204 protein-coding genes, 1 tRNA gene and 6 pseudogenes (2 of these 211 only partly in view) are annotated in these 230,686 nt (G+C 68.3%); 83 read left to right on the forward strand and 128 right to left on the reverse strand.

What is annotated here, in order from left to right:
- Positions 1-185: the 3' end of a hypothetical protein gene (locus tag MTAB308_RS02630; protein WP_077097636.1), read on the forward strand. Its footprint begins 640 nt before the window's first position; the window shows 185 of its 825 coding nt (coding positions 641-825); the start codon falls outside the window, past its left edge; its stop codon occupies positions 183-185.
- On the opposite strand, the gene MTAB308_RS02635 is transcribed toward MTAB308_RS02630, so the two are convergent.
- The gene (locus MTAB308_RS02635) at positions 186-1,085 is read right to left on the reverse strand and encodes a LysR family transcriptional regulator (protein ID WP_077098133.1); all 900 of its coding nucleotides are present in this window, start codon (positions 1,083-1,085) and stop codon (positions 186-188) included. It abuts the gene before it with no gap.
- A gap of 96 nt (positions 1,086-1,181) precedes the next feature.
- On the opposite strand from MTAB308_RS02635, the gene MTAB308_RS02640 reads away from it, so the two are divergent.
- The 4 genes from MTAB308_RS02640 (at position 1,182) to MTAB308_RS29180 (ending at position 4,070) form a co-directional block, all read left to right on the forward strand.
- Positions 1,182-1,751, forward strand: a complete 570-nt coding sequence (locus tag MTAB308_RS02640; RefSeq protein WP_077097638.1) for a carboxymuconolactone decarboxylase family protein — start codon at positions 1,182-1,184, stop codon at positions 1,749-1,751.
- Between the two features lie 253 nt (positions 1,752-2,004).
- Entirely contained in the window at positions 2,005-2,991 is a 987-nt protein-coding gene (locus MTAB308_RS02645; protein ID WP_077097640.1) for a hypothetical protein, read from the forward strand.
- On the forward strand, positions 2,988-3,779 hold the full coding sequence (locus tag MTAB308_RS02650) for an alpha/beta fold hydrolase (protein ID WP_077097642.1): 792 nt from the start codon (positions 2,988-2,990) through the stop codon (positions 3,777-3,779). Before MTAB308_RS02645 ends, MTAB308_RS02650 begins: the two co-directional genes overlap by 4 nt.
- Positions 3,780-3,905: 126 nt before the next feature.
- A complete protein-coding gene (locus tag MTAB308_RS29180; protein WP_167670467.1) occupies positions 3,906-4,070 on the forward strand; it encodes a hypothetical protein in 165 nt (54 codons plus the stop codon).
- 121 nt (positions 4,071-4,191) lie between these two features.
- Here MTAB308_RS29180 and MTAB308_RS02655 read toward each other — a convergent pair whose 3' ends face one another.
- Together MTAB308_RS02655 and MTAB308_RS02660 are read right to left on the reverse strand one after the other, a co-directional pair.
- Complete coding sequence (locus tag MTAB308_RS02655) at positions 4,192-6,900, reverse strand: FHA domain-containing protein (RefSeq protein WP_173842106.1); 2,709 nt, start codon at positions 6,898-6,900, stop codon at positions 4,192-4,194.
- A 129-nt stretch (positions 6,901-7,029) separates the two neighbouring features.
- Entirely contained in the window at positions 7,030-8,091 is a 1,062-nt protein-coding gene (locus MTAB308_RS02660) for an alpha/beta hydrolase (RefSeq protein WP_108637189.1), read from the reverse strand.
- A gap of 159 nt (positions 8,092-8,250) precedes the next feature.
- Between MTAB308_RS02660 and MTAB308_RS02665 the strand changes: the two genes are divergently transcribed.
- A complete protein-coding gene (locus MTAB308_RS02665; RefSeq protein WP_077097646.1) occupies positions 8,251-9,096 on the forward strand; it encodes an SDR family NAD(P)-dependent oxidoreductase in 846 nt (281 codons plus the stop codon).
- A 131-nt stretch (positions 9,097-9,227) separates the two neighbouring features.
- Here MTAB308_RS02665 and MTAB308_RS02670 read toward each other — a convergent pair whose 3' ends face one another.
- Positions 9,228-11,471, reverse strand: a complete 2,244-nt coding sequence (locus tag MTAB308_RS02670) for a molybdopterin-dependent oxidoreductase (protein WP_077097648.1) — start codon at positions 11,469-11,471, stop codon at positions 9,228-9,230.
- A gap of 52 nt (positions 11,472-11,523) precedes the next feature.
- On the reverse strand, positions 11,524-11,949 hold the full coding sequence (locus MTAB308_RS02675) for a PPOX class F420-dependent oxidoreductase (protein ID WP_077097650.1): 426 nt from the start codon (positions 11,947-11,949) through the stop codon (positions 11,524-11,526).
- A gap of 105 nt (positions 11,950-12,054) precedes the next feature.
- Between MTAB308_RS02675 and MTAB308_RS02680 the strand changes: the two genes are divergently transcribed.
- The 3 genes from MTAB308_RS02680 (at position 12,055) to MTAB308_RS02690 (ending at position 14,294) form a co-directional block, all read left to right on the forward strand.
- A complete protein-coding gene (locus MTAB308_RS02680) occupies positions 12,055-12,240 on the forward strand; it encodes a hypothetical protein (RefSeq protein ID WP_077097652.1) in 186 nt (61 codons plus the stop codon).
- A 23-nt stretch (positions 12,241-12,263) separates the two neighbouring features.
- Positions 12,264-12,698, forward strand: a complete 435-nt coding sequence (locus MTAB308_RS02685; RefSeq protein ID WP_077097654.1) for a nuclear transport factor 2 family protein — start codon at positions 12,264-12,266, stop codon at positions 12,696-12,698.
- A gap of 207 nt (positions 12,699-12,905) precedes the next feature.
- Positions 12,906-14,294, forward strand: coding sequence for a WS/DGAT/MGAT family O-acyltransferase (locus tag MTAB308_RS02690; protein WP_077097656.1), 1,389 nt, complete (start codon positions 12,906-12,908; stop codon positions 14,292-14,294).
- 26 nt (positions 14,295-14,320) lie between these two features.
- On the opposite strand, the gene MTAB308_RS02695 is transcribed toward MTAB308_RS02690, so the two are convergent.
- A complete protein-coding gene (locus MTAB308_RS02695; protein WP_077097658.1) occupies positions 14,321-14,755 on the reverse strand; it encodes a cupin domain-containing protein in 435 nt (144 codons plus the stop codon).
- 85 nt (positions 14,756-14,840) lie between these two features.
- Here MTAB308_RS02695 and MTAB308_RS02700 point away from each other — a divergent pair, with 85 nt between their 5' ends.
- The gene (locus MTAB308_RS02700) at positions 14,841-15,707 is read left to right on the forward strand and encodes an alpha/beta fold hydrolase (RefSeq protein WP_083746415.1); all 867 of its coding nucleotides are present in this window, start codon (positions 14,841-14,843) and stop codon (positions 15,705-15,707) included.
- A gap of 29 nt (positions 15,708-15,736) precedes the next feature.
- Here the strand turns inward: MTAB308_RS02700 and MTAB308_RS02705 are convergent, their stop codons facing one another.
- The 5 genes from MTAB308_RS02705 to MTAB308_RS02725 are packed head-to-tail and all read right to left on the reverse strand — an operon-like array spanning position 15,737 to position 20,213.
- Positions 15,737-16,222, reverse strand: coding sequence for a nuclear transport factor 2 family protein (locus tag MTAB308_RS02705; protein ID WP_077097660.1), 486 nt, complete (start codon positions 16,220-16,222; stop codon positions 15,737-15,739).
- 44 nt (positions 16,223-16,266) lie between these two features.
- Complete coding sequence (locus tag MTAB308_RS02710) at positions 16,267-16,860, reverse strand: PaaI family thioesterase (protein WP_077097662.1); 594 nt, start codon at positions 16,858-16,860, stop codon at positions 16,267-16,269.
- Positions 16,861-16,882: 22 nt separating this feature from the next.
- Positions 16,883-17,716 carry a mycofactocin-coupled SDR family oxidoreductase gene (locus MTAB308_RS02715; RefSeq protein ID WP_077097664.1) on the reverse strand — a complete coding sequence of 278 codons (834 nt, stop codon included), beginning with the start codon at positions 17,714-17,716 and terminating at the stop codon, positions 16,883-16,885.
- On the reverse strand, positions 17,713-18,516 hold the full coding sequence (locus MTAB308_RS02720) for a mycofactocin-coupled SDR family oxidoreductase (protein ID WP_077097666.1): 804 nt from the start codon (positions 18,514-18,516) through the stop codon (positions 17,713-17,715). The genes MTAB308_RS02715 and MTAB308_RS02720 overlap by 4 nt, the downstream gene beginning before the upstream one ends.
- The gene (locus MTAB308_RS02725; RefSeq protein WP_173842107.1) at positions 18,513-20,213 is read right to left on the reverse strand and encodes a flavin-containing monooxygenase; all 1,701 of its coding nucleotides are present in this window, start codon (positions 20,211-20,213) and stop codon (positions 18,513-18,515) included. The genes MTAB308_RS02720 and MTAB308_RS02725 overlap by 4 nt, the downstream gene beginning before the upstream one ends.
- Before the next feature lie 329 nt (positions 20,214-20,542).
- Here MTAB308_RS02725 and MTAB308_RS02730 point away from each other — a divergent pair, with 329 nt between their 5' ends.
- From MTAB308_RS02730 to MTAB308_RS02770, 9 genes are all read left to right on the forward strand, one after another.
- Positions 20,543-21,727, forward strand: a complete 1,185-nt coding sequence (locus MTAB308_RS02730; protein ID WP_077097670.1) for an acyl-CoA dehydrogenase family protein — start codon at positions 20,543-20,545, stop codon at positions 21,725-21,727.
- An 8-nt stretch (positions 21,728-21,735) separates the two neighbouring features.
- Positions 21,736-22,644, forward strand: a complete 909-nt coding sequence (gene bphC / locus MTAB308_RS02735) for a biphenyl-2,3-diol 1,2-dioxygenase (RefSeq protein ID WP_077097672.1) — start codon at positions 21,736-21,738, stop codon at positions 22,642-22,644.
- Positions 22,641-24,104, forward strand: a complete 1,464-nt coding sequence (locus tag MTAB308_RS02740; RefSeq protein ID WP_077097674.1) for an FAD-dependent oxidoreductase — start codon at positions 22,641-22,643, stop codon at positions 24,102-24,104. Before bphC ends, MTAB308_RS02740 begins: the two co-directional genes overlap by 4 nt.
- Positions 24,105-24,157: 53 nt before the next feature.
- Positions 24,158-24,604 (forward strand): nuclear transport factor 2 family protein, encoded by a 447-nt coding sequence (locus tag MTAB308_RS02745; RefSeq protein ID WP_077097676.1) that lies wholly within the window; start codon positions 24,158-24,160, stop codon positions 24,602-24,604.
- A gap of 76 nt (positions 24,605-24,680) precedes the next feature.
- On the forward strand, positions 24,681-25,502 hold the full coding sequence (locus tag MTAB308_RS02750) for an IclR family transcriptional regulator (RefSeq protein ID WP_077097678.1): 822 nt from the start codon (positions 24,681-24,683) through the stop codon (positions 25,500-25,502).
- A complete protein-coding gene (locus MTAB308_RS02755; protein ID WP_077097680.1) occupies positions 25,499-26,428 on the forward strand; it encodes an alpha/beta hydrolase in 930 nt (309 codons plus the stop codon). Before MTAB308_RS02750 ends, MTAB308_RS02755 begins: the two co-directional genes overlap by 4 nt.
- Complete coding sequence (locus MTAB308_RS02760; protein ID WP_077097682.1) at positions 26,421-26,777, forward strand: hypothetical protein; 357 nt, start codon at positions 26,421-26,423, stop codon at positions 26,775-26,777. Before MTAB308_RS02755 ends, MTAB308_RS02760 begins: the two co-directional genes overlap by 8 nt.
- Entirely contained in the window at positions 26,770-27,405 is a 636-nt protein-coding gene (locus MTAB308_RS02765; RefSeq protein WP_077097684.1) for a Dabb family protein, read from the forward strand. The genes MTAB308_RS02760 and MTAB308_RS02765 overlap by 8 nt, the downstream gene beginning before the upstream one ends.
- Positions 27,406-27,412: 7 nt before the next feature.
- Positions 27,413-27,850 carry an SRPBCC family protein gene (locus MTAB308_RS02770; protein WP_077097686.1) on the forward strand — a complete coding sequence of 146 codons (438 nt, stop codon included), beginning with the start codon at positions 27,413-27,415 and terminating at the stop codon, positions 27,848-27,850.
- A gap of 30 nt (positions 27,851-27,880) precedes the next feature.
- On the opposite strand, the gene MTAB308_RS02775 is transcribed toward MTAB308_RS02770, so the two are convergent.
- Together MTAB308_RS02775 and MTAB308_RS02780 are read right to left on the reverse strand one after the other, a co-directional pair.
- The gene (locus MTAB308_RS02775) at positions 27,881-28,768 is read right to left on the reverse strand and encodes an SDR family NAD(P)-dependent oxidoreductase (protein ID WP_077097688.1); all 888 of its coding nucleotides are present in this window, start codon (positions 28,766-28,768) and stop codon (positions 27,881-27,883) included.
- A pseudogene (locus tag MTAB308_RS02780) lies at positions 28,765-30,696 on the reverse strand (flavin-containing monooxygenase). The gene MTAB308_RS02775 and the pseudogene MTAB308_RS02780 overlap by 4 nt, the downstream one beginning before the upstream one ends.
- Positions 30,697-30,789: 93 nt before the next feature.
- Between MTAB308_RS02780 and MTAB308_RS02785 the strand changes: the two are divergent.
- The 7 genes from MTAB308_RS02785 to MTAB308_RS02815 all read left to right on the forward strand — a co-directional run bounded on the left by MTAB308_RS02785 (position 30,790) and on the right by MTAB308_RS02815 (position 37,553).
- Positions 30,790-32,406 carry an acyl-CoA synthetase gene (locus MTAB308_RS02785; protein ID WP_425436170.1) on the forward strand — a complete coding sequence of 539 codons (1,617 nt, stop codon included), beginning with the start codon at positions 30,790-30,792 and terminating at the stop codon, positions 32,404-32,406.
- Positions 32,407-32,658: 252 nt separating this feature from the next.
- Positions 32,659-33,138 (forward strand): nuclear transport factor 2 family protein, encoded by a 480-nt coding sequence (locus MTAB308_RS02790; RefSeq protein ID WP_077097690.1) that lies wholly within the window; start codon positions 32,659-32,661, stop codon positions 33,136-33,138.
- Positions 33,135-34,007 (forward strand): SDR family NAD(P)-dependent oxidoreductase, encoded by an 873-nt coding sequence (locus MTAB308_RS02795; RefSeq protein ID WP_077097692.1) that lies wholly within the window; start codon positions 33,135-33,137, stop codon positions 34,005-34,007. Before MTAB308_RS02790 ends, MTAB308_RS02795 begins: the two co-directional genes overlap by 4 nt.
- Position 34,008: 1 nt before the next feature.
- Complete coding sequence (locus MTAB308_RS02800; RefSeq protein WP_077097694.1) at positions 34,009-34,953, forward strand: alpha/beta hydrolase; 945 nt, start codon at positions 34,009-34,011, stop codon at positions 34,951-34,953.
- Positions 34,954-35,038: 85 nt separating this feature from the next.
- Positions 35,039-36,115 (forward strand): hypothetical protein, encoded by a 1,077-nt coding sequence (locus tag MTAB308_RS02805; protein WP_077097696.1) that lies wholly within the window; start codon positions 35,039-35,041, stop codon positions 36,113-36,115.
- Between the two features lie 17 nt (positions 36,116-36,132).
- On the forward strand, positions 36,133-36,915 hold the full coding sequence (locus MTAB308_RS02810) for an SDR family NAD(P)-dependent oxidoreductase (RefSeq protein WP_077098141.1): 783 nt from the start codon (positions 36,133-36,135) through the stop codon (positions 36,913-36,915).
- A gap of 71 nt (positions 36,916-36,986) precedes the next feature.
- On the forward strand, positions 36,987-37,553 hold the full coding sequence (locus MTAB308_RS02815; RefSeq protein ID WP_077098143.1) for a hypothetical protein: 567 nt from the start codon (positions 36,987-36,989) through the stop codon (positions 37,551-37,553).
- A gap of 27 nt (positions 37,554-37,580) precedes the next feature.
- Here the strand turns inward: MTAB308_RS02815 and MTAB308_RS02820 are convergent, their stop codons facing one another.
- Together MTAB308_RS02820 and MTAB308_RS02825 are read right to left on the reverse strand one after the other, a co-directional pair.
- Complete coding sequence (locus MTAB308_RS02820) at positions 37,581-37,874, reverse strand: ferredoxin (RefSeq protein ID WP_077098149.1); 294 nt, start codon at positions 37,872-37,874, stop codon at positions 37,581-37,583.
- On the reverse strand, positions 37,874-39,013 hold the full coding sequence (locus MTAB308_RS02825) for a 3-ketosteroid-9-alpha-monooxygenase, oxygenase component (RefSeq protein WP_077098147.1): 1,140 nt from the start codon (positions 39,011-39,013) through the stop codon (positions 37,874-37,876). The genes MTAB308_RS02820 and MTAB308_RS02825 overlap by 1 nt, the downstream gene beginning before the upstream one ends.
- Positions 39,014-39,114: 101 nt before the next feature.
- Here MTAB308_RS02825 and MTAB308_RS02830 point away from each other — a divergent pair, with 101 nt between their 5' ends.
- Positions 39,115-40,821 carry a 3-ketosteroid-delta-1-dehydrogenase gene (locus tag MTAB308_RS02830; RefSeq protein WP_077098146.1) on the forward strand — a complete coding sequence of 569 codons (1,707 nt, stop codon included), beginning with the start codon at positions 39,115-39,117 and terminating at the stop codon, positions 40,819-40,821.
- Here the strand turns inward: MTAB308_RS02830 and MTAB308_RS02835 are convergent.
- Both MTAB308_RS02835 and MTAB308_RS02840 read right to left on the reverse strand, forming a co-directional pair.
- Complete coding sequence (locus tag MTAB308_RS02835) at positions 40,818-41,495, reverse strand: PadR family transcriptional regulator (RefSeq protein ID WP_077097698.1); 678 nt, start codon at positions 41,493-41,495, stop codon at positions 40,818-40,820. The two genes, MTAB308_RS02830 and MTAB308_RS02835, sit on opposite strands and share 4 nt — an antisense overlap.
- 87 nt (positions 41,496-41,582) lie before the next feature.
- Positions 41,583-42,017, reverse strand: coding sequence for a hypothetical protein (locus tag MTAB308_RS02840; protein ID WP_077097700.1), 435 nt, complete (start codon positions 42,015-42,017; stop codon positions 41,583-41,585).
- 451 nt (positions 42,018-42,468) lie between these two features.
- Here MTAB308_RS02840 and istA (MTAB308_RS02845) point away from each other — a divergent pair, with 451 nt between their 5' ends.
- Both istA (MTAB308_RS02845) and MTAB308_RS02850 read left to right on the forward strand, forming a co-directional pair.
- Positions 42,469-43,986, forward strand: coding sequence for an IS21 family transposase (istA, locus tag MTAB308_RS02845; protein WP_077096938.1), 1,518 nt, complete (start codon positions 42,469-42,471; stop codon positions 43,984-43,986).
- Entirely contained in the window at positions 43,983-44,762 is a 780-nt protein-coding gene (locus MTAB308_RS02850; RefSeq protein WP_077096936.1) for an ATP-binding protein, read from the forward strand. Before istA (MTAB308_RS02845) ends, MTAB308_RS02850 begins: the two co-directional genes overlap by 4 nt.
- A 110-nt stretch (positions 44,763-44,872) precedes the next feature.
- Here MTAB308_RS02850 and MTAB308_RS30545 read toward each other — a convergent pair whose 3' ends face one another.
- Positions 44,873-45,004, reverse strand: coding sequence for a DUF2510 domain-containing protein (locus tag MTAB308_RS30545; protein WP_083746416.1), 132 nt, complete (start codon positions 45,002-45,004; stop codon positions 44,873-44,875).
- Between the two features lie 196 nt (positions 45,005-45,200).
- On the opposite strand from MTAB308_RS30545, the gene MTAB308_RS02860 reads away from it, so the two are divergent.
- Positions 45,201-46,445: a glycoside hydrolase family 3 N-terminal domain-containing protein gene (locus MTAB308_RS02860; protein ID WP_083746428.1), complete on the forward strand. Its 1,245-nt coding sequence runs from the start codon at positions 45,201-45,203 to the stop codon at positions 46,443-46,445.
- Between the two features lie 53 nt (positions 46,446-46,498).
- Entirely contained in the window at positions 46,499-47,341 is an 843-nt protein-coding gene (locus tag MTAB308_RS02865) for a serine hydrolase (RefSeq protein ID WP_245831222.1), read from the forward strand.
- Positions 47,342-47,490: 149 nt separating this feature from the next.
- Here MTAB308_RS02865 and MTAB308_RS02870 read toward each other — a convergent pair whose 3' ends face one another.
- From MTAB308_RS02870 to MTAB308_RS02885, 4 genes are all read right to left on the reverse strand, one after another.
- Positions 47,491-47,874: an NINE protein gene (locus tag MTAB308_RS02870; RefSeq protein WP_083746417.1), complete on the reverse strand. Its 384-nt coding sequence runs from the start codon at positions 47,872-47,874 to the stop codon at positions 47,491-47,493.
- A 351-nt stretch (positions 47,875-48,225) separates the two neighbouring features.
- Entirely contained in the window at positions 48,226-49,110 is an 885-nt protein-coding gene (locus MTAB308_RS02875) for an alpha/beta hydrolase fold domain-containing protein (RefSeq protein WP_077098153.1), read from the reverse strand.
- Positions 49,111-49,112: 2 nt separating this feature from the next.
- Positions 49,113-49,967 (reverse strand): hypothetical protein, encoded by an 855-nt coding sequence (locus MTAB308_RS02880; RefSeq protein ID WP_245831224.1) that lies wholly within the window; start codon positions 49,965-49,967, stop codon positions 49,113-49,115.
- 48 nt (positions 49,968-50,015) lie between these two features.
- Positions 50,016-50,471 carry a DUF1003 domain-containing protein gene (locus MTAB308_RS02885; protein ID WP_083746418.1) on the reverse strand — a complete coding sequence of 152 codons (456 nt, stop codon included), beginning with the start codon at positions 50,469-50,471 and terminating at the stop codon, positions 50,016-50,018.
- Between the two features lie 177 nt (positions 50,472-50,648).
- Between MTAB308_RS02885 and MTAB308_RS02890 the strand changes: the two genes are divergently transcribed.
- Positions 50,649-51,773, forward strand: coding sequence for an FAD-dependent oxidoreductase (locus MTAB308_RS02890; protein ID WP_077097704.1), 1,125 nt, complete (start codon positions 50,649-50,651; stop codon positions 51,771-51,773).
- 18 nt (positions 51,774-51,791) lie between these two features.
- Here the strand turns inward: MTAB308_RS02890 and MTAB308_RS02895 are convergent, their stop codons facing one another.
- The 5 genes from MTAB308_RS02895 to MTAB308_RS30210 all read right to left on the reverse strand — a co-directional run bounded on the left by MTAB308_RS02895 (position 51,792) and on the right by MTAB308_RS30210 (position 58,713).
- Positions 51,792-52,529 (reverse strand): DUF4190 domain-containing protein, encoded by a 738-nt coding sequence (locus MTAB308_RS02895; RefSeq protein ID WP_077097706.1) that lies wholly within the window; start codon positions 52,527-52,529, stop codon positions 51,792-51,794.
- A gap of 98 nt (positions 52,530-52,627) precedes the next feature.
- On the reverse strand, positions 52,628-54,535 hold the full coding sequence (locus MTAB308_RS30205) for a serine/threonine-protein kinase (RefSeq protein WP_077097708.1): 1,908 nt from the start codon (positions 54,533-54,535) through the stop codon (positions 52,628-52,630).
- A 90-nt stretch (positions 54,536-54,625) separates the two neighbouring features.
- Positions 54,626-56,452 (reverse strand): serine/threonine-protein kinase, encoded by a 1,827-nt coding sequence (locus tag MTAB308_RS30550; RefSeq protein ID WP_077097710.1) that lies wholly within the window; start codon positions 56,450-56,452, stop codon positions 54,626-54,628.
- A gap of 24 nt (positions 56,453-56,476) precedes the next feature.
- Positions 56,477-57,961, reverse strand: coding sequence for a multicopper oxidase family protein (locus MTAB308_RS02910; RefSeq protein ID WP_245831225.1), 1,485 nt, complete (start codon positions 57,959-57,961; stop codon positions 56,477-56,479).
- Positions 57,962-57,963: 2 nt separating this feature from the next.
- Positions 57,964-58,713 (reverse strand): arsenate reductase/protein-tyrosine-phosphatase family protein, encoded by a 750-nt coding sequence (locus MTAB308_RS30210; protein ID WP_083746419.1) that lies wholly within the window; start codon positions 58,711-58,713, stop codon positions 57,964-57,966.
- 114 nt (positions 58,714-58,827) lie between these two features.
- Here MTAB308_RS30210 and MTAB308_RS02920 point away from each other — a divergent pair.
- Together MTAB308_RS02920 and MTAB308_RS02925 are read left to right on the forward strand one after the other, a co-directional pair.
- A pseudogene (locus MTAB308_RS02920) lies at positions 58,828-60,010 on the forward strand (APC family permease).
- A 48-nt stretch (positions 60,011-60,058) separates the two neighbouring features.
- Positions 60,059-60,202, forward strand: a pseudogene (locus MTAB308_RS02925) (transcriptional regulator); the annotation flags it as partial.
- Between the two features lie 138 nt (positions 60,203-60,340).
- Here MTAB308_RS02925 and MTAB308_RS02930 read toward each other — a convergent pair.
- The 3 genes from MTAB308_RS02930 to MTAB308_RS29610 are packed head-to-tail and all read right to left on the reverse strand — an operon-like array spanning position 60,341 to position 62,086.
- Positions 60,341-61,255: an alpha/beta hydrolase gene (locus tag MTAB308_RS02930; RefSeq protein WP_077097714.1), complete on the reverse strand. Its 915-nt coding sequence runs from the start codon at positions 61,253-61,255 to the stop codon at positions 60,341-60,343.
- Between the two features lie 37 nt (positions 61,256-61,292).
- The gene (locus tag MTAB308_RS29605) at positions 61,293-61,799 is read right to left on the reverse strand and encodes a class I SAM-dependent methyltransferase (protein ID WP_245831227.1); all 507 of its coding nucleotides are present in this window, start codon (positions 61,797-61,799) and stop codon (positions 61,293-61,295) included.
- Between the two features lie 14 nt (positions 61,800-61,813).
- Entirely contained in the window at positions 61,814-62,086 is a 273-nt protein-coding gene (locus tag MTAB308_RS29610) for a hypothetical protein (RefSeq protein ID WP_245831229.1), read from the reverse strand.
- Positions 62,087-62,268: 182 nt separating this feature from the next.
- Between MTAB308_RS29610 and MTAB308_RS02940 the strand changes: the two genes are divergently transcribed.
- The 7 genes and pseudogenes from MTAB308_RS02940 (at position 62,269) to MTAB308_RS02975 (ending at position 68,541) form a co-directional block, all read left to right on the forward strand.
- A complete protein-coding gene (locus MTAB308_RS02940; RefSeq protein ID WP_245831231.1) occupies positions 62,269-63,096 on the forward strand; it encodes an Emopamil-binding protein in 828 nt (275 codons plus the stop codon).
- A gap of 209 nt (positions 63,097-63,305) precedes the next feature.
- On the forward strand, positions 63,306-63,914 hold the full coding sequence (locus MTAB308_RS02945) for a hotdog family protein (protein WP_077097716.1): 609 nt from the start codon (positions 63,306-63,308) through the stop codon (positions 63,912-63,914).
- Positions 63,915-64,990: 1,076 nt separating this feature from the next.
- On the forward strand, positions 64,991-65,674 hold the full coding sequence (locus MTAB308_RS02950; RefSeq protein ID WP_245831233.1) for a TetR/AcrR family transcriptional regulator: 684 nt from the start codon (positions 64,991-64,993) through the stop codon (positions 65,672-65,674).
- 751 nt (positions 65,675-66,425) lie between these two features.
- Positions 66,426-66,839 (forward strand): annotated as a pseudogene (locus MTAB308_RS02960) (arsenate reductase ArsC); the annotation flags it as partial.
- 22 nt (positions 66,840-66,861) lie between these two features.
- Positions 66,862-67,278 (forward strand): ArsI/CadI family heavy metal resistance metalloenzyme, encoded by a 417-nt coding sequence (locus MTAB308_RS02965; RefSeq protein ID WP_077097723.1) that lies wholly within the window; start codon positions 66,862-66,864, stop codon positions 67,276-67,278.
- 47 nt (positions 67,279-67,325) lie between these two features.
- Positions 67,326-67,823: a flavin reductase family protein gene (locus MTAB308_RS02970; RefSeq protein ID WP_077097725.1), complete on the forward strand. Its 498-nt coding sequence runs from the start codon at positions 67,326-67,328 to the stop codon at positions 67,821-67,823.
- 1 nt (position 67,824) lies between these two features.
- Positions 67,825-68,541: a pyrimidine reductase family protein gene (locus tag MTAB308_RS02975; RefSeq protein WP_077097727.1), complete on the forward strand. Its 717-nt coding sequence runs from the start codon at positions 67,825-67,827 to the stop codon at positions 68,539-68,541.
- Between the two features lie 4 nt (positions 68,542-68,545).
- Here the strand turns inward: MTAB308_RS02975 and MTAB308_RS02980 are convergent, their stop codons facing one another.
- Positions 68,546-69,031, reverse strand: coding sequence for an SRPBCC family protein (locus MTAB308_RS02980; protein WP_077097729.1), 486 nt, complete (start codon positions 69,029-69,031; stop codon positions 68,546-68,548).
- 280 nt (positions 69,032-69,311) lie between these two features.
- Here MTAB308_RS02980 and MTAB308_RS02985 point away from each other — a divergent pair, with 280 nt between their 5' ends.
- On the forward strand, positions 69,312-69,611 hold the full coding sequence (locus tag MTAB308_RS02985; RefSeq protein WP_425436177.1) for a hypothetical protein: 300 nt from the start codon (positions 69,312-69,314) through the stop codon (positions 69,609-69,611).
- Between the two features lie 161 nt (positions 69,612-69,772).
- Positions 69,773-71,602: a serine/threonine protein kinase PknE gene (locus tag MTAB308_RS02990; RefSeq protein WP_077097733.1), complete on the forward strand. Its 1,830-nt coding sequence runs from the start codon at positions 69,773-69,775 to the stop codon at positions 71,600-71,602.
- Positions 71,603-71,653: 51 nt separating this feature from the next.
- Here MTAB308_RS02990 and MTAB308_RS02995 read toward each other — a convergent pair whose 3' ends face one another.
- The 6 genes from MTAB308_RS02995 to MTAB308_RS03020 all read right to left on the reverse strand — a co-directional run bounded on the left by MTAB308_RS02995 (position 71,654) and on the right by MTAB308_RS03020 (position 81,708).
- Positions 71,654-72,040, reverse strand: coding sequence for a hypothetical protein (locus tag MTAB308_RS02995; protein WP_077097735.1), 387 nt, complete (start codon positions 72,038-72,040; stop codon positions 71,654-71,656).
- Positions 72,041-72,118: 78 nt separating this feature from the next.
- Positions 72,119-74,074 (reverse strand): serine/threonine-protein kinase, encoded by a 1,956-nt coding sequence (locus MTAB308_RS30215; RefSeq protein WP_077097737.1) that lies wholly within the window; start codon positions 74,072-74,074, stop codon positions 72,119-72,121.
- Positions 74,075-74,253: 179 nt separating this feature from the next.
- Positions 74,254-76,431, reverse strand: a complete 2,178-nt coding sequence (locus MTAB308_RS03005) for a glutamine synthetase III family protein (RefSeq protein WP_077097740.1) — start codon at positions 76,429-76,431, stop codon at positions 74,254-74,256.
- A 148-nt stretch (positions 76,432-76,579) separates the two neighbouring features.
- A complete protein-coding gene (locus tag MTAB308_RS03010) occupies positions 76,580-78,061 on the reverse strand; it encodes an MFS transporter (RefSeq protein ID WP_077097742.1) in 1,482 nt (493 codons plus the stop codon).
- A gap of 54 nt (positions 78,062-78,115) precedes the next feature.
- A complete protein-coding gene (ngg, locus tag MTAB308_RS03015; protein WP_077097744.1) occupies positions 78,116-79,906 on the reverse strand; it encodes an N-acetylglutaminylglutamine synthetase in 1,791 nt (596 codons plus the stop codon).
- Entirely contained in the window at positions 79,903-81,708 is a 1,806-nt protein-coding gene (locus MTAB308_RS03020; protein WP_077097746.1) for an N-acetylglutaminylglutamine amidotransferase, read from the reverse strand. Before MTAB308_RS03020 ends, ngg begins: the two co-directional genes overlap by 4 nt.
- A gap of 217 nt (positions 81,709-81,925) precedes the next feature.
- Between MTAB308_RS03020 and MTAB308_RS03025 the strand changes: the two genes are divergently transcribed.
- On the forward strand, positions 81,926-82,831 hold the full coding sequence (locus tag MTAB308_RS03025; protein ID WP_077097748.1) for a phosphatidate cytidylyltransferase: 906 nt from the start codon (positions 81,926-81,928) through the stop codon (positions 82,829-82,831).
- A gap of 9 nt (positions 82,832-82,840) precedes the next feature.
- Here the strand turns inward: MTAB308_RS03025 and MTAB308_RS03030 are convergent, their stop codons facing one another.
- Both MTAB308_RS03030 and MTAB308_RS03035 read right to left on the reverse strand, forming a co-directional pair.
- Positions 82,841-83,476, reverse strand: a complete 636-nt coding sequence (locus tag MTAB308_RS03030; protein ID WP_077097750.1) for a lysophospholipid acyltransferase family protein — start codon at positions 83,474-83,476, stop codon at positions 82,841-82,843.
- A complete protein-coding gene (locus MTAB308_RS03035; protein WP_245831234.1) occupies positions 83,473-84,321 on the reverse strand; it encodes a CDP-alcohol phosphatidyltransferase family protein in 849 nt (282 codons plus the stop codon). The genes MTAB308_RS03030 and MTAB308_RS03035 overlap by 4 nt, the downstream gene beginning before the upstream one ends.
- 337 nt (positions 84,322-84,658) lie before the next feature.
- Between MTAB308_RS03035 and MTAB308_RS03040 the strand changes: the two genes are divergently transcribed.
- Together MTAB308_RS03040 and MTAB308_RS03045 are read left to right on the forward strand one after the other, a co-directional pair.
- Positions 84,659-85,024, forward strand: coding sequence for a DUF732 domain-containing protein (locus MTAB308_RS03040; RefSeq protein ID WP_077097753.1), 366 nt, complete (start codon positions 84,659-84,661; stop codon positions 85,022-85,024).
- A gap of 76 nt (positions 85,025-85,100) precedes the next feature.
- Entirely contained in the window at positions 85,101-85,439 is a 339-nt protein-coding gene (locus tag MTAB308_RS03045; RefSeq protein ID WP_077097755.1) for a DUF732 domain-containing protein, read from the forward strand.
- Positions 85,440-85,442: 3 nt separating this feature from the next.
- Here MTAB308_RS03045 and MTAB308_RS03050 read toward each other — a convergent pair whose 3' ends face one another.
- Positions 85,443-86,474, reverse strand: coding sequence for an epoxyqueuosine reductase (locus MTAB308_RS03050; RefSeq protein ID WP_077097757.1), 1,032 nt, complete (start codon positions 86,472-86,474; stop codon positions 85,443-85,445).
- A 103-nt stretch (positions 86,475-86,577) separates the two neighbouring features.
- Between MTAB308_RS03050 and MTAB308_RS03055 the strand changes: the two genes are divergently transcribed.
- Positions 86,578-86,817: a three-helix bundle dimerization domain-containing protein gene (locus tag MTAB308_RS03055; RefSeq protein ID WP_083746429.1), complete on the forward strand. Its 240-nt coding sequence runs from the start codon at positions 86,578-86,580 to the stop codon at positions 86,815-86,817.
- A gap of 72 nt (positions 86,818-86,889) precedes the next feature.
- Here the strand turns inward: MTAB308_RS03055 and MTAB308_RS03060 are convergent, their stop codons facing one another.
- The 3 genes from MTAB308_RS03060 to MTAB308_RS03070 form a co-directional block, all read right to left on the reverse strand.
- On the reverse strand, positions 86,890-89,196 hold the full coding sequence (locus tag MTAB308_RS03060) for an MMPL family transporter (RefSeq protein ID WP_077097761.1): 2,307 nt from the start codon (positions 89,194-89,196) through the stop codon (positions 86,890-86,892).
- Positions 89,197-89,267: 71 nt separating this feature from the next.
- Positions 89,268-89,879, reverse strand: a complete 612-nt coding sequence (locus MTAB308_RS03065; protein WP_077097763.1) for a DUF3060 domain-containing protein — start codon at positions 89,877-89,879, stop codon at positions 89,268-89,270.
- 25 nt (positions 89,880-89,904) lie between these two features.
- Positions 89,905-90,753: a hypothetical protein gene (locus tag MTAB308_RS03070; protein WP_157900893.1), complete on the reverse strand. Its 849-nt coding sequence runs from the start codon at positions 90,751-90,753 to the stop codon at positions 89,905-89,907.
- A gap of 73 nt (positions 90,754-90,826) precedes the next feature.
- Here MTAB308_RS03070 and MTAB308_RS03075 point away from each other — a divergent pair, with 73 nt between their 5' ends.
- On the forward strand, positions 90,827-91,564 hold the full coding sequence (locus MTAB308_RS03075; protein WP_425436173.1) for a VldE C-terminal domain-containing protein: 738 nt from the start codon (positions 90,827-90,829) through the stop codon (positions 91,562-91,564).
- A 146-nt stretch (positions 91,565-91,710) separates the two neighbouring features.
- On the opposite strand, the gene MTAB308_RS03080 is transcribed toward MTAB308_RS03075, so the two are convergent.
- The 9 genes from MTAB308_RS03080 to MTAB308_RS03120 all read right to left on the reverse strand — a co-directional run bounded on the left by MTAB308_RS03080 (position 91,711) and on the right by MTAB308_RS03120 (position 99,840).
- Positions 91,711-92,244, reverse strand: a complete 534-nt coding sequence (locus tag MTAB308_RS03080; RefSeq protein ID WP_077097768.1) for a PE family protein — start codon at positions 92,242-92,244, stop codon at positions 91,711-91,713.
- Positions 92,245-92,428: 184 nt separating this feature from the next.
- Positions 92,429-93,208, reverse strand: coding sequence for a 3-hydroxybutyrate dehydrogenase (locus MTAB308_RS03085; protein WP_245831239.1), 780 nt, complete (start codon positions 93,206-93,208; stop codon positions 92,429-92,431).
- Positions 93,209-93,230: 22 nt separating this feature from the next.
- Entirely contained in the window at positions 93,231-93,554 is a 324-nt protein-coding gene (locus MTAB308_RS03090; RefSeq protein ID WP_077097771.1) for an STAS domain-containing protein, read from the reverse strand.
- A complete protein-coding gene (locus MTAB308_RS03095) occupies positions 93,551-96,127 on the reverse strand; it encodes a SpoIIE family protein phosphatase (RefSeq protein ID WP_077097773.1) in 2,577 nt (858 codons plus the stop codon). Before MTAB308_RS03095 ends, MTAB308_RS03090 begins: the two co-directional genes overlap by 4 nt.
- An 83-nt stretch (positions 96,128-96,210) precedes the next feature.
- On the reverse strand, positions 96,211-97,119 hold the full coding sequence (locus tag MTAB308_RS03100) for a pyridoxamine 5'-phosphate oxidase family protein (RefSeq protein ID WP_077097775.1): 909 nt from the start codon (positions 97,117-97,119) through the stop codon (positions 96,211-96,213).
- A gap of 4 nt (positions 97,120-97,123) precedes the next feature.
- The gene (locus tag MTAB308_RS03105; protein ID WP_077097777.1) at positions 97,124-98,071 is read right to left on the reverse strand and encodes an aldo/keto reductase; all 948 of its coding nucleotides are present in this window, start codon (positions 98,069-98,071) and stop codon (positions 97,124-97,126) included.
- Complete coding sequence (locus MTAB308_RS03110; RefSeq protein ID WP_077097779.1) at positions 98,013-98,831, reverse strand: cysteine hydrolase family protein; 819 nt, start codon at positions 98,829-98,831, stop codon at positions 98,013-98,015. The genes MTAB308_RS03105 and MTAB308_RS03110 overlap by 59 nt, the downstream gene beginning before the upstream one ends.
- Positions 98,832-98,938: 107 nt before the next feature.
- On the reverse strand, positions 98,939-99,529 hold the full coding sequence (locus MTAB308_RS03115; RefSeq protein ID WP_077098164.1) for a TetR/AcrR family transcriptional regulator: 591 nt from the start codon (positions 99,527-99,529) through the stop codon (positions 98,939-98,941).
- A 77-nt stretch (positions 99,530-99,606) separates the two neighbouring features.
- Positions 99,607-99,840: a hypothetical protein gene (locus MTAB308_RS03120; protein ID WP_077098166.1), complete on the reverse strand. Its 234-nt coding sequence runs from the start codon at positions 99,838-99,840 to the stop codon at positions 99,607-99,609.
- A 280-nt stretch (positions 99,841-100,120) separates the two neighbouring features.
- Here MTAB308_RS03120 and MTAB308_RS03125 point away from each other — a divergent pair, with 280 nt between their 5' ends.
- Both MTAB308_RS03125 and MTAB308_RS03130 read left to right on the forward strand, forming a co-directional pair.
- Positions 100,121-100,570, forward strand: coding sequence for a DUF5994 family protein (locus tag MTAB308_RS03125; RefSeq protein ID WP_077097781.1), 450 nt, complete (start codon positions 100,121-100,123; stop codon positions 100,568-100,570).
- A gap of 40 nt (positions 100,571-100,610) precedes the next feature.
- Positions 100,611-101,156 (forward strand): GNAT family N-acetyltransferase, encoded by a 546-nt coding sequence (locus MTAB308_RS03130; protein WP_077097783.1) that lies wholly within the window; start codon positions 100,611-100,613, stop codon positions 101,154-101,156.
- Here the strand turns inward: MTAB308_RS03130 and MTAB308_RS03135 are convergent.
- Positions 101,149-101,529, reverse strand: coding sequence for a nuclear transport factor 2 family protein (locus tag MTAB308_RS03135; RefSeq protein ID WP_077097785.1), 381 nt, complete (start codon positions 101,527-101,529; stop codon positions 101,149-101,151). The two genes, MTAB308_RS03130 and MTAB308_RS03135, sit on opposite strands and share 8 nt — an antisense overlap.
- Before the next feature lie 69 nt (positions 101,530-101,598).
- Here MTAB308_RS03135 and MTAB308_RS03140 point away from each other — a divergent pair, with 69 nt between their 5' ends.
- Together MTAB308_RS03140 and MTAB308_RS03145 are read left to right on the forward strand one after the other, a co-directional pair.
- Positions 101,599-103,155 carry a succinic semialdehyde dehydrogenase gene (locus tag MTAB308_RS03140; protein ID WP_077097788.1) on the forward strand — a complete coding sequence of 519 codons (1,557 nt, stop codon included), beginning with the start codon at positions 101,599-101,601 and terminating at the stop codon, positions 103,153-103,155.
- Positions 103,156-103,220: 65 nt separating this feature from the next.
- Complete coding sequence (locus MTAB308_RS03145) at positions 103,221-103,655, forward strand: DUF4383 domain-containing protein (RefSeq protein ID WP_077097790.1); 435 nt, start codon at positions 103,221-103,223, stop codon at positions 103,653-103,655.
- Between the two features lie 28 nt (positions 103,656-103,683).
- Here the strand turns inward: MTAB308_RS03145 and MTAB308_RS03150 are convergent, their stop codons facing one another.
- Complete coding sequence (locus MTAB308_RS03150) at positions 103,684-104,025, reverse strand: RNA polymerase-binding protein RbpA (protein ID WP_077097793.1); 342 nt, start codon at positions 104,023-104,025, stop codon at positions 103,684-103,686.
- On the opposite strand from MTAB308_RS03150, the gene MTAB308_RS29185 reads away from it, so the two are divergent.
- Positions 104,009-104,233 (forward strand): hypothetical protein, encoded by a 225-nt coding sequence (locus tag MTAB308_RS29185; RefSeq protein ID WP_173842108.1) that lies wholly within the window; start codon positions 104,009-104,011, stop codon positions 104,231-104,233. The genes MTAB308_RS03150 and MTAB308_RS29185 overlap by 17 nt on opposite strands.
- A 180-nt stretch (positions 104,234-104,413) precedes the next feature.
- Here MTAB308_RS29185 and MTAB308_RS03155 read toward each other — a convergent pair whose 3' ends face one another.
- The 3 genes from MTAB308_RS03155 to MTAB308_RS03165 form a co-directional block, all read right to left on the reverse strand.
- A complete protein-coding gene (locus tag MTAB308_RS03155) occupies positions 104,414-105,739 on the reverse strand; it encodes a fatty acid desaturase family protein (RefSeq protein WP_083746421.1) in 1,326 nt (441 codons plus the stop codon).
- A gap of 375 nt (positions 105,740-106,114) precedes the next feature.
- The gene (locus tag MTAB308_RS03160) at positions 106,115-107,017 is read right to left on the reverse strand and encodes an alpha/beta fold hydrolase (protein ID WP_077097795.1); all 903 of its coding nucleotides are present in this window, start codon (positions 107,015-107,017) and stop codon (positions 106,115-106,117) included.
- A gap of 28 nt (positions 107,018-107,045) precedes the next feature.
- Positions 107,046-107,531, reverse strand: coding sequence for a pyridoxamine 5'-phosphate oxidase family protein (locus MTAB308_RS03165; RefSeq protein WP_077097797.1), 486 nt, complete (start codon positions 107,529-107,531; stop codon positions 107,046-107,048).
- Between the two features lie 413 nt (positions 107,532-107,944).
- Between MTAB308_RS03165 and MTAB308_RS03170 the strand changes: the two genes are divergently transcribed.
- Positions 107,945-109,156, forward strand: coding sequence for a hypothetical protein (locus tag MTAB308_RS03170; protein WP_157900894.1), 1,212 nt, complete (start codon positions 107,945-107,947; stop codon positions 109,154-109,156).
- Positions 109,157-109,493: 337 nt separating this feature from the next.
- Here MTAB308_RS03170 and MTAB308_RS03175 read toward each other — a convergent pair whose 3' ends face one another.
- Positions 109,494-110,924, reverse strand: a complete 1,431-nt coding sequence (locus tag MTAB308_RS03175) for an ApeA N-terminal domain 1-containing protein (RefSeq protein WP_157900895.1) — start codon at positions 110,922-110,924, stop codon at positions 109,494-109,496.
- Between the two features lie 297 nt (positions 110,925-111,221).
- Here MTAB308_RS03175 and MTAB308_RS03180 point away from each other — a divergent pair, with 297 nt between their 5' ends.
- The 8 genes from MTAB308_RS03180 to MTAB308_RS03205 all read left to right on the forward strand — a co-directional run bounded on the left by MTAB308_RS03180 (position 111,222) and on the right by MTAB308_RS03205 (position 118,952).
- A complete protein-coding gene (locus MTAB308_RS03180; protein ID WP_077097802.1) occupies positions 111,222-112,100 on the forward strand; it encodes a PIN domain-containing protein in 879 nt (292 codons plus the stop codon).
- Between the two features lie 10 nt (positions 112,101-112,110).
- On the forward strand, positions 112,111-112,755 hold the full coding sequence (locus tag MTAB308_RS28810) for a hypothetical protein (protein WP_157900896.1): 645 nt from the start codon (positions 112,111-112,113) through the stop codon (positions 112,753-112,755).
- 201 nt (positions 112,756-112,956) lie between these two features.
- On the forward strand, positions 112,957-114,474 hold the full coding sequence (istA, locus tag MTAB308_RS03185; protein WP_077096938.1) for an IS21 family transposase: 1,518 nt from the start codon (positions 112,957-112,959) through the stop codon (positions 114,472-114,474).
- On the forward strand, positions 114,471-115,250 hold the full coding sequence (locus MTAB308_RS03190) for an ATP-binding protein (RefSeq protein ID WP_077096936.1): 780 nt from the start codon (positions 114,471-114,473) through the stop codon (positions 115,248-115,250). Before istA (MTAB308_RS03185) ends, MTAB308_RS03190 begins: the two co-directional genes overlap by 4 nt.
- A 102-nt stretch (positions 115,251-115,352) precedes the next feature.
- Positions 115,353-115,892, forward strand: a complete 540-nt coding sequence (locus tag MTAB308_RS28815) for a hypothetical protein (protein ID WP_157900898.1) — start codon at positions 115,353-115,355, stop codon at positions 115,890-115,892.
- A 299-nt stretch (positions 115,893-116,191) separates the two neighbouring features.
- Positions 116,192-117,745 (forward strand): IS21 family transposase, encoded by a 1,554-nt coding sequence (istA, locus tag MTAB308_RS03195; protein WP_077097370.1) that lies wholly within the window; start codon positions 116,192-116,194, stop codon positions 117,743-117,745.
- Entirely contained in the window at positions 117,742-118,554 is an 813-nt protein-coding gene (locus MTAB308_RS03200; RefSeq protein ID WP_077097804.1) for an ATP-binding protein, read from the forward strand. The genes istA (MTAB308_RS03195) and MTAB308_RS03200 overlap by 4 nt, the downstream gene beginning before the upstream one ends.
- On the forward strand, positions 118,551-118,952 hold the full coding sequence (locus MTAB308_RS03205; RefSeq protein WP_077097806.1) for a hypothetical protein: 402 nt from the start codon (positions 118,551-118,553) through the stop codon (positions 118,950-118,952). Before MTAB308_RS03200 ends, MTAB308_RS03205 begins: the two co-directional genes overlap by 4 nt.
- Before the next feature lie 352 nt (positions 118,953-119,304).
- Here MTAB308_RS03205 and MTAB308_RS03210 read toward each other — a convergent pair whose 3' ends face one another.
- Complete coding sequence (locus tag MTAB308_RS03210) at positions 119,305-120,018, reverse strand: ATP-binding protein (protein WP_083746431.1); 714 nt, start codon at positions 120,016-120,018, stop codon at positions 119,305-119,307.
- A 98-nt stretch (positions 120,019-120,116) separates the two neighbouring features.
- The gene (gene istA / locus MTAB308_RS03215) at positions 120,117-121,634 is read right to left on the reverse strand and encodes an IS21 family transposase (protein ID WP_077097808.1); all 1,518 of its coding nucleotides are present in this window, start codon (positions 121,632-121,634) and stop codon (positions 120,117-120,119) included.
- A 759-nt stretch (positions 121,635-122,393) separates the two neighbouring features.
- On the opposite strand from istA (MTAB308_RS03215), the gene MTAB308_RS28820 reads away from it, so the two are divergent.
- Positions 122,394-122,564 carry a hypothetical protein gene (locus tag MTAB308_RS28820; protein WP_157900899.1) on the forward strand — a complete coding sequence of 57 codons (171 nt, stop codon included), beginning with the start codon at positions 122,394-122,396 and terminating at the stop codon, positions 122,562-122,564.
- A gap of 122 nt (positions 122,565-122,686) precedes the next feature.
- Here MTAB308_RS28820 and MTAB308_RS03220 read toward each other — a convergent pair whose 3' ends face one another.
- The 23 genes from MTAB308_RS03220 to MTAB308_RS03325 all read right to left on the reverse strand — a co-directional run bounded on the left by MTAB308_RS03220 (position 122,687) and on the right by MTAB308_RS03325 (position 140,343).
- Positions 122,687-123,268 carry a hypothetical protein gene (locus MTAB308_RS03220; RefSeq protein ID WP_157900900.1) on the reverse strand — a complete coding sequence of 194 codons (582 nt, stop codon included), beginning with the start codon at positions 123,266-123,268 and terminating at the stop codon, positions 122,687-122,689.
- A 248-nt stretch (positions 123,269-123,516) separates the two neighbouring features.
- A complete protein-coding gene (darG, locus tag MTAB308_RS03225) occupies positions 123,517-124,650 on the reverse strand; it encodes a type II toxin-antitoxin system antitoxin DNA ADP-ribosyl glycohydrolase DarG (protein WP_077097812.1) in 1,134 nt (377 codons plus the stop codon).
- Positions 124,634-125,194 (reverse strand): DUF4433 domain-containing protein, encoded by a 561-nt coding sequence (locus MTAB308_RS03230; RefSeq protein WP_157900902.1) that lies wholly within the window; start codon positions 125,192-125,194, stop codon positions 124,634-124,636. The genes darG and MTAB308_RS03230 overlap by 17 nt, the downstream gene beginning before the upstream one ends.
- Before the next feature lie 222 nt (positions 125,195-125,416).
- On the reverse strand, positions 125,417-125,782 hold the full coding sequence (locus tag MTAB308_RS03235; protein ID WP_077097816.1) for a hypothetical protein: 366 nt from the start codon (positions 125,780-125,782) through the stop codon (positions 125,417-125,419).
- On the reverse strand, positions 125,782-126,147 hold the full coding sequence (locus MTAB308_RS03240) for a hypothetical protein (RefSeq protein ID WP_077097818.1): 366 nt from the start codon (positions 126,145-126,147) through the stop codon (positions 125,782-125,784). The genes MTAB308_RS03235 and MTAB308_RS03240 overlap by 1 nt, the downstream gene beginning before the upstream one ends.
- Positions 126,148-126,441: 294 nt before the next feature.
- The gene (locus MTAB308_RS03245; RefSeq protein WP_157900904.1) at positions 126,442-126,756 is read right to left on the reverse strand and encodes an HNH endonuclease; all 315 of its coding nucleotides are present in this window, start codon (positions 126,754-126,756) and stop codon (positions 126,442-126,444) included.
- Positions 126,757-126,907: 151 nt separating this feature from the next.
- The gene (locus tag MTAB308_RS03250) at positions 126,908-127,102 is read right to left on the reverse strand and encodes a hypothetical protein (RefSeq protein WP_077097822.1); all 195 of its coding nucleotides are present in this window, start codon (positions 127,100-127,102) and stop codon (positions 126,908-126,910) included.
- Positions 127,099-127,740: a hypothetical protein gene (locus tag MTAB308_RS03255; protein WP_157900905.1), complete on the reverse strand. Its 642-nt coding sequence runs from the start codon at positions 127,738-127,740 to the stop codon at positions 127,099-127,101. Before MTAB308_RS03255 ends, MTAB308_RS03250 begins: the two co-directional genes overlap by 4 nt.
- Before the next feature lie 16 nt (positions 127,741-127,756).
- Positions 127,757-128,185 carry a helix-turn-helix domain-containing protein gene (locus MTAB308_RS03260; RefSeq protein WP_077097826.1) on the reverse strand — a complete coding sequence of 143 codons (429 nt, stop codon included), beginning with the start codon at positions 128,183-128,185 and terminating at the stop codon, positions 127,757-127,759.
- 630 nt (positions 128,186-128,815) lie between these two features.
- Positions 128,816-130,225, reverse strand: coding sequence for an AAA family ATPase (locus MTAB308_RS03265; RefSeq protein ID WP_077097828.1), 1,410 nt, complete (start codon positions 130,223-130,225; stop codon positions 128,816-128,818).
- Positions 130,226-130,392: 167 nt separating this feature from the next.
- On the reverse strand, positions 130,393-130,617 hold the full coding sequence (locus tag MTAB308_RS28825; RefSeq protein ID WP_157900907.1) for a hypothetical protein: 225 nt from the start codon (positions 130,615-130,617) through the stop codon (positions 130,393-130,395).
- 78 nt (positions 130,618-130,695) lie between these two features.
- A complete protein-coding gene (locus tag MTAB308_RS03270; RefSeq protein WP_077097830.1) occupies positions 130,696-130,911 on the reverse strand; it encodes a helix-turn-helix domain-containing protein in 216 nt (71 codons plus the stop codon).
- A 197-nt stretch (positions 130,912-131,108) separates the two neighbouring features.
- On the reverse strand, positions 131,109-132,302 hold the full coding sequence (locus MTAB308_RS03275) for a tyrosine-type recombinase/integrase (protein ID WP_077097832.1): 1,194 nt from the start codon (positions 132,300-132,302) through the stop codon (positions 131,109-131,111).
- A 91-nt stretch (positions 132,303-132,393) separates the two neighbouring features.
- Positions 132,394-132,467, reverse strand: a tRNA-Pro gene (locus tag MTAB308_RS03280).
- Positions 132,468-132,527: 60 nt separating this feature from the next.
- A complete protein-coding gene (locus MTAB308_RS03285) occupies positions 132,528-133,274 on the reverse strand; it encodes an IclR family transcriptional regulator (protein ID WP_077097834.1) in 747 nt (248 codons plus the stop codon).
- Positions 133,271-134,101 carry a cyclase family protein gene (locus tag MTAB308_RS03290; protein WP_077097836.1) on the reverse strand — a complete coding sequence of 277 codons (831 nt, stop codon included), beginning with the start codon at positions 134,099-134,101 and terminating at the stop codon, positions 133,271-133,273. Before MTAB308_RS03290 ends, MTAB308_RS03285 begins: the two co-directional genes overlap by 4 nt.
- A gap of 13 nt (positions 134,102-134,114) precedes the next feature.
- A complete protein-coding gene (locus MTAB308_RS03295) occupies positions 134,115-134,873 on the reverse strand; it encodes an SDR family NAD(P)-dependent oxidoreductase (protein ID WP_245831241.1) in 759 nt (252 codons plus the stop codon).
- Between the two features lie 240 nt (positions 134,874-135,113).
- On the reverse strand, positions 135,114-136,514 hold the full coding sequence (gene der / locus MTAB308_RS03300) for a ribosome biogenesis GTPase Der (RefSeq protein WP_077097840.1): 1,401 nt from the start codon (positions 136,512-136,514) through the stop codon (positions 135,114-135,116).
- Positions 136,511-137,194, reverse strand: coding sequence for a (d)CMP kinase (gene cmk, locus MTAB308_RS03305; protein WP_077098170.1), 684 nt, complete (start codon positions 137,192-137,194; stop codon positions 136,511-136,513). Before cmk ends, der begins: the two co-directional genes overlap by 4 nt.
- 47 nt (positions 137,195-137,241) lie before the next feature.
- Complete coding sequence (locus MTAB308_RS03310; protein WP_077097842.1) at positions 137,242-137,985, reverse strand: pseudouridine synthase; 744 nt, start codon at positions 137,983-137,985, stop codon at positions 137,242-137,244.
- Positions 137,985-138,683 (reverse strand): SMC-Scp complex subunit ScpB, encoded by a 699-nt coding sequence (gene scpB / locus MTAB308_RS03315; RefSeq protein ID WP_077098172.1) that lies wholly within the window; start codon positions 138,681-138,683, stop codon positions 137,985-137,987. The genes MTAB308_RS03310 and scpB overlap by 1 nt, the downstream gene beginning before the upstream one ends.
- Entirely contained in the window at positions 138,683-139,483 is an 801-nt protein-coding gene (locus tag MTAB308_RS03320) for a segregation/condensation protein A (protein WP_077097844.1), read from the reverse strand. The genes scpB and MTAB308_RS03320 overlap by 1 nt, the downstream gene beginning before the upstream one ends.
- The gene (locus MTAB308_RS03325) at positions 139,480-140,343 is read right to left on the reverse strand and encodes a ParA family protein (protein WP_077097846.1); all 864 of its coding nucleotides are present in this window, start codon (positions 140,341-140,343) and stop codon (positions 139,480-139,482) included. Before MTAB308_RS03325 ends, MTAB308_RS03320 begins: the two co-directional genes overlap by 4 nt.
- 200 nt (positions 140,344-140,543) lie before the next feature.
- Between MTAB308_RS03325 and MTAB308_RS03330 the strand changes: the two genes are divergently transcribed.
- Positions 140,544-141,308: an O-methyltransferase gene (locus MTAB308_RS03330; protein ID WP_077097848.1), complete on the forward strand. Its 765-nt coding sequence runs from the start codon at positions 140,544-140,546 to the stop codon at positions 141,306-141,308.
- 53 nt (positions 141,309-141,361) lie between these two features.
- On the opposite strand, the gene xerD is transcribed toward MTAB308_RS03330, so the two are convergent.
- From xerD to tyrS, 13 genes are all read right to left on the reverse strand, one after another.
- Positions 141,362-142,300: a site-specific tyrosine recombinase XerD gene (xerD, locus tag MTAB308_RS03335; RefSeq protein ID WP_077097850.1), complete on the reverse strand. Its 939-nt coding sequence runs from the start codon at positions 142,298-142,300 to the stop codon at positions 141,362-141,364.
- Complete coding sequence (locus tag MTAB308_RS03340; RefSeq protein WP_077098174.1) at positions 142,297-142,920, reverse strand: NUDIX domain-containing protein; 624 nt, start codon at positions 142,918-142,920, stop codon at positions 142,297-142,299. Before MTAB308_RS03340 ends, xerD begins: the two co-directional genes overlap by 4 nt.
- The gene (locus MTAB308_RS03345) at positions 142,913-144,667 is read right to left on the reverse strand and encodes a CTP synthase (protein WP_077097852.1); all 1,755 of its coding nucleotides are present in this window, start codon (positions 144,665-144,667) and stop codon (positions 142,913-142,915) included. Before MTAB308_RS03345 ends, MTAB308_RS03340 begins: the two co-directional genes overlap by 8 nt.
- Positions 144,668-144,787: 120 nt before the next feature.
- The gene (locus MTAB308_RS03350) at positions 144,788-145,732 is read right to left on the reverse strand and encodes a copper transporter (RefSeq protein ID WP_077097854.1); all 945 of its coding nucleotides are present in this window, start codon (positions 145,730-145,732) and stop codon (positions 144,788-144,790) included.
- Positions 145,733-145,751: 19 nt separating this feature from the next.
- Positions 145,752-146,933, reverse strand: a complete 1,182-nt coding sequence (steA, locus tag MTAB308_RS03355) for a putative cytokinetic ring protein SteA (RefSeq protein ID WP_077097856.1) — start codon at positions 146,931-146,933, stop codon at positions 145,752-145,754.
- Between the two features lie 185 nt (positions 146,934-147,118).
- Entirely contained in the window at positions 147,119-148,882 is a 1,764-nt protein-coding gene (recN, locus tag MTAB308_RS03360) for a DNA repair protein RecN (protein ID WP_077097858.1), read from the reverse strand.
- 24 nt (positions 148,883-148,906) lie between these two features.
- Complete coding sequence (locus MTAB308_RS03365; protein WP_077097860.1) at positions 148,907-149,827, reverse strand: NAD kinase; 921 nt, start codon at positions 149,825-149,827, stop codon at positions 148,907-148,909.
- Positions 149,824-150,633, reverse strand: coding sequence for a TlyA family RNA methyltransferase (locus tag MTAB308_RS03370; protein ID WP_077097862.1), 810 nt, complete (start codon positions 150,631-150,633; stop codon positions 149,824-149,826). The genes MTAB308_RS03365 and MTAB308_RS03370 overlap by 4 nt, the downstream gene beginning before the upstream one ends.
- Positions 150,634-150,641: 8 nt before the next feature.
- Positions 150,642-150,827, reverse strand: a complete 186-nt coding sequence (locus tag MTAB308_RS03375) for a hypothetical protein (RefSeq protein ID WP_077097864.1) — start codon at positions 150,825-150,827, stop codon at positions 150,642-150,644.
- Positions 150,828-150,839: 12 nt separating this feature from the next.
- Complete coding sequence (locus MTAB308_RS03380) at positions 150,840-151,847, reverse strand: HAD-IIA family hydrolase (RefSeq protein WP_077097866.1); 1,008 nt, start codon at positions 151,845-151,847, stop codon at positions 150,840-150,842.
- A 1-nt stretch (position 151,848) separates the two neighbouring features.
- Positions 151,849-152,559, reverse strand: a complete 711-nt coding sequence (locus tag MTAB308_RS03385) for a tetratricopeptide repeat protein (RefSeq protein ID WP_425436178.1) — start codon at positions 152,557-152,559, stop codon at positions 151,849-151,851.
- Positions 152,560-152,794: 235 nt separating this feature from the next.
- Positions 152,795-153,154 carry a DUF732 domain-containing protein gene (locus MTAB308_RS03390; protein WP_077097870.1) on the reverse strand — a complete coding sequence of 120 codons (360 nt, stop codon included), beginning with the start codon at positions 153,152-153,154 and terminating at the stop codon, positions 152,795-152,797.
- Positions 153,155-153,204: 50 nt separating this feature from the next.
- Positions 153,205-154,482 (reverse strand): tyrosine--tRNA ligase, encoded by a 1,278-nt coding sequence (tyrS, locus tag MTAB308_RS03395; protein WP_077097872.1) that lies wholly within the window; start codon positions 154,480-154,482, stop codon positions 153,205-153,207.
- Between the two features lie 129 nt (positions 154,483-154,611).
- On the opposite strand from tyrS, the gene MTAB308_RS03400 reads away from it, so the two are divergent.
- The gene (locus MTAB308_RS03400; RefSeq protein ID WP_077097874.1) at positions 154,612-155,502 is read left to right on the forward strand and encodes a bile acid:sodium symporter family protein; all 891 of its coding nucleotides are present in this window, start codon (positions 154,612-154,614) and stop codon (positions 155,500-155,502) included.
- Here MTAB308_RS03400 and MTAB308_RS03405 read toward each other — a convergent pair whose 3' ends face one another.
- Positions 155,503-156,114, reverse strand: a complete 612-nt coding sequence (locus MTAB308_RS03405) for a DNA-3-methyladenine glycosylase (protein ID WP_077097876.1) — start codon at positions 156,112-156,114, stop codon at positions 155,503-155,505.
- A gap of 67 nt (positions 156,115-156,181) precedes the next feature.
- Between MTAB308_RS03405 and MTAB308_RS03410 the strand changes: the two genes are divergently transcribed.
- The 5 genes and pseudogenes from MTAB308_RS03410 (at position 156,182) to MTAB308_RS03425 (ending at position 159,812) form a co-directional block, all read left to right on the forward strand.
- Complete coding sequence (locus MTAB308_RS03410; RefSeq protein ID WP_077097878.1) at positions 156,182-157,453, forward strand: ammonium transporter; 1,272 nt, start codon at positions 156,182-156,184, stop codon at positions 157,451-157,453.
- Between the two features lie 112 nt (positions 157,454-157,565).
- Complete coding sequence (locus MTAB308_RS03415) at positions 157,566-158,330, forward strand: ABC transporter ATP-binding protein (protein WP_077097880.1); 765 nt, start codon at positions 157,566-157,568, stop codon at positions 158,328-158,330.
- The gene (locus tag MTAB308_RS03420; protein WP_216823641.1) at positions 158,264-159,082 is read left to right on the forward strand and encodes an ABC transporter permease; all 819 of its coding nucleotides are present in this window, start codon (positions 158,264-158,266) and stop codon (positions 159,080-159,082) included. The genes MTAB308_RS03415 and MTAB308_RS03420 overlap by 67 nt, the downstream gene beginning before the upstream one ends.
- A pseudogene (locus MTAB308_RS30555) lies at positions 159,013-159,192 on the forward strand (hypothetical protein); the annotation flags it as partial. The gene MTAB308_RS03420 and the pseudogene MTAB308_RS30555, both read left to right, overlap by 70 nt.
- On the forward strand, positions 159,192-159,812 hold the full coding sequence (locus MTAB308_RS03425; RefSeq protein ID WP_077097882.1) for a TetR/AcrR family transcriptional regulator: 621 nt from the start codon (positions 159,192-159,194) through the stop codon (positions 159,810-159,812). The pseudogene MTAB308_RS30555 and the gene MTAB308_RS03425, both read left to right, overlap by 1 nt.
- Here the strand turns inward: MTAB308_RS03425 and MTAB308_RS03430 are convergent.
- The 3 genes from MTAB308_RS03430 to MTAB308_RS03440 form a co-directional block, all read right to left on the reverse strand.
- A complete protein-coding gene (locus tag MTAB308_RS03430; RefSeq protein ID WP_077097884.1) occupies positions 159,778-159,993 on the reverse strand; it encodes a Trm112 family protein in 216 nt (71 codons plus the stop codon). The two genes, MTAB308_RS03425 and MTAB308_RS03430, sit on opposite strands and share 35 nt — an antisense overlap.
- Complete coding sequence (locus tag MTAB308_RS03435) at positions 159,993-163,004, reverse strand: acyl-CoA synthetase (protein ID WP_108637176.1); 3,012 nt, start codon at positions 163,002-163,004, stop codon at positions 159,993-159,995. Before MTAB308_RS03435 ends, MTAB308_RS03430 begins: the two co-directional genes overlap by 1 nt.
- A 112-nt stretch (positions 163,005-163,116) precedes the next feature.
- A complete protein-coding gene (locus MTAB308_RS03440; RefSeq protein ID WP_077097888.1) occupies positions 163,117-163,449 on the reverse strand; it encodes a hypothetical protein in 333 nt (110 codons plus the stop codon).
- A 449-nt stretch (positions 163,450-163,898) separates the two neighbouring features.
- Between MTAB308_RS03440 and MTAB308_RS03445 the strand changes: the two genes are divergently transcribed.
- From MTAB308_RS03445 to MTAB308_RS03490, 10 genes are all read left to right on the forward strand, one after another.
- The gene (locus tag MTAB308_RS03445; protein ID WP_077098178.1) at positions 163,899-164,381 is read left to right on the forward strand and encodes a hypothetical protein; all 483 of its coding nucleotides are present in this window, start codon (positions 163,899-163,901) and stop codon (positions 164,379-164,381) included.
- A 15-nt stretch (positions 164,382-164,396) separates the two neighbouring features.
- Positions 164,397-165,143, forward strand: a complete 747-nt coding sequence (locus MTAB308_RS03450; RefSeq protein ID WP_077097890.1) for a gluconate 2-dehydrogenase subunit 3 family protein — start codon at positions 164,397-164,399, stop codon at positions 165,141-165,143.
- Positions 165,143-166,852, forward strand: a complete 1,710-nt coding sequence (locus tag MTAB308_RS03455) for a GMC family oxidoreductase (protein WP_077097892.1) — start codon at positions 165,143-165,145, stop codon at positions 166,850-166,852. Before MTAB308_RS03450 ends, MTAB308_RS03455 begins: the two co-directional genes overlap by 1 nt.
- A complete protein-coding gene (locus MTAB308_RS03460; protein WP_077097894.1) occupies positions 166,845-168,635 on the forward strand; it encodes a glycoside hydrolase family 15 protein in 1,791 nt (596 codons plus the stop codon). Before MTAB308_RS03455 ends, MTAB308_RS03460 begins: the two co-directional genes overlap by 8 nt.
- A gap of 17 nt (positions 168,636-168,652) precedes the next feature.
- Positions 168,653-169,666, forward strand: a complete 1,014-nt coding sequence (locus tag MTAB308_RS03465) for an SDR family oxidoreductase (RefSeq protein ID WP_077097896.1) — start codon at positions 168,653-168,655, stop codon at positions 169,664-169,666.
- Positions 169,663-170,115 (forward strand): hypothetical protein, encoded by a 453-nt coding sequence (locus MTAB308_RS03470; protein ID WP_077097898.1) that lies wholly within the window; start codon positions 169,663-169,665, stop codon positions 170,113-170,115. Before MTAB308_RS03465 ends, MTAB308_RS03470 begins: the two co-directional genes overlap by 4 nt.
- A gap of 9 nt (positions 170,116-170,124) precedes the next feature.
- Positions 170,125-171,228 (forward strand): enolase C-terminal domain-like protein, encoded by a 1,104-nt coding sequence (locus MTAB308_RS03475; protein WP_077097900.1) that lies wholly within the window; start codon positions 170,125-170,127, stop codon positions 171,226-171,228.
- A gap of 89 nt (positions 171,229-171,317) precedes the next feature.
- Positions 171,318-172,043, forward strand: a complete 726-nt coding sequence (locus tag MTAB308_RS03480) for a PAS and ANTAR domain-containing protein (protein ID WP_077097902.1) — start codon at positions 171,318-171,320, stop codon at positions 172,041-172,043.
- Positions 172,044-172,051: 8 nt separating this feature from the next.
- A complete protein-coding gene (locus tag MTAB308_RS03485; RefSeq protein WP_077097904.1) occupies positions 172,052-173,836 on the forward strand; it encodes an ABC-F family ATP-binding cassette domain-containing protein in 1,785 nt (594 codons plus the stop codon).
- A 14-nt stretch (positions 173,837-173,850) separates the two neighbouring features.
- Positions 173,851-175,128 (forward strand): cytochrome P450, encoded by a 1,278-nt coding sequence (locus MTAB308_RS03490; RefSeq protein WP_108637193.1) that lies wholly within the window; start codon positions 173,851-173,853, stop codon positions 175,126-175,128.
- 63 nt (positions 175,129-175,191) lie between these two features.
- Here the strand turns inward: MTAB308_RS03490 and MTAB308_RS03495 are convergent, their stop codons facing one another.
- The 24 genes and pseudogenes from MTAB308_RS03495 to MTAB308_RS03610 all read right to left on the reverse strand — a co-directional run bounded on the left by MTAB308_RS03495 (position 175,192) and on the right by MTAB308_RS03610 (position 222,611).
- Positions 175,192-176,253 (reverse strand): type III polyketide synthase, encoded by a 1,062-nt coding sequence (locus MTAB308_RS03495; RefSeq protein WP_077097908.1) that lies wholly within the window; start codon positions 176,251-176,253, stop codon positions 175,192-175,194.
- A 202-nt stretch (positions 176,254-176,455) separates the two neighbouring features.
- The gene (locus MTAB308_RS03500) at positions 176,456-179,518 is read right to left on the reverse strand and encodes a type I polyketide synthase (RefSeq protein WP_077097910.1); all 3,063 of its coding nucleotides are present in this window, start codon (positions 179,516-179,518) and stop codon (positions 176,456-176,458) included.
- 3 nt (positions 179,519-179,521) lie between these two features.
- A complete protein-coding gene (locus MTAB308_RS03505; protein ID WP_108637177.1) occupies positions 179,522-185,908 on the reverse strand; it encodes a type I polyketide synthase in 6,387 nt (2,128 codons plus the stop codon).
- Positions 185,909-185,937: 29 nt separating this feature from the next.
- Positions 185,938-192,330 carry a type I polyketide synthase gene (locus MTAB308_RS03510; RefSeq protein ID WP_077097914.1) on the reverse strand — a complete coding sequence of 2,131 codons (6,393 nt, stop codon included), beginning with the start codon at positions 192,328-192,330 and terminating at the stop codon, positions 185,938-185,940.
- 228 nt (positions 192,331-192,558) lie between these two features.
- Positions 192,559-193,674 carry a type III polyketide synthase gene (locus tag MTAB308_RS03515; protein WP_077097916.1) on the reverse strand — a complete coding sequence of 372 codons (1,116 nt, stop codon included), beginning with the start codon at positions 193,672-193,674 and terminating at the stop codon, positions 192,559-192,561.
- 102 nt (positions 193,675-193,776) lie between these two features.
- Entirely contained in the window at positions 193,777-195,201 is a 1,425-nt protein-coding gene (gene argH, locus MTAB308_RS03520) for an argininosuccinate lyase (protein WP_077097919.1), read from the reverse strand.
- 82 nt (positions 195,202-195,283) lie between these two features.
- Entirely contained in the window at positions 195,284-196,483 is a 1,200-nt protein-coding gene (locus tag MTAB308_RS03525) for an argininosuccinate synthase (protein ID WP_077097922.1), read from the reverse strand.
- Between the two features lie 12 nt (positions 196,484-196,495).
- Positions 196,496-196,990: an arginine repressor gene (locus MTAB308_RS03530; RefSeq protein ID WP_077097924.1), complete on the reverse strand. Its 495-nt coding sequence runs from the start codon at positions 196,988-196,990 to the stop codon at positions 196,496-196,498.
- Complete coding sequence (argF, locus tag MTAB308_RS03535; RefSeq protein WP_077097926.1) at positions 196,987-197,913, reverse strand: ornithine carbamoyltransferase; 927 nt, start codon at positions 197,911-197,913, stop codon at positions 196,987-196,989. The genes MTAB308_RS03530 and argF overlap by 4 nt, the downstream gene beginning before the upstream one ends.
- A complete protein-coding gene (locus tag MTAB308_RS03540) occupies positions 197,910-199,100 on the reverse strand; it encodes an acetylornithine transaminase (RefSeq protein ID WP_077097928.1) in 1,191 nt (396 codons plus the stop codon). The genes argF and MTAB308_RS03540 overlap by 4 nt, the downstream gene beginning before the upstream one ends.
- Positions 199,097-199,984, reverse strand: a complete 888-nt coding sequence (gene argB / locus MTAB308_RS03545) for an acetylglutamate kinase (protein ID WP_077097930.1) — start codon at positions 199,982-199,984, stop codon at positions 199,097-199,099. Before argB ends, MTAB308_RS03540 begins: the two co-directional genes overlap by 4 nt.
- Positions 199,981-201,192: a bifunctional glutamate N-acetyltransferase/amino-acid acetyltransferase ArgJ gene (gene argJ, locus MTAB308_RS03550; RefSeq protein WP_077097932.1), complete on the reverse strand. Its 1,212-nt coding sequence runs from the start codon at positions 201,190-201,192 to the stop codon at positions 199,981-199,983. The genes argB and argJ overlap by 4 nt, the downstream gene beginning before the upstream one ends.
- Positions 201,189-202,248, reverse strand: a pseudogene (gene argC, locus MTAB308_RS03555) (N-acetyl-gamma-glutamyl-phosphate reductase). Before argC ends, argJ begins: the two are co-directional and overlap by 4 nt.
- A gap of 127 nt (positions 202,249-202,375) precedes the next feature.
- The gene (locus MTAB308_RS03560; RefSeq protein ID WP_157900908.1) at positions 202,376-207,328 is read right to left on the reverse strand and encodes a PE family protein; all 4,953 of its coding nucleotides are present in this window, start codon (positions 207,326-207,328) and stop codon (positions 202,376-202,378) included.
- A 517-nt stretch (positions 207,329-207,845) separates the two neighbouring features.
- Positions 207,846-209,147 carry a PE family protein gene (locus MTAB308_RS30220; protein ID WP_077097938.1) on the reverse strand — a complete coding sequence of 434 codons (1,302 nt, stop codon included), beginning with the start codon at positions 209,145-209,147 and terminating at the stop codon, positions 207,846-207,848.
- Positions 209,148-209,353: 206 nt separating this feature from the next.
- Positions 209,354-210,922 (reverse strand): PE family protein, encoded by a 1,569-nt coding sequence (locus MTAB308_RS30225; RefSeq protein WP_108637194.1) that lies wholly within the window; start codon positions 210,920-210,922, stop codon positions 209,354-209,356.
- Between the two features lie 123 nt (positions 210,923-211,045).
- Entirely contained in the window at positions 211,046-212,581 is a 1,536-nt protein-coding gene (locus MTAB308_RS30230) for a PE family protein (RefSeq protein ID WP_077097942.1), read from the reverse strand.
- A 228-nt stretch (positions 212,582-212,809) separates the two neighbouring features.
- Positions 212,810-214,435: a PE family protein gene (locus MTAB308_RS03580; RefSeq protein WP_157900910.1), complete on the reverse strand. Its 1,626-nt coding sequence runs from the start codon at positions 214,433-214,435 to the stop codon at positions 212,810-212,812.
- 331 nt (positions 214,436-214,766) lie between these two features.
- Positions 214,767-216,221 carry a PE family protein gene (locus MTAB308_RS03585; protein ID WP_077097946.1) on the reverse strand — a complete coding sequence of 485 codons (1,455 nt, stop codon included), beginning with the start codon at positions 216,219-216,221 and terminating at the stop codon, positions 214,767-214,769.
- A 178-nt stretch (positions 216,222-216,399) separates the two neighbouring features.
- Positions 216,400-218,886 (reverse strand): phenylalanine--tRNA ligase subunit beta, encoded by a 2,487-nt coding sequence (gene pheT / locus MTAB308_RS03590; protein ID WP_077097948.1) that lies wholly within the window; start codon positions 218,884-218,886, stop codon positions 216,400-216,402.
- Positions 218,886-219,929, reverse strand: a complete 1,044-nt coding sequence (pheS, locus tag MTAB308_RS03595; protein ID WP_077097951.1) for a phenylalanine--tRNA ligase subunit alpha — start codon at positions 219,927-219,929, stop codon at positions 218,886-218,888. Before pheS ends, pheT begins: the two co-directional genes overlap by 1 nt.
- A gap of 126 nt (positions 219,930-220,055) precedes the next feature.
- A complete protein-coding gene (locus MTAB308_RS03600; protein ID WP_077098180.1) occupies positions 220,056-220,874 on the reverse strand; it encodes a rhomboid-like protein in 819 nt (272 codons plus the stop codon).
- 18 nt (positions 220,875-220,892) lie between these two features.
- On the reverse strand, positions 220,893-221,792 hold the full coding sequence (locus MTAB308_RS03605; RefSeq protein WP_077097953.1) for an adenylate/guanylate cyclase domain-containing protein: 900 nt from the start codon (positions 221,790-221,792) through the stop codon (positions 220,893-220,895).
- 60 nt (positions 221,793-221,852) lie between these two features.
- Positions 221,853-222,611: a PE family protein gene (locus MTAB308_RS03610; RefSeq protein WP_077097955.1), complete on the reverse strand. Its 759-nt coding sequence runs from the start codon at positions 222,609-222,611 to the stop codon at positions 221,853-221,855.
- Positions 222,612-222,868: 257 nt separating this feature from the next.
- On the opposite strand from MTAB308_RS03610, the gene MTAB308_RS03615 reads away from it, so the two are divergent.
- The gene (locus tag MTAB308_RS03615) at positions 222,869-223,912 is read left to right on the forward strand and encodes an oxygenase MpaB family protein (protein ID WP_077097957.1); all 1,044 of its coding nucleotides are present in this window, start codon (positions 222,869-222,871) and stop codon (positions 223,910-223,912) included.
- On the opposite strand, the gene MTAB308_RS03620 is transcribed toward MTAB308_RS03615, so the two are convergent.
- Genes MTAB308_RS03620 through infC form a run of 4 tightly spaced genes read right to left on the reverse strand, consistent with a single transcriptional unit; the run spans position 223,899 to position 226,010 of the window.
- On the reverse strand, positions 223,899-224,693 hold the full coding sequence (locus MTAB308_RS03620) for a TrmH family RNA methyltransferase (protein ID WP_077097959.1): 795 nt from the start codon (positions 224,691-224,693) through the stop codon (positions 223,899-223,901). The genes MTAB308_RS03615 and MTAB308_RS03620 overlap by 14 nt on opposite strands.
- 9 nt (positions 224,694-224,702) lie before the next feature.
- Positions 224,703-225,098 (reverse strand): 50S ribosomal protein L20, encoded by a 396-nt coding sequence (gene rplT, locus MTAB308_RS03625; RefSeq protein WP_067878574.1) that lies wholly within the window; start codon positions 225,096-225,098, stop codon positions 224,703-224,705.
- Positions 225,099-225,155: 57 nt separating this feature from the next.
- Positions 225,156-225,350 carry a 50S ribosomal protein L35 gene (gene rpmI / locus MTAB308_RS03630; RefSeq protein ID WP_077097961.1) on the reverse strand — a complete coding sequence of 65 codons (195 nt, stop codon included), beginning with the start codon at positions 225,348-225,350 and terminating at the stop codon, positions 225,156-225,158.
- A 51-nt stretch (positions 225,351-225,401) separates the two neighbouring features.
- Positions 225,402-226,010: a translation initiation factor IF-3 gene (gene infC / locus MTAB308_RS03635; protein ID WP_077097963.1), complete on the reverse strand. Its 609-nt coding sequence runs from the start codon at positions 226,008-226,010 to the stop codon at positions 225,402-225,404.
- 444 nt (positions 226,011-226,454) lie between these two features.
- Here infC and lysX point away from each other — a divergent pair, with 444 nt between their 5' ends.
- Both lysX and MTAB308_RS03645 read left to right on the forward strand, forming a co-directional pair.
- On the forward strand, positions 226,455-229,796 hold the full coding sequence (lysX, locus tag MTAB308_RS03640; protein ID WP_083746422.1) for a bifunctional lysylphosphatidylglycerol synthetase/lysine--tRNA ligase LysX: 3,342 nt from the start codon (positions 226,455-226,457) through the stop codon (positions 229,794-229,796).
- A gap of 76 nt (positions 229,797-229,872) precedes the next feature.
- Positions 229,873-230,686 carry the 5' portion of an alpha/beta hydrolase gene (locus MTAB308_RS03645; RefSeq protein ID WP_216823642.1) on the forward strand. It continues 707 nt past the right edge of the window, so the window shows 814 of its 1,521 coding nt (coding positions 1-814); it begins with the start codon at positions 229,873-229,875; its stop codon lies off the right edge, out of view.

A 230,686-nucleotide genomic window follows, 5' to 3' on the forward strand; every position in this document is an offset into this window, starting at 1 on the left:
GCTCCGAGCGAGCGTTAATGCGTTGGCTCTATCCGCTTTTCGGACGCCTCTTCGCTCGTCAGACCGCCGAGATCAGCCTGCTCACGGACCCCGCGAAGCTCCGTGCCCGTCTCCGCGAGCCCTTTGACGTCGAAGGGCTGGCCGCCGGCGTGTCGAACGAAACGTTCGTCGCCGCGCGGCCCTGACTACCGGCCCCGCCAGCCGCCGGCGGCCAGCTCCAGCAGCCGGACGACCGCGTCGTCGGCCCGTGCCCGGTGCACGGCGACGATCCGGGTGATGAGGCTGGGCAGGTCGTCGCAAAGCCTGCGATACACGATCTGGGGGTGCCGCATCGCCAGCATCTGCTCGGGGACGAGGCAGGCGGCAAGCCCGGCGATGGGGTACGCCATCATTGCCGACAATTCGTCGGTGTACGCCGCGACGCGAGGACTCACGCCGGCCTCGCGAAATGCGCTGAGCAACTGGGTGGCGACTCCGGGGAGCGACTGCCGCGACGGCAGCACGACCGGCTCATCGCGCAGGTCGGCCAGCGCCACCGAGCGTTTCCCGGCCAGCCGGTGCTGCTTCGGCAGGACGACCACCGTTCTCTCGCGGCCGATTTCGCCGACGACCACTCCGTCGCCGCCCTCGACAGGACCGCGAGTGAAGGCCACATCGAGTTGGCCGGACCGAACCGCGTCGGGCATGTGGGCGGTTCGCGTCTGAACCAGGTGCAACGTCAGCTCGGGCAGCGCGTCCGCGCTCGCGCGGAGCAGGCCGGGCACGAACCGGTAGGCCAGGCTGACCGCGAAGCCGATGTGGACCACGCCCTCCAGGCCGGCCGCGACCCGCCGGGTGCGCCTGATGGCCGCTTCGTGCGCGGCGCTCAGGCGCTCCGCATCCTCACGAAACGAACGCCCGGCGGCGGTCAGCTCGACCCCTCGCGGGCTGCGGTCGAACAACGTGACGCCCATAGCCCGTTCGAGTCGCTGGATCGCCTGGGTCAGCGGCGGCTGGGTCATCGACAGGCGCCGCGCCGCGCGGCCGATGTTGCGCTCGTCGGCCACCGCGAGGAACTGCTCGAGAAGCCGTTGGCTCAATTCCATATGCAACAGCATATGGAGTCCGGCACAAGAACGTATTGGACGATATCGCCTCCGCGTCGTTGACTGGAAGCACGAGGAAAAGGGAGGGGCCGATCCGTGAGTGACACATCCGATTTCGGCACATTCGGCCGGTTCGTCGAGACGCCGGTGGCCCAGATGCCGCCGGAAATGAAGGCGGCCTACGACTTCACCCGCGAACTGCGCGGACTGGTGCCCGGCCCGCACAAGATCTGGCTCGCCAACCCCGCCCTGGCCAGGACGATCGTGCCGACCGGCGCCTACTTCCAGCGCCAATCCACGTTGACGAAGGCGGAGATCGAGATCGCCACCAACATCGTCAACGGACGCTGGCGTTCGCCGTACGCCAACTACGAGCACGAGATCATCGGAGAGCGCGCCGGACACCTCGACGCGCGCCGGGTCGAGGCCCTGATCGCCGGGCTACCCACGTCGTTCGAGGACCCGCGCCAACAAGTCGTCTATGAGCTCGCGTCGGCGCTGGTCGCCCCGCGCGTCGTACCCCTGGGGATGTACCGGCGCGCCAAGGAGTTGCTCGGTGATGCCGGCATCGTGGACGTCGCGGTGCTGCTGGGCTGGTTCACCATGGTGTGTATGACGCTGGGAGCGTTCGACGTTCCGGCCGACGCCGACGGGTTGGACCAGTGAGCGCCGTCGAGCGCGCGCCGGGCGGTCGACTGGCGCTGTTCGGTCCCGGCGCGGGACGTGACCCGCTGGACAAGACGGCCGCCCGGCACGCCACAGCGCTGACCACCGCCCGCCACGTCGATGACCGTCAACCGCCACGCCGCGCAAACGTTCGGCGCCGCGGGCCTTTCCAGGGCCGCCACGCTGGCGGGCACCGATCACGCGGTCTGCGCCATTCGCAACGCGTTCGAGAAACCCGAGCTTAAGGAGCGCCATGGCCCTGGCCCCGTTGCCCACCGTCACGCTGACACCCGTCGCATTCTTCCCGCAGTGGTATTTCCCGGAAAACCTCGCGGTGCGCGCCGACCGGTCGATTCTCGTCACCGACGTCGTGCACAAAGAGCTGTGGTGGGTGCCCCGGGCAGATCACGCAGCGGTGGTCGAACCGGTCCTGGTGCACACCTTCGATCACCCGGTCACGGGGATCGCGGAGGTGGCGCCCGACGTGTTCATCGTCTGTCTCACCGAGGGCTACACCACGCATGAATCGCACTTGGCGAGAATCGATTTCACCGGCTGGGCACCGGGGGCAGCGGTGTCGCCGGAGCTGATCTACACCTTCGACGACCGTGTCCGCGCCCTTAACGGCAGCTGCGTGCTGGGGCCGGACGTGTTGGCCATCGCCGACTGCTTCGCCGGGCTCATCTGGCGCGTCGACCTCGCTGACGACGCGCGCAGCGCCACGGCCCGGGTGTGGCTGGCTGACGACACCATGGGCGACGACCCCGATAGCGGCGTGCCTCCCCCGCCGCAGCCCGGCGTGAACGGCGTCCGGTACGGCGCGCGCACCGGTCACCTGTACTACACCTCGACCGCGCAGAAGGTGTTCATGCGCGTCCCCGTGGATTCGGCCACCCTCGACCCGGCCGGGCCGGCGCAGTTCGTCGCCGCCATCGACAACGCCGACGACTTCTGCCTCGACGAGGATGCCGGATTCGCCTATGTCACCAGGCATCGCGCCAACACCCTCGACCGGGTGCCGCTGGCGCCCCGGCACGGCAGCGAGGTGCGCCACATCGCCGGGGACCCGTTCGACGAAACGCTGGTCGGCCCGTCCAGCGCCGCATGGGGCCGCGGCCCCGGCGACCATGGCCGCGTCGCCTACGTCACGACCGACGGCGGGACCACGGCTCCCCCGGAAGGCATCGTCCGGCACGCCGCGCTGCTGCGCGTCGAGTTGCGTTACGCGGACCGGCCATGAGGCGTCGCAGCGAGATCGTCACCACCGGCGCTGCATCGATCGAGACCTATGTCGATGGACGCGGTCCGGCGGTGGTCATCATCCCGTCCTATGGCCGGGACGGCGCCAAGGACTTCGACTCGCTCACAGCGACACTCGTCAATGCCGGCTACCGGGTGCTGCGCCCACAACCCCGCGGCATCGGACGCTCGGTTGGCCCGATGAGCGACGTGGGCTTCGGCGACATGGCCGACGACATCGCGGCGGTGATCGAGACCCTCGCCGAGCAACCCGCGGTCGTTCTCGGGCACGCCTTCGGGAACTTCGTCGCCCGCGCCACCGCGGTGCACCATCGCGACAAGGTCGCCGCGGTGATCCTCGCCGCGGCGGCCGGGAAAACCGTTGCGCCGGAGGTCAACTCGGCCCCGATGCGCGCCGGTGACCTGTCCCTGCCCGAGGCCGAGCGGCTCGCCGCGCTGCGCCTGGCGTTCTTCGCGCCCGGCCACGACCCGTCGATCTGGCTCGACGGCTGGTACCCCGAAACCCTCGCCATGCAGGTCGAGTGCGCCCGCGAGGCCGACGTGGATCGTTACCTGGGTGCGGGCGACGCGCCCGTTCTCGAGATCATCGCCGCCCTGGACCCCTTCCACCGGCGGGCGGAATGGGCCGACCTGCGCACCCGCTACGGCGAGCGCATCACCTCGACGGTGATCGGGGACGCCAGCCACGCCCTGTTCCCCGAACAGCCCGGGCGGGTCGCCAGGGCGATCGAGGGCTATCTGCGGGTTCACAGCGGCGCCATCAGATAGGTGCCTGTCTGTAAAAACCCTGTCAAACTCCCGTAAACACGCTTCGCCACCGTCGCGGATGAGGTCTCTGGCTGCAAAAATTCTCTTGCAGAGGTTTCGCTCGTCCCCTCGTTATAGGAAGAACTCATGCCCACCCTTGAGACACGCCTCCGCCAGGAGTTGCGCGACTGCGCCCTTGAGTTACGGCAGCTTGCCTACACGGTGCCTAACGGGGTCGGCGAACATGCCCTGCTGCAGCTTTCGGACCGGATGCGGGCCGCCGCCGAGCAGGCGGTCCGAAAGGGAGCCTAGGCTTAGCGGCTCGCGCGTGCATCCAGGTCACCACGTGTGCAGCCACGGCGCGGATTTCGGCGAATAGTCGCCGTCACCACACACTGAAAGCCCTAGGCGCACACTCAAATGCCTTCGGCCCTCAGCCGGCCCTGAGACGAATCTTCCAGCGCACGAAGCCCAGGTAGACCACGCTGAGCAACACCAGCATGCCCATGTCGAACCACCACGCGCCGAGCGTGTGGCGCCAATGCGAGTCGTGCGGCACCGACGGCACCGCCTGCTGCAGTGTGAGCAGGTCGACGGTGGAGGCCGACGCCGCGAAACCCCATCTGGCCGGTGTGGCCCAGGACATTTGGTCCAGCCCGAGGCGATCGGTGACCGGAATCATGCCGCCGGAGAACACCAGCTGCGACATGACCGCCACGACGAGCAACGGCATGATCTGCTCGTTGGACTTGGCGATCGACGACAAGACCAACCCGAGCATCGCCGAGGCAACGGTGGTCATCGCGACGTCGACGAAGAGTTCGACATCGGGAATGCCCAGCGCCACGGCACCCTGCGTCGGCCCGCCCTTGCCGATGATCGCGATGATGGTGACGATCGCGGACTGAATGACCGCGAACACCGTGTAGACGAACACCTTCGCCAGCAGGTATGCCGACGTGGACAAGCCAACCGCCTGCTCGCGCAAAAAGATCGCGCGCTCACCGATCAGATCCCGAATCGTCAGCGCCGTCCCCATGAACACCGCACCGACATTGAGCAACACCAGGATCTGTCCGGGTTCGGTGGGCGCGGCACCCATGGGGTTCGGCTTGCCGAACCCGACGTCGCCGGGTACCGACATCGACAGCGAGCCCATGATGAACGGCAGCAGAGCCAAGAAGACGAAGTAGCCGCGGTCGGAGACGATCAACCGCACCTGGCGCCGCGCGATCGTGGAGAACTGCCGGAGCAGGCTGGTGTGCGACGGATCGCCGATTTCGGCGGGTTGCTCGGCGGGCGGCGGTGGAGGGGGCGGGCCCGTCCGCGCCAGGTAGCGCGCCTTGGCGCCGTCGGGGTCGCCCGCGACCGTGCTGAAGATGTCGGCCCAGTTCGTCGTGCCCATCGCCGGACCGATCTGGCTGGGCGGCCCGCAGAACGCGGTCTTGCCGCCGGGCGCCAGCAACAGCACCTGATCGCACACGTCCAGGTAGGTCAGCGAGTGGGTGACCACCAGCACCACACGGCCGGCGTCGGCCAGCTGCCGCAGCATGGTCATCACCTGCCGGTCCAGCGCCGGGTCCAGGCCCGACGTCGGCTCGTCCAGGATCAACAGCGACGGTCCGGTCAGCAGCTCCAGCGCCACCGAGGCCCGCTTGCGCTGACCGCCCGACAGCTTGTCGACCCGGGTCTGCAGGTGCTGGGTCATCTCGAGTTCCTCGAGCACCCGGGCCACCACCTGGGCGCGATCGTCCTTGGTGGTGTCGGGCGGCAGCCGCAGTTCGGCGGCGTACATCAGCGCCTGCTGCACGGTCAGCTGACCGTGCACCACGTCGTCCTGCGGCACCATCCCGATCCTGCTACGCAGCGAGGCGTATTCGGCGTGCACGTTGTGTCCCTCGAAGGAGACCGTGCCCTTGCTCGGGTGCGTGTAGCCGGCCACCAACCTTGCGAACGTCGACTTTCCCGCGCCCGACGGGCCGATGACGGCGGTCAGCGTCCCGGGCTGTGCGCCCAGCGAGATGTCGTCCAGCAGGACCTTGTTGTTCTCGATCGTCCACGTCACGCCGCGCACGTCGAGACCGCCGGTGCGGGTCGCCGTCGCGGTCTCGTCGCGGCGGGCCAGCGTGCCGCCGGCGAAGACGAGGTCGATGTTGCCGATCGTGACGACGTCACCGTCGTGCAGCACGGCCGTTTCGACGCGGGCGCCGTTGACGAACGTGCCGTTGATGCTGCGGTTGTCGCGGATTTCGGTGCCGTGCGGCGTGGGGACGAGGGTGGCGTGGTGGCGTGAGGCCAAGACCTCGGGAATGACGATGTCGTTGTCGTTGGCCCGGCCGATCTTGATCGCGCCGGGCATGGACTCCACCGAGGTGCGGCCCGGCCGCAGGATCTTCATCATCGACGTCGCGATGTTGGTGGAATCGCCGACGCGGCCCGTCTCGTCGGCCGGTGGCCCCGCGACGCGGCCGGTTTCCGGCTCCGCCGGCGGGGCCTGCGGCACCTGCCCGGTTTGCGGGCGGTAGATCTTCGGCGCCGCCTGCGGTCCGCTGCCCGGTTGGATGGGCTTCGGCCCGCTGGGCGGATGAACCGGTTCCGGTCCGGACGGCGGGTGGATCGGCTCCGGCCCGCTGGGCGGGTGGATCGGCCTCAACCCGGGCGGATGCGGTTGCTGGCGGACCGGTCCCGACGGCTGCGGCGGCTGACCGGGCCAGTGCTGCCCGGCCGGCTGCGGCTGGCTGTGCGGCGCCCGGGCGCTCGGTCCGCTGGCGGGGTTGAAGATCGGTATCGACGTCGTCAGCGGCGGCCGACCGGCCAAACCCTGGTGGCGGCCGACCTCGAACGTCAGCGCCGGGCCGTCGGGGTTGCCGATGTTGACCCGCATGCCGTCCTGGATGTCGACGACGGGAACGCGACGATTCTGGACGTAGAGCCCGTTGAGGCTGCCGTTGTCGATGGCAATCCATCTCCCCTGGTCGAATCGCACGATGAGATGCGTCCGGGAGATCAGCGGGTGTGCGACGCGGACGTCGGCGCGCAGATCGCGCCCGATGACGACGTCGGTGCCTGCTGCAAAGGTGCGCTCGGATCCCTCGTACCGCACGGTCAGCACAGGTGGGACTGGTGGGCTCACGAGGACCAACTGTATCGGCAGCGGCGCCGATTGCGACCCAAGTCGGCAACGCGGTTCGGGACTGCGCTCATCGATCCCAAAGGAAGGTAAACCCAAGCAACGCGAATGACCGCCGATCGAATTCGCGTCCGAGATCCGTCATCCCGCAGCCGCGGCGAAATCCGCCTGTTGCCGACCCACCCAGTGTCGGCGGCCGCCGGGCAAACCGTCCGCCGCGGCGGTGACCTCTTTGATGAAGTCCCCGATGTAACGAATGGCCTGCCTTCCTTCCGGCAGGATGTCCGCCGCTATCGGGAAGTCGTGAATTTGGCGGTCCCACAGGTGCAGATCGCAGCGAACCCCGCTGAATTGCAAACGCTCAGCCATGAGCTCGGCGTCCGGAAGTAGCAATTCGTCGGAGCTTGCGTGGATGGTCACCGGGGGCAACGAGGACAGATCCGCGTCCACCGGTGACTCGACGCGCGCGGCCGTTCCCCCGTCGTGCGGAAGGCGCACCTCGCCGAGATACCGGGCAAACATCGACAACGCCGCCCGGGTGAACATGGAGCACCGGCGCGCGTTGCGGTGGCGCAGTTTGCGGGCCGGGTCGGCGTCGGTGAACGGCGAGATCGTCGCGATGCCGGCGGGCCGCACGACGCGCGTACGCACGGCCGCCAGTGCGATCATGAAGGCCAGGTATCCACCGGCCGAGTCGCCCGCCACGACGATCTGGCCCCCGCCGTAGCCGCGCTCTGCCAGCCAGCGCAGCCCGTTCATCCCGTCTTCGATCGCGTCGGCGATCTGATGGGTGGGCAGCTTGCGGTACCCGACGGTCAGCACGCCGGCGTCCGCCGCCTTGGACAGCCGAGTCACCAGGGACCGGTGCGTGTTGAGGCCGCAAGTGAGGAAGGCGCCGCCGTGGAGGTAGAGAATCGCGCGCTTGGCAGAGACGCCGGGCGCGCGTACCCATTCGGCAGCACAGTTCTCGAGCCGGATCGGTTCGATCTGCGCCGAGTGGGGGAAATGCGGCATCAAGCCCGCCAAACCGTCCACATATTGGAAAGGCCAGTGCAGATTCGGCTGAATGGCCCACGCGCGCACGACATTCTTCACCAGCAACCGGCTGGCCAGCGACACAGCAAAAGACTGCGGGCTGTGCCGATGGTGAACGCGCCGGGTCATTGCCTGGCTTGGCAATATGTGATAACGGTTCGGCCGCATCGCCATTCGCATTCACCTCCGTGGAGGTCAATCGGGTACCCGGCGCCGTCGGGGAAAAACGGCGCGCTAATCCCTGGCAAATGTCGGCTTCATCACTGTTTGAGGCGCGAACAGCGTGGGTATGGGGCATCGTTGCGCCGGTGGCCCAAGATATTGGGCATGGAAGAGGCGACGCCCGCAGCCGCGCTGCTGGCCGATCGGGTCGCGGTGGTGACCGGGGGCGGTGGGGGAATCGGCGCGGCAACCGCGCGGCTGTTCGCCCGGCACGGGGCGCACGTGGTCATCGCCGATATCGACGACGAGCTGGCAAGCCGCACGGCCGACGGCATCACCGCGTCGGGTGGCTCCGCCGTGGCCGTCACCACGGATGTCCGCGACGCGGATCAGGTGGCCGCCCTGGCGCGATCGGTGCTGGATCGGTACGGCCGGATAGACGTGCTGGTGAACAACGTCGGCCACTGGCTGCGCCACCCGGGCAACTTCGTCGACACCGACCCGCAACTGTGGGACGACCTGTACCGCATCAACCTGCACCACGTCTTCCTGGTCAGCCACGCGTTCCTGCCCGCGATGATCGATCGGGGGGTCGGCGCGATCGTCAACGTCTCATCGGTCGAGGGGTTACGCGGCTACCCCGAGGACCCTGTGTACGCCGCTTTCAAGGCCGCCGTCATCCACTTCACCCGCAGCCTCGCCGTGCAGGTGGGCCGTGACGGGGTGCGGGTCAACGCGATCGGTCCCGACGTCACCGAATCGTTGCAGGTGCCGTACTCGCAGTGGCTGTCCGCCGAGGAGCAGACGCAGTGGCCGCAATGGGTCCCGGTCGGACGGATGGGGCTACCCGAGGACCAGGCCCGCGTGATCCTGTTCCTGGCCTCCGACCTGTCGGCGTTCGTCACCGGCCACACCATCCCCACCGATGGCGGCACCGGCGTGGCGGGCGGCTGGTTCCGCTCGTCGCGCCGACCCGGCCGGGAGTGGACGAATCGCCCCCTCGCGCCCTGACCGCCACGGTGCACGAGGCCAGCGGCAGCGCAAGCATGCCGACCATCCCGGAACGATGATCGCGCCCGAACTCCTTGGCCCGTGCGCAATTGATTACTTGACATTTCGCCGGGCCGCCGTTCGCTGGGAGGTCAGGCGTATTGGGCCGGCCCGTTGGCCATGAACCGCGCCTGATCGTCGATGATCGTCACGGGGATGCCGTTGAGCGCCCCGTTGCCGGACGGCTCGTCGAGGAACGTCGGCGGGGACAGCGCGTTGGTATTGGCCCCGGGTGAGTCGTTGGCCACCGACATGCGGGTGCCCGGCTTGCCGTGTCCCCAGCCGTGCGGCATCGATACGACCCCGGGCTTGATCGCTTCGGTGACCTCGACGGGCACCCGGATCTCGCCGGCCTCCGACTTCACGGTGACGACGTCGGTGTCCGCGACGCCCCAGCGGGCGGCGTCCTCGGGATGCATCAGCAGCGTGCACCGGTCCTTGCCCTTCATCAGCGCGGGAACGTTGTGCAGCCAGGTGTTGTTCGAACGCAGGTGCCTGCGGCTGACCAGCACGAGCGGCTCGGCCGGTCGCTCCATCCGCGCCGCCAGCCGCGGCAGGTCATCGAGCAGGTATTGCGGCGCGAGGTGGATCTTCTTGTCGAGGGTGCCCAGCATGTCGGGCAGCTGCGGCACCATCGGCCCGAAGTCGATTCCGTTCGGGTTGGCCTTGAGCATCTCCAGCGTGAGCCCGCCCGGGTTCTTGCCGTACTGATCGCCGAAGGGCCCCGTGCGCAGGGTCAGGTCGAGCATCCGCTCCGGGCCGCCGTGCTCGTAGAGCTTGCGGATTTCGGCGCCGTCGACGCCCCGCGTGAAGGCCAGATAATCGAAGAAGCCGTCGTCGATCGCGGCGACGTCCACCTCTTCGGCCGGCGTGCCGGTGCACAGGCCGGTCAACCGGATCAGGATCTCCCATTCGTGCGGGCGATCCCCGGGGTCGAACACGGGTGCGGAGTAGTTCGCGATGCTGCGGATGGCAAACAGCAGGATCAAGTCGTCGTGGTGCGGCTGCTCGAGCGGGGACAGGCCCGGCAGGATGACGTCGGCGTGGCGCGTCGTCTCGTTGAGCCAAAGGTCAACGGAGATCATCGCTTCCAGCATCGGGAGCACCTCGTCGAGCTTGTCGCCACCGGGGGTGGAAAGCACCGGATTGCCGGCCACCGTGATCAACGCCTTGAGTTGTCCCTCGCCCGGTGTGGCGATCTCCTCGGCCATGCACGACACCGGCGCCTGCCCGAGCACCTCCTTCGCGCCGCGCACCCGGGTGCGCCAGCGGCCGAACTCGGCCAGGCCTCCCTCCAGACCCGGCAACGGCTGCGTCGTGATCGACCACGCCGCAGGCTTGGGGAACATGGCGCCGCCGGGGATGTCGAAATGGCCGGTCAAAATGTTGATGACGTCGACCAGCCAGCTCGCCAGGCTGCCAAACTCCTGATTGCACAACCCAATTCGCCCGTACACCACCGACTTGTCGGTGCCGGCGAGTTCGCGCGCCAGCCGGCGGATGCGGTCCTCGTCGATGCCGGTCGCGGTGCTCACCCGCTCCGGCGGCCACTCCGCGGCGACGCGGCGCATCGTCTCCAGGCCCTCGACGTGCGGCCCCGCGTTGACCAGCCCCTCGTCGAAGAGGGTATGGGCCACGGCCAGCAGCAGCGCCGCGTCGGTGCCCGGCACGATCGGAAGCCACTCGTCGGCCTGGGCCGCGGTCTGCGTGCGCACCGGGTCGATCACGATCACCTTGCCGCGCTTGCGAATCTTGGCGATCAGCCCCATCACGTCCGGCGCGGCCAGCAGCGAACCCTGTGACGCGGCGGGGTTGGCGCCCATGATGACCAGCAGGTCGGTGCGTTCGATGTCGGGCACCGGGAAGTTCCACCAGAGGCCATACATCAGGTGTGACGACAAATTCTTCGGCCATTGGTCGACGGTGCCGGGCGAGTAGGTGATCGGCATCCCGGACATGCCCATCAGCACGCCCGCATACCGGGCCAGCGAAAAAGAGTGCGCCAGCGGGTTGCCGGTGTAGGCGGTGACCGCGCCGATCCCGTACTTCTCGATCACCGGCGTCAGCAGCTCGGTGCACCGGCGAAATGCCGCGTCCCAGCTGACCTCGTGCCATTGCCCGTCGACCTTGATCATCGGGCGCCGGATGCGGTCCGGGTCGTCGTGCACCTGGGCCAGCGATACGCCCTTGGGGCACAGGTGTCCCCTGCTCCAGACATCGTCGCGGTTGCCGCGGATGCTGGTGACTTTGCCGCCCTCGACCCGAATCTCCAAGCCGCACATGGCTTCACACAGTGGGCAGGTGCGCAGATGCCTGCCGTCATCGCCGGTCGTCACTCACCCACTGTATTCCGCTACTACCAGTAGCGGAAGTGGCAAATGTCCGTGGTCAGGACGCCCAGGGGCCGATACCCCCGACCTTGTCTATGCGGACGCGCGTGAGAAATCCCGGCGGCGCACCGTCCGGCGGGAACTTCGTGTTGGGGTCGCCCAGGATCGGGTTGAGCTCCGCCAGGAGCTCGGGCGCCCCGCCCTCGACGATTCGCGCGGTTCCGGTGACCGAGAGGTAAGGCCGCATCCCCTGCCCAGCCTTGTCCAGCGACAGGATCGTGACGGCCACACGTGGGTCGTTGCGGACGTTGCGCACCTTCTTGTGCTCGGCGAGGTGCGCGGTGACGAGCTCGTCTCCGTCGGGTGTCGACTGCAGCGCGACCCAGACCACGCTCACCTGAGGGCTGCCGTCGGGATTGAGGGTCACCAGGGTGGCGTCGGCACCCTTGCCGATGAGTTCGCGTGCGGGGTCGTTGAGCTTCATGCGTTGTTCTACCGCCACGCGCCGCGATTCATTCCCTGGAATCAGATTTGAATATGACCAGTTGGCTGTACTCCTTCGGCCGCCGCTCCTACCGTCGTATTCGACATGACCGAGCATCAGCCGCCGACCGGCATCGAATACCTGCGCAGTGAAGTGCTCGATCGGATGGATGCCCAACCGTTCGACGACTGGTCCCCCGCCCTCTTGCGCGCTCTCATCGCCGTTTTCGACCTGAATGGGGTGGCGCCGGCGCGGGCGCTGCGCGGTTTCCGGCCTTATCTCGTCAGGTGACGCGCCGCGGTTAGGCTCGCGCCGTGGACATGTGGGAATTGGTCGCCCGCGAGCAGATCCGGGACACCCTCGCGCGGTACAACTGGTCGGGCGACGCCGGCCGGCTCGCGGGCCTCGCGGAGACCTTCTGCACGGACGGCGTGCTCGAAATACGCGGATTGGAGCCGTTGCGCGGGCGGGCCGAGATCGTGTCGTTCCTCGGCGGCGTCACGGGGAACGTCGCCCGCGACCTCGACGTCAAGCCCGTCGTGCGCCACAACCTCGCCAATGTGCTCTTCGCCGGGCTGACACCCGAGCGGGCGGAGGTCTCGTCCTACTTCACCGTTGTCACCCACATCGGGCTCGACCATTTCGGCCGCTACCGCGACGTCCTGGCCCCCGCCGATGGCACCTGGCTGATCCGGCATCGCAAGGTGTCGACCGACTGGGCGGCCCCGAACTCGACCATGGCTCGCTGATCCGAACGGCCGGTCAGATGAATATTGCTGGCTGTTTCGTTAAATGTACTGCCGCGATGTTTGCCAACGCCCGCCCAGCGGCTACAGATTAGGGATCACATCACGAGATTGCGGTCCGCCGTGGTGGCGCGCGCCGTAGGCGCCCCGGGGTTGACCACCGGTCATGCGACCAGTGGTCACGGCCGCGCTAAGGGGATTGGTTGGGGGATGCAGCGACTCAGTGGGCTGGACGCGTTCTTTTTGTACCTGGAATCACCAACGCAGCCGTTGAATATTTGCTGCGTCATGGAGCTGAACCCCGAAACGAACCCGGGCGGCTATACGTTCGAACGGTTCCGGGAGGCGCTGGCGGTGCAGGTGGATGCCGTGCCCGAATTCCGTTTCAAGCTGGCCGACAGCCAACTGAACTTCGACCATCCGGTCTGGGTCGACGACGACCGTTTCGACCTGGCGCGGCACCTGCACCACGCCGCGCTCCCCTCGCCCGGCGGACCGCGGGAGTTAGCGGAGATCTGCGGTCACGTGGCGGGGCTGCCGCTCGATCGGGATCGCCCGCTGTGGGAAATGTGGGTGATCGAGGGTCTGCACGGCAACGACGCCCTCTCCGTGATCCTCAAGGCGCACCACGCGGTCGTCGACGGGGTCGGCGGCGCCAACCTGCTGGCCCAGTTGTGCAGCACCGCGGCCGATGCCCCGCCACCCAAACCGGCTGACCGCACAGCCGGGGCGAATCCGCTGCAGATCGCCGCGTCGGGTCTGCTGGGCGCCGCGCTGCGGCCGTGGCGGCTGGCCAAGGTGGTGCCGGCAACCGCGGTGACGCTCGCGCAAACCATCGTGCGCGCCCGCGGCGGCGGGCATACCATGGCCGCCCCGTTCGCGGCGCCGCCGACGGCATTCAACGGTCCGTTCACCCGGCGCCGCAACGTCGCCATGACCTCCGTGGACCTCGAGGACGTCAAGGCGGTCAAGAGCAGGTTCGGTGTGACCATCAACGACGTGGTGACGGCGCTGTGCGCGGGGGCGCTGCGGCAGTTCTTATCCGACCGGGACGAACTGCCGGACAGCCCGATGGTGGCCAGCGTGCCGGTGTCGGTACACGGCAGGTCCGATCGACCAGGCCGAAACCAGACCACATGGATGCTGTGCCGGCTCGAAACGCAAATCGACGACCCGGCCCAACGGCTGAGCAGCATCGCTCAGGGCAACGCGTCGGCCAAGGACCACGCCGCGTCGATGGGTCCGACCCTGCTGCAGGACTGGACGCAAGTGGCCGGGCAGACCATGTTCGGCGCCGCGAGGAAGCTGCTGCCGCGTATGCCGTTGCCCGAGAACCCACCACACAACCTGGTGTTGTCCAACGTGCCCGGCCCGCAGGAGCAGCTCTACTTCCTGGGGTGCCGGATCGACGCCATGTATCCGCTGGGCCCGATCATTGCGGGCGCCGGGCTCAACGTGACCGTCATGTCGCTCAACGGCCGGCTCGGTGTCGGCATCAACGCCTGCCCCGACCTCGTACCAGACCTCTGGGAGCTCGCCGACGCCTTTCCCGCGGCGCTCAAGGAACTGATGGATTGCGGTCCGCCCTCCCCGCGCTAGCGAGCGTGGTTGCGCCGCTTTACGTTTCAGGTTGGCGGCGCTGCGCCGATCGTCATGATGGCGAGTCGGCATCCCTCCGGACCCGCACGCCAGGCGTGGTCGACGCCGGTGACCACCGCGCTGTCACCGGCGGTAAGCGGGTGTGGGCCGTCGTCGAGGATGAGGTCCACTGAACCGGATAGCACGACATCGAAATCGATGGTGTCCGTGTGATGCATGGAGAACTCGCCACCCGGTGCGTACTCGATCGCCGCCCAGCGCAGCGCGCCGGGCGGCACGACCAGATCGAGCAGGTCCGCGGCCCGCCCGCCCCCGGTCGAAATCGACGGCAGGGATCCGGCCGCGTAGAGCACCGAATAAAGGACGCCGCCGGTCCCGGCGCCCCCCTGCATTTCGACGGCGCCGTCCCGCGCGGCGCACGACCGCCCGGATTCGTCGACGCCGGTGACCAGCAAGCGCATGCCCGAAGACTGTAGACGAGGGCCGGCCGACCGATGGGCGGAACACCGCTCCCGCTCAACGCGGCGGCATGGCAGGGTGACATGCGTGACGGACACACGTGAACTCGTCGAGCAAGACCTGCGCGAAATCGGCACCCCGAAGGGCGCATTGCGCTACTACGACTGCGGCCCGAGTTCCGGCCCGGTGCTGCTGTTCCTGCACGGCTCCGGTCCCGGGGTCACCGGGTGGCGCAACTTTCGCGGGGTCCTGCCGACCTTCGCCGAGCACTTCCGCTGCCTGGTCCTGGAATTTCCGGGCTTCGGGGTCAGCGACGACTTCGGGGGCCACCCGATGGTTGACGCGTTCGGCGCCGTGTCGCCGTTGCTGGAGGCGCTGGGCGTCGACAAGACGCACATCGTCGGCAACTCGATGGGCGGCGGCGTCGGCATCAACTTCGCCATCCGCCATCCGGACCGCGTCGGCCGGCTGGTGACGATCGGCGGGATCGGCACCAACATCTTCAGCCCCAGCCCCAGTGAGGGGATCCGGCTGCTACAGGAGTTCGTCGAAGACCCGACGCGCCAGCGCCTCGTCGACTGGCTCAAGTCGATGGTGTACGACCAGGCTCTGGTCACCGACGAACTCGTCGAGGAACGCTGGCAGCTGGCGACGGACCCGGAGACCCTGGCGGCCGCGCGCCGCATGTACGGCAAGGCGGCGTTCGCCGGGATGAACGCCGCGATGGCGGCCTCCGACCGGCCGCAGCCGTGGGCGGTCATGCACAAGCTGGCCGCGCCGACGCTGCTGACCTGGGGCCGAGACGACCGGGTGAGCCCGCCCGACATGGCGCTCATCCCGATGCGCACCATCCCGAACGCCGAACTGCACATCTTCCCCAACTCCGGGCACTGGGCCATGATCGAGGCCAAGGAGGCGTTCGAGAGCGCCGTGCTGGCCTTCCTGACCCGCTAGCTGTACTCGGCGGGGCGCCGCCGTCACGGCTAAACGGACCCGGCAAGGCCCTTCGTCAAGAGCGCGTGCGCGTCGGGATTGCCGTCGAGGACCCGGCTGGTGCGGGCGGTGATCAGCCAGCGGTCGTCGATCCTCCTGAGCACGAAATGGTGGGCGGTCGCCCGCCACACGCGATAAGCCCCCGTTTCAGGGCCGTCGCGGACGAGCACCAGCGATTCGCAGACCGCTACCGCCTCGTCGCCGGCGAGCGTGACGACGCAGGGCCCGAGGAAATGACAGCAGCCCTTGGCCACCAGCTTCTGATGGGCCTGCGAGCTGATCATCGCGTGGACGTCCGCCCGGCTGTTCATGCGCCAACCGTCGACGTCGTAGACGCCGTCGGTCGCCCACAGCCGCGCCGCCGCGTCCGCATCCCCGGCGTCCACCGCCGGGCCGTAGGAAGCGATCAGCTGCCGGATGTCGCGGTCGTCCTCGAGCCGGCGCAGCCGCGCCGCCAAGTCGTCGATATCGGTCATCGGTGCGCTCCTCATCGGTGATTGGTGCCCGAGTCGACTGGCAGTCACTGCGGTGCCCTGACGGGCGTGATGAACACCCCTTCTGCCTCCACCGTGGTTCCCCGATTGTCGGCGATGCGCCCCTTAGCGAAGGTCTTAACCCCGTCGATGCGATCAACCCGTGCCTCTACGCGGACCGGGCCAAGGGGCGTTCCCCGCACATAGCGCAGCGTCAGCGTGCCCGTGTAGGCCGGGCGTCCGGGCTGATGGGCGGTTGCGCCCAGGACGTGGTCGAGGATCATGGCGCACACACCGCCGTGGGCATGACCGGGAGGCCCCTCGTAGGCAGCGCCCAGCGTGACTTCCGTCCACACCGCACCATCGGCGTTCCGGTGCACCGTGAGCGGCGGCGCGACGGGATTGCGGATGCCGATCAGCACGTTGCCCGACGCGACGGGTTGTCCGTCGACGGTCGGACGGACACCGAACGAGCCGGGCATCAGGACTTCGCTCAGCCGCTCGACCGCGTAATCGACGTTCGCCGTGGCCGCCGCGACCGAGGTCGCCCCCGCCTCCGTTCGGATGGTGACATCGATGAGACGGCGCACGGATTCGGCAAGCTGACCGTAATCCGACTCAGCTTCGCTGTGGTCAGTCACCGGGCACCATTCCTCCTCCCGGTCATCGCTGGGTGGCGCCCGCGTCGACGGGCAGGGTCATCGCGGTGATGTAGCGCGCTTCGTCAGAGGCCAAAAATAGCGCGGCGTTGGCAACGTCCACCGCGTCGATCCACGGCACCGCAAGCATGTTCATGTTGCGGGCGGCCTCGGCGAATTCGGCACGTGTGGGCGTCCGGTTCAGGTCGGGACGGAACGCGCCCCTGACCGCGTCGTTCTGGATCATCGGCGTGTCGACGTTGGTGGGGTGAACGCAATTCACGCGGACATTATGCGGCGCAAGATCATTGGCGAGGCTGCGCATCAGGCCGACCACGCCGTGCTTGGCGGCGGTGTAGTGCGCCACGCCGACCAGGCCACGCAATCCCGCGATAGAGTTCGTCAGCACCATCGCACCACCGCCACGCGCGATCAGGTGCGGGGCCGCCGCCCGGCAGGTGTGCCACACCCCGGTGAGGTTCACATCCAGCATGGTGCGCCAGGCGTCTTCGTCGAGCTCGAGCGCCGCCCCGCGCGAGGTGATCCCCGCGGTCGCGCAGACCGCGTCCAGCCCACCGAACCGCTCGACCCCCCTGTCGGTCGCGGCCTGCACGCCGGCGAGGTCACGCACGTCGACGATTTCGGTGTGCGCGCGAGCGCCGGCCTCCGTGACCAAAACCGCCGTCTGGTCGAGGTCGGCGGGGGTACTGGGCGGGATGACTACCGTCTCCACCGGACCGCAGACGTCCAGCGCCACGATGTCCGCGCCCTCCTGCGCGAACCGGACGGCCTGCGCACGCCCGATCCCGCGCGCCGCACCCGTGATCAATGCGACTTTGCCCTGCAGCCGCCCGCTCACGTCGTCTTCCGGGTCAGGCCAGCGTCGATGACGAGCTGGGTCCCGGTGATGTAGCGCGCCTGATCGGAGGCCAGGAACACCACGGCGTTGGCCACGTCGACGGGTTCCACCCACGGCACCGGCAGCAGGTTGCGCGCCTGCAGGACTTCGGCAGCGTCCGCAGCCGTCGGGTTGTCCAGGTCGGGGCGCAGGCGCCGGAATGTCCGCTCGTTGAGCACCGTCGGCGTGGCCACCGGTCCGGGGTGCACGGTGTTGACCCGGATGCTACGCGGCCCGAGCTCGTTGGCCAGGGTGCGCGACAAACCTACCACCGCATGCTTGCTCGCGGTGTAGTGCGCGGTGTTGGGCGTGCCGCGAAGTCCGTTGGTGGAGCTGATGATAACGATGGAGCCGCCCCGCTCCCCCATGTGCGGCGCGCCCGCCCTGACGGTGTGCCAGACGCCGGTGAGATTCACATCGAGCGTCCGTTGCCAGTCCCGCGGGTCGAGTTTCCAGGACGGCGCGCCCGCGATATGGATTCCGGCATTGGCGACGATGACGTCGAGGCGCCCCAGTGCGGCGACGCCGGCATCCACTGCGGCCGTGACGGCCTTCAGGTCGCTCACGTCGGCCAAGCCGGCCGCACAGCGGCGTCCGCGGCTCTCTACTTCCCTTGCGGTGTCGCCTAACTCGTCTACGACCGCCGGTCCGTCGAGCGCGATGACGTCGGCGCCTTCGTCGGCGAACCGCTGACAGTGCACGCGTCCGGTGCCCCGGGCGGCGCCGGTCACCAGCACGGCCTTGCCGACCAATCCCGTCATCGCGGCAGTTTAACCAGGTCGAAGCCCTTGTAGCCGGCCTCGGCGACCTCGGCGCAGATATCGTTGTACGTCGCGAACCCCCCGACGAATAGCATGAATCCTCTTGGCTTTCCTGGCACATTGGCGCCCATGTACCAGGAGTCCGCCTTGGTGAACAGGGTGGCGTCAGCGCGCCGGGCGCATTCGGCAACCCAGCCGTCCGCGGCGTCGCGAGTGGCTTCGATTCCCGCGTAGCCGTGGCCGTCGAGGTACGCGATGGCCGCTGCGATCCAGTTCACTTGCGCCTCGGCGTGCAACACCATGTTGGCCAGCACGGCGGGCGCTCCCGGCCCCGAGATCAAGAATAAATTCGGGAATCCGTCGACTCCCAGGCCCAGGTAGGTGCGCGGTCCGTGCGCCCACTCGTCGCGGAGCCGCAAACCATCGCGGCCGAGGATCTCGATGTTGGCCAACGCTCCCGTCATCGCGTCGAAGCCCGTTGCGAGCACGATCATGTCGAGGTCGTAGTGTGCGTCGGTCGTCTTGATTCCGGTCGTGTCGACCGATTCGATCGGGGTGGCGCGCACGCTGATCAGCGACACGTTGGGCTTGTTGAATGTCTGAAAGTAGTTGCTGTCGGTGCAGATTCGCTTCGTTCCGATGGGGTGGTCGGTGGGGATGAGCAGATCGGCCACCGCCGGATCGTCGATGACCGCCCGAACCTTTGCCTCGTAGAACCTGCGGGCCTCGTCATTGGCCGTCTGATCGGTCAGCTGGTCCGGGAACGTCTTCGAGAACAGCACGCCGCCCAGCTGCCAGCGCTTTTCAAACGCCGCGCGGCGCTCCTCGGGCGTGCACTCCATGGTGGGCTTCGGAGCGGTGATATGCGGCGATCCGCCGCCACTGCGCCACGACAAGCGGCGCCGTTCACGGTAGCGGGCCTTGATGCCGTCGAGTTGGGCGGTCGACAACGGCTCGTTGCCGGCGGGAACGCTGTAGTTGGGGGTGCGCTGGAAGACGTACAGATGTCGGGCTTGTTCGGCGATGATCGGAATCGATTGGATGCCAGACGATCCGGTGCCGATCACCGCCACCCGCTTCCCGGCAAAGTCGACGGGTTCGTGCGGCCACTCGGCGGTGTGGTACACCTCGCCGGCGAACGAATCCAGGCCGTTGAAGTCGGGAGTCAGCGCGGCCGACAGCGGGCCGGTCGCCATCACGCAAAATCGTGCTGACAGCGTCACCCCGCCGTCGGTGGTGACCGTCCAGCGCAGCGTTGTTTCGTCGAGCACCGCGGACACGACGCGGGTGCTCAACGCGATGTCGCGACGCAGGTCGAGTTTGTCGGCCACCCAGTTCAGGTACGCGAGGATCTCTGACTGGGTGGCGTACTTCTCGGTCCAGGTCCACTCTTGCTGCAGTTCGTCGGAGAACGAGTAGCAGTAGTCGACGCTTTCGACGTCGCACCGCGCGCCCGGATAGCGGTTGTAATACCAGGTGCCGCCCAGCGCGGATGCGGCTTCGACGACCCGCACCGACAGGCCCTGGGTCCGAAGCTTGTGCAGGGCGTACAGGCCCGCGAACCCCGCGCCGACCACGACGACGTCCAGGCGCTGTGCATCGACATTGCTCACAAGGCCATACGGTAGGAAACGCCGCCACAGCCGCCCGCTGCCCTTCCCGGTCACCGGACGCTCGGATCGCGTTTTCCCGGCCATCGGGCGCGCCAGCTTGCCGCAACGTTTCGAGGCGAGACCTTCGGCAGACGTCGAATGTTGCACACGCCGGCGTCGACCTGGGCGGTCGGCGATACCGGTTGCGCTGGCCGCGCGAGCAGTCCCTCGCAGATGACATGGCCGAGTGCGACGTCCTGGAGCCGGACGGTGCGCGCGCCGGTGTGATCCTGTCGTGCCAGGCCCGGCCGGCCGGCGCGGAACTGCGCGTCGAATTCTGACGGCTTTTGCGTCCGCTCATCGGGAACGCCTTTGGGTCGGGCAGGAACTGCGGTAGACCATTACTACGCCCCCCCACACGTAAGGACGACGAGATGAGCGAGCGGGTACTCGACCGGGTAATGGCCATGGCCGACCAGTTGCGCGACCAGGCCGCCGAAGCCGAAAGGATCGGCCGGCTCACCGACGACAGCGTCAAGCTGATGAAGGGCGCCGGCCTGATCCGGATGCTGCAGACCAAGCAGTACCAGGGGTTCGAGGTGCACCCCCGCGAGTTCGCCGAAACAACGATGGCCACCGCGGCGCTGGACCCGGCGGCCGGCTGGATCGTTGGCGTGGTCGGCGTGCACCCCTACCAGCTGGCCTACGCGGACCCGAAGGTGGCCGCCGAGATCTGGGCCGACGACGTCGACACCTGGATGGCGTCCCCGTACGCACCGCAGGGGGTGGCCAAGCCCGTCGACGGCGGCTACATCTTCAACGGCCGCTGGCAGTTCAGCTCGGGCACCGACCACTGCGACTGGATCATCCTGGGCGCGATGCTCGGCAACGAGCAGGGCATCCCGCTGATGCCGCCCCAGATGCTGCACATGATCCTGCCGCGTAAGGACTACGAGATCGTCGAGGATTCGTGGAATGTGGTGGGGCTGCGCGGGACAGGCTCCAAGGACGTCATCGTCAAAGACGCGTTCGTCCCGGCCTACCGCACCATGGATGCGACGAAGGTGATGGACGGCACCGCCCAGCGCGAGGCCGGCATGACCGAGCCGCTGTACCTGATGCCGTGGTCGACGATGTTCCCGCTGGGCATCTCGGCGGCCACCATCGGCATCGCGGAGGGGGCGCTCGCCGCGCACCTGGACTACCAGCGTGAGCGCGTCGGCGCGACCGGAACCGCGATCAAGGACGACCCCTACGTCATGCACGCCATCGGCGAGGCCGCCGCCGACATCAACGCCGCACGCCAGGAATTGCTGGCCAACGCCGACCGCATCTACGACATGGTGGCCGCAGGCAAGGAGGTGTCGTTCGCGGACCGCGCCGCCGGTCGCCGCACCCAGGTTCGCGCCGTGTGGCGCGCGGTCGCGGCGGTCGACGAAATATTCGCCCGCTCGGGTGGCAACGCGGCGCGAATGGACAAGCCGCTGCAGCGCTACTGGCGCGATGTGCACGTCGGCCATCTGCATGCCATTCACGTTCCCGGCACCACCTACCACGCGTCGGCGCTCAGTTCGCTGGGCATCGATCCGCCCGAGGGTCCGCTGCGGGCCCTGATTTAGGAGTAGCCATGACCGACCTGAAAAGCCTTGGCTACATCACCATTTCGACCAACGACATCGATCGCTGGCGTCGGTTCGCCTTCGGCGTCCTCGGTTTCGCGGAGGGCAAGGGACCCGACCCGTCGGCGTTGTACCTGCGGATGGACGAGCGCGCGGCCCGGCTCATCGTCGTTCCCGGCGAGACCGACCGGGTGCTCACCATCGGCTGGGAGGTGCGCGACCGCCCGGCCCTGCAACGAGTCAAAGCGACACTCGACGGGGCCGGCGTGCCGTTCAAACAGCTGTCCAACGAGGACGCCGAGACCCGCCGGGTGGAAGAGGTCATCACCTTCGACGACCCGGCCGGCACGACGGTCGAGGTGTTCCACGGCGCGGTGCTCGACCACAGCCCGGTGATCACGCCGTTCGGCGCAAGGTTCGTCACCGGCGACCAGGGCCTGGGTCATGTCGTGGTGCCCGCCATGGATCCCAACGGCCTGTTCGACTTCTATACCGAGGTGTTGGGTTTCCGTTCCCGCGGCGCGTTCCGGGTGCCGTTGCCCAAGGAGTTCGGCCCGATTCGGGTCCGCTTCCTCGGCATCAACGAACGCCACCACAGCATGGCGATCGTCCCCGCCATGCATCAGCGCGATCCGCGGCTGGTCCACATCATGGTGGAGGTCGACACCCTCGATGCGGTGGGCCGGGCGCTGGACCGCGTGAACGCCGAAGGCTTCCAGCTGTCGTCCACCCTGGGGCGCCACACCAACGACAAGATGGTGTCGTTCTATGTCCGAGCGCCCGGTGACTGGGACATCGAGTTCGGCACCGACGGCATGCGCGTCGACGAAACCTATTACACCGCCGAGGAAATCACCGCCGACAGCTACTGGGGCCACCAGTGGACCGGCGAGATGCCTGCCGCGATGAAGCCATGACACCCGAGCGGGACGTCACGCCCATCGCGGCGTCGTCGATCGCGTCATGGGATCAGGAGGCCGACGTCGTCATCGCCGGCTACGGCGTCGCCGGCGCCGCCGCGGCCGTGGAGGCGGCCCGCTCCGGCGCCGACGTGTTGGTCCTGGAGCGCACCGGGTCCTGGGGCGGCGCCGCGGCGATGGCCGGCGGCTTCATCTATCTCGGCGGCGGCACGCCGCTGCAAAAGGCCTGCGGTTTCACCGATTCCGTCGAGAACATGGCGGCCTTCCTCAATGTCGCGATGGGGCCCGGTGCCGACGAGGACCGGATCGCCGACTACTGCGCCGGCAGTGTCGCCCACTTCGAGTGGCTCGTCGGTTGCGGGGTGCCGTTCAAGGCGGAGTTCTTCTCCGAACCGGGCTGGGAACCGATGGGCGACCAGGGCCTGATGTACAGCGGCGGCGAAAACGCGTACCCGTTCAACACGATTGCCGCGCCGGCCCCGCGCGGTCACGTCCCGCAGATGTCGAACAAGAAGCAGGGCGAGGCCAGCGCGGGCTACATGCTGATGAAGCCGCTCGTCGAGACGGCCGCCGCGGCCGGCGCACGGGCGCTCTACGACGTGCGGGTGCAGCGCCTGATCGTCGAATCCGACGGCAGGGTCGTCGGAATTCACGCCCGTCGGTACGGCAACGACATAGCGGTCCGGGCCCGGAGCGGTGTCGTCCTCGCGACCGGCAGCTTCGCCTACAACGATGCGATGGTGGCGCGGTACGCTCCGCGGATCGCCGGGCGCCCGGCCGCGTCCATCGAGCAGCACGACGGCCAGGCCATCCGGATGGCGCAGGCGCTGGGCGCCGACCTGGCCCACATGGACGCCACCGAGGTGGCGATCTTCATCGATCCGCAGCAACTGGTGCGGGGCATCCTGGTCAACGGCCGCGGGCAGCGCTACGTCGCCGAGGACACCTACCCGGGGCGGATCGGGCAGCTCACGCTGTACCAGCAGGACAACGTCGCGTACCTGATCATCGACGACGACGCGCAGCAGGAGGCGATGGCCTCGTGGTCGCCCAAGTTCATGCTCCGGCCGGCGACCTGGGTGGCCGACAACGTGGCCGACCTGGAGCGCGACATGGGCCTGGCGCCCGGGTCGCTGCAGGCCACCGTCGCCTACAACGAGGCCGCCGCCCGCGGCGAGGATCCGCTCCTGCACAAGAAACCCGAGTGGCTCAAGCCGATCGGCTCGCCCCTCGGCGCGATCGATTTGCGCGAGAACACCGGCGGTTTCACCTTGGGCGGCCTGGCCACCACGTTGGATGCGGCGGTGCTGCACGTCAGCGGTGAGCCCATCCCGGGGCTCTTCGCCGCGGGTCGATCGACCGCCGGGCTGGCCGCCTGGGGATACGCCAGCGGCGTCTCGCTCGGCGACGGCAGCTTCTACGGCCGCCGCGCGGGCCGGTCCGCCGCCAAGGGCTGACACTCTTTTCTGTTCTGCGCGCGGGCTTCCGACAACTCCTGAAGGAATGAGCCATGGACAGCGATCGACTGCAAGTTTTGTTGGACGAGCGAGACATCGAGCGAACGCTGAAGCAGTTTGCCCGCGCGATGGACGACCGAGATTGGACCGCAGTGGCCGACATCCTGGCCGAGGACGCCGAGGGCGACTTCGGAACCGGACGTCTGCACGGAAGCGCGGCGATCGTCGAGCTGATCCGTGGGTATCTCGACAATTGCGGTCCGACCCAACACCTGCTGGGCAACGTCGTCGTCGAGGTCGACGGGGACACCGCGATCAGTCGCGCCTACGTCCATGACGTTCACCTGAGATCGGATGCCGACCCCTTGTGCCGGTTCTACACGCTCGGCGACTACACGGACACGTGGCAGCGCCGCCCCGACCGGTCGTGGCGCCTCAAAGAACGGATCAAAACCAACCGGGCGCACGTCGGCGCACTCGACATCTTCCGGGGGGCGTGACATCTGCCACACGGGTGTGGTAGAAACGGATATTCCTATTAGGAATATGCCTGCCAGTTATACTCGCGGAGGACCGATGACTTCAGCCGTTAAGACCGTCGAAACCCCCACGGCCGTCATCGACCGAATCTCGCTGGTCCTCGCCGCGTTCGACGGACCGGGCCGGCTGACGCTGGCGCAAATCGTGCGTCGCACCGGTTTGCCCCGCTCGTCGGCGCATCGCATGCTCGAGCGCCTGGTACAGCTGCGCTGGCTGCGCCGCAGCGGCCGCGACTACGAGCTCGGCATGCGGCTGGTGGAGCTGGGCTCGCTGGCCGTTCACCAGGACCGCCTGGTGCGGGCGGCCGGCCCCCTGCTGGGCCAATTGCACCGCGCCACAGGGCTTTCCGTGCACTTGGCAGTCCTGGACGGGCCGGACGTCGTTTACCTGGACAAGATCGGCGACCAGCGGATCCCGACCCGCGTGGGCTGTCGTCAGCCCGCGCACTGCACCGCCGTCGGTAAGGCGATCCTCGCCTACCGCGACGACGATGCCGAGCTGGATTTGCAGGTGCGCAAGACGAAGTACTCGATCTGCAGTAGTGCGCAGTTGGCCATCGAATTGGCCAAGGTGCGGGCGCACGGTGTGGCGTTCGAACGGGAAGAGTCGCTGCTCGGATTCGGTTGCGTCGCAGCGCCGATCGGAAGTCCCGATGACGCCGCACACGCGGTCGCCGCGGTCTCGGTGTGCGGCCCGATGAATCGCATGATGTTCGATCAGCGACTGACCGCCCCCGTACGCATGACCGCGATGGCCATCTGGCGCAACGTCGAAGACGGCCCGCGGCGAGTCGCGCCGACCCTGCAGCCGCTGCGTCCGCTGCGGCCGGCGACGCGGCCCGCCCTGCAGTACGCGTGACCCTCGATCCGCAGATCGCGCCGCTCATCGGGGAGTTGGACGCCGGCTTCCCGCCCGTCCACACCATGAGCGGGGCGGAGGCCAGGGCCGTGATTCGGTCGCGGTTCGTGCCGGCGTTCCGCCCCGAGGCCGTCGCCGATGTCCGCGACCAGGCCATCGCGGGCCCGGGCGGCGAACTCCCGGTCCGGATCTACCGGCCCCCGGGTAACGGCCTGCCGGTGCTGGTGTACGGGCACGGCGGCGGGTTTGTCTTCTGCGACCTGGACAGTCACGACGGACTGTGCCGCTCTCTCGCTAATCATGTTCCCGCGGTGGTGGTTTCGGTGGCATACCGGCTTGCACCCGAACATCGTTGGCCGGCCGCGGCCGAGGACCTGTATGCGGCCGTCCAGTGGGCGGCGGACAACGCGTCGAGGTTGGGGGGCGACCCGGGACGGATCGCGGTGGGCGGCGACAGCGCCGGCGGCAACCTGGCCGCCGTGACCGCACTGATGGCCCGGGACCGCGGCGGGCCCGCACTGGCTGCACAGTTGCTCCTTTACCCTCTCCTGGCCAGTGATTTCGACACCGCGTCGTACCAACTATTCGGCAGCGGTTACTACAATCCGAAGCCGGCGTTGCAGTGGTACTGGGATCAGTACGTGCCGTCCGAAGCTGACCGAGCGCACCCGTACGCCACACCGCGCAACGCCGACCTGCACGGCCTGCCGCGAGCAGTGATGGTGACCGCCGGGCACGATCCCCTGCGAGACGAGGCGCTGGACTATGCGACCGCGCTCGCGACTGCCGGGGTACCCGTCGCGCGAGCCCATTTCGATGGTGCCGTGCACGGTTTCATGACCATGCCGATGTTGGACATTGCGCAGGAAGCCCGTCGGCGCGCAAGCGCGGAGCTCGGCGCTGCATTGCGGTCGCCGCATGGCTGACGGCGAAGTCTTCGTGATCGACCGCGTGGTCACCAAGCCGGGGTGTGCGCGGCGGTTCGTCGACACCTACCTCGCCGAGTACGCCCCGGGTGCGCGGGATCGCGGGATGACGCTGCGCGACGTCCTGGTGAGCCCGCCAATCTGGTTCGACGAATCCGAAGAGCAGGTCAACACCGTCACCATCACCTGGACACTGCCCAGCGCACAGGCGTGGTGGCAGATGACGTGGCAAGGCCGGACGGATCCGGCGCTCGGCGAGTGGTGGACGCGGGTCGGTGCCCTGATCGTCGACCGGTCCAGGTCGTTCGCGGCGGCAGCCGCAGACGTGGACGGGCTCTGCGATGTATAGCGTGACCCGGCTGATCGATGTGGCCGAGCCGGACCGCGACCGGATGGTTGCCGCACTGCGCGGCGCGGCTTCCGGCGCCGGCGCGCTGGGTTGGGTGGTAGAACCCACGCTGCGGGGTTCGCGCAACGGCGGCGACATCATCGCCCACCTCCGGTTCGCCTCCAAGGGCCAATGGGATCGGGCCGCGGCCTGTTTCGGCGAGGCATTGGACGATCCCGCGATCGGCCGGGTGAACGGTGCTGCCTACTCGGGACTCCCCGTGCACCGAGCCCAGAAGCCCGGAACCGTATACCGGGCGCTGCTGTTAAGCGTGCAGCCCGACACGGATCAGGCCACCGTCGCCCGTTTCGAGGCTGAGCTGCAACTGATGCCGCAGTACGTGCGCACCATCACCGACTGGCAGCTGAGCAGGGTCGAGCAGGCGACCGGCGCGTCGGCGTGGACCCACGTATTCGAACAACTTTTCACCGACCAGGACGGGCTGATGGGGCCGTATCTGATGCATCCGATCCACTGGGCGGTGGTGGACCGCTGGTTCGATCCCGAATGTCCTGACGTCGTTGTGCGCGACCGCGTCTGCCACAGCTTCTGCCGGAGCGACGCGGCAGTTCTGCGGCTGGGCGGCTAACCACACAATGCGCCACTCCATTCGCCTCGAACGGGCATGCGCGGCGCCGCCCGCGCTCGTCTACGACATCCTCATCGACGTCGAGCGGTGGCCGGAATGGCTCTCCGGGGCGCGCAGCGCCGGTTGGGAGAAGTCGGACACTTCCGGCACCCGCGTGGGGGCCATCCGCCGAATCGTCGTCAGCGGCTTGATCATGCGGGAGGAGATCCTCGTTGACGACCGGCCGCACCACCATGCGTACCGCATCGTGTCCGGAATCCCGGTGACCGACCATCGCGCCGATGTTCACATCCGCGAGCAGGCCGGCGGATCGCTCATTGTCTGGCGGGCGAGGTTCCGTTCGCGGATTCCCCTGGCGGGGCCGTTGATGTGGTTGCTGCTCCGCGCAAGCATGCCCCGCATGGCGGCCGATTTGGCCAGAGGAGCGGAGCGCCGAGCTAGCTGATCGGCGATATACGCCGGCGCGCGTGTCGCGTCAGATTCCCGTGGGGCAGATGTTCGGGTTGGCGGTCGCCGGCGGCTGCAACGGCGGCAACACCGTCGTGCCGTCGAGACTGCGCACCGGCAACTGCTGCGAGAAGGGGTAGTGCAGGCTGAACGCAACCAAGCCGGTGCGTGCCGCGGCGGGCAGGTGGCACATCGCCAGCACCGTCTCGGCCAGGTACTCCACCGGCTCGGTCGGAAAAGTGTCCGGGATCAGCTGCGCGGCACCGGGTGTACGGACCGCCGTCGATGGCCCAACGCAATTGACCGCGATATTCGCGTCGAGCAGTTCGGCGGCCACCCCCTGCGTGAACCGGTGCAGCGCGGCCTTCATGGACGCGTAAATCACATCGCCCGAGGTCTTGTTGTATTCCCGGTACGGCCGCACCGGGGCCACGCCGGTGACCGAGCCAATGTTGACGATCCAGCCGGCGCCTTGCTCGCGCATGTGTGGCACGGCAGATTTCGTCAGGACGAACGGCACCCGCAGATAGTGCTCCACGGTGCGGTCGAACGTTTCCAGGCTCATCTGTTCGACCGGCGAGTAGTCGGCGAAACCTGCGTTGTTGACCAGGATGTCGATGCGCCCGGTGCGGTCGAGCACCGCGTCGACCAACCCGTCGCGCTCTTCGGCGTCCTCCAGGTTGGCCGCGACGCCGAACGCCTGCCCCCCGGCGGCCTCGATCAGGCCGACCGTCTCGGCGATAGTGCCCGGTAGCGCGGAGGTAGTTCCGGACCGCGTCGACAACGACGGCGCGTGCGACCGCGCTGTCACCGCCACCGTGGCGCCCTCGGCCGCCAGCCGCTGGGCGATCGCCCGGCCGATTCCCCTGCTACTGCCCGTCACCAAAGCCGTTCTGCCGGAAAGTAATCGGCTCATCGCAGGGTAAAATCCGCTTCAACCGGGGCGCGATGGTCACGCCAGAAGTCGATCAGGCGATACGGAAAGGCGGTCACGATCCGCCCTCCGCCCGAGCGGTAGTAGGTGTGGGCGGAGGGAGTGTGGCACCAAACGGTACCTGCCATGGTCGCGTCGATGTCGGCGACGTAACGCTCGTAGGCGTCCTGTGTCACCTCGATGGTGACCGCTTTGCGCAGCGCCATCAATTGCAGGCATTCCGTCACGTAGTGAACCATCACTTCGACGCCGAAGTTGTGGCCCGCTCCGTGCCCCGGGCTGTAGTTGGGTGCCGAGGAAATGAACATGTTCGGGAAGCCGGGCACCATTCCGCCCCGGTAGGCCCGCGGAATTTCGCCCCACTCCTCGGTGAGCCGCCTACCGCCGCGGCCCCGGATATCAATGGTGGAAAGAAAATCCAGGTAGTAGCCGGTCGCGTAGACGATGACGTCGAGGTCGATCTGCCGGCCGTCGGCCGTCACGATGCCGGCCTCGTTGACCCGGGCCGGCTCGCTGGCCTCAACGTCCACATGCTCGCGCGCCAGCGCCGCGTAATAGCCACCGGGATCGCGGATGATCCGCTTGCCGTAGGGGGCGAAGTCCGGCGTGACCTTTCGGGCGAGCTCGCTGCCGGCGCCGAACACCCGATCGATGTAGCCCAGGCACAGCTGCAGCAGCACGTCGTTGGCCGGTGAGATGGACAGGTGCTTGGCCGCCCAGTCCGGATCGTGCAGAATCACCGGGTAATTGTTGTCCGCCGTTCCCCAATACGATTTGAGCCGAACCCAATTCGCGTAGTACGGCAGCCGGGTGCCCAGCCACCGCTGGTATTGCGGAACCTCGTCCGACGCCCGCCGTCGCGGCGCCACCCAGTGCGGCTGACGTTGGAACACCGTCAGATGCGCGACTTGGTCCACGCACGCGTCGACGATCTGCACCGCGGTGCAGCCGGCGCCGATGACGGCCACCCTTTTGCCCGTCAGATCGAGATCGGGATCCCACCGCGCGGCGTGGATCGAAACTCCCGAGAAGGCCGCGCGGCCAGGCAGATCCGGCCAGCGGGGGCGGTTGAGATAGCCGGCGGCCGGAATCACCACGTTGGCGTAGCTCACGTCGCGGGAGCCGTCGGGGCCCCCCGAATGGATCTGCCACTGCTGCCGCTCTTCGTCCCACCACAGCGCCTCGGCCTCGGTGCCGAACCGGGTGCGCTTGCGCACGTCGTTTTTGTCGGCCACCGACACCAGGTAGGCCTGGTACTCCGCACCCATCGGGTAGTAACTCGACCAATCGCCGTTGATGTCGCGGGACAGGGAGTAGTACGCCGACGGGGTGTCCACGCCGATGCCGGGATACCTGGTGGTGTACCAGGTGCCGCCGACCTCGCCGTTGCGCTCGATGATCTCTTATTCGATGCCCGCGTCCGCGCACGCGAGGGCGGCGGTGATTCCGGCAATGCCGGCCCCGATGATGACAACCTTGAAGCCGGCGGGAAGCTTGGCGGTGCGCGGCAGCACCGGCCGCGACGGGTGGAATCCGCCCTGCTCGAGCAGCAACTCGAGATACTCGGGACCGACGGTTCCCCCGAGGGCGACGGGCGCGATGCGCGCGAACAGGTCGAGGTCGTCGACGGGTAACGCGCCGCTCGGACGGGGTGACCGCAGCGCGGCGACGACCGCCTCGACGAGCGCCGCGGCGGTCTCCGGATCGGTTACGCCGGCTTGCTCCGGTGGGTCCGGCACGTGGGAGATCTTCGGTGCGAACCGGTCGACCACCGCCGCGTCGCCGGTCAGTTGCGCCAGGACGGCAACCAGCACGCCGGGGTCCGCCTGGCGCAGGTTCGCCCGCAGTTCGTCAAGATCCAGATCCGCCCGTCCGGTGCTTTCGGTCGTGACGGACACGCCAGCGCTCATGCCAACGAGTATCGAATCCGTCCGCGCGGATGTGCGGGTCCATGTCTACTCAGCGGGACGCCGACGGCCCGCGACCTCGTGCCGGCGCCTACCGTGGCGGGCATGCAGTCCGACCTGGATGCTGTCGTCGCGCGGGCGCGCAGCCATGGGCTCGGCGATACCCCCCGCCGGTCGGCCCGCCGGCACCCGGACAAGACCGCGGTCATCGACGGCGACGTGGTGCTGAGCTTCGCCGAGTTCGACAACCTGGTCGATCGCGCCGCGGCGGCATTACATGACAACGGCTTTGGGCCCGGTGACCGCATCGCGCTCCTGTCGCACAACTGCTGGCAGTATGCGGTGCTGGCGTTCGCCACTGCGCGCGCCGGGGTGGTGCTGGTACCCGTCAACTTCATGCTGACCCCCGACGAGATCTCCTACATTCTCGGCCACAGCGGGGTCCGCGGATTCGTCGTCGAAGCCGAGTTGGCGCCGACGGCCGAAGAGGCGATGCGGCGCGGTGGCGTGGTGGAAGTTCGGGTTGCGCTGGCGCCCGCCGGGTGCGACGCACCCTCTGGTTGGGACGACTTCGCGCAGTGGCTTTCGACCGACACCCTGGCGCCCAGCCCGCGTATCGACGACGACCAGCTGGTGCGGCTGATGTACACCAGCGGAACCGAGTCGCACCCCAAGGCGGCCATGCACACCAGCCGCAGCCTGATGTGGCAGTACGTGAGCACCGTCGTCGCGGGCGAGATGGCCCACGGCGACGTCGAAATCCACTCGCTGCCGCTGTATCACTGCGCGCAATTGGACAACTTCCTGGCCACCGACATCTACCTGGGCGCCACCAGCATCATCCTGCCGCGGCCGGACCCGGATTCGGTGCTGCGCACGATCGAGCGGTACCGCGTCACCAACTACTTCGCTCCCCCGACGGTGTGGATCTCGCTGCTGCGCTCGCCGGTGTTCGATGCGGTCGACCTCTCCAGCCTGCGCAAGGGCTACTACGGCGCCTCGGCGATGCCGGTCGAGGTCTTGGCCGAAATGCGGCAACGGCTGCCGAATCTGAGGTTGTGGAACTTCTACGGCCAGACCGAGATGGCGCCGCTGGCCTCGGCACTGGGCCCCGATGATCAGGACGCACACGCCGGTTCGGCCGGACGCGCGGTCGCCAATGTGGAAACGGCAATCCTCGACGCCGACGACATCCCGGTTCAGACCGGTGTCGTCGGCGAAATCGCCCATCGGAGCCCGCATTTGATGCTGGGGTATCTGGACGACCCGGAACGCACCGCCGACGCTTTCCGCGGCGGCTGGTTCCACTCCGGCGATCTGGGTTTCTACGACGAGCACGGCCTGTTGCACGTCGTCGACCGCAAAAAGGACATGATCAAAACCGGTGGAGAGAACGTCGCCAGCCGGGAAGTCGAGGAAGTCCTCTACCGGCACACCGGCATCCACGAGGTCGCGGTGTTCGGCCTGCCACACCCGGTCTGGGTGGAGGCCGTGGCGGCCGCGATCGTGGCACGCGACGGCGTGACGTTGACGGAGCAAGACGTCGTCGCCCACTGTCGAGAGCACCTAGCCGGATTCAAGACACCCAAACGGGTCTTCTTCGTCGACTCGTTGCCGAAGAACCCCAGCGGCAAGCTGATCAAACGCCTGCTGCGTGAACGCTTCGGGACTGCTGGTCACCTGACAACGCACGACGGGGCCGGCCGTTCGTGAAAACCGCCATCAGCGACCGCTGACCGGGCCGAGGCTGTTAACTCGGTCAGGAGACCGGGACGATGGGGATCTTTTTCATGGCGCCGGCCCGGGGGTCGGGCGCGGAAACTTCCGACCATATTTCTCGCGCGATCACGTGTGCCTCGTCTACCCGGCTGCGCGAGTACACCCGGGCCGCGGGGTGTGGCGCTCATGTTCCACTGACCGGGCATCGGCCTGCCGCGCCGGCCACTCCCGGCGTTGACTTGCGCCATGGCCACTGACATCACGCTGCCCGAATTGCAGGAGTTCATCGCCGGCTTCTGGTACGACTACGACGAGGCCCACTACGACGAGATGGCGGCCGCTTACGCCGAGGATGTGCACTACATAACCCGAAGCGATTCCGGTGCAAGCCCTTTCGAGGACTTGATGTCACCGGAGCTCAAGGATCGCGACGCGGTGATGGAATGGCTGTCCGAGCACCGCAAGCAGAGCCCGTATCCGCTGCGCCATCACGCCACCAACCTGCACCGCACCGGCACCGAGGGCGACGTCACCCGCGCGCGGTTCTACATCCTCGTCAACCAGATCGCCAACTTCGTGCCGTTCGCGGTGTCCAGTGGCGTCGTCAACGTCGGGGTCCGGCGCGGCGCCAACGGCCTCGAATTCACCGAGATGGACGTCGTCCTCGACGCCACCAACTCGATGCTGCTGTCGGAGCTGGCCGCCGGCAGTGCCGCGGGTTCGTGAGCGCCGGGGACGTATTTTCCGGCGGGGTCGCCGTCATCACCGGAGCCGGTTCCGGCCTCGGCGCCGGCCTGGCGCGGCACGCCGGCGTGCTGGGCATGACGGTGGTGCTGGCCGACGTCGACGGAGCGGCGACCGCATCGGTTGCCGACGAACTGCGCGCCGCGGGTGGATCGGCGGTCGACGTCGTCTGCGACGTGCGCGATCCCGACGCCGTGCACGAGCTGGCCGGGCGGGTCGACCGGGACGTCGGTCCGGTCCGCCTGCTGGTCAACAACGCCGGCGTCGAACAGTTCGGCTATCTGTGGGACACACCGGTGGCCAACTGGCAGCGCATCATCGACATCAACGTCAGCGGCGTCTTTTACGGCGTGCGGGCTTTCCTGCCGACGATGATGTCCACCGAAGAGCCCGCGTGGGTATGGAACGTCGCGTCGGTCGGCGCGGTGGTGGCAATTCCGTTGCAGGCCCCCTACATCGTCAGCAAGCATGCCGTGCTGGCGTTGACGGAGTGCCTGTACCTGGAGGTCGAATCCACCGGGCACGGGCGTCACATTCACGTACAGGCCGTCCTTCCCGGGCCCGTTTCATCCAACATCTTCGAGTCGGCCGGCGGAATCGACGCCGACGGCTCGGGTGACGTGGCCGCGGCCGAGGCGCAACGCTCGGCCATGCTCGACGTCAAGGCCGCCGCCATGGACCCACGGGAAGCCGCCGCGGCGTTGTTCCGCCAGGCCGCCGACGGACGCTTCTACCTGCACACACACCCGGACGCGGTGGGCGCCGCGATGGCCGAGCGGGCCGATGCGCTTGCCGCACAACGCGTTCCCACGCTGCGCACCGAGAGCCGCTTCAATACTGCAAAGCCGTGAGATGGTGACGCCCGCACTGGATCCCGACGCCGCGGCGCGCGTCGCGTCATTTGGCACCGTCGCGCCGATGCGGCAACGGGGGCTGGCCGCGGTGCGCGCCGGGCTGGAATCCGCCCCGCTGCCCGACGCGATGCCCGCGATGGCGGTCGTGACCGAAACCGCCATTCCCGGTCTCGCGGGCGATGTCCGGGCCCGGATCTATCGCCCCACCGCCGGTACCGGCGGTCCCGTGCTGGTCTACCTGCACGGTGGCGGACTCGTCATGGGCTCCAACCATTCGTTCGAACCTCTGGCGCGCGAGCTGGCCGCGGCGTCGGTGGCAACCGTTGTGGCCGTCGACTACCGCTTGGCCCCGGAATTCCGACCGCCGGCGCAGTTCGACGACGCCTACGCCGCGACGGCATGGGTCTCACGAAACGCCACCGAACTGGGCGTCGACGGGCAGCGGCTTGCCGTGGTCGGCGACAGCGCAGGCGGGTCGCTCGCGGCCGGGGTCGCGCTCGCCGCCCGGGACCGCGGCGGACCGGCGATCTGCGCGCAGGTGCTGCTGTATCCGGGTCTGGATCGCGACATGTCCGCCCCTTCCATTGCCGCGCTGGCGGATGCGCCGCTGCTCGCGCGGGACGACATCGACTACATGCACGCGCTCGTCGACGGCGATGCGGGTCCGCCCACCGATCCCTATCTGGTCCCGGCCTATGCGTCCGAGCTGTCCGGGCTACCGCCCGCGATCGTGGTGACCGGCGGTTGCGATCCCATCCGGGACTGGGGCGAGCGGTACGCGGACCGGTTACGCGATGCCGGCGTGCAGACGATCACCGCCCGCTATCCGGGGATGTACCACGGTTTCTTGATGCGCTCTGATGCGACCGCGCGCGGCCGGCTGGCCATCGCCGAAGTGGGCGCGCTGCTGCGAGCCAAGTTCACCAACCCCCTTCGCTATTGACGTCCCGATGACCGGGCAGCGATCACCCGCATCGCGCCGACGCTGCGCACAATCGGCCGATGCAGAACTGCAAAGGAGACAGCTGATGCTCACCGACGAGCGGCGCATGGCGCTTTCCGACGTGTTGCGGCCGGCCGCACCGCCCCGGGAGATCGAGAACGTCTATACGGACGACCAACGCGAGCGGCTGCTCGATGTGGTTCGCACCGAGGGTCCGTGGAAGCTGATCATCGCCCAGCACTTTGCGTCGGCCGACGAATTGATCGCCACCATGAGTGGCGCCTTCCCCGACGGCTTCACGCCGTCGCTGAACCTATTCCTCACCCCGACCTTCCGCGGCTATCTGGCCAACTACGGCGCCGTGCTCTACCCGCAACTGCACGACTGCTTCTACAACGAGCGGTTCGTTGAGTTGGCGAAGAACTACTGGAATGCCGAGTACGCCAAGCCGCAGATGATGCTGTTCAACATCAACGGGCCGTGCGCCAATCGCGATCCGGGGCACCTCGATTCACCCAGCTTCCGCGGTGTGCGGTACGAGAACGCGCCAACGTGGCTGTGCAGCGTCATGGGCAAGTCAGGCCTGTTCGGCGATTACCTGATCAAGATGGCTCAAGTCATCACCTGGTTCTCTCTGGACACCGCCAGCGGGTTTACCTACTGGCCCGACGGGCCGCTGCGGCCACCCCAGCGCGTGCTGCCGCCGATCTACAACCGCGGGGTCGTGGTGCAGAACGAGATGATGGTGCACCGCGGTGAGGCGAATGGACCACTGGACCGGCAGATTCCGGCCGGTCTGGCCTTCGACACGGTGTTCGCCGGAGATGCGACCGACCGCGACCAGTGGCTGCTGAAGAACGGCGACGACGTGATCGCGCGCCACCACACCGACGAACTGAGGTTCCTGGTGCACTGGTCTGCCGAGGTGTTCGCGGACTATGACGAGCTGAAAAAGAACATGGAGGGCTCCGACGACATGACCGTCGAGAAGGCGATCGACATCATGGTCGACGATCTCGAGGGCAAGGGCATCAAGCTCGACATCCCCGGCGAACCGCTGCACGATCCGGCGTTCATCAGCGCCCTGAACGCCGCCTACGACCTCGGGGGTCCGGCGGCCTACCCCGAGGAAGCCCCGCTGAGCGCCTTCCAGCCGGCATGAGCGAAAAGGCTTTGCTGATGGATCGTTTCGCGGACAGGCGTGCCATCGTGACCGGAGCGGGCTCCGGAATCGGACAGGCCACCGTCGCCCGATTGCTCGACGAGGGCGGCGCCGTCGTCGCCTACGACATCTCGGCCGATGGGCTGGCTCGCACGGCGGCCGCCGCCGACGGTGCCGGCACCGGCGAGCGCCTCACCACCGGCGTCCTCGACATCTCCGACGAGGACGCCGTCACCGCCGCCGTGGGTGCGGCCGTCGCCGAACTCGGCGGCCTCGAAGTGCTGGTCAACGCGGCCGCGGTCCAGCGCTGCGCCAACACGCACGAGCACACGCTGGCCGACTGGAACGCCACGCTGGCGGTCAACCTGACGGGCACCTTTCTGATGACGCGCCAAGCGCTTCCGGCGCTCCTGGACTCCGGCCGTGGGGTGGTGATCAACTTCACCTCCACCGCGGCGTCATTCGCCCACCCCTACATGGCGGCCTATGCGGCCAGCAAGGGCGGGGTCCTGTCGTTCACGCATTCCCTTGCGCTGGAGTACTCCAAGCAAGGGCTGCGAGCCGTCAACATTCAGCCGGGGGGAGTGGCCACGGCGCTGGCGCTGAGCACCCTGGAGAAGATGCCGGACGGATACGACCTGGGATTGTGGGCCAAGCAAACCCCGCTGCTGCACGGCAGGGAGAACGCAATCCTGGGCGACCCAAGTTCGGTTGCCTCGGTCATCGCGATGGTCGCCTCGGACGACGGCGCATTCATCACCGGCACCGAAATTCGGATCGACGGTGGTGCGCACGCCTGAACTTCGCTGTCACGTCGCGAAGTCACCAAGTCGTGCGGGCCGCGCTCCAGGTGGAAAGCAGGAGGGTCTTGATGGTCCCGGGGTTCGCCGCGCAGCGAGCAACACATGTGGATGGTCCATGTCTGCGGTATCGACTTGACGTTCTTGCCGTCAGTGCAGCCGATGTCGTGCAATCGGCCGGGGGCTGGTTGTTTGACCGGGCCAGGGCGGGTTGGCCGGTATCCGTGCTCGCCGTCGGCGCCGGCGACGCCCAGCCGCTACGGATCCTCGGGTTGCGAACCGTCGACCTCGAGACGAAGCCGGTATCGGAGTTTCTCTCGACAGAAGACGGCACGGGCCGCACTCTGGCTGTCAGCGCCGAGCTGTTCGCAACGGACGTCGCTGTCCGAGAGCAGGTGTTCACGGCCTTGGACCGCCGTCTGACCGAGGTGGCGTTATGGGGTCCAGGGTGGCCCCCTGCGGTCAATCGTGCGATGACCAACGTCCAGCACGTCTTGAGCGCGGCGGCGCGGGTGTTCAAGGGCTACGCCCCGGCAGCGGCCGGGACTCCTTGTGACCCGGTCGAACCCACCGAGACGCTGCTGTGCGACCTTGCAACCTCTCTACCGGTCGACTCGCGCCCGATCGGGCTTGGATAGCGCAACTTTTGCGAGGCTTGCGGCCGATTACGTTGCTGCTCGCGCCATTTCGTCGACAATGGCCAAGTCGCCGTGCCTCACCGCATCGAGAATCGACTCGCTCAACGCCGCGCACGCAAGGAATACTCCCCCGCCCTGACCTGACATCTTCTGCGCCTCGGCGCGCTCGGGGCACCGGGCCGTGGCGTCGGCGTTCCATTGCACGCTGGTCTGATTCCAGCTGCTCTTGCGGGCCAGCACTTGCGCACCGCAGGTCCGGCACGCCACCGCCGCCATCGGCATCTCGTCGAGCCGGTTATCTTGCCTCGACGACGGGGACATCACACCGAGCCTGTCATGGCTTCCCGGGCGGCCATGTTGACCTCTACCTCCTTCATCCACGCCTCGAAAGGCCGGGTCGTGTCCAACTCGAACTCGAAGCGGTCCACCATGTCTGGTTGCACGTCGGCGGCGTCCACGTAGAACTGCTGGTACCACCGCCGAAGTTGGTACACCGGCCCGTCCTCCTCGACCAGCAGCGGGTTGTCGATGCGCGCCTTGTGCCGCCAGATCTGCACGTCTTGTTCGAAACCTAATTTGACGAAGTCACCGAGGCTGATGGCGGTCTGCATGGCGAGGTCGTGGGGCAGCGCGTCCGATTTCTTCACGATGATGCCGTATTGGAGCACAAAGGAATTCGCGTCGATCGGGTAGTGGCAATTGATCAGCACGGTTTGGTGGTCGGCGTCCTCGTAGTGATACGTCAGGTCGTCGATCATGAAGGAGGGACCCCAATAGGACGCGACCGATGTGGTCCCCAGCATTTTGGGGCCCTCGCCACCGACGTCGGGGCGACCCGCGCTGTTCATGTACTGCGTCGCCACGTGGCCTTCGAAGATGTTCTTGAAGTGCGTGGGCAGCGACCCGTGAATGTAGAAGAAGTGCGCCATGTCCACAACGTTGTCGATGATTTCGCGGCAGTTGCTGTGAACGACGGTGGTGTACCAGTGCCAGTCCGTCCACGCATCGCTGGTGGCGCCCTCGATGCGCGGGATCATGACCTCTGGCGGAGGTGGCTTGCCCTCGGGGTCGTTCCACACGAACAACATGCCGTCCTGCTGCAGTGTGGTCCAGGCTTGCGTTCGGGCCAGCTTGGGCGTGCGCCGGCTGTACGGCACCTGCTTGCAGCGCCCGTCGCCCCCCCAGCGCCAATCGTGGAACGGGCACGCGATCTCGTCGCCCTTGACCTCGCCCTGCGAGAGGTCACCGCCCATGTGGCGGCAGTAGCCGTCGAGCACGTTGAGGTTTCCGTCCCCGCCGCGAAAGATGACCAGCTTCCGCCCGAACGCGTTGATCGCGTGCGGCTTGCCGTCCACGAAATCCCGAATCAGGCCCAGACAGTGCCAGCCGCGCGCGAATCTGGTCGGTGCGGCCTCGGCTTCAATGGGCCGGATTTCGTCGATATCGGACTGCGCCGTCATACGCATGATTGAACTTCGTCACCCGGATCGTGGGTCCGGATGTTCCCACTGATCAGGATGGCTCTTCCGCCGCCGCGCTGCCCCGGCATACCGTTCTCGACGTGAGCGCGCACCGCACGACGATCCCCGCCGGGCTTCCGGTGGTCGACACGACCGTGGACCTGCTGGTCGTCGGTTCGGGTACCGGCATGGCGGCGGCGCTGGCGGCTCACGAACTGGGGCTGTCGGCGCTGATCGTCGAGAAGTCGTCCTATGTCGGCGGCTCGACCGCCCGGTCCGGGGGCGCACTGTGGCTACCCGCCTCCCCGGTCCTGCGGGATGCCGGCGCCGACGACACGGCCGAGCGCGCCGCTACCTACCTGGGCTCGGTGGTGGCGGACTCCGCCCCCCGGCAACGCTCCGCTGCATTTGTGGCGCATGTACCCGCTGTAGTGGAGCTGCTCCGCCGCACGACTCCGCTGCGGCTGTTCTGGGCCCGGGACTACTCCGATTACCACCCGGAGGAGCCGGGCGGCAGTGCCGCCGGCCGCACCTGTGAGTGTCACCCGCTGGACACCTCGATTCTCGGCGAATACCGCACCCGGCTTCGGCCCGGCGTGCTGGAGGCCGGCTTCGCGATACCCACCACGGGCGCCGACTATCGCTGGATGAACTTGGTAGCGCGGGTGCCGCGCAAGGGCATTCCCACCTTCGGTAAGCGGCTGGCGCAGGGCGTGGGTGGCCGGCTGGTTGGCCGGCGATACGCGGCGGGCGGTCAGGGACTGATGGCCGGATTGTTCGCGGGTGTGCTGCGCGCCGGGATCCCGGTGTGGACCGACACGACGCTGCTGCGCCTGTTGAGTTCCGAGGGTGATCGGGTGACCGGCGCGGTCGTGGAGCACGGCGGGCGCGAGGTGACGATCACCGCCCGCCGCGGCGTCGTGCTGGCCACCGGCGGCTTCGACCACAGCATGGAGATGCGCTGGAAGTTCCAGTCCGAGTCGCTGGGCTCCGGCCTGAGCCTGGGCGCCGACTCCAACACCGGCGACGGGATCCGGGCGGGGCAAGAACTCGGCGCCGACATCGGATTGATGGATCAGGCGTGGTGGTTTCCCGCCATTGCGCCGCTACCCGGCAAGGCGCCGGCGGTGATGCTGGCGGAACGGTCGCTGCCCGGCAGCCTGATCGTGGACCAGCACGGCCGCCGGTTCGCCAACGAGGCGGCGGACTACATGTCATTCGGCCAGCGGATCCTCGAGTTGGAACGTTCGGGCAATCCCGTCGAAGCGATGTGGATCCTCTTCGACCAGCAGTACCGCAACAGCTATGTCTTTGGCGCCGAACTGTTTCCACGGATGCGGATCCCTCAGCGTTGGTTCGACGCGGGCGTCGCCGTGCGCGCCGACAGCCTCGGTGAGCTGGGCGCGCGGATGGGAGTTCCGGTGTCGGAGTTCCTCCAGACGATGACCCGCTTCAACCAAAACTCCTCCGCCGGCGAGGATCCCGACTTCGGTCGGGGGCGCAGCGCCTACGACCGGTACTACGGCGACCCGACGATCAAACCGAACCCCAACCTGCGTCCGCTGGTGAAGGGCCCCTTCTACGCGGTGAAAATGGTGCTCAGCGATTTGGGCACCTGCGGGGGATTGAGCGCCGACGACCGAGCGCGCGTGCTGCGCGAAGACGGCGCGGCGATCGCCGGGTTGTACGCCATCGGCAATAGTGCCGCGAACGCCTTCGGCACCACCTATCCGGGCGCGGGCGCGACGATCGCGCAGGGACTCGTGTACGGCTACATCGCGGCCCGGGACGCGGCCGCCTGCCCTTAATCCGCGTCGCGCTTGGCCTGGACCTGCTTTTCGACCTCGCGCCAGTAACCAGGCTTGGGACGCGGTTTCCCGAGGCCGCCCTTCGCGGCTTTCTGCATGATCGCATCCGCCTCGTCGATTTCTTTCATGAGTTCGAGCGCGAACTCGCGCTCGGCGGCGTAGTACTTCGCGGCCCAGCGCAACGCGATGACCGAATATGCCCACGCGGGTTCGATCTCGGCTCCGTCCGCATCCTCGACCGCCTTGCGATGCCGACCTTCCGCATACGCCACATACTCCTGCAGCAATTCCTTCAGTCGAGCCGGATTGCTCAGGTGGCCGAACGTAACCCGCAGCAGCACACTGTGTTTGAGCACGGGCGGGTCGACGGGCGCATGGTTGGTCCACTCGGTGATGGCGTCCATCCCGGCGGGGGTGATCTTGTAAAGCCGGCGGCTCCGGGTGCCCTCGTCGCGCTCGACGCGCGACGTCACCAGTCCCAGGCCCTCGAGCTTCTTCAGCTCGGTATAGATCTGGCTGTACGACGGGCTCCAGTAGTACAGATCGACGCTCCAGTCGATCCACTTTTTGAGGTCGTAACCGGAGACTTCCTCTTCGTAGGACATCACGCCCAGCAGCGCCCAACTGGTGGCCGCAAGCGCCGCCTTGCTCGGGTTTTCGCTGGTCCCGTCCACTCCGCCAGAGTAGCAACGCGGTGTCGTCAAATTCCGTAGTGCGGACCGCTGGCCGGGACACGGAATTTCGACAGGGCTCCGGTATTCCTACCCGCGCCGTCTCTGCGTCTTTGATCGTTCGATCCAGAGTCGCACGACACCCACGGCGGTGACGATGACCGCCACCCCGTACACCATCAACCCAAAGCCCGGCTTCAGTTCCACGACGCCCAAGCCCTTGTCGTTCTCAGCAGCGACAGTCTTGAACCAGACGACCGTCAGGCCGGCGAGCAGGCCGACCACGACGCTGAGCCCGATGAGTCGCCCGAGCACCACCTGGGATCCCGACAGAAGGGGAAACGCCAACCCGACAGCTATGACAACCAATGCTATAACGACAAACTTCGCCGCTCCGTTGGCGGGAACCTCGCGCGCGCCCAGCGTTTCTCCAAACAATTTGACGCTCTCGGTCGCAAAGGGAAGGAATGTCGAAATACCGGTGACGGCGAGGCCTGCGGCCACAATCCCGGCACTGACCGACATTCTGGCGGCGAAGCCCTCAACCGTCGGGGGTCCGTCGGACGCCGTTTGCCCCCTGACGCCTGGGCTTTCCGGACCGGCGGTGGGCCACTGCTGGGGATCCGGTTGCGTGCCCATATCCGGCCCGTGCCATGCCGCAGCTCGTGAGTATCCCCGTGGGGGCGGCAAAGTGGGTGAGGCAGGCGATGGTGGAGATTGTTGCTCCGGGGGTGTGACCGGTGGGCGCGCATCCGGCACATGTCGGCGGACATGAAAAAATGCCCACTGGCGGACATGGAAATGCCCATTCGCGGCCAATAAGTTCTGCCCACCGGCGGACACGAAAGTGCCCGCAGGCGGCCATGAATCTGCCCAGACCTACCTGATGCTGCTCGGCGCGCCAGCGCTGTGGCGGCCTCTCCTGCGGTTTCGATGTCGATGCCTAGTCGAAACGACAACCCCAGGAGAGACCTACTTGAAGTCTGACGGAGAACTCATGGAAATACTCAATGCCTACGACCTGACCGGGTCCTACCGGGCTGCCGCTGAGCTGTGTGGGTGCTCGCATCACACCGTGAAGAAAGCGGTTGAAGACCGCGACGCCGGCTTGCCGCCAGCCACGCGGCGGGCCCGGATGATCGACGATTGGCGCGACGTCCTGGAGGGCTGGGTCGCGGATTCGAAAGGCAAGATCCGCGGCGACAAAGCCCACGACAAACTCGTCGCGCTCGGATACAGCGGCACCGACCGCACCACCCGACGAGCCCTGGCGGAGATCAAAGCGCAATGGCGACTGGGCAATACGCGGGTGCACCGGCCGTGGATCACCGAACCTGGGCTGTGGCTGCAGTACGACTTCGCCGACGGCCCGCTTGTGGCCGGCCGCAAAATTGTCCTGCTGGTGGCGTGGCTGGCGTGGAGCCGATACCGCGTCGTCGTGGCTCTGCGGGACCGCACCGCTCCCAGTGTCTTCGCCGGCCTGGACCGGATTTTCCGCATTGTAGGTGGCGCCCCGACCTACCTGCTGACCGACAACGAGAAGACGGTCACCACCGGACACGTCGCCGGGGTGCCGGTCCGCAACCGCGCCGCGGTCACCTTCGGCCGCTACTACGGCATCTCAGTGCTGACCTGCGAACCCGCCGACCCCGCTTCCAAAGGTGGGGTGGAGAACGCCGTCAAACTCGCCAAAGCAGATATCGTGCCCACCGAGACCAACCTGCTGCCCCAGTACGACACCTTCGCCGACGTCGAAGCCGCGTGCGCTGAGTTCAACGCCGAGATCAACGCCCGGGTCCACCGCACCACGGGTCGACGCCCCGTCGAGATGCTCACCCAGGAACGCCCCGCCCTGCACGCGGTGCCCGACCTGCCCCACACCGCCGCATTGGGGGTGACCCGTCGGGTCCCGGACAACACCCCGATGGTCACCTTCGACCACTGCCAATACTCAGTTCCAGCAACACTATTGGGCCACACGGTGTGGATCCGACATCACGACAGCGCCGACGAAGTGGTGATCTGCGCCCTCGATGACGGCGGCCCCATCGAGGTGGCCCGGCACCGCCGCGCTGCCCCGGGCAGCCCCGCAATCAACGATGATCATTTCCCCGACCACCGTGACAAGGTTCCCGGTGATTATCGCGTCCATGCCCGCACCGTCTCCGAACAGACATTCCTGGCCTTGGGTCCCGGTGCAGCGGTATGGCTCAAAGAAGCCGCCGCCGTCGGCACTGAACGGATTCTGCAGAAAATGGCCCACGCCGTCGAACTCTCAGCACTGGCCGGCTGCGCTGATGTCGACTGGGCCTTGGGTCATGCCGCCGTGCACGGCCGGTTCGCCACCGGCGATCTCGACTCCATCCTTGCCAGCAAGGGGTTGGATCCCACCCGACGTGGCGCCGGCGAGGACACCTCGCTGGCGCAAGGCACCAGCGGGTGGAACCTGTTCGGCCGCACCATCATTGATGCCCCCGAGGCAGGCATCGCATGACCACCACCACTACTACTACCGCGGCGCTGCCCGCCGACGTCGAAACCTTGATGCGTGGGTTGCGATTGCCGCACGCACGAGCGATCGCCGCCGATGTGCTGGCCACTGCCCGCGCGCAGCGCTGGGATCCCACCGAGGTCATCAAAGCACTGCTGACCGAAGAAGCCGCCGGACGCGCCCGCTCCATGCTGGCCGCCCGCCGCAAAGCCGCCGGATTCCCGACCGGGAAGACTTTCGACGCCTGGGATCCGGGCGCCTCGTCAATCCCGTTACCCACCCAACAGGCGCTACAGACATTGGAATGGGTGGGTCGCCGCGAGAACCTGGTGGTCTGCGGGCCTGCCGGCACCGGCAAGACGTTCTTCTTGGAAGCGCTCGGGCAAAAAGTTATCGAAGCCGGTATGCCGGTGGCGTGGTTCACCCTCGAGCAGATCGGGGTGCTGGTGCGTGCGCACCGTGCTGACGATTCCCTGGGCAAGGCGGTGGCCAAGATCGTGCGCGCGGAGCTCGTCGTCATTGATGACGTGGGACTTCTTCCGGTCGGTGCTGATGCCGCTGAGGGGCTTTACCGCATCGTCGAAGCGGCCTACGAACGCAGATCGGTGGCGATCTCGTCGAATCTGCATCCCAGTGGCTTCGATGAGCTCATGCCCAAGACGTTGGCCACCGCCACCGTCGACCGGCTCCTGCACCACGCGCACCTATGCCAAACCAGCGGCGACTCCGTGCGCCTGGCCCAAGCCCTGCACGGGAAAGGAGTCAAACCCCTGACCTGACACCAGCGAACGACCGGTGGCGGACACACCCTCATGGGCAGATTCGTGTCCGCCACTGGGCAGTTCTTATTGGCCACCTACGAGCAGTTCTCATGTCCGCCCATGGGCAGTTACAGCTGTCCATTGACAGGCACATTAGGTTTTCGCTGGCGGTGCGGCGTCCAGCCTTGGCCATCCCAGTACCGTTGGGCGTTCGGATCCTGTGGGTCGTCATACCAGGCGGGCTGGTTGGGTGACGTCATGGGTCGATCCTCCCGGTTGACTGAGCTGCACCCGTGAGAGCGAGAATAACGCTGGCATCAACGCACCAATAGGACCTGATGGGCGACCTGAATGACAAGTAATCGGCCACACCGTCACAACTTTCCCCGCCGCCGTCCCAGCTCAAGCAAGCCCGCCGAAGGAATGGGCGATCGGTCCGATTTCACCGGCGAGCCAATGGATGACACGCAGCGCCGGGAGATTCCCGCACGGGCTCGGTCACGCCGATTCTCGCCGCGCGCCACAGTCGTCGCCGCCTGCCTCGTCGCCGTCGCCGTGGTGGCCGGCGGAGTGATCGTGGGCCTCCGGCTCGGGCCGACCCACCACACCGCATCCTCGCCGACTTCGGCGCCGCCCCGCACCGGCGCGGCGCCGGCCTCCTCTACACCACCGGGTTGCGACATAACGCGCTTGCTGGCGACGATGTCGATCCGAGACAAGCTCGCGCAACTGCTGATGGTCGGCGTGACCGACGCGGGCGATGCGCGCACGGTGGTCGCCAGTCAGCACGTCGGCGGCATCTTTATCGCCAGCTGGACCAACCTGTCGATGCTGACGGACGGCTCACTCTCCGAGATCGCCGGCTCGGCGGGTCCGCTGCGTCTGGCGGTCAGTGTGGACGAAGAGGGCGGGCGGGTCGAGCGGTTGTCCGCGACATCGCTGCTCGGACAGGCGCCGTCGGCCCGCATTCTGGCCCGGAATGAGTCGGTCGATCAGGCCTACCAATTGGCGTTGGACCGCGGCCGCAAGATGCATCGGCTGGGCATCACCGTCGATTTCGCCCCGGTCGTCGACGTCACCGATGCGCCCGACCACTCGGTGATCGGTGACAGGTCGTTCAGCGACGACCCCGCGGTAGTGACGAAGTACGCGGGCGCCTACGCGCGCGGCCTGCGTGACGCCGGCGTCCTGCCGGTGCTCAAGCACTTTCCCGGGCACGGCCATGCCTCGGGTGATTCACATGCGACCGGGGTGGTGACCCCGCCGCTGGACGAGATGCAGGGTGTCGACTTGGTGCCCTATCGCACGCTGGTGGCCCAGGCGCCGGTGGGTGTGATGGTCGGCCACATGCAGGTTCCCGGCCTGACCGGTACGGATCCCGCCAGCCTGAGCGCGGCCGCGACCTCGTTGTTGCGCAACGGGAAAGGTTACGGCGGCCCTCCATTCGACGGGCCCGTGTTCACCGACGACCTGTCGAGTATGCGGGCGATCACCGATCGCTACGGGATCGCGGAGGCGGTGCTGAAGGCCCTGCAGGCCGGAAACGACACGGCGCTGTGGGTGAGTACCACCGCGGTTCCGGCGGTACTCGACCGGCTGGTGTCGGCGCTGAACGATGGGGAACTGAGCATGCCCGACATCGAAGCGTCGGTGCGCCGGATGGCGGCGGCCAAAGCCTTCGATTCACCGTGCGGGCGTTGACGACTGCCATGCCGGCTCGCGGAATCCCGCGCGGCGTCGTCCCCGGTGCAATCGTGGGCGCCGCGATCGTCATTGTCGCGGGCTTGGTCGTCGTCAAGGTGAGCGGCTTGGGTGCGGCCCAGCATCGAAGTCCCTCCCCGGGGGCCAACCCTTCATCGAGTGGGCCCGGCGCCGCCGGGCTCGCAGCCGACTTTGCCCGGCTGCAAAGCGGAATCGCCGCAGGCATCGGGCTCATCATCGCGCCCGCCGGGAACGCGGCCTCGCCGATGACGTTGGGACAATGGACGATTGGGCCGGCGTGGTCGACCATGAAGGTGCCGCTGGTCATCGCCGCCATGCGCGAAAATCACTCCACTGAAGTCAGCGATGCGATGCGCGCGGCCATCGTCAGCTCCGATAACACGGCCGCCGAATCGATCTGGGAAAGCTTGGGCGATCCGGCCGCGGCGGCGCGCGCGGTTGAACAAGTTCTGCGTGAGGCGGGTGACCCGACCCCGGTGGAGTCGCGCACAATTCGGCCCCAGTTCACCGCATTCGGGCAAACGCTTTGGTCCCTGGCGGATCAAGCGCGTTTCGCCACCTTCGCGGCGTGCGACAACAGAGATGCGCCAGTTCGAGCGCTGATGGGCCAAATCGAGCAAGACCAACGATGGGGATTGGGCCGCATACCCAATGCCCAATTCAAAGGCGGCTGGGGGCCATCAGAGGCGGGGGCCTACCTGGTTCGGCAATTCGGCTTCGTCACTAATCCGTCGTCCGGAGCGGTGAGCGTTGTTGCGGTGGCTGTGGAACCCGCCTCAGGATCGCTCTCCGATGGCATGGCGGACCTCACCGAAATCGGTGAGTGGCTAAACGAGCGGATCGCAATGCTGCCGGGGGGCCGATGTGGTCGCTAAGCGACCGTTCTCGGCTGCGGCACGAAAACCGGCCCCGGTTGTGTTGCCCTCAACTCGATCAGCCTGACATAGGCCAGATTTCACTGGCCCACCATGTTCTGCATGCGCGGATGGTGCCGGGACTCAGTTCTATTCGGCCGGCGTTGCGGTCAATCGCGCAGCGTGCGCCCCTGCGCGTCGGGAACCTTGCCCATGATGATCATGATCCCGTCGATCAACGGCCAGAAGGCTCCGATCCCGCAGGTGCACACGGTGACCACGATTTGGATGATGGCGAGGTTGGTGTAGCCAAGGTAGAAGCGACCCACCGCGAAAGTGGAGAGAAAAATCTGCAGCAGCCCGGCGACCACCTTGCTCTTGTCCGACAGGGGGCGACCGTAGGCGTCGACGCCATACGGTGCGTCGCCCGCGTAGGGGGCGACGCCGGCGCCCGCGGCGGGCGCGTCGGCTCGCCACTGCTGGCCGTCCCAGTACATCTGGCCGGGCCCGCCGCTGGGGTCCGGGTACCACCCCGCGGCTGGTTGTTCCGTCATTGTTGTTTCCCTCTCTTTTGAAGGTGATCGGTGCTGTTACCGCCCGTGCGGCCGGTCATGGCAAGGTTGGTATGGACGCCTTGGAGGATTCTTGGCGGGTGCGTGCCCGGCGGGATGGACGAGCGCCGACGCATGTCCCGAATGCCACTGCGGCTCAGCCGAATACACTCCGACCTCAGGTAGCCGTGGTCGCCGGCACGATTCATAGTCGCCACTTCTCGCTGGGTCACTGATCTCCATTGACCGATGTCGACGCCAATCATTGCATCGGCGACCCGGATTTGTCCTGCAATGGAGGACGGATTTTCCGGCAACGGCAGCACCGGATGCCCCGTTGAGGACCCGATCCCGTCAGTTCTCGCGTAGACGTTCGACGATGAGGGCGCGTGCGGCGCGACCTTCCGGCGTCGGCGTGAGCGGGTAGACGTGCACCAGGCCGTGTCGTTCGTGGTATTCGATGTCGACGCTGGCCGCCGCGGCCTTCTCGGCGAGTAGCCGCGCGTCGGGGTTGAGGATGTCGCGGGTGCCGCTGAAAACGGTCAAGGGCCCCAGCCCGCTCAGGTCGCCGTTCAACGGGCTCACCATCGGGTCGGTCGTCGCCAGGTCGCCACGCCAGCGCGCCGCGAATTCCAGCACGCCCGCGCGGGTCAGCCACGGATCGTCGACGCCGTTGATCAGCGGGTTGGCCAGCGACACGTCGAGGACCGGCGAGATCAACACGGTCCGCGGCAAAGCCAGGCGGTGCTCGTCGCGCAGCATGAGCGCGGCCGACAAAGCCATCTGGCCCCCGGCCGAATCCCCCGCCAAACACACGCTGTGATCGCCCGCCGTCTTCTCGGCCACCAGCTCGGCGACCATGGGCATGACCTCGGCCGCGGTGCTGAACGGCACCAGCGGATAGATCGGCACGACCACTTGCAGCCCGGCCTCCGCGGCGATCTGCGCCGCCAATCGCCAATGCTGTGCCGCGATCTCGTTGACCCAGGCACCGCCGTGGAGGTAGAAGACGGTGCCGCGCGGCGTCGCGCCGTTCTTCGGTGTCAGGGTGAAAATCGGCCAGTCCGACCGAATCTCCATGTGCACGTCAAGGTCGGACCGCAACCGCGGCGGCGGCCCGAACGCCTGAGGAAGCGACGCCCGCCGCTCGATGTGCTCGCGGGCGCTCTCCGCGGTTCGGAAGGGCCGGCCGCGGGTGAGGCGGAGGACGGTGGGCAGCGCCCGACTTCGCCAACTCAACGTCACCTGATCTGCAACCCCCGCTTGCGCACCCACAGCAGGGCGGCCACGGTTCCCGCGAGATAAACGCCGGTGGCGATGGCCAGGTGCACGAAGCTTTTCGTGTCCCGTCCCAACACCGGCCAGATCAGTTTGGGCACCTGCGTCCACAGCACCCGGTGCTCGACCCCGTTCATCGGGTCGGCGACGTAATACAGCGCATACGGCAGCGTCAGGGCCAGCACCCACCCGCCGGTGCGCGGACGATCGCCACGCTGGCGCCACCGCCGAATCAGCGGCTCGGCGCTCACCGGGTGCAACACCGAGATGAGGTTGCCGACCCCCAGCCAGGACACGATGGGCACCGCGACGGTGGGGATGGTCACGCCGAGGCGCGCCGGCGACTCCAACCACAGCGTGAGGGCCATCGCCGCCGCCAGGGTCGGCGCGCCGACGATCGCCAGCAGGGCCATGTTCTTGATCAGGATGATCCGCCAGAACGGCACCCCGTCGGACAACGCCTGCCGGACGCGGTAATGGTCGGCGCCCAGCAGGTTGGTGGTGGTCACGTCGGCGAGGACCCATGAGGAGAAGTAGGTGCCGATCAGGATCACCCAATCCGAGTGGTGGCGCCCGGTCGTCAGCGGCTGCACCAGCAACCACGTCGCGGCGAAGACGACGTTGGCCAGCACTCCCATCAGCCAGGTGCGTGGCGGCGTGAACGCCCAGCGGATCTCGGCGCCGACCGCCGTCCACAGGCCTTGCTCAAAATCCTTGGCGGCCCGCCGCGCGGCGGCCGGGCGGGGCGCCGATGCCCGGACGGCGGCGCGCAGCGCGGCGTCCACCCGTGGACGCATCGTCGTTTGAAGTTCCGCCATGTGCTCCCCCGCCAAATCAGTTAACCCCCTGCCCCGCAACGCTTTTGGTTACCCTTGCGAGCCCGGTTTTCCGATGATGCGTTTGTGCAGTTCCTCGGTGAGGATGTGAATCTGCCGGGTCAGCTCGAGATCGGTCTTGAGCTCCACTTCCTGGGTCTGGAAGTCGTGGTCGGCCCGGGCCTGCTGGAAGGCGGCCTGGCGGTTCTGACCGATCATCACGAAGGTGGACAGGAAGATCGCCTCGAGCGACACCGCGAGTGTCAGGGTGGGCCACGGGTTTCGTTCCAACAACGTCATCCACGCGCCGAACAGTGCCGCGTGCAGCCAGACGAAGTTCATCGACCCGGCAAACGCGGTTATCCGATCGGCCAAACGCAGCTGGAAGCTCTCGCTCCGCCTCCTGGCCTCGCCGAGGACCGCCGGATGGTGGACCTGCCCGCTCCGCAGCAGCCGGCGCGGAATGAGTTGCGGGGTGTGGCGATGGGTGTCGGCCGGTGTCGTCATGTGAGCCGTTCCTTTCGGTGCCATTGCGCTATGCCGGTCCTTTTCGGCTGACACGTTTTCGACGGGCGGAGGTGCCGCTGGCTAATGCTACTGATGCGGCTTCCGGGTGAGCCATGCCCGATGGCGCGTAAGTAGAACGTGTTACAGTTTTGCCGACTGCGGCGGAGGGTCTGTGACATGAACCGCAAGCGCGTCGTCATCGCGGGACTGGGCGACGTCGGTGTCCTAACCGCGATCCGGCTGGCCCGGCACGCCGACGTCGTCGGCATTTCCAGCAAACCCGCACTGGTGAGCGGTCAAGAACTCGGCATCCGGCTGTCCCGCCCCGAGGACTGGGCCCGCGACTACTGGATTCCGTTCGACAGGTTCCGCCGCCTGGACGGGGTGCGGACCGAGCAGGCCTCGTTGACGGGCCTGGATCTGGCGGGCCGCACCGTCCTGGGTCGCCGCGCGGACGGCACGCCCCTCGCCGAGGAGTACGACGCCCTGGTCATTTCGACCGGGGTCAGCAACGGATTCTGGCGCAGGCCGACACTGCAGTCGGCCGCCGAGATCGGCGCTGACCTGCGCGCCGCCCACCACCGGTTGTCCACGGCGGATTCGGTGCTGGTCATCGGGGGCGGCGCGGCCGCGGTCAGCAGCGCCGTCAACCTGGCGACCACCTGGCCGGGCAAGCGGATCGACCTGTACTTTCCCGGAGAGCGCGCCTTGGGCGAATATCACCCGGCCACCTGGCGGCGCGTCCGCGATCGACTGACCGACCTCGGGGTGGGCCTGCACGCCGGGCATCGTGCCCGGGTTCCCGACGGCTTCTCGGGCGACGCGATCACAGACGAACCGGTCGACTGGAGCACCGGCCAACCGCCGAGTTCCGCCGACGCCGTGCTGTGGGCCATCGGTCGGGCGCGACCCAACACCGATTGGCTGCCGCCCGAACTGCTCGATGAACACGGCTTCGTGCGCGTGACCCCGGAACTGCGGGTGCCCGGCCACCGAGGCGTCTTCGCCGTCGGCGACGTCGCGGCCACCGACCCGCTGCGCAGTTCCGCCCGCAATCGCGGGGATGCGTTGGTAGCCCACAACATTCGCGCCGAGTTCGCGGGTCGGGACCTGCGCACTTTCCGAACGCCGGGACGCCGGTGGGGTTCGTTGCTGGGTATCCAGCCCAACGGCCTCGAGGTGTTTTTCCCCACCGGTCATTCGTTCCGCTTCCCGTCATGGTCGGTCGAACGGGTGGTGATGCCATGGATCGTCCGATGGGGCATGTATCGGGGCGTGCGCGACAACCAACCACTTCGATAGTGGCCACCGACCAAGCGGTCAGGTCTTGATCGACCCGGTGCGCTTGTTCGTGAACGTCGCGACGCACACCATCGCGCGGTCACCGTGCTGCCACGAATCCTGCGTGGGCTTCATGACCGCCAGGTCGATGTCCGGATCCAGCAGCGCCGTAGCCGAGTACGACGCCAGCGACTCCTTGCATTGCTTGCCGTAGGCGCTGAATCCGTAGTCCCCGGGGAACGGTCCGTCGGGAATGGTCACGACGCCGGCCACCTCCGCCACATGGGGCCGATCGCAGCTGACGGTGTTCACCGACGAGATGCGGTTTCCGGTCGGCAGCTCGGCGAAGCAGTCCCCCACCTTGATGTCTTGAGCGCTCACCGGGTGAGTCGACGACAGGGCCGCGAAGGCGATCGCGACGGCGATCACCATCGCCCAGACGGCGGACAGCACGAATCCGCCGATGGCCATGCCGCGACCGCGCTGCCCACCGGGCTTCGTTTTTCCCAGGGCGATGATGCCGAAGATGACGCTCAGCAGGATGCCACCCACGGCCCCGCACACCAGCGACGCGACGGCGAACCCGCTGGTCGTCTGGCGGTACGGCGGCGGGTACGCGTATCCGGGCGGCGGGTACGGACCCTGCGGGTACGGCTGCGGATAACCACTCGGGGGGTACGGCGCGGGATAGGGACCGACGGGGTAGGGGCCCGGATACGGCGGCGGATGGCCACCCGGGTACGGGGGCGGCGCGCCGGGATCCAGCGGATGGGACATGCCTCACTGTAAGGCCCGACGTGTCTTCCCGCTCGGGTGAGCGTCGCCGACAGCCGAGCGCCTGGGTGCCGCTGGAAGCCTAGGTGCAGTCGGGAACCCTAATCGCCGGTGCGCGTAAGTGTTTCGTCGTAATCCAGGCTCCATTGGCAGTTGGGTCCGCCGGACTCGTCGAGGTGGTTGTGGCCGGTGAGCAGCGTGATGGGATCCCGCGGCGGTTGGGGCAGCGGATACTGCCCGGTGGCTTTCGCATAGACCAGGCCGCCGCAACCGGGGTCGTTGTCGTCGTGCTCGACGTGCAGGCTCCAGGTTCCACCGGCAAAGACCAGCGGTGTGTCGATCGTCGTGGAGTGGAGATAGCTCATGCACCGGTCCCCGCCCCTCAGGCAGTCGGTGACGACCGCCTGATCCCCCTGCTGTGGCGGGATGGCCTTCTTGAATTTCCGGGTGACGTGGTAGCGGCCGTGCAGCGCTTCGGCCGGCGACCCGACCCGGGGCGGGAGGGCGCTCGGGTCGGGCAGGGTGGTGACGTCGACGTCCCCGGTGCGGGTGAAGGTCACCGTCCGCTTTTCGTTGCAGGCGTTTTCGGAGGCCCCGCGGTATTCACCGGTGAAGCTGCCGTCGGGCTGCGGCTGCAGCGTCAAGACCTGCCAGACTTCGGCCGGCGCGTCCCGGCATTTGTCGGAGCCGAGGCTCACGGCGACCCAGCGCCCGTCCACCTCGTCGAACACCGAGCTCGAGGCGAGCCTCAGCTCGCCGCTGAGACGCGACGCGGTCGCCCGGCAGCCGGTCGGACCGCACGCCGAGCGCACCGCGTAGGTGTCCGTCGTCGGCTTGGCTGCCGCCGCGGCGACATCGTCGAGGGTGCCGCCCTGCCCGAAGTGCGCCTGGTAGACACCGGTGAACGGGCCCGTGTTCGGCTGCGGACGCTTCGTTGGCGGGGCGCCGGTCGGCGCGGCGGCGCGACCGGGTTCGTGGTGGTGCAGGAGCTTCACACCGGCGAAGACACCACCCGCCGCGACGAGCAGCCCGATGCCGGCCAGCGCGCCGATCCGCGCGCGGGGACGCCGCCCCGGTCGCCCGCCGGCGGGGGGTCGCACGGCGGGGACGGTGGCGTCGATCGCGGGTTGGGTGTCGGGGAACGGCAGGGCGCCGGGCCCGCAGTGGTCCGCACCCAGCGCGCGGGCCAGCTGGTCGGCGAATTCGCGGCAGCTGGCGAATCGTTCGGCCGGCGTCTTGGCCATCGCGATGGCGAAGACCGGATCCAGCGCGGCCAGCTCCGGACGCTGGGCCGCGATCGAGGGCGGCGGGGCGCCGATGTGCTGGCTGATCACCACGGCGGGATTGGAATCGACGTACGGCGCCGCGCCGGTCAGCAGGTGAAACACCGTGCACGCCAACGCATATTGGTCGGCGCGCCCGTCGATCGGCTCGCCCTTTAACTGCTCGGGCGCCGCGTAGGCCGCCGTGCCCACGGTCATGTTGGTCGCCGTCAGCCCGGTGGCGTCGTCGACGCGCCGCGCGACGCCGAAATCGGCCAGAAAGACTCGCCGCTGCTGCCCGTCGGGATCGGTCAACAAGATGTTGGCCGGCTTGACGTCGCGGTGCAGCAACCCGCGTTGGTGCGCGTAGTCCAGCGCTGAGCCGACCGCGGTCGCGATGGCGACCACCAATTCGAGCGGCATTCCCCTGGGGTGGTTTTCGCGCAGCAGCCGGCCCGCGTCCGTGCCGGCCACGTAATCCATTGAGATCCAAAGCCGGCCGTCGTCCTCGCCGCGGTCATGGATCGCCACGATGTGCGGATGCGACAGCCCGGCCGCCAGGTCGGCCTCACGCAGGAACCGGGCGCGAAACTCCGGGTCATCGGTCGAGTCCGCCGCGAGGACCTTCAGCGCGTCCTCGCGCGGCAGCCGCGGGTGCGCCGCGAGAAACACCTGACCCATGCCGCCCGAGCCCAGCATCCGCAGGATCGTGTATCCGGCAAACACCTGGCCGACTTCGAGCGACATGGGCAGATCGTAAATGCCGAAGCCGCGGCGGCACGCGCGATTCGCGCAGACGCGGCTGCTCGCCGGGCGGGCTCATCCGCGCGGGCACCGCTAATCGCCCGTGCGCGTGAACGTTTCGTCGAAGTCCGCGTTGAGTGGGCACGGCGGGCTTTGCTCCTGGTGACCGCGGCCGGTGAGTTTCGCAATGGGGTCCGTCGGCGGTTGCGGCAGGGGATATTCGCCGCCGGATTTCATGTGCGTCGTATCCCCCGACCGCGGACACGTGCTGGTGGCGTCGACGTTCCAGGTCCACCTGCCGTCGCCGAATACCAGCGGTAGGTCGTTGGATGGTTCGTGAAAGTAGCTCATGCATCGATCACCGGTGCGCAGGCAATAGGTGGTGACGGCGGTGTCGAACTGCTGCAGCGGGTCCCCGCTCGTCAAGGTCCACGTCACGTGGTAGCGGCCGCGCAGCGCCTGGGCGGGCGATACGACTCGTGGGGGGTTGCCGGCCGGGTCGGGTAGGCCATTGATGTCCCCGTCGGCGGTTCGGGTGAAGGTCACGGTCCGCTTGGTCGCGCAGGCATTGGCGGCGGTCGCGGTGTAGTCACCGGAGAGACTCCCGCCGGGACCGGGCCGCAGGGTGAACACCTGCCAGAACTCCGCGGGGGCATCGCGGCACGTGTCCGACCCGAGCGACACCGCCACCCAGCTCTCGCCGATCTGGTCGAACACCAGCGTGGGGACCCCCACGGACGCGCCGCCCAGGCGTTGCGCCGTCATCACGCAACCTTGCGCGCGGCACACCGATCGGATCCCGTACGTGCTCGTCACCGCCGGAGGCGCAGCCGAATCCGGAATGTCGTCGAGGGCGATGGTCGCCCCGAAGTCGGTCCGGTAGGTGCCGGTGAAGGGGCCCGACGCCGGGGCCGGGTGGCGCTGCCCCGTGAGCTTCAGGCCCGCAACCGCGCCACCGGCGACCAGCAACACGATGCCCACCACGATCCCGATCACCACACCCGGGCGCCGGGCCAATCTCCCCTTCGCGGGCAACGCAAGCGCGGTCGGGTCAAGCGCCGGTTCGGGGTGGGCACCGGGCGCCCCGAGGTGCTGACGCAATGCCTCGGCGAACTCCCCGCAGCTGCCGAACCGCCCGGACGGCGCCTTGGCCATCGCGGTGGCAAACACCGGGTCCAGCCCCGCCAGCTCCGGGCGGCGGGCGCCGATCGAGGGCGGCGGGGCGCTGACCTGCTGGCCGATCACGACCGCGAGGTTGGGGCCGCCGTACGGCGGGACGCCGGCCAGCAGGTGAAACGCTGTGCACGCCAAGGCATATTGATCCGCGCGGCCGTCGACCGGCCCGGCCATCAGCTGCTCCGGCGCCGCGTAGGCCGCCGTGCCCACCGCCATCGTGGTCGACGTCAGCCCCGCCGCGTCATCGACGCGCCGCGCGATGCCGAAGTCGGCCAGGTAGATCCGCCGCCCCTGGTCGTGGGAATCGGTGACCAGAATGTTGGCGGGCTTGACATCGCGGTGCAGCAGGCCCCGATGATGCGCGTAGTCCAGCGCCGAGGCGACCGCGGCGATGATCGTCATCGCCTCGTCGACCGGCATGCCGCCCGGAAACCGCTCGCGCAGCAGCCGGGCCACGTCGGTGCCGGCCACATATTCCATCGAGATCCAGAACTGGCCCTCGAATTCACCGCGGTCGTGGATAGCCACGATGTGCGGATGCGACAGCCCGGCGGCCAGCTCCGCTTCCCGCTCGAACCGCTCCCGGTACTGCGGATCGGCGGTGAACTCGGGCGGCAACACCTTCAGCGCGTCCTCGCGGGGCAACCGTGGATGCGCGGCCAGATAGACCCGGCCCATGCCGCCCGACCCCAGCACCCGCAGGATCGTGTATCCGGCAAACACCTGCCCGGCGTCAAGCGACATGGGCAAATCGTAGAGTCTCGCGGGTCAGACGCAGTTGAGCAGCAGCATGAGCCCGTAGTCCATATGGATCTGCTGATGGCAATGCAGCAGCGACAGGCCGGGTTGATCGGCGACGAAATCGGTCTCCATGCTCTGGTAGCCGCCCAGCATCACAACGTCCTTGCGCACGCCGGCGGTCGGGGTGCCCGCGAAGCGGGTGACCTCAAAGGTGTGCCGGTGCAGGTGCATCGGGTGCAGGTCGTCGGTGGCGTTGCGGAACCGCAGCCGGTAGCGCTTATCGCGTTGCACGTCGAGCACGGGCCGGTTGGCGTCCATCGAAAACGGTGTCCCGTTGAACGTCCAGAGGTTGAAGCCGCCCTCGGCGGCGTTGCGCTTCTCGATCAGCATCTCGATGGTGCGGTCGGGCGCCGCAGGCGGCGTGGGGTTGGGCCGCGCGAACAGCCGGTAATCCCATGTGAACGGCGGCGGTGGCGCCCACTGCGGATCTCCGCCGCGGCCCGCGTATTCCACCACCACGCCCATCCCGTGGCCTCGGTCGTCGTCGGACAGGTCGCCCAGCACCCACACGCCCGGGTTGTTCATGGTGACCACCGCCGAAATGCGTTCGGCCGCACCGAGCCACAGGACCGGCACGGCCGCCGGATTCGGCACCGGGTTTCCGTCCAGCGCAACCACATTGAAGGTATGCCCGGGCAACGCCAGGCTGCGCGTCTCGGTGGCGCTGCCGTTGAGGACGTGCAGCAACACCCGCTGCCCGGTCTGGACGCGGATGGGGTCGCCGTGGCCGAGCATGCGGCCGTTGATCGCGAACGCCCCGTAGCTGACCTCGAAGCCACGCGGATCGCCGCGGTCGAGCGAGGCCTTCATCGCCGCCTCGCCCTTGTCCCTGAGGTCGGGGTCCTGCTCGCCGGCGAGGAAGTCGCTGGCCATGTCGCCGCCCCGGCTGAAGGTGGGGTTGAATTCCTTGAGCGTCAAGAAGATCTCTTGGTCGTAGGAACCGGCGTTCTGCCGGGGTTCGATGTAGACCGGGCCGACCAGGCCGCTGTATTGGCCGCGGGACAGGTCGGAGCGCGGGACGACATGGGTGTGGTAGAACCGGAAGCCGGCCGGGCCGGGGATGAAGGAAATGCGGCGCATGCCGTGCGCGGGGATGTAGGGCGTGCCCTCCTCAGCGGAGCCGTCGACGTCGACGCCCACGTGCTGGCCGTGCCAGTGCAGCTGCTCGGGGGAATCCGTGTCGTTGAAGACGTCCACCCACGCCCGCCGGCCCTCGTTGAACCGCAGCAGCGGACCGGGGAATTGGCCGTTGTAGGTCAGGGTCGACGCGAGCTGACCCGGTGCCAACTCCACCGTCGAAGTGCCGATCCGCAGGGTGTAATCCGGCTTGCCGTTGGGCGGGGATGGCGGCGCGGTCCGCGCACACGCGGCCGATGCGAGGCCGGCGGTGCCGCTCGCGGCGATCAGCGCCAGCCCACCGCCTTTCAGGAACCGGCGCCGATCGACCCGCATGCTCACCGCTCCGACGAATGCCGGGCCAAAACGGGCAGCAGGAACTCGATACGGCGATCCAGTTCGCCTGCCACGCGGCGGAATTCGGGATAGCTCTCCCGCTCGCCCCCGGCGGCCGACGGGTCGGGCAGGCTCCAGTGCATCGCCGTGGCCACGCCGTGCTCGTGGGCGTACTCGCGGACCTTGTCGCACAACGTGATCACGTAATCGAAGCGGCGCCGGGCGACCGCCGCCAGGGGCCGGGGCCGGCTGCCGGCGAGGTCGATGCCGTACACGTCGCGCATGATCCGGACCGCGTTGGGATGCAGCGCAGGCTTGGGATGGCTGCCCGCGCTCGCCGCGCGGATGCGGGTTCCGCCCCTTTTCCGCAGCAGCGCCTCGGCCATCGGCGAGCGCGCGCTGTTGCCGGAGCACAAAAACAGCACCGACCCGGCAGGTCGCGTCGTGGGGCCCGCCGCGAGCGACGGATGAAGCGCGGCGGCCGCGTCGGCGAACGCCCCCGCGCACCTGGTCAGGTTCAACCGGTAATAGGTGTCGCGGCCGTCGAAGCTGCTTCGACGCGCGTCGATCAGGCCGGCCGAACGCAACAGCCGCAGGTGATACGAGACGAGGTTTTGCGGTTCGCCGACGGCGGCGGCCAGTTCCCGCACCCGCTGGTCGCCGGTCGCGAGCTCGGTCAACAGCGCCCAGCGCACCGGATGCGAGGCCATCTGCATCAGCTGGGGAACCACGGCCCGATCGGTCGCCGCCACCCTTCGGATAATACATCAAACCAATTTGATAGGTTACCGGCTGTGAACGCGACGAGCCCCGAGCTTCGACGGAGCCTGGGCCTGTTCGACGCGGTCGTGATCGGGCTGGGCTCGATGATCGGCGCCGGGATTTTCGCCGCGCTCCCCCGCCGCGCGCGCTGCCGGCTCGGGGCTGCTGGTGGGGCTGGCGCTGGCGGCGGTGGTGGCCTACTGCAACGCCACCTCGTCGGCTCGGCTGGCCGCCCTGTACCCCGCCTCCGGCGGGACTTATGTGTATGGGCGCCAGCGGCTCGGGGAGTTCTGGGGATATCTGGCGGGGTGGGGCTTTGTGGTCGGAAAGACCGCCTCCTGCGCGGCGATGGCCCTGACCGTCGGCTCCTACGCGTGGCCCGCACAGGCGCACTCGGTCGCCGTCGCCGGCGTGGTCGCGCTGACGGCGGTGAACTACGCCGGGGTGCAGAAGGCGGCCTGGCTGACCCGCATCATCGTCGCGCTGGTGCTGGCCGTGCTCGCCGCGGTGGTCGTGGCCGCGTTCGCCTGCCGCGGCGTCGGCGCCGATCACCTGCGCCTGACGGGTGTCACCGTGGGCGGGGTGATCCAGGCCGCGGGCCTGTTGTTTTTCGCGTTTGCCGGCTATGCGCGGATCGCCACGTTGGGCGAGGAAGTCCGCGACCCCACGCGCACCATCCCGCGGGCGATCCCCCTCGCGCTGGGCATCGCCCTGGCGGTCTACGCGTTGGTGGCCGCTGCCGCACTCCGCGCGTTGGGACCGCGGCGGCTGGCCGAATCCTCGGCACCGCTGTCGGATGCGGTGCGGTCGGCGGGAGTCGGCTGGCTGGCGCCCGTGGTTCAGGTGGGTGCGACGGTGGCGGCGGTCGGCTCGCTGCTCGCATTGATCCTCGGGGTCTCCCGCACCACCTTGGCCATGGCGCGCGCCCACCACCTCCCCCACGCGCTGACCGCCGTGCACCCGAAGTTCCGGGTGCCCCACCGCGCCGAACTCCTGATCGGGGCCATCGTGGCGGTGTCGGCCGCCATCGTCGACCTTCGGGGCGCGATCGGGTTTTCCTCCTTCGCCGTGCTGATCTACTACGCCGTCACCAACGCCTCCGCGTTCACCCTGCGGCCCGACGAGGGCCGCCCGCCGCGCGCGATCCCGGTGATCGGGATCGTCGGGTGCGTGGTCTTGGCATTCGCGATGCCGCTGTCTTCCGTGCTGGCGGGCGCGACCGTACTGGGCATCGGCGTTGCCGCGTACGCGATTCGGCGTGCCGCACGACCCGCCGATCGAGCCTGACCCGACGCGGGGGTTGCCTACTGATTCGATGAATGTCTATATAGACGGATGTCGAATCAGGCGCCGGCGTGTTGCCCGACGCTCGGAGCCGCGGCCATGGACGCGGCGCAGGCCGTCGACCTGGCGGCGATGTTCAAGGCGCTGGCCGACCCGGTGCGCCTGCGCCTGCTGAGCCTGACCGCCAGCCACCCGTTAGCAGCCGGTGTCGCGCACATCAAAACATCTGTGTCACAGCAGAGTTGACGGATCGCGGACCAGCTGTCGATCCTGCTTAGCCGGCGATCTCCGCACTGCCGATGGCGTGGTGTTCGAATCCTTGCAGGGCGGGTCTTAACGCGGCGAGTCACGAAACAGCGTGTACAGAAATTCGCGCTGGTGGGCGATTACCGCGTCGAAGGCGGGCCCGTGCGGCCACACGTCGAAATGATCACACGGGTAATGCTGCACTGAGGCACCGGCTTTGGCTGCCATCGCGGCTTGCGCCGCAGGGGGCGCGCTTCGGTCGGCATCCCCAATTTGAACCAGTATCGGACACCGGACCTTGGCCGCGACGCGCGTGGGCCGATATCGAAGCAGTTCAAAACCGACGGCGGCATCGATCCGGTTGACCCATGTCGGTCCCGCCAGCGCGGTGTACCGGTCGTGGTAGCCGTCGAGGTTGAGTGCGGCGTCTTCACCGGGTAGACCGACTAGCGGGATCGTGATCGGACGGCCGCCGCGATCGGTTCTGATACGGCTTCGTATGCCGGCTAGAGTGCACCTGGCCAACGAGCCTGGGCGACGTTGGCTCAGCGCGAGAACCGCTGCGGCCCAACCATCTACCAGCGGTGTCACCGCGATCACCGCGGCAACGTCGCTGCGTTGAGCTGCGACGACGACAACGTGGCCGCCGGCCAGCGACGCTCCCCACAGCACGACCCGGGCCGGATCCGCGGTCGGCAGCGAGCGAGCAATGTCCACCGCGGCGTGATAGTCCTCGACCTGGCGACGCATCGACACCGACTGTCCGCCGACCCCCGCGGACGCACCGAACCCGTAGTAGTCGAACGCCAGCACATCGCATCCGATCGCGCACAAAGTCTCCGCGAACGGCAGTAGACCACTGTCGACCGTCCCGCCGACGCCGTGCGCCATCACGACGACCGGCCGACCCTGCGGCCCAGCAAGGACATCGGTGTCGGCCACGCCATGCCACGCGCGGCACACACCACTGGGAGAAATGAACTCGACTGCAGTCACTGGCATCAGTACCGAGTCGCGGCCTGAACGCGGCGCTGTGGGGTCATTTCATCGTGTCTTTTCCCCCGCCGAGGAGGTGCCGCGTAGCGGTCACCAACTGAGACAGACCGCCGGTTCGTTGCTCAACTTCGCCGAAACCTCTCAGACGCAAAGCTTTAACGATTTCATCACGGCCGAACATCCGACAGCCGCTAACACCTTCAACCACCCGGCTGCGCACGTCACCGCGCGTACCCCCTGGCGCCAGACTGGTGAGGATGACCACCCGACCGTTGGGACGCAGCACGCGGGTAATCTCATCGAGCGCCTTGAAGGGTTGCTCGATGAGATAAAGAGCCATTAGGCATGCGATGGCATCGGCGCTTTGGTCGGCGAATGGTAGTTTCTGGGCGTCGGCACGTAGATACGCCACGTTGGGGCCCGCATTGTCGATGGTGGCACGCCGCAACATGTGGTGTGACGCGTCGACTCCCACCGCCAAACCGTTCTCGCCCACGGCGCTACCGAACAGCCCGGTGAAATTACCCGGCCCGCAACCCAGGTCGATCACCGCGGCACCCGGTCTTAGCTGAAGGCCGCCAGTATTCGTGTGCGGTCGTCGGCGCGCTGCGGAGCAACGAGCCCCACGAGGCGTCGCAGCGCGGCGCGGCCGCGCTCGTAGCCGCCGGTATAGAACTCGGTATTCATCAATCGATGCACGATGCGTGGCGCAGGCGGTACCTGCTCACCAAGAAAGTCCATATAGCCCGACTCGGTGAAGCGAAAGTCGGTACATCGCTGCGGATCTAACAACTTCCGCGTCCGCTCCACGACTGACGCCGCCGGTCCATAAGTCATCAACGCCGGACTCCCTTCATGATTTCGTCGCCACGACCCGGCCCCCGCGCTCACCGCGGCTGCCGCCCCACAGTAGAACAACTATTGCGCCACACAGTATCGTGATGCTAGCTTCCAGAATAGCGATTCTGTTCGTCTCCAGGTCGCCCGAAGTTTTTCCACTTCAGCAGCAGGAGGCTGTGATGACAACCGCCCTTGAACACGATTTCGCCCGACCATGGGCCAAACGGCGCGTCCGGACTTACGCGTGGTGCGCGGCGTTTACGACAACGATCGCGGTGGGCAGCATCATCGGAGTCGGCCTGGGACTGATCCCGATGGTGCCCGTGACCGGCACGATCGCCTGTTTTCTGTTTATGACCCCGGTTTTCATCATGTTCATCACGTCATGGATCGATACTCCGGGCGAGACACGCACGACGCTGGAAAAAGCCAATGAGTTTCAGATGCTCTGGTTTTGCATTGCCGGCGCCGCAAGTGAGCTCTGGTGGGAGGTCATCTGGCTCGTCGGTGACCTGATGGGCAAGATGCACATCACCCAGGGTCAGCGCTGGGGATGGGTGATCTGGTACTACGGCATCAACGATGTGCGCTATCTCAACAGCGACGGAGCGTTGTGGGCGATGGAACTGGCTGTCGTAACCGGCGCCGCCATCCTGCTGTACTCGTGGTCGAAGTTGAGGAAAGCCGGCAACGACCCCGACAAACGTATCCGTCCGCTGTGGTGGACCTTCTTCACCATGGCGGTCATGTTGACGGTGTTTTTCATCTACTTCATCGCCGAAGCGCGCCACGGCTTTCCCAACTTCCCACGCCACGGATTCTGGGACGTCTCGATCGTCCTGATCTATGAGAACTTGCCGTGGATGATCGCACCCATCGTCAGCCTTCCCTTCGTCGCCAAGCAACTGGGCTACCTCTACGGGCGCAAAGCTGTGGAGGCGGACCGGGCGTCGACCCGAGCGGGCGCTGTCCGCGGCACTGGCATTCCCGTCTCGACCCGCAGCTAGGCAACCGCCACGCCGGGCTTGGGTACGTTGGCGAAGATCAGATCCAGCCAATGCACCCAAGCCCTGGGCACACCCGGCGGCCCACACACAGCCGTTGCAACGACGCCGAAAGCGCAGAAGACACAGCAATTTTCAGCGTCGCTCCGCGACGCTCAGCGACATCCGCCAATCAAAAGGACCCTGGCGCCGCATAGCCGCGAACGGACACGATGACATCACCCGCCTTCGACTTCTCACAGTATCGACCCGAGGCTGCCAGCCCTGAATTCGTGGAGTACGTCCAGAGCCTGCGGGAATTACAAGACGCCACGCAGTCAGCGAACCCCGACGCGGCCGTGTGGACCGCGGCGGCAACCCAACTGCGCCGACTCACGACAACCCTCACCCAGAATCGGGCACCTGAAACACAGGCCCCAGCCGGTCGCGATGCCGCACTACCCGGCTTTGGGAACCCACTGATACCGGCGTTCACCATCCACACCACTAGCGCCAAAGGTGTTGTTCTGCAGGGCAAGTTCGGCCGCTTCTACCATGGCGCCCATGACGTCGTCCTCGGCGGCGCGCTACCGCTACTTTTCGACTGGCACTTCGCCCTCACCATCGACGCCGCCGGCCGCCCCATCAGCCGCACCGCCTACCTCCACGTCGACTACACCGACTACGTATTGACCGACACCCCACTGCAGGCCACCGCCCGCATCGACGTCATCGAAGGACGCAAAACCTTCCTCAGCGCCGAGCTGACCCGCTCCAACGACACAACGACACTGGCCAAAGCAACCGCCCTCATGATCGCCTTGCGAACCCACCAACGATGAACCACCAACAAGACGGGGCTTAGGCGTGCTAATCCTCCCAAGAAGCGCCAGGCCGACTCGATCCAAGCAAGCACCACCCGAATTCGCGACACGATGCGCGTGGTCGCCATGCCTAACGAACATCCGAAGAAGGGTTTGACCGTGATCAGCGACGCCGGCCGGATCGGGCGCGTGACAACCGGACGTACTGCATCAGCGCCCACAGACACCAACCCCGATACCTATGCCCAGCACCGAAGCCGCAGCACGGCGCGGACACCGGATCAGTCCCGTCTACACAAAAGGCGCCAAGCGATCGTCGCCCGTACGTGGTCAGGGCCAGCACTTTTCACATTCTTCATCACCATCAACGTCACTCAAGCGTTGCAGCACGGATACGGGCTGCACTCGGGCCGTCCCCGCCCAGAATCAGTGGATACCAGTCATGGGGGAAACGGGTTTTGGGGAGACGCCCTCGTTATTGGGGTCGTGATCCCACTTACCCTAAGCGCCCTGATCGCTGAAGCCTACTGGCTGGCCACTCGCTTGGGTGACCCACCCTACACTTCGCTCACACAAGCGCAAATCGATGCCCAACCTGGTATCTCATCGAGATACCAAGCTACACAAGTGGTCTCCTTGTCTTGGCAATCGTGTGCACGGTCGCCATCTCGATATTCGGTGCCGCGCTGATGCCCACCGTGCTCGTCGTGTTCGGCTGGTAAAGGGCGCCACGATGACACAAGCAGCGTCGAGGGCACTCGCGGAAGGAACAGACTCGCAGCGCTCTGATCGCTTTCTTCTTGCCGGATGCATTGTCTGCGGGTCAGCCGTGATGGGCCCACTAGGGCTCATCCTGATCGCGTTGGGTTTCCGGGAATTGCGGCGCGCCGCACTAGCCGGCGAGCGCCAGCGACCCCTGGAGGGTCACAATCATCGGTGTCTTCGTCATGGCGGACGTAGGACGTGACGGCAAGTCGCAGTAGCGCACGTCAGGCCCATCGCCGGTGGTCAGAGGAACTCTCTGACGGGTCAATTATGCTCGAGCCGTCAGTACCCTGGCCCGAAGGACGGTATGGCACAGTGACTCGGTACCGGTGAACGTCCCCAGCATTCACGAAACCCGCCGGCAAATGTATCGGATGCAGATCATTTCAGCCGCCGAGTACGAGTTCGCCAGGGCCGGGTTCGAAAAGACCAAGGTCGCAAACATCGCGCGCACCGCAGATGTGTCCCTAGCGACGCTGTACAAACACTTCGCCGGCAAGGACGAAATATGGGACGTCCTCAATCAGCAGCGCGTCGAAGAATTCATTTCCGCAGGACAACAAGCCATAGCTGATTGCACTTCGCCGGTCCAACGACTCTTCGCATCGCTTCATGCGCTCGTCACCTACTTCGCCGAACATCCCAACTACTTGCGCATTCACGTCAGCGAAGGATTGAGCTGGGCCACAGGCGGCCACAATTGGGGCCGCGGCAACCAGCGCGACGCCTGGCGTACCGGCATCGACACAATGGTCGCGCTGGCGCACGACGCAGTCGAATCCGAAGGAGTTCCCCCCATGCGGCCATCGCTGTTAGCGGGCCTCGTGGTGTCAGCGCTGCAAGTATGGTTGACCGACTGGGTCAATAGCGAATTCGACAGGCCCGCTGACGACGTGGCACTCGAACTCACCCAGTACTTAAGGCGTTCGCTGGAATTGCCCGCAGCGGCCGCCCCCGGACCTGGAGCACGTAAAACTCCGCCCATCCCTGAGACACGCCTCCCTTCAAAATAGGACCGAAAGCGTAAGTCCACCAGAACGTTCTGGTTGCCAGCCATTCGCGTCGGTATCCCGCTAGGAACCGTACATTGGCGATGCGCACTGCTACTGGCTCATTCAACACCAGCTAACACCAGCCCAAAGATTCGACAATTTCGCCACGCACCACGTGACCACAATCTGTCCCGCATCGTTGTCCCAGAGATAGTCTGAAATGTGACAACACTCCTGCTTATCAACGATCACGGTCAACTGACAAGGCTGCGCCACAATGAGATTCACCGTCGGATCAAAATCAGCCAGGATAGAGTTCGCCCGCTCTAGGCGAGACTAGTAGATGACGTGGTCGCGTTCAGTCGCCGACCAATACGTGCCCGAGTAGTGGCGCTGGCCGAAGTACCATCGGAAGGTGCGCCAAGGCACTACCCGAAATGATGTTTCGGGCGACACTTCGCCCGCCGGCAGACAGCGTTTTTCCCCGCCGCTGGCCGGTAGGCAACGGTCGCGGAACTCAAGTCAACGCAAACTACATCTGACATGGATAAACCACGCGGTCAACCGCGAACCCAGGGTGTCACCATCGGCAGGTTTTCGCGAGGGAACGGCACCGGAAATTCGCGCTGACCCGTCTAGTGCAACTAACTACTTTCTCAACTTCGTGGCGGATTCGCCAGTCATTCGCCATTCCTGTGAGAAGTTCGCCACGCAAAATGAGAACCTACAGCGGCGGCTGCGAACCCGGTTGTTCCGGGAGCCGTAGCCGATGGCCGACAAACCCAGCGTCCTGTTCGTCTGCGTCCACAACGCCGGACGCTCGCAGATGGCGGCCGGCTTGCTGCGCCACCTCGCGGGCGACCGCATCGAGATCCGTTCCGCGGGAACCGAACCCGCCGACGCGGTCAACCCCGTTGCGATCGCGGCCATGGCCGAAATCGGCATCGACATCGCGGCCGCCACCCCGACGATCTGCACGGCCGACGCGACGCGCAGCAGCGACGTCGTGATCGCCACGGGCTGCGGTGACGCCTGCCCCTATTTCCCCGGGGTGTCCTACCGCGACTGGAAATTGGCCGACCCCGCAGGCCAGCCGCTGGCCACCGTGCGGGCCATCCGCGACGACATCGCGACGCGGGTCCGCGCCTTGGTCGCCGAGCTTCTGCCCACGTCCACCCCCTCATGATCACCCGGAGAAAGGAATCAACATGTTCCGCGTGCAGCTAGCCCTCAACGTCGACGATCTCGGCGAGGCGATCGCGTTTTACTCCAAGCTGTTCGACACCGAACCCGCCAAGGTCAAGCCCGGCTACGCCAACTTCGCCATCGCCGAACCGCCGCTCAAGCTGGTGCTGTTCGAGAACCCGGGCCACGGCGGCACGCTGAACCACCTCGGCGTCGAGGTGTCCTCCGCGGACGACGTGCACGCCGAAATCGGCCGTCTCGGCGCCCACGGGATCTTCACCGATGAAGAGATGAACACCACCTGCTGCTTCGCCGCCCAGGACAAGGTGTGGGTCACCGCCCCCGGCGGCGAACGCTGGGAGGTCTACACCGTCCTGGCCGACTCCGACACCTTCGGGGCCGCCGGCGGCGACGCCGAAGAGGCCTGCTGCCAGGCGTAGGCGCCCCGCGGCGATTCCCGGCCGGCCCGAAGGGGAAGACTGAGCGGATGGCCGAACCCGGAACGGAAGCATTCGAAAAGCTGGTGGCGCTGTTGAACTATCCGATGTTCGTGGTGACCACGCAGGCCGACGGCGTCGACGCCGGCTGCCTGGTCGGTTTCGCCAGCCAAACCAGCATCAATCCGCCGCGTTTCCTGGTCGGCATTTCCAAGAAAAACCACACGTTCCGGGTGGCCGCCGGGGCCAGCCACCTGGCCGTGCACGTGTTCGACCACGAGCACATCGGCGTCGCGGAATTCTTCGGCAGCCAGACCGGCGACGAGGTCAACAAGTTCGAGCGGTGCTCGTGGCATCGCGGGCCGGCGCAGCTGCCCATCCTCGACGACGCGGCCGCCTGGTTCGCCGGCAAGATCCTGGATCGGTTCTCCCTGGGCGACCACGTCGGGCACCTGCTGGAACCGGTCGACGGTCGCCCGCCGCAGGAACTGGAGGAATGGGTGTCATTCGGCGACGTGCGCCACCTGGAACCCGGCCACGAGGCCTGACGTGACCGACTCTCCTCGGGTGGGCGCCGTCGGCGACATCACCGAATTGGCGTCGTTCTACGCCGATCCCCCGGACGGGGTGCGCGCCAACATGATCTTTTCCGCCGACGGCGCCGCCGCCTTCGGTGGCCGCGCCGGACCGCTGTCGTGTCCCACCGATCAGCACCTGCTGCGGATCCTGCGCGGCTTCGCCGACGTGGTCCTGGTCGGCGCCGGCACCGCGCGCGCCGAGAACTATGGCCCGGTGCGGCTCACCGATGCGCAACGGGAAAACCGGCACGCCGAAGGGCGGCCCGCGCCGCCCCCGATCGCCGTGGTCAGCCGAAGCGGTGAACTGCCGGCCAGGCTGTTCAGCGACCCGGACCAGCCGCCGATCCTGGTGACCTGCGCACGCTCGCCCGCGCGGCACGCAGTCGGCGACGGCGCGCGGCCGCCGGCCATGGTGGCCGGCGACGACTCCGTCGACGTCAGCCGTGCCGTCGAGCTGCTGCGCGAGCACGGCATGCGCCGCATCCTGTGCGAGGGCGGGCCCACTCTGCTCGATGAGCTGGTCGACGCCGACGCCATCGCCGAGATCTGCGTGACCCTGGCGCCCAAGCTGGCCGGGGGCCAGCCCGTGGGCCTGCGACGGCCCGCGCAGCTGTCGGTGCCGGCGGCGATGCGGCTCGAGCACGCACTGGCCTACGACGACTACCTGTTTCTGAAATATCGCCGCTGATCGGTCAGCCGCGGGGATAGCCCCGGCGGACCGTCCGGTCCAGAATGCCCAGAGTCGCCCGCAAGGCGCCCTCGGACAGGACCGGGAAAATTCCGGCGTCCCGCCACTTCGCGTCGATGTTCGACCAGTCGTAGAACGAGGTGACCACGGTGGACGCGCCGTCCTCGGCCGGTTCGAGCAGATAACCGTAGACATGGCCGATCTGCGGGCGGATCTGGCCGAGAACCGTCCACGAGATCAGCCGATCCTGCTCGAAGTCTTCGATGCTGACCGTGACGTCGTATTTGCCGAGCTGCGGGAAGTCGTTGAGTGCCTCGCGGTCCATGTGAACCACGAAACTGTCCCCGGCGGCCGTGACGGAGTCGCCGTCGGCGTCCTGGAGCATCCCCGAGGAATCGATCGAGACGTGGCCCTGCGGATCGCACAGCACCGCGAAGATGTCGGCCGCGGGGGCCGGGATAGTGCGACTGGTCTCGATGCGTTCGGTCATGAGTCCTCGCAGCCGGCGGAGATAGCCATAAATTGGGTCCCGGGTAACTCTACGTCGCCTGGCGCGATCGAGGGCAGTGCCGCCGCGATTGCTGGACGGCCGCTCGGCATGCAGCGGGTCCCGCGGGTTCCTATGATGAAAGCTTGGGTTATTTCCATCGATTTGCCTGCGCGACACTGCCTTCAGTCCATCGTCGTCCAACCACTCGCGGGCACCGGAGAGGAGGACCGCCGGCCACGTGAGCGATGCAAACGGCGAGGACGAATACCGCAATCTGGCGGTGAACCGATTGCGGCCGGGCGAGCTGCACTGGGCGCTCAACCACGATTCGGTGCACGGGATCGCCTACGCCTTCCGCAACCCCGTGGCCGTCGCCGAATCCCTTGACGACCCGCAAGACGATCGAAAGACCTACCTGATCCGGGTCAGGCGCGACGACTTGGCCAACGCGCTGGGAAAGATCAACGACTGGATCGTCAAAAATCCCGGTCCGGCGGGGATGCAGGCCTACGGCTTCGTCCGGGCGCTGTCCCGCGAGGGCCTCAGCGAACGCAAAGCCGGCGACGAGGAATGCCGCTGAGCCGCTGCCCACGCCGTCCGGCCCGCAATCGCCACGGCCAGCAAAGTCGCAATGAGCTGGCTTTCTCGTTATTCACCGTGCCCGGACGCTGCCGAAGCCATTAGCCTTATGCCTGGCAGGCATGCTCGTAGGTGATTGCGGCCCCGGGTGAGGAGTCGGCGATGGGTGACACGACCGCGGATTCGCGGGAGGGTTCGCAGTTCGGGCCGTATCGGCTGCGGCGGCTGGTGGGCCGCGGCGGCATGGGTGACGTCTACGAGGCCGAGGACACGGTGCGCGAACGCATCGTGGCGCTCAAGCTCATGTCGCAGACGCTCTCCAGCGATCCGGTCTTCCGCTCGCGCATGCAGCGCGAGGCCCGCACCGCGGGGCGGCTGCAGGAACCCCACGTCGTGCCGATTCACGACTTCGGTGAGATCGACGGCCAGCTGTACGTGGACATGCGCCTGATCGACGGCAAGAACCTGGCCACCACGCTGAGCCGGTTCGGGCCGCTGGCGCCGCCGCGCGCGGTGGCCATCGTGCGCCAGATCGGCTCGGCGCTCGACGCCGCACACGCGGCCGGGGTGATGCATCGCGACGTGAAACCGGAGAACATCCTCGTCAGCTCCGACGATTTCGCCTATCTGGTCGACTTCGGGATCGCCAGCGCCACGTCGGACGAAAAGCTGACGCAGTTCGGCACCACAGTGGGCACGGTCAAATACATGGCGCCGGAGCGGTTCAGCGACAGCGAAGTGACCTATCGCGCCGACATCTACGCCCTGGCCTGCGTGCTCTACGAGTGCCTCACCGGGACCCCGCCGTACACCGGCGACACCATCAGCGTGATGGGGGCCCACCTCAACCAGGCGATCCCGCGGCCCAGCGTCGCGCGGCCGAGCATCCCGGTGGCCTTCGACGCCGTGATCGCCCGTGGCATGGCCAAGGACCCAGCGGCGCGGTATGCGACCTGCGGTGACATGTCGTCGGCCGCCTACGCCGCGCTGGCCACACCCGATCAGGACCGGGCCACCGACATCCTGGAGCGCAGCCAGGTGGCCAAGCTGCCCGCGGCGTTCGCCGGCCAGCAGCCCAGCGGCTTCGCGTCGGTGCCGCCGGCGATGGCCGGCCACGCCCCGCCCCACGGCCCGGCGTGGCCCGCGACCCCGGCAACCGGCTCACCGGTCATCGGCGGTGGACCGGTGCCACAGCCGACGGGATGGCCGGGGACTCCGCCGTGGGGCACGGGCGATCTGGGGAGCACCGGCGCTCCGCCGTGGGCGCAGCCGCCCCGGGGCGGCCGTAAACCGTGGCTGTGGGTGGGCGCCGCCGTCGCCGTGGTGGTGGCCGTCGTCGGCGTACTGGCCCTGGTTGCCGCTCATCCGTGGCAGTCGTCGTCCTCCCGGCCCACGTCCAGCGCGACGTCGGCGCCGCCCCCGCCCGACGCGGTCGAGTTGAAAGTGCTCGACGACGGTGTGTCCATCGGCAGCGGGGCGGCACCGACGACGATCGATATCTTCAACGAGCCCATCTGCCCGCCGTGCGGCAGCTTCATCCGGTCGAACGCGAGCGACATCGAAAGCGCGGTGAACAACAAGAAGCTGGCGGTGCGCTATCACCTGCTCAACTTCCTCGACGACAAATCGCACAGCAAGAATTACTCGACTCGCGCCGTCGCTGCCACGTATTGCGTTGCGGCACAAAACGATCCGAAGCTCTACAGCGATTTCTACTCTGGCCTGTTCGCCAGCACCTTCCAGCCCGCGGAGAACGCCCCCGAGGATCGCACCGACGGCGAATTGGCCCAGTTGGCCAAGACCGTCGGCGTCGATGCCAGCGTGATCGACTGCATCAAAGCCGGTGACGACGTCGCCACCGCCAAAGCCAAAGCGGCGGCCGGGGATGCGACGTTGAGCGGGCTCAACGCCACCGGCACGCCGTTCGTGTGGGACGGCACCAAATCGGTGAACTACCAGGATCCAACCTGGCTCACCAAACTGCTCGGATAGGCCGCCGACGGCGCTTGCCGCGGTGGGTGATTCGGCCCCGGCCGTGCCGTGCTAGGGGCGCGGTGTCGGAGGCGTTGGCGCCGAGGGCGTTTGCGGCGGCGGCATCATGCCGCCCGGGCCCATCATCCCGCCCGGCCCCATCATGGGGCCCATACCACCCGGTCCCATCATGGGGCCCATACCGCCGGGTCCCATCATGGGGCAGCCGCCGGAGTGGCCGCCGTAATACCCGCGGTACCAGCCATAGTGGCTGCCCGCGGACCAGCCCAACAGCAGCCCCCAGAACAGGATCACCGAGACGACGAAGAGCGTCCCGGCAACGATCACCACCCACGCCGCGGCTTGGCCCAACCGGCTGGATCCGCCATACCGGTTGTCGTACCGGGGTGGGCCGGCCACGGTGGCCGGGTCGACCGTGGATTCGGGTGTTTCCGTCATGCCTAGAAGGATCGCACACACATACCCACGGGGGGTAGGGACCATTGGCCCTAGCTTGTGGGCCGCCCGGGACGGCGGTCAGTCGCCGGTGCGCGCGAATTTGATGTCGACGTCGGTGCTCTTGCACGGCGACGGCGGCCCCGTAACGTCCTCGTGGCCGTGCCCGCTGATCAGCGGAACCGGGTCCTGCGGGGGCTGGGGCATCGGGAAGTGCGCGACGATCCTGGTGTGCTCCATGGCGCCGCCCCGCGTGCAGGGCATGTCGAACTCACGGTCGTAAGTCCAAGCGCCGCCGTCGAATACCAGCGCCATGGCCGACAAGGGTGGTTTGTGGAAGAAGGTCATGCACCGGTCGCCGGTGCGCAGGCAGTCGGTACGGACCACGAAGTCGTTCTGTTCCCGGTAACCGTTCGGCTGAGTGCCGCTCTCCTGGTAGTGGCCGTGCACCCCCTCGGCCGGCGACACGGTCCGCGGCGGCAGGGCGTTCGGATCGGCCACGCTCTTGACGTCGACGTCCCCGGTGCGGGTGAAGGTCACGCTTCGTTTGTTGGCGCAGCCCTTGCCCATGATCTCGGTCGCCTCGCCGGCCAGCGTCCCGTCGGGACGCGGTTGCAGCGTGAACGTCTCCCAGATTTCACCGTCGACCTTGCCGCACGTGCTCGAGCCCACGCTGACGGCCAGCCAGCTTCCGTTCACCTGGTCGAGCACCATCGTCGGCACCTGCATGGTCTCTCCGGTCAGGCGGGTGGCGGTCGCGACGCAGCCGGTGGGCCGGCACGCGGAGCTCACGCCCCACGTCTCGGTTGTCGGCGCGGCGCCCGGCGGCGGCATGCCCTCGATGCTGGTGATCCGCGCGAAGTCGGCCCGGTAGACGCCCGTGAAGGGTCCCGAGTTGGGCGGCGGGGTCGCGGGTGTCGGGGCGGCCGTGGGCGCGGCGGTGGGCGACGGCTGGTGGGAGTGGGTGAGCCGGTCGCCCGCCCAGACGCCACCCGCGATCAGCGCCGCGACGCCCGCCAGGGCGGGGATCAGGACGGCCGGGCGCCGGCTCCACCGCTTCGTCGGCCGCAGCGGCGTTGTGGGCGCGGCGACGCCGAACGAGGGCTGGGTGATTTCGTTGTCGGGGCGGGGCGGAATCTGGCCGGCGTATGCGTAGCCCGGGCCGGCCTGCTGGCCGAGGTGGGCGGCGAACTCCCCGCAGCTCCCGAATCGCTGCGATGGCTCCTTGGCCATGGCGGTGGCGAACACCGCGTCCAGCGCGACCAGCTCCGCCCGCCGCGCACCGATGGACGGCGGCGCGGCGTTGACATGCTGGCTGATCACCACGGCGGGATTGGAATCGACGTAGGGCGCCGCGCCGGTCAGCAGGTGAAAGGCCGTGCAGGCCAAGGCGTATTGGTCGGCGCGCCCGTCGATGGGCTCGCCCTTCAGCTGCTCGGGCGCCGCGTAGGCGGCCGTGCCCACAGTCATGTTGGTCGCGGTCAGACCGGTGGCGTCTTCGATGCGCCGGGCGATGCCGAAGTCGGCCAGGAAGACGCGGCGCTCCTGACCGTCGGGGTCGGTCAACAGGATGTTGGCGGGCTTGACGTCGCGGTGCAGCAGCCCGCGATGGTGCGCGTAGTCCAGGGCCGACGCGACCGCGGTGATGATGGACACCACCTCATCGAGCGGCATTCCGCCCGGGTTGTTTTCGACCAGCAGCCGGCCCGCGTCGGTGCCGGGCACGTAGGCCATCGAGATCCAGAAGTGGCCGTCCTCCTCACCGCGGTCGTGGACTCGCACGATGTGCGGGTGTGACAACCCGGCCGCCAGGTCGGCCTCGCGCACGAAACGGGCCCGGAATTCCCCGTCGGCGGTCAATTCCGGCGGCAGCACTTTCAGCGCGTCTTCGCGCGGCAAACGTGGGTGCGCCGCCAGGTACACCTGGCCCATGCCGCCCGAGCCCAGCAGCCGACGGATCGTGTATCCGGCGAACACCTGGCCGACCTCGAGCGACATGGCCAGATCGTAAGTCTTGTCTTCGGGGGTTTTGGGCACTTCCGATCCTTTCCGGCCACAGGGCGATCGCCCCGTCAGCAGAAAGGTTGCGGCACCGAACTTGCCAGATCTTGGTGAAGTCCTTGCGGATTTCTTGCGCTGCGTGCGCGGATCGCCGGACGTGGGGGCCGCGGATCACCGCCGCTTGCGCGGCCGGCCCCCACGCCCGACGAAGCCTGTCACAGGATGTACAGCATCTCCTGGTAGGTGGGAAGCGGCCACAGATCGTCGGCCACAACGCTTTCCAGCGTGTCGACGGCCGCGCGCACCGCGTCCATCGCCGGTAGCAGCTCCTGCTGGGCGTGCGTGGCCTCTTCGAGCGCCGACGATGCGGAGTGATCCGACAGTGCGGACTTCAGCGTCGCCAACGCCGCGGACAGATCGGCAAGCGGAGCCGAAACCCCTTCCAATGCAGCCATACTCGGCTCCACGCCGGCCTTCTTCAGGGCCGCGACGTTTTGCGCGAGCTCGGTCTGGTAGCGGATCGCGGCCGGCAGGATGACCGTCGTCCCGATCTCGAGCGCCAGCTTCGCTTCGACCGCGATGGTCAGCGCGTACTGCTCCAGGCGGACCTCGTAGCGGCTGTGCAATTCGCGATCGTTGAACACGCCGTATTTTTCGAAGAGTTCGATCGATTCCGGCTTGATCAGCTCGGGGATCGCATCCAGCGTGGTCTTCAGGTTCGGCAGGCCCCGCTCGGCCGCCTCGATCTGCCAGTTCTCCGAATACCCGTCCCCGTTGAACACCACCGCGCCGTGTTCGGTGATGACGTCGGTGAGCAGCTTCTGTACCGCCGCGTCGAAGTCCTCGCCGTCGGCGACGGCCTTCTCCAGGATGGAGGCCATATAGTCGAACGAGTCGGCCATGATCGTGTTGAGGACGATCATCGGCACGGCGACGGTCTGCCCGGAGCCCGGGGCCCGGAATTCAAACCTGTTGCCGGTGAACGCGAACGGACTGGTGCGGTTGCGGTCGCCGGCATCGGTCGGCAGCGGGGGCAGCGTGTCGACACCGATGATCATGGTGCCTTTGCCCTTCGAGGATGTGGCCGCACCCTTGGCGATCTGCTCGAACACGTCGGCGAGCTGCTCTCCGAGGAAGATCGAGATGATCGCCGGCGGTGCCTCGTTGGCGCCCAACCGGTGGTCGTTGGTGGCCGAGGCCACCGACACCCGGAGCAGCCCGGCGAATTTGTGCACGGCGCGGATCACCGCCGCACAGAACACCAGGAACTGCGCGTTCTCGTGCGGGGTGTCGCCCGGGACGAGCAGCGAACCCAGTTCGGCGTTGCCCACCGAGAAGTTGACGTGTTTCCCCGAGCCGTTGACGCCGGCGAACGGCTTCTCGTGGAACAGGCATTCCATGCCGTGCTTCTTGGCGATCGTCTTGAAGGTGGTCATCAGCAGCTGCTGGTGGTCGGAGGCGATGTTGGCGCGCTCGAACATCGGCGCCACCTCGAACTGGCCCGGCGCCACCTCGTTGTGCCGGGTCTTGGCCGGAATGCCCAGTTTGAACAGCTCCCGCTCGGTGTCCATCATGAAACCGAGGACGCGCTCGGGCACCGCGCCGAAGTAATGGTCGTCGAACTCCTGCCCTTTGGGCGGCTTGGCGCCGAACACCGTGCGACCGGCGTTGACCAGGTCCGGCCGGGCCAGAAAGAAGTGCCGGTCGACCAGGAAGTACTCCTGCTCCGGGCCGCAGAACGACACGACCTTGTTGAGCTCCTTGTGGCCGAACAGCTTCAGGATGCGCTCGGCGTGGATGCCCATGGCCTGCTGGCTGCGCAGCAGCGGCGTCTTGTAGTCCAGCGCCTCGCCGGTCATCGAGACGAAAACCGTTGGGATGCAAAGCGTGTTGCCGTTTGGGTTCTCCAGGATGTAAGCCGGGCTGGTGACGTCCCAGCCGGTGTAGCCGCGCGCTTCGAAGGTGCTGCGCAGCCCTCCCGAGGGGAAGCTGGAGGCGTCGGGCTCGCCCTGGATGAGGGTCTTGCCGGCGAACTCGGCGAGCGTCTGCCCGTCCGAGATGGGCTCTAAGAAGCTGTCGTGCTTCTCGGCGGTCAGGCCGGTCATCGGGTAGAACACGTGGGCGTAGTGGGTGGCACCCTTCTCCAGCGCCCAGTCCTTCATGGCTACCGCCACCGTGTCGGCGACCGCCGGGTCGAGCTTGGCGCCTTTCTCGATGGTGGCCACGACGGACTTGAACACCGACTTGGGCAGCCGCGCCTGCATTTCCGCCTTGGTGAAGACGTTCGAGCCGAAGATCTCGCCCGGCGTCTCCCCGGCTACGAAGCTGATGGCCGGGGGAACATACGCCTCGACGTTGTTGATCGCCTGCAGACGGACAGCGTTTCCGCTCAATTGAATTCCTATCGCTGGGGGGCCCCACGGTTCACGTGGCGGACGACGGACCGCCCCACCATAGGAACGTTCGATGGCAAATTTGTTACGCCGGTGTCAACGCTGGGTCCGCGATGGTTGCGATCGTGAGACGTCTGTCGGCTCGCGGCTACTGCTGCCGCGGGGCTTCGTCCTCACGCTCGGCGTCGGCCACCGTCAAGGGCAAGGCCAGCTCTTCCAGCGGGCGTCCTTCGGCGGCCACCCCGAGCCACAGCTCGATCAGGCCCGCGATGGCCATCACCGCCGCTCCGATGAGGAACGACCAGACCACCTGACCGCGCTGCCCGGAGTTGATCAACTGGCCGAACAGCAGCGGACCGGTGATGCCGCCGATCGCCGTCCCGACGGCGTAGAAGAACGCGATCGCCAGCGCCCGGGTCTCCATCGGGAAGATCTCGCTGACGGTCAGGTAGGCCGCGCTCGCCCCCGCCGAGGCCAAGAAGAAGGCCACCGCGAGCACGGCGATGAATGTCCAGGCACCGCCGGTCCCCGTCACGAACAGCACCGCCAACACGACGGCCACGACGGCCGAACCGATGTACGTCGCGCTGATCATCGGTTTGCGGCCGACGGTGTCGAACAGGTGCCCGAGGGCCAGGGGGCCGACGAAATTGCTGAGCGCCCAGAGGATGAAGAAGAGCGGCACCTTCGCGGACGGGACGCCGTAGAAGCCACTCAGCAGCGTGCCGAGGTTGAACGTGACCCCGTTGTAGAGGAACGCCTGCCCGATGAACAGCGCCAGCCCGAGCACCGCGCGCCGCGGGTAGAGCGTGAAGGCCACCCTGGCGATCTCCCGAAACGAAATCGTCTCGCGTTGGCGGACTTTGAGCGGGCGGCCGCCCGGCTGCGGCAGCGGCTTGCCGGTGGCCCGCTGCACTTCCCCCTCGATCTCACCGACCACCCGCTCGGCCTCGTCCGCGCGGCCGTGGATGAACAACCACCGGGGACTTTCCGGAACGTTGCGCCGGACGAGCAGCACGAAGATGCCGAAAATGGCGCCGACGCCGAAGGCGAGCCGCCACCCGATGTTCGGCGCGAAATTCGAGGTGTCCAGCAGGACCAGCGCGCCGGCCGCGCCCGCCGCCGAACCCAGCCAGTAGGTCCCGTTGATCACCAGGTCCACGCGACCGCGCACGCGCGCGGGGATCAACTCGTCGATCGCGGAGTTTATCGCCGCGTATTCGCCGCCGATGCCGGAACCGGTGAAGAAGCGGGCGATGAAGAAATACCAAGGGGCGAAGGCGAATGCGGTCGCGACGGTGGCGGCCAGGTACACCGCGAGGGTCAGGATGAACAGGTTGCGCCGGCCGAAGCGGTCGGTCAGGTGACCGAAGAACAGCGCGCCCAGGCAGGCCCCGCCGATGTAGAACGCCGCCGCCATCCCGATCTGCGCGGCGTTGAGCTCGATGCCGCTGCCCTTTTCGGTGAGGCGGGACGACACGTTGCCCACCATGGTGACCTCGAGGCCGTCGAGGATCCACACACCGCCGAGGCCGATGACGACGCGCCAGTGAAATCGTGACCAGGGCAGCCGGTCCAGCCGGGCCGGCACCTGGGTGGTGATGGTTCCGGTTTGCACGCCTGCGCTCATCTGACTCCTATCTGGGTGAGCAGAGAATTACCCAAACAAGGGGACGGGCAAGCGTCAATCCCGGTCCGGGCGTGACTCCTCGGGGGTCCAGGCCAGCGGCTGGCCGGGCTGGCCGGGGAACAGGTAGTCGATGAAAGCCGCGGCGGTGGGCTGGGGTTCGTGGTTGGCCAGCCCGGGTCGCTCGTTGGCTTCGATGAAGGCGTATTCGGCGCCGGTGACGTCGGGGACGAGCAGGTCGATGCCCGTCACGGGTATGCCGATCGCCTCGGCCGCGGCCACCGCGACGCGGCACAGTTCCTGGTTCACCACGGCGGTGACATCGTGGATAGTGCCGCCCTGATGCAGGTTGGCGGTGCGCCGGACGCGAAGCCGGGTCCCCTGGGGCAGCACGTCATCCAGCGTCCAACCGCCCTCGGCGACCGTCGCCTCGGTGAGGTCGTCGATCGGAATCCTGGACTCGCCGCCGGTGGCCGCCGAGCGGCGGCGGCTCTCGGCCGCGATCAGGTCCCGGATGGTGTGCTCCCCCGTGCCGATGATCTCGGGCGGCATCCGCAGGGCGGCGGCGACCACCCGGCCGTCGATCACCACGAGCCGCAGGTCGTCGCCCTGGACCCGCTCCTCGATCAACACCTCGGGATAGTGCTGCCGCGCCCGCGTCACGGCCGCGGCCAGCTCGTCGGGGCCCTTCTCGGCGGGCACGCCCACGGTGATGCCCTTGCCCTGCTCTCCGCGGGTCGGCTTGACGACGACCTCGCCGACCTCCTGCAGGAATGCGTAGTCGCCGTCGTCGAAGGTGGCCAGCCGGGCGCGCGGCACGGTGATGCCCGCCTCGGAGACCAGGCGCCGCGTCAAACGCTTGTCGTCGCAACGGCACATCGCGACCGCCGAGGTGAACTCGGACAGCGATTCGCGGGTGATCACGCTGCGGCCGCCGTGGGTGAGCCGGATCTCGCCGGCCTCGGCGTCGAGGACCTCGACCCAGATCCCCCGGCGCATCGCCTCGTCGGCGATGATCCGCGCGTAGGGGTTGAGATCCTCGACGGTTTCCGGGGGCGCGGTGAACAGCGGCTCGTTGATCGCGTTCTTCCGCTTGATCGCCAGCACCGGAACGCGGACGAACCCCAGCTTTTCGTAGAGGCCGATGGCCGCGGCGTTGTCGTGTGCCACCGAAAGATCCATGTAGGCGCGCCCGGCCCGCCGGAAATGGTTGGCCAGGGCCCGGGTCAGGGCCTCACCCACCCCGGGCAGCGCCGCGGCGGGATCGACGGCCAGCGTCCACAGGCTCGAGCCCTCCTCCGGATCGGAGAAGAGCAACTTGTGGTCGACGCCCGTCACCGTGCCCACCACGGCGCCGTCGTCGTCGCGCACGGCGACCAGGTAGGTCACCGCCTCCGCGTGCAGGTGGTTGTCCCAGATCGTCTCGACCGGCGCCGGCACCATGCCGCACCGCACGAACACGCGGTTCATGGCGTCGGCGTCGGCGGCGTCGGTCAGGGTGCGCACCGTCAGGCCGACCGGCGATGGGGCCGTGTCTTCGTCGTCCGGGTGGAAGCGCAGCCGATAGGTGTGGCTGGGGTCGATGAACAGCTCGGTCGGCGCCCCGGCGACCACCACGTGGGACTCGCGCGCGTAGATGCAGATGTCGCGCCGGCCGGGCACCTCCCGACGCAGCGTCTCGGCCAGGGTCTCCGCATCCGCGAAGGTCTGGCCGAAAATCAAGCGACCCCAACCCATTTCGAGCTCGACATCCTTGGCCATCGCGTCGACGAGCTCGGGGGGCGAGGCGTCGTGCAGGCCCATCGTGATGGCTTCGGTGTGGTCCTCGGAGGGGTCGACGGCCGTCATGCGGCCTGCCCGGTCACGCCATGGCGCTGCAACCACAACTCGAGCAGGGCGATCTGCCACAATTCGTTGCCGCGCAGCGGGGTGAGCTTGCCGTTCGGGTCGGCCAGCAGAGCATCGACCGCTTCGGAGTTGAACAGGCCGCGCTCCTTGGCCACCGGCGCGTACAGGGCGTCGCGAACCAGATCCAGATAGGGCCCCTCGAGGTGGGTCAACGCGGGAACCGGGAAGTAGCCCTTGGGCCGGTCGATGACCTCCGACGGAATCACCCGTCGCGCAGCCTGTTTGAGGACGCCCTTGCCTTCGTGGGCGATCTTCAGCTCGGGGGGGCAGGTCGCCGCCAGCTCGACCAGCTCGTGATCGAGGAAGGGCACCCGGCCCTCCAACCCCCAGGCCATGGTCATGTTGTCGACCCGCTTGACCGGATCGTCGACCAGCATCACCGTCGTATCCAGCCGCAGCGCACGGTCGATGCCGGTCTCGGCGCCGGCGCGCGCGAAGTGCTCGCTGACGAACCGCTCGCTGGGGTCGCCCTGCGCGAAATAGGCCGGTCCCAACAGGTCTCGCACGCCCAGCGAATCGCGATCGAAGAAGGCGCCGCGGTATTCGGCGACCGCCCCGGTCAGCGTCGCGGCGGCCGGCGAACCCATCGGCGGGTACCAGTGGTAGCCCGCGAACACCTCGTCGGCACCCTGACCGGATTGCACCACCTTCACGTGGCGCGCGACTTCCTGGCTGAGCAGGTAGAACGCCACGCAGTCGTGGCTGACCATCGGCTCGCTCATGGCGCCGATCGCCCCGTCGAGCGCGGGCAGCATCCGGTCGGTGCCGATGCGGATCTGATGGTGGTCGGTGTCAAAGCGTTGGGCGATGATGTCCGACCACCGGAACTCGTCGCCCTCCACGCCGCCCGCCGACTCGAACCCGATGCTGAAGGTCGACAGCCCGTGCTGACCCGCCTCGGCGAGCAGCCCGACGATCAGGCTGGAGTCGACGCCACCGGAGAGCAGGCAGCCGACGGGGACGTCGGCGACGAGCCGGCGCTCGACCGCGACCCGCAGTGCGGACAGCACCGCGTCCTCCCAGTCGCGTTCGGACCAGTCGGCGCGGTCGTCCCGCCGGCTGAAGTCGGGCCTCCAGTAGGTGGTGGTGGTACGCCGGCCGTCGGGCTCGATGGCGAGGAGCGAGCCGGGGGGGACCTTGCGCACGCCGCGCAGGATCGTCAGCGGCGCCGGCACCACGGAGTGGAACGTCATGTAGTGGTGCAGGGCGGCCGGGTCGATGCGGGTGTCCACGCCGCCGCCGGCCAGCAGCGCCGGCAGTGTCGAGGCGAACCGGAGCCGGTGGGCGTCCTCGGTCAGGTACAGCGGTTTGATGCCGAGGCGGTCGCGGCCGAGCAGCACCCGGCCGCTGTCCCGTTCGACGATGGCGAAGGCGAACATCCCGTGCAGGTGGCTGACGAAGTCGTCGCCCCAGCGGTGGTAGGCCTTGAGCAGGACCTCGGTGTCGCTGTGCGAGAAGAACCGGTAGCCGTGCCCGCTGAGCTCGCGCCGCAGTTGCTGGTAGTTGTAAATGCAGCCGTTCCAGGCGATCGTGAGGCCCAGCTCGGCGTCGAACATCGGCTGGGCGCCGGCTTCGCTCAGGTCGATGATTCTGAGGCGACGATGACCGAGGGCGGCCCGGCCCTGTGACCAGGCCCCCGCCGCGTCCGGCCCCCTTGGCGCCATCACGGCGGCCATCGCTGACACCGCCGCTAGATCGGGGACCCGGCCGTCGAGTCGAACCTCACCGGTGAGTCCACACACTCCTTTGACCCTACCGGGACCCGTTCCGGTGCGTACAGTCCGGCCGCGGCGATGGGTAGCCAACGCCGCCCCAGTTCCTCCGTTTTCGTTTCCCGGATAGGGCCGGACGGCTTATCGTTTCCTGGACCACAGTTTGCTGGGAGGCTGATGTGGACGGGACGCCGTTCGGCCGGTACCGCTTGATCGATCCGCAGCACCGTCACAGCTGGCCGCGCTGATGCTCGTCGACTACTACCTGCGGATCCTGCACCTGGATCGGCGGATGCCGCTCAACTTCGACCTGGGCCCGCTGCACGTGCACCTGCACGCCCGATCGGTGTTCTTCATGTGGGTCACCGTGGTGATCCTGGTGGTCGCCGGAGTGGTGGTGCTGGCGTCGCGCCGGCGTGAGCTCATTCGGCGGTGGACGACGTGGGTGATGATCGCGCCCGTGGTCGGCATCCCCATCTGGATAGGACGGGGCACGACCGCGGTGCTGGCTGCGGCGCTGGCCGTGGTCGCGGTGTTCGAGTACGCGCGCCTGGTCAAACTCGGGAAGGTCGACACCTATCTTCTGCTGGCTCTGGCGGTGCTGTATCCCGCCGCGGCCTGGCTGCACCCACCGCTGCTGCGGCTCGCGCCGATCATCGTGCTGGCGTGCGCGCTGCCCTCGGTGTTCAGCGGCGATGTCGAGCACGGCGGCAGGCGCACCACCTTCACCGCGTTCGGTTCGGTGTGGATCTGCTGGTCCCTGGCGCACCTGGTGACGCTGTGGTCGGACGCGTACCTGGTGTGCTTCGCGGCCGCGGCCACCGACGTCGCGGCCTGGTGCGGCGGGAAAGGCTTGCGCCACTTCGGGTGGGCCCGAAAGCCGTTGTCGCCGTTGAGCCCCAACAAGACGGTCGGCGGGCTGGTCGGCGCGGTGGTGGGGGCGTTTCTGGTGCTGACCTTGCTGGGCACGGTCACGATCGGTCTGCTGGTCGCGGTGGCGTTCGGCGGCGTGCTCGGGGACCTGGTCGAATCGATGGTGAAGCGACAGGCTCAGGTCAAAGACGCCGGCACGTGGCTGCCGGGCTTCGGCGGTCTGCTCGACCGGATCGACTCGCTACTGCTGGTGCTGCCACTGGCGTATCTGCTCGGCTGAGGGGCCGCGTCAGGCGGCGTACGCCAGCTCGGGGCGCTCGGCCGGGGAGCCTTGGAGCAACGCCACGACCCGCGCCCGCAGCTGCGGCGCCGAGGCGCTGTGCGGGTCGACGGGCTCGCCGATGCGGACCCGCATCGGCGCGTGGGAGATGAAGCTGGCGCCCTTGGGTAGCACCTCGGCGGTGCCCAGCACGGCGACCGGAACGACGGGAACGCCACAGTCGCGCGCCAAGCGCACTGCGCCGGAACGGAATTCGCCGATGCTGCCGTCCGTGGAGCGGGTGCCCTCGGGGTAGACGACGACCGTGCGTCCGGCCTTGAGCGCGGGGCGCGCCGCCGCCAGCAACTGGGCGTAGGTGTCGGCCCCCGAGCGCCGCACCGGCAGCACCCCGATCAGCGAGGAGGCCACGAAACGGCGCACCGGTACGTCGAACCAGTAGTCCGCGGCCGCCGCAAACACCGGCTGGGCGCCGGCGGGCAGCGCGGCGAGCAGCACCGCGGTGTCGGCGTGCGAGCAGTGGTTGGCCACCACGATGCAGCCGCCCGGCACGCGCCAGCGCCCCGTAACGGTCAGCCCGCCGGACACGGCGCACACCGCCCGCCACAGCCGGTGCCGCAGCACGCTCGTGATCCGGGTCGCTCTCACGACGCCGCCTCCTCGCCCCGCCGCTTCGCCGCCAGCTCGCGACGGGCCGCCCGCAACCGCAGCGTCGCGGTGATCAGCGACCCGTTCACCAGCTGCGTCGAAACCACCGGCAGGATGACCGGGAACGCGGTGGCCAACAAGACGAACAGGCAGCGTTCGGTCTTGCCGAGCGGGCCGCCGTTGCGCCGCTGCGCCCCGGCAGCCGCCGCGGCCAGCGACGCGAAGGTGGGCAGGGTCGCGGCGAGCGCCGCCACCAGCACCATGAGCACCGGCCAGGACAACCAATGCAGCCCGGGGCCGCGCTGTCGCGCCGCCCACACCGCCAGTCCCGCGAAGGTCAGCAGGTCCGAGGCGCGGTCACCGATTTCGTTGACGACGAATCCCCAGGGCCGGCTCACACCCCGGGCGCGAGCGACCGCGCCGTCGAGATTGGCTCCGGCCAGCCGCAGCGCGAGGAACAGCGCCGCGAGTGGCCACCATCCCAGCGCGACGGTGACGCCCGCCGCACCGGCCGCCGCGACCCCGGCCGCGGTGAACACGTCGGGTGAGATACCGCGGGCCACGGCGACATTCACGATCGGCGTCAACCGGCGGGTGTACCACGGCTTCAGCGCGTAGAGGCCCTGCCATTTCCGGGGAGCTCGTTCGGGCGATCCCGTGGGCAGCGGGACGACCGCGCCGCCGACGACCTGCAGCCGGGAAAGCGTGGTCGTGTCGGTCGCCGCGAGCGCGCGCGATCCCGTCGTGTAGCAGCCACGGTGGGCGATGCGGGGCTCGCTCGTGGGGGTCAGCGCGCCGATGCTCCGCATGCGCAGCGTCGGCGCGTTGTCGAGGTCGGTGCTCACGGGGTGTTTCCTCTCGCTGGGTGGTCTGTAGTTGTGTGCAAGTCGACACCGCCCGCGCCGCTACCGGTCCCAAGATCTCCGACCGCCGCCGCGCGGTGAGCCGCTCGCCTAGGTAAGAGCCACCGCTCCCCCGCGGTCGGACACTTTCTTGCAAACTTCTCGCGGGCCGGTCGCCGTGACCGGCAGCACCTACGTAACTCCCCGCGGCTTGCCGGTTCGTCGCGAAGTTCTTGCGGAATTCTTGCGGCGGCTCGGAGAGAGAAAAACCGAGATTTCAGTTACCGTTCAACCAAGTCGTTCGTGACTCGAAGCCGATTTGCCAGCATCGGGAAAGGCCATGAATATCGGTCGCAATCAGTGGTCGGCGGCATGCGTGGGCCTGCTGTCGGCCGCCGCCCTGCTCAGCGCGGCGCCGGCGTCGGCGGATCCGATCGACGACGCGTTCGTCGCGGCCCTGGCGAAGAACGGGATCTCCCTGTCCGACCGCAATACCGCGGTTTCGCTGGGCCACACGGTGTGCGCCGGCTTCGACAAGGGGGAGCCGTCGACCCACGTGGCAATGGGGATTGCCAAGGAGACCCCTCTTTCGGTGAAACAAGCCGGCTATTTCGTCGGCGTTTCGGTGGCCGCCTACTGCCCCCAATACCGCGGAAACACCGATAACTCGTTCAACTGGGCGGTGCCGTTTCCCCCGATGATGTGAGCCCGGGCGCGCTTTCGCCCGTGGTGCGGCGGGGTTATTTTGGGATCGACCTGCTTTGCCCGCACAAAGGGGAACCATGACCCACTCGAGGGTTGGTCGCGGGGCGTGGTCGGCATTCGTTGCCGTCCTGCTGTCGGTCGCTGCCCCGCTCGCCGCGGCACCCGCGTCGGCGGATCAGATCGATGACGCTTTCATCGCCGCGCTGGTGAATCAGGGCCTCCCGGTTCCCGACAACGACGCCGCGATCCAGGAGGGCCGCACCATGTGCGCCCTACTCGACCAGGGCACAACGCGGCCCTTGCTGGTGATGAGGCTGATGCGGGACACCAATCTCACGGCAAGGCAAGCCGGCTTCTTCCTAGGGATTTCCGCGTCCGCCTATTGCCCGCAATACAGGACGATGGTGTCCGGGTAGGCTCTAGCGTCCCCGCACTCCGCCGTCGACGACCCGCACCGGCTTGTGCGGATAGCGGCGTTCAGCGTGCGCCTTCGCCCGCGAGTTGGGCAGCACGTACAACGTTTCCTTCTTGTCCTGCAACGGTTTCAGTACCAGGTCCATGAATCCCTTGCGGTTCTCGAGGTACGGTTCGATGACGTCCTCCCCCGCCGGGCACACCGCCAGGCAGTACGCGGCCTTGTAATTGGGCTTGAAGGCCAGGCTCTGCCACATCGACGCGTTTTCCGAATCGCTTACCCGCGAACGGAAATCGGCTGCGTCGGCGCTGTCGGCGACGGTCTGCACCCAATCGGTGAACCCGCCCATAAACTCGCGATAGTTGTGCACCGAGCAGGAGACGAAGTCGAAATCGCCGTCCTTGCCGATCGCGCCGACGGGGCAGGCCGCCACGCATAACTTGCACTCGATGCACGGGCTGTAGTCGAGGGGACGGCCGTAGCTGCTGATCGGTGCGTCCACCAAGATTGTGCCGAGCAGGATGAAGTTGCCGAACTTCGGGTGAATCACGTTGCGGTGGATGCCCATAACGCCGAGGCCGGCGGCCACGGCGACGGGCTTGTGCGCCACCACCCAGATCCGGCCGGGAAAGTTGTCCATCTCCATCGGGAAGGTCGCCGACGGGCTGAGCGCCCGATAGCCGGCATCCTGCAGCCGTCGCACGATGCGGTGGGCGGCTTCGTTGAGCAGCTCGCCGCTGCGGTGGAACTCCTGGTTTGCCACGCTGCGCGCCGTCGACCGCACGTTGTCGCGGTTCATCTTGACCACGAGCGAGACGTAGCTCTTGGTTCCGGGCAACGCGGCCTCGACGTGCTGCGCCTCGGAGGCCAGGTCGGGGTTGTCGATGCTGGCGAACGCCACGTCGTCCACGCCTGCGGCCAGGCAGATCTCGCGCAGCCAGTCGGCGTCCAGCGCGCCGGGCCGCTGCCTCGCGCGCGAGCGCACCCGCCGCACGGTGGGGTGCTCGGCCAGTCGGGAGGGCAATTTGTCGGCCATGCTGAGTATAGTACACAATACTCAGTTGAAAGGAAGGGCGCCGCGGGGCGCGCGTTCGTTAACGACGTTTGACTTCCGTATGAACGCATGCGAGCCTGACGCCGTGATCGAGTTGAGCGAACAGCAGATCATCGCCGGGGTGGCCGATCGATTGACCAGGAAATATCCGACCTTTCCAGTGGAAACCGTGACCGCCGTGGTGCGCGACGCGCATGCCCGCTTCGACGGGCGGCCGGTGCGGGAGTACGTTCCGCTTCTCGTGGAGCGGTTCGCGGGGCAGGAACTCGAGTACCTCGCAATCACGGCCTCGCGAACCGCGCTCGATCAGGCCGTCGCCGTTTAATCGCCCGCCGAGTGTGACGCCAGCGTCACGTTCGGCGTCGAGTGTGACGCCACCGTCACGTTCGGCTCCGCCTCACCGGCCGTGCTGCGGCTGACTCTGGACGCCGAACAGCACCCGGCGACTCAGCACCCGCCAATCGGGTTGGACATCGTCGGGGCCGCGGGGCGCGCCTTCTCCGATCCCGAACCGTTCATGCAGCCGGGCCAACCATTCCGGCGCCCACCAGTTGGCCCGGCCGAGCACATGCATGACCGCCGGCACCAGCAGCATCCGCACCAATGTGGCGTCGACCAGCACCGCCACCGTGAGCCCGAACCCGAACAGCCGCATGAGCGACACCTGGGCGGCCATCAGTGCGACGAACGAGATCGCCATGATCAGCGCCGCGGCCGTGATCACCCGCCCGGTGTGGGCCACGCCGAGCGCGATGCTCTTGTCATTCGCGCCCCAGCCCCGATGCGAGGTCACCCAGTACTCCCGGATCCGCGCGATCAGGAACACCTCGTAGTCCATCGAAAGCCCAAAGGTGATGCAGAACAACAACACTGGCAGGTCAACCCCGATCGTGCCGGTCGCGGCGGTGCCCAGCCCGCCCAGGTGCCCCTGCTGGAAGACCCACACCACCGCGCCGAACGCCGCGGCCAGCGACAGGGTGTTCGTCACCAGGGCCTCGAAGGGCAACACCGCGCTCCCGGTCAGCAAGAACACCAGCACCAGGGTGATCACGGCGATGATCGCGAGCACCGTCGGCAGGCGCGTGGTGATCGCGTGCACGGTGTCGCGATCGCTTTGTGCCGCGCCGGTGAACTGCGCCGGTTTGCCCGCCGGGGTCGCGACGGCGTGCAGCCGGTCAAGCTGAGTGGCCGACGCGGCGGAATACAGCGGCGCGACGGTGCTCACCGTCAGGAACGCGCTGCGGTCCTTGAGGGCGGCGGGCCCGGTGGGCGGTCCGGCCGGCCTGCCGCCGACGAACGTGCCGCCCGGCGACGACACCGACGACACGTCCGGCACCCGCGACAGCGCGGCGGCGTAGGCATTGAGATCGGCCGGGCCGACACCGGTCGCGTCGGGCAGCACCACGGTGACATCGGGGACCCCGCTGCCGGGGAAATCGGTGCGCAGCTGGTCGCCGACCTGGCGCGCCGAGGCCGAGGTGGGCAGCACCCGGTCGTCGGCGACACCCCACCGGACATCGCCGAAGGGCGAGCCGAGCAACAGCAGCAGCGCGACGATGGCGATGACGATCGGCGCCGCGTGGCGCGTGACGGATCTCGTCCAGCGATACCAGAACCATCGCTCGTAGGGCGCGGGCTGGGGTTGCGGCCGCCGCAGGATCCGGCGCAGCAGCCGGCGCGCGTCCAGCGCGTCGAGCCGGTCTCCCAGCAGCACGATCGCCGCAGGCGTCACCACGACCGCCGCGGCCACCGCGAACGCGATCACCGCGACGCCCGCGTAGGCAAACGATTTCAGGAAGTACTGCGGGAACAGCACCATCGTGACCATCGACAGTGCCACCGTCGTCGCCGAGAACAGCACCGTTCGGCCGGCGGTGGCCATTGCGCGGATCAGCGCCGCATCGCGAGTCTGGCCCTCCGCCAACTCGTCCCGGTATCGGCTGAGGATCAGCAGCGTGTAGTCGATGGCCAGCGCCGCGCCCATCGCGACCGTCAGGTTCAGCGCGAAGATCGACACGTTGGCGAACAGCGAGACCGCCCGCAGCGACGCCATGGCGCCGAGAATCGCGAATCCGCCGACGACCACGGGTAGCGCCGCGGCGAACAAGCCCCCGAAGATCCAGACCAGCACCAGAAAACTCAGCGGCAGCGCCAACGACTCCATCACCAGCAGGTCTTCGCGGGTTTGATCGTCCACCTGCCAGAAGACGGTGGCATCACCCCCGGCGCGCACCGTGAGGCCGTCGCGGTCGTGCACGAGTTCGCGGGCCAGGCGCTCGGCGGCTTTCTGGGCGTCGGCCTCGCCACCGGTGATCGCGGCGACGATCAGTCCCGTCCTGCCGTCCTTGCTGATGAACGCGCGCGCCGCCGCGGCGGGCACGGTCCACGCGGATTGCACCTGTGCGACGTTCTGCGAATTTCGCAGCCGCTCAACGAGTTCCGTGCCCAGCGCCCTGGCCCGGGGGCCTTCCGCACCGCCGCCGGAGGTGACGGTGATCAGCATGACCATGTCCCCCTGGCCGAACTTCTGGGAGAGCAACGCCGACGCCTGCGACGACTCGGCGCCGGGATCGAACCAGCCCCCGGGCAACAGCGTTTTGCTCACCGGGATCCCGAAGATCGCGGCGCCGATCATGACCAATACCGCCAGGGCGATGACGCGGCGCGGCGCGGCGAGGGCGAGACGAGCGGATGCGTACAGCACGCTAGCGGGGAGCCATTTCGTGTTCGATGAGTTCACCGTAGATGGGCCTGTCCCAAGTCGCCCAAGCGGTCTCAGCCCTTCCTGACGATGTTGTCGGTTCCCCCAACCGAGATTTGTGGCGCTCCGCCGTGATAGATCACCTGGTTCGCGGAGCCATCGGTGTCGATGGCGTCCGCGTTGTCCGCGACCACCTTATTGCGCGAGCCCGTGACGATGAGATGGGCGCAGTGCCCGGCCACGTAGGCCGAGTTCCCATTGCCGGCGATCGTCAGTTCGGCCCGATCACAGACAACCGTGAAAGTGGCGGCGCTGGGCTCCTCGGTCAGGTTCCCGCCCGGACCCACGGTCAGCGCGCCCGACAGGTCCGCGGTGGGCTCCGCGCCCGGCAAGGCGGTGGCCGGCGGCGGGTGCTTCTCGACCCGGTACGGATGGAACACCAGGATTGCCACCAGCAGGATGCCGGGCACTAAGAGGATCCCCCAGACGCTGCTCAACCTGCGCCGCCGGTTCATCTGACGGCGCAGCAGTTCGTAGTTGGGCGCATTCACCGTCGGCGGCGGTGGCAGCCCCGCGTCGGGTCCGACCGCGTCGTCGGCCGGGACATACTCCCGTGGGCCGCCTTTGGCGTCGGCGAGCCGGCGTTCCAATTCCCTGATCCGCTTTTCGGGATCGTCGGCGTCCATGCCGGAATGGTCCCACAACTGGTGCTCAACGACGCCGATTCAACCCCGCCGGCGTCACGGTCACCTGCGCCGCCTGCGCCGGCCGCGCCGATGCGAGGACCGTCTCGGTGGCCGGGTCGATCACCCGGACCGCATCGTCGTCGACGTCGATAACCAGGGCCGGTGGCGCGCTCTGGGCGCGCCGGCTGAATCCGAGCGTGAAGGGCCTGGAAAACGCGGCCAAGGAACCGGACAGCGTGTCCGAGAAGAACCAATTGGGGCAAGGAATCAGCGAACAGCGCGTCGCAGCGCCCGGCGCCGGCGTCCGCACGCGCGACCCGCTGTGGCCAGCGACCATGGTGAGCAGCTCATCGAAGTCCGACGCCGGCATCCAGGCGTCGGGGTACTGCACGGGCGGCTCGTCCAGCCGGGTGCCGGCGGCAGCGCGATGGTCGCGCCCCCCGATCACCAGGCGATGCCGGCCGGACCGCAGGTGCAGCGCGGTTCCGCTGGTGGTACCGCCGTACACGGCGCTCGTCCACAGGCCCAGCGCGACGTCGCCGAACCGAAAGATGTCGCTCGGCCACCGAGCGACGGTCAGGCCATCCTCGGCGACGCCAACCTCGATCTTTTGGCTGAGACCCGACCACCCTCGCATCTGAAATGCCATGAAAACGAAAGGCGCGCCGAGGAATACGATCACGGGGGCTTTCGGGTTGAGAAACGGGAGCCACGCCGGCGCGACGCCCATCGTGCCCACGATGAGGAAGGCCACCATCGCCAGCCACACCAGGAGGGTCCACTTGTTGGTCCAGCGGGGGTGGGCAACCCGTAGGCCACGAATCCGCCCGGCCCGGCCGATTCGTCGTTGACGCTCATCCGGACAGGATCCCACCCGACGGCCTAGCGGCCAGCAATAAATGAAAAAGATTGCCACAGGGGACCCAAACGCCGCTAAGCTGCTGGTCGTGGGCAACGGTGTGTTAGCCGTCGGCAGGAGCCGCTGGCTGGCGTTGGCGGCCTCCCTCGTGGTCTCGGCCGCCATCATCTACGCCCAGGCCGTCAAGCCGCTGCAGGCGGAAAGCGCCAAAACGCCCTGCTGCGTTGACAATCCGGCCGCCGGCCCGACACCACCGGCGCCCGCCCCGACCGCTCCGCCGTCCATGGTGGCCGGAGCGCCGCCGGCGGCCGCCGGCCCGGCGCCGCAGATCGCCACTCCCGCCGAGGTGGAAAAGCTGGCGGCGGGCGCCCCCGCGGCCGCCCAGCAGTTCCTGTTCCCGTTGTCGCCCGGCGTCGCGCCCGAGCAGCGGTTGCAGGTCAAGACCATCTGGGCGGCCCGCGCCATCAGCGTGCTCTTTCCGGAGATCACCACGATCTACGGGTACCGGGAGGATCCCCTGCCGTGGCACCCCAACGGCTTGGCGATCGACGTGATGATCCCCAACCATTCCTCCCCCGAGGGCATCCAGCTCGGCAACGAAATCGCCGGGTACGCGTTGGCGAACGCGAAGCGGTGGGGAATCAACCACGTGATCTGGCGGCAGAAGATCTATCCGGGTGTCGGATCGCCGAGCTGGACCGCGAACTACGGCAACGAAACCCTCAACCACTACGACCACGTCCATATCGCCACCAACGGCGGCGGATACCCGACGGGGCACGAAACCTATTACATCGGTTCCATGACCCCGGCTCCCCCACAGTGATGGCCTGACCGCTCGGTCCCCAATCCCGTTGGGCTCCAAGGATCCTCCAGGGCCTCTTCCCCAGACTGCGCGTTGCCGGTGGGCAAGAGTCGATATCAGCGAAGCAACGAGAACGGTATGGCGCGGGCACCCGACCCGTGTGCGACCTAACCGCGCCGCCCCAGCAGGCCGCCGGTGAGCACCGGGGGCACGGTCAGCCGCCCACCGCCGAGGCTCGAAGGCAGGGTCTGCACACCACCGGTGACGAGCGACGGGATGCCGGGGTCCCCGCCGCCAAAGCTGGGGGGCAGGCTCAGGTCGGCCGCGGCCGGCTGGGTGGCGCCGGCCACGCCCTGAATGGAGTGCCCGAGCAGGCCTTGGACGGGCGCGTTCGTCGCGCCCAGCGCGGTCGCCGCGGCGTTGGCCGCCTCGGTGCTCTGGTAGGCGCCCGCGCCCGCCTTAACCAGCCCGACGAATTCCCCGTGAAACTCGTTGGCTTGGGCATTGATAATTTGAAATTCCTGGCCGAAATCGTTGAACATCGCTGCTACCGAGGCGGATACCTCGTCCTGCGCCGCGGCGGCCACCGCCGTCGTGGGAGCCGCGGCCGATGCGGCGGATCCCGCCAACAACGAGCGGATACCTGCCAGATTCTGGGCCGCCGCCCCGACCTCGTCCGGAGCGGTCACCAGATATGACACAGGCGCCTCCTGTGGGTCGGATGCGACGGTCGCCCGATGACCTAAGCAACATGAGCCTAATAGGAAAGCGTCGAAAGAGCACGAAAATTCGGCTTTTCAGCAATTCCGACGGTCTAAATATACTTGACGAATTCCGCTTCCATAATAGCCGAAAAATCTCGCAAACCGTCGGGCGCATCCCCCCTCATTGCGCAGTCCAGCCGCCGTCGATCGAATAACTCGCCCCGGTGATGGTGCCGGCCGCGTCGCCGGCCAGGAAGACCGCCAGGGCGCCCACCTCTTCCGGGCTGGTGGAGCGGGCCATCGGCTGCTTTTCCGCCACGAATTCCCGCTTGGCCGCGTCGAACGGCTTTCCCGTCGCGCGGGCGCGGGCTTCGACCTGTTGGGCCACCAGCGGTGTCATCACCCATCCCGGGCAGATCGCGTTGCACGTGATGCCGTGGTCGGCGGTTTCGATCGCCACGACCTTGGTCAGTCCGACCACCCCGTGCTTGGCCGCGACGTACGCCGCCTTCCCCGCGCTGCCCACCAGGCCGTGCGCCGAGGCGATGTTGATTATTCGGCCCCAACCCAGGCGTTTCATCCCCGGGAGCGCACAGCGACAACTGTGGAACACGGCCGACAAATTCGTGGCGATCACGGCGTCCCACTTCTCGACCGGGAACTCCTCCACCTTCGCCACGAACTGGATGCCCGCGTTGTTGACAAGGACATCGATGGCCCCGAAGGCGTCTTCGGCGGCGCCGATCATGGCGGCGATCTCATCCGGCTTGGTCACGTCGGCGCCCGAATAGGCGGCCGCCACCCCGAACTCCTCCTCGATGCCGCGGCGCTGCTCCTCGACGGCGTGCGGATCACCGAAACCGTTGAGGGTCACGTTCGCGCCCTGCGCCGCGAACGCGCGGGCGATGCCCAGACCGATGCCGGACGTGGAACCCGTTACGAGAACGGACTTTCCGCGCATCATCCGAACGTCGCCACCGGTTTCAGTGTTCGGCCGGGGGCGCGGGTTCGGTGGCGACCAGTTCGGTGAGACCGCTGATATTGAGGATCGGCATCAGCAGCGGGTGAGCGACCAGACGGATGTCGTCGGCGCGGGCGAACAACGCGTTGATCGCGGCGCTATCCAGGTACTCCACGGCGCTGAGGTCGACGGTGAGCGTTTCGCCGCTGCCACCGGCTTGGGTGGTCGCGGCGGTGAGGGCTTGGTTGAACGCGTCGATGTTGCTCAGATCGATTTCCCCGGCGGCGGTCAGGACGAGATTCCCGTCGTTGCGGCGCGCGGTGTCGAGGGTGAGCGGCGTCGTCATGAGGTGATCCTCGCGGATAGGTGCACCGTCGTTCCGGCGGCACCGGGGCTGATCGTGACATCCTGCATGAGCCCCCGCATGAGCGCGATGCCCCGGCCGCGGTTGGTGGCGCCGGCCGGTTGCGGTGGCTTCCATGACCCGGTGTCGGTGATGGTCAACTGGACCTGGTCCACCAGTGCGGTCGCACCCAGGACAATCGTGCCTTCCGGAGCGTGGCGATGACCGTGCTCGATGGCGTTGGCGACGGCTTCTCCGGCCGCGACGAGCACGTCCACCGTCTGATCCGGGTCCACCCGGGCCTGGGTCAGCCAGGTGCGCAACGCGGTGCGCGCGGGGGCGAGCTGGCTGACGTCCGCGGGAAACGTCAGCTCCAGCGGTGCGGGGTGGCGGTAGAGAAGCAGGACGACGTCATCCTGGTAGCCACCGCTCGGCGCGAGTCCGGACATGATGTGGTTCGCCAGCTCGTCGAGGGTGGAGGTGCGGCCGTCCTGCAGGAGGGCGGCGGCCCGGGAGATGCCCTGCTGCAAGGCACTGCGGCGGCGTTCGACCAGACCGTCGGTGTAGAGCAGCAGTGTCGCGCGCGCCGGGATGGTCACGTGGGCTTCGGGGCGGGGCCAGCTGGAGCGCACTCCCAATGCGATGGTGTGGCCGTCGTCGAGCATCTCGGTGGTGCCGTCGGAGTGGACCAGGATCGGTGGCGGGTGCCCGGCGCTGGAGTACACCAGTTCACCGGTGTCACGGTGCAGCACCGCGCAGACGGCGGTGGTGCACTGCGCGCCGGGCAGCCGAGCGGCGAAGCGGTCCATCCCCGCGAGCGCGGCGGCCGGGCTGGGATTGTCGAACAGCAGCGCGCGGCAAGCGCTGCGCATCTGCCCCATCACGGTGGCGGCGGCGAGGCCGTGGCCGACACAGTCCCCGACGATCATCGCGATGCGCCCGTCTTCCAGATCGACGATGTCGAACCAGTCACCGCCCACCTGCAGCGGGGCGCTTGCGGCCTGGTAGCGCACCGCGAACCCGTGCGGCAACTCGGCGGGGCCGAGGATCGCGTGCTGCAACGCCAGCGCGGTCTCGCGCTGCTGATCCACCTGGTGCACCCTCTGCAGACCCTGGCCCAGGCGGCCGGCCAGCACGGTGAGCAGGGTCTGGTCCTCGAGGGTGAACGGGCGCCGCTCGGCCAGGTCCAGCCAGACGACGAGCACGCCCTCGGGATGCTGCAGCGCGATACCGGCCGTCCCGGACTTGGTCGCGTTCGGGGTGAGGAGGTCGCCGTCGCGCAACGAACCGAGCATCTGCCGCGTGTCGGCGGGCAGGTCGGCCCACTGCGTGGGCTCGCCGACCGACACCACTTGCGGTGCGCTATAAGCGGTTTCGGTGGAGGAGCCGTGGGCCGGGAAGGTGACGGCCAGAACGCGGCGGGCCCGCCACAGCCGGCGCAGCTCCTCGGCCACGGCACGCAGCGCGTCATCGACGGTGTCGGCCTGGGCGAGTTCCTGATTGAGCGCATGCTCGCGGCCGGCTGCCAGCGCCAAAGCGATGGCAGCGTGCCGGGCGAAGTCACTCACCAGTTCCAGGTAATCGGTGTCGAACGGCGGTTGCTGCGGGTGGCGCGCGACGGCGATGACACCAAGCACCCTGTCGTCGGCGATCAGCGGCATGACCGTCGCCGAGCGTTCGCCGACATCGGTGAACCCTTCGATCGGATACTGGAACGAATCGGTGATCAGCGGCAGGCCGCGCCGGGCAACCCCGCCCGTGGTGGAGCCCTCCATCGGGACCTGCCGGCCGATCACCTCCGAGGAGTACCGGCCCGCGGTGGCGGCCACGACCAGGGTGTCGACTTCATCGGCGGGCAGGTCCGGCTCTTTTGGAACGAGCAAGATCGCCTGCTCGGCATCGGCCAGCTCCAGCGCGCGATTCACAATCAGCTGCAACGGTCCCGTCTGCGGGGCCCCGGACAGCAGCGCGGTCGTGATCTCGCGGCTCGCCTTGGTCCATTTCGCCGATTCGCGTTCTCGCTCGAACAGCCGCGCGTTGTCGATGGCGGCGGCCGCCGCCGTGGCCATCGCCCGCACGGCGCCCTCCTGAATGTCGGAGAACACTCGGCCCGGCCTGTCGTCGGCCAGGTAGAGGCTCCCGAAGTCAGCCGCCCGCACGGTGATCGGAATTCCGAGCAGCGCCAGAATCGCCGTGCCGTCCGCGTGCAGCCCGCTGGCCCGCGGGTCACCGCTCACATCGTCGATGCGCAAACCACGGCCGACCGGCAGCTCGCCGAGCCGCCGCGCCGTGTCGTCGTCGATTCCGGCATGCACGAACGAGGCCAGGCTCCCGTCGGGAGCGCGTATTCCCAGGGCAGCGTAGGGGGCGCCGGTCAGCTCCATCGCCGCATCGACGATGCGCTGCAACGTGACGTCCAGGTCCAGATCGGAGCCGATCTCGACAATGATCCGCACCAGTTGTTCCAGCTGGTCACGCGCCGCCACCAGCTCGTCGAGCTGTTCATGCACAGGGCCCACCAGCTCACGCTGGCCCTGCCAGGTGAACGCGGATTCGTCCCGTTCGTCGTCCCCCATAGCGACAAACTTAGTTGTTAAATCCGGGCCGTCATCCATTTGGGGGCATTCCGGCGGCGTCGGGAGTCTGGAAAACCCGCCCGCTATCGCCGGGAGGGAACGTGGTCCGCCTCGCCGAGGGCGGGCGGCGCCGTGCTGATCACCCGCTGAGGAACGAAACGGACGCGGCGCCCGGTGCTGCCGTCCTCGCCGGCGGCCGGGTCGCTCCAGTTGACTTCCGCCTCGCCGGACAGCTGAAGCGCGATGCCGGCGCGGAAGTCCAGGAACAGCAGGGCCGCGGTGGGATCCGCGGAGAGGTTGCCCAGGCTGTTGAACATATTGTTGCCCGGATAGTCGGGCCACCACAGGTGCCCGGGTGCGGCGCGGACGAATCCGGGCGCACCGCCGCGGTGGGAGGCGTCGTTGCCGGAGGTGGCGTGGGTGGTGCCCAGGAAGAACGTGTCGGCGGCGTTGATGAGGCGAATGTCCTCGGGCCGCAACGTCTTTCCGGAATACAGTCGCACCCGGTTGTCGCCGGGTGGTCCATCGACCTGGATGCGCCACTGGTGGATGTATTGCGGGCAGTTGCCGTAGGCCTGGTCGATGTCGACGGTCAGCCCAGCCTCGGTGGAGGTGAGTCGGCCGTTGATCCGAACCCGCCGCCGGGTCAGGAAGTTCATCGCGACGACGCCTACCGGCTGCCCGCAAGGCAGGCCGTGCAGGGCATCCGCTCCCGGCAGCGACGCGTGGATCTGCAACGTGGTCGGCGACGCGGCCTGCAGGAAACCGGGCGGCCCAAGGAGCGGTGAGGTCCACAGCCGCCCGGTCGTATCGCGCGCGGCCAGCGCCGCGAACGTCATCTCGGACAGGGATGCGGCCATCCCGCCCCGCAGCTGGCCCCGGGCTACCATCGGCGCCAGCCGGGCGGCCTCGGCTGCGACGCCGGCTTGGCGCTGCACGGCCAGCTCGCCGCTGTGGAAGCCCTCGGCGGCCGACTCGCTCGCAATCGTCATCTGCTCACCTGCCTTGCGGGACCTCGGCGAACCCCGGTTCTCCGGCGTCGACGACGGAATTGAACCGGTACCGAGTCTGCAGACGTTCGTTGATCTCGTGGATCGCACCCTCGGGGAGGGCGGTGACGTCAAAGTTTTCGCGGATACGCGCCGGCGTCACGGACGCGGTGAGAACGGCGCTGCGGCGCTGGATGCCCCAGGCCAACAGCACTTGCGCGGGGGTCTTTTCGACGCTGGCAGCGATCGAGACGATGAGGGGGTCGTCGAGCAGGCGCGGTTCGAGCGCGTGCCCGAGAGACGCAAATGCCAGCAGGATGATCCCGTGCGTCGCGCACAATTCGTGAAGCTCCCATTGCGGGTGATAGGGGTGCGACTCGACCTCGACAACCGCCGGCTTGATCCGGGCGGTTTCGACGATCCTTTGGGTACCCGCGGCGTCGATGTCGGACAGGCCGATCGCTCGCGAAAGTCCCTCGTCGACAAGGCTTTCCATCGCCGCCCAGGTCTCCTCGAGGGTGACCCCGTCGTCGTAGGCAACATTTCCGCGGTCGTCGCGCGGATCCTGGTCATCCCCGGGCCGGAACGCGAACGGGGTGTGCACCAGATACAGATCGACCGCTTCCAGCCCCAGCCTGTCCAGGCTGGCCTGCAGCGCGGGCCTGACCCGTTCGGGTCGATGGTTGTTGTTCCACAGCTTGGTGGTGACGAACAGTTCCTCGCGGCGCACGGTCCCGTCCGCGAACAATTCGTTGAGCGCCGCACCGACCTCCGCTTCGTTGCGATAGCGCTCGGCGGCGTCGAGGTGACGGAAACCGACCTGGATCGCGGCCTTGACGGCGTCTCGCGTCTTGGTGTTGTCGGACAGCGATGTCCCGAACCCGAGCGCCGGAATCTCACCGCTGCCGTTGTTCAGGGCAAATCTGTGCTGACTGAGGTTGTGGTTCGTCGCCATGGCCTTCGGCCTTTCGTTGTGTTGACAAAATCTTCTCGGGGACAATGTGTTCCGTGTGTGTGGCGAGGTGCGCGACGGCCTCGGCCGTCGTCCAGATGGCGCTGGCGAGGAACCGGAAGTTCACCAGGGCCGCGAGATAGCCGTCGCCTTCGGGCAGCCGCGGGCCCGCCGTGGCGTCCTTGACGACAACGACCTCGAAGCCCTGCTCGATCAGTTCGCGCAGGTGGCCTTCGACGCACAGGTTGGCGGCCATCCCCGCCAGGATGACCTGGTTTACCCCGCGCTTGCGCAGCTGCAGAACGAGGTCGTTCGACTCGGGGCCAACGATCTTGTGCGGAGAGGCGATCACGGTCTGCCCGTCGTGAATGTGTTGCCGGTAAGCGGGCAGAAAGTCGGCGCCGGATCCGGCGAACCCGTCCGTCGTGTAGGCGCCCTGGCGCCCGAACATGCCCACGGCGCTCATGAATTTCTCGAGCGGATCGCCAAACCGCCACTGCTTGTCGGTGGGGTAGAAGTAATGCGGCGAAACCGCGACCGTGATGCCCGCCAGCTTCGCCGCGTCGAACAGCTCGCCGATGTGGGCGACGGTGCGATGGGCGCGGATGCTGTCACCGAACACCGGCCAGGCGGCACCGCCCGGGCTCAGAAAATCGATCTGCGGGTCGGTGATGACGAGCGCGGCGTGCGCTGGATCGAGCTCAAACCCCGACTCCGGCAGCGCGGGTTGCTGCGGCTCGACGTAGATGTTCAGGTCTGACATAGAACGTCCTTGCGATTCGGGACCGGGCGAGCGGCTGGCTTTGACTATAGATGACCAGTCGTCTAATTAACAAGGATGGTCGGCCGGCCATTCCCGTGGCGGACGAATCAGCGCAGAAGCGCAGGGACGGTGACCGCTTCGAACCGGTCGTATGGGGTGCGACTGCGGGTCACTTTCCCGCGGAGGGCCGCGCCCTCCCACGCCTCGATGAGCTGGGCGGCGAGCTCCCCCGCATCGAGATCCTCGCGGATGCCACCTGGGCCGCGCTGACCGGCACGCACACACCTCGTGAGCGCCGCGTCCCAGCGGTCGAGGATGCGGACGAGCTCGGTGCGCACCGGTTCGCTCGACCCGCCCAGCTCGAGCGACAGGTTGCCGACCAGGCAGCCGAGCAGGAAGTCGCCGGCCTCGTGCTCGTCGGCGAGCGCATGGAAGAAACGTGTGATCCGCTCCCGCGCGGTCCCGTCGGAGCTCAGGATCGGCAGCAGCCGCGCCTCGAGGTCGGCCCAATAATGTTCGAGTATCGCCGCGGCGAAAGCCTCTTTGCTGTCGAAATACGCGTAAAACGACCCCTTCGGCACGCCGGCTGCGTCGGTGATGTCTTTGACGCCGCTGGCCGTGAAACCCCGGGCGTGCACGAGTTCGAGCCCCGCCTCGAGCAGGCGGCGACGCACCTCTGGGTTGGGCGGGCGCGGCATGGCGACCATAATAGCCGACCGGTCGGCTATTTTCGGGGGCGCTGCGAGGAAGCGGCCGATCGCGGCGTAGGCGGCCGTCAATACGCTTTGGCGTACCTACGTACCAACTCGTCCTCGCCGAAGGTGCTCGTGCGCTGCAGGCCGTTGTCGTCGCGGGTGAAAAAGGTCCACTGCCGCGGAGTGGTCTGGGGCCCACCGATCAGTTTCACGGTCAGGCGCAGTTTGGTGTCGCGCAACGTGCCGATGATGTCACCGACCCGGACCTGCGATGGATGGATCTGGGGTGCGTCGCACCAATTCTCTATGGGCATCTCGTCCATCCTTTGGTTGTTGGGGCAACCCTACTTGGGATTTGCGTTCCGCGCTGGTCACCCGACCGGTCCGCCCGGGCCCCGGTGGCGTAGCGTCATTGACGAGCCGTTTCGTTGTCCGCGGTGGTCTACCGCCATTCGCGCGGATGACACCCCCGGGCAATGCGATTCCTCCGCTCGACCCGCGCCCGCGGGGCGGGCGATGCAGAACGCGAAGGACCAGCCCGTGGATCGCACAGCGCCAACCGTTGGTACAGCTCCCAAATCGATCGGCTGAACGATGACGTATCCGCGAGCGGGCCGGCGCCGCACCGACCCCGTTCGGCTGTCCGTGGCTCGCCAGTTGGGTGGGGCCATCGACGGTGCATGGTGGCCCCGCGCGGACCGAATCACCAATGAATTGCCCACTTTGGTCGCGGCCCTGACTCCCCTGCTCGGCGACATCGAGTCCATCAACGTCAACTGGCCACCGCTGCAGCGACCGCCCGACTTCAATTGGGCGGGTTGGGAACACAAACGCCAGCACGTGATGACGTTGAGCGGCGCTCAGGTACACGTCAACCTCCTGGTCATCCCGTATGCCACCCACACCGCGCTCGCCGTGATGGTGTTGCGCCGCGCCGCCGAGCTGCCCGTCGACTCCTGCGACCAAGGCAAGCCCGCGTTCCTGACCGCCGGCCTGATCCTGCAGGCGGCCCGGCAACAACTCGCCGCGGCGGTCACTGAATAACGAGCGGCGCCTGCCGAATTCGTAGTGGCACACTACCGGCATGGCAGCAAGCAATAGCACGGTCCGGGCGGCGATCCCGGAGGATGCCGCCGGTTGCACGGCGATTTACCGCCCCTACGTTGAGAACACGGCGATCAGCTTCGAGGTGGACGTCCCGACGGTGGCGGAGATGGCCGCGCGGATCGCCGCGGCCCGGGCCAGCCATGAGTGGCTTGTCGTGGCGGACGCTGCCGGACGAGTTGTCGGCTATGCCTACGCGCACGCGTTCAATCCCCGAGCCGCTTACCAATGGTCGGCCGAAACCAGCATCTACATCGATAGCTCACAGCACCGCTCGGGCGCCGGCCGCGCGCTCTACACACAGCTACTGCGCCGGCTGGCCGAGCGCGGTTACCGGCGCGCCTTCGCGGGCATCACCCAACCCAACCACGCCAGCAACGCATTTCATCGAGCCTTCGGGTTTGAAGATGCGGGCCTCTACCGTCGCGTCGGATGGAAACACGACAACTGGCACGACGTCGCCTGGATGCAACTTGACCTGGCGCCGACCGCCGACCAGGACCGCCCGCCGACCCCAATCAGCTGATCGGACCCGTACCCTGTTGCGCAGCAACGTGATACGTTCCGTGGCCCTCGACGACCAGGCCGTCGCTGAATCGCAGAACCTCGCTGACCAGACCACCGTCCTGGTTGCGGTACGCGATGACGAGGGTGTCGATGCCCTCGTAGACGGTCTCGACTGCAAACCTCAGGTTGGCGACGCGTCGCAACGCCTCGGTCCAGTAGTCGCGCAACGCGGCTTTGCCACGAACCACCCCCGCCGTTTCCGGCAGCAGCGCGGCGGCCACCGGCGACGTGAATACGACGTCGTCCGCGAAATGCCGAAGCACCGACTCCACGTCGTGGGCGTTCCATGCGTCCACCCACTGCTCAGCGAAAGCAACCGCGTCGGGCGTCACGCTGGAAGACTGTAGTCGCGGCGATAGGCTGGTGCTTTGGACGCCTGTGCATTTCCGAGGGGTAACGACATGTCCGCACCATCAGCCGAGGTCTTCGACCGTTTGCGCCAGCTCGCCGCGATCAAGGACATCAACGCACGCGAGACCAAGACGATCGACGAGGTCTTCACCGGCAAGCCGCTGTCCACGATCCCCATCGCCACGGCCGCTGACGTCGAGGCCGCGTTCGCCGAGGCCCGCGCCGCGCAGGTCGACTGGGCGAACCGTCCGGTCGGCGAGCGCGTCGACGTCATCGGCCGCTATCGCGACCTGGTCGTCGAGAACCGCGAGTTCCTCATGGACCTGCTGCAGGCCGAGGCGGGCAAGGCGCGCTGGGCGGCGCAGGAGGAAATCGTCGATTTGATGGCGAACGCGAACTACTACGTGCGCGTCGCCGCCGACCTGCTGAAGCCGCGCAGGGTGCAGGCGCTGCTCCCCGGGGTCGGCAAGACCACCGTCGTCTACCAGCCCAAGGGCGTGGTCGGGGTGATCTCGCCGTGGAACTACCCCATGACGCTGACGGCGTCCGACTCGGTGCCGGCGCTGCTGGCGGGCAACGCGGTGGTGCTCAAGCCGGACAGCCAGACGCCGTACTGCGCGCTGGCGTGTGCCGAGCTGTTGTACCGGGCGGGCTTGCCGCGAGCGCTCTACGCGATCGTGCCCGGCCCGGGCTCGGTGGTCGGCACCGCGATCATCGACAACTGCGACTACCTGATGTTCACCGGCTCGACCGCCACCGGCAGGCAACTCGCCGAACACTGTGGCCGTCGGCTGATCGGCTTCTCGGCCGAACTCGGCGGCAAGAACGCGATGATCGTCACGCGCGGGGCCAACCTCGACAAGGCGGCCAAGGCGGCCACCCGGGCGTGCTTCTCCAACGCGGGCCAGCTGTGCATCTCCATCGAGCGGATTTATGTCGAGAAGGACATCGCCGACGACTTCACCGGCAAGTTCGGCGCCGCGGTCCGAAACATGAAGCTGGGCACCGCGTATGACTTTTCGGTGGACATGGGGAGCCTGATCTCCGCGAGCCAGCTCGACACGGTGACCGACCACGTGGACGACGCGAAAGCCAAGGGTGCCAAGGTGATTACCGGCGGCAAGGCCCGGACCGACATCGGCCCGCTGTTCTACGAGCCGACGGTGCTGACCGACGTCACACCGGAGATGGAGTGCGCGGCCAACGAGACGTTCGGGCCCCTGGTGTCCATCTATCCCGTCGCCGACGTGGACGAAGCCGTCCAGAAGGCCAACGACACCGAGTACGGGCTGAACGCCAGCGTGTTTGCGGGCTCCGCCGCGGAGGGCGAGCAGATCGCCGCCCGGCTCCGGTCCGGGACGGTGAACGTCAACGAGGGTTACGCGTTCGCGTGGGGCAGCCTCGGCGCGCCGATGGGCGGCATGGGCCAGTCCGGCGTCGGCCGCCGGCACGGGCCCGAGGGCCTGCTGAAGTACACCGAATCGCAGACGATCGCGGCGGCCCGCGTGTTCAATCTCGATCCGCCGCTTGGCGTTCCGTCGACGCTCTGGCAGAAGTCGCTGGTGCCCGTGGTGCGTGCGGTGATGAGGCTGCCCGGCCGCAAGTGACATTGCCTTGACCTACTACTCGGCGTAGTATTCGGGCGATCCCACCGTGCACAAGGAGGTGCAGCGTGAGGTGGAGTTTCGCCCAGATCGGGCTGCTGATCATTTGTGTTCTGCATGTCGTTCAGGCGGTGATCGGCTTCATCCTCGAGCCGAGCTTCGCCACCGGGCCCAATGCGCCGACGGTGCAACTGCTCGGGATGGACTACAACGGCTGGCACGCCGTCGCCGGGCTTGCGCTATTCGCGCCGGGTTTGGTGTTCGCGATGCGCAAGTCGTGGGCCGTGCTGTATCTGATTTTCGCGGCGATAGCCGGTGCGCTGCCGGGCATTTGGGCGTTCTTCTCGCACCAGGTCGCACTCGTCTTCACGTTTCCCAACAACACGACCGACGCGGTGGTGCACTTGGTGACCGCCGGCGTGATGCTCGCGGTCGCGGCCGTCCAGATCCGCCTGGACGGTGGATTTCGGAACTCGCTCGCCGATCTGCGGAAGGCGTCGTAGCTCGACGCCGGGTACCCGTTGCGTGAAACTACTTGCCGGTGCGCCGTGACCTGATGATGTCGAGGCGCTCCTTGAGGAGCTCGTCGAGTTCCTCAATCGAGCGGCGTTCGCGCAGCATGTCCCAGTGTGTGCGCGGCACCTTGACCTTCTTGGGTTCGGCCAGGTCACCGTCCCCGACCAGGTTGCCCTCCAGGCCGTTGCGGCACAGCCAGGTGCCGGGGACCTCGGCGTCGGCGGCAAACGGCATGTCGAACTCGTCGCCGTTGTCGGTGCGGTACCGTGCGATCTTGCGCGCCGCCAGGTCATGGTTGCGGTCGACCTCGTAGCTCAAGGTCCCGAGGCGACTGCCCCGCATGACGCGATCAGCCATCGTCGCCACTCCGCCGCTGTTCTGCTTGATCGGCCCTGGCGCGCATCCGACCGGACAAACCAAGGAGATCGTGCTCGCCCAGCCCTCCGGGCAGCGTGTACGCAAGTTGCCGCAATTCGACGGCGTAGTCGCGCAAATCCTGGCGGAGCTGCGCCTCGAGGGTGGGCATGACTTCTTCCTGTGGCAGGGATTTACTGAGGCGCTCTGATTCTCGTGCAGCCGGACTTGAGATGTGGGCCGGCCGGCCGTCAAATCTGCAAAACACCAGGCGGTGCTTTTTCGCGTCTCCCAACCGCGCCCACCAGCCTACCCTGATGGCGGGCCCGAATTGCCAGGGGACGTGCGCGATGTGAAAGTCAGCCATCAGGATCGTCCCGGCTTTACCGGACTAGGGCACCAGCCGAACAAGAGCGGAATAGGACACCGCTGTGTGGATCATTGACTGAATTCTTCTGTGCTGAAGCATGCTTCGACCGTTACGCCGACCGGTCTCCGGACAGGCGTCGTTACCGCGGCTGAGTATCGCCGTCGCCAATCCACGTCGCCCCCCGTCGTTGCCGACGCTGGATACGTGCGTTTGTTTCACGGCGGTACGGAATCTGTGTTCGGACGCGGTCTCTGGTGCATCGTCGGAGGTCGCGGAGAGAAACCGGTCCGGCAGCGCCAATTTGCAGATGGTGCGCGCGGTGAGGAGGTACTGGCGAAGCAATGGACCCGTCGTATACGGAAGGTCGTACGTGCCGCACAGGGCGCGCACCCGCTCGGCGATCTCGGGGTATCGATTGCTTGGCAAGTCGGGAAAGAGGTGATGCTCGATTTGATAACACAGGTTTCCGCTCATGAATCCCAATACCCGCCCGGCGCGGAAGTTGGCGGTTCCGAGCATCTGCCGGAGATACCATTCGGGCTTCGTTTCACCGTCCAGCACCGACGGGGTGAACTTCTCCGCTCCGTCCGCGAAGTGACCGCAAAGGATCACAGCGCAGGCCCAGACATTGCGCAGCCCGTTGGCAACCACGTTGGCCGCCAGGGTGCGCCACCACCGCCGGCGACTCAGCGCGGGAAACAGCACGTAGTCCTTGCCGATCTGCCCGGCGATCTTGCGGATCAGCGCCGTCCGGTGAGCGGCCTTGCCGGCGGTCGTCGTCTCCCGCTCCTGCACTGAATACAGGCCGTGTAGCGCGACGCCCCATTCGAACAGCAGCGCCAGAAGCACCGCGCGCAACGGCTGCAACAACGCGCACGGCCGCCACTCCTCGTCCCGAGTGACCCGCAAGACCCCGAATCCGAGGTCGTCGTCCACACCCACGACGTTCGAGAAGACGTGGTGCCGGTAGTTGTGGGAGTTCCTCCACTGCGACGTGAGGCCGGCCATGTCCCACTCCCAGGTGCTGGAATGAATTTCCGGGTCGTTCATCCAATCCCATTGACCGTGGGTGATGTTGTGGCCGAGTTCCATGTTCTCGATAGACTTCGCCGCGGCCAGCGCACCGGTTCCGACAGCCCAGCCAAACGTGCCCTTGCTGGTGCCGACGACGAGTCGTGCCGCGATCTCAAGGGCGCGCTGAAAAGCGATGGCGCGCTTGATGTATGCCCGATCTCCGGCGCCGAGTGAAGACTCGACATCGCGGCGGATCGCTTCCAGCGCGGCCGCGAGTTCCTCGAGGTCCGTCTCACTCAGATGGGCGTATTCCGGTACCTCAGTGATGGCCACGGAATCTCAATGAGATTCGGGCACGATGGCGCGCGGTGTCCTTGCGGCGACGCGCGGCCAGGGAAGTTTTACGAACCGCAGCAATGTGGGTCCCATCCGATCTGTTTTGGAGGGTTGTACGCGCAACGGGCCAAGGCCCGCGCGGGTCAGGTGAGGGGGGATCTACTCGATCGGGCCACGATCGAGAGTTGCGTGTGCATTCGCCCGCTCGGCTGCACAGCCGATTCGGACGGCGTCGTCACCCCCGTCACGGGAGCCCGGCGACCCGGCGACCCGCCCGGAACAACCCGGCCCGGTGGACGGCTGTGCCATGTGTGAGCACCTGCCTATCGCCCCTAGTCGTTAGTTGACCTCCGAGGCTACATGAACTGCGGATCAGCCGGCCGCGATGCGGTCGATATGGGCAAGGAAGTGCATCAATACCGCATCGGGCGCCTCGAGTTGCGGCCAGTGCCCGATGTCGTCGGCCAGCATCACCACATCGGCGTCGGGTATCACCTCTTCGTAGCGGCGGGCCATGTGGGCACCGGAGTTGGGGTCGACCGGCCCGTCGATCAACCGCATCGGAACCGCGGTCTGCCGCATGGCGCGCACCCACCGGTTGCGGTGCGTGTGGCGATCGTTGACGAACCGGCCGACCTTGTGCAGCACCCGGCGGCCGTCGTTGTAGTCCAGGATCTGGTTGAACACGTCCATCATGTGCGGGGTCGGCTTGGTGTTCGGGCCGAACATCTCGCGCAGCGTCGGTTCGAGCAGCCGACGGGCCAGCGGGTTGCCCTGCACGTTGCTGAGCAGGTCGCCCAATGGGGTGCCCGACATCAGCTTCTGCGCCGCCCGGGGCGTGTAGGCCTCGATGAACATGCCGCCGTTGAGCCAGGTGATCGAATCGATGCGCCATTCGCCGTACGTCTGTTGGCCGAACTCGTGACGGGCCAAGAGTTCCTGTCCCACCGAATCGCCGATGTCGTGGGCGAGGATGTGCGCGTTGTCGATGTTCAGGTGCTGTAGGAGCGCCTCGTGCATGTCGGCGTGGTCGTGCACTGAGTATTGGTAGGCCACGGGTTTGGACGAGAACCCCATGCCGATCATGTCCGGTGCGATGACGGTGAACCGTTGTGTCAGCGTCGGCCAGATCGGCGCCCAGTCGAAGGTATTGAACGGATAGCCGTGGATCAGCAGCAGCGGCGGCCCGCTGCCCTCGACCCGGTAGAAGATGTCGAAGCCGAGGTAATCGAAGTACTCTCCGGAGTCCAGCCAGCGTTTCAGGTCAGCGTCCATGACAGTCATCATGCGCCGACCGGGGTGGCTAACCATCATTGACGAGGTTCGCGAGGAACGCGGGTAACCGGCCCGCGCCAAAGTCATAGAACCGCGCCCAGCGTGGTTCTATCGAGATGCGCACCATCTGCTTATACGTTGAGCGCACGTTGCGCTCGAACTCGGCAAGCTGGGAGCCGTCCATCGACTTTCTCGCTGCTGCGAGGTACTCGTCGGTGGGGCCGTCGACGGTTTTCAGTGTGGCGAGGCCGCGCACCAACAGGGCCTTCGCCTCTTCTGGCGTGGAGCCGGTGTCGATCGTCAACGCGACTTCCGGGCGCGACGACAGCGCGCGGGCTTTGGGGGAAGTCGCCGCGGTGGAGACGACGATGTGTTCGCCGGTCCAGTAGAACCCGACGGGGATGACGCGCGGGAAGCCATCGTGACCGTTGTAGGCGAGTCGGGCCATCGACCCGGAGAGCAGCGTCTGGGCGTCGGGGTGGCCAAGCTCTCGAGCCAGCTCCTGGGCGTTCATCACCTTCCTAGTCCTACCCGGTCCGGCCGGCGCCCGCCGGGCGGGTCGTCATGCGGTATGGCCAGTCGGACATCGAATGAATTTCGTTGTGTTGCAATCGTCTCGAAGCGCGCTGACCAGCTAGAACCGCCCCAAGCCGTGCCCCGTCCACTGGCCCATTCGCACCGAGAGGTGACGAACGTCGAAATCGGTTCGACTGCTCGACGCTGATTGTTCTACTACGTCCTCTGGTAGATGCAAGAATGCGTTCCAGGGCATCGTTTGACGACGCGGCCTACAGGTGAGATCGCCATCTATTGATGTGGGGGTCGGAAATGCTCGGTTATTTTGGTCTCGTCGATGACTTTGCTGCACGCCACCGCGATGGAGCTATAACGTCGTCTCCAAGTCTAACCCGCAATTTGATCTTCTCCGTGCTGTTCGACGAGCCGCTCTTGATCAACGACGGACACATCATCGCGAGCGACGTCATCCGCGAGGCCATAGTTAAGCCGAAGAAAAGTCCCTTACGCGAGTTGGTCGAAACTGGGTATATCAAGATCCTGACGCGGAACCAACGCGACCTCGGGAGTCTCGCCGAGCGGATGGCCGACGAAGGTATGCAACCGGCCCAGGCGCTGCTCAAGAGGTCCGATTACCTGGCCTTCAAACGCACGCTCAGCGGCTGGTGTGAAACCTTGGGCGACCAGCAGGCAGATGGTTCGTATCTTTCGTTCCGGGACTGGCCCGCTTACAACACCTCCGTAATCTTCGAGAGGCTCGCGCTTGCGGCGCTTTCTCAAGCACTGTCCAACATTGACGATCCCGACCAAAGGCTGCAGCTGAAGAAGTTCGGCGACGGGTTCAATGTGCTTGAGCGGCGTAATCGGACCACGTGGGAGAATGAGGTCAATCGTCTGGGAGCTGCGGGCGAACTGTCGCCGAAAATTCGCAAGACGCTTTTGCATATCGCCAACGAGGCCTACCAATATTCGTGGGGCTGCGCTCTGAGCACGACAAAAGCACCGATTAAGGTGCACACGCGTAGCCCGGAATTTCTCGACATTGATCTTTCCCTGACACTAGACGAAACATTAGATGAAACGCCGAAACTGCGGCCAGGTGTGACCATATATGTTCCTGACCTTGCACTGGCCGTACGTAAAGTTGGCCACAATTGGACCCGGCTGACCGAGGTAAACCAACCGAACCGTGACGTCTATAAAGCAAAGCGTCGCTATCTGAAGATGCTGGAGCAATATTCGACATCGTCAGCTGTCAGCGATAAAGATATGAAAGAGTGCGCCGATGCATATTCGAAGCAGCTGACAATGCATTTCGGCGGCGAAGGGGTGCCGTTGATGTTTGATCTCGGTGTCACTGGCGCTTCAATGGCCGTGCCTGCGGCGATTGGAGGTGCGGTCGCTGGGCCCGTCGGCGCCGGTATTGGCTTTGGCATCAGCCTTGTCGGAACCCTAGCAGCACATATGGGAGGTCCCAAGTTTATTCGGAGGCTTACATTACCGCTCAACAAGAAATGGATCCGATCGCAGTCTGACAAGAAGTCGACTTCGACCTCATGCTTTCAGGTCAACCCTGCGACAGCCGCAGCGTTCCTCGACGGCGTCCCGGCTTTCAAACAATGATGCGCCCTCAATCCCGTTGAACAAACTGCGGTCCGAGAGCCTTTCTGATGTCGGGCTGACAGGATTTGAACCTGCGACCACTTGACCCCCAGATATGTTTCTCGCGTTTCTGCGTGTTCGCACATGGTCGAATTTGAAGCTCAAAGCTGTTTTCTAACCCCAGCGTACATCCGCTGGCATCATCCAAAGGGCGTATGAAAGGGCGTAAGACGCGGCCTGATATGCCCGCGCTCCCAAGACGAGAGGAGCGCCCACATGCCCGGGCCGGACTTCGCCACTGACCAGCGGCCGAAGTGCGACGCGCCGCGTACGTCCCGAGGCGGATTGACATTGCCTGCTAGTCGTCATCCACCGATACTGGCCGCCGCTGGGGTGGGTCCTCCCATCCGAGTTCTTTAATCAGTTTGCCGAGATTCGCGCGGTAGAACGCGAAATTCTCATTCTGAAGGTACTTTTCGCGCAGCAATTCGGGTTCCACACCAACACGGAGCAATAGCAGAGTGCGAAGTAGCCAAGCGGCAAGTCGTGACACTATCGTCCAGCGGCGGCGACGATCCTCGATCGATTCGCCTTCGTCATCTTGAAGTAACTGATGCGCGAAGGCATTCCGTAGATCTTTAAGGTGATCCGGCCAGCCGTCGATTGATTCTCCGATCTCAGGAACCGCGGCCAGGACCGCGTCTACGACGGCTTCGGCACGCTCTTGGTAACTCACCTCGCCAATATGTGAGACCGCGTCCGCGAGCATTTGGCGGACCGTCACTGGGTCCAGCCAGTCGAGCTGAAGCGTTTCAGCTTCGGCAACGGCAGCCTCGCGAGCCACTCTGCGGATCTTCCTGAGAGCCGATTTTCGCTCGACATCAGGCACTTCCGGGAAACGCCACTGGTTGAAGGGCAACCGGCGGTGCAGCCCCTCGACTAATGATGTGAATAGCTGCACCTGCAGCTGAACAGGAACCTCTAATCGTCTTGCCACTGCCCAGGCCAGGCCGTCGAACCCGGCGTTGAGCGCGATCCAGCTGCCGAACCGCTCGACGGTGAGCTCCTCGCGCGGCAACAAGGTCGCCGGACGCAAGCTATCTGCTACCGCGCAGAACCCTGGTCCATGCACGGTAAGCCAGGGGCTGTCGGCATCGACCCGGACCTGCGTATTGGGGATGACCAGATCCTCGTCGGGGTAAAGGGCCAACTGAGCCAGCGCGAGGCAACCCGATATCGCCCGAATTTCGAGCCGCTCGATGGTCGCCGGCGCCGACGATTCATACACCAGCCAGTTTCCGCCCTCGGATACCTCGACGCTAAGCGTGGACTTATCATCCTCGACCACGCTCGATTCGCCTCCGGTCAGGTGCCCCAGCCAGTGCGGGTGGTCGATCCGAAACCTGACAGCACAGTATCCCTGGTCAATGGACGTGTTCGCACCGAACACGGTAATCGGGGCAACGTGGCGCGGTGCCACACCCGGCCGGTTCCAATTTGGGGCATCAAACAAGGTGACGGGTTCGCCGCCATCGAGCTCGCCATGGATTGTGATAGGCCGCAAACGCGCGACCGCTCCTGAAGCGGCCGCCAGAATAAGGCCGGCGACGTCGTCGGGTCTGGGCGCAGGAATGGGTGGTGGTCCGGTGGTGGGCACACCGGCGACTAAGCCACTCTGCAGAGTCACTTCCGCCTGTTGTCCCACCTGCGCTGTGAACACACCACCAACGCGCACGCTCGGGTTCTCCGGCGTCCAAAACTCGCCGCCTACTGCGGCTATCGTGCTCATCGACCGATCATCACACGAGTCGACGGGCGGTTCATCGGTAAGAGTGGGAGCACCTGCGTTGCGATGCCATCGCTGCAAGAGGTTGCAAGTCCCGAAAACGTGGCTGCTCACAAAACTTGCAGTACGCCTAATGCAGGGCATGTCAGACTCCTACGCGTGGCTTTCGCGTTCCCGATATGGTGCGAGAGGCGCTGCCACCGAGGATATCGATGCGCTGCTGGACGAACGCAGGACCCACGGCGACCGAATATCAGGCGAGCACCGGCCCTCGCGGCCGGGCCATCTGAGAGGCACGAAATGCAAACCTATGCGGAACGTCTCCAATCCGAACTCGATGCCATAGCACAGTCGTACGATGAGATCCTCGGGGACAGCGTCATCAAACGCGTCAACCTGAATCAGGACGGCAGTGATGTCATCTTTGTTGGCGCGGCCGAATGGGGATGGGCCGATAGCGACGACGCGCTTGAGGCTGCTCGAATGGCGCTGTTGCGGCGGTTGCGTGAGTGGACGCCACGGTTCCGACTGCTATTTGCACACCCGACGCCCGAAGTCGCCGAACGACTGAACGATTGCACGGAGCTACTGGAGCGCTGGCTCCTTCGCCGGGACGAATCGGATTGGGACCTTCCGCCAACAATCGACGCCGCACAGGACAAAATTCGGGCAACTGTCGCCGATCTGCGCGCACTGACGAACCTTCTTCCGGCGGACGTGCACCCGGTCCGGCTCGTGGTGGATACGAACGCGCTGATCGACAACCCAGACGTTGCCGCCTATACAGACGAGCTAGGCAGAAAGTACGTTGCGCATTTGTTGCCCGTCGTTCTGGGCGAGATCGACGATCTCAAACGAGCGGGACGAACGGAAACCCTTCGGCAGAACGCTCAGCGAGCGGATCGCAGGCTGAAAGGCATTCGAAACAATGGCAACGTCCTCGAAGGTGCCCGCGTGGCCGGCGACGTGATCGCAAAATTTGAGCACACCGAGCCGCGGTCCGAGAACCTACCGGACTGGCTGGATATGAGCGTGCCTGATGACCGATTTGTGGCGGCAACATTGCTGTTGCAGTCTGAGCATCCTGGTTCAGTCATTTACGTTGCGACCAGCGACATCAACATGCAGACGAAACTGTCGGCCGTGGGCCTTCCGTTTGTTGAACCACCGCCCCTCTGAGATCAGCGCGATGGTAACGGGATCAGAACCATACGAGCGCCGGGTCGAGCCAGCGACAGCCGCGCTGGACGCCTTCGCGACCGACCTGACCAACGAACTCGACCGCGATAACGGTGGATTCCCCTGGTGGACAGGGTATTCGGACTGGAAAACCCTCACCATGATCGCCGATTACCTGATCCAATCGGTTTCAGGGGCGTCCGCAGCCCTCGTGGCCGCGTCCTTCTCGGCGAAGGTGCACCGCGAATCATCCTTCGCCAACAACTCCGCGGTCACCGCAGCATGGAGAGAGATCGCGAGAACCGGGCAAGAGGATCCGCACGCTTACTTCGCTGCGATGCCTCGCGACGCCGCAGCCCGCCGACGAGAACTCAATATCACCCATTCAGCGGAGCACTGCTTCTATCACCTCGGCCAGACGCTCGACCGACTTTCCGCCGCACTCATCATTGTCGGCGGATTCGGAAAGGACGTCGCTACAGCAGACTGGGGAACCATTGTCGGCACACCGGCCCGAAGAGGCATAGTTCATGACCTGGCTGCATCGGCAGATCGCCCAAGCGTCCAGCCGCTCGGATCGCCCGCGCGGCAGGTCCAGCACGACCTACTCGAGGCACTCACGCGACCAGACGACTTCGGTTGTCGGCGGACATGAAAAAATGCCCACTGGCGGACATGGAAATGCCCATTCGCGGCCAATAAGTTCTGCCCACCGGCGGACACGAAAGTGCCCGCAGGCGGCCATGAATCTGCCCAGACCTACCTGATGCTGCTCGGCGCGCCAGCGCTGTGGCGGCCTCTCCTGCGGTTTCGATGTCGATGCCTAGTCGAAACGACAACCCCAGGAGAGACCTACTTGAAGTCTGACGGAGAACTCATGGAAATACTCAATGCCTACGACCTGACCGGGTCCTACCGGGCTGCCGCTGAGCTGTGTGGGTGCTCGCATCACACCGTGAAGAAAGCGGTTGAAGACCGCGACGCCGGCTTGCCGCCAGCCACGCGGCGGGCCCGGATGATCGACGATTGGCGCGACGTCCTGGAGGGCTGGGTCGCGGATTCGAAAGGCAAGATCCGCGGCGACAAAGCCCACGACAAACTCGTCGCGCTCGGATACAGCGGCACCGACCGCACCACCCGACGAGCCCTGGCGGAGATCAAAGCGCAATGGCGACTGGGCAATACGCGGGTGCACCGGCCGTGGATCACCGAACCTGGGCTGTGGCTGCAGTACGACTTCGCCGACGGCCCGCTTGTGGCCGGCCGCAAAATTGTCCTGCTGGTGGCGTGGCTGGCGTGGAGCCGATACCGCGTCGTCGTGGCTCTGCGGGACCGCACCGCTCCCAGTGTCTTCGCCGGCCTGGACCGGATTTTCCGCATTGTAGGTGGCGCCCCGACCTACCTGCTGACCGACAACGAGAAGACGGTCACCACCGGACACGTCGCCGGGGTGCCGGTCCGCAACCGCGCCGCGGTCACCTTCGGCCGCTACTACGGCATCTCAGTGCTGACCTGCGAACCCGCCGACCCCGCTTCCAAAGGTGGGGTGGAGAACGCCGTCAAACTCGCCAAAGCAGATATCGTGCCCACCGAGACCAACCTGCTGCCCCAGTACGACACCTTCGCCGACGTCGAAGCCGCGTGCGCTGAGTTCAACGCCGAGATCAACGCCCGGGTCCACCGCACCACGGGTCGACGCCCCGTCGAGATGCTCACCCAGGAACGCCCCGCCCTGCACGCGGTGCCCGACCTGCCCCACACCGCCGCATTGGGGGTGACCCGTCGGGTCCCGGACAACACCCCGATGGTCACCTTCGACCACTGCCAATACTCAGTTCCAGCAACACTATTGGGCCACACGGTGTGGATCCGACATCACGACAGCGCCGACGAAGTGGTGATCTGCGCCCTCGATGACGGCGGCCCCATCGAGGTGGCCCGGCACCGCCGCGCTGCCCCGGGCAGCCCCGCAATCAACGATGATCATTTCCCCGACCACCGTGACAAGGTTCCCGGTGATTATCGCGTCCATGCCCGCACCGTCTCCGAACAGACATTCCTGGCCTTGGGTCCCGGTGCAGCGGTATGGCTCAAAGAAGCCGCCGCCGTCGGCACTGAACGGATTCTGCAGAAAATGGCCCACGCCGTCGAACTCTCAGCACTGGCCGGCTGCGCTGATGTCGACTGGGCCTTGGGTCATGCCGCCGTGCACGGCCGGTTCGCCACCGGCGATCTCGACTCCATCCTTGCCAGCAAGGGGTTGGATCCCACCCGACGTGGCGCCGGCGAGGACACCTCGCTGGCGCAAGGCACCAGCGGGTGGAACCTGTTCGGCCGCACCATCATTGATGCCCCCGAGGCAGGCATCGCATGACCACCACCACTACTACTACCGCGGCGCTGCCCGCCGACGTCGAAACCTTGATGCGTGGGTTGCGATTGCCGCACGCACGAGCGATCGCCGCCGATGTGCTGGCCACTGCCCGCGCGCAGCGCTGGGATCCCACCGAGGTCATCAAAGCACTGCTGACCGAAGAAGCCGCCGGACGCGCCCGCTCCATGCTGGCCGCCCGCCGCAAAGCCGCCGGATTCCCGACCGGGAAGACTTTCGACGCCTGGGATCCGGGCGCCTCGTCAATCCCGTTACCCACCCAACAGGCGCTACAGACATTGGAATGGGTGGGTCGCCGCGAGAACCTGGTGGTCTGCGGGCCTGCCGGCACCGGCAAGACGTTCTTCTTGGAAGCGCTCGGGCAAAAAGTTATCGAAGCCGGTATGCCGGTGGCGTGGTTCACCCTCGAGCAGATCGGGGTGCTGGTGCGTGCGCACCGTGCTGACGATTCCCTGGGCAAGGCGGTGGCCAAGATCGTGCGCGCGGAGCTCGTCGTCATTGATGACGTGGGACTTCTTCCGGTCGGTGCTGATGCCGCTGAGGGGCTTTACCGCATCGTCGAAGCGGCCTACGAACGCAGATCGGTGGCGATCTCGTCGAATCTGCATCCCAGTGGCTTCGATGAGCTCATGCCCAAGACGTTGGCCACCGCCACCGTCGACCGGCTCCTGCACCACGCGCACCTATGCCAAACCAGCGGCGACTCCGTGCGCCTGGCCCAAGCCCTGCACGGGAAAGGAGTCAAACCCCTGACCTGACACCAGCGAACGACCGGTGGCGGACACACCCTCATGGGCAGATTCGTGTCCGCCACTGGGCAGTTCTTATTGGCCACCTACGAGCAGTTCTCATGTCCGCCCATGGGCAGTTACAGCTGTCCATTGACATTCGGTCCAACTGGATGGCTGGACTGGTTGCGCAATACACGCAACGCCATGACACACCGGTCACCCGCGACGAAACTCATAGCCTTCACCGGAGACCTCAAGTCGAGCATCAGCCTTGCGCGCCTGCTCTACCGTCAACCTAGATGGAGCGAACTGCAGTCGCTAATCTTCGGCGGGACGCCAAACACCAGGCCATTTTTCGGTGCTTTCATACTGCGGCCGAGCGAAGACATACTCGACGGACTCACCGAATCACTTAGTGAGCTCGTCGGAACCTTGACCGATGCGATGACGACATGCTGGAAAGCACGGAAGATGAATCCCGCACTCATCATCCAACACAGATCGCAGTGGAGGACCGTGCAGCCGATAGAGCCGATTTCTCCTTTCGACGGCTACGGCGCAGACATCTCACCATTCCTGCAAAAAGCAGACATGATGGCAAGTCGAGACGGAACAAGGTGGCAAGCAGCGCGCGTGTTCGACGACAGACGAGCTGACTGGACGAAATAAGGCGGGCGTATGAGGGGCATCAGTGCGACACAGCAACGCAATGCAGTCTCGGAAGGCATTGCACTCGGACTTCTCATGTGCGATTGCAACGAAATCCCGTACGACAAGTTTCGTGTCGACCTCGCGTTCGAGCATGTCGGCTGCCAGGTGAATGGGACCACTTCAGAGCTGGTTTTGCCATGAGCATGGGACCACCTGTTTGCCATTGATGGGACCACTCGACTGGCTGGTTTGCCAGTTATGGGACCACCCGGCGTGGTGTCGGGTTCTTCCGGTAGTTGGGCCGCTGTATTGGCCTGATGAGCTACCGGGAGGTGTCGGTGATCGAGATCGTGGAGATGCTGCGGCTGTGGCTGCAGGGGTTGGGGTTGCGGGAGGTGGCCCGGCTGTCGGGCACCGACCGCAAAACGGTGCGACGCTACGTCGACCGAGCCCGTGCTAGTGGGCTGGACCGCGATGGTGGAGACGGTCAGCTCACTGATGAGTTGATCGCGGCGGTGATTGCCGGAGTGCGTCCGCACCGGCCCAGCGGCAAGAGCCTGGCGTGGGAGACGATCGCTGCAGAGCATGAGCAGATCAAGGCCTGGCTCAAAGACGGATTGACGCTGACCAAGATCCACACGCTGCTTGGGCGCCGCGGTGTGGTGGTGTCCTATCGGACGCTGAATCGTTACGCCACAACCGAATTGGATTTCGGACGCCGTCAAGCCACGGTGCCGGTGGCCGACTGCGAACCGGGTGCGGAGGTGCAGGTCGACTTCGGCCGCCTCGGGATGCTCACCGACGCCAGCGATGGTCGGCGCCGAGTCGTGCAGGGGTTGATCTTTACCGCGGTGTATTCGCGGCACATGTTCGTCTGGCCCACCTACCGCCAGACCCTGAACGATGTGATCGCCGGGTTCGATGCGGCGTGGGCGTTCTTCGGCGGGGTGTTCGCGGTGGTGATCCCTGACAACATGAAAGCCATCGTCACCACCGCGCATGCGACCGAGCCTCGGCTCAACGATGCGTTCCGCGAGTATGCGCAGGCTCGTGGGTTTGCGGTCGACCCGGCGCGGGTGCGCAGCCCGAAAGATAAGCCACGGGTGGAACGCATGGTGCAGTATGTGCGATCGAATTTCTTTGCCGGAGAAGATTTCCGGGATCTCAATGACTGTCGCAGCCGCGCCGAACATTGGTGCGCTCAGACCGCCGGTATGCGCATTCACGGCACCACCCGCCTGCGGCCGGCCGAGGTGTTCATCGGCGATGAGCTGCCCGCACTAGGGCCCGTATCCGACACCGCCTTCGACGTTCCGATCTGGACGCGCCCGAAAGTGGCCCCGGACCGCCACGTCCAGGTCGCCAAAGCCCTCTACAGCGTGCCCGGAGAGCTGGTCGGCAAGCGCATCGAGGCCCGTGCTGATGCACACTCGGTCAAGCTCTATTGGCGTGGTGAGCTGATCAAGGTGCATCCGGTCGTGGCCCCGGGTCGCCGCCATACTGATCCGGCCGATCTTCCCTCTGAGGTGTCGGTCTATGCGATGCGTGATCTGAATGCCCTGCAGCGCAAGGCAGCCGCCCACGGCACCCATGTCGGCACCTACGCGGCAGCGGTGCTCGAGCATCCGCTGCCGTGGACCAAGATGCGTCAGGTCTACCGGCTGCTGGGGCTGGTGCGCCGCCACGGCGCCGAGGAGGTCGACGACGCGTGCCGGCGTGCCCTGGACGCCGAGGTGATCGACGTCGGGCTGATCGAGCGGATCTTGACCCGCGGCGGCGGTGAACAACTGCCCCTGCTACCGAAACCGCCCGGGGCAGCGTCGCGGTTTGTCCGAGAAAGCTCTGATTTCGCGGTGCGGAGGCCTTCATGAGCCCACAGCGCCCCGACGCCACGCCGGCGGTCAAGCCAATCGAGGTGTCCGGCGAGCTCAAAGCGTTGATGCGCCGCCTCAAACTCGGCCAGCTGCTCGACACGCTGCCCGAACGGCTGGCGCTGGCCCGTACCAACCGGCTACCACACCACGACTTCCTGGAACTGTTGTTCGCAGATGAGGTCACCCGCCGCGACCGCGAATCCGCGACCCGGCGCGCCAAGGCCGCCCATCTCGATCCGGCCATGCAGCTACAGGCCTGGGATGACTCCGCCGCCGTGGCTTTCGATCAACAACTATGGGCCGAGCTGACCTCACTGCGGTTCCTCGCCGACGCCTACAACGTGCTCGTCATGGGACCGGTAGGAGTGGGAAAGACGTTCTTGGCCAACGCATTAGGTCACATCGCGGTACGCCGGCATCACAGCGTGCACACCGAACGGGCCGACAAAATGTTCAAACGCCTTCGCGGGGCACGCCTGGACGGCAGCTACGAAGACGAGATGCGCAAACTGCACCGCGTCGAACTGCTGATAATCGATGACCTCGCGCTGCACCGCCTGGAGGCCACCGAGACGACCGACTTCTACGAGATCATCGTCGAACGCCACCGCGCCGCATCGACCGTCATCACCAGCAACCGCGAACCACCCGAGATCCTGACCATGATGGCCGACCCGCTGCTGGCCCAATCCGCGATGGACCGACTGCAATCAGCGGCCTACGAACTCGTCGTCGAAGGCGAGTCCTACCGGCAACGCCAGAAGCCAGGAAACCGAAAGCCGGCCTCTCCGACTGCGTCGGATTGACCGGCAACCACCCCTTCCGCCACTATCAACACACGGCCTACAACCGGAACAACCCGGTCCCATGCTCATGGCAAACCAGAGGTCCCATCACCCTGGCAGGCGACATCGAGCACGCATGGCGAAACTGGCAGCATCGTCAAGCGTTTTCTCAAGTCAATACCGACCTACGCAAGGGCCTGGGCGGTTCGATCGTGATGACACGCGCCACCGAGGCGAAACAGACGTGGGTCTTATATTGGGCGCGGGAACGGACCCTCGTCATCTGTCAACGAGCCAACGACTGGGACCCGAACAACGAGCGAGATGTCGCTTACGCGCTCAAGGTGATTGGCGGCGAGATACCGCTCGATGGATGGATCACGCTCGCACGTTCGTTGCTCGATGAATTAAAGCTGTAGGCGTGAAGTCGCGGCCAGTTCGTACCGAATCCCGGATGCAGCGGCATGCCCGCGACTTCGACCTTACGATCCGCTACCTCGGGAGCTAGTTAAAGTCGCCGGGTAAGGCCGAAAGCACCGGCGACTAGACGGTAACCGTAGCCCGCGAGCGACTTGAGCGACAAACGGGCAGCCTTGACGCTGGCGCCATCCTGTTTGCGCCGATCGCAAGTCTCTCTGGCGCATTATTTGCTGCACTCAATGTCGCCCGGGTGTCAACGGTCATGTAGTTCTCCCCACTGACGGTCAGGAGATCTCCTCGCTGGTGGCCACGAGTACTCCCCACGGACGGACGTGGGATCTCCCCGGTTGATCAGTTGGGTAGCGGCGCCACCCCCTTGCCGGTGGTGGCTTGGGCGAGCCTGAACGATTGGCCTTCGGTGACGCAGACGTGGGCGTGGTGTAACAGCCGGTCGACGGTGGCGGTGGCCAGGGTCTTGGGCATGAGTTCGTCGAAGCCGGCCGGGTGCAGATTGGATGACACTGCCAGCGAACGGGTTTCGTAGCAGGCGTCGACAAGCCGATAGAACCCTTCGGCGGCGTCCTCGCCGACGGGCAGCATGCCAATGTCATCAAGAATGATCAGATCGACTCGGGTGATGCGGCGGACCGCTTTGGTGATGGAGTCATCGGCGCGGTGACGGCGTACCAGGGCGCCGAGGTCGTCGATGGAAAACCAGGCCACGGTGCGTCCGGTGTCGATGGCCAGCTGTCCCAGGGCCTCGCAGAAGTGGCTCTTGCCGGTGCCGCTGGGACCACAGACGCAAAGGTTCTCGCGCCGGTCGACCCATTCCATGCCGCGCAGGGCTTGCTGGGTGGGTGCGGGGATGGAGCAGCGGGTTTCATCCCAAACGGCGAAGGTCTTGCCGGCCGGGAAGTTCGCCCGCGCTCGCCGCAGCCGTAGGGTGGCTTCGTCGCGGCCGGTGATCTCCTCACAAAGCAGTACGCGCAGCACCTCGGCGGGGTCCCAGCGTTGAGCTCGGGCGGTGGGCACCACGTCGGCAATGGCTTTGCGCAGGTAGGGCATCCGCAGGCGGCGGGTTAACGCGATCACCTCCTCGAGGGTCTGGGTGGCGGGCCCGGCGACACCGGATCCGACCGTCACTGCCGGTTTTTTGGTTGCGGTCACTTTTCACCGCCGGGATTGGTCGCGCCGAACCCCGACCAGCCGGCGGTGCCGGGTTGCAGGCTGTGGGTTTCGGTGGCCCGGGTCGGCGGGCCGTTGGGCCCGTGCTGCTGGTGGGTCAAGATCGCGGCCAGATCCGCATCGGCGAATCGGCCGGCCAACGCCGCGGTGCCCAACGCTTGATCGACGGCAACCGAGCCGTGCAGTTTGGCGAACGCCACCGCTTCGGCCATCTTCGAGCGCACCCGAGCCGCGCCGGACGCAGCGGCCTCGGTCAGCCACGCGGCCGCGCCGTCACCGATAGCCAGAAACGCGGCCTCGGCCGGGTTGGCCGCGCGTGGGGTGCGGTCCCCGGGCAGCGCGCGGCCTCCGGGATGGTCACTGGGGTAATGCTCGTCGCGGATCTGGGGTCGCCCACGTTGCCCGCGCCCGTGGCGGGCGATCTCGACCGGGCCCGCTTCATCGATGACGGTGACTACCAATTCCTCACCGCACCAGCGCACCCAGACCCGCTCATCGATGTGGTGGTGCGGCACCGAATAGCGCACTCCCTCCACGCTGATCGTGGAGTCCCAGCCCACCCGGCGGGTCAGGCCGAACGCAATGGCCACCGGTTGGGCGGGCAGCACATGCAGCCGTGCACGTTCCTCGACCAACAGCTCAGCGGGGACCTGACCGGTCACCCGATGCGGCCGGGCATTGACCTGCTCACAGAAGTCACGACAGGCCTGGGCCAGCTCAGCGAAGGTGGCGTAGGCATCAAGCAGATTAGCCTCGGTGGGCACCAGATCGGCTTTGGCGATGCGCACGGTGGCCTCCGCACCGCCCTTGGACTGAGGGTCAGCCGGCACACAGGTGCGGATCGTCATCCCGTAATGCCGACCCGCGGCCACCACGTCGGGATGCCGAATCGGTACCCGGGCAACATGTTCGACAGTGACCGTCTTCTCGTTGTCAGTCAACGCATACGTCGGTGCCCCACCGATCACCCGCAGCGTGGCGTCCAAACAGCCCAGCAGGGTCGGCAGGGTGCGATCCCAGGTGGGCAGCACCACCCGAAACCGTGACCAGGCCAGCCAGGCGCAGAACAACAACGTGGGCCGACCGGCGACGGTGGGCCCTTGGCCCCAGTCGAACTGCAGCCATAACCCCGGCTCAGCCACCCACGGCCGAAACACCCTGCGATGACCCGACCGCCACGACTTCTTCGCCGCCGCCACCGCTCGCCGGGTGGTGCGCTCCGAGCCGCCGAAGCCCATCGCAACCAGCTTGTCGTGCGCGACGTCGGCGCGGATCAACCCCTGCGAATGGTCCACCCACTCCTCGATCTTGTCCAGGAACGGATCAATGGCCATCGCCCGCCGCGGCCGCTCCTCCGGGCTGAGCCCGGCATCGCGCAACGCCACGTAGTGAGCCACCGTCTTGTGATCACAGCCAGCCAACGCCGCCGCCGCTCGTAATCCGCCGGTCAAATCAAACGCCTCCAAAATCTCCATGATCTCCTCACTGCTCTTCACTTACTGGCCTTCCGCCCTGGACACATTCGGTCCAGAACAGCCAGCCCGACACCGCCGCCGACAACCGGCAGCGACACGACCGCAATGGGGAAATCCGTGGCCGTCAGTGGGGAGAATTCATGACCGCCAGCGGGGAGATCAGCTGGCCGTCAGTGGGGATTTTTCCGTGTCCGCCGACACCCGGGTCTGCAACCATCCCAGTGTGACTGCACCCGAGTACTACAAGGTCCAAAATCCCGACGACTAATCGAGCTGGATAAGCCGGGAACAATCCGTTGGGCGTCTGGCTCCCCCGACGGACCCCGATCGTTGACATGGCAAGTCATCGGCGCACGCAACAGCGACGACGTGTACGTCGGAGCCCGCGGCATGATGAAGGACCAGAAGCTGAGCTTGCACGCGTCTGGCGTTTGGCGGTGGGCGTTTACACAACCCGCGGCCGAGAAGTACCTTCCGCCTGGCAAAGATCCCTTAATCCTCAGGTACTCCGCTACCGATCCGGTTGCGCCAGGCTGGCGACATGCCGCCCGGATCCGGACACCGACGACAACCTTCTGTCCCGCTTTCGATGAACCCCGCCCAAAGGACCGCCAACCGATCCGGTTCTATGGGGCACTAGATAGCCCTCACCATCTCGAATACCACGTTTTCCTGGGAGATGTGGGCGCCCCTGTTCTGAACGTTGAAGGCGCTTTCGGAGTCGGCGGGATGCCGCTCACATCCGGGAAGTGGGTGTGGGTTATTGGCACTGCTTGGACAATGGACGACTACACCGAGCGAGTCATTGATGGCATATTCAAGCTCGCAGCGAAGCACCCCGACGCGAAGGCCGGGATTGCGACCGGAGAGGCCGATGGTTTGCCACACCTCCTCGATCTGGCAGGATTGCAACGTCCCGACGAAGCCGCTTACGACGACACCGACGAGTGACCGGCGACAGCCGCAACCGCCATGCTCACAGCCATAACTGGCCGGATGGCGTCGCGCGACCACATGGCTGCATTGAAGCGCCGCGGCTTCGTGCGACCAACCGGTCCGCGGCGGCACTCTACCTAGAGCACGTTGGCCGACCACCAATCGGGAATTTCAGGCGCGGGAATGCGCCCGATTAGTTCTAGTCCGACCGCTGCCGACAGCAGACTGATTGCAAGCACCAGAAAAATCAAGCTGGCCATGACCAGCTTGAACATGATTTCGTTGGCATTACGCAGGCTGCAAATGGTTGTCACCTGCTGCTTGACGTCATGGTTCACCGCTGAATCGGCCGACATCGTCCAGAATGGGCCTCGCTCATCAGTCAGCCGTTCGAGCGTCACCCGGTCGACGGTCTTGTACGGGAAGCCGTATGCGTGGACCACAATACCTAGCACCGCGGAGACGATGAACGAAAGCAGCGCTGCAAACACGGCAACGACCGCGTAGCAATTGTCGAACACGTAATCTTTGCCGGTGACGACTACGGTCAAGCCAAAAACCACCGTGAGCAACGACGCGCTCGCCGTGACGAGCATCGAGCCGCGGCCCTCCATCTTCGTCCGCCGGTCGTACTCTGCGGCTAGGAGGTCGCGGACCATTGCCTGGAAAACCGTACCCGCGGGCGAGATGTAGTTAGGGTCGGGCGTCGCGGCGCTCAACGTTTCGGCCTATGCCGGCTCTGACGTCCTCGTAGGTGAATAGGTGTATTGACGGCGGTATGGTCTCCGTGACCGGCTGCGGCTGCGGCTGCTGCTGCGGCTGCGGTTGGTCGCCGTGGTTTGGGTCTTGCGTCATCATGCCCCTTGCAGGTGGTTCCTGAATCGCACTTGTCTGCATCCCAAGCCTGACACAGCACCCCGACAATTCTGGGCATCGGCGCACCGCGTCGATGGATGCAGCGCCTCGCCTAGTCCGCGAACTCGTCGATAAGGCGTTCGGCGTCCTCGTCTAGATCAACATCCAGCCACCCGCGGAGTCCTAACGCGGTCAACGCTTCAACTATTGCCTGCCGCTTCACTGGTGGCCTGCGACGGGCTTTCCACTGCTCAACTTCGGTGATGACCTCGGTCGCGGTCGGCCGGCGACCGTACCGCTGGGCGAGTTCGCCAGCCGCGTAGTGGACCGTTGCGGCAACTTCGGCAGTTGACGTGTCCATTCGTGCCATCAGATCGGCGGTCCGCTCGACGGCGTCACGCCAGGGTTCCATACGGTCGCGATAGCTATCGACGGCATCCGGATACGTCGGTCCAACACGTATCTCGAAGAGATTGCCCCGCTGCTGCTCCACCGCGAGGCCGTTGTTCTGCAGCCGGGCGATGTGACTCTTGATGGTCCGATCGAACGGTCCGTAGCTATTGCGCTCGAACTTTAGGTCGATGGGGATGTCGGTCTGCGAGGCGAAGTAAACCAACTTCTGAAAGATGGTATGGCCAACTGGCCAGTGGTAGGGCTGGCGTTGCACGCGATCGAGAACAGCGACAATGGCAACCCATTCAGGCGGCACAAAGTGCTCACGAGTTGGTTGGGATGCGTCTTGGGCGGCCGGCATGAGAGCGAGTTGCTCGAAATCGGTCGCTTCGCCGCGCGGGACGTATAGCTCGACGGGTATCTTCAGGCGTTCCAGATGCCTTGCAAGCGTGGGCCCTACGACTTTCCACTCGAGCTGGCCGTTACCGCACCCCAGGGGAGGCATGGCCAGCGAGGTGATGCCCCAGGCCTGGTAGTGATCTTCGAGATAGTTGAGCCCATCGACGATGTCATTCAGCCGCGACACAGCACGCCAATGCTTCTTGGTTGGGAAGTTGATAATCCAGTGGTCGCTGGCCTTGTAAAGGTACGGCTCACCGAGGCGGACTTCCTTACGATCGCACCGAGCGACGTAGTCAGCGAACATATCTGGGTAGCGGCGCTTGAAATCCAGGGCGATGCCCTTACCCATGACTCCGACGCAGTTGACAGTGTTGACCAATGTCTGCGCTCGCGAGTCCAAGATGTTGCCCGAGACTGGGCGGACGTTACTGCGACTACTGAAAGAAAACATGCTTGTTCACCTTCACCCTCAGTCCGGATGTGGCGCATCGTTGCACGACTTGCGGCTCACACACGTAGCAACCGAACAAGTGTTGGCGCTCAACTGTGTGCGGAACAAGTACCTCAGCCTGGCGTTGTTGCTTCTGCTTCAGCTGTACCCAGGGGTCCGGGTCGCGCCAATCGTCGGTGTATACCCGCTCCTCGTCAAGATTCGCAAGCCCACCCGGCGACTCGAAGAATCCAACGCCCGACGTAGCAGCGTTGAGATCCGTGATCACTGTACCGGGGGTGTCGAGCACCACCGGATTAACGCTCACGACCGCGATAGCCGTCCGTAGGTGGAGACGGCAATACATCATGGCGTTGCGGGCATCGAAGTAGAGGTTGACATAGTCGTGCAGCAACATTCCGTTGGGGACGCGTTTGTCGACTCGATTCTCTTGTACCGACTCGTTGGCAATTGACTCATGCTGGATCTCTTCGGCCAGGTTATGGCTTAGGATCCCAAGGTCGGCGATCGACCGCAGGTTCGCGATAGACGTGATGTAGTGCAACTCGCGGACCCGACTTCGCTCCACCGGTCACAACCCCTCGGTTGGTTCCCAAAGCGAAATCATGCTGTAACGGTAAACGCAGGCACCGACATAACCCGCTAGCGGCACTCGGCAGATTTCTCCGCTTGGTACGCGGCCGCCTGGCCTCAAGCACGGCGACCCGCCGCTCGAGGTCGGCCACGCGCCGCCGCACCGACCACCGGAAGAGCAAATACCGGCACATCAGAGGTCCAACAACTCGTCGAGCGGCGTTGGGGCGCCATCAACCGCGCCGGCCGTCACGCGGTCGTCTGAGAACACGGTCACCGGGGCCCCGCGCGCAAGCTGGTCCTCACGATTCCACGCCGCGTGCGACCTCGGCGGTGGCGGTGTACCCGCCGGCTGCGCCCACACCGGCAGCTCGTACACCGCGAACACCGCCGGCCCACCAGCGCGCAACGCCTCAAGCCTGCGCCGCCGCGGGTATCGCCCGTTGCGACCAAGCACGCCGGCCGACCACTCCTCGTACTCCGCCTCCTCGCGGTCAACCAGCAAGCGATACACGCCCGACTGGTCCGCCATGGCGGTGTCCGCCCGGACGCGCGGCATCAGGCCGTCCCCTTCCGGCCGCGCTGCACACCATCCCAGCGGGCACGGCCGCCGGCGACCCGGTGCGGGTTCTTCAGCGGCGCGAACTGCTCCAACTGCAGATGACCCAGGTGCTCGGACACCCGGGCGTCCTGCAGCCGGCGCTCCGCAAGGCACTTGACGAGGATGCTCGCGCGGTTCTCGGCGGCGCGCTCGGCAGCGATTCGCTCGTCGAGCAGCTCCACGGCGCCGGCGGCACGGCAGGCGGCGTCGATGTGCTGCTGCTCCCGCTCGTCCCATTCGAGGGCGGGCTGCCCGAGCTGGGCACGTTCGCGTTCCATGGCGGCGTCGAGCTGGGCGCGTAGGCGTTCTCCCGCGGCGGTCATGATCTACTCCTTCTAGCAAACTTCTGATGCTCTGCGCGGCTCGATATTGTTCGGGTCTGCGTGCGCCAGAAATTCGCGCAGCTCCCGTTAGAGAGGTTCACGCTAAGTCCGGCCGTGGCTCGGGTTGCCGTGTCGGGGGTGCCCCCCCAGGGTTCTAGCTGCGCATATGCTGCCGAGTATGTGTTACCGGCGTCGGCAACGCGCTGACCTGCGCATACGTCACCGTCGCAAGGCGCCTTGCTATCGCGCATCCATGCAGGGCACCGCAAAGTCATGCATCGTCTAGCAAACTTCTCACGGCCCGAGCAGCACATCCGACGGGTGCACACGCGGCGGCCGTCGACCAGATCGCTTGCGGCGTTCGCGGCCGCGCTTGGCCTCGGCTTGTGTCTTGGGCGTGTGACATGACGGGCACAGCCATTGCGCGTTGCCGATGTCGTCTGCGCCGCCCTCGGACACGGGCACCACGTGGTCCAGCTCGAGCGGAACGTCGCGACCGTCGATGCCGCACCGGGCGCACTCATACGGGAGGACCTTGCGGGCGAGGCGCCTGACCGCACGCCACGCTGCGGTGCTGGTGCGGCTTGGGCCGCCGCTCTTCCACGCCATGCCGCGCTCCCGTCTGGTCTTGGTTGCCGCCGGCCGCGTGGTCTGCGAGGTCCAACGCGGCCGGCGGCGAATGCGGGTCGCCGGCCGCGCCGCGGCCACGTCAACACGGCGGGCGCCGTGACCGCACGCTTGAGGGGAGCGGATACCGGCATCATGAGCGGTCGGCGTACTTGCCGTGGTACAGCTGCCGCCCGGTGATCCGCCTCTCCGAACACTGCAACTGCACCGCCTGGCCGGTCATCCAGCGCAGCCCGCGCGGCAGGGCGGTACTTCGGTTGACGTTACGCAGCGCCTCAGCCGCACGCTGTTTGGCTTCGGCTTGTTCGCGTCGGCGTTGCTCGTTCACAATGGCCGCAGCATCTGCATCGCAGCGTCCGAGGATTGGTTCGCGCCGCCATCCTCCCCGTCGGCGATCCGCTGCAGGGAGCTATCCGATACGCCGCCCAGGAAACCGCATACTTCCTGGGGTGCTGGCAATCCGAATAACGCGATACTCGCTAACCGGCTACTCGGCACAGCGTTGAGGTCGTCGTAATCGTCTGAAAGTCCCGTAGTTTCGGCGTATTCCTCGGCCACTTCCCGTATGCCCAACTCATGCGCCCTGGCGGCGACGGCGCGCGCGAGCAGAGTGTCGCCCATAGCGGTCGCACGCTTCAGCGCGCCCTCCAACTTCTCTGGGCCGCGCAATTGTGCGGCGCGATCCACGGCGTCGCGGTACGCGAGCGTCGATCCGGCGTCGGCGTCAGCGGGAATCCCGAACAGCTTTTTCATCAGAGCTGCGCGCGTGGAGTCGTTGTCGACCGTCGTGCTGTCGCGCAGCTCGGCTGCTTGTTTGCGGTGCGCGATTAGGGTTTTCGCCAGTTCTTGACGGCGCCCCGCGTCGGTGTAATTGGGGCTGCTACGGATCGCGTCGACTTCACGAGCAAGGCTGGAGCGGATCGCCGACATTTTCTGTTTCGCATCAGCGATTTGCGTTGTGGCCACTTCGGTTTCCTTCCGGTTAGGCGGCAAGCGCCTGCGCGATGTTTAGGTGTTGGCGGTCAACCATCCAGCTTCGGCCGTGACGCTTGGCCGGTAACCTCTCGGCGGCAATCCACTTGCGGATGCATCGGTCGGTTACGCCGGTTAGGTTGGCGGCCTCAGCGGTGGTCAACCAATCCGAGTCTTTCGCATTATGTTGGCGCTCCGCATTTTTAGGTCCGTTTGCGGAACGCGACGCGAGCAAGTCGCCGCCCACCGACGCCAAATGCAGCGCGCCTAGCACCGCATACAGCTCAGGGTCGGTGTCGCGCAACATGAGGCGGCGCTCCTGCGTCACACCGGCTTTGCGTTCGAGCCACTGCGCGGCGCGATGCGGCACAACGACCGATCCATCGGGCAGCACATGCCGCTCGATCATCGCGGCCAGGTCGAGGCGCTGGCTGTTCATGGCCGCACCTTCCTGGCGACCAGGACCGCTCGGTCGCCGCGGCGCTCCAAATCGTCAGCATCGCCCAGCCGTGCCACAGTGGCAGCCGCCCCGAGTAGATCGGCTGGTTGGTGTGGGTTCATCGGTCTGCTCCATGGCCGATCTGCGCGCGGCGGCCACGGGAGTGGGCGCGCACCAGACTTCGCTTGAGTGGGAAGAACTCAATAACCGCTGCGGCGTCGTCGCCGGAGAGACACAGAAGCGTGAGGCGACCGTTGCCGTCGCCCGACTCGATGAGTCGATCGAACGCATACCGGCGACCCCGAATGGTCAGGATCGCGGCCGTCCGCCACGGACTGCGCCATCGGCGGTGCTGCGGTACGAGGGGGTCAACCTCTGGCGTCGCTTCTTGGCGTTCAGCAGTTCGGTGCTCGCTCGGACAACGGACCCCTGTAAGGGGGTCCGTTTGTCTGTCCGAACGGCGGGAATGCCCACTGTCCGAACTGTCTGCCGTTTGTCCGTGCTCTGACCTAGGCTTTGTCCGACTGTCCGAACTTCTGTCCGAACTAATTCGACGATCCGACGGACAGCGGTTGTCCGAACCCTTGTCCGTTACAGACATTCCAGATTTTGTAAAGTCTGCCCTGCCGGTCATGCGGCCACCTCCCACCGCTTCGGGCTTGCCCCCGGCACACGCGTCAGGCGCCCCTCGTGCTCGAGCCGCGCGATGGCGCGCCGGGCAGTCTTGTCCTGCGTATCGGTGGGCGGTGTTCCAGGCGGTAATCCGTTGGCGGCGATCGCAACGTCACGGGCGGATACGGCGCCGCCGTTGTCCGCCGACAGCCGTTGCACCGCCTCGTAGTGGCGCTCGACAACGGGGTCGATGGTCTCGGCGGGTAGTTCGGCGCGGGCGGCCGTTACCCGCCAGGCAGCGACACCTGTCTCAGGGTCAGGCGGATCAAGGACGAACGTGCCGGCGAATTGGCGGCGCCCTTCGCCTTTCGGGCAGTGGGCGCGCAGCCCGCCTGGGCGGTCCTTGTTGACCCACAGCTCGGCCATGCCGCCTCTGCCGGGAGTGAACGTCTGCTTGCGGACCAGATTGATCGACACACCGCTGACGGCTCGCCGTTTCGCCATCGTGCCGCCAGCACCATATCTGCGGCTCTCTTGGCCCTTGGCTTGGTGGTCGAGCAGAATGACGGCGGCGCCACCGCGCTCGAGCGGCGCGGACACCATCTGCATGACGCGGGTGTAGTCGTCCGCCGAGTCGGAGCTGGCCCGGAACAATGGCAGCAGTTCGCCTATGCAGTCGACAATGACGAGCGTTGCCCAGCCGGCGCAGTCTGCGACCACCCGTAAAGTTTCCTCGGCATCCGCCGGCTCGATATGCCGAAAACGGTTGCGATCGGCCAGCACTACCCGGTCGGCGCCGAGCATGATCAGACGCAGCGCGGTTTCCTCAGGGCCGTTGTTGTCGTAGTCCAGGAACAGCACTTTGCCTCCGCATGCGGCCGCCGCGGCGAGCACCAGCATCGTCTTACCGTCCTCGGGGTCGCCGTACAGCTCATTACGCTTCCCGTCGTAGAAGATCGCGACGCCGTCCTCGCGCTGCAGCACAGTCGGTTTTGGCGGGTCGGGCAAGCCGCCGGCGAGGAGTGCCGCGAAATCGGTGTATACGACCGGGGCCGCGTCGTCAGTGGTGCGGTCGTTAGACCACGGTGACGTGTTGGTCGCCAGCTGCTCGAAGTCGGTTTTGCCATAGTCGATTCCGGTGTTGTCGCGGGGCCTGTCGTTGAGTGCGCGCGGACCATCGTTCTCGGCATATTTGCGTGCGTCTTCGATGTCCCCGTCGAGTTTCTTCTCCCCCTCCTCGTGGCCGTAGCCGTTGGCGTTGCTGGCGTCCTTGAACTGCTGGGCGACCCAGTCAAGCGACACGGCGCCGGCTGTACCTAGCGCGAGCTGGAAGGCGTGTTTTGCCCAGTTGATCAAGTCGGTGTGCCGGCTGCTGTTTACTGGCCTTTCAGCCAGTTTGCGCGCCAGCCCCTCGATCGCGAGCTGCACGCGTCGCGCGTAATTGTCGTCGGCCGGTGCGAATGGTGTCGGTATTGCCCGTAGCGGTCGCGGCTTCGCGTGGAGCGCGCAAGGACTGCCCGGCGGGCGCAGCCAACATTCCTGGCAATTCGCGGATTCGGGGTTGTGGCTAAGCGGCTGCGCCGCTTCGGGCACGGTCATGCCGCCCATCGCGCTTGGATCTCGTCAGCGACGCAACGCACCGTTGATCCGGCTATCGCGTAGAAGCCCTGGTCGCCGGCGGCATGTGCCGCCATCCGGCGAAAGTTCGCTTGCCACTTGTGGTCCGCGACGTAACCGGCCTCTAAGGTATGATTGCTGCAGGTGATTGTTGGAGCCGCCTGGTTTGCCTGCTGGGCGGCTTCTTCATTTTCGGTTGTCATTTGGGAGGTTTTCCTTTTCGGCGTTCGGTGCAGCCGGGGTCCGAAAGTTGGGCGAAAGCCGTTGCGCGGCAGCGCGTGTTATGCCGCGCTGGCGGATTGCTTTACCGCGGTCCGCCGTTCGATATATGCATCGATACTCGCGGCAGTGACGAAGCCTCGGCGGCCAATGTTGACGTGGACTAGTTCGCCTTGGTTGATGAGGTCATAGATGGTGGTGCGGGATATGCCGCCAAGGCGGAAGCGGGCGCCTTCGTCTCGAGTCATGCCTATTGGTACGAGTTGCTGCGTGGTCATTGGTGGCCCTTCGCGTGGGTTCGCCACCGCCGCTCGGTGGCCGCTGATGACAGTTCAACACAGATCGCTTGATCCAATAATGTCTAGCGTTTGTCTAGGCGACACCTGACCGGTATGGCGCGAGTAGTCGCCGCAGGTCACCGCATGGGCAGCCGCATACCAACAGGCGACACCCAAAGTCCCGCTGGTAGTGGTTTTTACAGCCCGAGCGTGTTCGCGAGACCGTCCACAGCCGCACGGGCCGTTGCGTCCTCGGCGTGACCATAGATATCGCCCGTAATGCTGATCGAGCTGTGTCCGAGGAGGTCGGCCACCGCCTTGATGTGGACCCCGCCTTCCAGCCACGCCGCGGCGGCGGAGTGCCGAAGCGTGTGCACCACAACGCCCTCTGTGCCGGCGGTCTTCGCCGCCGACTCAATTACTCGCAGTAGGTTGCGCGGGTCGACTGGCGTGCCGAACTCGGTTGTGAACACCAAACCGCTTTCGCGCCACTGGTCCCCGGCGCGGATACGCTCCTTCTTCTGGCGGGTGCGGTGCTCGCGCAGCAGCGCCACAACGGGTTTCGACAGCGGCACCAGTCGCCGCGAGCGTGCCGTTTTCGGCTCGCTGATGGTCAGCGCTCCTTCTACGCGGGCCAGCGTCCCAGCCACCCGCAGCGCTCCCCCGGCGAGGTCTACCTTGTCCCATGTCAGCGCAAGCGCTTCGCCTCGCCGTAGCCCGGTCGAAGCGATCAAAACAAGCGCGGCGTGGTACCGCGACTCCTTGGCCGCGTCGAGGAGTCCCACGACGGCGTCGCGGTCCAGGTGTCGGGCTTCGACGCGCTCTACACCCGGGCGTTTGACGGCGGCGGTGGGGTTCTTCGCCAGCAGGCCGTCGCGCACGGCGCCGTCCAGGCCGGCCCGCAGGACGGTGTACGCGGACCGGATGGTCGAATCGCTGAGCGCGCGCACCGGCGCGGGCTTCGGATTGTCGTCGGTGCGCTTGCCGGGCTTCATCTGGGCGCGCATATCGAGGATGAACTTCTCGATGTCCGACGGCCGCAGCCGGTCGAGCCGCGCCGCCCCGATCGGGGCGGCCTCGATGTGCTTGCGGCTGAGGTTGGCGTACAGCTCACGAGTGGCCGGCTTGCGGTCCGACGCGGCGAGCGTGGTGGCCCGCCAATGCGTCATCCACGCGGCGACGGAAGTGGTTGCGTCCCGGGGCGGTTGTCCCTCCTTGAGCCGCTCACGCACCTTGTCTAGCTCGGCCAGAGCCGCCTTCTGCGTGGCGCCGTAGACGCTGACCCGTTTCTGCTCGCCGGTGTCGTGGTCGCGGTAACGCAGCCTGGCCTCCCAGCGTCCATTCGGCCGCTGGTACACGTTTCCTTGTGAGTTGGCGCGACGCTTCGCCATGGTGGTCAGTCTAGCTCCGGTGGGCGTACCAAAGGGCGTACCGTAGCATTTCGTGTGTCACCGGCGATACGAAAATGCCCTCTGACCTGCGTCGGGCTGACAGGATTTGAACCTGCGACCACTTGACCCCCAGTCAAGTGCGCTACCAAACTGCGCCACAGCCCGGATGCCGCCTGAATCACCGGCAGCAGGTCGACAGCCTACCGCAGCCGAGCCGCCACCTTACTAATGCCCGAGCGACCTGCGCGTCTTCTCCACCCAGGCCAGCAGCGCCTCGGCGAGCTCGGACTCGCGGCGATAGAACCGCTGCGCCGGAACCGGCACGCTGACCGCCACCAGCTGCTCGCCCACGCCGGGCAGCACCGCACCCACCGCGCAGACGCCTTCGGTCTGCTCCTCGCGGTCGTAGGCGACGCCCTCGGCGCGGACGCGGTCGAGCTCCTTGCGCAGCGCCGCGGGAGTCGTGATCGTGTTGTCGGTCAGCCGGGCCAGCCGGCTGGGCAAGGCCTGCGCCTGCTGCTCGGGCGGCAGGCTGGCCAGCAGCGCCTTGCCGTTGGCGCAGCAGTGCAGCGGAAAGGACTCCCCGACCGCGCTGATCGCCCGCAGCCGGTGCGGCGAGACGACCTGGTCGACGAACGTCACGCGGTCACCGTCGAGGATCGACAGGTCCACGGTCTCGCCGAGCTCGCGCGACAGCTCCTCCATGAAGGGGTGCACGTCCCGCACGACGCCGAGCCGCACGGTGGCGGCCATGCGCGCGATCTCGGGCCCGAGCCGGTACGGGCCGCGGGCCCCCCGCGAGGCCACCAGGCCCTCGTCGTCCAGGGCTCCCAGGATCCGGCTGACCGTCGAGCGCGGCATGCCGAGCCGCTCGCCGATCTCGGCCTGGCTGAGCCCCCCGGGATGGGCCTGCAGCAGCCGCATGATCTCGCCCGCACGCGCGATGACCTGGATGCGACCGTCGGACGTCACGCCGCCCGTCCCGTCTCGAGGCGGTACGTCCCGGTGGGGTCGACGATCGCCACCAGCCGCACGATGCAGCCGTCGCCGCCCACCCAGCGCCAGGGGAATGCGGCGAAGGTCACGCGCTTGCCGGTGACCTCGTCCAGGTCTCCCCCGACGTTCTCGAAGCCGTAGATGCCCTTGGACAGGATCGCGCGGTGGCACGGCTCCCACTCGGGAAAGTCGTCGAGCACCTTACGGCCAGTCTCCTCCTCGTATTCCCTTACCGCCCAGGGCAACAGACCGCCGGTGTGCTCCGCCGGGCCGTGCGGGGCGATCGACGTGGCCATCGGGTGATCGAGCGCCTGGGTGTCGGTGCCCACGGCCTTGACGCCCTTGGCCGCGAACCACTCGCCGGCCTCCTTGTAGAAGCCCGGCGAGTAGGCGTAGTACTCGGCGCTGTCGGCATAGGTGTGGTGCCAGCCGGTGTTGACGATGACGATGTCGCCGGGCCGGATCTGCGGCGCGGCCTTCTCCAGGTCCTCGGCGCTGACGACCTCCCACTTCTTCTTCGGGATCGACACGACGACGCCGGTGCCGAAGAACGCGCTCAGCGGGATCTCGTGCAGGAACGGGGTTCCCTCGACGACGTGCGCGGGCGCGTCAATGTGGGTGCCGGAATGCATGACGGTGGTGATCTTTTGGGTCAGCACGCGGCTTCTCGCCATGTTGTGCAGGCGCTCGATCTTCACGTCCTCGAAGTACGGCCACGCCGGCACGCCGTGACCCCACGGGTGGGACAGGTCGTAGAACTCCAGCGTCGATTCGGCTTCGCCGAGGGGCCAGGTGATACTCATGATTTCCTTTCCGTCAACACGCGGTGTAGCCGCCGTCGAGATACATCACCTGGCCGGTGAAGAAGCTCGAGGCGTCGCTGAGCAGATAAATCAGGGCCCCGACGAAGTCGTCGGGTTCGGCGAAGCGGCGCAACGGGATTCGGGCGAACATCGCCTCGCGGGTTTGGCGGCCCTTCTCGTCGTCGGCGAACATCCACTCGGTGACCTCGGAACGGAACACCGTTGGCGCCAGCGCGTTTACCCGGATGCGGTCCGGGCCCCATTCCGCGGCCAGGCTCTTGGCCAGCAGGTCGGTGGCGCCCTTCGACGGGCAGTAGGCGCTGTAGCCGGCGGGATGGCCAAGCGAACCCCGCACCGAGGAGACCAAGACGACGCTGCCGCCGGTGCCCTGCTCGAGCAGCACCCGCCCGGCCGCCTGGCACACCAGCCAGGCGCCGCGGGCGTTGGCGGCCATCACCTTGTCGTAGTCCTCGACGGCCATCTCGGTGATGGGAGCGACGTGGTTCATGCCCGAGGCCACCAACATCCCGTCGAGGCGGCCATGCTTGGCGACGGCCGCCTCCACCATCGCTTGGGCGTCGGCGGGGGTTTCGGGCCGGCGCGTAACCACCGCGGCGTCGTCGATGCCGAGCTCGCGCAGTGCCGCGGCGTTTCCCCCGGCCAGCGTCAGGCGCGCGCCCGCGTCGGCCAGCGCCCGGGCGGCGACGCTGCCGAGGGCGCCGGTGGCGCCGGTGATCAGGATCGACTTGTCCTGCACGCTGAACAGCTTCATCGCTGTCTCCGTAATTCCCATGATGCGGGTATATCAACCCGATATACGAGCAACGGTAGGGCGGCAAGAAGCCAGAAGTCAACGCTTAATGCTGTGATACAGCTTTCATAACCCGTATCGCGGGAGCTAGGGGGTCTCGACTTCCGAGGTCGAGGGGCGGTCGAGAAACGTGATACCGCCAGCGCTACCGCATTCGAGGATTGCCTACTGGTCCGGGGAACCGGCAAGCATCCCAGGCGCTCAGCGGCGCTTGGGTCCCCGCTTCTCGCGCACGCGCACATTGATCCGGATCGGCGAACCCTCGAACCCGAACGTCTCGCGCAGCCGCCGCTCCAGAAAACGCCGGTAACCGGCCTCCAGGAAACCGGTGGTGAACAGCACGAACGTGGGCGGGCGGGCGGTGGCCTGGGTGGCGAACAGGATGCGCGGCTGCTTCCCGCCACGCACCGGGGGCGGCGTCGCTGCGACCACTTCCTTGATCCACGCATTCAGCTGCCCGGTACCGATCCGCGCGTCCCAGGACTCCAGCGCGGTCTCCATCGCGGGCACCAGCTTCTGCACCGCGCGGCCCGTTTTGGCGGAGATGTTGACCCGCTGCGCCCACCGCAGCTGCGCCAGCTCGCGATCGATCTCGCGCTCCAGCAGCTCGCGGCGGTCCTCGTCGACCAGGTCCCACTTGTTGAACGCCAGCACCAGCGCGCGGCCGGCCTCGATCACCATCGACAGCACCCGCTGATCCTGTTCGGTCAGGGACTGTGAGGCGTCGATCAGCACGACCACCACCTCGGCCGCATCGATCGCCGAGTGGGTGCGCACCGACGCGTAGAACTCGTGCCCGCTGGCCTGGCCGACCTTGCGCCGCAGGCCCGCGGTGTCGACGAATCGCCAGAGCTTCCCGCCCAATTCGATCAGCGAGTCCACCGGATCCACCGTCGTCCCGGCGACATCGTGCACCACCGAACGCTCATCTCCCGCAAGCTTGTTCAGCAACGAGCTCTTGCCCACGTTGGGCTTGCCGACCAGCGCCACCCGTCGGGGCCCACCCGCCGCGGGCGCCGCCTCGGACACCATGGGCAGCGCGGCCAGCACCTCGTCGAGCAGATCGGCGACGCCGCGGCCGTGCATCGCGCTCACGGCGTGCGGCTCACCGAGCCCCAGCGACCACAGCTCCGCGACGTCGGCCTCGGCCTTGTCGCTGTCGACTTTGTTGGCTGCCAGGAAGACCGGCTTGCCCGAGCGCAGCAGGATGCGCGCGGCGGCCTCGTCGGCCGTGGTGGCGCCGACCGTCGCGTCGACCACCAGGATCACCGCGTCGGCGGTGCGCATGGCCACCGACGCCTGCTCGGCCACCAGCTGCTGCAGGCCCTTGGCGTCGGGTTCCCACCCGCCGGTGTCCTGCACGACGAACCGGCGCCCGGTCCACAGCGCGTCGTAGGAGACGCGGTCGCGCGTGACGCCGGGGATGTCCTGCACCACCGCCTCGCGTCGGCCCAGGATCCGGTTCACCAGGGTCGACTTGCCGACGTTGGGCCGGCCCACCACCGCGACCACCGGCGCCGGGCCGGCCTCGGCAGCATCCTCCAGGCCGGAATCGACCGCCTCCCAATCGCTTTCGTCGACCCAAGTGCCGTCCTGCGTCATCGCACCGCCCCGCTTTTCTGCCGCACCAGCTCGAGCAGATGGGCGATCACCTGCGCCTCGGTCATGTCGCTCGTGTCGACGACCACCGCGTCGGGGGCCGTGCGCAGCGGCGACACCGCCCGGGTGGAATCGAGATGGTCGCGGCGCCGCACATCGGCCAGCACCCCGTCATAGTCGTCGGGCAGGCCCGACGCGACGTTCTGGTCGTTGCGCCGCCGGGCCCGGGTTTCGGCCGAGGCGGTGAGGAAAATCTTCACCGGCGCGTCGGGCAAGACCACGGTTCCGATGTCGCGGCCCTCGACCACGACGCTGCCCGGGCCCTGGGCCATGTCGCGTTGCAGCGCGACCAGCCTGGCGCGCACGGCCGGCACCGACGACACCGCCGAGACCGCCCGGGTGACCTCGTCGCCGCGGATTTCGACCGAAACATCCTCCGCGCCAAGGTAACAGCGGTCCGAGTCCGGGTCGTAGCTGACCGACAGCCGCACCGTCGACGCGACCGAAGCGACGGCCTCGCCGTCGGCGGGATCGACCCCGGCGCGCAGCACCGCCAGCGTCACGATCCGGTACATCGCCCCGGTGTCCAGGTAGCGGGCGCCAAGCGAACGCGCCAAACCCTTTGACACCGAGGACTTCCCCGTGCCGGCGGGGCCGTCGATGGCCACAACGACGCCCGTCAGTCCCCGATGGTTCGCGCTGCTCCCGTCACTCGTTCCGCTCGTTCCGCTCACAACCCGACCGCCTTGTAGAGCGAACCGATCTCGTCGCGCCGCAACGCCCGAAGGCTGCCCGGGCGCTGCTCCCCCAACGACACCGCGCCGATGTCGGTGCGCACCAGCGCCTCGACCGGATGGCCCGCCGCCGCCAGCAGCCGGCGCACGATGCGGTTGCGGCCCTCGTGCAACGTCACGCGCACCAACGTCTTACCCGGAATGGCGTCCACGACCGCGAAATCGTCGACTCGCGCCGGCCCGTCGTCCAGCTCGATCCCCGCGCGCAGCTTCTTGCCCAGCCCGCGCGGCACGGTGCCGCTCACCGTCGCCAGATACGTCTTGGGCACCTCGTGGGAGGGGTGCATCAACCGATGGGCCAGCTCGCCGTCGTTGGTCAGCAGGATCAGCCCCTCGGTGTCGGCGTCGAGCCGGCCGACGTGAAACAGCTTCTTGGTGCCGCGAACCCGGCGCTCCACCAGGTCGCCGATGCACGGCCGGCCACGGTCGTCCGACATGGTCGAGTGCATGCCCCGAGGCTTGTTCAGGGCGAAATACACCAGCGAGTCGTCGACGAGCACCCGGACACCGTCGACACGGATCACCGAGGCGTCCGGGTCGACCCGGGTGCCCAGCTCGGTCACCACCTGCCCGTCCACCTCGACGCGGCCGTCGATGATCAACTTCTCGGCGGCGCGGCGCGACGCAATTCCGGCCTGGGACAACACTTTTTGTAAGCGGACCCCTTGAGTGTCGACCATCAATCCTTGTCCACGTCGAATGACAGCGACTCCTCGGAGGCCGAACCGCCCGCAAGTTTGATGAAACGTGGCTCGCTGTCCAGGGATTCGCTGAGGTCCTCGATCGTGTCGACGTCGGGAAGCAGCGGCGCGATGTCGGGGAGGTCGGCCAGGGACGTCAACCCGAGCCGCTCCAAGAACAGCTCGGTGGTGGCGAACGTCGTCGCGCCGGTGTCGTCGTCGACGCCGGCCTCGGTGATCAGGCCGCGCGCCAACAGGGTGCGCATGACGGCGTCGACGTTGACGCCGCGCACCGCGCTGACCCGCGCCCGCGTCACGGGCTGCCGGTAGGCGACCACGGCCAGCGTCTCCAGCGCGGCCCGGGTGAGCTTGGATCGCGCGCCGTCCAGCAGCAACTTCTCCACGTAGGGGGCGAACCGGGCGCGGGTGTACATCCGCCAGCCCTCGCTGTTCTGCCGCAGATCGATGCCGCTGTCGCGTTCGGTGAGCTCCTCGGCCATCTGTTGCAGCCGGGCGGCGATCCGGTAGACGGGTTGCCCCGTGGCCGAGCCCAGCGCCTCGGCGGTGACGGGGGTGTCCACCACCAGCAGCAGCGCCTCCAGCACGGAGCCGAGTTCCTCTGCGTCCATCGGGGCCGCCTCGGCGATCTCGATGCCCAGATCGATCTCGGGCAACTCGTCGGGCAGCTCGTCAGTCATCATTCGTCCCGCACTTCCACCGGACGCTCCCCGGTCCACGAAATTTGGAGCACGCCAAGCGGCTCTGACTGGTCGAATGCTACCGTCCGGGTCCGATACAGCTCGAGCAGCGCGAGGAAGCGCCCGACGACCTCCATCGGCGCCTGACAGTCGGCGACCAGCTCGGAAAACGTCGCCCAGTGGCCACTGCCGCGGGCTTCCAGGATCGCCAACAGTTTCTCGGCCTGCTCGGGCACCGAGACCTGCAGCTCGTGCAGGTGACCGATGGCCACCGTCGGGACCGGACGCGGGGTGAACGCGACCGCCGCGATCTGCGCGAACCGCTCGGCGTCGACGCCCAGCATCACCTCGGGGAGCAGCTCGGTGAACCGGTCCTCCAGCGACACCGCCCGGGGATAGCTGCGCAGCGCGGCGGCCTCGAGCTCGGCGAACATCTCCGCGACGTGCTTGAAGGCGCGGTATTGCAGCAGGCGTGCGAACAGCAGGTCACGGACCTCGAGCAGCGCCAGGTCTTCGTCGTCGTCGACCTGCCCGGCCGGCAGCAGGCGCGCGGCCTTCAGGTCGAGCAGCGTCGCGGCGATCACCAGGAACGCCGTGGTCTCCTCGAGGCCCAGCTGGGAGCCGATCGCCTTGGTGTAGGCGATGAAGTCGTCGGTGACCTGGTGCAGCGCCACCTCAGTGACGTCGAGGCGATGGGCGAAGATCAGCTGCAGCAGCAGATCGAACGGCCCCTCGAAGTTGGTCAGGCGGACCTGGAAGCCGGTCTGGGGTGGCGCCTCACCGTTAGCGGTGGCGTTCACGCGCCGAATCGGTGGATGAACTCGCGGGCCAGCGCGCGGTAGGCGATGGCGCCGGTCGACCGGGGCGCCCAGGTGGTGATGGGCTCGCCCGCCACGCTGGTCTCCGGGAACCGGACGGTGCGGGTGATCACGGTGTCGAACACCAGGTCCCCGAACCGCTCCACGACGCGGGCCATGACCTCGCGCGAATTGACGGTGCGCGGGTCGTAGCGGGTGAGCAGGATGCCGCTGATCTCCAGCTTCGGGTTGAGCCGGTCGCGCACCTTGTCGACGGTGTCGGTGAGCAGCGCCAGGCCGCGCAGCGAGAAGAACTCGCACTCGGTGGGGATCACCACGCCGTCCGCGCAGGCCAGCCCGTTGACGGTGAGCAGGCCCAGCGACGGCTGGCAGTCGATCAGGACGTAGTCGTAGCGGTCCAGCACCGGATACAGCGCCCGGCCCAAAGTCTGTTCGCGGCCCACCTCGTTGACCAACTGGATCTCGGCGGCCGACAGGTCGATGTTGCTGGGCACCAGGTCCATGTGGTTGACCCGGGTTTTGAGCAGCACGTCGTCGATCGACACCCGCGGCTCGACCAACACGTTGTGGATCGTCTTCTCCAGCTCGTAGTGCGGGACGCCCAGGCCCGCGGACAGCGCGCCCTGCGGGTCCATGTCCACCAGCAGCACGCGCCGGCCGTATTCGGCGAGCGCCGCGCCCAGGTTGATCGTCGAGGTGGTCTTCCCGACGCCGCCCTTCTGATTGCACATGGCGACGACCTTGGCCGGGCCGTGCGAGGTGCGCGGCGCCGGCTCGGGGATCGCCCGCGGCGGGCGTCCCGTCAAGCCGATCTCGACGCCGTTGTCCGGGTGCTCGGTCATCACGCCCGGCGTGTTCGGGAGGTGAACATCGCTCGAAAGTCTAACGGCTTCGCGCAGTTAAACCGGGCGCCGCGCGGGCGAGTCACCAGCCAATATGGGCGGAAATCGCTGGTGGAACGCCCCTTTGCGCGCAGGGTTAACTTCAGTCACACCAGCACCATTCGCAGGGGTGCCGACGGCCGGCACTATCGTGGGTGCTCATGGATCTCAAGCGACGACTGCCCATCCTGCGGTGGTCGGTGTGGCGGATGGCCGCCGGGAATCGCAACATCACCACCACCGGCCAGATCGGCGACGGGCGCGAGGCCGCCGCGGTCGAATACGTCCTGGCCAACGCCCGGGCCGGCGACATCGACGACGTGCTGGCCACCATCGACAAGTTCGCCTACGAGAAGTCGATGCTGATCAACGTCGGCGACGAGAAGGGGCTGCTGCTCGACGCGGCCGTGCGGCGGGCCGATCCCGCGCTGGCGCTCGAGCTGGGCACCTACTGCGGCTACGGCGCGCTGCGGATCGCGCGCGCCGCCCCGCGAGCGAAGGTGTACTCCGTCGAGCTCGCCGAGGCCAACGCCGCCAACGCCCGGCGGATCTGGGAGCACGCCGGGGTCGCCGACCGGGTGACCTGCGTCGTCGGCACCATCGGCGACGGCGGGCGCACCCTCGACGCGCTGGCCGGTGAGCACGGATTCGCTTCGGGTGCACTCGATTTCGCGTTCCTCGACCACGACAAGAACGCCTACCTGGACGACCTGATGAGCATCCTCGACCGGGGCTGGCTGCGCCCGGGCGCGATCGTGGTCGCCGACAACGTCAGGATTCCCGGCGCGCCGAAATACCGGGAGTACATGCGCCGGACGCAGGGCGAGCTGTGGAACACCGTCGAGCACAAGGCCCACCTGGAATACCAGTCGCTGGTGTCCGATCTGGTGCTGGAGTCGGAATTCCTGGGCCCAGCGTCGAGTTGATGCCGCGATTTGCGGGGGCGAATTCGCGCAACAACTCGACGTCCGGCGCGGGCTTATTGCGCCCGGGGGTGGGCCCCGGCCCACACCTCGCGCAGCGCGTGCACGGTGACCAGCGTGTAGATCTGGGTCGTCGTCACCGACGCGTGCCCGAGTAGTTCCTGCACGACGCGGACGTCCGCGCCGCCCTCGAGCAGGTGGGTCGCGAAGGAGTGCCGCAGCATGTGCGGCGACACCCCCGAGGTGATGCCGGCCCGTTCGGCGGCGTCCTGCAGCACCTGCCAAGCGCTTTGCCGCGACAGCCGGCCGCCGCGGGCGTTGAGGAAGATGGCCGGCGTGCCGCGGCCCCGGCGGGCCAGATCGGGGCGGCCGCGCACCAGGTACGCGTCCAGCGCCTGCACGGCGGGGCGCCCGATCGGCACCAGCCGCTGCTTGCCGCCCTTGCCGCGCAGCAACACCGAGCGGGCCTCGGTGTCGATGTCGTCGACGTCGAGGCCGACGGCCTCGGAGATCCGAGATCCGGTGGAATACAACAACTCCAGCAGCGCGCGGTTGCGCAGCGTCAGCGGGCCGTCGCTGGCGCTGTCGCCGCCGGCGCCCTCCAGCAGCGCCAGCACCTGGTCGATGGTCAGGCTTTTGGGCAACCGGCGGCCGGGAGTGGGCGGCCGCACGGCCCGCGCCACGTCCAGCTCGGCCAGCCCCTCGGCGGCGGCGAACCGGTGCAGGCCGCGCACCGCGATCAGCGCCCGCGCCGCCGACACCGCGGACAGCGCCGCGGCCCCGGTGTCGGGGTCGCCGCGGCGCAACGCCACCAGGAACTCGCTGACGTCGTCCTCGCCGACCTTGGCCAGGTCGTGAATCCCGCGGTCGGACAGGTGCTTGCTGTAGCGGCGCAGGTCGCGGCGATACGAGCTCAGCGTGTTCTTCGCCACGCCCCGTTCGATCGTCAGGTGATCGAGGTAGCCCTGCAGTTGCGTGTCGAGAGCCGCCGTCATTGCGCGGCCTTACGCGCGGCGAACGCGGTCGGCTTGTCGGTCCAGGGGCTGTCGGGCGGGCGCGGCTGCCCGACCCCGTCGGTCACCGCGTGGGCGGCAAGAACTCCGGCAACCGCAATGGCGTTGACGATTTCGCCGCTGAACACCATCCGGACGGCGTCGGCGAGGGGATACCACTTCAGCGTCATGTCGGCTTCTTCGTGGTGCCCTTCGGGCTGTGTGATGACGGTGAGCCCGGTGGCCAGATAGACCCGCACCGATTCGTCGCTGAAGCCGGGCGTGGAATCGAGGTCGACGAGCACCCGCCAGGTGTCGGCCTTCAGCCCCGCCTCCTCGTGCAGCTCCCGGGCGGCGGTCAGCTGGGCGGGCTCGCCGCTGACGTCGAGCAGCCCGGCCGGCAGCTCCCACAGCCGCCGCCCAAGCGGGTGCCGGTACTGATAGACCATCGCGATGTTGTCGTCGTCGTCCATCGCCACGATGGCGACCGCGCCAAAGTGCTCGACGACTTCACGTACTGCGGTGGTGTCCCCCGGCATCCGGACGTGATCACGGCGCAGGGCGAAAATCTTTCCCTTGTATAAGGTTTCGGACGATATCGTCTCGAAGACGTGGTCAGCCACGGGCCGCGGGCTCGGGTAGCGGCCGCTGAACGCTGTCACGATGCTGGGTGCCGTTGGGCGAGTGCTGCTCGGGTATTTCCACCGGCAGCTGTTCGCCGGCCTGGTAGTCGAGCGCCGCCTTGACGAACGCGACGAAGAGGGGATGCGGGCGGGTGGGGCGGCTCTTCAGCTCGGGATGGGCCTGGGTGCCGACGACGAACGGGTGCACGTCGGGCGGGTATTCGACGAACTCCACCAGGTGCCCGTCGGGCGAGGTGCCCGAGAAACGCAGGCCGCTTTCGGCGATCTTGTCACGGTAGGCGTTGTTGACCTCGTAGCGGTGCCGGTGCCGCTCGGACACCTCGGTGGTCCCATACGCCTGGGCCACAATCGAATCCGGCTCCAGCACCGCGGGATAAGCCCCCAGCCGCATGGTGCCGCCGAGGTCGGCCTCGCCGGCGACGATGTGCTCCTGGTCGGCCATCGTCGAGATGACGGGATCCGGTGTGCCGGGCTCGAATTCGGCCGAGTTGGCCTCCGTGAGACCGGCCGAGCGCGCCGCCTCGATCACGATGCACTGCAGCCCCAGGCACAAACCGAGCACCGGCAGCCCGCGCCCCCGGGCGTGCCGGATGGCACCGATCTTGCCCTCGATGCCGCGGATGCCGAAACCACCGGGGATCAGCACCCCGTGCACGTCGCTCAGCGCGGCGGCGGCATCATGGGGATTCGCGCAGTCGTCGGAGGGCACCCACACCATTTCGACCTTGGCGTGGTGCTTGAATCCGCCCGCGCGTAGCGCCTCGGTCACCGACAGGTAGGCGTCGGAGAGCTCAACGTACTTGCCCACCAAAGCGATTCGCACCGTCTCGTGCGGCTCGTGCACCCGGCGCAGCAGGTCGTCCCATTCGGTCCAGTCGACGTCGCGGAACGGCAGGTTGAGCCGGCGTACCACGAACGCGTCGAGTTCCTCGCGGTGCAACACCTTCGGGATGTCGTAGATCGACTTCGCGTCGGGGGTGGAGATGACGCCGTCGATGTCGACGTCGCAGGACAGCGCGATCTTGTTCTTCAGCGCCTCGGGGACATCCCGGTCGCAACGCAGGATCAGCGCGTCCGGGGTGATACCGATGCTGCGCAGCGCGGCCACCGAGTGCTGAGTGGGCTTGGTCTTGAGCTCGCCCGAGGGGGCCAGGTAGGGCACCAGCGACACGTGCAGGAAGAAGACGTTTTCCCGGCCGAGGTCGTGGCGCACCTGCCGCGCCGCCTCCAGAAAGGGCTGCGACTCGATATCGCCGACGGTGCCGCCGATTTCGGTGATGACGACGTCCGGGCGATTGCCGTCGGCGTCCGGCTGGGCCATCGCCACGATGCGCCGTTTGATCTCGTCGGTGATGTGCGGAATCACCTGGACGGTGTCGCCGAGGTACTCGCCTCGCCGTTCCTTGGCGATGACGGTCGAATACACCTGACCGGTGGTGACATTCGCCGAGCCGGACAGGTCGCGATCCAGGAACCGCTCGTAGTGGCCGACGTCGAGGTCGGTTTCGGCGCCGTCCTCGGTGACGAAGACCTCGCCGTGCTGGAACGGGTTCATCGTGCCCGGGTCGACGTTGAGGTACGGGTCGAGCTTCTGCATCGTCACGCGCAGCCCACGCGCCGTCAGGAGCTGCCCGAGGCTGCTGGCGGTCAGCCCTTTGCCCAGCGAGGAAGCGACCCCACCGCTGACGAAGAGGTGCTTGGTGGTGGTTTGCGGGTGCTTCCGCACAGGCGACCTCCGTGAAGACGGGCAGGGCTTCGATTTTTCTAGCGATTAACTAGATGGGCCTGCCGACCCACGGAAACCCACCCTAACATCCACGACGCCGTGTCGCGGGGAACACGCCCGCTACTGCGGCACGGTGATTGAGGTGGCCCCGTGCCCGGTGCCGTACTGGCCGACGTGGCCGCCGTTGATCAGGTCGTGCAGCCCCAGCACCGCGGTGAGGCGCCCGGGGGCGGCGTCGACGTCGTCGACGGTGCTGATGGCCGACGACATGCCGGTGTCGGCGCGGGTCACGGCGACCGCGGCGCCGCCCGTCGCCGAACCGTCGCGGCCCGCCAGCAGGGCGCCCGAGCCGTGCGGGGCGAGCGCGGCGGAGAACCGGGCCACGCTGACGCCCTGATTGCCGGCGTCCTGCGGCAGGCCGCCGCCGGTGACGATCAGCGCGGCGTTGGCCGCCCCCAGCCGGTCGGCCGGCTGGTAGGTGATGAAGCCGGTGTCGCGCAGCGAGGCCAGCACGGTGTCGCGTTGGATGTCGTCGACGGGCGGCACGCTCGGGTTGGCGTTGACCAGCAGCGCGATGCCCATCAGGTCACCGGCCTGCGAACCCTGGTCGACGAGCTTGGTGCTCAACTGCTGACCGGCGGGCAGGATCGACGAGTTCACCACCGAGCGAAGCTTCTCCGCGGAGTTGGCGTCGACGAACTCCTGGGTCAGCGAGACCGTTCCGGTGACCGTCCCGCCGGCCTGGCCGATGAATTTCGAGACCGCGGCGACGTCGTCGTCCTTGGCGTCGGGGGTGCGGAAGACCACCACCGATTTTCCGCCCAGGGCGTCGTGCACGATCCGGCCGGCCAGCTGGTTATCGAAATTGTTTGCCGCGGCCAGCTTTTCGTTCATCACGTTCTTCTGGTCGTTGAGCCCGCTGATCTGTGTGTACAGGTCCCGTTTCTCGTCACGCAGGCTGGACAGCAGGGTGTCCGACAAGAAGCCGGAGCCCAGCACGACTCCCACGGCCAGCGCCAGGAACACGGCGGCCAGCGACAGGGCATGTTGGCGTAACGAGATCATTTAACGCACCGTCCTCGGACTAGGTGATCAAGTGCTGCACCCAGAGGGAGAAGTGATTCCAGTACGGGGTCACCCAGTGCAGCACTACGCCCTCGGTGCGCGACACCCACAGCGCCACGATGACCGCGATCAGCATCGTCAGCGCCAGCAGCGCGATGGCGCCCCCCGAAATGTGGTTGCGGTACAGCGTGGCGACGGCTTTGGCGTCCACCACCTTCTCCCCCACCCGAAGCCTGGTCAGAAACGTCGAGGGGTTGCTCTGAGTGCGGTTGCGGTCGAAGAACGTCTCGATGTTGGCGGTGTGGCCGGCCGTCACGAGCAGCGCGGCGCCGTGGTGGTCGGCCAGCAGCAGCGCCAGGTCGACCGCCGAGCCCGCGGCCGGGAACGTCATCGCGCCCACGCCGAGATCCTGGATCCGCTCCAACCCGGGCGCGTGGCCGTCGGCGTCGGCGGGCAGGACGACGTGCGCACCGCACTTGAGGGCGTCGGTGCTGATCTTGTCGGGGTCGCCGACGATGATTTGGGGGCGGTACCCTGCCTTGCGCAACACATCCGCGCCGGTGTCCACGCCGATGAGCACCGGCTGATACTCCTTGATGAACGGCTTGAGCGAGCGCAGCTCGTCCTCGGCGCCGGGCTCGTCGGCCACGATCACCACGTGCCGGCGGCGCAGGTCGACGTCGATGTCGGGGATGCCAATGCCGTCGATCAGCAGCGGGCTTTCGCTCTTGATGAACTCAATCGTGTTGCCGGCGAACGCCTCCAGATGGGCGGCCAGGCCGCTCTTGGCCTCGCGCATCAGGTCGGCGATGTCGTGGTCGGTGCGTTCGGTTCCGCGGACCAGCCGGCGGTCGCCGGAGTACACGCCGCCCTCGTAGAGGCGAATCTTGGCGCCGTCCTTGACCTTCTTGAAGACCTCGGGCCCGGTCTCGTCGATGAGCGTCACGCCGTTGTTGACCAGGACCTCGGGCCCGAGGTTCGGGTAGCGGCCCGAGACCGACGGTGAGGCGTTGACGACGGCGGCGATGTCGGCCTCCACCAGCGCGTCCGCGGTGATGCGGTCCAGGTCCAGGATGTCGAGCACCACGATGTCGCCGGGACACACCCTGCGCAGCAGGCGGTCGATGTTCCGGTCGACCCGTGCGGTGCCGGTGAGGCCGGGCCGGGAGGTGTTACGCGAGAGCAGACCTGACATCTTCATGGGGGCGATTCTGTCGGTGAAGCCCGGGTCGGGCGAGTAGGCGCGCCGTAACACCAGCCTCAGAAGTTATCTAGAGTCACATTGGTAACAGATGGATGCCGGAACGATCTCGCGAGGGTGCGCAGATGTACGGGCTGCGCGGCGTGTCGGCGTACAGACACGCACGCTCGCGGCATGGGGCAGGGTCAGTCCCGGTCGTTCTGCGCGGTTTCGAGCAACTCGCGGGCGTGCGCCCGGCCGCTGTCCGAGTCGCCCAGCCCGGCCAGCATCCGGGCCAGCTCGGCGACCCGGTCGTCGTCGGTGACCCGCCGCACCACGCTCGTGCCCTTGGGCCCGGCGCTGTGCACCACCAGGTGCACGTCGGCGTAGGCGGCGACCTGCGGCAGGTGCGTGACGACGATGACCTGGTGGGTGCGGGCCAGTCGGGCCAGCCGCCGCCCGATCTGCACGGCCGCCCGGCCGCCGACGCCGGCGTCGACCTCGTCGAACACCATCGTGGTGCCGGCCGCCGACGCCGCCAGCACCGCCTCCAACGCCAGCATCACGCGGGACAACTCCCCACCGGAGGCGCTTTTCGCCAGCGGCAGCACCGTCATGCCGCGGTGGGCGGCGAAGCCGAACTCGACCTGGTCGATGCCGTCGCCGCCGGCGCGCACCAGCTCGCCGGAGGGTAACGCGAGCGCGGCGGGATCGTCCGCCCCGGCCGCGCCGGCCGGCACGGTATCCCAGGCCACCTCGATGGTGAACTCGGCGTCGGCCATCGCCAGCCCGGACAATTCCGCGGTCACCTCTTTGGCCAGCCGCTTGGCGGCCTTGCGCCGCAGCTTGCTGAGATCGACTGCACCCTCGGACAATTCGCGGGCCAGCTCGTCGACCCGGCGTTCGAGCGCCGCCAGCCCTTCTTCGGAGACGTCGAGTTGCGCCAGCCGATCGCGTGACTCCCGCGCCCACTGCAGCACCCCGTCGATGTCGGCGGCGTACTTGCGGGTCAGCGTGCGCAGCTCCGCCTGCCGGGTCAGCTTGGACTCCAGCGCGCTGGCGTCCACCGGCAGCTCGTCCAAGAACCCGCCGAGCTCGTGGGCCGCGTCGGCGACCACGGTGAGCGCCTCGCCGATCTGGCCCGCCAATGCGCGCAGCGTCGCGTCGTCGGTGGATTCGAGTGCGGCCCTTGCCTTTCCGAGGGTATCGGTGGCGCTCTGGCCGGGACCGTCGGCGTCGTCGGCCGACAGCGCCGCGCGCGCCGTGGCGGCGGCCTCGCGCAGCGTGTCGAGTTCGGAGAGGCGCAGGATGTCGGCGACCAGCGCGTCGTCTTCGCCGGGTTGCGGGTCGACGGTGTCGATCTCGTTCAGCGCGAACTTCAGCCGGTCGGCCTCCTGGGCGAGCTCGCGGGCCCGGCCGCGGCGGTCGATCAGGTCGCGCCGCGCCGTCAGCCAGGCGTCGCGCAGCTTGCGGTAGCGCTCCAGCGCCGGACCAGCCCCGGCGAAGCGGTCGAGCGCGCCGCGCTGCTCGTCGGGCCGCATCAGCCGCAGCTGGTCGTTTTGGCCGTGCAGGGTCAACAGCTCGGTGGTGAAGTCGCCCAGGGACTTGGCGGGCACGCTGCGGCCGCCGAGGTAGGCGCGCGACGGTCCGTCGCGGCTGACCGAGCGCAGCGCGATCACGCTGCCGTCCTCGTCGCGCTCCCCGCCCAGGTCCTCCAGCATCGCATCCAGCTGGGTCGCCGTCTCATCGTCGAGATCGTTTGTGGCGAAACGGCCCTCGACAACGGCGCGGTCGGCCCCGGATCGGACGCGGGTGGAGTCGGCGCGGGCGCCGCCGAGCAGGTGCAGCCCGGTCACGACCATCGTCTTGCCGGTGCCGGTCTCGCCGGTCAGCACCGTCAGGCCGCGGCCGAACTCCCCGACCGCGGCGCTGATGGCACCCAGCGACTCGATCCTGATTTCCGTCAGCATTCAGTGAGCACCTGACGAGCGTCCTTACTTTCCGCGCCAACCGGTCACCGGCAGGCGGAATTTGCGGACCAAGCGGTCGGTGAACGGCGCGCTGTCCAGCCGCGCCCATTTGACCGGTGTGTCGCAGCGGGTCACTTCGATCCGGCAGCCGGCGGGGATCCGCATTTCGCGGCGGCCGTCGCAGAACACCAGGGCGTCGTGCCCGCCCGCCTCGGTCTCGATCGCGATGGTCGCCTCGGGGCTGGTGACCATGGGCCGGCCGAACAGCGCGTGAGCGTTGTTGGGTACCACCAGGATTGCCTCGAGGTCGGGCCACAGGACCGGACCCCCGGCGGAGAACGCGTAGGCGGTGGACCCGGTCGGCGTCGACACCAACACGCCGTCGCAGCCGAAGGCGGACACCGGGCGCCCGTCCACCTCGACGACCACCCCGAGCACGCCCAGCCGCGGACCCTTTTCCAGGCTGACTTCGTTGAGCGCCCACCCGTGTTCGACGTGACCCTTGTGCAGCACCGCGACATCCAGCGTCAGGCGATTTTCCACCCGGTAGTCGCGGGCCACCACGTGATCCAGCACGCGGTCGATGGCCTCCGCCTCGGCCTCGGCCAAAAATCCGATCCGGCCCAGGTTCACGCCCAGCACGGGAATCCCGGCGTTGCGGGCCAGTTCGGCGGCGCGCAGGAAGGTGCCGTCGCCGCCGAGCACCAACACCAGTTCGCAGCCCTCGGCCGCCGACGGGTCGGCGTCGACCACCTCGATCTCGATGCCCATGGCCCGCATGTCGTCGGGGGCCAGGTGCAGCGGACCCCGGTCGACCGCCTCGGCGGACAGCACTCGAAGCGCAATTCCATTGTCGCCCAGCACTTTTTGCACGCGACGCGCCGTTTCGGTCGCTTCGTCGCGGCCGGTGTGCACCACCAGCAGCACGGTTCGGTGATCGGTCATTGCGGGCCCTCTGCCACGGCCCGCGTCACCGCGTCCACCAGCCCATGAGCAATCAGCCCCCGATCGGTCTCGGCGCGCAACCACAGGAAGTATTCGACATTGCCCGACGGGCCCGGCAGTGGGCTGGCGGTGACGTCGACGGTCTGCCAGCCCAGTTCTTTCGCGCGGCCCGCGACGGCCAGCACGGCGTCGGCCCGCAAGCCGGGGTCGCGAACGACCCCGCCCGCGCCGACCTGGCCCCTGCCCACCTCAAACTGCGGCTTCACCATGGGAACGATATCCGCGCCCGGCCGGGCGCATCCAATCAACGCGGGCAACACGCTTGCCAGCGAGATGAAGGACAGGTCGGCCACCACCACGTCGACGGGCCCGCCGATCGCCTCCGGGGTCAGGTCGCGGGCGTTGGTCCGCTCGACGACGGTCACCCGGGTATCGCAGCGTAGCGACCAGGCCAGCTGGCCGTAGCCCACGTCGGCGGCCACCACTTCGGCGGCCCCGCGGTCCAGCAGCACCTCCGTGAACCCACCCGTCGATGCGCCGGCGTCCAGGCAGCGGCGGCCCGTGACCGCAAGGCCGAAGGCGTCCAGGGCGCCGAGGAGCTTGTGCGCGCCGCGCGACACCCAGGCGCGTTCGCCGTCGTCGGCGACGGTCAGCGCGGCGGTGACGTCGACCGCGGTGGCCGGCTTGCGGGCCGGCAGGCCGTCGATGCGCACCCTGCCGGCGCCGATCAACTCCGCGGCCTGCTGACGGGACCTCGCGAGCCCGCGGCGGACGAGCTCGGCGTCGACGCGGGCACGTCGCGCCACCGTCGCACTCAGCCCTTCTCCGCCGACTCCAGGGCGGCCAGCAGCACGTCGTGCGCCTCGGAGAGGCGCCGCGCGATCTCTTCGAGCTCGGCGAGAGACGGCTCGTGGTCGGGGTTTTGCGGATCCCCGACCTCGGACAGCTGGGCAACCAGGGCGTCAATTTCAGCGCGAAGCTGCTCGGGATCGATAGTCATCGCGTACCTACGTTAGTCGCCGTGCACCAAAGACCAGCGCCGCAGCGCGTCGCGCGCCCGGTCGTCGGCGGCCTCGATGCGCGACGGCCGCGGATCCCCGGCCTCCCAGAGCGCGCTGGCGACGGCGCGCACGACCGACAGCCCGTCCCCGTCGTCGGCGCCATTGGCACTGACCGTCACGGCCTTGTCGGTGACGTCGACGTGCCAGCCGCGCTGGGGCCGCACCGCGAGCTGGTCGCCGTCGGAGTGCAGCGAGCGCAGGTCGTGGCCGATGTAGGTGGGCCGGCGGGCGGGGTCGGCGTAGACGGCGTCGCGCGCGGTGTTGACGCCGGTCAGCACCATCAGGCTGGGCAGCCGCGCGGCGTTGGCGCCCTCGATGTCGGTGTCGAGCCGGTCGCCGATGACCAGCGGCGCGCGGAACTGGCCCCGGGCCACCGCGTCCTGCAGCAGGCGCGGCGCCGGCTTGCCCGCCACCCGCGGTTCGGCGCCGGTGGCCGCTCGCAGCGCGGCCACGAACGATCCGTTCCCGGGCAGCAGGCCGCGCTCGGTGGGCAGCGTGGGGTCGACGTTGGCCGCCACCCACAGCGCGCCGGCTCGGATGGCCAGGGCGGCCTCCGCGAGGTCCGCCCAGCCGATGGTCGTGGACAGGCCCTGCACGACCGCGACCGGGTCGTCGTCGTAGCGGCGCACCGGGCGCAGCCCCACGGCGGCGATCTCGTTGGCCAGCGCCTCGGTGCCCACGATCAGCACGCGGGAGTCCGCCGCTAGCTGATCGGCGAGCAGCTTGGCCGCGCTTTGCGCGCTGGTGACGACGTCCGAGCCGGTGGCGGTGAAGCCGAGCTCGCGCAGGTGCAGCGCCACCTCGTCGGCGCTGCGCGAGGCGTTGTTGGTCACATAGAGCTTGCGGCTGTCCACCTCGTCCAGCGACTGCACCGCGCCGTGGGTCGGCTCGGCGCCGCGGAAGACCGTTCCATCGAGGTCGACCAATAGGCAATCATATTGTTGGGCAAGGCTTTTCATCTCAAGCTAGCTCGCTGACCCGCTCTTCGGCGTCGGTGACGCCTTCGATGTCGGCGGCCGCCGAGCGCAGGAACCATTGCAGCGCTTCGTCGTTGCGGCCGAGCGCGAGCAGCGTGTCAGCGTAGGCGTAGAACAACCGCGCCGCCGTCGAACCGGCGCGGGTCGGATCCAGCTGCGGCGTGGACAGCAGGGTCAGGGCCTGTTCCAGCTGCCCGAGGTCGGCGCGGGCGCCGGCGGCGACGATGCGCAACTCGTCGGCGTCGTCGCCGGACAGCTGGGCCGCCTCTTCGCCGCGCGCCAGTTCGATCGCCCGCTCCGGACGGCCAAGTCCGCGTTCGCAATCGGCGATCAGCGCGAGCAACGGCGACTTGCTGCCCATCCTGCGGGCGGCGCGCAGCTCGGCCAGCGCCTGGGCCCAGTCGCCGCAGTGGTAGGCGGCGATCCCGACGGCCTCGCGGACCGCGGCGATCCTGCTGGAGCGGGCCCGCGCCGCGCGAGCGTGGCTCAGCGCGGCTTCCGGGTCCTCGTCGATCAGCTCGCCGGCGGCGACGAGATGGCGCGCCACCGCGTCGGCCGTCGCGCGGTCCAGGGTGCTCAACTCGCGCCGGACCTCGGGCGCCAGCTGCCGGGCCTCCACCCCGGGCGGGATCGGCGGTCCGTCGTGCGGCGCGCGATCGCCCGGAGCGTCAGGGCCGCCGTTGCGTGGCTGCACCGGGCGGGCGCGGCCCGGTCCCGACCAGGAGCCGGCCGCCGAGCGCGGTCGCCGTTTGCCGCCCTGCCCCTGCCTGTCGTCAACCACCCTGCAAAGGATACGGATGCCCACGCGGCTTGGCCGTCGAGCGTGCGGTGACGGCTTGCAGTGTGCGTCCTGGGCGGTAAAACCGGCCGGATCCCGCCGTGAGTGCACGGCGAAAGCCCTCAGCGCACACGCGAGGAAGCGCGGCCGCTCAGGCCGGACCCCGGTCGCTCAGCAGCGGCGCGAGCACCCCCGGGCAATAGGTAGCGATCGCGACGACGGTGAACACGCCGGCCGCGTCGTCGGACATGCCGTAACCGTCGGCCACCGCCGCGATCACCGAGTCGAACGACCCGCCGGGCCGCACGAGCATCGGGCAGACGGATGCGCCCAGCGCCATCGCGGCGTCCGGCTGCGACACCGGGACGCCGGCGTTCGTGAGGGCCCGCAGGAACGCGTTGCCCCGCAGGTCGGCGTGGACGGGCGCCGCCAGCACCGCGGTCAAACCGGCCACGCTCGCGCCCATCCCGACGACCCGCAGCACCCGCCTCGCGCTAGTCACCGTGACCACAGTGGTCGTCGACGGTCACGTCCGGAGCACGGCGCGATAAAGGTTTGGGACTACCCGCTTACCCGTTCGACGCCGGCGATGTTGCGTTTGCCGCGCCGCAGCACCAGCCACCGGCCGTGCAGGAAGTCCGCGGGCTGTGGCACCCAGTCCTCGCTGTCGATGCGCACGTTGTTGACCGAAACACCGCCCTCGCCAATGGTGCGCCGCGCGGCCCCCTTGCTCGCCGACAGGCCGCTGGCCACCAGGAGGTCGACGATCCCGTCGGGGCTGCCGGGTTTGAGCTCGGCGACCGACGCCTCGCGCAGCGCGGCGGCCAGCGTGGCCTCGTCCAGCCGGTCGAGTTCGCCCTGCCCGAAGAGCGCCCGGCTGGCGTGCTCGACCGCCTCGGTGGCCGCCTCGCCGTGCACCAGCACGGTCAGCTCATGGGCCAGCCGACGTTGGGCGGCGCGTTGCTGCGGGCGCTCCTGGGTGGCCTGTTCCAGTTCGGCCACCTCCTCGGCCGACAAGAAGGTGAACCACCGCAGGTACCGGATCACGTCGGCGTCGGCCGTGTTGACGAAGTACTGGTACCAGGCGTATGGGCTGGTCATCTGGGGCTCCAGCCACAGGCTGCCGCCGCCGGTGGACTTGCCGAACTTGGTGCCGTCGGCGGCGGTCACCAGCGGGACGGTCAGCGCGTGCACCGTCGCGCCGAGCTTCTGGCGCACCAGCCGCACCCCGGCGATGATGTTGCCCCACTGGTCCGAGCCGCCGATCTGCAGGACGCAGCCGTAACGCGCATGCAATTCGACGTAGTCGTTGGCCTGCAGCAGCATGTAGCTGAACTCCGTGTAGGAGATCCCCTCGCCCTCGAGGCGCCGCCGCACGGTGTCGCGGTCCAACATCACATTGACCGAGAAGTGCTTGCCGATGTCGCGCAGGAACTCCACGGCCGACAGCGGCGCGGTCCAGTCCAGGTTGTTGACCACGACGGCGCCGGTCGGCGAGGTGTCGAAGTCGACGAAGCGCTCCAGCTGACCGCGGATCCGCTCGGTCCACGCGGCGACGGTGTCCGCCTCGTTGAGGCTGCGCTCGCCGACGTCGCGCGGGTCGCCGATCATGCCGGTGGCGCCGCCGGCCAGCACGATCGGGCGATGCCCGGCGCGCTGGAACCGACGCAACGCCAGCAGCGGGACCAGATGCCCGGCGTGCAGGCTCGGCGCGGTGGGGTCGAAGCCGGCATAGACCGTCATCGGCCCGCGCGCGGCTTCGGCGGCCAGCGCGTCGAGGTCGGTGGACTGCGCGATCAGCCCGCGCCAGCCCAGCTCGTCGAGGATCCCGGAAGACATCGCGCACGACTTTAGTCGCTCGCGGTGGCCTCGATTCGCCCGCGCGCCGCTCGCTAAGGCAAGCTAACTAGGTGGCGCAGCGTCGCGCCGTCGCCTTCCCCCGTACGCGCACCAACAACGCGGAGCGTCATGGACAACCGGTACTGGCCGTTGGTCGTCGCGATCATCATGCTCGCCCTCGGGCTGACCCTCACGATCGAGGACTTCAAGCGGGCCGCCACGATGCGCAAGCCACTGGTCGTCGCGCTCGCCTGTCAGTCGCTGCTGCTGCCGGCCCTCTGCCTGGTGATCGCCGAGGCCTTCCATCTGGAACCGCACCTGGCGGTCGGGCTCATGCTGATGTCCGCGACCCCCGGCGGGACGATGTCGAACATCCTCAGCCACCTGTTCAACGGGGACCTGGCGCTCAACCTCACGCTGACCGCAATTAACGCCGTGCTGTCGATCGTCGCCCTGCCCGCGATTCTCGCGGTGTCGATGACGTGGTTCCTCGGCGAAGGGCGGTTTCTCCCGCTGCAACTGGACAAGTTCCTCGCGGTGATCGGCCTGGTGCTGGTGCCCATCGCGATCGGGGTCGCCATCCGCCACCGCTTCCCCGAGCTGGCCAGGCGAATGCAGAAGCCGGTCCGCGTAGCGGCGCTCACGCTGCTGGTGCTCGCCATCGTCGCGGCCATCGCCGGGGGGCGAACGACGCTCTGGCACAACATCGGCCTGCTGAGCGGAGCCGTCGTGGCATTCTGCGCGGTGAGCCTGACCGTCGGCTACCTGGCGCCGCGCCTGATGCGGCTGGCCCCGCGACAGGCCGTCGCGGTCAGCCTGGAGGTCGGGATGCACAATGCCGTGGTGGCGATGGGCATCGCGTTGAGCCCGCAGTTGCTGAACAGCGCCGTGATGGCCACCCCGGCGGCGGTATACAGTGCCGTCGCGCCGCTCTTGGCCGTCACGTTCGTTTTCCTCGCGCGCCGCGTTGACCCCGCGTTTCGCGCCGTCGGTCGGGCAGAGGCACCCGCTCGCGCCTAATCAGTCGCTGGTGCCGGGAGCCGGGGCACGCGGGCTGCGGCGGTAGGCGGAGACCTCCGGCCGGCCCCCGAGCCACAGTCGCCACGGCCGGTCGGCGGCCTGGCTGACCCCGACGCGGGGGCCGGACACGGCGGTCAGCGGGTCGTGCAGTTCCAGGGCCACCGGGCTTGCGGGGTCGAACAGGTCGATTCCGTTGTCGTCCATGGTGATCCCCAGGGCCGAGCACAGGTTGCCCGGGCCGCGCGCCAGCGCCGCGGTGCGGACCAGCTCTCCGCGGCGGGCCCGGGCGGCGTCGGTGCCGTCCTCGATGGCCGCGGCACGCAGCAGCACGGCGGCGGCGGTGCCGTCGGGCCCGCAGGAGACGTTGGCGCAGACGTGGATCCCGTGGCTGCGGTACGTGTAGAGCCGCCCGGGCGGCCCGAACATCACGGCGTTGCGCCCGGAGGGGCCACGGTACGAGTGGGCCGCGGCGTCGGGCCAGGGACCGTCGGGCACCCCGCCGTAGGCCTCGACCTCGACGACGACGGCGCGCACGCCCCTCCCGGTCAGGGTGGCGCCGAGCAGGCGGCGCGCGGCGGCGACCGGGTCGACCAACAGCTCGCCTGCAGACACCCACCGAACCTACCGACACACCCGACATGGCAATATCCCGGCCGAATCGCGTCGAAGGAGCCGACAAATGCATGCGATCGACCCCGCCGCCACGGCGTGGCTGCTGGCCAGCACCGCGCTCGTCCTGCTGATGACCCCCGGCCTGGCCATCTTCTACGGAGGCATGGTCCGCACCACCGGGGTGCTCAACATGATCATGATGAGCTTCATCTCCATCCCGCTGGTCACGGTGGCGTGGCTGTTGGTCGGCTACACGATCGCGTTCTCCGAAGACGGGGCGGGCGGGTTCGTCGGGAACCTCAAACACATCGGGATGCTCGGCATCGGCCCCAACACCCTGCACGGGTCGGTTCCCGAACTGCTGTATGCGACCTTCCAGCTGGCGTTCGCGATCGTCACGGCCGCACTGGTCAGCGGCGCGATCGCCGACCGCGCCAAGTTCTCGGCCTGGATGACGTTCGTCACGGTGTGGGCGATCGTCGTGTATTCGGTTGTCGCGCACTGGGTGTGGGGGCCGGGCGGGTGGCTGGCCAAGCTGGGCGTGCTGGATTACGCGGGCGGCCTGGTCGTCGAGATCGTGTCCGGTTCCTCGGCGTTGGCCCTGGCGTTGGTGCTCGGGCCGCGCATCGGCTTCAAGAAGGACGCCATGCGGCCGCACAATCTGCCCTTCGTGCTGCTCGGCGTGGGACTGTTGTGGTTCGGCTGGTTCGGGTTCAACGCCGGTTCGGCTCTGGCCGCCAGCGGGACCGCGGCTGCCATCTTCCTCAACACCCTCGTCGCCGGCTGCCTCGGCATGCTCGGCTGGCTCGCGGTCGAACGGGTCCGCGACGGCCGGCCCACAACGTTCGGCGCGGCATCCGGCGTGGTCGCCGGTCTGGTCGCCATCACCCCGTCGTGCGGGACGGTCAACACGCTCGGCGCGGCGGTCGTGGGTGTTGCGGCCGGTGTCGTGTGCTCGTTCGCGGTGGGCGCGAAATTCCGCTTCAACTATGACGATTCGCTGGACGTGGTGGGCGTGCACTTCGTCGGCGGCGTGGTCGGCGTGTCGCTGATCGGGCTGTTCGCCACCGCGGTCATGACGGCGGGGCCGCAGGGCTTGTTTTACGGGGGCGGCGTCGGCCAGCTGGGCAAGCAGGCCCTCGCGATCGTCGTGGTGGCCCTCTACGCGTTCGCAGTCTCGTTCGCGCTGGCGAAGCTGATCGACGCGACCGTGGGCTTCCGGGTCAGCGCCGAAGACGAGACCACCGGTGTCGACCTCACCCAGCATGCCGAGACCGCGTACGCCGAGGGCGTGCACGGCCATCTGCCCCAGCGCCGACCGGGTCTGCCCTCCGCATAACCGGCGCAACCCGCGAGAGTGCGTCCGCCGACGCGTTTCGCGAGGGCGTCCGTCGGTAGCCGCACTCTCGACGCCCTTGACAGCCCCCAGTTCGCGGACGATTATTCATCGCATGATGAGTTCATCGAGTGATGAATTGTTGGCAAGGGGCCACGCCCCCGCCGTCAGCATCGAGCATCTGCGCGTCATCCGTGGGAAACGCCCTGCACTGCATGACTTTTCGGTGCAGATCGCCCAGGGCACCATCACCGGCCTGCTCGGTCCGTCCGGCTGCGGCAAGACCACACTCATGCGCAGCATCGTGGGCAGCCAGATCCTGAAGTCGGGCACCGTCACCGTGCTGGGCCGGCCCGCCGGAAGCCCCGCGCTGCGCCGCCGTGTCGGATACATGCCGCAGGATCCGACGATCTACAACGACCTGCGCATCGTGGACAACGTCCGCTACTTCGCCTCGCTCTACGGTTTCGACAGCCGCGCCGCCGACGCCGCCATCGACCGGGTCGGCCTCACCGACCATCGGACCGCCTTCTCCGGCAACCTTTCCGGCGGCCAGCGCACGCGGGCGTCGCTGGCGTGCGCGCTGGTCTGCCAGCCGGAGCTGCTCGTGCTTGACGAGCCCACCGTGGGACTGGACCCGGTGCTGCGCGTCGACCTGTGGGAGCAGTTCACCGAACTCGCCCGCACCGGCACCACGCTGCTGGTTTCCAGCCACGTGATGGACGAGGCCGACCACTGCGGCGACCTGTTGCTGATGCGCGAGGGCCACCTGGTGGCCCACACCACCCCGACCCGACTACGAGAGGACACCGGATGCACGTCACTGGAGGACGCGTTTCTGTCCATCATCAACCGCAGCACGAAGCAAAAGGCGGTCTAGGGCTCCGGGGGTACGCGGCGACGACGACGCGGATCCTGCGGCAGGTGGCCGCCGATCACCGCAGCGTCGCGCTGATCCTGCTGGTGCCGATCCTGGTCATCACGCTGATGTACTTCATGTTCGAAAACGCCCCCCACCGCCCGGGCACCCCCTCGCCGTTCAACAACGCCTGCCTGATCCTGCTGGGCCTGTTCCCGCTGTTCGTGATGTTCATCATCACGTCGATCACGATGCAGCGCGAGCGGGCGTCCGGGACGCTGGAGCGCATCCTGACCACTCCCCTGCGCCGGCTCGACATGCTGATGGCCTACGGCAGCGCCTTCTCGATCGCCGCTGCGGTGCAAGCGATTCTGGCGTGCATCGTGTCGTTTTGGTTCCTCGGCTTCGACACAGCCGGCAGCCCGGTGTGGGTGTTCGTGATAGCGATCGTCAACGCCGTGCTCGGGGTCGGGCTCGGTCTGCTGTGTAGCGCGTTCGCGCGCACAGAGTTTCAGGCCGTGCAGTTCATCCCGCTGGTGATGGTCCCCCAGCTGTTGCTGGCCGGAATCATCGTGCCGCGGGGCTTGATGGCGCAGTGGTTGCAGTGGATCAGCAATGCGCTGCCGGCCAGCTACGCGCTGGAGGCCCTGCAGCAGGTGGGCGCGCACTCCGCGCTGACCTCAATCGCGGTGCGCGACATCATCGTCGTGCTCGGTTTCGCGATCGCCGCGCTGTGTCTGGCCGCGGCGACGCTGCGGCGGCGGACGCCCTAGTGGCGATCGCAAGCGCGGCGAAGCCGGGCGCAGCGGGTCGCCACGGACGGTTCCCAGTGGCCATCGCAAGCGCGGCGCTGGGGGCGGCGGGTCGCGACGGGGGGTCCTAGTGGCGGAGACCAAGACCCGGCGGCGGCCCGGGCGACCGGCCGGCGTCTCCGACACCCGTAACCGCATCCTGGCGAGCGCCCGAGAGCTCTTTGCCAGCAAGGGGATTCGCAACACGTCGATACGGGCGGTCGCCGCCGGCGCGGGCGTCGATTCGGCGTTGGTGCATCACTACTTCGGCACCAAGGAAAAGCTGTTCGCCGCGGCCGTGCACATCCCGATAGACCCGATGGACATCATCGGGCCGCTGCGCGAGGTGCCGGTCGACGAGATCGGCTACCGGCTGCCGTCAATGTTGTTGCCGCTGTGGGATTCCGAGTTGGGCACGGGATTCATCGCGGTGCTGCGGTCGATCCTGGCCGGCTCGGAGATCAACCTGTTCCGCACGTTCATCGAGGACGTGATCACCGTGGAGGTGGGTGCGCGCGTCGACGATCCGCCGGGCAGCGGCGCCCTCCGCGTCCAATTCGTCTCCTCACAATTGGTCGGCGTGGTGATGGCGCGCTACATCCTGCAATTGGAGCCGTTCGCGTCGCTGCCGGCCGAACAGATCGCACTGACCATCGCGCCGAACCTGCAGCGCTACCTCACCGGGGAGCTGCCGGACGGGCTCGTTCCATGAGCCGGGCATGCTCGTCGTCGTCGACGTCGCGGGCCTCGTCGATCAGCAGCACCGGGATGCCGTCCTCGATGCGGTAGGCGCGCCGCAGCCGCGGGTTGTAGAGCGACTCGTCGTCTATCAAAAGCAACGGGCCCCGGTCGGCCGGGCACACCAGGATGGCGAGCAGGGAGTCGTCGACCATCACTGGGCGCCGCCCAGCTCGGACCGTACCCCCGGGGTGAGCCGGCGGAACTCGTTGCTGCCGGCGTCGAAGTACCACGCCTGACGTCCCGGCTTGGGGATCCCGGCCGCGCGCAGGGCGCTGACGGTGGGCCGGTAGGTCGCGCTCAGCGTCATCTCCGGGCACACGTGCACGATGTCGGGCCCCAGCCCGACGGGAATCCTCGCGACGGCCTCGGTCAGATCGGCCGCGGTGATGGTGGCCCCCGGCAGCAGCGTCACCGCCGACACCGCCGCCTGCTGGTCACCCACCGGCACGTTGTAGGTCACCGCGAGGTCGACGCCGTTGATGCAGCCCAGCGCGTCGGTGACCGCCTCCGCATAGACCAGCCCGCGCGCGGTGTGGACCACCGAGCCGCGCCGGCCCATCAGCCAGTAGTCACCGTCGTCGTCGCGGCGAAACAGGTACTCGGTCGAGATCCAGGTGTCGCCCGCGGCGAACACCCCGCGTTTGACCGAGGCGCTCGGGTCGATCGGCCCGTTGGACTGCGCCAGCAGCACGCCGACCTGATTGGGCGCGGCGACCTGGACGAAGCCGCGGTCGTCCTCGAGGATCAGGTCGCGCTCGGCGTCGTACGCGCCGAGTTCGATGCGCCCCGCGCCCGGCAGCGGCCGGCCCTTGCTGCCGATCTTGGCGCCGGACACGTTGGCCAGCACCGCCTGCCCGTCGGTGGTGGCGAAGAACTCCACGACGCGGGCCGGGGCGAACGCGTCGACGACGCGCGCCCACAACCCCGTCGGCATGCCGGAACCGATGAACAGGCGCACCGGATGGTTGCCGTGCAGCACGAACGCGGGATCGTCGACGACCTCGCGCAGCATGGCCCAGGTGTAGGACACCACCGTCACGCCGTACTGCCGCACCTCCTGCACGAACCGGTCGGGCTGCAGGCCGCGCGAGAGCGCGATGCGGGTGCCGCCGACGACCGCGCCGCCCAGGCTGACCAGCAGGGCCGACTCGTGGTGCAGCGGCGTCAGGCAGTACACGGTGTCGCGGCGATCGAGGGCGGCGGTGGAAGCGGTCCCGAAGGCCGACACCGCCCAGCGGTAGTTGGTGATCTGCTTGGCGACCAGCTCACCGCCGGCGGCGTTGAACGCGATGAACGCCAGGTCGCGGGCCAGTCCCGGGTTCGGCCGGTACCACGCGGGCAGCTGCACCGCGTCCGGGTCGATCTGCTCCATGTCGATGACGTCGGAGTCGTGGGGCAGGTGCAGGTCCCGCGCCTCGCCGCCGCCCAGCACGAGGATCTGCCCCGGCAGGTCGCGCGCCGCGTCGAGGTTGGTCGGGTCGGTGAGGATCTCCGTCACGCCCCCGAGGCGGACCGACGCGACCAGGTCGGCATCGGGTCGCATCACCACGGCGATCGCGCCCAGCCGGGACAGGGCCGCGATCGCGACCAGCGCGCTGGGCCGCGTCTCCATCAGGACGCCGACGCGGTCGCCTTGGCGGACGCCGACCTCGATCAGGCCGCGGACGACGTTGTTGACGCGGCGGTTGACGGCCTCATAGGTATGCACGCGGCCGTCGAACAACAGGAACTCGCCCTGCGGGGCGTCGCGCGCCTGCTCGTCGATGATGCGGCCCAGCGAGATGCGGGTGTGGTCGTTGATCTGCCCCAGCCGGACCAGCCGCGGCAGCGTCCGGACCGTCTCCACGGCCAGCGTGCGCATCGACTTGTTGGCCGCGACCACGGCGTTGGCCGTGCCGCGCACCGCCCCCACCGCCGCCTCGGACACCTCCCCGAGGCCGTGCACGATCCGCGAGCTGAACGCCACACCGCTGTCGGTGTGCTCGATCGGCTGGTCGGCCATCAGGTCGATGCCGTTGGGCTTGTCGCCGCCGGTGGACAGCCATTGCACCCACTCGGCCACGGTGGGCCAGCTCTCCCGCGCCGCCTTGGATCCCACGACCAGGCCGAAATGCCCTGTGCGAATGGTGGATTCGTAGACTTCGGCGTCCGGGGCGGCCCGCCGGATGCCGCGCACCGAGGCCGGCTGCCCGATGTCGTCCACCTCGCCGACGAACGCCAGCACCGGGCAAGTGATGTCGGTGAGGGTGACCATCTGGCCGTTGACGGCGAAGCCGCCGGTCATCATCCGGTTGTGGGCGATGAATTGCTTGAGCAGTTCGGAGATCGCGGGCCCCGACCAGGCGATCCAGCCTTCACGTTCGAGGAACCTGCGCTGCTGTTCGCGCGGGAGTAGCGCCTCCCGGTCGTGCAGCTGGCGCACGAAGTCGACGCGCGCCTTGGCGGTCTTGAGCGGATCGAGCATCTGAAAGCCGGTGCGCGCCATCCAGCTGGGGATGGCCAGCCGGCTGAAGACGTGGTCGGCCATGAAGTTGGCCGCGGGTGCGGCGAAGTTCGCCGGGATGCCCATCGGCAGCGCGGCCAACGTGTCCACCGGCGAACCGAAGGTGACGATGCTGGCCAGGCTCTTCGAACGCCGGTAGGCGGCGACCTGGTAGCACCACATCCCGCCCTGCGAATACCCGACCAAGTGGATGTCGCTGCCCGTGACGTCCTTGACGGTGTCGATGGCTTGACTGAGCGCGACGATGTGGTCGGCCAGGGTGCGGCGCATGCCGCCCTCGATTTTGTCGGGCTCGCCGAAGTCGATCACCCAGGGATCGATCCCGTTGGCGTGCAGGATGCCGACCGCGCCGTCTTCCCTCGTGACGTCCCACATGTCCGCCGACATCATCATCGGGTGGACCATCAGGACGGGCGGCCCCACCGGCGGCTGCCCGGGCCGGCTGTCGGGCGGGAAATACCGCCGCAGCTTGTACATCGGGACGCTCTCGACGATCTGGAACGGCGATGCCACGCTATCCGTTTCCAAGCCCCCCAGACGCAAGACCTCTAACCCGTTCTGCGCCGTAGCGATCAGGCGCCCGACCGGTCGCGTGACCATCGAAAAATTGAGATCCACCGCTGCTCCCTGACTCTTGACAGCTCCGCCATCATGGCACATCGGGGCGCCCGGCGGTTTTGGTCAGGCTGTTTGCCGGCGGGTGACTCGGCCGGCGCGATCCGGCCGGTCGAATTAGTCGGACCCGTAATTTTCCGCGTTCCCGCCGCGGCTCTTACAGGCCCGCAATACCCATGGGTCCGGCGTCCGCCATGCGGCGCAGCCGCCGCGCCATCAGGCGGTCCTCCCGCGCGAATTCGCGGTGCCGAGCCGCATGTCGGCGGTATTCGTCGGCGCCGGGATTGTTGCGGTCGGCCGCCACGTCGTACGCGTCCGCGGTTCGCTCGTGGCTCGCTGCCGAGTGGTCCAAGCTGGTGGCGGCGGATCGCTGCGCCGCCCTGGCCAGTAGCCACGCGCGCTCGGCCCGTTGGCCGGAGCGGAGCGCGTCTTCGGCGCCCCACACTTGGAGATCGGGTTCGGCGTGCAGCCCGTTATCTGCGCTGACCATGCTGCAGTCCTTTCCGGCGGCAGGATTGACCCGGTTGGCGCGGCTGAAACACGTTTGCCCGGGCGGGTCTTTGCGGCGACGACTTGCGTTGCACGCCAGGGCGGTACACGCGACCCCCGGAGCGGGTGAAGTCGAAGGGTTAGCGTCGACGAATAGGGGTATGCAACCGAAGCGCATGGTTCGACGACGCATGCCTGCATGCCGTCGAGACCGCCTCGGTTGAAGCACGCAGCTGGGCGCCTGACCAGTTCTCTGGGTAGCCATCTCGACTCGTCGTTGTCATCGGCGTCGTCGGGGTGGTTGCGACGGCGTATTCGTTGCGGGAGTGAGGTGGCCCGATGGGCAAGACGACGGCCCCGGTCGACCGGTTCGGGGTGCCCTCCCGCAATTCGCCAACCCATCCACGCCGGACCGGTGATGCCCGGCGGACGTCACGAAAGGGAAGCGAAATGTTGTTGCTAGGCAACGGCGGACGGCGCGACGGCGGTCAGCCCCAGCAGCTGGCCGAGCGGGCACTGTACGACGTCGCGCACGGTCGCTTCGAACGCTCGCTGTCGGGCCTGACGGCGATGGCGGCCGTCGTCACGACGGCCGAAATCTACTTCGAGCACTACAAGGCCAGCTTCGGCAACAAATGGATGTGGAGCCCGATCGTGGTGACCCCACCTGTGGTCGTCGCCGGAATCGGCGGGGTGTTCTCGCGGCGCTGGGCCAAGCTCTGGCTGCCGATCACCGCCGGCGTCTACACCGCCAATGGCCTGATGGGCGAGTATCTGCACGCCCGCGGGGTGGCGCGCAAGCCGGGGGGCTGGAAGCACGCGTCCTACAACGTGCCGATGGGCCCGCCGATCGCGGCGCCCGGATTGATGTGCATGGTCGGCGGGATGGGGCTGCTCGCCTCGGTCCTGCGACGCGAACGGTTCCGGCGGTAGCAGGGGATCTTCACGATGGCCGACGCCTCGCTCCCCGACCACCTGCCCAACCTGCGCCCCGACGGGAAGCCCCCGCACCCCTCGTGGCTTCCCAAGCAACGCCGCGGCATCACACCCCAAATGATCGGGCGCTACCCCGATTTCGACGTGCTTCAAACGGCCGACTCGTGGGACGACGCCACCAGGAAGGTGGTGCTGGCCCGCCTCGAGCCCCCCGGCCCGCTGCGGTTCTTCACCGAGGACGAGGAGCCCTGCCTGCGCGCGTTCTGTGACACGGTACTGGCGCAGGACCGCGAGCCCCGGGTGCCGGTGGCCGAATCGGTCGACGCCAAGCTCGCCGACGGGCGCCTCGACGGCTATCAATACGCCGACATGCCCGACGACCGCGACACCTGGCGGCTGGTGCTGCGCGGGCTCGACGAGACCGCCGCGCGCCGCTACGGCGCCGCCTCCTTCGCCGCCGCCGAGCCCGCCACCCGCGAGTCGATCGTCGACCAGTTCTCCAAGGGCAGGCTGGAGGACGGAACCTGGGAACGCCTGAACGTCAAGCGCGCGTGGTCGGTGTGCATGCGAATGACGTTGTCGGGCTTCTACTCCCACCCCTGGGCGTGGAACGAGATCGGCTTCGGCGGTCCGGCCTACCCGCGCGGGTTCATGCGCCTCGGCGGTGCCACCGGGCCCGCCTCGGCGCGCGAACCGTTCGAGACCCCCGGAGCCACCGACGAGGATCCGGTGCGAATCGTGCAAGAGGGTGAGATCTGATGGGCGACTTTTGGCGCGGCCTGTTCAAGGGGGCGGTCGGCCCGAAGGACAACGATTCGCGGTTCCTACTCGACGTGCACTCCCGCGAACTGCCCGGCGAGAAGACCATGCGCCGCTTCCACGACGACGACGAGGTCGACCTCGTCGTCGTCGGCGCCGGCGCGGGCGGTTCGGTGCTCGCCCAGCGGCTGGCGCGCGCGGGCTGGCGGGTGGTGATCCTCGAGGCGGGACCCCTCTGGCACCCCGACGAGGACTGGGTGTCCGACGAGGCTGGCTCGCATGACCTGTACTGGACGCAGAAGCGCATCATCGGCGGGGCGGATCCGATCGAGCTGGGCAAGAACAACTCCGGGCGCGGCGTCGGCGGCTCGATGGTCCACTACGCCGGCTACTGCCCGCGGTTCCACCCCAGCGACTTCGCCACCTACAGCCGCGACGGCGTCGGCGCGGACTGGCCCATCCGCTACGAAGACGTGCTGCCCCACTACGAGCGCGTCGAGCTCGAGCTGCCGGTGGCCGGCCAGAACTGGCCGTGGGGCCACCCCCATCGGTATTCGTTTGCCCCGCATCCCATTTCCGGCGCGGCGGCCAAGTTGTGGGAGGGCGCGCTGAAGCTCGGCATCGAGATGCGCGTCGGCCCGGTCGGCATCGTCAACGGCACCTTCGGCAACCGCCCGCACTGCATCTACCGCGGCTACTGCCTGCAGGGCTGCAAGGTCAACGCCAAGGCCAGCCCGTACGTCACGCACCTGCCCGACGCGCTCGCCCGCGGCGTGGAGATCCGCGCCGACTGCATGGCCGCGCGCGTCGAGCTCGACGAGAGCGGGGCCGCGCGGGGCGTTGTCTACTACGACGAGGCGGGTGGCACCGAGCGGCTGCAGCGCGCGAAAGCCGTTGCGGTTGCTGGATATTCGATCGAAACCCCGCGCCTGCTGCTGAACTCGGTCAGCGACCGCTTCCCGAACGGGCTGGGCAACAACGACGATCAGGTCGGGCGCTACGTGATGGTGCAGGGTGCCACCCAATCCGCGGGCCGGTGGCCCGAGGAGCTCCGGATGTACAAGGCGCCTCCCCCCGAGGTGTCCTCCGAGCAGTTCTACGAGACCGACCCATCCCGCGGGTTCGCCCGCGGCTTTTCCATCCAGACCGTGTCGCCGCTGCCCATCGGCTGGGCCGAACACGTGTTGGCCGAAGGGCACTGGGGCCGCGCGCTGCGCGAATACATGCGCGACTACAACCACTGGGCGACCATCGGCGTGCTCAACGAGCTGTTGCCGCAGCCGGACAACCGGGTCACCCTTGCCGACGAGAAAGACCCCTACGGCATCCCGGTGGCCCGGTTCGACTACACGCTCTGCGACAACGACAAGGCCAACATGGCCTACTCCACCAAGGTGATCGGCGACATCCTGAGCGCCGCCGACGCCCAGGACACACTCACCATCGAGCGCTTCGCCCACCTCATCGGCGGCGCGCGCATGGGGACCAGCCCGGAGAACTCGGTGGTCGACTCCGATCACCGCGTGTGGGGCGTGCCGAACCTGTTTCTTGCCGACGGCTCGGTGTGCCCGACGCAGGGCTCGGCCAACCCGGCCCTGACGATCATGGCGCTGGCCTCCCGGCTGGCCGAACGGATGGCGGCGGGCAGGATCCGCACCGGCGCCGCCGGCGCGGTCGATCGACGGTCCAAGGCGGGGGCCCGTGGCTGAGCGGACGATCGACGTCGAGGCCGCCTTCACGCCCCGCGTGCTGCGCGAGTACGCGCTGCTCGCCGACGGCGAGCGGGGCGCGCTCATCGGACCGGAGGGCGACGTGGCGTGGATGTGCGCGCCGCGGTGGGATTCGGACGCGGTCTTTTCCAACCTGATCGGCGGCGACGGGGCGTATGCGGTCACCCCGATCGACGTACGGCACGTGTGGGGCGGCTACTACGAGCCGGGCACCCTGATCTGGCGCAATCGCTGGATCACCCACGACGCGATCGTGGAGTGCCGCGAGGCGCTCGCCTTTCCCGGCGACCCCGACCGGGTGGTGCTGCTGCGGCGCCTCACCGGCTGCCGCGGGACCGCGCGGTTGCGGGTGCTGCTCGCGCCGACCGCCGCGTTCGGTCGCCACGGCCCCGGTCAGCCGAATCTCGATGACGGGGTATGGAGCGGCCGGTCCGGGCGGTTGCGGTGGCGATGGTCGGGCGGCGCCGACGCGCGTCCCGTGAAATCGGCGCACGGCCGCGGCGAGGTGCTCACGGGCGAGATCACCATTGACGAGGGCCGGCACCACGACCTGGTGCTGGAGCTGTCCGAGCGCGCGCTGCCCGACTGGCCGCCCGACCCCGGCATCACCTGGGACGCCACCGCGGCCGCCTGGCAGCGCAGCATGCCCGAGCTGAACTGCACCATCGCCCCCCGCGACGGCCGGCACTCCTACGCCGTGCTGCGCGGGCTGACCAGCAGCGCCGGCGGCATGGTCGCCGCGGCCACGATGAGCCTTCCCGAACGAGCGCACACCAACCAGAACTACGACTACCGGTACGCCTGGATCCGGGACCAGGTTTACGCCGGCCTGGCCGCGGCGTCCGCCGGCGCCACCGAGCTGCTCGACCGGGCGGTCGAGTTCGTCGGCGCCCGGCTGCTCGAGGACGGCCCGCAGCTCAAGCCGGCCTACACCGTCACCGGCGGTGCCGTGCCCAGCGAGGAGAAACTCGACCTGCCCGGCTACCCGGGCGGTACCGACAAGCTCGGCAATTGGGTCAACCGGCAATTCCAGCTCGACGTCTTCGGCGAGGCCCTGCAGCTGCTGGCCACCGCGGGCGCCGCCGACCGGCTCGACGCCGAGGGCTGGCGCGCCGCGCAGGCCGCCATCGCCGCGATCGAAAAGCGTTGGCGCGAGCCGGATGCCGGTGTCTGGGAGATCGACGACGAGTGCTGGACGCAGTCCCGCCTGGCCTGCGTGGCCGGGCTGCGCGCCATCGCCAAGGTGGCCGGCGCCGGCCCGGAGGTCGCCTCCTGCGCTTCGCTGGCCGACGCGATCCTCGCCGCCACCGCCTCGGAGAGTGTGCACCCGGGCGGCTACTGGCAACGCAGCCCGCGCCTGGCCGGGGTCGACGCGTCGCTGCTGCCCCCGCCGGTGCGCGGCGCCGTCCCCGCCGACGACCCCCGCACCCGGGCCACGCTGGACGCCGTTCGGCGGGACCTCACGGAGGACGGGTTCGTCTACCGGTTCCGGCACGACGAGCGTGACCTGGGCGACGCCGAGGGGGCCTTTCTGCTATGCGGTTTCATGATGGCGCTGGCCGAACACCAGATCGGCCATGCCCATTGTGCGATGCGCTGGTTCGAACGCAACCGCGCCGCCTGCGGCCCGCCGGGCCTGTTCTGCGAGGAATACGACGTCCGGCAACGCCAGCTGCGCGGCAACCTGCCCCAAGCGTTCGCGCACGCCCTGCTGTTGGAATGCACGGCCACCCTGGCCGAGGACGCCGTCCACCACGACTGACGAATGGAGATTCCGCGATGACACAGACCGTCGTGATCACCGGTGCCAGCGCCGGCATCGGCCGCGCCACCGCCCAGCTGTTCGGGCAGCGCGGCGCCAACGTCGCCCTGCTCGCCCGCGGCGCCGCCGGGCTGGAGGGCGCCGCCCGTGACGTCGAGGCCGGCGGCGGGAAGGCGCTGGCCATCCCGACCGACGTGGCCGACTACCCGGCCGTCGAGGCCGCCGCCGACGAGGCCGAAGCCGCATTCGGGCCCATCGACACCTGGGTCAATGTCGCCTTCACCTCCGTGTTCGCGCCGTTCAGCGAGATCACCGCCGAGGAATTCAAGCGCGTGACCGAGGTGACCTACCTCGGCTACGTGCACGGCACCATGGCGGCGCTGGCCAAGATGCGCCCGCGCGACCGCGGCGCCATCGTGCAGGTCGGCTCCGCGCTGAGCCAGCGATCCATTCCGCTGCAGTCGGCCTACTGCGGCGCCAAACACGCGACCAACGGTTTCACCGAATCGGTGCGTTGCGAGCTGCTGCACGAGGGCTCCAACGTGCGGATCACCATGGTCCAGATGCCGGCGGTCAACACCCCGCAGTTCTCCTGGGTGCTCTCCCGCCTGCCCCGCCATCCCCAGCCGGTGCCACCGATCTACCAGCCGGAGGTCGCCGCCCGCGGCGTCGTCTACGCCGCCGATCATCCCGGGCGCAAACAGTATTGGGTCGGTGACAGCACCGCCGTCACGCTGCTCGCGCAGAAGTTCGTCGCACCGCTGCTGGACCGCTACCTCGGGCGCACCGGGTACGACTCCCAGCAGACCGACGAACACGTGAACGGCCAGCAGCCGCACAATCTGTGGCAGCCGGTCGACGAGCAGCCGGGCACCGACCACGGCGCACACGGCGACTTCGACGACAGGTCCCACGCCCACAGCCCTGAATTGTGGTTCTCCCACCACCCGGTGGCCGGGGGCACGGGCGCCCTGGGGGTCGGGCTGGGCGCGCTGCTCGGGATGCGGTTCGCCCGCCGGCGCGGGCGATGATCGTCTGGGCGCGCGTCGGCTACGGGATCGCGCTGCTAGTCCTCCCGAGCCCACTGCTGCGGCTGGTCACCGGCCAACCCGCGACGGCGCGGGAACAAGCGCTGACCCGCGTCCTGGGGGCGCGGCTGCTGGCGCAGGCCGCGGTGACCGACGTGCGGCCCGACGCCGTGTCCGTGGCCCTGGGGGCCGAGGTGGATTTCGTGCACGCCGTCTCGATGCTCGCGTGGGCCGCGGTGGACCGCGGGTCGCGGCGCCTGACCCTGCTCAGCGCCGCGACCGCCGGGCTGTTCGCCGCCGCCGGCGCCGCGCAGGCGCGGCGGACGCCCGCGGTGGCCCACGCGCGGACCGGCGACGCGCTGGCCACCCTCGTCCGGCTACGCCGCCGAATCGCCGAGTCGGTTGCGCGATACACCCTGCCCCGGTCTGTTCGCGCGGCCCTGAAGACGTAGGAGGACCGCATGCTTGACGCCTGCATCGACGAGGTCACCGCGCGGGCCTACGAGATCCCCACCGACGCGCCGGAAGCCGACGGCACCTTCGCCTGGTCGTCGACCACGCTGATCCTGGCCGAAGTGGACGCGGGCGGCCGGCGCGGGCTCGGCTACACGTACGCCGCCGGCGCGTGCCGCGAGCTGATCACCGGGCCGCTCGCCGGCGCCGTCAAAGGGCACAGCGCCCTCGACATCACCGGCGCCTGGGAGTCCATGGTCCGGGCGATCCGCAACAGCGGGCGCCCGGGCCTGGTCTCCTGCGCGATTTCGGCGGTCGACACCGCGCTGTGGGACCTCAAGGGGAAACTCCTCGACCTGCCCGTGTGCCGGCTGCTCGGCGTGGCACACCCCGAGGTGCCGATCTACGGCAGCGGCGGCTTCACCACCTACGACGAACGCCATACCCGCGCCCAGCTGGAGCGCTGGGTCGACGCCTGGAAGATCCCGCGGGTGAAGATCAAGATCGGCGAGTCGTCGGGGTCCGACGAGCGCCGCGACCTGGACCGAATCGCGCTGGCGCGCAAGGTGATCGGACCCGACACCGAACTGTATGTCGACGCCAACGGCGGCTACCGCCGCAAGCAGGCGATCCGGGTCGCCCACGCCATGGCCGACCACGACGTCACCTGGTTCGAGGAACCCGTGTCGTCCGACGACCTCGCCGGGCTGCACGAGGTGCGCGACCAGGTGAACCCGGACGTCACCGCCGGCGAATACGGCTACGACCTCACCTACTTCCGCCGGATGCTGGCCGCCGAAGCGGTCGACTGCCTGCAGATCGACGTCACCCGCTGCGGCGGCATCACCGACTGGCTGCGGGCCGCGGCCGTCGCCGCCGCGCACCACATCGACGTATCGGGACACTGCGCGCCCAACCTGCACGCACACGTCGCCGCCGCGATTCCCAACCTGCGGCACCTGGAGTACTTCCACGACCACCACCGCATCGAGCAGATGCTCTTCGACGGCGCCCTGGCCCCCGACGGCGGGACGCTGCGACCCGACCAGCACCGGCCCGGCCTGGGGCTCGAGTTCAAGCACCGCGACGCCGAGCAGTACCGGGTGCGGTGAGGCACGCGGTGCGCCCGATGTGCATGAAGGTGCCCGAAAATGGGCATTGATATGCCAAAAGGATCGAGGCACTGCGGGAGAGACGCGCGATGACTGTGAACTTCGAAGACGAGGCCGTCGGGCGTCGCAACGGGCAGGCGGGCGCCGGCCCTTCGGGCTCGGCGTGTGACGAGCTCATGACAGGCATGGTCGAGGACCGCGGGCTGGGCGCGGTCGACCTGGTCCTGGGCCTGGGCGAGCCACAGCATGTCGGCCGGTTCCGGTTCTTCCTGGACGGCCAGCGCTGGGAGTGGTCGGACGCCGTCGCCCGGATGCACGGCTACGAGCCGGGTCAGGTCGAGCCGACCACGGAACTGTTGCTGCAACACAAGCACCCCGAGGACCGCGAGCGCGTCGCGGCCGTGCTCGACCACGTGCTCAAGGGAAAACCGTTCAGCAGCCGCCACCGCATCATCGACACCGGCGGGCGTACCCGCTGCGTCGTCGTCGCGGGTGACCGGATGGTCGATGACAGCGGCGCGCTCGCCGGCACGTCGGGTTTTTACGTCGACGTCACCGACTCCCTGCATTCGGATATCACCAACGTCCTGGAGGCGGTGGCCGACGCCCGCGCCAAGATCGAGCAGGCCAAGGGGGTGCTCATGAGCGCCTACGGCATCTCCGCGGAGCGCGCGTTCGACCTCCTGGTCTGGCGTTCCCAGGAGACCAACCTCAAGGTGCGCGATCTCGCCGCCCGCTTCCTGGAGGCCGTGGCCGGCAAGGCGTCGGCGGACACGCGGACCCACGTCGACCACGCGCTGCTGACCCTCGAATAATTGCCCGGGTGGCACACCTACTGGGAGCCGAGGGCATCCGCCTGGAATACCCGACCCAGGTGGTCTTCGAGTCGGTCACGCTGGGAGTCAACGACGGCGCGCGGATCGGCATCGTCGGGCGCAACGGGGACGGCAAGTCCAGCCTGTTGGGCCTGCTGACCGGCCAGTTGCGGCCCGACGCCGGCCGCGTCACGCGGCGCAGCGGGCTACGGGTCAGCGCGCTGAGCCAGGCCGACACCCTCCAACCGGGGCACACCGTGGGCTGGACGCTGGTCGGGGACCAGCCCGAGCACCAGTGGGCGGGCGACGCGCGGGTGCGCGACGTGGTCGGCGGACTGGTGGCCGACATCGCCTGGGACGCAACGATCGACACGCTGTCCGGCGGGCAGCGCCGACGCGTCCAGCTGGCCCGGCTGCTGATCGGCGAGTGGGACGTGATTGCGCTGGACGAGCCCACCAACCACCTGGACATCGAGGGCATCACCTGGCTCGCCGAACACCTGAAGCAGCGCTGGGCGCGCAACACCGGCGGCCTGCTGCTGGTGACGCACGACCGCTGGTTCCTCGACGAGGTCGCCACCGCGACGTGGGAGGTGCACGACGGGATCGTCGAGCCGTTCGAGGGCGGCTACGCCGCCTACGTGCTGCAGCGGGTCGAGCGCGACCGGGTGGCCGCGGCCAGCGAGGCCAAGCGGCAGAACCTGATGCGCAAGGAGCTGGCGTGGCTGCGCCGGGGCCCGCCGGCCCGCACCTCCAAGCCCAAGTTCCGGATCGAGGCCGCCAACCAGCTGATCGCCGACGTGCCGCCGCTGCGCAACACGGTCGAGCTGGCCAAGCTGGCGACCGCGCGGCTCGGCAAGGACGTCATCGACCTGCTCGACGTGTCGGTGTCGTACCCGCCCTTTAGTGGCCGGCCGGTACTGCGCGACGTCGAATGGCGGATCGCGCCGGGCGAACGCACCGGCATCGTCGGGGCCAACGGCGCCGGCAAGTCGACGCTGCTGGGCTTGATCGCCGGCACCGTGGCGCCGGACACCGGCCGCGTCAAGCGGGGCAAGACGGTTCGCCTGGCCGTGCTGGACCAGCGCGGCGAGGAGCTGGCCGCGCTCGCCGGCGACCGGATCGCCGACCTGCTGGGCGGCCTGCGCGGCGGCTACGAGGTCGACGGCCGGGAGGTGACGCCGGCCCAGCTGCTGGAGCGGCTGGGGTTCGGCCGGGGCCAGCTGTCCGCGCGCGTCGGTGACCTGTCCGGCGGCCAGCGGCGCCGGCTGCAGCTGATGCTCACGCTGTTGTCCGAACCGAACGTGCTGCTCCTCGACGAGCCCACCAACGACGTCGACACCGACACGCTGACCGCCGTGGAGGACCTGCTCGACTCGTGGCCGGGCACCCTGATCGTCGTCTCACACGACCGCTACCTGCTGGAGCGGGTCACCGACCAGCAGTACGCGATCCTCGACGGCCGACTGCGCCACCTGCCCGGCGGCGTCGACGAATACCTGAGGCTGGCGGCGCATCGTCCGGTCGCTGCCGAGCGCCCGCGGGCCGAGCCGCCGGCTTGCGAAACGATGTCCGGCTCGCAGCGCAGAAACGCGGAGAAGGAGCTGGCCGCCGTCGACCGTCAGCTCGCGCGGCTCGCCGATCGGATCGCGGCCAAACACCACGAGCTCGCCGATCACGACCAGTCCGATCACGTCGGCCTGACCCGGCTGACCCGGGACCTGCGCGGCCTGGAAGACGAGGTCGCCGCGTCGGAGATCCGCTGGCTGGAGCTGTCGGAGTTGCTCGAATGAGCGCCTATCGCCCGGTGCGGTACCCGCCCGGCGAGGCGCTGCTGGCGCTGTACCGGTGGCGTGGTCCGGTGATCGATTCCGGAGTCGGCCGGCGCGGCTACACCTACCTGCTGGGGCCCGAGGCGAACAAGTTCGTGTTCGCCAACGCCGATGCGTTCAGCTGGCGGGAGACGTTTGAGAACCTGGCCGTCGTCGACGGCCCCACCGCGCTGATCGTCAGCGACGGCGACGACCACCGCCGCCGGCGCAGCGTCGTGGCGCCCGGCCTGCGCCACCGGCAGATCCAGGACTACCTGCAGACGATGGTGGCGAGCATCGACGTCGTCATCGACGGATGGCGGCCCGGGCAGCGGCTCGACATCTACCGGCAGTGCCGCTCGGCGGTGCGGCGCAGCACCGCCGCAAGCCTGTTCGGCCCGCGGATGGCCGTGCATTCGGACTTCCTCGGCGAGCAACTGCAACCCCTGCTGGACATGACCCACCGGCTGCCGCAGGTGATGCAGCTGGAGCGGCGCCTGAGCTCCCCGGGCTGGCGGCGGGCGATGGCGGCGCGGACACGCATCAACGACCTGGTGGACGCCCAGATCGGCGCGGCCCGCGCGCAACCCCGACCCGACGACCACATGCTGACGATGCTGATCAACGGTCGCGGGGACGAGGATTATGCGTTGAGCGACAACGAGATTCGAGACGCGGTCATTTCGCTGATCACCGCCGGCTACGAGACCACCAGCGGCGCGCTGGCCTGGGCGATCCATACCCTGCTGTCACTGCCCGGCGCGTGGGACGCCGCCGCCGACGAGGTGCGCCGCGCGCTGGGCGACCGGCCGCCGGCCGCGGGCGACCTGGAGCAGCTGGCCTACCTCAACGGCGTCGTGCACGAGACGCTGAGGCTATATCCGCCCGGCGTCATCTCCGCCCGCAAGGTGATCCGCGACCTGAGCTTCGACGGACGCCGGATCCGGGCGGGCCGGCTGCTGATCTTCAGCCCGTACGTCACCCACCGGCTACCTGAGCTGTGGCCGCAGCCGACGGAGTTCCGGCCGGCACGCTGGGATCCCCGTTCCCCGGACTACCGGCGGCCAGCGCCGTACGAATTCATCCCGTTCAGCGGTGGATTGCATCGCTGCATCGGTGCGGTCATGGCCACCACCGAAATGACCGTCATGCTCGCCCGGCTGCTCGCCAGGACCACGCTGCGGTTGCCCCCTCAGCGCATCCGCGCCCACAACCTCGCCGCGCTGTCCCCCAGCCCGGGAGTGACCGTCGACGTCGTCGGGCTCGATCGCTAGCGGGGCGCGGCGCGGCCGGGCGCTGGGGCATCCCCGCGGAGCTGAGGGGTCGCCGCCATCGGGCTACTGCCAGCGCAGTAGCACCAGTTCGGAACAGAATCCGGGACCCATCGCGAGCATCAGCCCGGGGCTGCCGCTCGGCGGCGGCTTGGCGATGGTGTCGCGCAGGATGTGCAGCACCGAGGCCGACGACAGGTTCGCGATCTCGCCCAGCGAGCGCCAGGTCAACTCCATCGCGTCGGGGTCGAGCTCGAGGGTCCTGGTGATGGCGTCGATGACCTTGGGACCGCCCGGGTGGGTGACCCATGCGCCGATGTCGTCCTTGGTCAGCCCGTGGGTGGCGAGGAACCCTTTGACGTCGTCGGCCAGGTAGCGGTCGATGACCGACGTCAGCTCCGGCGACAGCACCAGCTGCAGCCCGGAGGAGTTCACGTTCCAGCCCATGATGTGCAGCGAATCGGGGTAGAGGCGGCTGCGCGAGTCGACGACGTCGGGCCCCGCGGCGCGCACCTGGGCGGCGCGGCGGTCGCCCACCGCCACCACCGCGGCCGCGCCGTCACCGAAGAGCGCGCTGCCGACCAGACCCGACACGGTCGGCTTGACCGCCGGGTAGGTCAGCGAGCAGAGCTCGACCGAGACCAGCACCGCGACGCCGTCCGGATCGCCGCGCAGGTAGTCGTGCAGGCGGGCCACCCCCGCGGCCCCGGCCGCGCAGCCCAGGCCGAACAGCGGCATCCGGCGCACGTCCGGTCGCAGGCCGAGCCGGCCGGCGATCCGCGCGTCCAGCGACGGCACCGCGACCCCGGTCACGGTCGAGGTGGCGATCAGGTCGATGTCGGCGACCTCCAGACCGGCCTCCTCGAGCGCGCCCAGCAGCGCCTCGCAGCCGAGGTCGACCGCGGCGTCGATGAAGATCTCGTTGGCCTCGCCGAAGTCGGTCAGCGTCGGGTAGCGCTCCAGCGGCAGGACGAAGTGGCGACTGTTGACCTTCGCGGCCGCGTGCAACCGCCGAACGATCTCCTCGTGTTCCTTCAATCCGGGAAACTCGACGAATTGGTCGGTGATCTCACTCTGGCTATACCGATGCGGCGGCAGCGCTCCGAAGACGCCCGCGATAACGCTCATGCCCCTACCTTGTTAGGTCGTGACCAAAGAAAGTGATCACTTTCGTGCGCCGGCGAGAATCTAGCGCCAATGCGAAAGTTTAGACAGTTGTGCGGCGGCACCGCAAAGTCGTTGCTATTCAACGTATGTCCAATTACGTTATTTAACGTATGTCGAATTACCTTACCACGTGGCGTTTTCGGTCCCCCCAGCGTTTGTTTCCTTATTGAACGTCGTCGGCTTCGTCGGCACCGAGCGCGAGCGCGATCAGCGCGTCCGGGCTCAACGAGTCGATGGAATCTTCGGTGAGCGTGGATTGAACGGACCGATTTTCCGGATCGCCTGCCAACGCCAATAGTTTGTCGAGCAATCCGGTTCTTCGAAGTTCATGAAGCGGAATCTTTTTCAGCGCGGACCAGATCTTTTCGTCGGGGGAGGTTTCGTGTTCGCCGTGCAGCAGCCTTTGCGCCAGGTGATCGGCCAATGCCGCCGGGTTTGGATAGTCGAAGACCAGTGTGCGCGACAGCGCCAGCCCCGTGTCCGCTTTGAGGCGGTTGCGGAGCTCGACCCCGGTCAAGGAGTCAAACCCGAGGTCTTGGAAAGCGCGCTCGGCGTCGACGGCATGGGGATCGGCGTGTCCCAGCACGGCCGCGGCGTGCTCGCACACCAGCGCGACGAGTTCTCGGTGCTGCTCGTGGTCGGGCAATTCGCGCAGCCGCTCGGCCAATTCGGCCGGCCGCGACGCCACCGGGGACGGCGAGTCCGTGCGGGCGCCCAACCAGAACCGTTGGCGCGCAAACCCATACGTCGGCAGTGGGACTCGCTGACCGCCCTGCAGGACGGCGCGCAGGCGGACCGCCACGCCGGCGGTGAAGAGCCGGCCGGCCGCGGTGAGCAGCGATTCGACTTCTGGGCGGTCCTTGGCGAGCGTGGTCACCGACACGGGATGGTCGGTGGTCAGCGAGTGCTCCACCGCGGCGTCGAGGCCGCCACCTGGCCCCACTTCGACGAACACGTCGGCACCGCACGACTCGGCGGCTCGCACCCCGTCGGCGAAACGCACCGGACGGCGCACATGCTCGACCCAGTAGTGGGCCGACCCATAGCCGGGGCCGGCCAGTTGCCCGGACACGTTGGACACCAACGCTATCCGCGGTTCCGCCGGCGCCACCTCTGCCGCCAGCGCGGCGAAATCATCGATCATAGGCTCCATCAGTGGCGAGTGAAACGCGTGCGAGACCGTGAGCCGATGCACCCGCCTACCCTGTCGCGCCAGGGTGTCCGCGACCGTTTTCACCGGGGCTTCCGCACCCGAGATCACCACCGCGTCAGGGCCGTTGACCGCCGCGATCGCCAGCCCGTCGGTGAGCAACGGCGCCACGTCGGCCTCGCCGGCGGCGACCGCGATCATCGCGCCGCCTGCGGGCAGCCCCGCCATCAACCGGCCTCGTGCCGCCACCAGTTTGGCCGCGTCGGTGAGCGACAACGCCCCCGCCACGTGCGCGGCGGTGATCTCGCCCACCGAGTGACCCAGCGCCACATCCGCGACGACACCCCAGTCGCGCAACAACTCCGCCAGCGCGTACTCGATCGCGAACAACGCCGGTTGGGCGAACTCGGTGTTGTCCAACAGCTTTGCGTCGCTGCCCCACATCACATCGCGCAGGGGCAGGCGCAGGTGGGGGTCCAGCGCCTCGGCGGCCTCGTCGAAAGCCCGGGCAAACGCGGGAAACCGGCCCTGCAACTGGGCACCCATCGCGAGGGACTGCGCGCCCTGCCCGGGGAACACGAACGCCGTCTTGCCCGGTGCGCGCGCCCGGCCCACCACCGTGCCGGGATTGGACTCCCCGGCGGCCACTCCCACCAGCCCCGAGGTGAGGGCCCCGCGGTCGCCCACCAGCACCGCCCGATGCTCGAACATCGACCGCGTCGTCGCCAACGACCACGCCACGTCGCCGACGTCCGGCCCGGCATCGGCGGTGACGTGGGTCAGCAGCCGGGCCGCCTGATTGGCCAGCGCCCGTTCCGACCGACCCGACAGCACCCACGCCGTCGGTGCGTTACCACGCTGGGGCGCTTCGCCTTTCGGTCGCACGGGCGCTTGCTCGACGATGACGTGGGCGTTGGTTCCACCCATGCCGAACGACGACACACCCGCCCGCCGCGGTTCATCCGCCGCCGGCCAGGGGGTCAGCACGGCGTTGACGCGCAGACCGAGGCTTTCCGGATCGATTCCGGGACCCGGGTCCGCGTAGTTGAGACTCGGTGGGATGGCGGCGTTTTCGATGGCCAACACGGTCTTGAGCAAGCCCGCGATGCCAGCGGCGGCGCCGGCGTGGCCGATGTTGGTCTTCACGGAGCCCAGGGCGAGCGGCTGGCGTCGGGGCCCGGCGAAAACCTCGCCGAGCGCAGTCGCTTCCACCGAGTCGCCGATTTCGGTTCCGGTGCCGTGGGCCTCGACGTACTGCAGCCGGCCGGCATCGAAGCAAGCGCTCCGCAACGCGCGCCGGATGACGTCGACTTCGCCCGCGACGGACGGCACCGTCGGTGCGGCGGCGCTGTGTCCGGCGTTGCCCACCGCGCTGCCCCGAATGAGGGCGCGAATGGGGTCACCGTCGTCGAGGGCGGCGCGCAACGGCTTCAGCAGCACGAGGCCGCCGCCCTCGCTGCGCACGTAGCCGTCGGCGCGCGCGTCGAACGCATAGGTGTGAGCCGAGGCCGACAACGCGCCGAATTCGGTTTCCAGCGAGGCGGTTTCGCCGGCCAGGTTCAGGTGCACGCCGCCGGCCAGGGCCAGCTCCGACTCGCCGGTGCGGATGCTTTCGCAGGCCAGGTGCACCGCTACCAGCGACGACGACTGGCCGGAGTCGACGGTCAAACTCGGGCCGTGCAGCCCCAACGCGTACGAGATGCGGTTCGCGATCATCGTCCGGCTGACCCCGGCGAAGGAGTGGTGGTCGATTTCCTGGGCCACCGTCAACAGCCCGTAGTCGTCGTTCATCGCGCCCAGGAAAACCGCGACCCGTTCTCCGCGCAGGGTTTCCGGCACCACGAAGGCATCTTCGAGGACCTCCCACGCCAGCTCCAGCGCGAGGCGCTGCCGGGGGTCCATCGCGGCGGCCTCGCGCGGCGAGACGTTGAAGAAGTCGGCGTCGAATTCGGCGGCGTCACCGGGCAGCGCGGTGGCTTCGGCGCCGTCGCGGATCAGCCGCCAGAAATCGCGGGGACCGCCGGCGCCGGGGAAGCGGCAGGCCAGCCCGATGACCGCGATGTCTGTCGGGGGCACGGGTCAGGGCCCGACTTCTTCGTCCAGGATGGCGAACAGCTGGCTTTCGGTCGCCGTGCTGAGGTCGTCGTCGAAAAGCTCAAGGGGGTCCAGCTCCGGCTCCGCGGCGCTCAGGGTGGCGAGCAGCGAATGGATCCGGGCCGTCAGCCGGGCCTTGTCGTCGGCGCTCCAGCCCGGCTGGTCGACCAGCGCCTGCAGTTCGCGCGCGACGTCGTTGAAGCGGGCCATGCGGTCGGGTGGGTCGTTCGTGGGCGTCGTGGCCAGTTGGGCGTCGAGGTGCTCGGCGAGCGCGGCCGGCGTGGGGTAGTCGAAGATCAGCGTGGGTGACAGGGTGAGCCCGGTCGCCGTCTTGAGGCGGTTGCGCAGCTCGACGGCGGTCAGCGAGTCGAACCCGAGCTCCTGGAAGGCGCGCTCGGCGTCGACGTCCGCGGTGGCATGGCCGAGCACGGTGGCGGCGTTGCCGCACACCAGATCGACGAGCTCGCGGTGCCGCTGCTCCGCGGTGAGCCCGTGCAGGCGCGTCCGCAGGCCGGACACCGAGGCCGCCGTCGTGGCGGCGTCGGCGATGACGCGCCGCGAGCGGCGGGTGGCCACCCCGCGCAGCATCGGCGGCACCATCGCGCCGTCGCCCCCCAGCACCGCCGTGTCCAGCCGCGCCGCCACCAACAGCGGGCGGTCGGCCAGCAGCGCATCGTCCAAGAGCTGCAACGCCTGGTGGCTGGACATGGGCGCCAACCCGGCCCGGCTCATGCGGGCGCGATCCTTGTCACCGAGATGTCGCGTCATCGTGCTGGCCTCTTCCCACAGACCCCACGCCACCGACAGCCCGGCCAGCCCCTGCGCGCGCCGGTAGGACGCGAGCCCGTCCAGGAAGCTGTTGGCCGCCGCGTAGTTGCCCTGGCCCGGCGCGCCCAGGATCCCGGCCATCGACGAAAACATCACGAACGCCGACAGATTCATGTGTTTGGTGACCTCGTGCAGATGCCAGGCCCCGTCGACCTTGGCCCGCAGGACCGTGTCCATCCGGTCGGGGGTCAACGACGCGATCAGGCCGTCGTCCAGGACGCCCGCGGCGTGGAAGACGCCCCGCAGCGGATAGCGCGCCGGCACCCGCATCAGCAATCCCGCCACCGCCTCGGGGTCGCCGACGTCACAGGCCACCACCGACACCGTCGCGCCGGCGTCGCGCAGCTCGGCCGCCAGTTCCGCGGCGCCGTCGGCCCGCTCGCCGCCGCGGCTGACCAACATCACGTGGGGCACCCGATACTTCGCGACCAGGTGGCGGGCCAGCGCCGAGCCCGCCATGCCGGTCCCGCCGGTGATCAACGCCGTGCCCGAGGCCAGTCCGCCCGGGCCGTCGGGCAGGGTGAGCACCACCTTGCCGGTGTGGCGGGCCTGGCTCACGAACCGGTACGCCTCGGTGGCGTGGCGGATGTCAAACGCCTTGACCGGCAACGGCGTCAACGTGCCGTCGGCGAACAGGCTCATCAACGTGCCCAGCATCGCCGCGATGCGGTCCGGTCCGGCCTCCATCAGGTCGAACGCCCGATACCGCACACCCGGGTATTGGTCGGCGATGGACCCCGGGTCGCGCAGGTCGGTCTTGCCCATCTCGATGAAGCGCCCGCCGGGGGCCAACAACCGCAACGACGCGTCGGTGAACTCCCCGGCCAGCGAGTTGAGCACCACCTGGAAGCCCTGGGCGCCCGCCACCGCACGAAACTTGTCCTCGAACTCCAAGGTCCGCGAATCGCCGATGTGGGCGTCGTCAAAGCCCATGGCGCGCAACGTGTCCCACTTGCCGCGGCTGGCGGTGGCGAAAACCTCCGCGCCCCAATGCCGCGCCAGCTGCACCGCGGCCATCCCCACCCCGCCGGTGGCGGCGTGCACCAGCACCCGCTCACCGGCCCGCAGCCCGGCCAGATCCGACAACCCGTACAGCGCCGTCAAGAACACCACCGGCACGCCCGCCGCCTCGACCAGCGACCACCCCGCCGGCACCCGCACCACCAGCCGCTCGTCCACCACCGCCTCGGAGCCCGTCAGCCCGATGATTCCCGTCACGGGGTCGCCGACGGCCAACCCGGTCACGCCCGGACCGACCTCGGTGATGACCCCGGCGCCCTCGGCCCCCAACTCGGCGGCGCCGGGATACATGCCCAACGCCACCAACACATCCCGGAAATTCACCCCGACCGCGGCCACCGCCACCCGCACCTGCCCGGCCGCCAGGTCGGCCCGCGGGCAGGGCTGCGCCACCAGGTCCTCGAGCGTGCCGGCGTCGCCCGCGGCCAGGCGCCACTCCCCCGGCGGCAGCGTCAGGATCGAAACCTCTGCCGGCGCCAACCGGGCCGCATACGCCTCGCCGGCGCGCACGACCACTTGCGGTTCCCCGGCCGCGATCACGGCGTCGACGTCGATGGACCCGTCGGAATCCAGCAGCACCACCCGGCCCGGGTGCTCGGCCTGCGCCGACCGGACCAACCCCCACACCGCCGCAGCGGCCGGATCCGTGACCGCCTCGCCGTCGAACGCCACCGCCCCGCGGGTCTGCACGACGAGCACGCCCGGACCGTCACCGGCCAGCCAGGACTGCAGCACGCCCAGCGCCTCGTGCGTGGCCCCGTACACCAAGCCCGGCAGCCCGGCGCCATCCCGCGACCCGGGCTCCCACACCACCGCGGCCTCGGCAATGCCGTTGGCCGGCAACGACACCGGCGACCAGGTCGGCTGGAAAAGCCCCGCCCCACCGGGACGGGCCGCGCCCGCCGAAAGCTGCTCGGGCGACACCGGGCGAAGGACCAGCTCCCGCACCGACAAGACGGGCAGGCCGGTGAAATCGGCCAGCTCCAGCGACACCGCGCCCGCGCCGACCGGGCTCAGCCGCACCCGGGCCCGCGACGCGCCGGCCGCATGCAGGCACGCGCCCTGCCAGGAGAACGGCAGGACCGCCTGGGCCTGCGCGTCGTCCATCCCCAGCGCATGCAGGGCGGCGTCCAACAGGACGGGGTGTATCCCGTACCCCGCGACCGTCACACCGGCGGACTGGGGGACGGCGACCTCGGCGAAGATCTCCTCCCCCCGCCGCCACATCGCCTGCAGACCCCGGAACGCGGGGCCATAGTCGTAGCCCAGCTCGGCCAGCCGCTCGTAGCCACCGGCCACGTCCACCGCCGTCGCGCCCGCGGGCGGCCATACCGACAGGTCGGCGGCGGGCTCGGTCGAGCCCGCGCTCAGCTCGCCCTCGGCGTGCAGTACCCAGTCCGAATCCGGTTGAACGCCCGACGAATACACGGCCACCGCCCGCCGGCCGGCCTCCCCGGCGGCGCCCACCACCACCTGCACGCGCACCGTGCCGGGCGCCGGCAGGATCAGCGGAGCCGACAGGGTCAACTCCTCGACCACCGAGCAGCCGACCTCATCGCCGGCGCGCAATACCAGTTCGACGAACCCGGCGCCGGGAAACAGCACCATCCCGGCCACCGCGTGATCGGCCAGCCACGGCTGGGCGGCGGTCGACAACCGGCCCGTCAGCACCACCCCGCCCGAATCGGGCCGCTCCACCACCGCACCCAACAGCCCGTGCCCGGCCCCCACCAAGCCCGATGTGCTCACGTCGCCGGAACCCACGAGTTCGGCCGGCAGCCAATACCGCCGTCGCTGAAAGGCGTACGTGGGCAACGCAACTCGCCGCGCGGCCAGGCCGTCATACACCGCCGCCCAGTCGATGGGCGCGCCCGTGACGTAGAGGCCCGCGGCGGCGAGCAGCACGGAATCGATCTCGGGGCGGTCTTTGGCCATCGTCACCACCGAGGCCGCGGGTTCGGCGGCAAGCGACTGCGGCAGCGATGCCGTCAGCGCCGCGCCGGGTCCCACCTCCACGAAGACCCTCGCGCCCAGCGATTCGGCCAACCGCACCCCGTCGACAAAGCGCACCGGTTGGCGCACGTGCTCCAGCCAGTACGCCGCCGACCCATACCCCGGGCCCGCCAACTGCCCGGTCACGTTGGACACCAAGCCAATCCGTGGCTCACCGACCGAGATACCGTCCAGCACCGCGGCGAAGTCGTCGATCATCGGATCCATCAGTGCCGAATGGAACGCGTGCGAGACCGCCAGCCGGTGCACCCGCCGGCCCAGCTTCGTCAGCCGGTCCACCACCGCGTCGACCGCGGCCCGCTCACCCGAAACCACCACCGCTTCGGGGCCGTTCACCGCCGCGATGCTCACACCCTCGGTCAGCACGGGTGCGACCTCGGCCTCGGTGGCCGCGACGGCGACCATCGTCCCGCCCGCGGGCAACCGCGCCATCAACCGGCCCCGCGCCGACACCACGCAGGCCGCGTCGGCCAGCGACAGCACCCCGGCCACGTGCGCCGCGGCCAGCTCCCCCACCGAGTGGCCCATCACCACGTCGGGCAGCACTCCCCAGGACCGCCACAGCGCCGCCAGCGCGACCTCGATGGCGAACAGCGCCGGCTGCGCAAACTCCGTGTTCTCCAACAACTCCGGGTCGCCACCCCAGATCACCTTCCGCAACGGCAATCGCAGGTGGCCGTCCAACGCCTCGGCGGCCTCGTCGAAGGCCCGCGCGAATTCCGGGAACCGCCCATACAGCGCCGCGCCCATGCCCAACCGCTGCGAACCCTGGCCGGGGAACATGAAGACGGTCTTGCCCATCGACCGGGTGCTACCCACCACCGCCGCCGCACCGGGATTCCCGGACGCCAGGCCGGCCAATCCGTCCAGCAGGGCCGCGCGGTCGCTGCCGACCAGCACGGCCCGATGCTCGAAGGCCGACCGGGTGGTGGCCAGCGACCAGCCGACATCGACGAGGTCCGCACCCGGCTCGGCCTGCACGTGCGCCGCGAGCCGGGCCGCCTGACCGGCGAGCGCCCGTTCAGAACGGGCGGAGACCACCCACGGCACAACCGGATTGGCGCCGTCGCGGCGCGGCTCGGCGCTTTCCGGCTCGGCGCTTTCCGGCGCGCCGGACGGCTCGGTGGGCGGTTCCTCGATGATGACGTGCGCGTTGGTCCCGCTGATCCCGAACGACGAGACCCCCGCCCGCCGCGGCCCGTCCGCCGGCTCGGCCGTCCAGGGCCGCGGCTCGGTCAGCACCGACACGGCCCCGGCGGACCAATCCACGTGCGGCGTGGGCACATCGACGTGCAACGTCTGGGGCATCAGCTCATGGCGCATCGCCTGGACCATCTTGATCACCCCGGCCACCCCGGCGGCGGCCGACGTGTGACCGATGTTGGACTTGATCGACCCCAACCACAACGGCCGGTCCGCGGGCCGATCCTGCCCGTAGGTCGCCAAAAGCGCCTGGGCCTCAATCGGATCGCCCAACACCGTCCCGGTGCCGTGACCCTCGACCACGTCGACGTCGGCCGTCGTCAGCCCGGCGTCGGCCAGCGCCGCCCGGATCACCCGCTGCTGGGACGGCCCGTTGGGGGCGGTCAGGCCGTTGGAGGCGCCGTCCTGGTTCACCGCGGACCCGCGCAGCAGCGCAAGCACCGGATGCCCCAGCCGCCGCGCGTCGGACAACCGCTCCAACACCAGCACGCCCGCGCCCTCCGACCAGGAGGTGCCGTCGGCGGCGCCCGCGTAGACCTTGCAGCGGCCGTCGGGGGCCAGCGCCCGTTGCCTGCTGAACTCGACGAAGGCGGCGGCCGTGGCCATGACCGTCACGCCGCCGGCCAGCGCGAGATCACATTCGCCGGTACGCAACGAGTGCGCCGCCAGGTGCATGGCCACCAGCGACGACGAGCACGCCGTATCCACCGACAACGCGGGGCCTTCCAAACCCAGCACGTAGGACACCCGGCCCGACGCCACGCTCAGCGTGGATCCGGTGAGCCCGTACCCCTCCAGCTCGCCCTTGACCTCGCCGCCGTAGCCGGCGTGAATGACCCCGGCGAACACCCCCGTCGCTGAGCCGCGCAGCGCCAGCGGGTCAATCCCGGCCCGTTCCAACGCTTCCCACGACACCTCGAGCATGAGCCGCTGCTGCGGGTCCATCGCCAGCGCCTCGCTGGGCCCGACGCCGAAGAATCCGGCATCGAAGTCGCCGGCGTTCTGCAGGAAGCTGCCCCGGCGCGTGTACATCTTGCCCTGGGCGTCGGGGTCCGGGTCGTACAGCGCGTCGATCTCCCAGCCACGATCGGTGGGAAAATCCGATACCGCGTCGCGGCCCTCGGCCACCAGCCGCCACAGGGCCTCCGGCGAGTCCACCCCGCCGGCGTAGCGGCACGCCATGCCGACCACGGCCACCGGCTCGGACAGCTGCCCTTCGAGCTCGGCCACCCGTCGCCGGGCCCGCCTGAGGTCTGCGGTCAGGCGCTTGAGGTAGTCGACGTGCTTTTCGGTGCTCGGCGTGGTCATTGCTGGGTCATTCCTGGGGGGTTCCTGGCTCATTCGCGGCCGAGTTCTTCGTCGAGGATCGCGAAGAGTTGGCTTTCGTCTGCGGCATCGAGGTCCTGATCGAGCTCGTCGAGGTGGTCGGGGTCGGGCCGGTCGGCGGGGGCCGCGGTGCCGAGCAGGTTTTGGATGCGAGCGCTCAGCCGCGCCTTGTCGTCCGGCTTGCAGTCGGGTGAGTCCAGCAGCGCCTGCAATTCGCGGACGATGTCCTCGAAGCGGGACATCAGGGCGGGCCCGTCGGCGGTGGCGGTCAGTTCGGTGCCGAGGTGAGCGGCCAGGATCGCGGGTGTGGGGTAGTCGAAGATCAGGGTGGGCGAAAGCGTCAGTCCGGCAGCGGTTTTGAGGCGGTTGCGCAGCTCGACGGCGGTCAGCGAGTCGAAGCCGAGGTCCTGGAAGGCGCGGTCGGCGGCGATGTCGCTGCCGCTGGGCAGCCCCAGCACGGTCGCGGCGTTGCCGCAGACCAGGTCGACCAACTCGCGCTGGCGCGCCTCGGGGCTCAGCCCGTGCAGGCGCGCCTTGAGGCCGGTCGTCGACGCGGTGTGGCCGGGGTCGGTCACGACGCGGCGGGTGGGGCGGGCGGCCAGCTCCCGCAACAACGGGGGTAGCCCGGCGGCGTTGTCGGACAGGGCGGTTCGGTCCACGCGGACCGCCACCACCACGGGGTGGTCGACGAGCATGGCGGTGTCGAACGATTCCAGCGCCTGCTCGGTCGACAGGGCCGCCAGCCCGATGCGGCTCATCCGGGCCTTATCGCGATCGCCCAGGTGTGCGGTCATCGCCGAGGCCTGTTCCCACAGCCCCCAGGCCAGCGATACACCCGGCAGTCCGTGCGCGCGCCGGTGCGCGATGAGGCCGTCGAGGAAAGTGTTGGCCGCGGCGTAATTGGCCTGACCCGGGGTGCCCACGATCCCGGCCATCGACGAGAACACCACGAACGCGGCCAGGTCGCGATCGCGGGTCGCCTCATGCAGGTTCCAGGCCCCGTCGACCTTGGCCCGCAACACCGCATCGACCCGCTCGGCGGTCATCGAGGAGATCAGCCCGTCGTCGAGCACCCCGGCGGCGTGGATGACCGCGCGCAACGGGTAGTCCGCGGGGAGGTGGGCGAGCATCCCCGCCACGGCGTCGCGGTCGGCCACGTCGCAGGCCACCACCGACACCCGGGCCCCCGCGCCTTCCAATCGGCCCACCAGCTCGGGCACCCCGGCGGCGTCCGCGCCGGCGCGGCTGACCAGCACCACGTGGGCCACCCCGTAGCGCTCGACGAGGTGGCCGGCCAGCGCCGAACCCGCCATGCCGGTGCCGCCCGTGATCACGACGCTGCCCCCGGCCAGCCCACCACCGGATCCGCTGAGGGCCCCGCCGGGCCCGTCGGGGATCGTGAGGGCGACCTTGCCGATGTGGCGGGCCGCGCTGACGAACCGATACGCCGCCGAGGCGCACCGGACGTCAAAGGTCTTGAGCGGCAGCGGGCGTATCGCACCGTCGCGCATCAGGCGCATCACCTCGGCCAGCATCGCCGCGGTGCGCTCGGGTCCGGCCTCCATCAGGTCGAACGCCCGATACCGCACACCCGGGTGTTGGTCGGCGACGACCGCCGGGTCCCGCGGGTCGGTCTTGCCCATCTCGATGAAGCGCCCCCCGGGGGCCAACAACCGCAACGACGCGTCGGTGAACTCCCCGGCCAGCGAGTTGAGCACCACCTGGAAGCCCTGGGCGCCCGCCACCGCACGAAACTTGTCCTCGAACTCCAAGGTCCGCGAATCGCCGATGTGGGCGTCGTCAAAGCCCATGGCGCGCAACGTGTCCCACTTGCCGCGGCTGGCGGTGGCGAAAACCTCCGCGCCCCAATGCCGCGCCAGCTGCACCGCGGCCATCCCCACCCCGCCGGTGGCGGCGTGCACCAGCACCCGCTCACCGGCCTGCAGCCCGGCCAGATCCGACAACCCGTACAGCGCCGTCAAGAACACCACCGGCACACCGGCGGCCTCGACCAGCGACCACCCCGCCGGCACCCGCACCACCACACGCTCGTCCACGACGGCCTCGGAACCGACCACGCCCAGCAAGCCCATCACGGGGTCGCCGACGGCCAACCCGGTCACGCCCGGACCGACCTCGGTGATGACCCCGGCGCCCTCGGCCCCCAACTGGCCGCCGCCGGGATACATGCCCAACGCCACCAACACATCCCGAAAGTTCACCCCGACCGCGGCCACCGCCACCCGCACCTGCCCGGCGGCGAGTTCCGCCCGCGGGAGCGGCCCCAGCACCAGGTCCTCCAGCGTGCCCGCGCTTCCGGCGTCCAACCGCCATCCCCGCGGCGGCAGCGCGAGCACCGACTCCGCGGCGACCGGAGCCAGGCGCGCCGCATGGACGACACCGGCGCGAATCACCAATTGCGGCTCGCCGCAAGCGATCGCCGCCGCCACGTCCACCGAGCCGTCGGAATCCACCAGCACCACCCGGCCGGGGTGCTCGGACTGGGCCGAGCGCACCAACCCCCATACCGCCGCGCCGGCCAGGTCCGAAACGTCTTCGCCGGCAAGCGCGACGGCCCCACGGGTGAGCACCGTCAACACCCCGGACCCTTCCCCGGCCAGCCAGGACTGCAGCACGCCCAGCACCTCGGTGGCGGCCGCGTGCACCGAGCCGACCACGTCCGGGCCGGCGCCGGCCAGCTCCCAGATCGCGACGCCGTCGTCAATCCCGGTGCCGGTCAGGACGATCGGGGACCACGCCACCTCCAGCAACCCCTCGGCCGGCGCCGCGGCCGCGGACAACTGCCGGTGCGAAACCGGCCGCATCACCAACGACCGCACCGACAGCACCGGCAGCCCCGTCGCGTCGGCAAGCTCGAGCGACACCGCGCCCGCGCCGGCCGCAGCGATGCGAACCCGCGCCCGCGCGGCGCCGGCGGCATGCAGCGACACGCCCTGCCAGGAAAACGGCAGCACCGTCTGCGCCTGTTCGTCCGCCAGCCCGAGCGCGTGCAACGCCGCGTCCAACAGCACCGGGTGCATCCCGAAGCCGCCGGCTTGGGCGCCCGCGTCCTGCGGCACCTCGACCTCGGCGAAGATCTCGTCCCCCCGCCGCCACATCGCCCGCAGCCCCGTAAAGGCCGGACCGTACCGGTAGCCCCGCTGGGCCAGCCGCTCATAGGCGCCGGCGACGTCCACCGGCGTGGCACCGACGGGCGGCCACACCGACAGGTCGGAATCCGGTGTCAGGGGCCGTTCGCTCAGCAGGCCCTGGGCGTGCAGGACCCAATCCGAACCCGATTGGGCGCCACGGGAGTACACCGACACCTCCCGGTGCCCGGAGTCGTCGACGCCGCCGACGACCACCTGTATCTGCACGGCACCGGTCCCGGGCAACACCAGCGGGGCCGAGAGTGTCAGCTCTTCGATGGCCCCGCACCCGACCTCGTCGCCGGCCCGGATCGCCAACTCGACGAATCCCGCCCCCGGGAACAACACCGTGTCTCCCACCGCGTGCCCGGCCAGCCACGGCTGGGTGGCCACCGACAACCGGCCCGTCAGGACCACCCCGCCCGCGTCGGGCCGCTCCACCACCGCGCGCAGGAAACCGTGCTCGGCACTCAGCACGCCCAGGCTGGCGGCGTCGCCCGAACCCATCGCTGCGTCCGGGAGCCAGAACCGCCGCCGCACAAACCCGTACGTCGGCAGGTCCACGCGCTGCCCACCGGCGAGCGCCGGGCGCCAGTCCACGCGCGCACCGGCCACCTGCGCGTGGGCAACCGACAGCCAAAACCTTTGCAGGGAACCGTCGTCGCGGCCGAGGGACGGAATGACGATCGCGTCGCCGGCCTGGTCCGCCAGCGTCTGTTCGATGCCGGCGATCAACACCGGATGCGGGCTCGATTCGATGAAGACGCGATAGCCGGCGTCGGCCGCGCTGCGCACCGCTCGCTCGAATTGCACCGTCTGCCGGATGCTTCGGTACCAGTAGTCGGCGTCCAGCCCGGCGGTGTCCATCACGTCACCGGTCGCGGTGGAGAAGAAGGCGACCGAGCAAGGCCGCGGCGCGATGCCGACCAGCGCCTCGAGGAGCGGTTCGCGGATGACGTCGACCTGGGCGGAGTGGGACGCGTAGTCGACGTCGATCGTGCGGGCGCGAATCTCCTCGGCCTCGCACCGTCGCACCAGCTCCGCCAGGGCGTCCACGTCCCCCGACACGGCCACCGACGAAACACCGTTGACGGCAGCGATATTCAGCCGATCGCCCCACGCGGCCACCAACTCGCCGGCCCGCGCAGCCCCGCACGCGAGCGAGACCATGCCGCCGGCGCCCGACAGGCCCACCAGCAGCCGGCTGCGCAGCGCCACCCCCCGGGCGGCGTCCTCCAGCGACAGCGCGCCCGCCACATAGGCCGCCGCGATCTCACCCTGCGAATGCCCGATCACCGCGTCGGGAGCCACGCCCATCGAGCGCCACAGCTCGGCCAGTGACACCATGACCGCCCACAGCACCGGCTGCACCACGTCGACCCGATCGAGCCCTGGGGCCCCCGGCGCGCCGCGGATGACGTCGAGCAATGACCACTCCACGTGCTCGGCGAGCGCTTTGTCGCACCGGCGCAGCTGGTCGGCGAATACCGTTGAACTGCCCAGCAACTCGGCCCCCATGCCGACCCACTGCGAGCCCTGGCCCGGGAACACGAACACGGTCTTGCCCACCGGCCGCGCCCGCCCCGTCACCACGCCGGCGCCCGGCTCGCCGGCGGCCAGGCTCGCCAACCCCGCCACCAACTGGTCGCGACCGGCCCCCACGACGACCGCGCGATGCTCGAACAGCGATCGGGTCGAGACCAGCGACCAGCCCACGTCGACCGCGCTGAGGGCGGGATGGGTGTCCACATGCGCGAGCAGCCGGGCGGCCTGGTTCGCCAACGCGTCGGCCGACCGCGCCGACAGCACCCACGGCGCCGCCGCGTCATCGCCGGCCGCCCCGGGGGTTTCCACCTCCGGCGGTGCCTGTTCCACGATGACGTGTGCGTTGGTGCCGCTGATCCCGAACGCCGACACGCCCGCGCGACGCGGCCGGCCTGGTGCCGGCCAGGGCCGCGGCTCCGTCAACAGCGACACCGCCCCGGCCGACCAGTCGACGTGCGGCGTCGGCGCATCGACGTGCAACGTCTTGGGCATCAACCCATGCCGCATCGCCTGCACCAGCTTGATCACCCCGGCGGCGCCCGCCGCGGCCGAGGTGTGTCCCACGTTCGATTTGATCGACCCGAGCCACAGCGGCCGATCCACCGGCCGCTCCTGCCCGTAGGTCGCCAGAAGCGCTTGTGCCTCAATGGGATCCCCCAGGGTGGTTCCGGTGCCGTGGCCCTCCACCAGATCCACCTCGGCCGCGCTGAGCCGCGCGTTGGCCAGCGCCGCCCGGATCACCCGTTGCTGCGACGGCCCGTTGGGGGTCGCCAGCCCATTGGAGGCGCCGTCCTGATTCACCGCGGATCCCCGCAGCACGGCCAGCACCGGATGCCCCCATCGCCGGGCGTCGGCCAACCGCTCCAGCGCCAGCACACCGGCGCCTTCGGAGAACCCGGTGCCATCGGCGGCGCCCGCGTACGCCTTGCATCGGCCGTCGGCGGATAGCGCTCGCTGCCTGCTGAATTCGATGAACATCGCCGGAGTGGCCATCACCGTCACGCCGCCGGCCAGCGCCAGATCACACTCGCCGGACCGCAGCGACTGCGCCGCCAGGTGCAGCGCCACCAACGACGACGAGCACGCCGTGTCCACCGACACCGCCGGGCCCTCCAGCCCCAGCGCGTACGCCACCCGGCCCGAGGCCACGCTCAGGGTGGATCCCCGCAGCCCATACCGTTCCAGGTCGCCGGGAACCCGGCCCTGGCCGCCATACGAGCCGTGGAACACCCCGGCGAAGACGCCCGTCGGCGAGCCCCGCAACGCGAGCGGATCAATCCCGGCCCGCTCCAACGCCTCCCACGACACCTCCAACAACAGCCGCTGCTGCGGATCCATCGCCAGCGCCTCGCTGGGCGCGATCCCGAAGAACGCGGCGTCGAAATCCGCCACGTCGGCCAGGAACCCGCCGCAGCGCGTGTACGACTTGCCCACCGCATCGGGATCCGGATCGAACAAATCGGTCAGATCCCAGCCCCGGTCGGCGGGAAACTCCGACACCACGTCGCGGCCCTCGGCCACCATCTGCCACAGGCCCTCGGGCGAATCCACCCCGCCCGGGTAGCGGCAGGCCATGCCCACGACCGCCACCGGCTCGGTGGGCCCTTCGGCGATCAGGGCGAGATACTCGCGGTTCTCCCGCTTCAGCCGCTCGTTTTCCTTCAGTGATTGTCGGAGCGCCGCGACGAGCTCATCGTGGGTGCTGGTCATGCCACCCGGCCTCTCGTGTCACTCATCCGAACGGGGGTACGGCGGCGCCACGCCGACGGCCGCGCCGGGGTCATCCCCCCGGCCGGCACGGCTTGCGCCTCTCCTGAACCCCCGAACAGACCCCCGACCACACTTTCGCCGCCCCACTGTCAGCACCTCGAACAACGCCCCAACAGACCCCACGGGCAGAGCTTTACCGTACGACGAAAAGTTCACGAACACGCCGAATCAGTGCCACCGAAGTAGCACGAGTTCAGAACAGAATCCCGGACCCATCGCCAGCATCAGGCCCGGGCTGCCGCTGGGCGGCTTTTTGGCGATGGTGTCACGCAGCACGTGCAGCACCGACGCCGACGAGAGGTTGCCGATCTCGCCGAGCGAGCGCCAGGTCAGCTCGAGCGCCTGCGGCGGCAGGTCGAGGCTCGCGTTGATCGCCTCGATGACCTTGGGACCGCCGGGGTGGCTCACGAAGGCGCCGATGTCCGGGGTGCTCAGGCCGTGCGCACCCAGAAACCCGCCGACGTCCTCGGCGATGTACTGCTCGACCACGGCGGCGACGTCCTTGGACAACACCAGCTCGAACCCGGCGCCGCCGACGTCATATCCCATCGTGCGCAGCGAGTCCGGGTAGAGGTGGCTGCGCGAGTCGATGATGTCCGGGCCGCCCGCGGCGATCTGCCCGGCGCGCCGCTCACCGACGGCCACCACCGCCCCGGCGCCGTCGGCGAACAGCGCGCTGCCGACCAGGCCGGCCAGCGACGGCTTGTAGCCGGGGTAGGTCATCGAGCACAGCTCGACCGAGACCAGGGCCGCGACGCCGTCCGCGTCACCCCGCAGGTAATCGTGCAGGCGCGCCGGGCAGATCGCGACGCCGTCCGCGTCACCCCGCAGGTAATCGTGCAGGCGCGCCACCCCGGCCGCCCCCGCCACGCAGCCCAGGCCGAACAGCGGCACCCGCCGCACGTCGTCGCGCAGCCCGAGCCGCCCGGCGATCCGGGCGTCCAGCGACGGGACGGCGATCCCGGTGACGGTCGTCGTGATGAGGACATCGAGGTCCTGGGGCCGCAGCCCCGCGTCGCCCAGGGCACCCGAGAGGGCCTCACAACCGAGGTCCACGGCCTTGTCGATGAAGATCCGGTTCGCGCGGCCGAAGTCGGTCAGCGCGGGATACTGCTCCAGCGGCAGGACCAGGTGGCGGGCGTTGACCTTGGCGCTGGCGTGCAGCTGGCGGACGATGTCCTCGTAGTCCTCGAAACCGGGAATGCGGAGGAAGAAGTCGGTGAGCTCTCGCTGGGAATAGCGGTGCGGCGGCAGCGCACCGAAGACTCCGGCGATGACGCTCATTGGTCCCATCCCTTGGTGACGACGACATAGCCCGAGCGGTTCAACTCGATGCCATAAGTTTGGAAGTTTAGCCGTTTGAAAACCGCCGGGCATATGCCCAGGTCAATCACGCCTTGCGCCGCCCAACCGCTCGCCGAGGGCCGCGCGCCTGGCCAGGACCGCCTCGAGCTGCTCGGCGACGCGGCTCGGGGCGGTGCCGCCCCGGGCGTCGCGCGAGGCCACCGAGCCCTCGATCGTCAGCACCTCGCGGACCTGTGGCGTCAGCTCGGGGCTGATGGCGGCCAGCTCGTCGTCGGTCAGCTCGTCGAGCCCGACGCCGCGGTTCTCGGCGGTCCGCACGGCCGCCCCGGCGGCCTCGTGCGCGGACCTGAACGGCACGCCCTGCCGCACGAGCCACTCCGCGATGTCGGTGGCCAGCGTGTAGCCGGCCGGGGCCAGCGCCGCCATCCGCTCGACGTTGAACGTCAGGCTGGCCACCAGCCCGGCCATGGCCGGCAGCACCAGCTCCAGCTGGGCCACCGCGTCGAAGACCGGCTCCTTGTCCTCCTGCAGGTCGCGGTTGTAGGCCAGCGGCTGGGCCTTCAGCGTCGCCAGCAGCCCGGCGAGGTTTCCGATCAGCCGCCCGGCCTTGCCGCGGGCCAGCTCGGCGATGTCGGGGTTCTTCTTCTGCGGCATGATCGAGCTGCCCGTCGACCAGGAATCGTGCAGGGTGACGTAGCCGAATTCCGTCGAGCTCCACAGGATGATGTCCTCGGCCAGCCGGGACAGGTCGACGCCGATCATGGCGAAGATGAACGCGGCCTCGGCGGCGAAATCGCGGGCCGCGGTCGCGTCGACCGAGTTCTCGGCGGCGGCGCGAAAGCCCAGCTCCGCGGCGATCGCGTCGGGGTCCAGTCCCAGCGACGACCCCGCGAGCGCCCCCGAGCCGTACGGCGACACCGCGGCCCGCTTGTCGAAGTCGACGATCCGGTCCACGTCGCGCAGCAGCGGGTGGGCGTGCGCGAGCAGGTGCTGGGCCAGCAGGATCGGCTGCGCGGACTGCAGGTGGGTCTTGCCCGGCATGATGGCCGCCGGGTGCGCGGCGGCCTGGCCGGCCAGCGCCGCGACGACGTCGAGGACCCCGGCCGCGACCCGGCGCACCGCGTCGCGCAGCCACATCCGCAACAGGGTGGCCACCTGGTCGTTGCGCGACCGCCCGGCCCGCAGCCGGCCGCCCAGGTCGGGCCCGACCCGGTCGATCAGCCCGCGCTCCAGCGCGGCGTGCACATCCTCGTCGGTGACCAGCGGGGCGAAGCTGCCGTCGGCGACGTCGGCGGCGAGGCTGTCCAGGCCCGCCAGCAGCCCGTCGCGCTGCTCCTCGGTCAGCAGCCCGGCCCGGAACAGGATCACGGTGTGGGCGCGCGAGGCGACCAGGTCGTAGGGCGCCAGCACCCAGTCGAAGTGCGTGGACTTGCTCAGCGCGGCCAGCGCGTCGGAGGGGCACTCGGCGAACCGGCCGCCCCACAGCGAACCCTCGCGCGTGCTCACCTGCGCTCGCTCACGGCGGCGCGAGCGTGCGCACTTGTACGCGGAACGCGGCGTGTCGCCGTACTGACACGCACGCTCGCGGTCATGTGGCCTGGTCCCGGCGGGCCGCGATCTTCGACGACAGCCCGTGCACGTAGACGAAGCCCTTGGCCGCCGACTGGTCGAAGCTGTCGCCCTCGTCGTAGGTGGCCAGGTTGAAGTCGTACAGGGATTCCGAGCTACGCCGCCCGTTGACCGCGATGTGCCCGCCGTGCAACACCATCCGGATCTCGCCGGAGACATGCTCCTGGGTCTTCTCGACGAAGCTCTCCAGCGCGACCTTCAGCGGCGAGTACCACAACCCGTCATAGACCAGCTCGGCCCAGCGCTGGTCGGTGTGCCGCTTGAACCGGCCCAGCTCGCGCTCCAGGGTGACGTGCTCGAGTTCGGTGTGCGCGGTGACGAGCACCATCGCGCCCGGCGCCTCGTAGATCTCGCGGCTCTTGATGCCCACCAACCGGTCCTCGACGACGTCGAGGCGCCCGACGCCCTGCGCGCCGGCGCGCCGATTGAGCTCCTCGATCGCCTGCAGCATCGACACCGCCTTGCCGTCGATCGACACCGGCACGCCGCGCTCGAACCCGACGATCACCTCGTCGGGCGGGCTCCAGTTCAGGGTGGGGTCCTCGGTGTAGGAGTAGACGTCCTTGGTCGGCGCGTTCCAAAGGTGTTCCAGGAAGCCGGTTTCCACCGCGCGGCCCCACACGTTCTGGTCGATCGAAAACGGCGAGCGCTTGGTGACGTTGATCGGGATCGCGTTCTCCTCCGCGAACGCGATCGCCTTCTCCCGCGTCCACGCGTAGTCACGGACCGGCGCCAACACCTCCAGATCCGGGGCCAGCGACGCGAAGCCGACCTCGAAGCGCACCTGGTCGTTGCCCTTGCCGGTGCAACCGTGCGCGACGATCGTGCCGCCGTGCTCGCGCGCCGCGGCGACGAGGTGCTTGACGATGAGCGGCCGGCTGATCGCCGACACCAGCGGGTAGCGGTCCATGTACAACGCGTTGTTGAGCACCGTCGGGAGGCAGTAGCCCTCGGCGAACTCGTCGCGGGCGTCGACGACGACGGCCTCCACGGCGCCGCAGTCCAGGGCCCGCTGGCGCACGACCTCCATGTCCTCGCCACCCTGCCCGAGGTCGATCGCGACCGCGACCACCTCGCGCCCGGTCTCCTTGCCGATCCAGCTGATGGCCACCGAGGTGTCCAGGCCCCCCGAATACGCCAGGATGACGCGCTCTGACATAGATCTCCTTAGTTACTTCAGGCGTTCCAGGGTGGTGGCCAGCTCGGCACCGGTCATCGGCGCCCGGGCCGCCACGAAGACGGTGTCGTCGCCGGCGATGGTGCCGACGACGTACGGTAACGCCGCGCGATCGATTGCGCTGGCCAAATAGTTGGCGCCGCCGGGCGGGGTGCGCAGCACCGCGAGGTTGGCGCTGGCGTCGGCCGACACCAGCAGCTCACCGAGCAACCGGGACAGCCGGGCGGTACCGCCCGAGACCCCGCGCACCGGGCTGCCGTCCTCGGGAACGATGTAGACCCCGACACCGCCGTCGGCGCCGCGCAGCTTCACCGCGCCCAGCTCCTCGAGGTCGCGCGACAACGTGGCCTGCGTCACGTCGATGCCCTCGTCGGCCAGCCTGGCCGCCAGTTCGCTCTGGCTGCTGATCGACGCCGACGACAGGATCGCCACGATGCGGTCCTGGCGCCCGGCCCGGGTGGTCTCGGGGGTGGTCTTGCTGCGAGTCATCGCGCTCGCTCCAGCAGCCAGGCCAGCAGCGCCTTCTGGGCGTGCAGCCGGTTTTCGGCCTCGTCCCACACCGCGCTGGCCGGGCCGTCCATCACCTCGTCGGTGATCTCGTCGCCGCGGTGGGCCGGAAGGCAATGCAGCACAACGGCTTCCGGGTCGGCCAGGCTCAGGAGGCGGGCGTTGACCTGGAAGGGCCGGAACGGCCCCACCCGGTCCAGCCCGTCGCCCTCCTGGCCCATCGACGTCCAGGTGTCGGTGACGACGACGTCGGCGCCCTTCGCGGCCGCGTCGGCGTCGGCGGTCACGGTGACCGACGCGCCGGTGGCGTCGGCGCGCCGCCCGGCGGCGGCCACCACGACCGGGTCCGGTGCGAACCCGTCCGGCGCCGCGACGGTCACGTGGATGCCGGCGGTGACCCCGCCGAGGATCAGGGACTGCGCCATGTTGTTGGCGCCATCACCGAAGTAGGCCAGCCGCAAGCCTTTCAGCGATCCCTTGCGTTCGGCGATCGTTTGCAGGTCGGCCAGCACCTGGCACGGGTGGAAGTCGTCGGAGAGCGCGTTGACCACGGGCACCGTCGCCGCGGCGGCCATCGCCTCGAGCCGGTCCTGCCCGAACGTCCGCCAGACGATGGCCTCGACGTAGCGGGACAACACCTGCGCGGTGTCGCCCAGCGTCTCGTCGCGCCCCATCTGGGTGCTGCGGGCGTCGACGACGACGGCGTGCCCGCCGAGCTGGGCGATGCCCACCTCGAACGAGAACCGGGTGCGGGTGGAGTTCTTGTCGAAGATGACCGCGACGCCGCGCGGCCCGTCGAGCGGCCGACGGCCGAACGGGTCCTTCTTCAGCTCGGCGGCCAGCGCGAGCACTTCGGCCTGTTCGTCGGGCGACAGGTCGTCGTCGCGCAGGAAATGACGAATCACGTTGCGGCTCCGGCAGTGTCGAGGATGCCCGGCAGCGCGTCGAGGAAGGCATCGATCTGGGTTTCGGTGATGATCAGCGGCGGCGCCAGCCGGATGACGTGCGGTGCGGCGGCGTTGACCAGGAACCCGGCGTCGCGCGCGGCCGCCTCGGCGTCCTTGGCGCGCTGCGCGGTCAGCACGATGCCCCACAGGAGTCCGCGGCCGCGGACGTGGTCGACCAGCGGGTGGCCCAGCGTTTCGATGCCGTGGCGCACCGACTTGCCGAGCACCTCGGCGTGCCGGACCAGGCCCTCGGCCTGAATCGTTCGCACCACCGCCAGGGCGGCCGCGGTGCAGATCGGGTTGCCGCCGAAGGTGCTGCCGTGCAGGCCGGGGGTCAGCAGCTCGGCGGCCGGACCGACGGCCAGGCACGCCCCGATGGGCAGCCCGCCGCCCAGCCCCTTGGCCATGGTCACCACGTCCGGGGTGATGCCGTCGTGCTGGTGGGCGAAAAAGGCTCCGGTGCGGCCCATTCCGGTCTGCACCTCGTCGAGCACCAGCAGAGCGCCGTGGCGCACGGTGATGTCCCGCGCGGCGGCCAGGTAGCCCTCGGGCGGGACGACGACGCCGCTCTCCCCCATGATCGGCTCGAGGAAGACGGCGGCGGTGGCGTCGTCGACCGCGGCGGCCAGCGCGTCGACGTCGCCGTACGGCACGTGCGTGACGTACCCCGGCAGGGGCTCGAACGGCGCCTGCTTGCTCGGCTGGCCCGTGAGCGCCAGCGAGCCCATCGTGCGGCCGTGAAACGCCTCTTGCGCCGCAACCAGTTTCGTGCGGCCGGTCAGCCGCGACAGCTTGAATGCGACCTCATTGGCCTCGGTGCCCGAGTTGCAGAAGAACACCCGCGCCTGTGTCTCGACGGCCAGCAGGGCGACCAGTTCTTCGGCCAGCGCGACGCCCGGCTCCGTGGCATACAGGTTGGAGGTGTGGCCCAGCGTCGCCATCTGGCGCGTGACGGCCTCGATGACGGCCGGGTGACGATGGCCGAGCACGTTGACCGCGATGCCGCCGAGCAGGTCGACGTAGGTCTTGCCGTCGACGTCGGTGACCACGGCACCGTCACCGCTGGCCAGCGCCACCGCGGGGGTGCCGTAGTTGTTCATCATCACGGCTTCCCAGCGCTGCTTCAACGCTTCCGTCGCCGTCACGCCTTCACCACCTTCGTGCCCGTACCGGCGTCGGTGAAAAGCTCGACCAACACACAGTGTTCGACCCTCCCGTCGATGATGTGCGCGCTGGGCACACCCGCGGTGACGACCCGCAGGCAGGCCTCCACCTTGGGGATCATCCCGGACTCCAGCGTCGGCAGCAGTTGCGCCAGCGCGACCGTGTCGATCTCGCTGACCAGCGAACCGCGGTCCGGCCAGCCGGTGTAGAGGCCCTCGACATCGGTGAGCATCAGCAGCTTTTCGGCTCCCAGGGCCTCGGCCAGCGCCGCCGCGGCGGTGTCGGCGTTGATGTTGTGCACCACACCCTCCGCGTCGGGCGCGAGCGTCGAAACCACCGGAATGCGCCGCGCCGCAATCAGATCCAGCACCGCGGCGGTGTTGACCTCGTCGACGTCGCCGACCAGGCCGATGTCGGTGGCCACGCCGTCGACGGTGACGCTGCGCCGCACCGCGGTGAACAGTTGCGCGTCCTCGCCGGTGATGCCGACGGCGTAGGGTCCATGCGCGTTGATCAGGTTGACCAGCTCCCGGCCCACCTGCCCGAACAGCACCATCCGCGCCACGTCGAGCACTTCCGGTGTGGTGACGCGGAATCCGCCCTTGAAGTCGCCGTCGATGCCGAGCCGCCGCAGCATCGCGGTGATCTGTGGCCCGCCGCCGTGCACGACGACGGGATGGATGCCGCAGTTGCGCAGGAACGCCATGTCGGCCGCAAACGCGCGGCGCAGCGCGTCGTCGGTCATGGCGTTGCCGCCGTATTTGATGACGACGATCTTGCCGTGCAGCTGCTTGAGCCACGGCAGGGCTTCCGCCAACACCTGGGCCTTGACCCCCGTGGGCAGCGCGTCGACGCGGACGGTCATGAGCTGTAGGCCGAGTTCTCTTCGACGTAGCCGTGTGAGAGGTCGGTGGTCCGGACGGCGGCGGAGGCGTCGCCGACCCGGAGGTCGACGGTGATGTCGATGTCTGCGCCCGACAGGTCCACCTGCCGCGCGCCGGGCGCCCCGACCCCGTCGATGCACACCGCGGAACCGTTGAACGACACCCGAATTCGATCGGGCTCGAGGGCGACCGGCGCCATGCCGACGGCCGCCAGCACCCGCCCCCAGTTGGGATCCGACCCGAACACCGCGGTCTTGACCAGGCTGTCGCGGGCGATCGCACGCGCGGCGGTCAGCGCGTCGTCCTCGGAGGCCGCACCGGTCACGGTGACGGTGACGCGCTTGGTGACGCCCTCGGCGTCGGCCTGCAGCTGGGCGCACAGGTCGTCGCAGACCCGTAGCACCGCGTCGTCGAGTGCGGCCTGAGTCGGGGTGATCTCGCTGGCTCCGGACGCCAGCAGCAGCACCGTGTCGTTGGTCGAACAGCAGCCGTCGATGTCGAGCCGGTCGAACGTGCGCGCGGTGGCGCGGCGCAGCGCCCGCTCGAGCGCCGCCGGCTCCACGGCCGCGTCGGTGGTCAGCACGCACAGCATGGTGGCCAGCGACGGGGCCAGCATGCCCGCGCCCTTGGCCATTCCGCCGACCGTCCAGTTGTCGGCATGGTGCAGCGCAACCTGTTTGGGCACGGTGTCGGTGGTCATGATGGCCTGGGCGGCGTCCTCGCCGCCGGTCAGGCCGCCGGCCATGTCGTGCACGATCTCGCGCACCCCGGCGAGCACCTTGTCCATCGGCAACCGGTCACCGATCAGCCCGGTGGAGCAGACCGCGACCTCGATGGCCCCCGTCTCGGTGCCCCAGTCGGACAGGGCGGCAGCGACCGCTTCCGCCGTGGCGTGGGCGTCCTGAAAGCCGCCCGGTCCGGTGCAGGCGTTGGCTCCGCCGGAATTGAGGATCACCGCGCGCAACCGCCCGGTGGTCAGCACCTGCTGGGTCCACAGCACCGGCGCGGCCTTGACCTTGTTGCGGGTGACCACGCCGGCGGCCGCGTAGTCGGGTCCCTCGTTGAATACCAACGCCAGGTCGGGGGCGCCCGATGCCTTGATGCCGGCCGCGATGCCGGCGGCCCGGAACCCCGCGGGCGCGGTGACGCCCTGTTCGCGCAGCAGCCGCGCCTCTGCTGTGTGGGTCACGGCGCGACCCCCACCACCGAAAGCCCTTCGCCCTCAGGCCAACCCAGCGCCAGGTTCATCGACTGGACCGCGGCACCGCCGGTGCCCTTGACCAGGTTGTCGATCGCGACGATCGCCACGAACGTCTCGGCCGCCTCGTCCACCGCCACGGCGACGTGCGCCGCGTTGCTGCCGATCACCGCCCCGGTGCGGGGCAGCTGCCCCTCGGGCATCAGATAGACGAAAGGCTCGCCGTCGTAAGCCTTTTCGTAGGCCGCGCGCAGCTGTGACAGCGGAGCTCGGGTGCGTGCGGTGCAGGTGGCCAGGATGCCCCGGGACGTCGGGATCAGCACCGGGGTGAACGACACCGTGACGTCGCGGTGGGTCACGGCGCCCAGCCCCTGCGCGATCTCGGGCGTGTGCCGGTGCGCGCCGGCGATGTTGTAGGCCCGCGCCGAGCCGATGACCTCCGAGCCGAGCAGGTCGGCCTTGGCCGCCCGGCCGGCCCCCGAGGTGCCGCTGACGGCGACCACGGTGACGGCGGGCTCGATGAGGTCCTCGGCGATCGCGGGCGACAACCCCAGTAACGCCGCGGTCGGGTAGCAGCCCGGGACGGCGACGCGGCGCGCGCCGCGCAGCCGCTCGCGCGCGCCCGGCAACTCCGGCAGGCCGTAGGGCCAGCTGCCGGCGTAGGTCGTTCCGTAGAACCGCTGCCAGGCGCCGGCGTCGGTGAGCCGGAAGTCGGCCCCGCAGTCGATGATGAGCGTGTCCGGGCCGAGCTGTTCGGCCAGCGCGGCCGAATGCCCGTGCGGCAGGCCCAGGAACACCACGTCGTGGCTTGCCAGCACGGCGGGATCGGTGGGCTCGATCGTGCGCTGGGCCAACGGGATCAGGTGCGGATGGTGCTCGCCGAGCGTGCTGCCGGCGCTGGCCGCGGCGGTCAGCGCGCCGATGGTCAGGCGGCCGTCCGCGCAGGCCGGATGCCCGAGCAGCAGCCGGAGGATTTCCCCACCCGCGTAGCCGGTGGCGCCGGCAACCGCCACCCTCAATACGTCGGCCATTCACCCGATTCTGCATGGTTATGCAGCGGTTTGCAAATCCATTCCGCCGCCGCCGGGGCGGCGTGCGCCCAGGAGATCGTGTCGGGCAAAGGCTCCGCTTCGGGAGAGCGAGGGCCTACACGAGTCTCCTGGGCGCCACCGGTCTATCCGCTGACCCCGATGCCCAAGCTCGCGTTCAGGGCGGCCTGCAGCGAAAGCAGCAGGTTGCTCAGGGCGAGGGACAACGAAGCGCCCAGCGCGCCCCCGGCCTGCGCGAGTCCTCCGGTGACACCGGAGATGCCCGTCACCAGCGCCGAACCGAGGTTGACCAGGCCCGGGAACCCAACGGCCAGGGTCGAGGAGAAGCCGTTGCTGAGCGCGCCGCCAATTTGGGCCGCGGTGTTCTCCCAGATGTTCGCGAGCGCCGCCCCCGTCCCCGTCAGCCCGGACAGACCGCCGGCCAGGCTGCCGCCCAGGGTTTCCAGGCCCCCGACCACACCCGACAGGCCACCGGTCAGTCCGGCGACCAGGTCCGCGCCGGCGTTCGCCAGACCCGCACCGAGGGTGGCCGACAGGGCGGCGTTGATGGACACCATCAGGTTCGGCAGGTTCAGTGCGGGCAGCGAGGCCAGGAATGTGGCCGCCAGGTTTTCGCCGGTCTGGATCGCTCCGTTGATGCCCGCCGCGACGTTGCCGGCCAGGTTGCCCAGGTTGGCAGCGAAGTTGGCGGCCAGCGTCTCGCCCGTCTGGATCAACCCGTTGAGGCTGGCGCCCAGGTTCAGGCTGCCCGACAGTGCCGCGTTCAGCGACGCCCCCAGCCCGTTGAGGGCCGCGCCCAGCGATCCGCCGAAGGACGCGCCCAACCCGTTGAGGGCCGCCGACAGCTGCACACCCAGCGCACCCAGGTTCGGGAACGTCAGCGCCGGCAGACCCGGCAGCGACGCCAGGAAGTTCGCCGCCAGGTTGGCGCCGGTCTGCAGCGCCCCGTTGAGACCGGCCGCGAAGTTTGCGGCCAGGTTCTCACCGGTCTGGATCAGCCCGCCGAGGTTGGCGCCCAGGTTAAGTCCACCGTTGAGCGCCGCGTTCAGCGACGCACTCAGGTTGGCGCCCAAGCCATTCAGCGCCGCGCCGAGTTGCACACCCAGCGCACCCAGGTTCGGGAACGTCAGCGCCGGCAGACCCGGCAGGGAGGCCAGGAAGTTCGCCGCCAGGTTCGCTCCGGTCTGCAGCGCCCCATTCAGGCCCGCCGCGAAGTTGCCGGCCAGGTTGCCCAGGTTGGCCGCAAAGTTCGCCGCCAGGGTCTCACCGGTCTGCAGCAACCCGCCCAGGTTGGCACCCAGGTTCAGGCTGCCGTTCAGCGCCGCGCTCAGCGAGGCGCCCAGGCCGTTGAGCGCCGCGGACAGCTGAACACCCAACGCCCCCAGGTTCGGGAAGGTCAGCGCCAACGACGGCAGACCCGGCAACGAGGCGAGGAAGTTGGCCGCCAGCGTCTCGCCGGTCTGGATGGCCCCGTTGAGGCCCGCGGCGAAGTTGCCGGCCAGGTTCTCACCGGCCTGGATCAACCCGCCCAGGTTGGCACCCAGGTTCAGGCCGCCATTCAGCGCCGCGTTCAACGACGCACTCAGGTTGGCGCCCAACCCATTCAGCGCCGCCGACAGCTCCACACCCAACGAACCCAGGTTCGGGAACGTCAGCGCCGGCAGACCCGGCAACGAGGCCAGGAAGTTGGCCGCCAACGTCTCGCCGGTCTGAAGAGCCCCGTTGAGACCCGCCCCGATGTTGGCGGCCAAGTTGTTCAGCCCGGCGGCGAAGTTGGCCGCCAGGTTCGCACCGGTCTGCAGCAGACCACCCAGGTTCAGCCCGCCGTTCAGCATCGCGTTCAGCGACGCACTGAGGTTGGCGCCCAAGCCATTCAGGGCCGCCGACAGCTCCACACCCAGCGCACCCAGGTTCGGGAAGGTCAGCGCCAACGACGGCAGACCCGGCAGCGACGCCAGGAAGTTACCCGCCAGCGTGGCACCGGTCTGCAGCGCCCCGTTCAGGCCCGCCCCGATGTTGGCGGCCAGGTTCTCACCGGCCTGGATCAACCCGCCGAGGTTGGCACCCAGGTTCAGGCTGCCATTCAGCGCCGCGTTCAGCGACGCACTCAGGTTGGCGCCCAACCCATTCAGCGCCGCCGACAGCTCCACACCCAACGCACCCAGGTTCGGGAACGTCAGCGCCGGCAGACCCGGCAACGAGGCCAGGAAGTTACCCGCCAGCGTCGCGCCCGTCTGCAGCGCCCCGTTGATTTCAGCGCTCAGCGCGCCCAACGACAGCGTGAGCGAGGGCAGGCCCGGGAACGTGAACGGCGGGAGGCCCGGCAACGTGATGCCGCCCGACAACAACGCGTTCAGCGCCGCGCTGAGCTCACCACCGAGCGCACCCAGCGACAGCGTGAGCGAGGGCAGGCCCGGGAACGTGATCGGTGGGAGGCCCGGCAAGGTCAAGCTGCCCGACAGTAGGGCATTCAGGCCCGCGCCGAGGTTCGTTCCGAGGCTGCCGGCCAGGTTGCCCAGGTTGGCCGCGAAGTTGGCCGCCAGCGTCTCACCGGTCTGGATCAACCCGTTGAGGTTGGCACCCAGGTTCAGGCTGCCGTTCAGCGCCGCGTTCAGCGACGCACTCAGGTTGGCGCCCAACCCATTCAGCGCCGCCGACAGCTCCACACCCAGCGCACCCAGGTTCGGGAACGTCAGCGCCGGCAGACCCGGCAACGAGGCGAGGAAGTTACCCGCCAGCGTCGCACCGGTCTGCAGCGCCCCGTTCAGGCCCGCCGCGAAGTTACCGGCCAGGTTCCCCAGGTTGGCCGCAAAGTTGGCCGCCAGGGTCTCACCGGTCTGCAGCAACCCGCCCAGGTTGGCACCCAGGTTCAGGCTGCCGTTCAGCGCCGCGTTCAACGACGCGCTCAGCCCGTTGAGGGCCGCCGACAGCTGAACACCCAGCGCCCCCAGGTTCGGGAACGTCAGCGCCGGCAGGCCCGGCAGCGACGCGAGGAAGTTGGCCGCCAGCGTCTCGCCGGTCTGGATGGCCCCGTTAAGACCCGCCCCGATGTTGGCGGCCAGGTTCTCACCGGCCTGGATCAACCCGCCCAGGTTGGCACCCAGGTTCAGGCCGCCGTTCAGCGCCGCGTTCAACGACGCACTCAGGTTGGCGCCCAACCCATTCAGCGCCGCCGACAGCTCCACACCCAGCGCACCCAGGTTCGGGAACGTCAGCGCCGGCAGACCCGGCAACGAGGCCAGGAAGTTCCCCGCCAGCGTCGCACCGGTCTGCAGCGCCCCGTTCAGGCCCGCCGCGAAGTTACCGGCCAGGTTGCCCAGGTTGGCCGCAAAGTTCGCGGCAAGAGTCTCACCGGTCTGCAGCAGACCACCCAGGTTCAGGCCGCCGTTCAGCATCGCGTTCAGCGACGCACTGAGGTTGGCGCCCAAGCCATTCAGGGCCGCCGACAGCTCCACCCCCAACGCGCCCAGGTTCGGGAAGGTCAGCGCCAACGACGGCAGACCCGGCAGCGACGCCAGGAAGTTACCGGCCAGGGTCGCTCCCGTCTGCAAGGCCCCGTTGAGTCCGGCGCCGATGTTGGCGGCGAGGTTCTCACCGGCCTGGAGCAGCCCACCGAGGTTGGCACCCAGGTTCAGGCTGCCGTTCAGCGCCGCGTTCAACGAGGCACTCAGGCCGTTGAGGGCCGCCGACAGCTGAACACCCAGCGCCCCCAGGTTCGGGAAGGTCAGCGCCAACGACGGCAGGCCCGGCAGCGAGGCAAGGAAGTTGGCCGCCAGCGTCTCGCCGGTCTGGATGGCCCCGTTGAGGCCGGCGCCCAGGTTGGCTGCCAGGTTCTCGCCGGCCTGGAGCAGCCCACCGAGGTTGGCGCCCAGGTTGAGGCCGCCATTCAGCGCCGCGTTCAACGACGCACTCAGGTTGGCGCCCAACCCATTCAGCGCCGCCGACAGCTCCACACCCAACGAACCCAGGTTCGGAATCGTCAGCGCCGGCAGACCCGGCAACGAGGCCAGGAAGTTACCCGCCAACGTCGCGCCCGTCTGCAGCGCCCCGTTCAGGCCCGCCGCGAAGTTACCGGCCAGGTTGCCCAGGTTGGCCGCAAAGTTCGCGGCAAGAGTCTCACCGGTCTGCAGCAGACTACCCAGGTTCAGCCCGCCATTGAGCGCGGCGTTCAGCGACGCACTGAGGTTGGCGCCCAAGCCATTCAGGGCCGCCGACAGCTCCACACCCAGCGCACCCAGGTTCGGGAACGTCAGCGCCGGCAGACCCGGCAACGACGCCAGGAAGTTACCCGCCAGCGTCGCACCGGTCTGCAAGGCCCCATTCAGGCCCGCGCCGAGGTTGCCGGCCAAATTACCCAGGCCGTTGAGGCCGGCCGCCAGGTTGGCCGCCAATCCGCTCAGGCTGCCACCCAGGCTGGCGGACAACGCGGCGCCGAGGTCGAGACCGAAGTTGGCGTTCAGCAGGGCGTTGAGCGCCGCGTTGGCCTGGGCGAGCATCTGAGCACCCATGGCCGATAGCGCGGCCCCGCTGTTCTCCAGGGCGAGTCCGGCCTGAATGATGGCGTTGCCCGTCTGGACCATCCCGTTGCCGATGCCGGACAGGATGAAACCGCCTGTCTGGAAGGCGAGTCCGCCGAGCCCGGCGCCGAGGAGGGTCTCTAGCGTAGCGCCGAGAGACGCTCCCAGGCTGCTGCTCAGGCCGGCCGATAGGGATCCGCTGATCGCGGCGCCAAACCCGGAAATCGCGCCGCCCAGTTCGGCCGCCAGGTTCCCGCCGCCCGAGAGCAGCGCGGCGCCGTTGGCGATTTCGGCCCCCGCGTACGCGGCCGCGCCGCTACTCAAAGCGCCGACAAAGGCGTTGTGGAACGCCGCGACTTCGGCGTTCAGTGCTTGATACTCCTGGCCGAAGTTGCCGAACAGCGATGCGATCGCGGTCGACACCTCATCCGCCGCGGCGGGCGCCAGGCTGGTTGTCGGGGCGAATATGGCTTGAGTGACCTCGTCCAGTGCTGAACGGATACCTGCGAGATCTTGGGCGGCCACCTCGACAAGATCCGGAACTGCGACCACAAAAGACATGTTCATCTCCCCACGCGAATGAACGACATATATACGTTTATGAGCCCGAATAATCGAGGCAAGGTGAGCGTAAGGGCGTGCCAACTAGCACATTCGAAAACCGCGGTTTTCATGAGACTCCGGCGCGTCTGCGTACCCTCCAGGCGTTTGCGCAACGGGACGGTGGTACCGAAATATGGTCCGTCCGAAGGCGTTTCCGCTGTTCGGCGCGGTCGTACGTAGTTGACGCGACGCGTCTGGTTGCTCCCGAAGTGGCGGGATGTGACGAACGCAATACTCGACACCGCACTGGGGCCGCTTTCCAATACCTTCAACCTCAAAACACCTGCAGCAGAGGCATTTTGGTCGGATTCGCGGGGATGTCAATTCTTTCGGTCGGGCAACCGTGCGCTCTAAGAACCCAGATTTGGTGGGCCCGGGCGACCGTTTCCAGTAGACACGCCCCCGCGGCTTGGGTCAATGGAAAGCGCTGCATCCCAAACGCTTTCTGTATACGTGTCAAATAGGCGCCGGTGCGCTAGAAGGTGAAAAGGGGCGGCGAGATCAGCGGCGCCGGTGCGGCCGGTGCGCCGATTGCCTGGGCCAGCTGTTGGGGCGCGTAGTTCACCAGGAACGGTAGGAGTCCGCTGAACGGAGTGCTGCCGGCGCCCAGGTTGATCGCAACCGGGGGCAAGGCGTCACCACCCAGCGCGGTGAGCGCCGCCGTCACCGGGTAGTACCCCGGCGGGTGCAGGATCCCGTCGAGCGGGAAGTCTGCGACCACCGTGACGTTCAATAGGTCCGCCATCGCTGGTCCTGTCAGGCTCGAAAGGTTCAACGCGTAAGGGAAAGTCGCCTGCCCGTTGAGGAAGCCGTCGGCGATGTAGGCGGGAGCATCGATGAGGGCGGCGAACGCCGTGGCCCCATCCCCCGCCTGGACGGCGGACGTGAACAGCGATGCGGCATAACCGGCCGCCGCCAGCGTGGCCGCCGGCGGGCCTATCACGCTGGCGCCGAACAGCAGGGGCAACCCGACGACGTTGTCCAGGGCCAAATTGGGCGTGGGCAGCACCTGCTCCACCACCAAGGACGACGTGACACTGGTATTGGTCAGCGTTCCAACGACATTCGTGAAATTGCGCACGACGTCGCCGGGTATGGCGGACACCGGCTGGAAGTCTCCGGTTTGAATCGCCGTCGCGATCGCCTGCCCGTAGAGCATCTGGTTTGCGACCAACTGCCGCAGCAACGGGAACGGGTCGGCCAACCAGGCGCCCGCGAGGGTGTTGAGGTTCGTCCACGTGTTGTAAACGAGCGCCTCGTACGGGCCGGCGATGCCGGTGAAGAAAGGGCCGGCGCCGGCTTGCATGTTAACGATTCCCGGCAGCATGGGATTCAGCGCGCCCGTCAACGAATTGGTAAGCCCGCCAAGGCTTGTCGGCAGGGCGGGGAGGGCGCCGACGCTCTCGGCCGCGGCCCCTAGCCCACCGGCCACCAACGGGGAGACCACGGTCGCCTGGGCGGGCGCGCTCATCGTGCTCGCCACGGCCTGCTCGGCGTTGGCGATCTCGGTGCTGATGTAAGCGGCGACACCGCCGTCGAGCAAGCTGACGAACTCGGCGTGAAACGCTTGCGCCTGGGCGCTAAGCCACTGGAATTCCCGGCCGAAGTCGCCGAATACGGCCGAGATGGCCGCCGAAACCTCGTCCGCCGCGGCGGGCACCACTCGCGTCGTCGGGGCCGCGGCGCTCGACGCCGCCTCGACCAGCAGCGCGCGGATGTCCGCCAAATCTTGGGCCGCCTGCAAGGCCGTTTCTGGTGCCACCGTCGCGAACGACATCGCAGCTCCTCCCGTCGAAACACCCACGGGGCTACCCGGTAAAAACCCAACTAAACGCGAGTTCAACAACGGCTGTTAGCGGAGCAGCAACCCGACGTTTGTATGGCGTTAGTGCCGACCGTGCTTCAGCTTTTTCCGGCGTGGAGCGCGAAGACCTACCGTTTGACGCAGGGCCGGACGCCGACTCGTGAAGCTCGGCACGGCGGCTATCCCGCGGGAGCGATCACCGCAGCCAGCTGTTCGGGTGCGAAGATCAACAGGCCGGTCGCGAGGCCACTGAGCGGCGTACCCCCGACGGGAACGGTGATGGTTCCGATCACGGGAATGCCCGTATTCAACGAAGCGGTGTAGGCGGCCGGAGGAACGAGAATCCCATTTAACGGAAGGTTCACCACGGCGGGCATGCCGTTGACGTCGAAATCGATAGGCACCGTCGACTGGCCATTGAGGAAGGCGTCGGTGACGGCGGCCGGACCGTCGATGAGGGTACCGATCGCCCCGCTGAAATTCCCGGTTTGCACCTCGTCGACCACCGTGGTGACGGTGGATCCGAAGGCGTTCGCTGCGTTGTAGGGCGCGCCCACCGCGTCCAGGGTCAGCGCCGCCGGCAGTCCCGCGGCGAGACTCACGGAGAGGTTCGCACTGAGGAAGGGAGGCCTGGGAATGACGGTGGTCGTAAAGAGCACCTGCGCAGCGAGGGAGGTGTCGGTAACGCTGTCGAGCACGTTCGTGAAGTTTTGCGCAATCAGCGCCGGGATGGAGCCGGACGGCAGCAGGTCGGTGAGGTTCTGGGCCATCATCCCCGGAATGGTGAGGAGGGGCAGCAGATCTCCCACGACTCCGGTCGGGGTCAACGCGGCGATCAGCCCGGGGGCGACGCCGATGTTCCCGGTGGTAGTGACGTCCAGGCCGGGCGCCAGCAGACCCACGAAGCCCTGGGCGACGTCGGCCACCGCGCCGGCGATATCGCCCGTCTGGAGCGCCTGGACGGCGGATTGGAAGGCCGTCGGCAGGGCCTGCAGGCCGGCACCAAAGTCGTGGGCGGCGTTCTGCAGCGATGTCGCGGCGATCTGCGCGTAGGCCATCTGGTTGGCGACGAACTGCTGCACGTACGGCACCGGATTGAACGCCAGAAGGGCCTGCACGAACGCCCGGGCGTCCGCCGGCAGGCCGGCCAACACCGCAGGAAAGTTCTGGACGACGTATTCCGCAGCCGCGGCGATCGTCCGCGCATAGCCGGCCTGGTTGGCGAGCACCTGGTGCACGAACGGTGCCGGGTTTGCCAGCCGGGCGTCTCCGAGTATTTGCAGGTTGGCGGCCGTGTGCTGGAAGAGCGCCTGATACGGACCGCCGATCGAGGCGAGCCCCGTGCCGGCCGCCGGCGCAAGCAGCGCCGTCACCGCGGCGCCGATGCTCTGGCCTCCGGGCGTCCCACTACCGAGCGCGCCCACGACGCCGGCGCGCCCGCCGGCATTGAGCAGGCTTTGCTCGGCGTTGGCGACGTCGGCGCTCAGGTAGGCGCCGCCGCCCGCGCTCAGCAACTCGACGAACTGCTCGTGGAATTCCTGCGCCCGGGCGCTGATGACCTGATAGTCCTGACCGAAGGCGCTGAAAAGAGCCGCGACCTGGGCCGACACCTGATCCTCGGCGGCCGCCACCACCCCTGCGGTGGGCGCGGCGGCTGACGCACTGGACTCGGCAAGCATGGAACGGATACCGGCCAGATTTCGGGCTGCCGCCTGTACCTCTTGGGGCTCCGTGGTGACGAACGACATATCCAGCCCCCCCATCGCTTGATACGACGGTCGCCCGATGGCTATCGAGACAATGTGAGCCTAGTCACACGCCGGTCCTCCGCGCCGGAAAACAGGCGCTTTTCGTGCGGTTATCGCCCTCCGCTACGCCAGCGGCGTGATCGCCGCCGCGAGCTGCGACCCGAAGCTCAGCAGCCCGGGGATGAAGCCACCGATCGGCGTGCCCGGGACCGCGCCCAAGCCGCCGCCGAGGGTCACCGGGCTCAGCGGGGTGAGCAGGCCTCCCAGCGGAAGCTCGGCCGTGGCGGTGAGGTCCAGGATGGGGAAACCACCCGCGGTGACGGTCGTCGTGAGCGGAGGGAGGCTGAGGAAGGTCTGGCCGTTGAGGAAGCCGTTCACCACGTTGGCGGGCGCGTCGATCAGTGCGGCCGCGGCCCCCATCGGGTCGCCGGTTTGCACCGCGGTGACAAACGCCTGTGCGCTGGAATTCAGCGCGCTCAGCGCGTTGGCGGGGGCACCGATGCCGTCGAAAACGAGCTGCAACGGCAGGCCGAAGGTGATGCCGAGGTTCCCCGGATTGAACGTCGACCCGAAGTTGGTGAGCGCGTCGACCACGTTGGTGAAGTTCTGCGCCATCTGTGCCGGGATGGAGCCCGCCGGCAGCAGGTTGGTGAAGTTCTGCGCCATCTGCCCCGGGATGGCGAAGATGGGCGCCAGATCCCCCAGCGGGCCCAGCGGGGTGATGGCCAGGGGCGTCGCCGTCGGCGATCCCAGTTCGCCGATGTCGAAGCTGACGCCCTGGAAACCGGGAAGGACGACATTCTCGAGGCCCTGCGCGACGGCGTTCACGGCGCCCTGGACGTTGCCCGCCGCCAGCGCCTGGCCGGCCGCCTGGAAGCTCGCGGGCAAGCCGCTCAGCCCGGTCACGAGGTCGTTGCCGGCATTCTGTAGCCCCGTGACGACGGTCTGGGCGTAGCCGATCTGGTTGTTGACGAACTGCTGCACGAAGGCGCCGGGGTTGAACGTCGCGAGGCCTTGGATGCCGGTCTGGATGGTCGCCGGAAGGTTGGCCAGCTCCGCGGGCAGGTTTTGTATGCCGGTCGCGATCGAAGACCCGATCGTCTGCGCGTAGCCGATCTGGTTGCTGGCCAGCTGGTGCAGGAACGGGAACGGGTTGGCCGAGAACGTCGCCCCGATCGCCTGCAGGTTGGTGGCGGTGTTCGAGACGAGGGCCTGGTAGGGCGCGGCCACGGTGGCGCCGAATGAGTTCAGCCCGCTGACCAGCGCGGAGGCACCGCCGGTCGGCAGTGAACCGAGCGCGACGGGAGAGCTGGCGATCGCGTTCGAAATCGCTTGCGCGCCGGACTGGATCTCGCCGCCGAGCGCGGTCTGCGCCGCGTTGGCGGCCTCCGCGCTCGCGTAGGCGCCCGCGCCGGCGTTCATCAAGCTGACGAATTGCTCATGAAACGCCTGGGCCTGGGCGCTGACGGCCTGGAATTCCTGACCGAAGTTGCCGAACAGGGAAGCGATCGCGACCGACACCTCGTCCTGAGCCGCCGTCGCTATTCCCGTCGTGGGGCCGGCCGCGCTGGCCGCGGCTTCGGCCAGCGATGAACGGATACCCGCCAGGTCCTGGGCCGCGCTCTCGACCAGCTCCGGGGTTGCGAACACAAACGACATTTGACTTTCTCCTTGGCTCACTAAGAGGTGACCGGCGGTCATCCAATGTTCGATACGAGTCCCCGGGCTCGATATCTCTGCAGGCGGTTACCCCCCGGTAACCAAGACGAAAATGAGCGTAACCAGCAGCGACGCCCCCAACAAAAGACAACAGGTGATTTCACAGCTTTCGTTACGGTGCGAGGGCGGGCATCCGGCCATTCAATCAATGACTAATCGAGCAGCCGACTAAGTGACCGCGATGTCCGCCGCCAACTGAGCGGGGAAGCTCAGCAGCCCCGGAATGAGGCCACCGATCGGCGTGCCACCCGAGAGTTCGAGCGGCAACGTGGTCCCGAACAGATCAACCAGGACCTGCGGGGTCGCGAGCGGAGTGAGAAGCCCGCCAAGCGGCAAGTAAGTCGTCGACGGCAGCGTGAGCCCGAGCAGCGACACCGTAGCCGGGGGCAACGCTACGACCGTCGTGCCGTTGAGGAAGGCGTTGGCGACGACAGCCGGGGCATCCAGGAGTGTGGCGGCGGCCGCCGACGCATTCCCGGCCTGCACCGCGCCGACCAGCGCCGCCCCGGTGGAGTTCAGAGCGCTCAACGCGTTCGCTGGAGCACCGATCCCGTCCAGGAGGAGCTGCAGCGGAATCCCGAAGTTCAGATTGGCGACGCCGCCGATGAAGAGGGTCGTACCGAAATCGGTGAAGGCGCTGATCAGATTGGTCACGTGTTGGGCGATTTGCGCCGGGATGGTGCCGGCAGGCAAAAGATTCGTGGCGCTCTGCGCCATCTGTCCCGGGATGGCCAGGATGGGCGCCAGGTCTCCCAACGGACCCATGGGCACGATGTCGAGGAGAATCGACGATCCGTCCGGGCCCACCTGCACGCCATTGAAGCCAGGAAGGAAGGCGTTGGTGAGGGCCTGGTTGATGGCGACGTAGGCGCTGACGTTGTCGCCCGCCAACAGGTCCTGGAAGGCCGCCCCGAAGCCGGCCGGCAGGGACTGCACGCCCGTGAGGAAGTCCTGGGCGGCGTTCTGCAGCGACGTGACGACCGTCTGGGCGTTGGCGACCTGGCTGGTGATCAGCTGCTGGAGCAAAGCGCCCGGGTTGATCGTCGAAAGCCCTTGCAGCGCAGCCTGAATGGTCGCCGGCAGATTGGCGAGCTCGGCCGGCAGATTCTGAATGCCGGTGGCGATCGACGAGGCGATCGTCTGGCCGTAGAAGATCTGGTTGTTGACGAGTTGGTGCAGGAACGGGAACGGGTTGGAGACGACGGTGTTCCCGATGGCCTGCAGGTTGGTGACGGTGTTGGAGACGAGCGCCTGGTACGGCGCGGACACGGTGGCGCCGAACGAGCCGATCCCGTCGGCCAGCGCCGACGCGCCGCCCGTCTGGAGCGTCCCGAGCCCGATGGGAGAACCGGCGATCGCGTTCGAAATGGCTTGCGCGCCGGTCTGAATCTGCCCACCGACGAACCCGCCGAGGCTACCGTTGCCCAGCGCGGTCACCGCGCCATTCAGGCTCTGTTCGACACCGCCGAAGATCCCACCATCGACACCGCCGCCCAACAGGGTCTGCGCCGCATTGGCGGCCTCCGCGCTGGCATAGGCACCCGCGCCCGCGTTCATCACGGAGACGAACTGCTGGTGGAAGGCCTGAGCCTGGGCACTCAGCGCCTGAAATTGCTCGCCGAAGTTCCCGAACATCGATGCGATCGCAACCGATACCTCGTCCTGCGCCGCGATCGCGATCCCGGTTGTGGGACCGGCCGCGGTTGCCGCGGCCTCGGCCAGCGACGAACGAATGCCCGCCAGGCTCGTGGCCGCGCTCTCGACCAGATCCGGCGTTGCGATCACAAATGACATGTCCACCCTCTCCTTGGGCCACCAATGCGATGACCGACGGTCACTCAATTCGACGCAAAGTCGAACAAAGGCCCCGCGCGCCACAGCGCGCGAGGCCCCCCTCGACTCTCAATGCAACCGGTTACCGACCGGTAAACTTACCCGGCGGTAACCAAGACAGACGTGAGTCTAATAAGCACTTCGCTTTTGTCAATATGACAATGGGCGTTTTCACAGAATTCGTTACGCTTGCGAACAGCTTCGCGGCGCGACGAGGCCAAACGTCCCAGCTCACGGCGCCCGGGCGCGCGGCCGGCGTGATGGCGCACGGCCCGACCCGGTGGGCCTACCTCTACGCGAGCGGCGGTGCGCCGATCGCCTGCGCGAGGGTCTCGGGCAGGAAGGTCAGCAGGCCGGGCAGGATCCCTCCGAAGCCGGTACCGCTGAGCATGATCGACCCCGGCCCCAAGAGCGGGATGCTGAGCGAGGCGAACTGCAGTGGGGTGAGGATGCCGCCGAGCGGGATGGCGGTGATCGTCTCGACTCCCATCAGCGAGGCCGGCAGGCCCACCGCCGCTTGGCCATTCAGGAAGCCGTTCGCGACGACCGCGGGGGCGTCGATCAGCGCGGCGAGCGCACCGAGCCCGTCGCCGGTCTGCACCGCGCCGAAGAACGCGGTCGCACTGGATCCGATCGCCTCCAGCGTGGTGACCGGTGGACCGATCGCGTCGAGCGCGAGCACCAGCGGCAACCCGATGTGCAGGTTGCCCGTGTTGAGGTCCAGCGTCTGTGACACGTCGGTCACCGTCGAGAACAGGTTGGTCGCGTTTTGCGCCACCATCCTGGGGACGGAGCCGGCGGGGAGAAGATCCGTGAAGTTCTGCGCCATCTGCGCGGGGATGCCGAGGATCGGTAACAGGTCTCCCAACGCCCCCGTAGGCGTGATGTCAAGAAGCCCGGAAACGGGGTCGATGGTCACGTTGAGACCGGAGAAGATCGGGGCGAGGAAGGCGCCGCCGACCTCGAGCAGCCCGCCGCTGACGTCACCGGACATGATCGTTTGGATCCCGGTCTGCAGGTTCGCCGGGAATGCGGTCAGCCCGGCCACGAAGTCGTTGCCCGCGTTCTGCAGCGAGGTGGCGATCAGCTGGGCGTAGCCGATCTGGTTGTTCACCAACTGCTGCACGGCGGGCAGCGCCCCCTGGAGGCCGGCCTGGAGGGTGGCCGGCAAATTGGCCAATTCGGCGGGCAAGTTTTGGACGGCGGACTGGAACCCCGTGGCGATGGCCTGGCCGTACACCGCCTGGTTGGCGAGGAACTGGCGCAGGAAGGGCGCCGGATTGGCGGTGACGCCACCGCCAAGGCTTTGCAGGTTGCCGACGGTGTTGAAGACCAGCGCCTGGTACGGGGCGGCGACGGTGGCGCCAAAACCGGTGATGGCATCCACGGCAGCGGACGCCTGCAGGCCGCCCCCCAGCAGCGACTGTGCGGGCGCGCCCATATCACCGAGCAGGGCTTGCTCGGCGTTGGCGACCTCGGCGCTCAGGTAGGCATTCGCACCCGCGTCGATCAAGCTGACGAACTCTTGGTGAAACGCCTGAGCCTGCGCGCTGAGGGCCTGAAACTCCGCGCCGACGTTGCCGAACAGCGAGGCCAGCGCGACCGAAACTTCGTCTTCGGCCGCGGCCGCAATGGCCGTCGTGGGACCCGTCGCCACCGCGCTGGCCTCGGCTAAAGACGAGCGAATCCCCGCCAAGTCCTGGGCCGCGCCCTGCATCAGGTCCGGCACCACTGACACAAACGACATAATCGATCTCCTTCGACTGATTTGCCCGATGACCAACGGTCACGCGTTGGTTCGCGAGTGTCATAGCTTCCTTACTTGAAAGTAAGATCTTTTCGCGATAGCCCGCGAAGACCATCGGTCAAAGGGCGTAGAAACCGGCGCAGGGGGGGTCGTAGATCCGGCGCGGGGCGGGTGGTAGTCAGGCGCGCAGTTCGGCGCCGACGGCCTCGGCGGCGCGGCGCACCGCGGCATCGCGGGCCGCGCTGGCGTCATCCTCGGTGAGCGTGCGGTCGGGCGCGCGGAAGCGCAACGCGAACGTCAGCGACTTGCGGTCCGCACCGATCTGCGGGCCGGTGAACACGTCGAACAACTGCAGGTCTTCCAGCAGCTCGCCCGCGCCCTCCCGGACGGCGTCGGCCACCGCCTGTGCCGGCACGTGCGCGGCCACCACGAGGCTGACGTCCTGGAAGACGGCCGGAAACGGCGACACCCTGGGCGCCGGCAGGGCGTCGACGAGGGGGATGGCATCGAGGTTCAGCTCCATCGCGCAGGTGCCTTTGGGCAGGCCCGAACGTTCGATGACGGCCGGATGCAGCTGGCCGGCGTGCCCGACGCAGGTCTCCCCCACCAGCACCTCCGCGCAGCGGCCCGGGTGCCAGGGCAGCCGTTGGGCCGCGCGCAGGCGCACCTCGACGCCGCTGGCGCGCGCCACGATGCGCACCGCCTCGAACGCGTCGGCGGCTTCGGCGCGGCGTCCGGGGCCCCAGGGGCCCCGGGGCTCTCGAAGTCCGGTCAGCACCGCGGCGACGTGCTGCGGTTGCCGCGGCAGGGACGCGTCCAGGGCGGCGATCTCGGTCTCGGTCGGCCGGCGGTGAACCGGAATGAGCTCGATTCCGCGGGTCTGCTCGGTGGGCTGAACCACCTGCGCCAGGGCGAACAGCGCGACGTCGACGAGCCCTCGGGACACGTTGCGGCCCAACGCTTCCAGCAGCGCCGGTAGCAGCGTGGTGGCCAGCGCCGGACGGTCGGCTTCCAGCGGGTTGAGCACGTGGGTTGCCGCGCGCCGCGGGTCGTCGGCGGGCAGGCCCCACAGGTCGAAGACGCCGGCCGGCAAGAACGGCGTCGGCAGCACCTCCACGTATCCGGACTGGGCCAGCGACTTGCCGATGGCGCGCCGGCGCTTTTGCAGCGGCGTGAGCCCCCGGCCCGCGGGAGCCGCCGGCAGCACCGACGGGATGGCCTCCAGCCCCTCCAGCCGCATGACCTCCTCGACAAGGTCCGCGGGCTGCAGCAGATCGGGGCGCCAGCTCGGCGGCGTCACCGTCAGGGTCTCGCCCTCATCCGCGACCGCCGCGCCGATCTGCGCCAGACGCCGGGCCGTCGTCCCCGGGGGGTAGGCGACCCCGGCGAACCGGTCGGGCAGGTCGGCGGCGATCCGGATTGGCGGCCCGGCCCAATCGTCGCGCGGTGGATCGCCGCGCCAATCGGTCAGCGTCGGCGACACCTCTCCCCCGGCGATCTCGGCGAGCAGCCCGGCGCAGCGGTCCAGCGCGGCCACCGAAATGGCCGGGTCCACCGCGCGCTCATACCGGCGGGCAGCCTCGCTGGGCAGGTGCAGCCTCCGCTGGGTGCGCGACACCCCGGCCGGGTCCCACACCGCCGCCTCCAGCAGCACGTCGGTGGAATCGTCGCGCACCTCGGTGGTGGCCGCGCCCATCACGCCACCGATCGCGGCGGTCGCCGTCTCGTCGACGATGAGCACGTCGGCCGGGTCGAGCCGGCGCTCGATGCCGTCCAGCGTCACGACGGTTTCGCCGGCCCGCGCGAACCGCACGCCGAGGCCGCCGGTGATGCGGTTGCGGTCGTGGGCGTGCATGGGGTGGCCCAGCTCGAGCATCACGTAGTTGGTGACGTCCACCGCCGGCGACGTCGCGCGGATGCCGGCCAGCAGCAGCCGGCGCTGCAGCCACCACGGCGAGACGGCGCCCGGGTCGATCCCGGTGACCGGGCGCAGCGCGAAGCGGCGCACGCCCGTGTCCGCGTCAACGGTTAGCGGCCAGGCCTCTCCCTCGGCCGGCAACGGTTTCACGTCCGCCGGGTCGACGAAGTTCAGATCGTAGGCGGATGCGATCTCCCGGGCCAGGCCGCGCACCGACATGCAGTAGCCGCGGTCGGGGGTGATGGCCAGGTGGAAAACCACGTCGTCCAGCCCGAGCACCCCGGTCGCCTCGGTGCCGGGTGCGGCCGTGTCGGGTGGCAGCACCAGGATCCCGGAATGCTCTGCGCCCAGACCGAGTTCGGCCGCCGAGCAGATCATTCCGTCCGAGGTGCGCCCGTAGGTCTTGCGGGCGGTAATGGCGAAGCCGCCGGGCAGCGTGGTGCCCGGCAGTGCCACCACAACCAGATCGCCGACGACGAAGTTGGTTGCCCCGCAGACGATTTCGCGCGGCTTGTCCTCGCCGACGTCCACCAGGCAGGCCCGGATTGGCTTCTTGAATTCGGTCAGTTCTTCGATCGAGGTGACGCGCCCGACCGTCAGGGGTCCGTCGACCGGGCCCAGGCTGACGACCTCTTCGACCTCATGGCCGATGCGCACCAGCGTCTGCGCGAGGTCGCCCGGGGACGCGTCCCACCCGGGGGCGCCGACCGTGACGACCTCGCGAAGCCAGCTGTAGGGGACGCGCATCAGGCACCCACCCCGAACGGCAAGGAGAACCGGACGTCGCCCTCAACCATGTCGCGCATGTCCGGGATCCCGTTGCGGAACTGCAGCGTGCGTTCCAGCCCCATGCCGAACGCGAACCCCGAGTAGACGTCGGGGTCGATTCCCGCGGCGCGCAACACGTTCGGATGCACCATGCCGCAGCCGCCCCACTCGACCCAGTCGGCGCCGCCCTTCTTGTTGGCAAACCACACGTCCACCTCGGCGGACGGCTCGGTGAACGGGAAGAAGTGCGGGCGGATCCGGGTGCGCGCGGTGGGTCCGAACTCGGCGCGCGCGAACGCGTCGAGGGTCCCGCGCAGGTGCGCCATCGACAGGCCCCGATCCACCGCCAGGCCCTCGACCTGGTGGAAGACGGGGGTGTGGGTGGCGTCGAGTTCATCGGTGCGGAACGTGCGGCCGATCGAGATGATGTACACCGGCAGCTCCCGCTCCAGCAGGGTGCGAACCTGCACCGGCGAGGTATGGGTGCGCAGCAGCTGGCGGGAGTCCTCGGGCGCGATGTAGAAGGTGTCCTGCTCGCTGCGGGCGGGGTGGTCGGCGGGGAAGTTGAGGGCGTCGAAGTTGAACTGTTCGGTTTCGACCTCGGGCCCCTCGGCCAGCTCCCATCCCATCGCGATGAAGGTGTCGGCGATGTGCTCGGCCAATATCGTGATCGGGTGCCGCGCGCCGAGCGGCTGCCGGGTCGACGGCAACGTGACATCGATGCCCTCGGCGACGAGGACCGCGGCGTCGCGCTCGGCGCGCAGCGTCGCCAGCCGTTCGTCGTAGCAGGTTTGGGTCTCGCCGCGCGCGACGTTGACGCGTTTGCCGGCGTCGGCGCGCTCGTCCTTGGGAACGCCGCCTAAGGCCTGCCGCGCCAATGCCAGCGGCGAGCGGTCACCGAGGTGCTCGGTCTTGACCCGTGCCAGTGCGTCCAGATCGCCGGCGGCCGCGATGGCCTGCCGGGCGGCGGTGACCGCCTTGGCCAAGGCTTCCGGCGACAGGTCGACGGGTTGATCGCCCACGCGGCGGCACTCTCCTTGCTAACGAGGCTGTTCCGAACGGCTGGACGCGCCCAGCGCAAGTGCTGATCATAGGCGATTCGGCGCACGGCACCGGGCGCGTGCTGCGCGGCGCAGTCGGACGCGTGGCTAGCCGGTCGCGACCGGCTGCGGACGGGCCAGCGTGTCATCCACCACCGGCAAAGCCGGCAAGGCCGCGCGTCCGGTGACGAAGTGAAAGACCTTGTGGGCCGCCAGCGCGCCCAGGACACCGAACACCGGCGCGGCGGCCATGGTGCCCCAGTGGTGCGCCAACATCAGGAAGCCGAACCCCGCGGACGCCGCCAGCATCAAAATCCGCAGCGGGGTCCAGTGGACCGGCTGCTGGAACCGGGCGGACACCAGCACGCCCAGGACCACGGCGACGGTGTGACCCGCGTCGGTGAAATCACCGCCGATGATCGCCGAGGCGAGACCCGCCGCCACCCACCAGCCGACCCAGGCGGCCCGCCAGCGTTGCGGCATCACCGCCGTCATCGCCCCGAGCACCGCCAGGGCGCCGTAGCTCATCCCGACATCGCTGGCCCGGGTGATCGACACCGGCATCCATCCGAATTCGACCGCGGCGGCCAGGGCGGCGGCCACCACCAGCGTCGCGCCGATGTGGCCGACCAGGAAGGCCACCACCAGCCGGATGGTGCGCAAATGCAGCTCCGCCAGCGCGAGCAGGCAGGTCAGGAAGGGCAGCCAGAAGTACAACGGCCCGGCATCGACGACCAGCGCGCTGCCCAGCAGCGTGCCGACGTGGCCGTGGGCCAGGTTGTGCAGGTTGGTGCTGGCGCGCTGCACGAGCACGTCATGCGCGTGCGGGCCGAGCGCCAGGATGGCGCAGCTGATGGCAAGCAGCGCTGCCACATACCCCACGGTGAACCGGACCCGGGCGAGCCGGGAGAAGATGCCCCCAATCATTGCCATCCATTATGCGGGCTAATTTGTTTCGTCAGCGTGATCAAAGGCTGTTAACTCCTTAAGAGTCTTCAGGCGATATATCCCCAGGTCGGCGGGGATGCCGGCGGTCTTGCCCGCGAAGACGGGCCTGCGTGCACGCTTGGCGACGATGCCCAACGCGTCCAGCTCGGTTTGCGGTATGAGGTCCAACGTCGAGCTCGACACCATGATTCCACCTTTGGTGGCGCGTTCCATAACCCGCGCGGCGATGTTGACGTCCACACCGAGCCAGTCCGCGGCCATGCGCTGCGGGCGGCCGGTGTGGATGCCGACCCGCATCCGCGGTGTGTAGCCCGCCACCTCGACCGATTTCAGCGCCTCCTTGGCCGCCAGCACCGCCCGCAGGGCGACCGTGGGATCGCGGAACACGGCCATGAGCCCGTCGCCCATGCGTTTGACGATGTGCCCGCCGGCGTCCAGGAGCGGCGGCTCGATCGCCCGCGCCACCTGTCGCAGCAGAACCAGGGCTGCGTCGTCGCCGGCGTGCAGCGACCAGGTCGAAAAGCCCACCAGGTCGGTGAACACGAGCGTCACCTCGGGGTTTGCCGGGCGCCGGGACACCGCCTCGGTCAGCGCCTGCCACACCTGCAGCACGCCGAGGCTGACTTCGCGCGAGACCGCGTCGCGGTCCCCCAGCAGCCGGTCGGCGGCGCGGGCCGCGGCGCGCGGGCCGCCCTCACCCGCGGTCGACAGCGGGTCGCCGAACTCGGGATCGCCGGGAAGTAGCCGTCGGGCGCGCCGGACGAACGCCACCACGCCGGGGCTGTGATTGGTGGTGCGCAGCCACCGCCCCGGCGAGCGTCGCCCCTCGTCGGACGCCAGCGTGGTGAGTGCCTCTTCGGACTCGCCGGACTCCGAATCGCGTTGTCCAACGTCCACGTGGCAAGGGTAGGCGGTGCGAGCGGGCTCGGGCAGCCCGGTCGGGACTGGCCTGAACCGTTAAGGGTTGGGGTTCCAGGTCACATTGGGCACAACGGGCCCCAGGAGGCCGGTTCCCGGGATGGAAATCTCCAGACCGTCGAAGTTGTACGCCAAGCTGCTGATTCCGAGGGGGAAGAAGCTCCCCGTTCCGTCGACCGTCACCCAGGCGCCCAGCGGCCAGGTTTCCAGGATGTGGCCAAACCACCCGCCCCCGGCCGTGAAACCCTCGCTGATGTTCGCCGACGCCAATACCCCAGAACCGAGCGGGGTGTTATAGGTCACGGCGCCGGTTCCGATTAGTCCGCTGAGCATGGATCCGCCCATGCCGTCGCTAACAAAGATCGGCGTCGCGCTCAGCGATATCCCTAAGGGACCGAATGGATAATTGATGTTAATGGCGCCGAGGGTGTTGTCGACGGTGTCGGCCGCATTGGCGGCGGCGCCGGCGATACCGCCGGCGGGCGCACTCACCGCGTTCGCCAATGTTTGTTGAGCGTTCGCCACCTCGGCGTTGAGGTATTGCGCGGCACCGCCGTTCAACAAGTTCACGAACTCGTCGTGAAAGGCCGCCGCCTTGGCGCTGAGGGCCTGGAATTCCTCGGCATGCGCACCCAGAGCAGCCGAAATCGCCGACGAGACCTCGTCAGCGGCCGGCGCCGCAATTGCCGTGGTCTGGCTCGCCGCCGCCGCATTCGCGCTGCGCAAAGCGGAGCCCAAGTTCTGCAAATTTCCGCTCGCCGTCGACACCATTTCCGGGATTACGTTCAGCGACGACATTGGCGTGCCTCCTTGGCTAACAAACCGACGGCGCAGACCGCCGGACTGGCGGCGAGAACAAAGGGTAACAGCCGACAACGCGTCTGAAAATAGGCGTACTCAGATGCCGTGTCGCACTTTTTTTGGACCCCGCCGGACCCGGCCTCAGTCACGCAAAAGTTGCGACTCGACAACGTCGCCCGACGCGCCCGCCGAAATTCTAGACAACGCGCGTTGTCAGAGCTTATCGTGAGCCCAGTTAGGCGCAGGAGGCCGAGATGACTGCCATGGCAACAACATCCGCCGATCCGCTGGGACCCGACTCGCTCACCTGGAAGTACTTCGGTGACCTCCGCACCGGAATGATGGGCATCTGGATCGGGGCGATTCAGAACATGTACCCGGAACTGGGCGCCGGCGTCGAGGAACATTCCATCCTGCTGCGGGAGCCCCTGCAGCGGGTGGCCCGCTCGGTGTACCCCATCATGGGCGTGGTCTACGACGGCGACCGGGCCGCCGAGACCGGCCGGCAGATCAAGGGCTACCACCGCACCATCAAGGGCGTCGACGCCGCGGGGCGTCGCTACCACGCGCTGAACCCCGAGACGTTCTACTGGGCGCACGCCACCTTCTTCATGCTCATCATCAAGGTCGCCGACTACTTCTGCGGGGGGCTGACCGAGGCCGAGAAGCGGCAGCTGTTCGACGAGCACGTGCAGTGGTACCGGATGTACGGCATGAGCATGCGGCCGGTGCCCACGTCGTGGGAGGAGTTCCAGGAGTACTGGGACCGGGTCTGCCGCGAGGAGCTGGAAATCAACCAGGCGACGCTGGACATCTTCAAGATCCGGATTCCCAAACCCAAATTCGTGCTGATGCCCACGCCGGTCTGGGACCAGTTGTTCAAGCCGCTGGTGGCCGGCCAGCGCTGGATCGCGGCGGGGCTGTTCGAGCCCGCGGTGCGCGAAAAGGCGGGACTGCACTGGACGGCGGGCGACGAGGTGCTGCTGCGCCTGTTCGGCAAGGCCGTCGAGCTGGCGTTTTTGGCGGTCCCCGACGAGATCCGGCTGCATCCGCGCGCGCTGGCGGCCTATCGCCGTGCCGAGGGGCGGCTGCCCAGCGACGCCCCGCTGGTCGAGGCTCCGGCGTTCATGGGCCCGCCGCGCGACCGCCGCGGGCTGCCGATGCACTACGTTCCGCCCCGGCCGAGGTCCGCTCTCGACCCGGCCAAAGCGCTCATGGAGCGGGCCGGCTCACTGGTGCACGGCACGCTCTCGCTGGCGGGTCTGCGGCCGGCCCGGGGGCGCGTCAGGGCCGCTTGAGCAGACCCAGAGCGTGGGCGCTCTGGTAGAGGCAGATCGCCGCGGCGGCGGCGACGTTCAGGCTCTCGGCGCCGCCGGACATCGGAATGCACACGCGGTCGTCCGCGGCCGCCGCGAGCTCGGCCGGCAACCCGTGTGCCTCGGCCCCGAACAACCATGCCGTCGGCGCGGCCAGGTCCGCCTCGTCGAGGCGTGTCGCCCCGTCGATCGTGGTCGCCAGCACCCGCAGCCCGGCGGCGCGCAAGGCGGCGGCGGCCGCGGGGACGTCGGGCGCGGCGACCACCGGGATCGAGAAGATGCTGCCCGCCGAGGCGCGCAGGCACTTGCCGTTGTACGGGTCGACGCTGTGGCCCCCGAGGAGCACCGCCCCCGCGCCCATGGCGTCGGCGATGCGGATCAGCGTGCCCGCGTTGCCCGGCTCACCGATCGCGACGGGAACCGCGACCAAGCGCGGCGGGGCGGCCACCACGTCCTCGAGCCGGGTCGCCGGCATGTCGCACACGGCGACCAACCCCGCCGGCGTGACCGTGTCCGACAGCGCTTTCGCGGCCCGCTCGGTGACCAGATGGACCGGGCAGTCCTGAGCGTCCAGCAGCGGGGCGTGCCGCTGCGCGGCGGCTTCGGTGACGAACACCTCGCGGATCAACCCGCGAGCGCACGCGGCCTCGACCAGGTTGGGGCCTTCGGCCAGGAACCGTCCCGCCCGCCTCCGACCGACGTGCCGATGCAATTTGACCGCCGCGACCACCCGGGCCGAGCGTTCCGTGAGGGCCGCGGGCATGGTCGGGGGTTAAGCGGCCTCTCCCGAATCCGAGGGGGCGTTGACGTCGTCGGGCAGGGCCGCCCGGGCGACCTCGACCAGCGCGGTGAACGCCGCCGGATCGGTGATCGCGATGTCGGCGAGGTTTTTGCGGTCCACCTCGACGCCGGCGGCCTTGAGGCCCTGGATCAGCCGGTTATAGGTGATGTCGTTGGCGCGCGCGGCCGCGTTGATCCGCGAGATCCACAACTTGCGGAACTCGCCCTTGCGCGCACGGCGGTCGCGGTAGGCGTAGTTCAGCGAATGCAGTTGCTGCTCTTTGGCTTTGCGGTAGAGCCGGGATCGCTGGCCGCGATAGCCTTTCGAGGCTTTCAGGACGCTGCGCCTCTTCTTGTGGGCGTTGACCGCCCGCTTCACGCGTGCCATTGGGTGTTCCTACTCTCGTTCAGGCAGTAATTGGTTCGTCAGGGTCTGGTCGGCCGGTCAGCCGTTGAGCAGCTTGTTGATGCGCTTGGTGTCGTTCGCTGCCACCACCGTGCGGCCGTCGAGCCGCCGGGTTCGCTTGGTGGGCTTGTGTTCGAGCAGGTGGCGCCGATTCGCCTTCTGGCGCACGATCTTTCCGCTTCCGGTGCGCCTGAATCGCTTCGAAGCCCCGCTGTGGGTCTTGGCCTTGGGCATGTTTCCTCTACTTGGTTTCTCGTGCTGCTCGTACTTGCTCGCGCTGTCTGGTCAGTTGGCCGACGGGTCCGTGTCCGGCGCCGCGTCGGCGTCCGTCGCCGCAGTGCTCCCCGGTCCCTCGGGATGCCGCGCCCTGGCGCGGGTCTTCGCGCCGCGGTGCGGCGCCAGCACCATCGTCATGTTGCGGCCGTCCTGCTTGGCGGACGTTTCGACGAATCCGTAGTCGGCGACATCCGCGCCCAGCCGCTGCAGCAATCGGTAGCCCAACTCGGGCCTCGACTGCTCGCGTCCACGAAACATGATGGTGACCTTGACCTTCGATCCCGCCTCTAGGAAGCGAATTACGTGGCCCTTCTTGGTCTCGTAGTCGTGATCGTCGATCTTGGGTCGCAGCTTTTGTTCTTTGACGACGGTCTGCTGCTGGTTCCGGCGGGATTCGCGCGCCTTTTGCGCCGCCTCGTATTTGAACTTGCCGTAATCCATAATCTTGCAGACCGGCGGTCTGGCGTTGGGGGCAACTTCGACGAGATCGAGATCGGCGTCCGCGGCGACGCGCAGTGCGTCTTCGATGCGCACTATGCCTACCTGCTCCCCTCCCGGGCCGATCAATCGGACTTCAGGTACGCGGATGCGCTCGTTGACGCGGGTCTCAGTGCTGATGGGGCCTCCCTTGTTGGGCTTCTACTTCTCCGGTGGCGGCCAGTCCCGATGCCTGTCGGAGGCGCAGCGGTGAAACCCACCCCACCAGCAAAAAAGCCCTGCACAAGCAGGGCCCAATGCCGACCGATCGCGGCTGCTGCCAGCCGCCCGCGCTGCCCGCGGAAAGGCATCCACGATGCCTGTGACCGGACCGTGTCGCCTAAAAGAGGCTCGAAGCCTGTCTCGCGGCTAGCGGTGGGAGTGGGACTCCACTTACTGTTCCCCGGCGTTCACCGGGATGGTCGCAGCCCACAGTTTAGCAGCCGTGGGGCGTCTTCCAGCACGTCCGCGCCCGGGCGGCAGTGCGTCGCGGCGGCGCCACACTGGCACCGCGGGCAACTGCCCGTCGTGGCGCTTGGCGCTTCGCCAGGATTTTCATGGGTTGAGGGCTTATCCTCGCGGTCTGTGACTGTAGCTACGTCCCGCTTCGGCCCGCGTTCGGGCAGCCAGCCGAACTCCCGGTATCGGTGGGTACCGGCGGCGGCGGGCTGGACGGTCGGGGTCATCGCGACCGTGTCACTGGTCGCCAGCGTGTCGCCCCTGATCCGGTGGCTGATCAAGGTCCCGCGGGAATTCATCAACGACTACCTGTTCAACTTCCCCGACACCAGCATCGCGTGGTCGTTCGTGCTCGCCTTGCTGGCCGCCGCGCTCACCGCGCGCAAACGCGTCGCCTGGGTGTTGCTGCTCGGCAACATGATCCTGGCCGCAGCGCTGAACGCCGCCGACATCGCCGCCGGGGACAACACCGCGGCCGAATCCTTCGGCGAGAATCTCGGTTTTGCGGTGCACATCGTCGCGATCGTGCTCCTGGTCCTGTCCTATCGGCAGTTCTGGGCCAAGGTGCGCAAGGCCGCCCTGTTCAAGGCGACCGCGGTGCTGATCGCCGGGTGGGTGATCGGCATCCTGGCCTCCTGGGGCCTGGTCGAGATGTTCCCGGGCACCCTGGCGCCGGACTCGCGCTTCTGGTACGTGGTGAACCGGGTCGTCGGGTTCTCCCTCGTCGATCCGGACGCGTTCACCGGCCGGCCGCACGTCCTGCTCAACGCCGTCTTCGGGCTGTTCGGCGCGCTCGCGCTGATCGCGGCGACGATCGTGTTGTTCCAGTCCCAGCGCGCCGACAACGCGCTGACCGGTGAGGACGAGTCGGCGATCCGCGGGCTGCTGGAGCTGTACGGCAAGAACGACTCCCTGGGGTACTTCGCCACCCGCCGCGACAAGTCGGTGGTGTTCGCGCACAGCGGCCGGGCCGCCGTCACCTACCGTGTCGAGGTCGGCGTCTGCCTGGCCAGCGGCGATCCCGTGGGCGATCCAAGGGCGTGGCCGCAGGCCATCGACGCGTGGTTGGGGCTCTGTCAGACCTACGGCTGGGCGCCCGGGGTGATGGGCGCCAGTTCGCAGGGGGCCCAGGCCTACCGGGAGGCCGGCCTCAACGCGCTGGAGCTGGGCGACGAGGCCATCCTGCTGGCGTCCGATTTCAAGCTGTCCGGCCCCGACATGCGCGGGGTGCGCCAGGCGGTGACGCGGGCCCGCCGGGCCGGTCTGACGGTGCGCATCCGGCGCCACCGCGACATTTCCGCCGACGAGATGGCCGACACGATTTCGCGCGCCGACGCCTGGCGCGACACCCAAACCGAGCGCGGCTTCTCGATGGCGCTGGGCCGCCTCGGCGATCCCGCCGACGGGGACTGCCTGCTGGTCGAGGCCCTCGACCGCGACGGCCGGGTGGTCGCGATGCTGTCGCTGGTCCCGTGGGGAAGCACCGGCGTCTCCCTGGACCTGATGCGCCGTTCCCCGCAATCCCCCAACGGCACCATCGAGCTCATGGTCAGCGATCTTGCCCTGAACGCGGAAACCCTTGGCATCATTCGCATTTCGCTGAACTTTGCCATGTTCCGGTCCGCATTCGAGCAGGGCGCCCAGTTGGGCGCGGGCCCGGTTGCCCGGTTGTGGCGCGGGTTCCTGCTGTTCTTCTCGCGATGGTGGCAGCTGGAGACGTTGTACCGCTCCAACATGAAGTACCAACCCGATTGGGTGCCCCGCTACGCCTGCTACGAGGACGCCCGGCTGATTCCCCGCGTCGGCGTCGCTTCGGCCCTGGCCGAGGGGTTCCTCGTCTTTCCGTTCAGCCGGCGCAAGACGCACACCGGGCATCACCCCGCCGTCCCGGCGAGGCTGGCCGAGTCCGGGCTGTTGCACCACGACGGGTCGGCTCCTGACGTGAGCGGGCTGCAGCGCCGCGCCAGCGCCGCCGAGGCGGAGGAGTCCAGGTCCCGCTTGCCCGAACAGGTGCGGGTGCGCCTGGCCAAGCTGAAGATCCTGCAGCGCAACGGTGTTGACGCGTACCCGGTGGGGACCCCGCCCAGCCACACCATCGCCCGCGCGCTGGATGCCGATGACGAGGAAAGCGTGTCGGTGGCCGGCCGCATCTTGCGGATACGCGACTACGGTGGCGTGCTGTTCGCCGAGGTGCGTGACTGGTCGGGCGAACTTCAAGTGCTGCTGGACAATTCGCACCTGGAGCACAGCCGCACCGCCGATTTCACCGCGGCCATCGACCTCGGTGACCTGGTCGAGATGACCGGGCACATGGGCTACAGCAAGAACGGGACCCGCTCGCTGATCGTGCGCGACTGGCGGATGATCGGCAAGTGCTTGCGGCCGTTGCCCAACAAGTGGAAGGGGCTGACCGACCCCGAGGCGCGGGTGCGCACCCGCTACGTCGACCTGGCGGTCAACCCCGAATCGCGCGATCTGATCAAGGCCCGCAGCAGCGTGTTGCGATCCGTGCGGGAAACGCTGTTCGCCAAGGGTTTCATCGAGGTCGAGACGCCCATCCTGCAGCAGGTCCACGGTGGCGCCACCGCCCGGCCGTTCGTCACCCACATCAACACCTACGACATGGACCTGTTCTTGCGCATCGCGCCGGAGCTGTACCTGAAGCGGCTGTGCGTCGGCGGCGTGGAGCGGGTGTTCGAACTGGGCCGGGCCTTCCGCAACGAGGGCGTCGACTTCAGCCACAATCCGGAGTTCACCCTGCTGGAGGCCTACCAGGCGCACGCCGACTACAAGACGTGGATCGATGGTTGCCGGGAGCTCATCCAGAATGCCGCGCAGGCCGCCAACGGCGAGCAGACGGTGCTGCGGCCGCGCAGCGGCGGTGACGGCACCGACGGGCGTCTCGAGCCGGTCGACATCTCCGGCACCTGGCCGGTGAAGACCGTGTACGACGCGGTGTCGCAAGCCCTCGGCGAGCGCGTCGACACCGAGACCTCGCTGGCCGCCCTCCGCAAGCTGTCCGACGCCGTCCACATTCCCTATCGCGCGCACTGGGACTCCGGCGCGGTCGTGCTCGAGCTGTACGAGCACCTGGTGGAGGACAAGACCGAGCAGCCGACGTTCTACATCGACTTCCCCACCTCGGTGTCGCCGTTGACCCGGCCACACCGCAGCCAGCCCGGCGTCGCCGAGCGGTGGGACCTGGTGGCCTGGGGCGTCGAGCTGGGAACCGCCTACAGCGAGCTGACCGATCCGGTGGAGCAACGGCGCCGCTTGCAGGAGCAGTCGCTGCTGGCCGCCGGGGGGGACCCCGAAGCGATGGAGCTCGACGAAGATTTCCTGCAGGCCATGGAATACGCGATGCCGCCCACCGGCGGGATGGGCATGGGCATCGATCGGCTCGTCATGCTCATAACCGGCCGCAGCATCCGCGAGACCCTGCCATTCCCGCTGGCCAAGCCGCACTGAACGGTCGCCGAGGTCCTCCCGGCGGCGCGGGCCGGCTTCGGCGATTATGTTCCGGGGCGGTTAACAATCCCTCACAATGAGTCACGTGACCGCCACCGCGCCCCCAGCGAGCCTCGGGCCGGCGCATTTGCTGGCGAGTGGTCACACGTCCCTGATGCACGGCTGGGTGCCGGCGACGATCCAGATCGGTGCCGCGGTCGTGCTGACGCTGGCCGTGGGCTGGCGGTCGCGGCGCTGGCGGACGGTCTGGCTGCCGCTGGCCGGCCTGGTCGGAGGCACCGCCGCGTATGTGACGCACTGGTACGTCGTCGATCGCGGCCTGTCCGACGAACCGGCGCCGTCGGCGCTGTGGGTGTGGATCGCGTTGGCCGGCCTCGCCGCGGCGGTGCTGGTGCTGGGCTGGCGCAGCGCGCCCCCGTGGCGCCGCGGAGCGACCGCGCTCGCGGTGCCGCTGTGTTTGCTTTGCGCCGCGCTGACCCTCAACCTGTGGGTGGGCTACTTCCCGACCGTGCAGGCGGCGTGGAACCAGCTCACGTCCGGCCCCCTGCCCGATCAGACCGACCCGGCCACCGTCACGGCGATGGTCGCAACGCGGGCCAGGCCATCGCACGGCAGCGTGGTGCCGGTGGTGATCCCTTCGGAGGCATCCCATTTCAAGCATCGCGGCGAACTGGTGTACCTGCCGCCCGAATGGTTCACGAGGGGGCACCACCCGCTTGCGGGGGACAGCCCGCCGCCGGCGTTGCCAACGGTGATGATGATCGGCGGGCAGTTCAACACGCCGGCGGACTGGACACGGGCGGGCAACGCGGTCAAGACGATTGACGACTTCGCGGCCGCGCACTCCGGCAAGGCGCCGGTGTTGGTATTCGTCGACTCCGGGGGTGCCT

Origin of the sequence: Mycobacterium terramassiliense (assembly GCF_900157385.1) — a bacterium.
Lineage (GTDB): Bacteria > Actinomycetota > Actinomycetes > Mycobacteriales > Mycobacteriaceae > Mycobacterium > Mycobacterium terramassiliense.

What these genes read in the sequence shown, in the direction of transcription:
- MTAB308_RS03455 (WP_077097892.1), top strand. Translation starts at nt 165,143, where the DNA reads ATGGGCGACTTTTGGCGCGGCCTGTTCAAGGGGGCGGTCGGCCCGAAG.
- tyrS (WP_077097872.1), bottom strand. Translation starts at nt 154,482, where the DNA reads ATGTCTTCCGGGATCCTCGACGAGCTGGGCTGGCGCGGGCTGATCGCG.
- MTAB308_RS02690 (WP_077097656.1), top strand. Translation starts at nt 12,906, where the DNA reads ATGCAGCGACTCAGTGGGCTGGACGCGTTCTTTTTGTACCTGGAATCA.
- MTAB308_RS03025 (WP_077097748.1), top strand. Translation starts at nt 81,926, where the DNA reads ATGCTCGTCGACTACTACCTGCGGATCCTGCACCTGGATCGGCGGATG.
- argB (WP_077097930.1), bottom strand. Translation starts at nt 199,984, where the DNA reads ATGACCGTCCGCGTCGACGCGCTGCCCACGGGGGTCAAGGCCCAGGTG.
- MTAB308_RS02885 (WP_083746418.1), bottom strand. Translation starts at nt 50,471, where the DNA reads ATGACGACACCGGCCGACACCCATCGCCACACCCCGCAACTCATTCCG.
- MTAB308_RS03310 (WP_077097842.1), bottom strand. Translation starts at nt 137,985, where the DNA reads ATGGTCGACACTCAAGGGGTCCGCTTACAAAAAGTGTTGTCCCAGGCC.
- MTAB308_RS02890 (WP_077097704.1), top strand. Translation starts at nt 50,649, where the DNA reads ATGAACCGCAAGCGCGTCGTCATCGCGGGACTGGGCGACGTCGGTGTC.
- steA (WP_077097856.1), bottom strand. Translation starts at nt 146,933, where the DNA reads ATGAAGATGTCAGGTCTGCTCTCGCGTAACACCTCCCGGCCCGGCCTC.
- MTAB308_RS03510 (WP_077097914.1), bottom strand. Translation starts at nt 192,330, where the DNA reads ATGACCAGCACCCACGATGAGCTCGTCGCGGCGCTCCGACAATCACTG.
- MTAB308_RS02840 (WP_077097700.1), bottom strand. Translation starts at nt 42,017, where the DNA reads ATGTCGGTCAGTGCCGGGATTGTGGCCGCAGGCCTCGCCGTCACCGGT.
- MTAB308_RS03420 (WP_216823641.1), top strand. Translation starts at nt 158,264, where the DNA reads ATGCACGTCACTGGAGGACGCGTTTCTGTCCATCATCAACCGCAGCAC.
- MTAB308_RS02825 (WP_077098147.1), bottom strand. Translation starts at nt 39,013, where the DNA reads ATGACGGCGCAGTCCGATATCGACGAAATCCGGCCCATTGAAGCCGAG.
- MTAB308_RS02870 (WP_083746417.1), bottom strand. Translation starts at nt 47,874, where the DNA reads ATGACGGAACAACCAGCCGCGGGGTGGTACCCGGACCCCAGCGGCGGG.
- MTAB308_RS02995 (WP_077097735.1), bottom strand. Translation starts at nt 72,040, where the DNA reads ATGACGGAAACACCCGAATCCACGGTCGACCCGGCCACCGTGGCCGGC.
- MTAB308_RS03270 (WP_077097830.1), bottom strand. Translation starts at nt 130,911, where the DNA reads ATGACCACGCAGCAACTCGTACCAATAGGCATGACTCGAGACGAAGGC.
- MTAB308_RS30220 (WP_077097938.1), bottom strand. Translation starts at nt 209,147, where the DNA reads ATGTCGTTCGCGACGGTGGCACCAGAAACGGCCTTGCAGGCGGCCCAA.
- MTAB308_RS03040 (WP_077097753.1), top strand. Translation starts at nt 84,659, where the DNA reads ATGAATATCGGTCGCAATCAGTGGTCGGCGGCATGCGTGGGCCTGCTG.
- MTAB308_RS03115 (WP_077098164.1), bottom strand. Translation starts at nt 99,529, where the DNA reads ATGCCGCGCCCGCCCAACCCAGAGGTGCGTCGCCGCCTGCTCGAGGCG.
- MTAB308_RS03120 (WP_077098166.1), bottom strand. Translation starts at nt 99,840, where the DNA reads ATGCCCATAGAGAATTGGTGCGACGCACCCCAGATCCATCCATCGCAG.
- MTAB308_RS02940 (WP_245831231.1), top strand. Translation starts at nt 62,269, where the DNA reads ATGACAACCGCCCTTGAACACGATTTCGCCCGACCATGGGCCAAACGG.
- MTAB308_RS03240 (WP_077097818.1), bottom strand. Translation starts at nt 126,147, where the DNA reads ATGACCGCCGCGGGAGAACGCCTACGCGCCCAGCTCGACGCCGCCATG.
- MTAB308_RS03580 (WP_157900910.1), bottom strand. Translation starts at nt 214,435, where the DNA reads ATGTCATTTGTGATCGCAACGCCGGATCTGGTCGAGAGCGCGGCCACG.
- MTAB308_RS02750 (WP_077097678.1), top strand. Translation starts at nt 24,681, where the DNA reads ATGACTTCAGCCGTTAAGACCGTCGAAACCCCCACGGCCGTCATCGAC.
- MTAB308_RS03440 (WP_077097888.1), bottom strand. Translation starts at nt 163,449, where the DNA reads ATGGTCAGCGCAGATAACGGGCTGCACGCCGAACCCGATCTCCAAGTG.
- MTAB308_RS03050 (WP_077097757.1), bottom strand. Translation starts at nt 86,474, where the DNA reads ATGGCCGACAAATTGCCCTCCCGACTGGCCGAGCACCCCACCGTGCGG.
- MTAB308_RS03295 (WP_245831241.1), bottom strand. Translation starts at nt 134,873, where the DNA reads ATGAAGCTGTTCAGCGTGCAGGACAAGTCGATCCTGATCACCGGCGCC.
- pheT (WP_077097948.1), bottom strand. Translation starts at nt 218,886, where the DNA reads ATGCGCGTCCCCTACAGCTGGCTTCGCGAGGTCGTCACGGTCGGCGCC.
- MTAB308_RS03235 (WP_077097816.1), bottom strand. Translation starts at nt 125,782, where the DNA reads ATGCCGCGCGTCCGGGCGGACACCGCCATGGCGGACCAGTCGGGCGTG.
- MTAB308_RS03090 (WP_077097771.1), bottom strand. Translation starts at nt 93,554, where the DNA reads ATGACGACGCCGCTCACCCTCGACACCGCGCGCCGCAACGACGGGAAT.
- MTAB308_RS02665 (WP_077097646.1), top strand. Translation starts at nt 8,251, where the DNA reads ATGGAAGAGGCGACGCCCGCAGCCGCGCTGCTGGCCGATCGGGTCGCG.
- istA (WP_077097370.1), top strand. Translation starts at nt 116,192, where the DNA reads ATGAGCTACCGGGAGGTGTCGGTGATCGAGATCGTGGAGATGCTGCGG.
- MTAB308_RS03375 (WP_077097864.1), bottom strand. Translation starts at nt 150,827, where the DNA reads ATGACTATCGATCCCGAGCAGCTTCGCGCTGAAATTGACGCCCTGGTT.
- MTAB308_RS03150 (WP_077097793.1), bottom strand. Translation starts at nt 104,025, where the DNA reads ATGGCTGATCGCGTCATGCGGGGCAGTCGCCTCGGGACCTTGAGCTAC.
- scpB (WP_077098172.1), bottom strand. Translation starts at nt 138,683, where the DNA reads ATGACTGACGAGCTGCCCGACGAGTTGCCCGAGATCGATCTGGGCATC.
- MTAB308_RS03190 (WP_077096936.1), top strand. Translation starts at nt 114,471, where the DNA reads ATGACCACCACCACTACTACTACCGCGGCGCTGCCCGCCGACGTCGAA.
- MTAB308_RS02650 (WP_077097642.1), top strand. Translation starts at nt 2,988, where the DNA reads ATGAGGCGTCGCAGCGAGATCGTCACCACCGGCGCTGCATCGATCGAG.
- MTAB308_RS03615 (WP_077097957.1), top strand. Translation starts at nt 222,869, where the DNA reads ATGACTGCCATGGCAACAACATCCGCCGATCCGCTGGGACCCGACTCG.
- MTAB308_RS29185 (WP_173842108.1), top strand. Translation starts at nt 104,009, where the DNA reads ATGACGCGATCAGCCATCGTCGCCACTCCGCCGCTGTTCTGCTTGATC.
- MTAB308_RS03200 (WP_077097804.1), top strand. Translation starts at nt 117,742, where the DNA reads ATGAGCCCACAGCGCCCCGACGCCACGCCGGCGGTCAAGCCAATCGAG.
- MTAB308_RS03275 (WP_077097832.1), bottom strand. Translation starts at nt 132,302, where the DNA reads ATGGCGAAGCGTCGCGCCAACTCACAAGGAAACGTGTACCAGCGGCCG.
- MTAB308_RS03450 (WP_077097890.1), top strand. Translation starts at nt 164,397, where the DNA reads ATGGCCGACGCCTCGCTCCCCGACCACCTGCCCAACCTGCGCCCCGAC.
- MTAB308_RS03515 (WP_077097916.1), bottom strand. Translation starts at nt 193,674, where the DNA reads ATGAGCGTCATCGCCGGAGTCTTCGGTGCGCTGCCGCCGCACCGCTAT.
- MTAB308_RS03400 (WP_077097874.1), top strand. Translation starts at nt 154,612, where the DNA reads ATGGACAACCGGTACTGGCCGTTGGTCGTCGCGATCATCATGCTCGCC.
- MTAB308_RS03045 (WP_077097755.1), top strand. Translation starts at nt 85,101, where the DNA reads ATGACCCACTCGAGGGTTGGTCGCGGGGCGTGGTCGGCATTCGTTGCC.
- MTAB308_RS03350 (WP_077097854.1), bottom strand. Translation starts at nt 145,732, where the DNA reads ATGATCTCGTTACGCCAACATGCCCTGTCGCTGGCCGCCGTGTTCCTG.
- MTAB308_RS02760 (WP_077097682.1), top strand. Translation starts at nt 26,421, where the DNA reads ATGGCTGACGGCGAAGTCTTCGTGATCGACCGCGTGGTCACCAAGCCG.
- MTAB308_RS02720 (WP_077097666.1), bottom strand. Translation starts at nt 18,516, where the DNA reads ATGACGGGATTGGTCGGCAAGGCCGTGCTGGTGACCGGCGCCGCCCGG.
- MTAB308_RS03530 (WP_077097924.1), bottom strand. Translation starts at nt 196,990, where the DNA reads ATGACTCGCAGCAAGACCACCCCCGAGACCACCCGGGCCGGGCGCCAG.
- MTAB308_RS02805 (WP_077097696.1), top strand. Translation starts at nt 35,039, where the DNA reads ATGCTCACCGACGAGCGGCGCATGGCGCTTTCCGACGTGTTGCGGCCG.
- MTAB308_RS03210 (WP_083746431.1), bottom strand. Translation starts at nt 120,018, where the DNA reads ATGCCCTACCTGCGCAAAGCCATTGCCGACGTGGTGCCCACCGCCCGA.
- MTAB308_RS02910 (WP_245831225.1), bottom strand. Translation starts at nt 57,961, where the DNA reads ATGCGGGTCGATCGGCGCCGGTTCCTGAAAGGCGGTGGGCTGGCGCTG.
- MTAB308_RS02810 (WP_077098141.1), top strand. Translation starts at nt 36,133, where the DNA reads ATGGATCGTTTCGCGGACAGGCGTGCCATCGTGACCGGAGCGGGCTCC.
- rplT (WP_067878574.1), bottom strand. Translation starts at nt 225,098, where the DNA reads ATGGCACGCGTGAAGCGGGCGGTCAACGCCCACAAGAAGAGGCGCAGC.
- rpmI (WP_077097961.1), bottom strand. Translation starts at nt 225,350, where the DNA reads ATGCCCAAGGCCAAGACCCACAGCGGGGCTTCGAAGCGATTCAGGCGC.
- MTAB308_RS29610 (WP_245831229.1), bottom strand. Translation starts at nt 62,086, where the DNA reads ATGACTTATGGACCGGCGGCGTCAGTCGTGGAGCGGACGCGGAAGTTG.
- MTAB308_RS02775 (WP_077097688.1), bottom strand. Translation starts at nt 28,768, where the DNA reads ATGAGCCGATTACTTTCCGGCAGAACGGCTTTGGTGACGGGCAGTAGC.
- MTAB308_RS03380 (WP_077097866.1), bottom strand. Translation starts at nt 151,847, where the DNA reads ATGAAAAGCCTTGCCCAACAATATGATTGCCTATTGGTCGACCTCGAT.
- MTAB308_RS02740 (WP_077097674.1), top strand. Translation starts at nt 22,641, where the DNA reads ATGACACCCGAGCGGGACGTCACGCCCATCGCGGCGTCGTCGATCGCG.
- MTAB308_RS30230 (WP_077097942.1), bottom strand. Translation starts at nt 212,581, where the DNA reads ATGTCGTTTGTGTTCGCAACCCCGGAGCTGGTCGAGAGCGCGGCCCAG.
- MTAB308_RS02680 (WP_077097652.1), top strand. Translation starts at nt 12,055, where the DNA reads ATGACCGAGCATCAGCCGCCGACCGGCATCGAATACCTGCGCAGTGAA.
- xerD (WP_077097850.1), bottom strand. Translation starts at nt 142,300, where the DNA reads ATGACGGCGGCTCTCGACACGCAACTGCAGGGCTACCTCGATCACCTG.
- MTAB308_RS03495 (WP_077097908.1), bottom strand. Translation starts at nt 176,253, where the DNA reads ATGAGCGTTATCGCGGGCGTCTTCGGAGCGCTGCCGCCGCATCGGTAT.
- MTAB308_RS03325 (WP_077097846.1), bottom strand. Translation starts at nt 140,343, where the DNA reads ATGACCGAGCACCCGGACAACGGCGTCGAGATCGGCTTGACGGGACGC.
- MTAB308_RS02990 (WP_077097733.1), top strand. Translation starts at nt 69,773, where the DNA reads ATGGGTGACACGACCGCGGATTCGCGGGAGGGTTCGCAGTTCGGGCCG.
- MTAB308_RS02645 (WP_077097640.1), top strand. Translation starts at nt 2,005, where the DNA reads ATGGCCCTGGCCCCGTTGCCCACCGTCACGCTGACACCCGTCGCATTC.
- MTAB308_RS02770 (WP_077097686.1), top strand. Translation starts at nt 27,413, where the DNA reads ATGCGCCACTCCATTCGCCTCGAACGGGCATGCGCGGCGCCGCCCGCG.
- MTAB308_RS02675 (WP_077097650.1), bottom strand. Translation starts at nt 11,949, where the DNA reads ATGAAGCTCAACGACCCCGCACGCGAACTCATCGGCAAGGGTGCCGAC.
- MTAB308_RS02880 (WP_245831224.1), bottom strand. Translation starts at nt 49,967, where the DNA reads ATGGCGGAACTTCAAACGACGATGCGTCCACGGGTGGACGCCGCGCTG.
- MTAB308_RS03600 (WP_077098180.1), bottom strand. Translation starts at nt 220,874, where the DNA reads ATGATTGGGGGCATCTTCTCCCGGCTCGCCCGGGTCCGGTTCACCGTG.
- MTAB308_RS30545 (WP_083746416.1), bottom strand. Translation starts at nt 45,004, where the DNA reads ATGACGTCACCCAACCAGCCCGCCTGGTATGACGACCCACAGGATCCG.
- MTAB308_RS03010 (WP_077097742.1), bottom strand. Translation starts at nt 78,061, where the DNA reads ATGAGCGCAGGCGTGCAAACCGGAACCATCACCACCCAGGTGCCGGCC.
- bphC (WP_077097672.1), top strand. Translation starts at nt 21,736, where the DNA reads ATGACCGACCTGAAAAGCCTTGGCTACATCACCATTTCGACCAACGAC.
- MTAB308_RS02820 (WP_077098149.1), bottom strand. Translation starts at nt 37,874, where the DNA reads ATGTCCCCGTCGTCGAGGCAAGATAACCGGCTCGACGAGATGCCGATG.
- MTAB308_RS02790 (WP_077097690.1), top strand. Translation starts at nt 32,659, where the DNA reads ATGGCCACTGACATCACGCTGCCCGAATTGCAGGAGTTCATCGCCGGC.
- MTAB308_RS28810 (WP_157900896.1), top strand. Translation starts at nt 112,111, where the DNA reads ATGGTAACGGGATCAGAACCATACGAGCGCCGGGTCGAGCCAGCGACA.
- recN (WP_077097858.1), bottom strand. Translation starts at nt 148,882, where the DNA reads ATGCTGACGGAAATCAGGATCGAGTCGCTGGGTGCCATCAGCGCCGCG.
- MTAB308_RS02930 (WP_077097714.1), bottom strand. Translation starts at nt 61,255, where the DNA reads ATGCCAGTGACTGCAGTCGAGTTCATTTCTCCCAGTGGTGTGTGCCGC.
- MTAB308_RS03175 (WP_157900895.1), bottom strand. Translation starts at nt 110,924, where the DNA reads ATGAGCACGATAGCCGCAGTAGGCGGCGAGTTTTGGACGCCGGAGAAC.
- MTAB308_RS02730 (WP_077097670.1), top strand. Translation starts at nt 20,543, where the DNA reads ATGAGCGAGCGGGTACTCGACCGGGTAATGGCCATGGCCGACCAGTTG.
- MTAB308_RS28825 (WP_157900907.1), bottom strand. Translation starts at nt 130,617, where the DNA reads ATGACAACCGAAAATGAAGAAGCCGCCCAGCAGGCAAACCAGGCGGCT.
- MTAB308_RS03105 (WP_077097777.1), bottom strand. Translation starts at nt 98,071, where the DNA reads ATGGCGACGAACCACAACCTCAGTCAGCACAGATTTGCCCTGAACAAC.
- MTAB308_RS02980 (WP_077097729.1), bottom strand. Translation starts at nt 69,031, where the DNA reads ATGACCGAACGCATCGAGACCAGTCGCACTATCCCGGCCCCCGCGGCC.
- MTAB308_RS03465 (WP_077097896.1), top strand. Translation starts at nt 168,653, where the DNA reads ATGACACAGACCGTCGTGATCACCGGTGCCAGCGCCGGCATCGGCCGC.
- MTAB308_RS03330 (WP_077097848.1), top strand. Translation starts at nt 140,544, where the DNA reads ATGGATCTCAAGCGACGACTGCCCATCCTGCGGTGGTCGGTGTGGCGG.
- MTAB308_RS30225 (WP_108637194.1), bottom strand. Translation starts at nt 210,922, where the DNA reads ATGTCGTTCGTCACCACGGAGCCCCAAGAGGTACAGGCGGCAGCCCGA.
- MTAB308_RS29180 (WP_167670467.1), top strand. Translation starts at nt 3,906, where the DNA reads ATGCCCACCCTTGAGACACGCCTCCGCCAGGAGTTGCGCGACTGCGCC.
- MTAB308_RS03620 (WP_077097959.1), bottom strand. Translation starts at nt 224,693, where the DNA reads ATGCCCGCGGCCCTCACGGAACGCTCGGCCCGGGTGGTCGCGGCGGTC.
- MTAB308_RS03290 (WP_077097836.1), bottom strand. Translation starts at nt 134,101, where the DNA reads ATGAGTATCACCTGGCCCCTCGGCGAAGCCGAATCGACGCTGGAGTTC.
- MTAB308_RS02695 (WP_077097658.1), bottom strand. Translation starts at nt 14,755, where the DNA reads ATGCGCTTGCTGGTCACCGGCGTCGACGAATCCGGGCGGTCGTGCGCC.
- MTAB308_RS03100 (WP_077097775.1), bottom strand. Translation starts at nt 97,119, where the DNA reads ATGACGATTGCGAGCGAGTCGGCCGCCGAGGGCTTCCACAGCGGCGAG.
- MTAB308_RS03260 (WP_077097826.1), bottom strand. Translation starts at nt 128,185, where the DNA reads ATGAACAGCCAGCGCCTCGACCTGGCCGCGATGATCGAGCGGCATGTG.
- MTAB308_RS03095 (WP_077097773.1), bottom strand. Translation starts at nt 96,127, where the DNA reads ATGGGGGACGACGAACGGGACGAATCCGCGTTCACCTGGCAGGGCCAG.
- MTAB308_RS28820 (WP_157900899.1), top strand. Translation starts at nt 122,394, where the DNA reads ATGGACGACTACACCGAGCGAGTCATTGATGGCATATTCAAGCTCGCA.
- der (WP_077097840.1), bottom strand. Translation starts at nt 136,514, where the DNA reads ATGACGCAGGACGGCACTTGGGTCGACGAAAGCGATTGGGAGGCGGTC.
- MTAB308_RS03065 (WP_077097763.1), bottom strand. Translation starts at nt 89,879, where the DNA reads ATGGACGCCGACGATCCCGAAAAGCGGATCAGGGAATTGGAACGCCGG.
- MTAB308_RS02970 (WP_077097725.1), top strand. Translation starts at nt 67,326, where the DNA reads ATGGCCGAACCCGGAACGGAAGCATTCGAAAAGCTGGTGGCGCTGTTG.
- MTAB308_RS03085 (WP_245831239.1), bottom strand. Translation starts at nt 93,208, where the DNA reads ATGCGCGGAAAGTCCGTTCTCGTAACGGGTTCCACGTCCGGCATCGGT.
- MTAB308_RS03180 (WP_077097802.1), top strand. Translation starts at nt 111,222, where the DNA reads ATGCAAACCTATGCGGAACGTCTCCAATCCGAACTCGATGCCATAGCA.
- MTAB308_RS03165 (WP_077097797.1), bottom strand. Translation starts at nt 107,531, where the DNA reads ATGAACGCCCAGGAGCTGGCTCGAGAGCTTGGCCACCCCGACGCCCAG.
- MTAB308_RS03410 (WP_077097878.1), top strand. Translation starts at nt 156,182, where the DNA reads ATGCATGCGATCGACCCCGCCGCCACGGCGTGGCTGCTGGCCAGCACC.
- MTAB308_RS03140 (WP_077097788.1), top strand. Translation starts at nt 101,599, where the DNA reads ATGTCCGCACCATCAGCCGAGGTCTTCGACCGTTTGCGCCAGCTCGCC.
- MTAB308_RS03415 (WP_077097880.1), top strand. Translation starts at nt 157,566, where the DNA reads ATGATGAGTTCATCGAGTGATGAATTGTTGGCAAGGGGCCACGCCCCC.
- MTAB308_RS02765 (WP_077097684.1), top strand. Translation starts at nt 26,770, where the DNA reads ATGTATAGCGTGACCCGGCTGATCGATGTGGCCGAGCCGGACCGCGAC.
- MTAB308_RS03245 (WP_157900904.1), bottom strand. Translation starts at nt 126,756, where the DNA reads ATGGCGTGGAAGAGCGGCGGCCCAAGCCGCACCAGCACCGCAGCGTGG.
- MTAB308_RS03435 (WP_108637176.1), bottom strand. Translation starts at nt 163,004, where the DNA reads ATGTGCCATGATGGCGGAGCTGTCAAGAGTCAGGGAGCAGCGGTGGAT.
- MTAB308_RS03125 (WP_077097781.1), top strand. Translation starts at nt 100,121, where the DNA reads ATGACGTATCCGCGAGCGGGCCGGCGCCGCACCGACCCCGTTCGGCTG.
- MTAB308_RS28815 (WP_157900898.1), top strand. Translation starts at nt 115,353, where the DNA reads ATGGGCAGTTACAGCTGTCCATTGACATTCGGTCCAACTGGATGGCTG.
- MTAB308_RS02800 (WP_077097694.1), top strand. Translation starts at nt 34,009, where the DNA reads ATGGTGACGCCCGCACTGGATCCCGACGCCGCGGCGCGCGTCGCGTCA.
- MTAB308_RS02635 (WP_077098133.1), bottom strand. Translation starts at nt 1,085, where the DNA reads ATGGAATTGAGCCAACGGCTTCTCGAGCAGTTCCTCGCGGTGGCCGAC.
- MTAB308_RS02895 (WP_077097706.1), bottom strand. Translation starts at nt 52,529, where the DNA reads ATGTCCCATCCGCTGGATCCCGGCGCGCCGCCCCCGTACCCGGGTGGC.
- MTAB308_RS02965 (WP_077097723.1), top strand. Translation starts at nt 66,862, where the DNA reads ATGTTCCGCGTGCAGCTAGCCCTCAACGTCGACGATCTCGGCGAGGCG.
- MTAB308_RS03160 (WP_077097795.1), bottom strand. Translation starts at nt 107,017, where the DNA reads ATGGACGCTGACCTGAAACGCTGGCTGGACTCCGGAGAGTACTTCGAT.
- MTAB308_RS03365 (WP_077097860.1), bottom strand. Translation starts at nt 149,827, where the DNA reads ATGACCGATCACCGAACCGTGCTGCTGGTGGTGCACACCGGCCGCGAC.
- MTAB308_RS03475 (WP_077097900.1), top strand. Translation starts at nt 170,125, where the DNA reads ATGCTTGACGCCTGCATCGACGAGGTCACCGCGCGGGCCTACGAGATC.
- ngg (WP_077097744.1), bottom strand. Translation starts at nt 79,906, where the DNA reads ATGACGGCCGTCGACCCCTCCGAGGACCACACCGAAGCCATCACGATG.
- MTAB308_RS03560 (WP_157900908.1), bottom strand. Translation starts at nt 207,328, where the DNA reads ATGTCTTTTGTGGTCGCAGTTCCGGATCTTGTCGAGGTGGCCGCCCAA.
- MTAB308_RS02660 (WP_108637189.1), bottom strand. Translation starts at nt 8,091, where the DNA reads ATGCGGCCGAACCGTTATCACATATTGCCAAGCCAGGCAATGACCCGG.
- MTAB308_RS02705 (WP_077097660.1), bottom strand. Translation starts at nt 16,222, where the DNA reads ATGACCGATATCGACGACTTGGCGGCGCGGCTGCGCCGGCTCGAGGAC.
- MTAB308_RS03505 (WP_108637177.1), bottom strand. Translation starts at nt 185,908, where the DNA reads ATGACCACGCCGAGCACCGAAAAGCACGTCGACTACCTCAAGCGCCTG.
- MTAB308_RS03525 (WP_077097922.1), bottom strand. Translation starts at nt 196,483, where the DNA reads ATGTCAGAGCGCGTCATCCTGGCGTATTCGGGGGGCCTGGACACCTCG.
- MTAB308_RS03480 (WP_077097902.1), top strand. Translation starts at nt 171,318, where the DNA reads ATGACTGTGAACTTCGAAGACGAGGCCGTCGGGCGTCGCAACGGGCAG.
- MTAB308_RS03585 (WP_077097946.1), bottom strand. Translation starts at nt 216,221, where the DNA reads ATGTCGTTTGTGTCAGTGGTGCCGGACCTGATGCAGGGCGCGGCCCAG.
- MTAB308_RS03430 (WP_077097884.1), bottom strand. Translation starts at nt 159,993, where the DNA reads ATGGTCGACGACTCCCTGCTCGCCATCCTGGTGTGCCCGGCCGACCGG.
- MTAB308_RS03470 (WP_077097898.1), top strand. Translation starts at nt 169,663, where the DNA reads ATGATCGTCTGGGCGCGCGTCGGCTACGGGATCGCGCTGCTAGTCCTC.
- MTAB308_RS02725 (WP_173842107.1), bottom strand. Translation starts at nt 20,213, where the DNA reads ATGGCCGGGAAAACGCGATCCGAGCGTCCGGTGACCGGGAAGGGCAGC.
- MTAB308_RS03130 (WP_077097783.1), top strand. Translation starts at nt 100,611, where the DNA reads ATGGCAGCAAGCAATAGCACGGTCCGGGCGGCGATCCCGGAGGATGCC.
- MTAB308_RS02850 (WP_077096936.1), top strand. Translation starts at nt 43,983, where the DNA reads ATGACCACCACCACTACTACTACCGCGGCGCTGCCCGCCGACGTCGAA.
- MTAB308_RS02745 (WP_077097676.1), top strand. Translation starts at nt 24,158, where the DNA reads ATGGACAGCGATCGACTGCAAGTTTTGTTGGACGAGCGAGACATCGAG.
- MTAB308_RS03610 (WP_077097955.1), bottom strand. Translation starts at nt 222,611, where the DNA reads ATGTCGTCGCTGAACGTAATCCCGGAAATGGTGTCGACGGCGAGCGGA.
- MTAB308_RS03445 (WP_077098178.1), top strand. Translation starts at nt 163,899, where the DNA reads ATGTTGTTGCTAGGCAACGGCGGACGGCGCGACGGCGGTCAGCCCCAG.
- MTAB308_RS02860 (WP_083746428.1), top strand. Translation starts at nt 45,201, where the DNA reads ATGGATGACACGCAGCGCCGGGAGATTCCCGCACGGGCTCGGTCACGC.
- darG (WP_077097812.1), bottom strand. Translation starts at nt 124,650, where the DNA reads ATGTTTTCTTTCAGTAGTCGCAGTAACGTCCGCCCAGTCTCGGGCAAC.
- MTAB308_RS03110 (WP_077097779.1), bottom strand. Translation starts at nt 98,831, where the DNA reads ATGTCAGACCTGAACATCTACGTCGAGCCGCAGCAACCCGCGCTGCCG.
- MTAB308_RS02815 (WP_077098143.1), top strand. Translation starts at nt 36,987, where the DNA reads ATGGTCCCGGGGTTCGCCGCGCAGCGAGCAACACATGTGGATGGTCCA.
- MTAB308_RS02945 (WP_077097716.1), top strand. Translation starts at nt 63,306, where the DNA reads ATGACATCACCCGCCTTCGACTTCTCACAGTATCGACCCGAGGCTGCC.
- MTAB308_RS30205 (WP_077097708.1), bottom strand. Translation starts at nt 54,535, where the DNA reads ATGTCGCTCGAAGTCGGCCAGGTGTTTGCCGGATACACGATCCTGCGG.
- MTAB308_RS30550 (WP_077097710.1), bottom strand. Translation starts at nt 56,452, where the DNA reads ATGTCGCTTGACGCCGGGCAGGTGTTTGCCGGATACACGATCCTGCGG.